Annotated in this window: 198 protein-coding genes, 1 tRNA gene and 5 pseudogenes (1 of these 204 only partly in view); 104 read left to right on the forward strand and 100 right to left on the reverse strand. The window is 72.1% G+C overall.

All coding sequences use genetic code 11. The features are described 5' to 3' along the window. Positions 1-70: 70 nt before the first annotated feature. Both OG276_RS00510 and OG276_RS00515 read left to right on the forward strand, forming a co-directional pair. Positions 71-1,111: a vWA domain-containing protein gene (locus tag OG276_RS00510; RefSeq protein WP_266901530.1), complete on the forward strand. Its 1,041-nt coding sequence runs from the start codon at positions 71-73 to the stop codon at positions 1,109-1,111. A 137-nt stretch (positions 1,112-1,248) separates the two neighbouring features. Next, positions 1,249-2,163, forward strand: a complete 915-nt coding sequence (locus OG276_RS00515) for an alpha/beta fold hydrolase (protein WP_266901532.1) — start codon at positions 1,249-1,251, stop codon at positions 2,161-2,163. 69 nt (positions 2,164-2,232) lie between these two features. Here the strand turns inward: OG276_RS00515 and OG276_RS00520 are convergent, their stop codons facing one another. Beyond that, positions 2,233-2,625, reverse strand: a complete 393-nt coding sequence (locus tag OG276_RS00520; RefSeq protein WP_266901534.1) for a YciI family protein — start codon at positions 2,623-2,625, stop codon at positions 2,233-2,235. Positions 2,626-2,721: 96 nt separating this feature from the next. Beyond that, positions 2,722-3,043: pseudogene (locus tag OG276_RS00525) on the reverse strand (hypothetical protein). A 149-nt stretch (positions 3,044-3,192) separates the two neighbouring features. Here OG276_RS00525 and OG276_RS00530 point away from each other — a divergent pair. Beyond that, the gene (locus OG276_RS00530; protein ID WP_266901536.1) at positions 3,193-3,486 is read left to right on the forward strand and encodes a hypothetical protein; all 294 of its coding nucleotides are present in this window, start codon (positions 3,193-3,195) and stop codon (positions 3,484-3,486) included. Between the two features lie 194 nt (positions 3,487-3,680). Here OG276_RS00530 and OG276_RS00535 read toward each other — a convergent pair whose 3' ends face one another. The 4 genes from OG276_RS00535 to OG276_RS00550 all read right to left on the reverse strand — a co-directional run bounded on the left by OG276_RS00535 (position 3,681) and on the right by OG276_RS00550 (position 7,623). Continuing rightward, positions 3,681-5,243: a multicopper oxidase family protein gene (locus tag OG276_RS00535; protein ID WP_266901538.1), complete on the reverse strand. Its 1,563-nt coding sequence runs from the start codon at positions 5,241-5,243 to the stop codon at positions 3,681-3,683. Positions 5,244-5,324: 81 nt separating this feature from the next. Continuing rightward, on the reverse strand, positions 5,325-5,894 hold the full coding sequence (locus OG276_RS00540; protein WP_266901540.1) for a 2'-5' RNA ligase family protein: 570 nt from the start codon (positions 5,892-5,894) through the stop codon (positions 5,325-5,327). A gap of 59 nt (positions 5,895-5,953) precedes the next feature. After that, a complete protein-coding gene (locus OG276_RS00545; protein ID WP_266901542.1) occupies positions 5,954-7,348 on the reverse strand; it encodes a M1 family metallopeptidase in 1,395 nt (464 codons plus the stop codon). A 140-nt stretch (positions 7,349-7,488) separates the two neighbouring features. After that, complete coding sequence (locus OG276_RS00550) at positions 7,489-7,623, reverse strand: hypothetical protein (RefSeq protein ID WP_266901544.1); 135 nt, start codon at positions 7,621-7,623, stop codon at positions 7,489-7,491. Between OG276_RS00550 and OG276_RS00555 the strand changes: the two genes are divergently transcribed. Further along, a complete protein-coding gene (locus OG276_RS00555; RefSeq protein WP_266901546.1) occupies positions 7,612-8,148 on the forward strand; it encodes an NAD(P)-binding domain-containing protein in 537 nt (178 codons plus the stop codon). The genes OG276_RS00550 and OG276_RS00555 overlap by 12 nt on opposite strands. A 28-nt stretch (positions 8,149-8,176) precedes the next feature. On the opposite strand, the gene OG276_RS00560 is transcribed toward OG276_RS00555, so the two are convergent. After that, positions 8,177-8,833: a 1-acyl-sn-glycerol-3-phosphate acyltransferase gene (locus OG276_RS00560; RefSeq protein ID WP_266901548.1), complete on the reverse strand. Its 657-nt coding sequence runs from the start codon at positions 8,831-8,833 to the stop codon at positions 8,177-8,179. A 195-nt stretch (positions 8,834-9,028) separates the two neighbouring features. On the opposite strand from OG276_RS00560, the gene OG276_RS00565 reads away from it, so the two are divergent. Together OG276_RS00565 and OG276_RS00570 are read left to right on the forward strand one after the other, a co-directional pair. Further along, the gene (locus OG276_RS00565) at positions 9,029-9,460 is read left to right on the forward strand and encodes a DUF2809 domain-containing protein (RefSeq protein ID WP_266912435.1); all 432 of its coding nucleotides are present in this window, start codon (positions 9,029-9,031) and stop codon (positions 9,458-9,460) included. A 15-nt stretch (positions 9,461-9,475) separates the two neighbouring features. Continuing rightward, positions 9,476-9,915 (forward strand): annotated as a pseudogene (locus tag OG276_RS00570) (transposase); the annotation flags it as partial. Between the two features lie 15 nt (positions 9,916-9,930). Here OG276_RS00570 and OG276_RS00575 read toward each other — a convergent pair. Next, complete coding sequence (locus OG276_RS00575; RefSeq protein ID WP_266901550.1) at positions 9,931-10,983, reverse strand: aldo/keto reductase; 1,053 nt, start codon at positions 10,981-10,983, stop codon at positions 9,931-9,933. Positions 10,984-11,214: 231 nt separating this feature from the next. Here OG276_RS00575 and OG276_RS00580 point away from each other — a divergent pair, with 231 nt between their 5' ends. Next, positions 11,215-12,198: an IS481 family transposase gene (locus OG276_RS00580; RefSeq protein WP_266901552.1), complete on the forward strand. Its 984-nt coding sequence runs from the start codon at positions 11,215-11,217 to the stop codon at positions 12,196-12,198. Here OG276_RS00580 and OG276_RS00585 read toward each other — a convergent pair. From OG276_RS00585 to OG276_RS00595, 3 genes are all read right to left on the reverse strand, one after another. Continuing rightward, entirely contained in the window at positions 12,195-13,778 is a 1,584-nt protein-coding gene (locus OG276_RS00585; RefSeq protein WP_266901554.1) for a serine/threonine-protein kinase, read from the reverse strand. The two genes, OG276_RS00580 and OG276_RS00585, sit on opposite strands and share 4 nt — an antisense overlap. Before the next feature lie 96 nt (positions 13,779-13,874). Then, positions 13,875-14,591, reverse strand: coding sequence for a DUF4232 domain-containing protein (locus OG276_RS00590; protein WP_266901556.1), 717 nt, complete (start codon positions 14,589-14,591; stop codon positions 13,875-13,877). Between the two features lie 233 nt (positions 14,592-14,824). Continuing rightward, positions 14,825-14,971, reverse strand: coding sequence for a hypothetical protein (locus OG276_RS00595; RefSeq protein ID WP_266901558.1), 147 nt, complete (start codon positions 14,969-14,971; stop codon positions 14,825-14,827). Between the two features lie 41 nt (positions 14,972-15,012). On the opposite strand from OG276_RS00595, the gene OG276_RS00600 reads away from it, so the two are divergent. From OG276_RS00600 to OG276_RS00630, 7 genes are all read left to right on the forward strand, one after another. Further along, positions 15,013-15,291 (forward strand): hypothetical protein, encoded by a 279-nt coding sequence (locus OG276_RS00600; RefSeq protein WP_266901560.1) that lies wholly within the window; start codon positions 15,013-15,015, stop codon positions 15,289-15,291. A gap of 563 nt (positions 15,292-15,854) precedes the next feature. Further along, positions 15,855-17,339 (forward strand): aldehyde dehydrogenase family protein, encoded by a 1,485-nt coding sequence (locus tag OG276_RS00605; protein ID WP_266901562.1) that lies wholly within the window; start codon positions 15,855-15,857, stop codon positions 17,337-17,339. An 11-nt stretch (positions 17,340-17,350) separates the two neighbouring features. Then, positions 17,351-18,910, forward strand: coding sequence for a GMC family oxidoreductase (locus OG276_RS00610; RefSeq protein ID WP_266901564.1), 1,560 nt, complete (start codon positions 17,351-17,353; stop codon positions 18,908-18,910). Then, the gene (locus OG276_RS00615) at positions 18,907-19,986 is read left to right on the forward strand and encodes a glycine betaine/L-proline ABC transporter ATP-binding protein (protein ID WP_266901566.1); all 1,080 of its coding nucleotides are present in this window, start codon (positions 18,907-18,909) and stop codon (positions 19,984-19,986) included. The genes OG276_RS00610 and OG276_RS00615 overlap by 4 nt, the downstream gene beginning before the upstream one ends. Before the next feature lie 52 nt (positions 19,987-20,038). Further along, entirely contained in the window at positions 20,039-22,099 is a 2,061-nt protein-coding gene (locus OG276_RS00620; RefSeq protein ID WP_266901568.1) for an ABC transporter permease subunit, read from the forward strand. Between the two features lie 106 nt (positions 22,100-22,205). Then, the gene (locus OG276_RS00625; RefSeq protein WP_266912437.1) at positions 22,206-23,087 is read left to right on the forward strand and encodes an ABC transporter substrate-binding protein; all 882 of its coding nucleotides are present in this window, start codon (positions 22,206-22,208) and stop codon (positions 23,085-23,087) included. 487 nt (positions 23,088-23,574) lie between these two features. Continuing rightward, a complete protein-coding gene (locus OG276_RS00630; protein ID WP_266901570.1) occupies positions 23,575-24,519 on the forward strand; it encodes an AraC family transcriptional regulator in 945 nt (314 codons plus the stop codon). On the opposite strand, the gene cynR is transcribed toward OG276_RS00630, so the two are convergent. Further along, complete coding sequence (gene cynR, locus OG276_RS00635; RefSeq protein WP_266901571.1) at positions 24,504-25,412, reverse strand: transcriptional regulator CynR; 909 nt, start codon at positions 25,410-25,412, stop codon at positions 24,504-24,506. The genes OG276_RS00630 and cynR overlap by 16 nt on opposite strands. A 123-nt stretch (positions 25,413-25,535) precedes the next feature. Between cynR and OG276_RS00640 the strand changes: the two genes are divergently transcribed. Then, entirely contained in the window at positions 25,536-26,135 is a 600-nt protein-coding gene (locus OG276_RS00640) for a carbonic anhydrase (RefSeq protein ID WP_266901573.1), read from the forward strand. A 106-nt stretch (positions 26,136-26,241) separates the two neighbouring features. Then, complete coding sequence (cynS, locus tag OG276_RS00645) at positions 26,242-26,712, forward strand: cyanase (protein ID WP_266901575.1); 471 nt, start codon at positions 26,242-26,244, stop codon at positions 26,710-26,712. Between the two features lie 20 nt (positions 26,713-26,732). Here cynS and OG276_RS00650 read toward each other — a convergent pair whose 3' ends face one another. From OG276_RS00650 to OG276_RS00665, 3 genes are read right to left on the reverse strand one after another with little or no spacing between them, the layout of a single operon-like run. Then, positions 26,733-27,086, reverse strand: coding sequence for a UBP-type zinc finger domain-containing protein (locus tag OG276_RS00650; protein WP_266901576.1), 354 nt, complete (start codon positions 27,084-27,086; stop codon positions 26,733-26,735). Then, on the reverse strand, positions 27,083-28,609 hold the full coding sequence (locus tag OG276_RS40750; RefSeq protein ID WP_323182300.1) for an ATP-binding protein: 1,527 nt from the start codon (positions 28,607-28,609) through the stop codon (positions 27,083-27,085). Before OG276_RS40750 ends, OG276_RS00650 begins: the two co-directional genes overlap by 4 nt. After that, positions 28,606-30,282: an FAD-dependent oxidoreductase gene (locus tag OG276_RS00665; RefSeq protein ID WP_266901577.1), complete on the reverse strand. Its 1,677-nt coding sequence runs from the start codon at positions 30,280-30,282 to the stop codon at positions 28,606-28,608. The genes OG276_RS40750 and OG276_RS00665 overlap by 4 nt, the downstream gene beginning before the upstream one ends. A gap of 277 nt (positions 30,283-30,559) precedes the next feature. On the opposite strand from OG276_RS00665, the gene OG276_RS00670 reads away from it, so the two are divergent. After that, positions 30,560-31,213, forward strand: a complete 654-nt coding sequence (locus OG276_RS00670) for a TOPRIM nucleotidyl transferase/hydrolase domain-containing protein (RefSeq protein WP_266901579.1) — start codon at positions 30,560-30,562, stop codon at positions 31,211-31,213. A 23-nt stretch (positions 31,214-31,236) separates the two neighbouring features. On the opposite strand, the gene OG276_RS00675 is transcribed toward OG276_RS00670, so the two are convergent. Together OG276_RS00675 and OG276_RS00680 are read right to left on the reverse strand one after the other, a co-directional pair. Then, on the reverse strand, positions 31,237-32,103 hold the full coding sequence (locus tag OG276_RS00675) for an alpha/beta fold hydrolase (RefSeq protein WP_266901581.1): 867 nt from the start codon (positions 32,101-32,103) through the stop codon (positions 31,237-31,239). 78 nt (positions 32,104-32,181) lie between these two features. Further along, positions 32,182-33,393: a serine hydrolase gene (locus tag OG276_RS00680; RefSeq protein ID WP_266901583.1), complete on the reverse strand. Its 1,212-nt coding sequence runs from the start codon at positions 33,391-33,393 to the stop codon at positions 32,182-32,184. A gap of 300 nt (positions 33,394-33,693) precedes the next feature. On the opposite strand from OG276_RS00680, the gene OG276_RS00685 reads away from it, so the two are divergent. Beyond that, entirely contained in the window at positions 33,694-36,603 is a 2,910-nt protein-coding gene (locus OG276_RS00685) for a collagenase (RefSeq protein ID WP_266901585.1), read from the forward strand. Positions 36,604-36,665: 62 nt separating this feature from the next. Here OG276_RS00685 and OG276_RS00690 read toward each other — a convergent pair whose 3' ends face one another. Both OG276_RS00690 and OG276_RS00695 read right to left on the reverse strand, forming a co-directional pair. Further along, on the reverse strand, positions 36,666-40,064 hold the full coding sequence (locus OG276_RS00690; protein WP_266901587.1) for an endo-alpha-N-acetylgalactosaminidase family protein: 3,399 nt from the start codon (positions 40,062-40,064) through the stop codon (positions 36,666-36,668). Positions 40,065-40,234: 170 nt separating this feature from the next. Next, positions 40,235-42,253 carry a hypothetical protein gene (locus OG276_RS00695; RefSeq protein WP_266901589.1) on the reverse strand — a complete coding sequence of 673 codons (2,019 nt, stop codon included), beginning with the start codon at positions 42,251-42,253 and terminating at the stop codon, positions 40,235-40,237. A 179-nt stretch (positions 42,254-42,432) separates the two neighbouring features. Between OG276_RS00695 and OG276_RS00700 the strand changes: the two genes are divergently transcribed. Further along, the gene (locus OG276_RS00700) at positions 42,433-43,749 is read left to right on the forward strand and encodes an ROK family transcriptional regulator (protein WP_266901591.1); all 1,317 of its coding nucleotides are present in this window, start codon (positions 42,433-42,435) and stop codon (positions 43,747-43,749) included. 150 nt (positions 43,750-43,899) lie between these two features. Here OG276_RS00700 and OG276_RS00705 read toward each other — a convergent pair whose 3' ends face one another. Beyond that, positions 43,900-44,451, reverse strand: coding sequence for a hypothetical protein (locus OG276_RS00705; protein WP_266901593.1), 552 nt, complete (start codon positions 44,449-44,451; stop codon positions 43,900-43,902). A 300-nt stretch (positions 44,452-44,751) separates the two neighbouring features. On the opposite strand from OG276_RS00705, the gene OG276_RS00710 reads away from it, so the two are divergent. Continuing rightward, positions 44,752-46,488 (forward strand): cellulose synthase catalytic subunit, encoded by a 1,737-nt coding sequence (locus OG276_RS00710; protein ID WP_266901595.1) that lies wholly within the window; start codon positions 44,752-44,754, stop codon positions 46,486-46,488. 14 nt (positions 46,489-46,502) lie between these two features. Continuing rightward, entirely contained in the window at positions 46,503-49,589 is a 3,087-nt protein-coding gene (locus tag OG276_RS00715; protein ID WP_266901597.1) for an SGNH hydrolase domain-containing protein, read from the forward strand. 4 nt (positions 49,590-49,593) lie between these two features. On the opposite strand, the gene OG276_RS00720 is transcribed toward OG276_RS00715, so the two are convergent. Next, positions 49,594-50,016, reverse strand: a complete 423-nt coding sequence (locus OG276_RS00720; RefSeq protein WP_266901599.1) for a hypothetical protein — start codon at positions 50,014-50,016, stop codon at positions 49,594-49,596. Positions 50,017-50,150: 134 nt separating this feature from the next. Between OG276_RS00720 and OG276_RS00725 the strand changes: the two genes are divergently transcribed. Together OG276_RS00725 and OG276_RS00730 are read left to right on the forward strand one after the other, a co-directional pair. Continuing rightward, positions 50,151-50,879 (forward strand): SOS response-associated peptidase, encoded by a 729-nt coding sequence (locus tag OG276_RS00725; RefSeq protein WP_266901601.1) that lies wholly within the window; start codon positions 50,151-50,153, stop codon positions 50,877-50,879. Positions 50,880-51,240: 361 nt separating this feature from the next. Further along, a complete protein-coding gene (locus OG276_RS00730) occupies positions 51,241-53,070 on the forward strand; it encodes an IPT/TIG domain-containing protein (RefSeq protein WP_266901603.1) in 1,830 nt (609 codons plus the stop codon). Between the two features lie 98 nt (positions 53,071-53,168). Here the strand turns inward: OG276_RS00730 and OG276_RS00735 are convergent, their stop codons facing one another. After that, on the reverse strand, positions 53,169-53,792 hold the full coding sequence (locus OG276_RS00735; RefSeq protein WP_266901605.1) for a TetR/AcrR family transcriptional regulator: 624 nt from the start codon (positions 53,790-53,792) through the stop codon (positions 53,169-53,171). Positions 53,793-53,940: 148 nt separating this feature from the next. Here OG276_RS00735 and OG276_RS00740 point away from each other — a divergent pair, with 148 nt between their 5' ends. Both OG276_RS00740 and OG276_RS00745 read left to right on the forward strand, forming a co-directional pair. After that, positions 53,941-55,443: an APC family permease gene (locus tag OG276_RS00740; RefSeq protein ID WP_266901607.1), complete on the forward strand. Its 1,503-nt coding sequence runs from the start codon at positions 53,941-53,943 to the stop codon at positions 55,441-55,443. An 8-nt stretch (positions 55,444-55,451) separates the two neighbouring features. After that, positions 55,452-56,333, forward strand: a complete 882-nt coding sequence (locus tag OG276_RS00745) for a carbon-nitrogen hydrolase family protein (RefSeq protein ID WP_266901609.1) — start codon at positions 55,452-55,454, stop codon at positions 56,331-56,333. 43 nt (positions 56,334-56,376) lie between these two features. Here the strand turns inward: OG276_RS00745 and OG276_RS00750 are convergent, their stop codons facing one another. The 3 genes from OG276_RS00750 to OG276_RS00760 are packed head-to-tail and all read right to left on the reverse strand — an operon-like array spanning position 56,377 to position 59,293. Then, positions 56,377-57,129, reverse strand: coding sequence for an amino acid ABC transporter ATP-binding protein (locus OG276_RS00750; protein WP_266912441.1), 753 nt, complete (start codon positions 57,127-57,129; stop codon positions 56,377-56,379). Between the two features lie 23 nt (positions 57,130-57,152). Further along, the gene (locus OG276_RS00755) at positions 57,153-58,127 is read right to left on the reverse strand and encodes an ABC transporter substrate-binding protein (RefSeq protein ID WP_266901611.1); all 975 of its coding nucleotides are present in this window, start codon (positions 58,125-58,127) and stop codon (positions 57,153-57,155) included. Then, positions 58,124-59,293, reverse strand: coding sequence for an LLM class flavin-dependent oxidoreductase (locus OG276_RS00760; RefSeq protein ID WP_266901613.1), 1,170 nt, complete (start codon positions 59,291-59,293; stop codon positions 58,124-58,126). The genes OG276_RS00755 and OG276_RS00760 overlap by 4 nt, the downstream gene beginning before the upstream one ends. Positions 59,294-59,872: 579 nt before the next feature. Here OG276_RS00760 and OG276_RS00765 point away from each other — a divergent pair. The 10 genes from OG276_RS00765 to OG276_RS00810 all read left to right on the forward strand — a co-directional run bounded on the left by OG276_RS00765 (position 59,873) and on the right by OG276_RS00810 (position 71,738). Beyond that, entirely contained in the window at positions 59,873-60,859 is a 987-nt protein-coding gene (locus tag OG276_RS00765; protein WP_266901615.1) for an amino acid ABC transporter permease, read from the forward strand. A gap of 212 nt (positions 60,860-61,071) precedes the next feature. Beyond that, positions 61,072-62,031, forward strand: coding sequence for an amino acid ABC transporter permease (locus OG276_RS00770; RefSeq protein ID WP_266912443.1), 960 nt, complete (start codon positions 61,072-61,074; stop codon positions 62,029-62,031). Next, the gene (locus OG276_RS00775; RefSeq protein ID WP_266901617.1) at positions 62,028-62,828 is read left to right on the forward strand and encodes an amino acid ABC transporter ATP-binding protein; all 801 of its coding nucleotides are present in this window, start codon (positions 62,028-62,030) and stop codon (positions 62,826-62,828) included. Before OG276_RS00770 ends, OG276_RS00775 begins: the two co-directional genes overlap by 4 nt. 97 nt (positions 62,829-62,925) lie before the next feature. Next, a complete protein-coding gene (locus tag OG276_RS00780; RefSeq protein WP_266901619.1) occupies positions 62,926-63,948 on the forward strand; it encodes a transporter substrate-binding domain-containing protein in 1,023 nt (340 codons plus the stop codon). Between the two features lie 52 nt (positions 63,949-64,000). Next, positions 64,001-64,777, forward strand: coding sequence for a GNAT family N-acetyltransferase (locus OG276_RS00785; protein ID WP_266901621.1), 777 nt, complete (start codon positions 64,001-64,003; stop codon positions 64,775-64,777). Positions 64,778-64,854: 77 nt separating this feature from the next. After that, positions 64,855-65,901 carry an LLM class flavin-dependent oxidoreductase gene (locus tag OG276_RS00790; RefSeq protein ID WP_266901623.1) on the forward strand — a complete coding sequence of 349 codons (1,047 nt, stop codon included), beginning with the start codon at positions 64,855-64,857 and terminating at the stop codon, positions 65,899-65,901. A 73-nt stretch (positions 65,902-65,974) separates the two neighbouring features. Then, positions 65,975-66,364, forward strand: a complete 390-nt coding sequence (locus OG276_RS00795; protein WP_266901625.1) for a GntR family transcriptional regulator — start codon at positions 65,975-65,977, stop codon at positions 66,362-66,364. Further along, on the forward strand, positions 66,361-67,248 hold the full coding sequence (locus OG276_RS00800) for an ABC transporter ATP-binding protein (RefSeq protein WP_266901627.1): 888 nt from the start codon (positions 66,361-66,363) through the stop codon (positions 67,246-67,248). Before OG276_RS00795 ends, OG276_RS00800 begins: the two co-directional genes overlap by 4 nt. Beyond that, complete coding sequence (locus OG276_RS00805; RefSeq protein ID WP_266901629.1) at positions 67,245-68,177, forward strand: ABC transporter permease; 933 nt, start codon at positions 67,245-67,247, stop codon at positions 68,175-68,177. The genes OG276_RS00800 and OG276_RS00805 overlap by 4 nt, the downstream gene beginning before the upstream one ends. Positions 68,178-68,330: 153 nt before the next feature. Then, positions 68,331-71,738, forward strand: a complete 3,408-nt coding sequence (locus OG276_RS00810; protein ID WP_266901631.1) for a molybdopterin-dependent oxidoreductase — start codon at positions 68,331-68,333, stop codon at positions 71,736-71,738. 10 nt (positions 71,739-71,748) lie between these two features. On the opposite strand, the gene OG276_RS00815 is transcribed toward OG276_RS00810, so the two are convergent. Beyond that, entirely contained in the window at positions 71,749-73,092 is a 1,344-nt protein-coding gene (locus OG276_RS00815) for a radical SAM protein (protein ID WP_266901633.1), read from the reverse strand. 160 nt (positions 73,093-73,252) lie between these two features. On the opposite strand from OG276_RS00815, the gene OG276_RS00820 reads away from it, so the two are divergent. Then, positions 73,253-73,405 (forward strand): hypothetical protein, encoded by a 153-nt coding sequence (locus tag OG276_RS00820; protein WP_266901635.1) that lies wholly within the window; start codon positions 73,253-73,255, stop codon positions 73,403-73,405. Here the strand turns inward: OG276_RS00820 and OG276_RS00825 are convergent. From OG276_RS00825 to OG276_RS00840, 4 genes are all read right to left on the reverse strand, one after another. Next, positions 73,360-73,827, reverse strand: coding sequence for a hypothetical protein (locus OG276_RS00825; RefSeq protein ID WP_266901637.1), 468 nt, complete (start codon positions 73,825-73,827; stop codon positions 73,360-73,362). The two genes, OG276_RS00820 and OG276_RS00825, sit on opposite strands and share 46 nt — an antisense overlap. A gap of 36 nt (positions 73,828-73,863) precedes the next feature. After that, a complete protein-coding gene (locus OG276_RS00830; protein ID WP_266901639.1) occupies positions 73,864-74,865 on the reverse strand; it encodes an SCO0930 family lipoprotein in 1,002 nt (333 codons plus the stop codon). Between the two features lie 117 nt (positions 74,866-74,982). Beyond that, on the reverse strand, positions 74,983-76,437 hold the full coding sequence (locus OG276_RS00835) for an NADH-quinone oxidoreductase subunit NuoF family protein (protein WP_266901641.1): 1,455 nt from the start codon (positions 76,435-76,437) through the stop codon (positions 74,983-74,985). Beyond that, positions 76,434-77,462 carry a hypothetical protein gene (locus OG276_RS00840; protein WP_266901643.1) on the reverse strand — a complete coding sequence of 343 codons (1,029 nt, stop codon included), beginning with the start codon at positions 77,460-77,462 and terminating at the stop codon, positions 76,434-76,436. The genes OG276_RS00835 and OG276_RS00840 overlap by 4 nt, the downstream gene beginning before the upstream one ends. A gap of 503 nt (positions 77,463-77,965) precedes the next feature. Between OG276_RS00840 and OG276_RS00845 the strand changes: the two genes are divergently transcribed. After that, the gene (locus tag OG276_RS00845) at positions 77,966-79,258 is read left to right on the forward strand and encodes a CdaR family transcriptional regulator (protein WP_266901645.1); all 1,293 of its coding nucleotides are present in this window, start codon (positions 77,966-77,968) and stop codon (positions 79,256-79,258) included. 86 nt (positions 79,259-79,344) lie between these two features. Here the strand turns inward: OG276_RS00845 and OG276_RS00850 are convergent, their stop codons facing one another. Continuing rightward, a complete protein-coding gene (locus tag OG276_RS00850) occupies positions 79,345-80,016 on the reverse strand; it encodes a LysE family translocator (protein ID WP_266901647.1) in 672 nt (223 codons plus the stop codon). Between the two features lie 25 nt (positions 80,017-80,041). Here OG276_RS00850 and OG276_RS00855 point away from each other — a divergent pair, with 25 nt between their 5' ends. Both OG276_RS00855 and OG276_RS00860 read left to right on the forward strand, forming a co-directional pair. Next, positions 80,042-80,566: a CGNR zinc finger domain-containing protein gene (locus OG276_RS00855; RefSeq protein WP_266901649.1), complete on the forward strand. Its 525-nt coding sequence runs from the start codon at positions 80,042-80,044 to the stop codon at positions 80,564-80,566. 266 nt (positions 80,567-80,832) lie between these two features. Beyond that, on the forward strand, positions 80,833-81,711 hold the full coding sequence (locus tag OG276_RS00860; protein WP_266901651.1) for a GNAT family N-acetyltransferase: 879 nt from the start codon (positions 80,833-80,835) through the stop codon (positions 81,709-81,711). Positions 81,712-81,777: 66 nt separating this feature from the next. Here the strand turns inward: OG276_RS00860 and OG276_RS00865 are convergent, their stop codons facing one another. Beyond that, positions 81,778-83,169, reverse strand: a complete 1,392-nt coding sequence (locus tag OG276_RS00865; protein ID WP_266901653.1) for a DUF1996 domain-containing protein — start codon at positions 83,167-83,169, stop codon at positions 81,778-81,780. A 9-nt stretch (positions 83,170-83,178) separates the two neighbouring features. After that, positions 83,179-83,925, reverse strand: a complete 747-nt coding sequence (locus OG276_RS00870) for a DUF4142 domain-containing protein (RefSeq protein ID WP_266901655.1) — start codon at positions 83,923-83,925, stop codon at positions 83,179-83,181. Between the two features lie 359 nt (positions 83,926-84,284). Between OG276_RS00870 and OG276_RS00875 the strand changes: the two genes are divergently transcribed. Then, positions 84,285-85,943 (forward strand): alpha/beta hydrolase, encoded by a 1,659-nt coding sequence (locus OG276_RS00875; protein WP_266901657.1) that lies wholly within the window; start codon positions 84,285-84,287, stop codon positions 85,941-85,943. Positions 85,944-86,012: 69 nt separating this feature from the next. Here OG276_RS00875 and OG276_RS00880 read toward each other — a convergent pair whose 3' ends face one another. Together OG276_RS00880 and OG276_RS00885 are read right to left on the reverse strand one after the other, a co-directional pair. Next, positions 86,013-86,468 (reverse strand): SRPBCC family protein, encoded by a 456-nt coding sequence (locus tag OG276_RS00880; RefSeq protein WP_266901659.1) that lies wholly within the window; start codon positions 86,466-86,468, stop codon positions 86,013-86,015. 95 nt (positions 86,469-86,563) lie between these two features. Next, entirely contained in the window at positions 86,564-88,693 is a 2,130-nt protein-coding gene (locus OG276_RS00885; RefSeq protein ID WP_266901661.1) for an FUSC family protein, read from the reverse strand. Positions 88,694-88,914: 221 nt separating this feature from the next. On the opposite strand from OG276_RS00885, the gene OG276_RS00890 reads away from it, so the two are divergent. From OG276_RS00890 to OG276_RS00900, 3 genes are all read left to right on the forward strand, one after another. Further along, positions 88,915-89,577: a TetR/AcrR family transcriptional regulator gene (locus OG276_RS00890; RefSeq protein ID WP_266901663.1), complete on the forward strand. Its 663-nt coding sequence runs from the start codon at positions 88,915-88,917 to the stop codon at positions 89,575-89,577. A gap of 95 nt (positions 89,578-89,672) precedes the next feature. Then, positions 89,673-90,890, forward strand: coding sequence for a cytochrome P450 (locus OG276_RS00895; protein ID WP_266901665.1), 1,218 nt, complete (start codon positions 89,673-89,675; stop codon positions 90,888-90,890). A 300-nt stretch (positions 90,891-91,190) separates the two neighbouring features. Continuing rightward, the gene (locus OG276_RS00900; protein WP_266901667.1) at positions 91,191-91,775 is read left to right on the forward strand and encodes a TMEM165/GDT1 family protein; all 585 of its coding nucleotides are present in this window, start codon (positions 91,191-91,193) and stop codon (positions 91,773-91,775) included. Positions 91,776-91,785: 10 nt separating this feature from the next. Here OG276_RS00900 and OG276_RS00905 read toward each other — a convergent pair whose 3' ends face one another. From OG276_RS00905 to OG276_RS00925, 5 genes are all read right to left on the reverse strand, one after another. Continuing rightward, the gene (locus tag OG276_RS00905; protein ID WP_266901669.1) at positions 91,786-92,565 is read right to left on the reverse strand and encodes a VOC family protein; all 780 of its coding nucleotides are present in this window, start codon (positions 92,563-92,565) and stop codon (positions 91,786-91,788) included. Positions 92,566-92,712: 147 nt separating this feature from the next. Beyond that, a complete protein-coding gene (locus OG276_RS00910; protein WP_266901671.1) occupies positions 92,713-93,384 on the reverse strand; it encodes a hypothetical protein in 672 nt (223 codons plus the stop codon). Positions 93,385-93,434: 50 nt separating this feature from the next. After that, entirely contained in the window at positions 93,435-94,346 is a 912-nt protein-coding gene (locus tag OG276_RS00915) for an RNA polymerase sigma-70 factor (RefSeq protein WP_266901673.1), read from the reverse strand. A gap of 79 nt (positions 94,347-94,425) precedes the next feature. Continuing rightward, a complete protein-coding gene (locus OG276_RS00920; RefSeq protein WP_266901675.1) occupies positions 94,426-95,631 on the reverse strand; it encodes an NAD(P)/FAD-dependent oxidoreductase in 1,206 nt (401 codons plus the stop codon). A 116-nt stretch (positions 95,632-95,747) separates the two neighbouring features. After that, a complete protein-coding gene (locus OG276_RS00925) occupies positions 95,748-96,113 on the reverse strand; it encodes an iron chaperone (protein WP_266901677.1) in 366 nt (121 codons plus the stop codon). Between the two features lie 126 nt (positions 96,114-96,239). Between OG276_RS00925 and OG276_RS00930 the strand changes: the two genes are divergently transcribed. From OG276_RS00930 to OG276_RS00940, 3 genes are read left to right on the forward strand one after another with little or no spacing between them, the layout of a single operon-like run. Continuing rightward, positions 96,240-96,686, forward strand: coding sequence for an SRPBCC domain-containing protein (locus tag OG276_RS00930; protein ID WP_266901679.1), 447 nt, complete (start codon positions 96,240-96,242; stop codon positions 96,684-96,686). Beyond that, positions 96,683-97,054, forward strand: coding sequence for a helix-turn-helix transcriptional regulator (locus OG276_RS00935; RefSeq protein WP_266901681.1), 372 nt, complete (start codon positions 96,683-96,685; stop codon positions 97,052-97,054). Before OG276_RS00930 ends, OG276_RS00935 begins: the two co-directional genes overlap by 4 nt. A gap of 8 nt (positions 97,055-97,062) precedes the next feature. Next, positions 97,063-97,896: a class I SAM-dependent methyltransferase gene (locus tag OG276_RS00940; RefSeq protein ID WP_266901683.1), complete on the forward strand. Its 834-nt coding sequence runs from the start codon at positions 97,063-97,065 to the stop codon at positions 97,894-97,896. Between the two features lie 37 nt (positions 97,897-97,933). Here the strand turns inward: OG276_RS00940 and OG276_RS00945 are convergent, their stop codons facing one another. Together OG276_RS00945 and OG276_RS00950 are read right to left on the reverse strand one after the other, a co-directional pair. Further along, positions 97,934-98,449: a rhodanese-like domain-containing protein gene (locus tag OG276_RS00945; RefSeq protein ID WP_266901685.1), complete on the reverse strand. Its 516-nt coding sequence runs from the start codon at positions 98,447-98,449 to the stop codon at positions 97,934-97,936. Positions 98,450-98,572: 123 nt separating this feature from the next. Beyond that, positions 98,573-99,604 carry a helix-turn-helix domain-containing protein gene (locus OG276_RS00950; RefSeq protein ID WP_266901687.1) on the reverse strand — a complete coding sequence of 344 codons (1,032 nt, stop codon included), beginning with the start codon at positions 99,602-99,604 and terminating at the stop codon, positions 98,573-98,575. A gap of 265 nt (positions 99,605-99,869) precedes the next feature. Between OG276_RS00950 and helR the strand changes: the two genes are divergently transcribed. After that, positions 99,870-102,035 carry an RNA polymerase recycling motor ATPase HelR gene (helR, locus tag OG276_RS00955; RefSeq protein ID WP_266901689.1) on the forward strand — a complete coding sequence of 722 codons (2,166 nt, stop codon included), beginning with the start codon at positions 99,870-99,872 and terminating at the stop codon, positions 102,033-102,035. 31 nt (positions 102,036-102,066) lie between these two features. Here helR and OG276_RS00960 read toward each other — a convergent pair whose 3' ends face one another. Then, positions 102,067-103,584, reverse strand: coding sequence for a cellulose binding domain-containing protein (locus OG276_RS00960; RefSeq protein ID WP_266901691.1), 1,518 nt, complete (start codon positions 103,582-103,584; stop codon positions 102,067-102,069). 306 nt (positions 103,585-103,890) lie between these two features. Between OG276_RS00960 and OG276_RS00965 the strand changes: the two genes are divergently transcribed. The 9 genes from OG276_RS00965 (at position 103,891) to OG276_RS01005 (ending at position 113,636) form a co-directional block, all read left to right on the forward strand. Then, entirely contained in the window at positions 103,891-104,490 is a 600-nt protein-coding gene (locus tag OG276_RS00965; RefSeq protein WP_266901693.1) for an acyltransferase, read from the forward strand. Positions 104,491-104,928: 438 nt separating this feature from the next. Then, complete coding sequence (locus OG276_RS00970) at positions 104,929-106,098, forward strand: hypothetical protein (protein WP_266901695.1); 1,170 nt, start codon at positions 104,929-104,931, stop codon at positions 106,096-106,098. Next, positions 106,095-106,874, forward strand: coding sequence for a WecB/TagA/CpsF family glycosyltransferase (locus OG276_RS00975; RefSeq protein WP_266901697.1), 780 nt, complete (start codon positions 106,095-106,097; stop codon positions 106,872-106,874). Before OG276_RS00970 ends, OG276_RS00975 begins: the two co-directional genes overlap by 4 nt. Beyond that, positions 106,874-108,130: a nucleotide sugar dehydrogenase gene (locus OG276_RS00980; protein ID WP_266901699.1), complete on the forward strand. Its 1,257-nt coding sequence runs from the start codon at positions 106,874-106,876 to the stop codon at positions 108,128-108,130. Before OG276_RS00975 ends, OG276_RS00980 begins: the two co-directional genes overlap by 1 nt. Positions 108,131-108,134: 4 nt before the next feature. Further along, positions 108,135-109,262, forward strand: a complete 1,128-nt coding sequence (gene wecB, locus OG276_RS00985; RefSeq protein ID WP_266901701.1) for a non-hydrolyzing UDP-N-acetylglucosamine 2-epimerase — start codon at positions 108,135-108,137, stop codon at positions 109,260-109,262. Positions 109,263-109,355: 93 nt separating this feature from the next. Then, positions 109,356-110,150: a chain length determinant protein gene (locus OG276_RS00990; RefSeq protein WP_266901703.1), complete on the forward strand. Its 795-nt coding sequence runs from the start codon at positions 109,356-109,358 to the stop codon at positions 110,148-110,150. Next, positions 110,147-111,649 (forward strand): oligosaccharide flippase family protein, encoded by a 1,503-nt coding sequence (locus tag OG276_RS00995; RefSeq protein WP_266901705.1) that lies wholly within the window; start codon positions 110,147-110,149, stop codon positions 111,647-111,649. Before OG276_RS00990 ends, OG276_RS00995 begins: the two co-directional genes overlap by 4 nt. 4 nt (positions 111,650-111,653) lie before the next feature. Next, positions 111,654-112,781 (forward strand): hypothetical protein, encoded by a 1,128-nt coding sequence (locus OG276_RS01000; RefSeq protein WP_266901707.1) that lies wholly within the window; start codon positions 111,654-111,656, stop codon positions 112,779-112,781. 18 nt (positions 112,782-112,799) lie between these two features. Continuing rightward, entirely contained in the window at positions 112,800-113,636 is an 837-nt protein-coding gene (locus OG276_RS01005) for a glycosyltransferase family 2 protein (protein ID WP_266901709.1), read from the forward strand. Between the two features lie 10 nt (positions 113,637-113,646). Here OG276_RS01005 and OG276_RS01010 read toward each other — a convergent pair whose 3' ends face one another. Together OG276_RS01010 and OG276_RS01015 are read right to left on the reverse strand one after the other, a co-directional pair. Further along, positions 113,647-114,645, reverse strand: a complete 999-nt coding sequence (locus OG276_RS01010) for a glycosyltransferase (protein WP_266901711.1) — start codon at positions 114,643-114,645, stop codon at positions 113,647-113,649. Next, complete coding sequence (locus tag OG276_RS01015) at positions 114,570-116,615, reverse strand: O-antigen ligase family protein (RefSeq protein ID WP_266901713.1); 2,046 nt, start codon at positions 116,613-116,615, stop codon at positions 114,570-114,572. Before OG276_RS01015 ends, OG276_RS01010 begins: the two co-directional genes overlap by 76 nt. 82 nt (positions 116,616-116,697) lie before the next feature. On the opposite strand from OG276_RS01015, the gene OG276_RS01020 reads away from it, so the two are divergent. After that, a complete protein-coding gene (locus OG276_RS01020; protein WP_266901715.1) occupies positions 116,698-117,393 on the forward strand; it encodes a hypothetical protein in 696 nt (231 codons plus the stop codon). Positions 117,394-117,449: 56 nt separating this feature from the next. Here the strand turns inward: OG276_RS01020 and OG276_RS01025 are convergent, their stop codons facing one another. The 7 genes from OG276_RS01025 to OG276_RS01055 form a co-directional block, all read right to left on the reverse strand. Next, positions 117,450-118,496: a glycosyltransferase gene (locus OG276_RS01025; protein ID WP_266901717.1), complete on the reverse strand. Its 1,047-nt coding sequence runs from the start codon at positions 118,494-118,496 to the stop codon at positions 117,450-117,452. Next, on the reverse strand, positions 118,493-121,795 hold the full coding sequence (locus OG276_RS01030; RefSeq protein WP_266901719.1) for a DUF4082 domain-containing protein: 3,303 nt from the start codon (positions 121,793-121,795) through the stop codon (positions 118,493-118,495). The genes OG276_RS01025 and OG276_RS01030 overlap by 4 nt, the downstream gene beginning before the upstream one ends. 45 nt (positions 121,796-121,840) lie before the next feature. Then, positions 121,841-122,956: a DegT/DnrJ/EryC1/StrS aminotransferase family protein gene (locus OG276_RS01035; protein ID WP_266901721.1), complete on the reverse strand. Its 1,116-nt coding sequence runs from the start codon at positions 122,954-122,956 to the stop codon at positions 121,841-121,843. Continuing rightward, a complete protein-coding gene (locus OG276_RS01040) occupies positions 122,953-123,765 on the reverse strand; it encodes a NeuD/PglB/VioB family sugar acetyltransferase (protein ID WP_266901723.1) in 813 nt (270 codons plus the stop codon). The genes OG276_RS01035 and OG276_RS01040 overlap by 4 nt, the downstream gene beginning before the upstream one ends. Then, entirely contained in the window at positions 123,762-124,928 is a 1,167-nt protein-coding gene (locus OG276_RS01045) for a DegT/DnrJ/EryC1/StrS aminotransferase family protein (protein ID WP_266901725.1), read from the reverse strand. The genes OG276_RS01040 and OG276_RS01045 overlap by 4 nt, the downstream gene beginning before the upstream one ends. Next, positions 124,925-125,935 (reverse strand): NAD-dependent epimerase/dehydratase family protein, encoded by a 1,011-nt coding sequence (locus OG276_RS01050; protein WP_266901727.1) that lies wholly within the window; start codon positions 125,933-125,935, stop codon positions 124,925-124,927. Before OG276_RS01050 ends, OG276_RS01045 begins: the two co-directional genes overlap by 4 nt. A gap of 82 nt (positions 125,936-126,017) precedes the next feature. Further along, positions 126,018-127,118 (reverse strand): Gfo/Idh/MocA family protein, encoded by a 1,101-nt coding sequence (locus tag OG276_RS01055; protein WP_266901729.1) that lies wholly within the window; start codon positions 127,116-127,118, stop codon positions 126,018-126,020. Positions 127,119-127,536: 418 nt separating this feature from the next. On the opposite strand from OG276_RS01055, the gene OG276_RS01060 reads away from it, so the two are divergent. The 4 genes from OG276_RS01060 (at position 127,537) to OG276_RS01075 (ending at position 131,358) form a co-directional block, all read left to right on the forward strand. Continuing rightward, the gene (locus OG276_RS01060; protein WP_266901731.1) at positions 127,537-128,406 is read left to right on the forward strand and encodes a glycosyltransferase family 2 protein; all 870 of its coding nucleotides are present in this window, start codon (positions 127,537-127,539) and stop codon (positions 128,404-128,406) included. A gap of 129 nt (positions 128,407-128,535) precedes the next feature. Further along, a complete protein-coding gene (locus OG276_RS01065; protein WP_266901733.1) occupies positions 128,536-129,900 on the forward strand; it encodes an MFS transporter in 1,365 nt (454 codons plus the stop codon). Beyond that, positions 129,897-130,910 carry a TolB-like translocation protein gene (locus tag OG276_RS01070; RefSeq protein ID WP_266901736.1) on the forward strand — a complete coding sequence of 338 codons (1,014 nt, stop codon included), beginning with the start codon at positions 129,897-129,899 and terminating at the stop codon, positions 130,908-130,910. Before OG276_RS01065 ends, OG276_RS01070 begins: the two co-directional genes overlap by 4 nt. Positions 130,911-131,031: 121 nt before the next feature. Continuing rightward, the gene (locus tag OG276_RS01075) at positions 131,032-131,358 is read left to right on the forward strand and encodes a hypothetical protein (RefSeq protein ID WP_266901738.1); all 327 of its coding nucleotides are present in this window, start codon (positions 131,032-131,034) and stop codon (positions 131,356-131,358) included. Positions 131,359-131,468: 110 nt separating this feature from the next. On the opposite strand, the gene OG276_RS01080 is transcribed toward OG276_RS01075, so the two are convergent. The 3 genes from OG276_RS01080 to OG276_RS01090 form a co-directional block, all read right to left on the reverse strand. Further along, complete coding sequence (locus OG276_RS01080; RefSeq protein ID WP_266901740.1) at positions 131,469-131,780, reverse strand: SCO5918 family protein; 312 nt, start codon at positions 131,778-131,780, stop codon at positions 131,469-131,471. 62 nt (positions 131,781-131,842) lie between these two features. After that, a complete protein-coding gene (locus OG276_RS01085) occupies positions 131,843-133,453 on the reverse strand; it encodes a DEAD/DEAH box helicase (protein ID WP_266901742.1) in 1,611 nt (536 codons plus the stop codon). A gap of 348 nt (positions 133,454-133,801) precedes the next feature. Continuing rightward, positions 133,802-134,005 (reverse strand): cold-shock protein, encoded by a 204-nt coding sequence (locus OG276_RS01090; protein WP_053678014.1) that lies wholly within the window; start codon positions 134,003-134,005, stop codon positions 133,802-133,804. Between the two features lie 346 nt (positions 134,006-134,351). Between OG276_RS01090 and OG276_RS01095 the strand changes: the two genes are divergently transcribed. Continuing rightward, a tRNA-Met gene (locus tag OG276_RS01095) sits at positions 134,352-134,425 on the forward strand. A 63-nt stretch (positions 134,426-134,488) separates the two neighbouring features. Here OG276_RS01095 and OG276_RS01100 read toward each other — a convergent pair. The 9 genes from OG276_RS01100 to OG276_RS01140 all read right to left on the reverse strand — a co-directional run bounded on the left by OG276_RS01100 (position 134,489) and on the right by OG276_RS01140 (position 146,084). Further along, positions 134,489-135,895, reverse strand: coding sequence for an MFS transporter (locus tag OG276_RS01100; protein ID WP_266901744.1), 1,407 nt, complete (start codon positions 135,893-135,895; stop codon positions 134,489-134,491). An 87-nt stretch (positions 135,896-135,982) separates the two neighbouring features. Continuing rightward, complete coding sequence (locus OG276_RS01105; RefSeq protein ID WP_266901746.1) at positions 135,983-136,567, reverse strand: TetR/AcrR family transcriptional regulator; 585 nt, start codon at positions 136,565-136,567, stop codon at positions 135,983-135,985. Positions 136,568-136,622: 55 nt separating this feature from the next. After that, on the reverse strand, positions 136,623-136,922 hold the full coding sequence (locus OG276_RS01110; protein WP_266901748.1) for a hypothetical protein: 300 nt from the start codon (positions 136,920-136,922) through the stop codon (positions 136,623-136,625). Between the two features lie 243 nt (positions 136,923-137,165). Beyond that, positions 137,166-138,845, reverse strand: coding sequence for a glycoside hydrolase family 13 protein (locus OG276_RS01115; protein WP_266901750.1), 1,680 nt, complete (start codon positions 138,843-138,845; stop codon positions 137,166-137,168). A gap of 177 nt (positions 138,846-139,022) precedes the next feature. Continuing rightward, positions 139,023-141,548 carry a CBM35 domain-containing protein gene (locus OG276_RS01120; RefSeq protein ID WP_266901752.1) on the reverse strand — a complete coding sequence of 842 codons (2,526 nt, stop codon included), beginning with the start codon at positions 141,546-141,548 and terminating at the stop codon, positions 139,023-139,025. A gap of 129 nt (positions 141,549-141,677) precedes the next feature. Further along, positions 141,678-142,568 carry a carbohydrate ABC transporter permease gene (locus OG276_RS01125; RefSeq protein ID WP_266901754.1) on the reverse strand — a complete coding sequence of 297 codons (891 nt, stop codon included), beginning with the start codon at positions 142,566-142,568 and terminating at the stop codon, positions 141,678-141,680. Between the two features lie 16 nt (positions 142,569-142,584). Continuing rightward, positions 142,585-143,490 (reverse strand): carbohydrate ABC transporter permease, encoded by a 906-nt coding sequence (locus tag OG276_RS01130; RefSeq protein WP_266901756.1) that lies wholly within the window; start codon positions 143,488-143,490, stop codon positions 142,585-142,587. A 1-nt stretch (position 143,491) separates the two neighbouring features. Next, positions 143,492-144,850, reverse strand: coding sequence for an extracellular solute-binding protein (locus OG276_RS01135; RefSeq protein WP_266901758.1), 1,359 nt, complete (start codon positions 144,848-144,850; stop codon positions 143,492-143,494). A 217-nt stretch (positions 144,851-145,067) separates the two neighbouring features. Then, positions 145,068-146,084, reverse strand: a complete 1,017-nt coding sequence (locus tag OG276_RS01140) for a LacI family DNA-binding transcriptional regulator (RefSeq protein WP_266901760.1) — start codon at positions 146,082-146,084, stop codon at positions 145,068-145,070. A 195-nt stretch (positions 146,085-146,279) separates the two neighbouring features. Here OG276_RS01140 and OG276_RS01145 point away from each other — a divergent pair, with 195 nt between their 5' ends. After that, positions 146,280-147,845, forward strand: a complete 1,566-nt coding sequence (locus OG276_RS01145; protein WP_266901762.1) for an oleate hydratase — start codon at positions 146,280-146,282, stop codon at positions 147,843-147,845. Positions 147,846-147,956: 111 nt separating this feature from the next. Then, positions 147,957-148,442 carry a peroxiredoxin gene (locus OG276_RS01150; protein WP_266901764.1) on the forward strand — a complete coding sequence of 162 codons (486 nt, stop codon included), beginning with the start codon at positions 147,957-147,959 and terminating at the stop codon, positions 148,440-148,442. A 59-nt stretch (positions 148,443-148,501) separates the two neighbouring features. On the opposite strand, the gene OG276_RS01155 is transcribed toward OG276_RS01150, so the two are convergent. From OG276_RS01155 to OG276_RS01165, 3 genes are all read right to left on the reverse strand, one after another. Next, the gene (locus OG276_RS01155) at positions 148,502-148,702 is read right to left on the reverse strand and encodes a hypothetical protein (RefSeq protein ID WP_266901766.1); all 201 of its coding nucleotides are present in this window, start codon (positions 148,700-148,702) and stop codon (positions 148,502-148,504) included. A 406-nt stretch (positions 148,703-149,108) separates the two neighbouring features. Beyond that, on the reverse strand, positions 149,109-150,026 hold the full coding sequence (locus tag OG276_RS01160; protein WP_266901768.1) for a MurR/RpiR family transcriptional regulator: 918 nt from the start codon (positions 150,024-150,026) through the stop codon (positions 149,109-149,111). Positions 150,027-150,180: 154 nt separating this feature from the next. Further along, entirely contained in the window at positions 150,181-151,470 is a 1,290-nt protein-coding gene (locus OG276_RS01165) for a M14 family metallocarboxypeptidase (RefSeq protein WP_266912445.1), read from the reverse strand. 314 nt (positions 151,471-151,784) lie between these two features. On the opposite strand from OG276_RS01165, the gene OG276_RS01170 reads away from it, so the two are divergent. Then, on the forward strand, positions 151,785-152,600 hold the full coding sequence (locus tag OG276_RS01170) for a hypothetical protein (RefSeq protein ID WP_266901770.1): 816 nt from the start codon (positions 151,785-151,787) through the stop codon (positions 152,598-152,600). 12 nt (positions 152,601-152,612) lie between these two features. Here OG276_RS01170 and OG276_RS01175 read toward each other — a convergent pair whose 3' ends face one another. Continuing rightward, positions 152,613-154,532, reverse strand: coding sequence for an ATP-binding domain-containing protein (locus OG276_RS01175; RefSeq protein WP_266901772.1), 1,920 nt, complete (start codon positions 154,530-154,532; stop codon positions 152,613-152,615). A 108-nt stretch (positions 154,533-154,640) separates the two neighbouring features. Between OG276_RS01175 and OG276_RS01180 the strand changes: the two genes are divergently transcribed. After that, positions 154,641-154,886 (forward strand): hypothetical protein, encoded by a 246-nt coding sequence (locus OG276_RS01180; protein WP_266901774.1) that lies wholly within the window; start codon positions 154,641-154,643, stop codon positions 154,884-154,886. A 164-nt stretch (positions 154,887-155,050) separates the two neighbouring features. Here the strand turns inward: OG276_RS01180 and OG276_RS01185 are convergent, their stop codons facing one another. The 3 genes from OG276_RS01185 to OG276_RS01195 all read right to left on the reverse strand — a co-directional run bounded on the left by OG276_RS01185 (position 155,051) and on the right by OG276_RS01195 (position 158,901). Further along, positions 155,051-155,806: a carbonic anhydrase gene (locus tag OG276_RS01185; RefSeq protein WP_266901776.1), complete on the reverse strand. Its 756-nt coding sequence runs from the start codon at positions 155,804-155,806 to the stop codon at positions 155,051-155,053. 354 nt (positions 155,807-156,160) lie between these two features. After that, the gene (locus tag OG276_RS01190) at positions 156,161-157,300 is read right to left on the reverse strand and encodes an NAD(P)/FAD-dependent oxidoreductase (protein ID WP_266901778.1); all 1,140 of its coding nucleotides are present in this window, start codon (positions 157,298-157,300) and stop codon (positions 156,161-156,163) included. Between the two features lie 50 nt (positions 157,301-157,350). Continuing rightward, positions 157,351-158,901, reverse strand: a complete 1,551-nt coding sequence (locus OG276_RS01195) for an MDR family MFS transporter (protein ID WP_266901780.1) — start codon at positions 158,899-158,901, stop codon at positions 157,351-157,353. A 148-nt stretch (positions 158,902-159,049) separates the two neighbouring features. Here OG276_RS01195 and OG276_RS01200 point away from each other — a divergent pair, with 148 nt between their 5' ends. Beyond that, entirely contained in the window at positions 159,050-160,216 is a 1,167-nt protein-coding gene (locus tag OG276_RS01200) for a hypothetical protein (RefSeq protein ID WP_266901782.1), read from the forward strand. A gap of 274 nt (positions 160,217-160,490) precedes the next feature. On the opposite strand, the pseudogene OG276_RS01205 reads toward OG276_RS01200, so the two are convergent. Next, positions 160,491-161,345: pseudogene (locus tag OG276_RS01205) on the reverse strand (hypothetical protein); the annotation flags it as partial. Further along, positions 161,342-164,770, reverse strand: a complete 3,429-nt coding sequence (locus tag OG276_RS01210; RefSeq protein ID WP_266901784.1) for a DNA polymerase III subunit alpha — start codon at positions 164,768-164,770, stop codon at positions 161,342-161,344. The pseudogene OG276_RS01205 and the gene OG276_RS01210, both read right to left, overlap by 4 nt. Positions 164,771-165,337: 567 nt before the next feature. Here OG276_RS01210 and OG276_RS01215 point away from each other — a divergent pair. Further along, on the forward strand, positions 165,338-166,636 hold the full coding sequence (locus OG276_RS01215; RefSeq protein WP_266901786.1) for a DUF4241 domain-containing protein: 1,299 nt from the start codon (positions 165,338-165,340) through the stop codon (positions 166,634-166,636). Between the two features lie 324 nt (positions 166,637-166,960). Here the strand turns inward: OG276_RS01215 and OG276_RS01220 are convergent, their stop codons facing one another. Together OG276_RS01220 and OG276_RS01225 are read right to left on the reverse strand one after the other, a co-directional pair. Then, positions 166,961-168,010: a hypothetical protein gene (locus tag OG276_RS01220; protein WP_266912447.1), complete on the reverse strand. Its 1,050-nt coding sequence runs from the start codon at positions 168,008-168,010 to the stop codon at positions 166,961-166,963. A gap of 156 nt (positions 168,011-168,166) precedes the next feature. Continuing rightward, a pseudogene (locus tag OG276_RS01225) lies at positions 168,167-168,786 on the reverse strand (IS5 family transposase); the annotation flags it as partial. Between the two features lie 50 nt (positions 168,787-168,836). Here OG276_RS01225 and OG276_RS01230 point away from each other — a divergent pair. The 3 genes from OG276_RS01230 to OG276_RS01240 all read left to right on the forward strand — a co-directional run bounded on the left by OG276_RS01230 (position 168,837) and on the right by OG276_RS01240 (position 170,555). Then, positions 168,837-169,907 (forward strand): hypothetical protein, encoded by a 1,071-nt coding sequence (locus tag OG276_RS01230; protein WP_266901788.1) that lies wholly within the window; start codon positions 168,837-168,839, stop codon positions 169,905-169,907. 273 nt (positions 169,908-170,180) lie between these two features. Continuing rightward, positions 170,181-170,360 carry a hypothetical protein gene (locus OG276_RS01235; RefSeq protein WP_266901790.1) on the forward strand — a complete coding sequence of 60 codons (180 nt, stop codon included), beginning with the start codon at positions 170,181-170,183 and terminating at the stop codon, positions 170,358-170,360. Next, positions 170,361-170,555, forward strand: a complete 195-nt coding sequence (locus OG276_RS01240; protein WP_266901792.1) for a hypothetical protein — start codon at positions 170,361-170,363, stop codon at positions 170,553-170,555. A gap of 68 nt (positions 170,556-170,623) precedes the next feature. Here the strand turns inward: OG276_RS01240 and OG276_RS01245 are convergent, their stop codons facing one another. The 3 genes from OG276_RS01245 to OG276_RS01255 form a co-directional block, all read right to left on the reverse strand. Continuing rightward, a complete protein-coding gene (locus OG276_RS01245; protein ID WP_266901794.1) occupies positions 170,624-171,382 on the reverse strand; it encodes a transposase in 759 nt (252 codons plus the stop codon). A gap of 40 nt (positions 171,383-171,422) precedes the next feature. Continuing rightward, a complete protein-coding gene (locus OG276_RS01250; RefSeq protein WP_266901796.1) occupies positions 171,423-172,178 on the reverse strand; it encodes a transposase in 756 nt (251 codons plus the stop codon). Between the two features lie 87 nt (positions 172,179-172,265). Beyond that, the gene (locus OG276_RS01255) at positions 172,266-172,463 is read right to left on the reverse strand and encodes a hypothetical protein (RefSeq protein ID WP_266901798.1); all 198 of its coding nucleotides are present in this window, start codon (positions 172,461-172,463) and stop codon (positions 172,266-172,268) included. 258 nt (positions 172,464-172,721) lie between these two features. Between OG276_RS01255 and OG276_RS01260 the strand changes: the two genes are divergently transcribed. From OG276_RS01260 to OG276_RS01275, 4 genes are all read left to right on the forward strand, one after another. After that, on the forward strand, positions 172,722-173,606 hold the full coding sequence (locus OG276_RS01260; protein ID WP_266901800.1) for an SMI1/KNR4 family protein: 885 nt from the start codon (positions 172,722-172,724) through the stop codon (positions 173,604-173,606). A 242-nt stretch (positions 173,607-173,848) separates the two neighbouring features. Continuing rightward, complete coding sequence (locus OG276_RS01265) at positions 173,849-174,433, forward strand: DinB family protein (protein ID WP_266901802.1); 585 nt, start codon at positions 173,849-173,851, stop codon at positions 174,431-174,433. A 40-nt stretch (positions 174,434-174,473) separates the two neighbouring features. Next, a protein-coding gene (locus OG276_RS01270) for an IS5 family transposase (RefSeq protein WP_266912449.1) occupies positions 174,474-175,303 on the forward strand; the annotation gives its coding sequence in 2 pieces (ribosomal slippage) (positions 174,474-174,833 and positions 174,836-175,303; 828 coding nt in all). A 217-nt stretch (positions 175,304-175,520) separates the two neighbouring features. Then, positions 175,521-176,063 (forward strand): NUDIX domain-containing protein, encoded by a 543-nt coding sequence (locus OG276_RS01275; RefSeq protein WP_266901803.1) that lies wholly within the window; start codon positions 175,521-175,523, stop codon positions 176,061-176,063. Between the two features lie 63 nt (positions 176,064-176,126). On the opposite strand, the gene OG276_RS01280 is transcribed toward OG276_RS01275, so the two are convergent. Both OG276_RS01280 and OG276_RS01285 read right to left on the reverse strand, forming a co-directional pair. Beyond that, on the reverse strand, positions 176,127-176,828 hold the full coding sequence (locus OG276_RS01280) for a hypothetical protein (RefSeq protein WP_266901804.1): 702 nt from the start codon (positions 176,826-176,828) through the stop codon (positions 176,127-176,129). Between the two features lie 133 nt (positions 176,829-176,961). Continuing rightward, the gene (locus OG276_RS01285) at positions 176,962-178,167 is read right to left on the reverse strand and encodes an IS110 family transposase (RefSeq protein WP_266901805.1); all 1,206 of its coding nucleotides are present in this window, start codon (positions 178,165-178,167) and stop codon (positions 176,962-176,964) included. Between the two features lie 531 nt (positions 178,168-178,698). Between OG276_RS01285 and OG276_RS40755 the strand changes: the two genes are divergently transcribed. Beyond that, positions 178,699-180,714 (forward strand): GNAT family N-acetyltransferase, encoded by a 2,016-nt coding sequence (locus OG276_RS40755; RefSeq protein ID WP_323182301.1) that lies wholly within the window; start codon positions 178,699-178,701, stop codon positions 180,712-180,714. A gap of 6 nt (positions 180,715-180,720) precedes the next feature. Here OG276_RS40755 and OG276_RS01295 read toward each other — a convergent pair whose 3' ends face one another. Continuing rightward, positions 180,721-181,179, reverse strand: a complete 459-nt coding sequence (locus OG276_RS01295) for a PPOX class F420-dependent oxidoreductase (protein ID WP_266901806.1) — start codon at positions 181,177-181,179, stop codon at positions 180,721-180,723. 85 nt (positions 181,180-181,264) lie between these two features. Between OG276_RS01295 and OG276_RS01300 the strand changes: the two genes are divergently transcribed. Then, the gene (locus tag OG276_RS01300) at positions 181,265-181,621 is read left to right on the forward strand and encodes a hypothetical protein (protein WP_266901807.1); all 357 of its coding nucleotides are present in this window, start codon (positions 181,265-181,267) and stop codon (positions 181,619-181,621) included. A 104-nt stretch (positions 181,622-181,725) separates the two neighbouring features. On the opposite strand, the pseudogene OG276_RS01305 reads toward OG276_RS01300, so the two are convergent. Further along, positions 181,726-181,935: pseudogene (locus OG276_RS01305) on the reverse strand (SDR family oxidoreductase); the annotation flags it as partial. Between the two features lie 9 nt (positions 181,936-181,944). Next, positions 181,945-183,369 carry a rifampin monooxygenase gene (gene rox / locus OG276_RS01310; protein WP_266912451.1) on the reverse strand — a complete coding sequence of 475 codons (1,425 nt, stop codon included), beginning with the start codon at positions 183,367-183,369 and terminating at the stop codon, positions 181,945-181,947. Positions 183,370-183,593: 224 nt separating this feature from the next. Here rox and OG276_RS01315 point away from each other — a divergent pair, with 224 nt between their 5' ends. From OG276_RS01315 to OG276_RS01335, 5 genes are all read left to right on the forward strand, one after another. Continuing rightward, entirely contained in the window at positions 183,594-184,163 is a 570-nt protein-coding gene (locus OG276_RS01315; RefSeq protein WP_266901808.1) for a DinB family protein, read from the forward strand. Positions 184,164-184,325: 162 nt separating this feature from the next. Further along, complete coding sequence (locus tag OG276_RS01320; protein ID WP_266901809.1) at positions 184,326-185,051, forward strand: hypothetical protein; 726 nt, start codon at positions 184,326-184,328, stop codon at positions 185,049-185,051. A 330-nt stretch (positions 185,052-185,381) separates the two neighbouring features. Further along, positions 185,382-186,674 carry a discoidin domain-containing protein gene (locus tag OG276_RS01325; protein WP_266901810.1) on the forward strand — a complete coding sequence of 431 codons (1,293 nt, stop codon included), beginning with the start codon at positions 185,382-185,384 and terminating at the stop codon, positions 186,672-186,674. Further along, a complete protein-coding gene (locus OG276_RS01330; protein WP_266901811.1) occupies positions 186,674-188,032 on the forward strand; it encodes an MFS transporter in 1,359 nt (452 codons plus the stop codon). The genes OG276_RS01325 and OG276_RS01330 overlap by 1 nt, the downstream gene beginning before the upstream one ends. Beyond that, on the forward strand, positions 188,029-189,060 hold the full coding sequence (locus OG276_RS01335; protein ID WP_266901813.1) for a hypothetical protein: 1,032 nt from the start codon (positions 188,029-188,031) through the stop codon (positions 189,058-189,060). The genes OG276_RS01330 and OG276_RS01335 overlap by 4 nt, the downstream gene beginning before the upstream one ends. 36 nt (positions 189,061-189,096) lie before the next feature. Here OG276_RS01335 and OG276_RS01340 read toward each other — a convergent pair whose 3' ends face one another. The 8 genes from OG276_RS01340 to OG276_RS01375 all read right to left on the reverse strand — a co-directional run bounded on the left by OG276_RS01340 (position 189,097) and on the right by OG276_RS01375 (position 199,026). Beyond that, positions 189,097-190,350 carry an alpha-L-fucosidase gene (locus OG276_RS01340; protein WP_266901815.1) on the reverse strand — a complete coding sequence of 418 codons (1,254 nt, stop codon included), beginning with the start codon at positions 190,348-190,350 and terminating at the stop codon, positions 189,097-189,099. 30 nt (positions 190,351-190,380) lie between these two features. Beyond that, positions 190,381-191,358 carry a hydroxyacid dehydrogenase gene (locus OG276_RS01345; RefSeq protein ID WP_266912453.1) on the reverse strand — a complete coding sequence of 326 codons (978 nt, stop codon included), beginning with the start codon at positions 191,356-191,358 and terminating at the stop codon, positions 190,381-190,383. A 68-nt stretch (positions 191,359-191,426) separates the two neighbouring features. Further along, positions 191,427-192,386: a carbohydrate ABC transporter permease gene (locus tag OG276_RS01350; protein WP_266901817.1), complete on the reverse strand. Its 960-nt coding sequence runs from the start codon at positions 192,384-192,386 to the stop codon at positions 191,427-191,429. Continuing rightward, entirely contained in the window at positions 192,383-193,312 is a 930-nt protein-coding gene (locus tag OG276_RS01355) for a carbohydrate ABC transporter permease (protein WP_266901819.1), read from the reverse strand. The genes OG276_RS01350 and OG276_RS01355 overlap by 4 nt, the downstream gene beginning before the upstream one ends. Positions 193,313-193,418: 106 nt before the next feature. Further along, positions 193,419-194,726 (reverse strand): ABC transporter substrate-binding protein, encoded by a 1,308-nt coding sequence (locus OG276_RS01360; protein ID WP_266901821.1) that lies wholly within the window; start codon positions 194,724-194,726, stop codon positions 193,419-193,421. Positions 194,727-194,841: 115 nt separating this feature from the next. Then, a complete protein-coding gene (locus OG276_RS01365; protein WP_266901823.1) occupies positions 194,842-195,975 on the reverse strand; it encodes a substrate-binding domain-containing protein in 1,134 nt (377 codons plus the stop codon). A 122-nt stretch (positions 195,976-196,097) separates the two neighbouring features. Beyond that, positions 196,098-196,823: a ribonuclease H gene (locus OG276_RS01370; RefSeq protein ID WP_266901825.1), complete on the reverse strand. Its 726-nt coding sequence runs from the start codon at positions 196,821-196,823 to the stop codon at positions 196,098-196,100. A 7-nt stretch (positions 196,824-196,830) separates the two neighbouring features. After that, complete coding sequence (locus OG276_RS01375; protein WP_266901827.1) at positions 196,831-199,026, reverse strand: MMPL family transporter; 2,196 nt, start codon at positions 199,024-199,026, stop codon at positions 196,831-196,833. A 195-nt stretch (positions 199,027-199,221) separates the two neighbouring features. Here OG276_RS01375 and OG276_RS01380 point away from each other — a divergent pair, with 195 nt between their 5' ends. The 8 genes from OG276_RS01380 (at position 199,222) to OG276_RS01415 (ending at position 205,738) form a co-directional block, all read left to right on the forward strand. Continuing rightward, a complete protein-coding gene (locus tag OG276_RS01380; RefSeq protein ID WP_266901829.1) occupies positions 199,222-199,914 on the forward strand; it encodes a TetR/AcrR family transcriptional regulator in 693 nt (230 codons plus the stop codon). After that, positions 199,911-200,651, forward strand: a complete 741-nt coding sequence (locus OG276_RS01385; RefSeq protein ID WP_266901831.1) for a DUF2993 domain-containing protein — start codon at positions 199,911-199,913, stop codon at positions 200,649-200,651. The genes OG276_RS01380 and OG276_RS01385 overlap by 4 nt, the downstream gene beginning before the upstream one ends. A gap of 115 nt (positions 200,652-200,766) precedes the next feature. Next, positions 200,767-201,189 carry an MmpS family transport accessory protein gene (locus OG276_RS01390; RefSeq protein WP_266901833.1) on the forward strand — a complete coding sequence of 141 codons (423 nt, stop codon included), beginning with the start codon at positions 200,767-200,769 and terminating at the stop codon, positions 201,187-201,189. Between the two features lie 117 nt (positions 201,190-201,306). Next, positions 201,307-202,239: an ADP-ribosylglycohydrolase family protein gene (locus OG276_RS01395; protein ID WP_266901835.1), complete on the forward strand. Its 933-nt coding sequence runs from the start codon at positions 201,307-201,309 to the stop codon at positions 202,237-202,239. 39 nt (positions 202,240-202,278) lie between these two features. Beyond that, complete coding sequence (locus tag OG276_RS01400; protein ID WP_266901837.1) at positions 202,279-203,028, forward strand: class I SAM-dependent methyltransferase; 750 nt, start codon at positions 202,279-202,281, stop codon at positions 203,026-203,028. 114 nt (positions 203,029-203,142) lie between these two features. Then, positions 203,143-203,853, forward strand: coding sequence for a VanZ family protein (locus tag OG276_RS01405; RefSeq protein WP_266901839.1), 711 nt, complete (start codon positions 203,143-203,145; stop codon positions 203,851-203,853). A gap of 63 nt (positions 203,854-203,916) precedes the next feature. Further along, positions 203,917-204,648, forward strand: coding sequence for a response regulator transcription factor (locus OG276_RS01410; protein WP_266901841.1), 732 nt, complete (start codon positions 203,917-203,919; stop codon positions 204,646-204,648). Beyond that, positions 204,641-205,738 carry a HAMP domain-containing sensor histidine kinase gene (locus OG276_RS01415; protein WP_266901843.1) on the forward strand — a complete coding sequence of 366 codons (1,098 nt, stop codon included), beginning with the start codon at positions 204,641-204,643 and terminating at the stop codon, positions 205,736-205,738. Before OG276_RS01410 ends, OG276_RS01415 begins: the two co-directional genes overlap by 8 nt. Before the next feature lie 33 nt (positions 205,739-205,771). Here OG276_RS01415 and OG276_RS01420 read toward each other — a convergent pair whose 3' ends face one another. Then, positions 205,772-207,181 carry a D-alanyl-D-alanine carboxypeptidase family protein gene (locus tag OG276_RS01420; RefSeq protein WP_266901845.1) on the reverse strand — a complete coding sequence of 470 codons (1,410 nt, stop codon included), beginning with the start codon at positions 207,179-207,181 and terminating at the stop codon, positions 205,772-205,774. A gap of 163 nt (positions 207,182-207,344) precedes the next feature. Between OG276_RS01420 and OG276_RS01425 the strand changes: the two genes are divergently transcribed. The 3 genes from OG276_RS01425 to OG276_RS01435 all read left to right on the forward strand — a co-directional run bounded on the left by OG276_RS01425 (position 207,345) and on the right by OG276_RS01435 (position 209,597). Further along, positions 207,345-207,782: a hypothetical protein gene (locus OG276_RS01425; RefSeq protein ID WP_266901847.1), complete on the forward strand. Its 438-nt coding sequence runs from the start codon at positions 207,345-207,347 to the stop codon at positions 207,780-207,782. Between the two features lie 363 nt (positions 207,783-208,145). Continuing rightward, positions 208,146-208,844 (forward strand): N-acetylmuramoyl-L-alanine amidase, encoded by a 699-nt coding sequence (locus OG276_RS01430; protein ID WP_266901849.1) that lies wholly within the window; start codon positions 208,146-208,148, stop codon positions 208,842-208,844. Positions 208,845-208,952: 108 nt separating this feature from the next. Continuing rightward, entirely contained in the window at positions 208,953-209,597 is a 645-nt protein-coding gene (locus OG276_RS01435; RefSeq protein WP_266901851.1) for an NIPSNAP family protein, read from the forward strand. Positions 209,598-209,661: 64 nt separating this feature from the next. On the opposite strand, the gene OG276_RS01440 is transcribed toward OG276_RS01435, so the two are convergent. After that, positions 209,662-211,386, reverse strand: a complete 1,725-nt coding sequence (locus tag OG276_RS01440; RefSeq protein WP_266901853.1) for a chloride channel protein — start codon at positions 211,384-211,386, stop codon at positions 209,662-209,664. 311 nt (positions 211,387-211,697) lie between these two features. On the opposite strand from OG276_RS01440, the gene OG276_RS01445 reads away from it, so the two are divergent. Further along, complete coding sequence (locus tag OG276_RS01445; RefSeq protein WP_266901855.1) at positions 211,698-213,059, forward strand: cytochrome P450; 1,362 nt, start codon at positions 211,698-211,700, stop codon at positions 213,057-213,059. A gap of 62 nt (positions 213,060-213,121) precedes the next feature. Then, positions 213,122-213,742: an L-threonylcarbamoyladenylate synthase gene (locus OG276_RS01450; RefSeq protein ID WP_266901857.1), complete on the forward strand. Its 621-nt coding sequence runs from the start codon at positions 213,122-213,124 to the stop codon at positions 213,740-213,742. 133 nt (positions 213,743-213,875) lie between these two features. Here OG276_RS01450 and OG276_RS01455 read toward each other — a convergent pair whose 3' ends face one another. From OG276_RS01455 to OG276_RS01470, 4 genes are all read right to left on the reverse strand, one after another. Then, positions 213,876-214,127, reverse strand: a complete 252-nt coding sequence (locus OG276_RS01455) for a hypothetical protein (protein WP_266901859.1) — start codon at positions 214,125-214,127, stop codon at positions 213,876-213,878. Between the two features lie 52 nt (positions 214,128-214,179). Continuing rightward, the gene (locus OG276_RS01460; protein ID WP_266901861.1) at positions 214,180-215,085 is read right to left on the reverse strand and encodes a hypothetical protein; all 906 of its coding nucleotides are present in this window, start codon (positions 215,083-215,085) and stop codon (positions 214,180-214,182) included. Between the two features lie 78 nt (positions 215,086-215,163). Continuing rightward, positions 215,164-216,537: a uracil-xanthine permease family protein gene (locus OG276_RS01465; protein ID WP_266901863.1), complete on the reverse strand. Its 1,374-nt coding sequence runs from the start codon at positions 216,535-216,537 to the stop codon at positions 215,164-215,166. Then, positions 216,534-217,664 carry an aryl-sulfate sulfotransferase gene (locus tag OG276_RS01470; RefSeq protein WP_266901865.1) on the reverse strand — a complete coding sequence of 377 codons (1,131 nt, stop codon included), beginning with the start codon at positions 217,662-217,664 and terminating at the stop codon, positions 216,534-216,536. The genes OG276_RS01465 and OG276_RS01470 overlap by 4 nt, the downstream gene beginning before the upstream one ends. A gap of 168 nt (positions 217,665-217,832) precedes the next feature. On the opposite strand from OG276_RS01470, the gene OG276_RS01475 reads away from it, so the two are divergent. Continuing rightward, positions 217,833-218,447: a helix-turn-helix domain-containing protein gene (locus OG276_RS01475; protein ID WP_266901867.1), complete on the forward strand. Its 615-nt coding sequence runs from the start codon at positions 217,833-217,835 to the stop codon at positions 218,445-218,447. Positions 218,448-218,536: 89 nt separating this feature from the next. On the opposite strand, the gene OG276_RS01480 is transcribed toward OG276_RS01475, so the two are convergent. Next, positions 218,537-219,700 (reverse strand): AI-2E family transporter, encoded by a 1,164-nt coding sequence (locus tag OG276_RS01480; RefSeq protein WP_266901869.1) that lies wholly within the window; start codon positions 219,698-219,700, stop codon positions 218,537-218,539. A 271-nt stretch (positions 219,701-219,971) separates the two neighbouring features. On the opposite strand from OG276_RS01480, the gene OG276_RS01485 reads away from it, so the two are divergent. The 7 genes from OG276_RS01485 to OG276_RS01515 all read left to right on the forward strand — a co-directional run bounded on the left by OG276_RS01485 (position 219,972) and on the right by OG276_RS01515 (position 229,332). After that, positions 219,972-220,343, forward strand: a complete 372-nt coding sequence (locus OG276_RS01485; RefSeq protein ID WP_266901870.1) for a hypothetical protein — start codon at positions 219,972-219,974, stop codon at positions 220,341-220,343. Positions 220,344-220,520: 177 nt separating this feature from the next. Then, positions 220,521-224,546, forward strand: coding sequence for a helix-turn-helix domain-containing protein (locus OG276_RS01490; protein ID WP_266901872.1), 4,026 nt, complete (start codon positions 220,521-220,523; stop codon positions 224,544-224,546). Positions 224,547-225,082: 536 nt separating this feature from the next. Next, on the forward strand, positions 225,083-225,931 hold the full coding sequence (locus tag OG276_RS01495; protein WP_266901874.1) for a C40 family peptidase: 849 nt from the start codon (positions 225,083-225,085) through the stop codon (positions 225,929-225,931). A gap of 69 nt (positions 225,932-226,000) precedes the next feature. Continuing rightward, positions 226,001-227,293: a serine hydrolase gene (locus tag OG276_RS01500; RefSeq protein WP_266901876.1), complete on the forward strand. Its 1,293-nt coding sequence runs from the start codon at positions 226,001-226,003 to the stop codon at positions 227,291-227,293. A 176-nt stretch (positions 227,294-227,469) separates the two neighbouring features. Continuing rightward, positions 227,470-228,210, forward strand: a complete 741-nt coding sequence (locus OG276_RS01505; protein WP_266912455.1) for an NPP1 family protein — start codon at positions 227,470-227,472, stop codon at positions 228,208-228,210. A gap of 265 nt (positions 228,211-228,475) precedes the next feature. After that, a complete protein-coding gene (locus tag OG276_RS01510; RefSeq protein ID WP_266901878.1) occupies positions 228,476-229,048 on the forward strand; it encodes an HPP family protein in 573 nt (190 codons plus the stop codon). Positions 229,049-229,143: 95 nt separating this feature from the next. Then, entirely contained in the window at positions 229,144-229,332 is a 189-nt protein-coding gene (locus OG276_RS01515) for a DUF6381 family protein (RefSeq protein ID WP_250745832.1), read from the forward strand. Between the two features lie 24 nt (positions 229,333-229,356). On the opposite strand, the gene OG276_RS01520 is transcribed toward OG276_RS01515, so the two are convergent. Continuing rightward, positions 229,357-229,707 carry a hypothetical protein gene (locus tag OG276_RS01520; RefSeq protein ID WP_243332017.1) on the reverse strand — a complete coding sequence of 117 codons (351 nt, stop codon included), beginning with the start codon at positions 229,705-229,707 and terminating at the stop codon, positions 229,357-229,359. Positions 229,708-229,824: 117 nt separating this feature from the next. Between OG276_RS01520 and OG276_RS01525 the strand changes: the two genes are divergently transcribed. Continuing rightward, complete coding sequence (locus OG276_RS01525) at positions 229,825-230,409, forward strand: YdeI family protein (protein ID WP_266901883.1); 585 nt, start codon at positions 229,825-229,827, stop codon at positions 230,407-230,409. 31 nt (positions 230,410-230,440) lie between these two features. On the opposite strand, the gene OG276_RS01530 is transcribed toward OG276_RS01525, so the two are convergent. After that, positions 230,441-230,686: the 3' end of a cytochrome P450 gene (locus OG276_RS01530; protein WP_266901885.1), read on the reverse strand. It continues 948 nt past the right edge of the window; the window shows 246 of its 1,194 coding nt (coding positions 949-1,194); its start codon lies beyond the right edge, outside the window; the stop codon is at positions 230,441-230,443.

Genomic DNA, 230,686 nt, shown 5'->3' on the forward strand with positions numbered 1-230,686 from the left:
GGAGCCAAGATCGATTGTCAGTGGTGGATGAGACGGTAGGAGCATCCAGTCGGAACGAGGGGGAGCTTCCATGTCCGGAAACCAGAACTACATCAACCACGTTGCTCTTGTGTTGGATGCCAGTTCGTCCATGTCGCACCTGAGCCGCAAGGTCGTCGAAGTCGCCGATCAGCAGATCGCGTACCTGGCCCGCCGGTCCGGTGAACTGGACCAGGAGACCCGCGTCACGGTGTACGTCTTCGCGGACAAGGTGGAGTGCGTCGTCTACGACAAGGACGTGCTCCGGATGCCCTCGCTGAAGCAGCTGTACCGGACCGGTGGGATGACGGCGCTGCTGGCGGCTTCGCTGAAGTCGCAGCGCGAGCTGGCCCAGACGGCCCAGCTGTACGGCGACCACAGCTTCCTGACGTTCGTGCTGACGGACGGGCAGGAGAACGCCAGCCACCGCTCCCCGGACGCTCCCGCCCGGGATCCGCGTGAACTGGTCAAGGCCGTCGCCGAGATGATCGCGACGCAGGAGGACAACTGGACGCTGGCCGTCCTCGTGCCGGACCAGATGGGCAAGCGCGAGGCCATGCAGTGCGGCTTCCCGAAGGAGAACATCGCCATCTGGGACGCCACGAGCACGCAGGGGCTGGAGGAGGCCGGGCAGGTCATCAAGGAGGCCACCGAGAAGTTCATGGTGGGCCGCGCCAAGGGCATCCGGGGATCGCGGGCGGTGTTCTCCACCGGCGGGGACACGGTCAACAAGGACACCATCAAGGCGGCCGGCCTCGCTCCGGTGGACCCCTCCGCGTACCAGCTGCTCCCGGTGGCCCGTGACGCGGCGATCCGGGAGTGGGTCGTCGAGTCCGGGCACACCTACCGCACCGGTGGCGCGTTCTACCAGCTGAGCAAGCCGGAGAAGATCCAGGCGAAGAAGCAGATCGCGGTGCTGGAGAAGAAGACGGACCGGGTGTACAAGGGGCCCGAGGCCCGGGCCCTGCTCGGGCTGCCGGCGGTGGAGGCGCGGGTCAAGCCCGACCACAACGACGATTTCACGATCTTCGTGCAGAGCACCAGCGTCAACCGGAAGCTCGTCCCGAACACCCGGCTCCTGCTCATGGTGTGACAGGTGCCGCCCTCGCACCCCCTCCCCCGTGCCCGTCCCCCGTCGCCGGGACCGGAATCCGGCGGCGGGCCCGGATGGCGGGGCGCAGGGGAGCGAGGGAGGCTGGGGGTATGCGATGGCGTGCGCCTGGTGCGGCGGTGGCTGCGTTGGCCGCCGTGCTGCTCGTGGCCGCCGCGCCGCCGCCGGGCAGTGGTGACACAGAGCAGCGCGTGGACATCGGCGGCGGGCGGAGCCTGTACCTGCACTGCGCGGGCTCGGGGAGTCCGACCGTGGTGCTGCTCGCCGGTCTGCACGAGGCCTCCGACCCGTGGTCCCTGACCGACACCACCCCGCCCGTGCCCAAGGCGCCGGCGGTACTCCCGGGTGTGGCCGCCTTCACCCTGGTGTGCACCTACGACCGGCCGGGGACCATCCGCTACACGGAGCCACCCGCGCTCACCGACCGGAGCACACCCGTACAGGGCACCCGGGCCCTGGACGCCATGGTCCAGGACCTGGACCGGCTCCTGACGGCCGCACACGTGCCCGGTCCGTACCTGCTGGCGGGTCACTCCTTCGGTGGGATGCTCGCGCTGCACTATGCGCAGGAGCACCCTGAGCGGACGCGCGGGCTGGTCCTGGTCGATGCCCTGGGGCCGGCCCTGAAGCCCGCGATGGGGTCGGACTGGGCGGCGTACGTGGAGGCGCTGCGGCATCCCGGTACTCCGTTCGACGCCGATCCGGACTTCGAGCAGGTGGACATCGAGGGCGGGGTCACCGCCATCGACCGCGGCGGGCCGCTGCCCCCGGTTCCCGTCGCGGTGCTCAGCAAGACCGAGCCCTTCGCCGTGCCGCCCACGATGGCGAAGGATCTGGTGGCGAAGCTGGAGAAGGCCTGGCCCAAGGCACAGCAGGCCCTTGTGGGCTTGCGGCCGCAGACCCCGCACTTGCTGGCGACCGGTAGCGATCACTACGTCCAAATCCACGACCCGGACCTCACGATCGCCGCGATCCGCCTCGTGGCGGACCGGGCCGCGACCACCCTGCCGAGGACGGCCTCGCCCTCGCCGTAGCGGTTGCGGTTGCGGTCGCGCTCACCGTAGGGACGCGCTCGCCGTGACGGCGAGCGCGGCCCGCTCGGCTCAGGCCTGGGTCGGGTCCGCGGGGATGGGATGGACCTCGACCGGGTCGCTGCCCGGCGTTCCTCCCGGGCCGGGGCAGGCCGACGCCCGTGCGGCGATCTCCAGGGCCCGGTCCTCGCTCTTGACGTCGACCAGCCAGTACCCGGCCAGGATCTGTCCCTCGTAGGCCGGCCCGTCGGTCACCTGCGGCCGCCCGTCGCTTCCGGCTCGTACCGTCTTGACCAGCGAGGGACCGCCGAGGCCCTGCCCGTCCACCCATTCGCCGGCGGCGGTGATGTCTTCGTTGAGGGCGCCCATGTGGGCGAACATGGCCTTCATGTCGTCCTCGGAGTAGGAGGACATGATGGCGTCCCACTCGGCGGCAGGCACGTTCATCTGGATCATGTACTTCATGTTCCTCACCCTTTCGGGGCGGCTGCTGGGGTTTCGGTCCTACACAGAGGTAGACAGCCAGTGGCCGCGAAACTCATCGGCGCTCCCAGCACCACATCACGGAAACCCGAAGATCGCCCCCAGGGCGGTGCTCGCGAGGGACGGCGGGCGTCGGTTTCCGTCTTCTTCCGCGCCGCCCAGGACATCGGTGATCATGCGGGTGGCGAAGTCGGTCGTCCATGGCGGGAATGGTCTCGGGACGGACGCTCCTGGGCATCATGCGCATCGTGGCCACGATGTTCGGCACGACGTACTCGATGACGTCCTTGCCGTGCCCCTCGTGGGCCAACGGGAGCCTCCCGCTTGACCTTCCGTCACACCCCGGGGTCAACTCCCGACGGGCCCCCCGTGCTCCGGCGGCCCGTCGACGGGTGAGAATGAAGCCGACCCGGCTTTGTGGTGAGCGAGTGGAGGAGCGGCATGCGGATACGGACGTGCGTACGAACGGCCTCTCTGATCGCCGGCTGCGCACTTGCCCTGACGGCATGTACGGAACACGAGGGCGCCGTTTCGTCGGCCGGTCCGACCGTGACGAGCACGGCCGCACCGTCGACCGCCCTCGGGCTGGCCGAGCGGTATCAGCAAGCGGGCGGGGACAAGGACGTGTACGCCATCCAGCAGGAGACGGTGCCCGGTGAGGCTCCGCTGCTGATCCTCCGGACCACGCGGAGCGAGTCGGACAACGCGCTCTTCGAGAAGCAGCGCGATTCCGTCGTCTCGTACCTCAGGGAATCCGAGCAGCTCTCCACGGCCAAGGGCTACCGCATGGACGTATTCGGGCGGGACGGATCCCTCCTCCACCGATGGGATGCCCGCCCCTAGGCCGTCTGACCGGTGATCATCACAGAAGCGAGATCTGCTTCTGGTCATCGAATCGATCACCGGAAAGCCGAGGCTGATCGTCCACGACGGTGGCACGTCGAGCATCACCATCGGCTTCTGCCCCTGATGCGGACGGGACCTCCCCGAGTCACAGCGGGACCGATGGTTCGAAACCCGGACTTCTGCACGCACCTCTAGTGCTGGTGTGTGCCGGAGGTGGGCGGGAGTTTGGGGGTGGGTGTCGGTTTGCCCGGGTCCAGGACCGTGAACTGGCCCATCATGCCCTCGTCCTCGTGGTAGAGGAGGTGGCAGTGGTACATGTACGGGGTGTCCGGGTCCGCGGGGCCGTCGAAGCGCAGGGCTATGCGGACCGTCGTACCGGACGGGATGAAGACGGTGTCCTTCGGCCCGCGCAACGGCGGGGGCGGGGCGGAGCCGTTGACGTCGAGTACGCGGAACTGGACGTCGTGGACGTGGAAGTTGTGCGGCATCCCGTCGTTGTTGCGCAGGGTCCAGGTCTCGGCCGTGCCGCGGGTGACCGTCTCGTCCACCCGGGACATGTCCATCTTGCGGCCGTTGATGCCGGACATCTTGAGCTCGAAGAAGCGGCTGCGTACCGAGTCCGCACCGGTGGGGAGCGCCGAGGCGACCAGGGCCTGCGGCAGCTCGGCCGACGGGCGCAGGGTGGGCGCCCCGCGCAGCTGCATCACGTCGAAGGAGTCGTCGCCACCGCCGAAGCGCTGGTTCCAGAAGTCCAGGCCGGCGTCCAGGGGATACGAGCGCAGGACCGTCCGCTCGCCCGGCCGTATTCGTACGACGACCTCCGCGCGCTCGCCCGGCGACAGGCGCAGGCGGTCGGTCGTGTGCGGGGCTTCGAGGAGGCCGCCGTCCGAGGCGATCTGCCGGAATGTGCGGCCGTCGTCGAAGCCGAAGGTGTAGACGCGGGCGGTGGAGGCGTTCAGCAGTCGCAGACGGACCAGTTCGTCCTGGACGGTGACGTACGGGTCCAGGGTGCCGTTGACCATCGTCCGGTCGCCGAGGAAGCCGACGTTGCGCATCAGCTTGTGGCCGTGGTCGAACTTCGCGCCGTCGAAGGACACGTCCTGGACGATGACAGGGATGTCGTCGACCCCGTAGGTCTTGGGCAGGGGCAGGGCCGTCGATTGCGCGTCGTCCAGGAGGAACAGGCCCGCGAGGCCGCGCTGGACGTGCGACTCGGTCGCGCCGTGGGGGTGCGGGTGGTACCAGAGCGTCGAGGCCGGCTGCTCCACCGTCCATTCGGGGGCCCAACTGCCGCCCGCCGGGACCATCTGGTGCGGGCCGCCGTCCATCGCGGCGGGCAGGTGCATGCCGTGCCAGTGGACGCTGGAGGCCTCCGGCAGGGCATTGGCCACCTTCACCCGGACCTTCTCCCCCTTCGCCGCGCGGAGCGTGGGGCCGAGGTGGCTCCCGTTGAAGCCCCAGGTGGGTGTCTTGGCCCCGGGGGTGAACTCGGTCTCCCCCGGCTGCATCCTCAGGTCGAAGACGCGTGTTCCGTCCGCTTCCACGGTGGAGGCGGCGAGGGGCGGCACCGCGAGGGCGTTGCGGAAGTCCACCGCACCGAGGGTCGACACCTTGGCTCCGGTGTAGAGCCAGGTGAAGAGCACCCCTATGACCAGAGCGAAGGTCGCGACCAGCGATCCGAGGATCAGCAGGGCCCGCTTCCAAGGCGACATCCGGCGCTTGCCGCCGGTCCCGTTCTTCCCGTTTCTCCACATGGGAACGACGCTACGGACGGTGCTCGCGCCGGACATCGGGGACCGACCCGGGACCGACCCCGACACCGCCCCCGAGAGGGTTCAGGGGCGGTGTCGGGGTCGGTCTCCGAGTGCGAACGAAGCACGCGTACGCCACTTCGCGCCGTCGTGGACCATGAGCTCGACGGACGAGACGTGGGAGGTGAAGGGGAGCCTGCCGCCGAGGTCGGCCTCGATCTCCTCCAGGACGGCGTCGTCCTGGCCTTGGGCGATGGTCAGGTGCGGCACGATCTCGGCGAACCGGCCGCCGTACGGCGGAGCCTCGGGCCATCGGTCGGCGATCGCCTCCGTGAGCCGGATCAGTGGCGCAGCGGGTTCCGGAACGAGGTACAGGACCTCGGGAAGCCGTCCGCACTTCTCGAACCGCAGGTCGAACGCCGGGTGGCAGCGCAGCACGTCCTCCAGGGCGGCGTGGACCAGCGGATCCAGTCGGCTCTCCTCGAGGAACGGGAAGAGCACGGTGACGTGTGCGGGCACTCCGGCCCGGGCCGAAGGGTCGAGCCGTTCGCGCCACCCGCGGACGACCGGCTCGGCCTCCGGGATCCTGACGACCAGTCCCGTCTGACCGGCCTGGAACGCGCTTCCGCTGCTCTTGCTCTCGTCTGCTGCCATGACACGGCATGGTGCCACCGGAAGATCCCTTCACGCCCGGGGATTTGTGCCGTACGTGGTCAGTGGATCCGGTGTTCCGTCCAGAACGGGGCGAGGTCCTGGGACGTTGCCGCCTGGGCCGCGCGCTTGAAGTCCGCGGTGGTGGAGACGCCCTGCCAGTGGTCGTGGACGTAGTCGCGGAGGACGGCCGTCATCGCCGGGGTGCCCAGGGTGCGTTCCAGGTCGTGCAGGGCGCAGGAGCCGCGCATGTAGACGACTCGTACGAACTCCGAGCGGCGGCCGTCCGCGTAGTAGGCCATGGAGCGGGTGAGGGCGGCCGCGTCGCTGGGCCAGGCGGGTTGGTCCTCCCAGCAGGTGCTGGTGTCGTCGCCGTAGTACGACTGGTTCGCGTACTGGGCGAAGGATTCGTCCAGCCAGGGTGACGTGAACTGGTCGTTGCCGACGATGCCGTAGAACCACTGGTGGGCGATCTCGTGGACGACGGCCGACCCCTCCGGTTCGGTCCACAGCAGGACGAGGCCGGGGAACTCCATGTTGCCGAACTCGTCGAGGTTGTCGCTCATGACGAGGTCGAGCTCGCCGTAGGGGTAGCGCCCGAAGCGCTTGCCGAACTCGTCGACCGAGCCGACGGCGTCCTTCAGGTCCTTGGCGACGCCCTCGGGGGAGGTGACGGCGGTCCAGTAGGCGTTCAGCCGGACTCCGCCCGGCGTGGTCACCATTTTCGACAGGAAGGGACCCGCCGCCCACGCGAAGTCCCGTACCCCGTGCGCGACGCTGGTGCTGACCGTGCGGCCGGGTGCGCCCAGGCGGCGGGTGGTGGTGCCCGTAGCGGGGACGACGAGGGCGGTGGGGTGGTCGAGGACGACGCGGAAGTCGCCGGTCAGGGTGTAGAAGCTCTCGCCGAACCCCACGTCGGGGTCGAGGTGGCGGCCCTGGGCATCGCGTACGGACAGCAGGGGCAGCGCGTTGCCGAGGTAGCGGTGCGCACCGTCCTTGCCGAAGCGGTGGACGCGGTCCGGGACGGTGATGTCCACGTCGAAGGAGATGCTCGTGCGCGCCCCGTACGGGAGCGGCGCGGGCAGGTCGATCTGCAGGGCGGTACAGGCGACGACGAGCGGCCGCGGGGTGCCTCCGGTGACCCGGCCCACCCGGACCGGGGACGGGGCCTCCCGGGTTCCGCAGCCGTCGGCGCCGTTGCCCCACAGCCTGATGTCCACCGAACGCAGTGGGGTTCGGGCGGAGTTGCGGAAGGACACCGTCTGGCGGCCGGTCCAGCGCGAGCCGTCGGCGTTGCCACGGAGCGACACCTCGTAGGAGGGGCGGTCGGGTGTCGCCGTCGTCGGCGTGGCGGACGCGGGGTCCGGAGGGGTCTGGGCCGTGGCCGTCCGGGGGACGCAGAGCAGGACGGAAGCGAGGGCGAGCAGCAGGGCCCGCCGAAACCTGATCGAGGTCATGGCCGGCACGCTAGAACGTCCGTACGCCCGGACGGGCGAGTTCCAGCTCACTCGCCACGGACTCCCCCGGCCCTGGGGCGTCCGTACGGCCAGGGAAGGGCGAGTGAGCACCAACGCGACTTCAGTGCAAGGCCGTTGACCTACCGCCCGGAACGGGCGCCGGCCATCAGGGTTTCCTCGGGGCGGCTGCTCGCGGCGATCCGCTCCTCCCCGGCGAACTCGGGCAGCCGGGCCGAGCGCCGTCCGGCCGGCGCGTGGCCGCGGTGCCCCGCCACGTAGATCCGTTCGTCCAGCCTTGGCGTGCGGCAGCCGGGCACGGCCGCCTCGTGATCACCATGCTCGCCGACCCGGCGGCCCTGCACGCCGTCGCCGAGGAGCTGCTGCCGGCCCTGCGGCCCGGTACCCACTGGATCGACACCCCCACCGTCGACCCCCAGGCCGTACGGGACTTGGCGGCGCGGCTGCCTTCCATGGTGCTGCTGACCGACGCCCCGGTCATGGGCAGCGTGGACCGGGCCGCCTCCGGCGAGCTGTGGGTCGCCGAAGCCCTGCAACTCGGCGCCTCGTTGGGCCTGCCGGAGGCGCTCTTGCGCTCGGAGCCGACCCGCGGGCCGCTGGCCGGTGCGGTGGCCCAGGCCTACGCCGAGGGCTCGCGCTTCCCCGTGGCGCCGGCGGCCAAGGACGTGGCCCTGGCCCGCAGCCACGCCGAACTGCCCGTCCTGGACGCGGTGCACACCACCCTGTCCTCCCGATCCAGACTCGCCGCCCGTGACCTCGCGGCCCTGCGCCCGGCCCTCTGACGGAGCCCGTCGGGGCGGGGATGGCGGCTTACCGCGCGCCGACTCCGGCGAGCCCGGACACCGCGGTCCGCCAGGCCGAGGTGACCGCCCCGTGGGCAGCGGCCGTCGCCTCGCAGAGGCCGTCCGGCAGGAACAGGGGCGCACCCACGTGGACATGCATGCGTGGCCGGCGTACCGGGGCCGTGAGGACTCCGGCGAGTTGTTTGGCCGTCGTCCCGGAGCTGACGCGGCGGGCGCCGGCCTGACCGACGGGGCGGACGGGTGCTCCGGTGGCACGGGCGAGGCGGGCCAGGCCGCTGCGGAAGGGCAGGGGCGCGGCTTCGCCGGAGTCGCGGCGAGCGGGGATCCCGCCTTCCCCGTACATCAGCACGCACCGCCCGGCGGCCAGGGCCGCGGCGGCGTCGGCGAGGGAGTTCGCCGCGCGGGCCGTTCCCCGGTGGACCGGGATGTGCCCTTCGCGGGCTAGAGCGCCGCCGAGCACCGGGACCCGCCACAGCCCGGCCGTGGCCATGATCACCGGGTCGACGCCGAGCCGGCGCAGGGCGGCGACCACGATGACGGGGTCGGCCAGGCTGGTGTGGTTGGCGGCCAGGATGGTCCCGCCGGCGACGGGGCCCGACGCGTCCTCGGAGACGGTCATCCGCCCGAACACCGGGGCCAGGGCGGCGGCGACGTGGCTGATCATGGAATCGAACCTCCGGGGTGTGCGGTCTTCGTACCCCCAGCGTGTCGGCCGCCGTCCGGTCCGGCATGAGTCGCCCTACTCAACCCGCCTGGGTACGAAGCCCACGTACCCCTGCGCTCCCGCTCCGCGAAGGGAGCGGGAGCGGTGGCCGGGGATGACCGGCGGCGGCCGTCTGGCAGGGTGGTCGCCGTGACCATCTACGTGCCTGCGAGTCGTGACCGTGCCGGACCCCGCCGCGCCCGGACCCGTCTCGCGGCAGCCGCTGCGGTGGTGGTGACCGTCGGCGCGGGGCTGGGGCTACGGGCCGTGGCGGCGGGGAGCCTTGCCAAGTACGGCGGAGACGCGCTGTACACCGTACTGATCTTCGCCCTCATCGTGCTGGCCCTGCCGCGGGTGACGGCCCTGCGCGCTGCCGCGGGCGCTCTCGCGGTGAGCTGGACGGTGGAGTTCCTCCAGCTCAGCGGGGTACCGGCGGAGCTCTCCCGGCACAGCACGGTCGCCCGGCTCGTCCTCGGGTCCACCTTCAACCCGCCCGACCTGTTCTGGTACGCGGTCGGCGCGGCCGTCGGCTGGCTCGCCCACACCGCGGTGAGCCTCTGCAGCGCCAGGTCGTCTCTTTCGGCCTAGGCCGCTCCCTCAGGGTGGGCGGCGGACGGCACATGGGAGAAGGTCTTCACCACCCTGCTCGCGCAGGCCGACGCCGGCGGCGATCCGGACTGGGTTGTCGCGGACGGCCGCTGCCGGACACTGGCGTTCGTCATCACGCCGGGCCAGGCTGGCGACGCACCCGCGTTCGCGCAGGTCATGGCTCGGTTAGGGGTGCCCAGGCGGATCGGCCGTCCCAGGGTCACGCCAGATGTGGTCCTGACCGACAAGGCCTATTCGTCGCGGGCGATCCGCGGGCATCTGCGGAGGCGCGGGATCCGGGCAGTGATCCCCCAGCCCGCCGATCAGGCCGCGAACCGCAAACGCCTCGGCCGCCGTGCAGTGGCGCGGTCTGGCCACTCGCTACGACAAGACCGCCACCATCTACCTCACGGGACTTCCACCTCGCCGCCATCTTCATCTGGTCGGCGAGGTGATCCGAAGGAAACGGCCTAGCGCACGTCGGTGGCCGTACGGCGATAGGTGCTGCGCCGGTCCTCGATCGCGTGCCAGCGGTCGCCGTAGATGGTCTTGACCACGGACGGTTCCCGGACGAAGTCGTGCGGGAAGCCGAGCGGTACGGCACTCACCTCGTCGAGGCGCGCGACCGCATCGGCGTCGAGGCGGACGTCGAGGCAGCCGAGGTTGTCGACGAGCTGGCTCTCCTTCGTCGCCGCGATGATCGGAACGACGTTTCCGGGGCGGCCCAGCAGCCAGGCCAGCGCCACTTGGGCGGGGGTCCAACCGCCCTGCTCGGCGATCTCCAGGACCACGCTGATGACCTCTTCCTCCTCCGGGGACGCCTTGACGCCCCAGGAGTCCAGCCGTCCTCCCTCGCCCCGGCGGTACTTGCCGGTGAGCTTGCCGGCGGCGAGCGGCGCCCAGGCCAGCACGGCGAGGTCGAACGCCCGTGCCTGGGGCAGGAGTTCACGTTCCGGGGTCCGCTCCAGCAGGTTGTAGCGCAGCTGCGAACCGGCGAACGCAGACCACCCGCGGAGCTCGGCGAGGGTGTTCGCCTGAGCGATCTCCCAGGCGGGCCAGTCCGAGACGCCCACGTACAGCACCTTGCCGGTGCGTACGAGGTCGTCCAGCGCGCGCATCACTTCCTCGACCGGGGTGAAGTTGTCGCGTGCGTGCACCCAGAGGATGTCGAGGTGGTCGGTGCGCAGCCGCTCCATGCTGGCCTCCACCGAACGCACCAGGTTCTTGCGGTGGTTGCCCGCCGCATTGACGTCGCCGTCACGGGTCCCGCAGGTGTACTTGGTGGCCAGTACGAACTCGTCGCGCCGCCCGTCGAGCAGCTTGCCGAGGATCCGCTCCGAACTGCCGTCGCCGTAGATGTTCGCCGTGTCGATGAAGTTGCCGCCCGCGTCCGCGTACGCGTCGACGATCCGGGCGTTGCTCTTCTGGTCGGCGCCCCAGCTGAGGTCGTCGCCCATGGTCATCGCGCCGAGGCTCAGCTCGCTCACGCGCAGACCGGTCTTTCCGAACAGTGTGTACCGCACGTTCTTCCCCCTTCACGCAGGTCGTGCGGCCGACGCTAAGCGCTGGAGTGCACTTCAACGCAAGCGTTGATCAAGGGGATTGCCGCCGCGGCACCGGACGGCACGATCCGGAAGAGACGGCCTAGCTGTATTGATCACGAGCGTTGTTGACACTGCCGAGGTCTTGAACATGGCGAAGACCTCCGGTGTGGTGGGAGCTGTCTAGGAACCCATTGCACGACGGAGGTCTTCGTGTCCCACCGTAATGCCCGGCTGACCGTCTTCGGTAGGCGCCTGCTGGTCGAACGAGTCCGCTCGGGCCGCCCCGTCGCGCACGTCGCGGCCGAGATGGGTATCTCGCGGGCCACCGCCCACAAGTGGGTCCGCCGATGGCGGACCGAGGGCGAAGCGGGCCTGCACGACCGATCCAGCCGGCCGCGCACAACACCGCACCGCACGACCGCAGCGGTCGAAGCCCGGGTCTGTGACCTGCGCAGAACCCGAAAGCTCGGCCCTGCCCGGATCGGCCCGATCCTGGGGCTGCCCGCCTCGACCGTGCACCGGATCCTGACCCGCCACGGTTTGGGCCGCCTGGCCTGGCTGGACCGGCCCACCGGGCAGCCGATCCGCCGCTACGAACGCGAGCACCCGGGCGAACTCATCCACGTCGACATCAAGAAACTCGGGAACATCCCGGACGGTGGCGGCTGGCGCACGGTCGGCCGGACGGCAGGCGACCGAAACCGCCAGAGCAGCACCACCGAGCGCAGAAGCTCCACGCCAGTGATCGGCTACTCCTACGTCCATTCCGCGGTCGACGACCACTCCCGTCTGGCCTACAGCGAAGTCCTCACCGACGAACGCAAGGAAACCGCCGCCGGGTTCTGGCAACGGGCGAACGTCTTCTTCACCCGCCACGGCATCACCGTCGAACGCGTCCTGACCGACAACGGCTCCTGCTACAAGTCGAAGCTGTTCACCCAGGCCCTGGCCGCGGCCGGCATCGCCCACAAGAAGACCAGGCCCTACCGGCCACAAACCAACGGGAAAGTCGAACGCTTCAACCGCACCCTCCTGGACGAATGGGCCTACCTACGGCCCTACACCTCCAACCAGGAACGGACAGCGGCCCTGGCAGACTTCCTCCACACCTACAACCACCACCGCAGCCACACCGCACTGGGCGGACACCCACCCATCACCCGAGTCAACAACCCTGCGGGTCAATACACCTAGCCGCTGCGGGTCAACGTCTCGGGGGCGCCCGCCGACTGGGCCCCTTCGACCTCCAGCTTCAGGCGGTCCGGTTCCGCCAGGGTCAGTACGTAGAGGTTGCCCCGGGGGCAGTCGAAGGTGGCCGCGGGGTCGGTCGGGTGGGTGGTCACTGCCGCGAAGACGGCCCTGTCCCCGCTCGTCTGCCGGAGTTCCAGCGCCTCCGTGCACCCCAGGTTCCGCCCGGTGGCGGTCTCCGTCACCTCGCTGACCTGCCGGCCCACGAGGTCTCCGACGGAGCCCGCGTTCAGCGTGACCGTGACGGAGAACTCGCCCGTCCTGGCCTGCGAGACTCCGTCCGCGTCGGGTGTCCCGGGACCTGTGCCGGTCCACGTGCCGATCCAGGACCGCGGCATCGCCGACGCCGAAGCGGACGGGGTCGCCGATCCGTTCCCTCCGCCGTCCCCCTTCCCGTCCCCGCGACCACTCCAAGGCATCTTGATCACGAGGGTGGCCGCGACGACGAGAGCGGCGACGCCGACGGCCGCCACCGGCATCCAGGGCACGCGCCGCGGCCCGGAGGGGAGTACGGAGGGCGGCGGCGGTGTCGCCGCGAACGCTGCGGGAGGTGCCACAGGAGGCATGGGCACGGGTACCGGCACCGGTACCGGCACCGGCACCGGCACCGGCTCGGACGCGGCAAGGGTGCGGCGTAGTTCGGCCTCCCGGTGGCTCACCTCCGCCGCCAGCGCGGGTGGGAGCACCCCGCTCCACTGCTCCCCTGCGGCGCCGGTCCCGGCCACCCTGGCCAGTACCTCGTCGGCGGTCGGGCGCCGCCCCGGCTCCTTGGCCAGGCACTCCCCCAGCAGGGAGCGGAGCCCCTCGGGAACGCCGTCGAGGGCGGGCTCGCCGTGCACGATCCGGTAGAGGAGGCCGGCGAGCGAGGGCTCCTCGCCGTCGGCCAGGAACGGGCTGCGGCCGGTGGCCGCGTGGACGAGGACCGCGGCGAGCGAGAACACGTCCGCCGGAGCTTCGGTGACGGCTCCGGTCGCCTGTTCCGGCGCGAGGAAGCCGGGCGTGCCGATGACCGCGCCGGTCCGGGTGTGGCGCGGATCCTGCACGGCGCGCGCGATGCCGAAGTCGATGAGGAAGGGCCGCTCCCGGCCGAGCAGCACGTTGCCGGGCTTGATGTCGCGGTGGACCATGCCCACCGCCCGTACGGCCACGAGGGCGGCGAGGAGTTCCCGCGCCAGGCTCCACAGGGCCGGCTCGGGCAGCGGTCCGTGCCGGTGCACCCATTCGCCCAGGGAGGGCGCGGCGACGTACTCCGTGGCGAGCCATTGCGGGGACGCCCCGGGAGCGCTGAAGTCCACCACGGAGACCGTCCACGGGGAACGTACGCGGTCGTTGGCGCGTATCTCCCGCGCGAAGCGGTCGGCGAACTCGGGATCCCGGCTCAGTTCCCGGTGGACGGTCTTCAGGGCCAGCGGCCGGCCGGACGCCGTACGGGCCAGGAAGACCTCGCCCATCCCGCCCTCGCCGAGCCGTGCCAGCAGGCGGTACCCGCCGATCTCCGGCGGGTCGCCGGGCCGCAGTGATTCCACCGACTCCCCCTGTCAGGACGGCTGTTGTCCGTACGCACGGGGCGCACGGACCAGCCGGTGGAGTCACCTTAGAGGAACGCTCCGGGGGGTGGTTCGTCAGGACACCATGATGAAGCGCAGGGCGAGGGCCTTGTCGGTCGTCCAGTGGGTGACGCGGAGGAAGTCGTTGTAGTACAACGTGTCGACGCCGGGCATGGCGACCTTGATCGGCTCGCCGATCTTGCTGCCGGACGTGCGGTCCTGGAGCTGGACGGTGATGCTCTTCGTCGGCGCCTCGTCCATGGGGCCGTTGAGGACCATCGCGGCGTACGCCACCTTGCCGGGAGCGAGGGTGGCGTACGGGTCCTTGGGCGCGGGGACGAGCTTGATGTCGGGGACCAGCCCGCGGGCTCCCCCGAGCTGGACGTGGGGGTAGTGGTAGACGGCGCAGGTCTTGCTGCCGGTGTTCTCGATGGTGAAGAGGACGTGCCGGACGGACTCGCCCGGGTCGTCCGCGCTCGTGGCGGTGATCGAGACGGTGCCCGCGGTGCAGAGGGCGAGGGCGCCGTCGCCGCCACCACCGGTCTTCGTCGGTGCGGGGCTCGGCGTCGCCGAGGGCGTGTCGTCGGGCTTCTGCGTTTCCCGTGAGGCGCTCGCGCTCGGCGAGGGCGCCTGTGAGGTCGGCGCGGTCGCCGATCCCGAGGGCTTGCCGTTGTCCGGGCCGTCGCCCTCGTTCGGCGAACACGCCGTGGACGCGAGCAGCGCGGCGGCCGTCGCCGCCCCGAGGACGTGGGCCTTCCAGTTCCTGTGGCTGGTGCGAGCAGAAATGTTCATGGTGCATCCCCCGTTGCCGGCCCTGTGCGGCCGCTGTCGACCCTCGATTATGAGCGCAGACGGCGCGCACCGATCGGCCGCTGCGCCGCGGTCCGGGTGTCGACGTATTGGCCGCCCGGCCTGCACTAACGGGTTGCCCTTGTCCTCGGCATCTCATACCCCTGTTACCGACTGGGGACAAGGAAGGGATCGTTCCGTCAGGGGGCCGGACGGCCGCGGGGCAGCTACCGCTGTCAGCCGGTGGGCTGGGAGAGCACATCGCGTGCCGTGCGCGGTTCCCGGCCCAGGAGCTCGCCGAGCAGGGGGTCGACGCCGGCGAAGCCGTCCTGCCGTGCGTTGCGGTAGAAGCCGAGGAGGAAGCCCGCCATCCGCTCGTCCACGCCCCGGGCGACCCCGCCTCGCCCGGGCCGGGCTCCTGCGCGTGCCCGAGCGGCGCGCCGGTGACCTCATCCGGTCGGCCGGTACGGGCACCGTGTTCACCCTCATCGGCCAACCCGAGGGCGAACGCGACATGACCCTCGCCGACCTCGCCCGGGAGGCGGTCTGCACGGCCATCCTGGCCGGCGCACCCGCCGCGGCACCGGCCGGTCCGGTCGCCGCCGCCGTCACCCTGCGCGCCGCCCTGCCCGAGCTCACGGAGCTCACCCCCAACGAACGCGCACTCCTCGGCGACTGGCTGGACCGCGTCTCCGGCCGGTAGGAGCCGCACCGCCCCCTGCGACGTACGCCCTCTACCTCCAGGCCGTGCGGCGAAACCCCTGACGGCTACGCTCCGTACATCCCCCTGCACCCGGACATCCCGTTGCGCCCGGCCCGAGAGCCCCGCCCCGGCGCAACGATCTCCGCGCGGGACGCGGCACCCGGCCCCGGTGACCTCGGTCCGCACGGCTCCGCCGCGGCGCACGACGTCCAGCAGCCCTCGATCGCGCAAGGCGCAGGCGGACAGCCGTTCGGCCGACGCCATGCCAGCTGCTCGCCGGCATCCAGCGGCCGCCGAAGCCCCCGCCGGTGGTCGTTCGACGGGGAGCAGCGGTGTGTGTACTCACCACACGCTTCACCGGCCGCATCCCCCGCAGCCGTACCGGCGCCCATCGTGGCGCCCGATATACCCCGAGCCATCCCACACCTCCCCGGAGTGACCGGGAGTGATGCCCGTCACTTCCAGTGACGGATGGGACATAGCTTCCATGAACCGGGGCAACCGGGAACGAGCAACGCCCCCGCGGGTAAGTCGCGGTGGCGGAATCGGAGGTACAACAAGTCGTGTCCGAGCAGACGACCATCCACATCGCCGGGACCTGGCGTTCCGCGGTATCAGGAGCCACCCGAGAGGTCCTCGACCCGGCGGATGCCACGGTCCTCGCCGTCGTCGCCGAGGGCGGCACCGCGGACACCGACGCGGCCGTCAGCGCCGCCCGCGCGGCCTTCGACGGCGGGGAGTGGCCCCAGACCCCCGTCCTGGAGCGCGCCGCCCTGCTGCGCCGCACCGCCGACCTGCTCCACCGCGACCGCGAAAGCCTCGGGCTGCTGGAGAGCCGCGACGCGGGCAAGACCCTGGAAGAGGGCCGCGTGGACGTGGACTGCGTCGCCGACGCCTTCCGCTACTTCGCCGACCTCGTCGCCGGAGAGAGCGCGGGCCGCGTGATCGACGCCGGCACCCCCGACGTCCACAGCGTCGTCGTCCACGAGCCCGTCGGGGTCTGCGCCCTGATCACCCCGTGGAACTACCCCCTCCTCCAGGCCTCCTGGAAGATCGCTCCCGCCCTCGCCGCGGGCAACACCTTCGTGCTCAAGCCCAGCGAGATCACCCCGCTGTCCACGGTCGCCCTCATCGGCCTGCTGGTGGAGGCAGGTCTCCCGGCCGGCGTCGCGAACCTGGTCACCGGCCCCGGCGACCCCGTCGGCGCGCGCCTCGCCGCCCACCCCGACGTCGACCTCGTCTCCTTCACCGGCGGTCTCACCAGCGGTACGAAGGTGATGCGTGCGGCCGCAGACTCCGTCAAGAAGGTCGCACTCGAACTCGGCGGCAAGAACCCCAACGTCGTCTTCGCCGACGCCTGCGCCACCGAGGAAGGCTTCGACACCGCCGTCGACCAGGCCCTCAACGCCGCCTTCATGCACAGCGGCCAGGTCTGCTCCGCCGGCTCCCGGCTCATCGTCGAGGAGAGCGTCGCCGAGCGCTTCGTCGCCGAACTCGCCCGCCGGGCCGACCGGATCCGCCTCGGCCGCGGCACCGACCCGGGCGTGGAATGCGGGCCGCTGGTGTCCGCCGCCCAACGCGAACGCACCGAGGAGTACGTGGCCTCCGCCCTCGCCGAGGGAGCCGTACTGCGCTCCGGGGGCGAACGCCCCGACGGGCCCGGCTACTTCTACCGGCCGACGGTCCTGGACCGCTGCCACCGCGGGATGCGCGTCGTACGGGAGGAGGTCTTCGGGCCGGTCCTGACCGTCGAGACCTTCCGTACCGAGGCCGAAGCCGTCGCGCTCGCCAACGACACCGAGTACGGGCTCGCCGGCGCGGTGTGGACCTCCGACCCGGGCCGCGGGCGCCGCGTGGCCGGCCGGCTGCGCCACGGCACCGTCTGGATCAACGACTTCCACCCCTACCTCCCGCAGGCGGAGTGGGGCGGCTTCGGCAAGTCCGGCATCGGACGCGAACTGGGCCCGTCGGGACTGGCCGAGTACCGCGAGTCGAAGCACGTGTACCAGAACCTCGCCCCGCGCCCCGTGCGCTGGTTCGCGGGATGAAGGAGGAGAGCATGACCACCCCCACGCACAGCACCACCCCCACGGAGCAGGAGTACGACTACGTCGTCGTCGGCGGCGGCACCGCCGGCTCCGTGATCGCCTCCCGCCTCACCGAGGACCCGGCCGTCACCGTCGCCGTCATCGAGGGCGGTCCCAGCGACGTCGACCGCCCCGAAGTCCTCACCCTGCGCCGCTGGATGGGCCTGCTCGGCGGCGAGCTCGACTACGACTACCCCACCACCGAGCAGCCCCGCGGCAACTCGCACATCCGCCACAGCCGCGCCCGCGTCCTCGGCGGCTGCTCCTCGCACAACACTCTGATCGCCTTCAAGCCGCTCCCGTCCGACTGGGACGAGTGGGCGGAGTCCGGAGCCGAGGGCTGGCACGCGGCCGCCATGGACCCGTACTTCGACAGGCTCCTCAACAACATCGTCCCGGTCGACGAGAAGGACCGCAACGCCATCGCGCGCGACTTCGTCGACTCCGCGCAGAGCGCCCTGGGCGTCCCGCGCGTCGAGGGCTTCAACCGCAAGCCCTTCCACGAGGGCGCCGGCTTCTTCGACCTCGCGTACCACCCCGAGGGCAACAAGCGCTCCTCCGCGTCGGTGGCCTACCTCCACCCCGTCATGGACGAGCGCCCCAACCTGACGATCCTCCTGGAGACCTGGGCCCACCGCCTGGAACTCGACGGCACCCGGGCGCGCGGGGTCCGCGTACGTGCCTCGGACGGTACGGAGTCGCTGGTCACCGCACGCCGCGAGGTACTGGTGTGCGCCGGCGCAGTGGACACCCCCCGGCTGCTGCTGCACTCGGGCATCGGCCCGCGCGCGGACCTGGAAGCCCTTGGCATCCCCCCGGTGCACGACCTGCCCGGCGTGGGGGAGAACCTGCTCGACCACCCCGAGTCGGTGATCGTCTGGGAGACCGACGGCCCGATACCGGAGAACTCCGCGATGGACAGCGACGCGGGGCTGTTCGTCCGGCGCGACCCCGAATCCGCCGGACCCGACCTGATGTTCCACTTCTACCAGGTCCCCTTCACCGACAACCCCGAGCGCATCGGCTACGAACGGCCCGCGCACGGCGTGTCGATGACCCCCAACATCCCCAAGCCCCGCAGCCGCGGCCGCCTCTACCTGACCAGCGCGGACCCCGAGGTGAAACCGGCCCTGGACTTCCGCTACTTCACGGACGAGGACGACTACGACGGCCGGACCCTGGTGGACGGCATCAAGCTCGCCCGCGAGATAGCCGCGACCCAGCCGCTCGCCGGCTGGCTCAAGCGAGAAGTGTGCCCCGGCCCGGAGATCACCGGCGACGAGGAGCTGAGCGCCTACGCCCGCTCCGTCGCGCACACCGTCTACCACCCGGCCGGCACCTGCCGGATGGGCGCCGCCGACGACCCCGGCGCCGTCGTGGACCCGGACCTGAAGATCCGCGGGCTCGAAGGCATCCGCATCGCGGACGCCTCCGTCTTCCCCACGATGCCCGCGGTCAACCCGATGATCGGAGTGCTCATGGTCGGCGAAAAGGCAGCCGAACTGCTGGCCCGCGAAGGCGGTACCCGGTGAACACGACCCCTGCCACCCCCGCCGCACCCCCCGTCTTCGCCGTGGACGGCCTGTGGAAGGTCTTCGGCCCCGAGAAGGCTGCCGCGAAGGTCCCCGGCTCCGCCGACGCCGACCTGTCCGCCGCCGAACTGCGCGAGCGCACCGGCTGCACCGCCGCCGTCCGCGACGTCACCTTCGACGTCCGCAAGGGCGAGGTCTTCGTCGTGATGGGCCTGTCGGGCTCCGGCAAGTCCACCCTCGTACGCTGCCTCACCCGGCTCATCGAACCCACCGCCGGAAGCCTCGCCATCGACGGCGAGGACGTCCTCGCCATGGACGCCACCCGGCTGCGCGCCCTGCGCCGCCACCGCGCCGCCATGGTGTTCCAGCACTTCGGCCTGCTCCCGCACCGCACCGTCCTCGACAACGTGGCGTACGGACTGGAGATCCAGGGCGTCGGCCGCGGCGACCGCCGGGACAAGGCCGCCGAACTCGTCGCCAAGGTCGGCCTCGAAGGACTCGAGGAGCGCCGCCCCGCCCAGCTCTCCGGCGGCCAGCAGCAGCGCGTCGGCCTGGCCCGCGCCCTCGCGGCCGACCCCGAAGTGCTCCTGTTCGACGAGCCGTTCAGCGCGCTCGACCCCCTCATCCGCCGGGAGATGCAGGAGGAGGTCACCCGGCTCCACCACGAAGAGGGCCGCACCATGGTCTTCATCACCCACGACCTCACCGAGGCCCTGCGCCTGGGCGACCGGATCGCGCTGATGCGCGACGGCCGCATCGTGCAGCTCGGCACGCCCGAGGAGATCGTCGGCTCGCCCGCCGACGACTACGTACGGGACTTCGTCCGCGACGTCCCCCGCGAACAGGTGCTCACCGTCCGCACCGCGATGCGCCCCGCCACTGCCGGCGAGGCCGAACAGGGACCCGCGCTCCACCCCGCCACCACCGTGGTCGAGGCCATCCAGGCCGTCGCCCGCAGCGGCGGCCCGGCCCGCGTCGTCGACCGCGGCCGCTGCCTGGGCGTCGTCGACGACGCGGGGCTGCTCGCCGTCGTCGCCGGACTCCCCGCCGCCACCGGACGGGGGGTGGCGGCATGACCCGCCCCACCCCTTGCACGGCCACCGTCCCCGATGCCCGGAGGTGGTGCGCATGACCGCGACCCCGACCCACACCCCGACCGACGCCCGCGCCGACGCCCCTTCGGAAGCCCCGCAGTCCGCCGAACGGCCCGCCGGCCCGCGTCACTCGCGTACCACGTCCGCGCAGCAGGACCGCCCCCGCAGAGCCCTGCCCGGCCGCGCCGGGCGTCGCGGAGTCCTCCTCCCGATGGGCGTCGCCGTCGCCCTGCTGATCCCGCTCGCCGTGGTCTTCCCGGGCGCCGGCAGCTGGCCCGCGGCCCTGGCCGTCGACCTGTCCGGCCCGCTCGGCCGCGCCGGCGACTGGATCATCGACCACCGCGACAACCACCCTGTGTTCCTCTACTTCTTCGGCCACATCAGCAACGCCGTCGTGGTGTCCGTCCGCGCCGTGTACGTGCTCCTGCTCGCCGCCGGCTGGACCGGGGTCACCGCCCTGGCCGCCCTGGTCGCCTGGCGCCTCGCCGGCATCCGGCTCGCCCTGACCTGTGCCGCCGCCTTCGCCGCCTGCGGACTGCTCGGCATGTGGGTGCCGACCATGCAGACCCTCGCGCTGATGGCCGTCGCCGTCGCCGCCTCCGTCGTACTGGGCGCCCTGCTGGGCCTCGCCGCGGGGCTCTCCCCGCGCGCCGACCGCGCCCTGCGCCCCGTACTCGACACCATGCAGATCCTGCCGGCCTTCGCGTACCTGCTGCCGATGGTGCTGGTCTTCGGCATCGGCGTGCCCGCCGCCGTCCTCGCCACCGTGGTCTACGCCGCGCCGCCCATGGCCCGCCTCACCGCCCTCGGCCTGCGCGAGGCCGACGCGGGAGTCATGGAAGCCGCCGCCTCGCTCGGCGCCACCGGACGCCAGCGACTGCTGACCGCCCGCCTTCCGCTCGCGCGCCGACAGCTCCTGCTCGGCGTCAACCAGGCCATCATGACCGGCCTGTCCATGGCCGTCATCGCCTCCGTGATCGGCGCGGGCGGCCTCGGCGACCGCGTCTACCAGGCCCTCGCCTCCGTGGACGTCGGAGCCGCCCTGGCCGCGGGCATCCCGATCGTGCTGCTCGCCGTGGTGCTGGACCGCACCGCCGACGCCGCGGGCCGCCGGATCGGCGCCACCGTGCCCGTCGGCGAACAGGGCCTGCTGCGCCGGGTGTTCTCGGGCTGGTACGGCCTCCTCCTCACCCTCCTCGCGGCGGTCGCCGCCGCCGTGGCCGGGCGCATCGCCGGCAGCACCCTGTGGCCCGAGTCCTGGACCGTCTCCCTCGCCGCTCCGGTGAACTCGGCCGTCGCCTGGATGACCGACCACCTCTACTCCGGCGTGCCCGTCGTCGGCGGCACCGCCGACTGGGCCGCCCGCTTCACCGGCTGGATCCTCGACCCGCTGCGCAGCGGACTGCAGGCCGCCCCCTGGTGGCTGCTCCTGCTCGTGGCCGCCGCTCTCGCCCTGCTCGCGGGCACCTGGCGCACCGCACTCACCGCGGTCCTCGCCCTGGGCGCCGTCGGAGTGCTCGGCGTGTGGGAATCCTCCCTGGACACGCTCTCCCAGGTCCTGGCCGCCGTGGCGGTCACCCTCGTACTGGGCTTCGCGATCGCCGTCGGAGCCGCCCGCAGCGCCCGCGCCGAGCGGCTGCTGCGGCCCGTACTCGACGTGTGCCAGACCCTGCCGCAGTTCGTCTACCTCATCCCCGTGGTCGCGCTGTTCGGCGTCGGCCGCGCACCGGCCGCCGCGGCCGCCGTCGTGTACGCGCTGCCGGCCGTCGTCCGGATCACCGTCCAGGGCCTGCGCGAGGTGGACCCGACCGTCGTCGAATCCGCACGCTCGCTCGGCGCGACCCGCTCGCAGCTGCTCCGGCAGGTCCAACTGCCCCTGGCCCGGCCGGCGCTGCTGCTGGCCGTCAACCAGGCCGTGGTCCTGGTCCTCGCCGTCGTCATCATCGGCGGCCTCGTCGGCGGCGGCGCGCTCGGCTACGACGTCGTCCTCGGCCTCGCCCAGGGCGACCTGGCCACCGGCCTGGTGGCCGGCGCCGCGATCGTCTGCCTCGGCCTGCTCCTCGACCGCGTCACCCAGCCCGTGAAGGAGGCCTGACATGCGCGACACAACCCCCCGGCGCACCCTGCGCGGCCGACGCGGCGCGGCCGTCCTGGCCGCCGCGACCGGACTCGCCGTCCTCACCGGCTGCGGGGCCGCCGACATGACCCGCCAGTCATCCCCGTACGCCGCCGCACAGGGCGCGAAGACCGTCACCCTCTCCGTCCAGTCGTGGGTCGGCGCCCAGGCGAACACCGCCGTCGCCTCCTACCTCCTCGAACACGAGCTGGGCTACCGCGTGGACACCGTCCAGGTCGACGAAGTCCCCGCCTGGGACGCCCTCAGCCAGGGCCGCGTCGACGCGATCCTGGAGGACTGGGGCCACCCCGAGCAGGAGAAGCGGTACGTAGAGGGCAAGAAGACCATCACCCCCGGCGGGGACCTCGGCGTGACGGGCCACATCGGCTGGTTCGTCCCCACGTACTTCGCCGAGGCCCATCCCGACGTCACCGACTGGAAGAACCTCGACAAGTACGCCGACCAGCTGCGCACCCCCGAGAGCCGTGGCAAGGGCCAGCTGATGGACGGCTCCCCGTCCTACGTCACGAACGACAAGGCACTGGTGAAGAACCTGGGCCTGGACTTCGAAGTCGTCTTCGCCGGCTCCGAGGCGGCCCAGATCACCCAGATCAAGCAGTTCGCCAAGGAGCACAAGCCCTTCCTGACGTACTGGTACGAGCCGCAGTGGCTCTTCGAGCGTGTCCCGATGACCGAGGTGAAGCTCCCCGAGTACACCGAGGGCTGCGCGGACGATCCGCAGAAGGTGGCCTGCGCCTACCCGAACACACCGCTGCAGAAGTACCTGAACACGCGCTTCGCGGAGTCGGGCGGAAAGGCGGCCGACCTTCTGAAGAAGTTCCACTGGACCAAGGCGCAGCAGAACGAGGTGTCCCTGATGATCGCCGAGGAGAAGCTGTCGCCGCAGCAGGCGGCGAAGAAGTGGGTGGAGCGCAACGAGAACGTGTGGAAGCCCTGGGTGGAGTGACCGACCCCGCGCCCTCCCCGGCGGCGGCGATCGCCGTCCCGTCGGACGGGACCACCGCGAACACCTCGATTCCCCCGGCATCCGGTGGCGTTGCCCCGCGCCCCGGGCGCGGGGCCCCGGAGCCGGCCGCGTGCGGCGGGACCGCGAGCCCCCCACCCCCGTGGGGGGACTCCGCTCCGTCCGTGCGGTCCGTGCGACTCCGTACCGTGCGGGAACGATCGCCACACTACGGCCCGGCAGTTCACCTCCCCAGGGCCGCACGCGCCAGCAAGGGGACCGGCCGCGCCACGGGGGACACTGCACGCCATGTTGGGGACCGCAGGCCCCTAACCCCCGCGGTGACCTGGTAATTCACCCTGGACTATGCTCTGCCGCTGTGGTCTCGCACGCACTTCAGGGGACAACCTCCTCCGCCCTCGCCCGTCTCAGCGTCAACGTCGCGCGGCTGGTCGGCATAGGCCCTCACGGGTACGCCCACTTGCCGGGCATGGCGCCCCAGCACCTCAACGACGACCTGTTCCGCACTCCCGCGGCGACGGCCATCCGGATCGCGGAGCTCACGACGGTCCACGCCCCCTGGACCGAGATGTCCGTGCTGCTGGCGCGGGAGTCGAGCGTGGGCGCCCTCGGGGTCTGGGACTACCTGATCACCTCCGCGCCCACTCCGCTCGAAGGGATCCGGGACGCCGCGGCCCACTTCGACTCCGTCGCCGACCCCCTGACGGACGGCATGCGGATCACCGAGGACGGCGAACGCGTCACCATCAGCCACGTCAATCGGGCCGACATAGCCCACGAGGCGGCCTGCGGCATCCGCGGCTACGCCCTCGGTCTGTACCGGCGCCGGCTCGGCGAGGCCGCGGGGCGGTGCCTCGTTCCCCTGCACGCCACCCTGGCCGCCAAGGCGCCGCCGCGCCACGACGCCCTGATCGAGCTCTACGGCACCCGGAACATCGAGTTCGAGGCCCCGGCCAGTTCGATCACCTTCCTCGCCGCCGACCTGAGCGCCCCCGCGCCGTACGCCCAGCCCGGGCTGTCGGCCGTGCTCCGCCGGCACGCCGAGCAGGCCCTCGCCAGCACGATCCCGCTGCACGACTGGCTGGATCTGTTCCGTACCGCCCTCGCCTCCGCCCACGACGAGGGTGCGCCGACGCTGTCCTCGGTGGCGCGGCGCATGACCATCAGCGCGCGGACCCTCCAGCGCCGGCTCGAAGAACACGGCACGACGTGGAGCGAGGAGGTCGAGTCCGTGCGCCGGGACCACATCGCCCGGCTGCTCCACGACACCGACCTCAGCGTCGACTCGATCGCGGCCCGGAGCGGCTACGCCGACGCCCGTGCTCTGCGCCGGGCCGTCAAGCGCTGGTACGGCACCACACCCGCCGCCCTGCGCCGCGCCGGACGCGGCGAGCACGATCAGGCCGGGGCGTAACCGCGGGACCGGGCGTGGTCGTGGGCGAGCCGGGTGAAGGCGCCCGCGGCGGCGCTGCGGTAGGCGTTGTCGCGCCCGAGGAGGGCGACCGTGCGGGTGGGCAGGGCCGGTTCGAGGGGGACGGGGACGAGGTGGGGGTGGTCCTCCGTGACCGCGTCGGGCAGGACGGTCGCAAGGTCGGTGCGCCGGACGATCTCGGTGAGGGTCTGGACCGAATTGGCCTCCACCGCGATGCGCGGTCGCACCCGGTGGCCGGCCAGGTAGGCGTCGATATGACCCCTGGTGGCGAAATCGCCACTGAGCAGAGCTAGTTGACGGTTCGCCATGTCTCTTACGCTCAGGGGTTGTTGCGGACCATCGGCAGTCGGGTGGGCGGCGGTGACGAGGCTGAGGGTCTCGGCGTACAGCGGGGTCGCGGTGATGCCGGGCAGGTGCGGGCCGTCGAAGGCGATCCCCAGGTCGAGTTCGTCGGCGAGCAGGCCGGCTTCGATGCGGTCCTGGGCCATGTCCTTGACGTCCAGGGTGATGCCGGGGTGGCGGGCATGGAACTCCGCGGCCAGCGGCCCGACCAGGTAGGCGGTGAACGTCGGTGTCACGGCCAGCCGGAGGTGGCCGCGCGAAAGGTCGGCGACGTCGTGGACGGCGCGTTCGGCGGCGGCGAGGTCGCGCAGGGCCCGGCGGGCGTGGTGGACGTAGGTTTCGCCGGCATCGGTGAGGCGGACTCCGCCGCGGCCGGTGCGGTCCAGGAGCTGGACGCCGACGGTGCCTTCGAGCTGCTTGATCTGCTGGGACAGGGTCGGCTGGGAGATGCGCAGTTCTTCGGCGGCGCGGGTGAAGCTGGCGTGTTCGGCGACGGCGAGCAGGTAGCGCAGGTGACGGAGTTCCAGGGCCATGGAGTCGAGTATAGATCCCATCTATGAGTGACATGGGTAATGCGTCTTGGACGCTATAGGTGCAGGTCGTGCATGGTGGATCTCGTCGGCCCCACGGGTCGGCAGTGATCGAAGGGAGTGACCATGCACGACCTCATCGAGGGCGTCGCGCAGTTCCGGCGGGAGGTCTACCCGGCCAAGGCGGAGCTCTTCGCCCTGCTGGCGACGCAGCACCGCCCGCGCACCCTGTTCATCAGCTGCTCCGACGCCCGGGTGGTGCCGGAGCTGATCACCCAGAGCGAGCCGGGCGAGCTGTTCGTCATCCGTACCGCCGGCAACCTCGTGCCCGCCCACACCCCCGGCACGGACGGGGTGGCCGCCAGCATCGAGTACGCCGTCGCGGTCCTGGGCGTGAGCGACATCGTGGTGTGCGGGCATTCCGCTTGCGGCGCGATGACGGCCCTGGCCGAGCGGCACGACCTCAGCGCCGCCCCGGCGGTCGCCGGCTGGCTGCGCCACGCCGACGCCTCGCTCGCCCGTACCGGCGCCGGGCAGGACGGGCGCAGGGTCGATGCCCTGGTACGGGAGAACGTCCGCGCGCAGTTGGCGAACCTCGCGACCCACCCGTCGGTGGCCCGCGCCCTGGCCGCGGGGTCGGTGACCCTGCGCGGCTGGGTCTACGACATCGGGGCCGGGGGTGTCGAGGAGCTCGACGCCCCGCGCCCGGTCTCCCCCGCGGTCTGACCACCGCCACCCCTCGGGTCCCCGACCCGCATTCCCGCACCCCATCCGCGCCATCCGCCGCTCTCCCCCACCCCGGGTGAGCGGCTCACCGAAAGGAAGCCCTCTCATGGTGCACGCCCAGTTCGACAACACCGCCCGTCAGGCCCTGGCCGTCAAGGCCGTGGACGCCAAGATCCGCGAGGACCTGACCTGGCAGCGGATCGCGGACGCCGCGGGCCTGTCGGTCGCCTTCGTCACCGCGGCCGTCCTCGGCCAGCACCCGCTGCCCCGGGCCTCGGCCGAGGCCGTGGCCGCCCTCCTGGGCCTGGACGCCGACGACGCGCGGCTGCTGCAGACCATCCCGAGCCGCGGCTCGGTCCCCGGCGGCGTCCCCACCGACCCGACGATCTACCGCTTCTACGAGATGCTCCAGGTCTACGGGACCACGCTGAAGGCACTGGTCCACGAGCAGCTCGGCGACGGCATCGTCTCCGCGATCAACTTCAAGCTCGACGTGAGGAAGGTCGCGGACCCCGACGGCGGCGAGCGTGCGGTCATCACCCTGGACGGCAAGTACCTGCCGACGAAGCCCTTCTGATCCGCTCCGGGCAGCCGGGATCAGCGGTGCAGCCGGCGGGTCCAGTCCTCGGGCACCCGGCCCGACGGGCCCGGGGCCGGTTGGTCGGACGGGTGGCCGGACGGTGGGGTCAGCTCGGGGCCGGTCTCGTACAGCTCGTCGGCCGCGAAGTCCCAGAACCAGTCCTCGCCCGGTTCGTAGCTCTGTACCACCGGGTGCCCGGTGGATTTCCAGTGCCCGGTGGCGTGCTGGGCGGGCGAGGAGTCGCAGCAGCCGATGTGGCCGCACTGGGCGCAGCGCCGCAGGTGGAACCACCAGCCGCCGACCGCATCGCAATCGGCGCAGCCGCTACCGGAGGGCGGGACGCTCGGGTCGACTCCGTCGATGGCGGTCATACGGGCTCCTCGGTCTCGGTCTCGGTCTCGGTCTCGGTCTCGGTAACGGCATCGGCATCGGCATCGGCATCGGCATCGGCATCGGCATCAGGTTCCGCGGCGGTCAGCGGCAGCAGCACCTGGAAGCGGGTGTCCCCCGGGACCGACTCGACCTGGAGGCTGCCGTGGTGCTTGTTGACCACGATCCGCCAGGAGATGTCCAGACCGAGACCGGTGCCCTCGCCGACGGGTTTGGTGGTGAAGAAGGGGTCGAAGATGCGGCTGCGGATCTCGGACGGGATGCCGGGCCCGGTGTCGCGGAACTCCACGAGCAGCCGGTCGCCCGTCCGGGCCGTGTGGACGGTCAGCGTGCCCTCGCGGTCGGTGCTGCTTATGGCGAACACGGCGTTGTCGATGAGGTTGGTCCACACCTGGTTGAGTTCCGCGGGGTAGGCCGGCACGTCCGGGACGGAGCGGTCGTACTCCTTGACCACCCGGATGCGGGGGCCGATCTTGCCGGAGAGCATCAGCAGGGTGCTGTCGAGGAGTTCGTGGACGTCGACGACCCGGTGCGGGGCCCGGTCGAGCTGCGAGTACTGCTTGGCGGCGTCCACGAGGTGGGAGATGCGGGTGGTGGAGTCGTCGATCTCGTCCATCAACAGCTCGGTCTCGACCGTGTAGTTGAGCCAGCCGATGGCCGACGGCAGGAGGTCCTCGGCGACGCTCGACGCGACCTGCTCCAGCCAGTCGGTGTCCAGGCCGGCCTGGACGAAGACCGGAGCGACCCGCCAGCCCTCGGGGAAGCCGTGGTCCTCCAGCCAGTCGGCGATCTCGTCCTCCCGGTCGGAGGCTTCGAGGGGGCTCAACGCGGGCGCCTTGGCGACGCGTTCGACGGTGCGTTCCTGGATCTCGATGAGTTCGGCGATCGCCTCGCGGGGGTAGTTCCCCTGGGAGATGTGGGCCAGTTTGTGCCGCATCTTGCCCACGCGTTCGCGCAGGGTGGCCGTGGCCCGGACGGCCGCCGCGGCCGGGTTGTTGAGCTCGTGGGTGAGGCCCGCGGACAAGGAGCCCAGCGCGAGAAGCCGTTCGCGCTGGCCGATGACCTGCTGGGTGCTCCTGGCGCCGAAGAAGAGGCCCTCCAGCAGGTGCGCGGCCATCGGGAACCATTCCCGCATGACGTCCGAGAAGGACTGCGCGGGCAGGACGAAGAACCTCGTCGGCTCGGTCACCCGCATCGAGTTGTTGTAGGTCTGCTGGACGCGGTCGCCCAGGTAGGCCTGCATGGCGCCCGCGTACACCCCGCGCTGCGAGGTCCGGCCGACCTCCACCTCGTCGCCGCCGACCCTGCGGGACAGGACGACGGTGCCCTCGATCATCACGTAGAAGCAGGTGGCGGGATCGCCCTCGGTGTACACGGGGCCGGTGTCGAACCGCTCCACGCGGCCCTCGGCGCAGAGCCGCCCGAGCTGCTCCGGGGTGAGCTTCTCGAAGAGGAAGAGCGAGCCGATCTCCTGCGGGGAGCAGGGCATCGCCTGCCCGCTCACGACTCCTCCAGGTACCGGTGGACGAGCATCACGGCCATGGCTCCCTCTCCGACGGCTGATGCGACCCGCTTCGCGGACCGGGCGCGCGCGTCGCCCGCCACGAACACGCCGGGCACGCTGGTCTCCAGGTGGTAGGGCGGGCGGTCCAGCTCCCATTCGGCCGGGGGGCGCCCGTCCGGGGTGAGGTCCGGCCCGGCCAGGATGAAGCCGTGGTCGTCGCGCAGCACCGTACCGTCCAGCCAGTCGGTGAGCGGGGCCGCGCCGATGAACACGAACATCCACTGGGTGTCGACGAGTTCGGTCGCGCCGGTGTCCACGTCGCGCAGGGTGAGCTGCTCCAGGTGGCCGTCGCCGTGCGCCGATTCGACGGTGGTGCGGGTGCGCACCGTGATGTTGGGCATCTCCTCGATCTGCTGGATCAGGTAGTACGACATGGACGCGGCCAGGGACTGCCCGCGCACCAGGAGCGTCACCGATTTCGCGCCCCGGGCGAGGTACATGGCGGCTTGCCCGGCCGAGTTGGCGCCGCCGACCACGTACACGTCCTGTTCCAGGCAGGAGGAGGCCTCGGTGAGCGAGGAGCCGTAGTACACGCCGCGGCCGGTGAGGCCGTCGCAGCCCGACGCCCCGAGCTGGCGGTAGGTGACGCCGGTGGCCAGGATGATGCTCCGCGCGCCGATCGCCGAGCCGTCGGAGAAGCGGACGAGGCGGGCCGCGCCGTTGACCTCCAGTCCGGTGACCTCGCGTGCGGTGAGGATCTCGGCGCCGAAGCGGCCGGCCTGGCGGCGGGCGCGTTCGGTGAGCTGGGATCCGGACACGCCGTCCGGGAAGCCGAGGTAGTTCTCGATGCGGGAGCTCTGCCCGGCCTGTCCGCCGGTCGCGGACCGCTCGACCAGTACGGTGCGCAGCCCCTCGGAGGCCCCGTACAGCGCGGAGCCGAGACCGGCGGGGCCGCCGCCGATCACGACGAGGTCGTAGAAGTCGGCCGTCGGTGTGGTCGCGAGGCCCACGTGGGCGGCGAGGTCGGGTGCGTCCGGCTCGATCAGTACGGTGCCGCCGGGGGTGATCACCACGGGCAGTCGCTGTCCGTCGGCCCCGGCCGCCCGCAGGAGCCGTCGCCCCTCCGGCTCCTCGCAGGAGTACCAGCGGTACGGGACCTGGTTGCGGGCCAGGAACTCCCGGACGGCCGACGAGGGGGCCGACCAGCGGTGTCCGATCACCTTGGTGGCGGGCACGGGCCGGTGGTCGCCGGTGCGCCAGGCGGTGAGGAGGTCGTCCACGACCGGGTAGAGCTTCTCCTCGGGCGGGTCCCACGGTTTGAGGAGGTAGTGGTCCAGGTCGACGACGTTGATCGCGTCGATCGCCGCGTTGGTGTCGGCGTAGGCGGTCAGCAGGACGCGGCGCGCGCCCGGGTACACGGTGATGGCTTCTTCGAGGAACTCGATGCCGTTCATCTGCGGCATGCGGTAGTCGGCGAGGATCACCGCCACCAGGTCGCCGCGGAGCTTCAGCTCGCGCAGTGCCTCCAGCGCGGACTCGCCGGATTCGGCCCGCACGATCCGGTAACCGGAGCCGTAGCGCCGCCGCAGGTCTCGGGCGATGGCCCGGGACACTCCCGGGTCGTCGTCCACGGTCAGGATCACGGTCCGTGCCGTGTCGGCGACCTCTGTCATGGCTCTCCCGCCCCGAGCGGCCTGGACTGGCGGCATCGCGGCGAGCCGCCCGCACCCGGTTCCCGTCCATCCTAGGGTCGATCGTCCGGGTCCGCGCGGACGGGCGGAGCGGGCCCGGAGGGTCTGGGCCGGGTTGGCGCGGTGCGAGGAGGACGGCCTGCGCCGGGCGGGCAGTGCGGGGCGGATCCGGTACGGGGCCGGGCGGTCCCGGCGAGCGGGCGCCCGCACCGGCGGAAATTCCGTACCGCCGCGGCGGGCAGTGGATCAGACTCGCCCCATGGAAGACATGGCGGCGTTCGGGGATGCGGTGACCGCGTGGGCGGCCGGTGACGCCGGTGGGCTCGGTGACGTGGGGTACGCAGGGGAGGCGGCGGACACGGCGCGCGAGCTGGCCGCGCGGCTGCCCGTACGGACCGTCGTGCTGCTCGAAGGGGCGAGCGACGCCGAAGCCGTCGATGCCCTGGCCTCGATGCGGGGCCGGAACCTGGCCGCCGAGGGGGTCTGTGTCCTGCCCATGGGCGGCGCGATGAGCGTCGCGCGGTTCGCCGGGTTCCTCGGACCGCAGGGTCTGGGCCTGCGCCTGACGGGACTGTGCGACGAGAGGGAGCGCGACTTCTACGTGCGCGGCTGGGAGCGGGCCGGCGCCGAGCCCCAGGGGTTCTTCGTCTGCGCGGCGGATCTGGAGGACGAGCTCATCCGCGCACTGGGCGTGCCCAGGGTGGAGGAGCTCGTCCGGGAGGAGGGGGACCACCGCGCCCTGCGGACCTTCCTGCGCCAGCCCGCGCAGCAGGGCCGCACGGCGCAGCAGCAGGTGCGGCGATTCCTCGGCACGAAGAAGGGACGCAAGATCCGCTACGGCCGCGTCCTCGTCGAGGCGCTCGACGAGGACCGCGTACCGGCGCCCCTCGAAGAGCTGCTCGCGAGCCTGTGACCCGCCGCCGCCCGCACGCGGGGTCAGCCCAGCTGTTCCAGGAAGAAGGCCGCCGCGTCCTTGCCGGCCCGTACTCGGGCGGTCGGGTCGGCGGGCTCCGGGGCGATGAAGTCGTCGTGCCGGACCGCGGGACCGATCGGGCGGCCGGTCGCGGTGGGGATGTGCTCCAGGTACGGCCTGGTGTCGATGTCGTACGGGGTGATCGTGTCCGCTCCGCCCCAGCGGATGGCGACCGGTAGCCGTACGGCCTCCAGGCTCTCCCGGGTGACCATCCCGCCGACCCCCGGCGCCACCAGGAAGACCGCCCGTACCCGGGGATCGGAGAGGTCGCGCCCGCCGGGTTCCAGCGTGCGTTCCGGAGCCTCGTCGTTCGCGTACTTCGCGCGCAGCGCCTCCAGTACGCCGGGGAACTCGGGGATCGCCGGCAGGGGTGCCGCGCCCGTGAACACGGCCCGCAGGATGCCCGGGTCGACGCGGGCTCCGGCGAGCGCCGCGGCCGTGTAGCCGCCGATGGAGAAGCCCGCCACGCCGACCGGACCGAGGGGCTCTTCCCGGGCGAGCGCGTCGAGGACGAAGGTGATGTCCCGGGGGCGTTCCCAGACGTGGAGGAAGCCCTCCGGCTCGTAGCCGTCGACGAAGTTGTTGCCGTGGTGGTCGAGGGCCACCACCCGGAAGCCCGCCGCATGGAGCGGGCGTACCAGCCACTCCATCTCGCCGCCCGAGCCTCCTGTGCCGTGCGAGACGAAGACGAGCGGGGCGGGTGCGTGCCCGGCAGCGCTCTGCTCCCACACGTACAGGCGGACCGGCCGGGCACGGGCCGGATCCCGCAGGTCCGGGCGGGACTCGTCGTACAGGATTCGTATCAGCGGCTCTGGCATGGAGGCGATCATGGCGGGATCGTACAGAGGGAGCACCGGCGGGCGCCCCGGGACCCGGCCGCACGCCATGTCTGCCCAAGTCACCGGAGGTCAGCGCATCTTGAGCTCGTGTCCGGGGGCGAGGGCCGCGGAGATGCGTTCGGCTATGGTCTGGGCCGAGTTGCCCTCGGGACTCTTGGGGCCCTGGGTCACGGTGACGGAGATGGCGAGCTTCTCCGCGGGCAAGTAGGCCTGGATGGCGGCGTAGCCGGAGAAGGACGGGTTCGTCAGGATCCAGCCGTTGACGACGATCACGCCGAGGCCGAAGTGGTGGGCCTCCGTGTTGGTCAGGAGGCAGACGGTGTCCGGGCAGGAGGCCGTCGGGTGGCCGAGGCCGATGGTGCCCGGGTCGAGCTGGGTCTTGAAGGACTTCGCCGACAGCAGCTCCCCGGTCCCGACGGCTCGCGCGGACCGGTCCAGGTCACAGATGTTCTGGACGAGGACCGCACCGGGAGTGGTGGTCCACGAGGGGTTCCAGAAGGTGGATTCCTCGTAGGTGCCGCGCTCTGAGGTGAAGGCGTGCAGGACCGGTTCCGGGATCTGTGGGGTGGCCTGGTTGCTGGTCCCGCTCAGCCCGAGCGGTCCGTACACGCGCTCCTTCAGCAACCGGTCCAGCGGGAGGCCGCTGATCTTCTCCAGTGCCTCGCCGAGCAGGTTGAAGTTGGCGTGCGAGTAGCTCCAGTTGGTGCCCGGCTTGTAGAGCAGCGGCTTGTCCGTCGCGATGCCGATGACCTCGGCCGACGTCCACGCGCGGAACGGTTTGGCCTCCAACTCCGCGAGGAACGCCGGGTCGGTGACGTAGTCGTGCAGGCCGGACGTGGAACTGCCCAGCATGCGCAGGGTGATCTCCGATCCGTGCGGCACGTCCGGGAGCCAGCGGGACACGGGGTCGTCGAGCGAGGCTTTGCCCTCGTCCACGAGTTGGAGCAGGACGGCGCCCATGTAGACGATGGCCACGGACCCCGTACGGAACTTCATCGCCGGCTCGGCCGGGACTCCCGTCATCGAATCCCCGAGGGCCGTGGTGAGCACCTCGCGGCCGTCGGAGGACACGCGCAGCACCACCGAGTTCAGGCCGAACTCCCGCTGGGCCTGCTGCGCGATGGTGCGGACCTTGAGCGCGTCGCCCTGGGCGGTGCCGGGTGAGTTCACGCATGCCCCCGGAGCCGGGGCGGCCGGCTCCACGCCAGCGGCCGTCCCCGCCGGAAGGGCCGCGCCCATCAGACCGGCGATGCACAGCAAGACCGTACGAGTACGCCTCACGGATCCAGTATGGGCGGGCCCCGCGCGCGGCGCATGTGGTGGCGGGGGGAACCGGGACGACCTCAGAGGAACCGGACAGATCCTCCCCCGCATCCACACCTGACGGCCGTTCAGATGGAGAGAACCGCCCCGCGGGGACTTCCAGAGCCATGTGATGTGTGCCATGTTACATCGCACACTGCATAGCCGTGTACACGACAGAGCTGAAATCCCCACCAACTCCCGTCGACGTCACGGTCCGCTTTCCACATTCGCCGCGTTGCCAGCGCGGCCGCAGACCGGCTCGGAGGCCCACCCCCCATGCGTAGTTCCCCCACCACGAAGGGCCGTGCCCGGCCCCTCATAGCCGCTCTGGCCTGCAGTCTGGGCCTGACGATGCTCGCCCCCGCCGGCCAGGCCCTCGCGCGCGAACCGAAGCCCGCCTCGCCCGCTCCGGCCTTCAAGTCCGGCGCCGCCCCGCAGCCCTCGACCCCGGCCGCCACGGCGGCCGCGCTCCGGGCCGAGCACGCCGCACGTCCGGACGCGGACCTGTCCGAGCGCGCCCCGCTCCGGTCCACGAAGGAGGCCGCGCGCACCGAACAGCGGTCGTCCAAGGCGATGCTGGCGCCCGGCGCCGCTGCCTCCGCCGAGGCCCTCGCCGCGGCCTGCAACGTCGCGGACTTCACCTCGAAGACCGGAGCCGCGCTGGTCAGCCAGATCAAGGCCTCCGAGATGGACTGCGTGAACTCGCTGTTCCTGCTCAAGGGCAACGACGCGCAGGCCGCCTTCCGCGAGGCGCAGATGGTCTCGGTGGCCGATGCCCTGCGCACCGCCTCCGCCACCTACCCGGGCGACAACAGCACCAAGACCGGGCAGCTCGTACTCTTCCTGCGTGCCGGGTACTACGTGCAGTGGTACAACGAGTCCACCGTCGGCACCTACGGGCCGGCCCTCAAGAGCTCGATCCGGGGCGCCCTGGACACCTTCTTCGCCGCTCCGCGCGCGGCCGACGTGACCGAAGCCAACGGCGCGACCCTGGCCGAGTCGGTCATCCTGATCGACAGCGCCCAGGAGAACGCCCGCTACCTCGGCGTGGCCAAGCGGATGCTGACCGGCTACAACTCCTCCTACAACAGCTCCTATTCGATGGTCGCGGCGGTCAACAACGCCTACACCGTGCTGTTCCGCGGCCACCAGACCGCCGAGTTCCTGCCCGCCGTCCAGGCCGACCCCAGCATCCTCACGGTGCTGCGCGACTTCGCCGTCACGCACGACGCCCTGCTGGGCACGGACAAGAGCTACCTGCCGGCCAACGCCGGCCGGGAGCTGGGCCGTTTCCTCCAGCACTCGGCGCTCCAGGCGACCGTACGGCCGCTCGTCAAGCAGCTGCTGGACCGCACCTCGATCACCGGACGCACCTCCTCCCTCTGGGTGCCGCTCGCCGAGATGACCGCCTCGTACGACGCGGCCAACTGCTCCTTCTACGGGACCTGCGACCTGCCGGCGCGGGTGCGTGCGGCCGTCCTGACGGTCAACCACACCTGTAGCCCGAGCCTGCGGATCGTCGCGCAGCAGATGACCGCCGCCGAGCTCGGCGCGAGCTGCACCAGCCTGGCCAACCAGGACGCCTTCTTCCACAACGTGGTCAAGGACGGCGGCCCGGTCGCGAACGACAAGAACACCGCGCTCGAAGTGGTGGCCTTCGACTCCAGCGCCGACTACCAGTCCTACGCCGGTGTCATCTTCGGGATCAGCACCGACAACGGCGGCATGTACCTGGAGGGCGACCCCTCGGTCACCGGGAACCAGCCGCGCTTCATCGCCTACGAGGCGGAGTGGGTCCGGCCGGAGTTCCAGATCTGGAACCTCAACCACGAGTACACCCACTACCTCGACGGCCGCTTCGACATGTACGGCGACTTCGACGCGGGGATGACCACCCCGACCGTGATGTGGGTCGAGGGCCTGGCCGAGTACATCTCGTACTCCTACCGGGGCGTCACCTACGACCGTGCCGTCACCGAGGCGGGCAAGAACTCCTACAAGCTCAGCACGCTGTTCGACACCACCTACGACAACTCCGACTCCACCCGCGTCTACCAGTGGGGCTACCTGGCGGTGCGCTACCTGGTCCAGTCGCACCCGCAGGACGTGGCGACGCTCCTCGGCCACTACCGCACCGGCAACTGGGCGGCCGCCCGCACCCTGCTCACCTCCACCATCGGCACCCGCTACGACGCGGACTTCGCCGCCTGGCTGGTCAAGTGCGCGGCCGGAGACTGCGGCGGCCCCACCACCCCGCCGGTCAACCAGGCCCCGGTGGCCGGGTTCACCGCCGCCGTGAACGCCCTCGCGGTCACCTTCACCGACACCTCCACGGACGCGGACGGCACCATCGCCTCCCGCGCCTGGGACTTCGGTGACGGCACCACCTCCACCTCCGCCAACCCGGCCAAGACCTACACCACGGCCGGTACGTACGCGGTCAAGCTCACCGTCACCGACAACAAGGGCGCCAGCGCCACCACCTCCAAGGCGGTCACCGTCGGCAGCGCCGGGCCCGGCGAATGCACCAGCCCCGACGTCCGGGTGCTGGGTGACGACTGCCGCCGCTCCAACGTCTCCGCCACGACCGGCAACTACGGGTACTTCTACCTGGACGTCCCGGCCGGCACCGGATCCCTCAAGATCTCCGTCTCGGGCGGCACCGGCAACGCCGACCTCTACTACAGCCCCACGGGCTGGGCCACCACCAGCAACTACACCGCCCGCTCGGCCCAGGCCGGCAACACCGAGTCCCTCACCGTCAACAACCCCGCGGCCGGCCGCGTCTACATCAGCCTGCATGCCGTCCAGGGCTTCGCGGGCGTCACCGTCTCGACCCGGTTCGGGACGGCCCAGGTGGAGTGCCCGGGCACCGACGTCCGAGTACTGGGCGCCGACTGCAGCCGCTCCAACGTCTCCGCGACCGCCGGGAACCACCGCTACTTCTACGTGCACGTCCCCGCCGGCACGGCCTCCCTCAAGATCACCGTCTCCGGCGGCACCGGCAACGCCGACCTCTACTACAGCCCCACCACCTGGGCCACCACGAGCAACTACACCGCCCGCTCGGCCCAGAGCGGCAACACCGAGTCCCTCACCATCAACAACCCGCCGGCCGGCTACCTCTACGTCAGCCTGCACGCCGCCCAGGACTTCGCCGGAGCCACCGTCTCCAGCCGCTTCTGAGCCCGCACGGCACACCGGCCCCCGCCCCTCCGAGGAGGGGCGGGGGCCGGTTCCGTACGCCGTCAGGAGTAGGCCTCGACCTCCCACAGCGAATAGCCGTAGCCGGTGGCCCGCTGGGTGCCGGTCACCCGGAGGTGGCGTCCGCTGCCATTGAGTCCGGTCAGGTCGTCCGTACCCCCGTCGCTCGTGGTGGTGGAGTACACGTCCCTCCAGGTGGTGCCGTCGTCCGACAGCTGGACCTTGTACGCGCGGCCGTGGGCGACCTCCCAGCCCAGGACCACCCGGTTCACGTTCTTCACGGACCCCAGGTCGACCTGGATCCACTGCGGGTCGGCGAAGGCCGAGGACCAGCGGCTGGTGGCGCTGCCGTCGGTGGCGGCCGTCGCCGGGTAGTCCGCGGACTGGACGGAGGAGGCCGTCGTCGGCCTGTTCAGGGCCAGGTTGGACGAGGTCGTGGCACCCAGGTCGTCGACGGTGAGGTCGTCGAGGACCAGGTCCCGGTCGGCGTTGGAGGTCTCGGCCGTGAGCTTGCGCATGCCGATCCAGGCGTCCACCCCGGCCGTGAAGGTCTTGGTGAAGGTGTTCGTGGTGCGGGCCTGCGGCAGCGTGTCGGAGGAGACCTGCCCCGTGCCGGCGCCCAGGGTGAAGGCGTAGTCCCCGGCCACCGACTGCTGGTACTTGAAGGTCACCTTGTACTGGTGGCCGGGCTCGAAGCGCAGGGTCTGCGGGATGGTCTGGTAGAGCAGCCCGGGCCGTTCCTCGTGGGATTTCAGGGAGTTGCCGCCGGCGAGCACGTCGTCGATCAGCTTGCCGTTCCAACCGGCCTGCGTGTACGGGGCGTTGAGCTGTGCCAGGTGGGTGCGCGGGTCGGCCGTACTGCCGCCCGCCGAGCCCACGACGAAGGGGTACCAGCCGGAGTCGACGTTCTCGAAGTCCTCCGCGAAGGTGTGGCCGCCCTGCGGACTGCGGGCCGTGCGCACCACGCGCACGTCGTCGAAAGCGGCCGTTCCCGCCGCCGCGTCGGCGCGCAGGGCCAGGGTGGCGGTGGACTGCCCCGCCGGGACGTCGAACAGCACCCGCATCCGCTGCATGGTGCTGCCGTTCTTCTCGTCCGCACCGACGTTGTTCGTGTACGGGGAACTCGTGGCGTAGGCACTCTGCTCGGTGCCTCCCGCCGGGGTCACGGCCAGGGTGGCCCTGCGTCCGGTGGCGGTGGAGACGTACACGCTCGCCGCGTAGGTGCCCGGCGCGAGGCCGGTGAGCTGCTGCGACACGGAGGTGGCGCCCTGCCCGACGGTCAGCTGCGACTGGCCCACCGCGTTGCGTGTGACGGACGCGGCCCCGGCGACCGTCCACTTCGACAGGTTTCCGGAGGTGAAGCCCGGGTCGCGGACGGGGCCTCCCTCGCCGAATCCGGCGTCCGCCTGGGCGGGCGCCGCGGACGGGTAGACCACGTAGGGGGTCTTCGCCGCGGCGGTGACGGTGACCTTGCCGCCGGTCACCGGGAGGTCCGAGACCAGGACGCGGCCCTGGTCGGTGAGCTTGTACAGCTTTGCCGTGCCGTTCTGGGCCCAGGAGGCGGGCACGTTCCAGGTGGAGGTGCCGCCCGCGCCGCTCCAGTGGTAGAGCTTGGACTCTCCGCTCTGGTTCCAGGGGAGCAGGTAGGTGTCGCCGATCAGGACGGGATGGCCGTCCTTGCTGATGGTGCGGGTGTTGCCGCTCAGGGTGGCGCTGACTCCGCCGTCGAAGTCGATGCGGTTCGCGGCCCACTTGCGGATGGTGAAGCCCTGGAGGTACTTGGTGGGCAGGTTGGTGGTGAAGGTGGTGTTGATGAAGTTCGCGAAGTCCTTGGTGCCCTGCCAGCCCTCGTAGGCGGTCAGGGTGCCGCCGCCGAGCAGCGGGTGTCCGGCGATCCAGTCGTCACGCTGCTGGTTGCGGATGAAGCGCACCACCTGGGAGTTGACCCCCTTGTAGTTGCTGCCGCCGTAGTTGAGGTCGTTGGCCCAGTGGGACCAGAGGGACTGGTCCTCGAACTTGTCGGGGAACTCGGTGGTGAGCTGGTAGCCGAGGCCGTTGATCTCGCGGGCCAGCGCCTGGGAGGTGTAGCCGTCTCCGTACCAGGTGTCCACGTAGAGGAACTTCAAGTCCGGTGCCACCGCCTTGAGTTCCTGCAGGCGGGCCAGGCGTTTGCCGCTGGTGCCGTCCAGCCGGTAGTTGAGGTGGTAGGACTGGTCGAGGTAGTCCCATCCCTTGTCGGCGCCGCCGTTGTTGAGGAGCGTCGGGTCGAAGGTGCGGGCGACCGGGTAGGCCTCGGTGTCGTTGATGTGCACGCCGATGTCGGCGTTGTAGCCGGCGCCCGCCGCGACGAGGGTGTTCAGGTCGGTGGCGCCGCCCTGCCGGGTGCCGACCAGCCCGTAGTCGGGGTGGGCCGAGTCGTGGCCCTCGGAACCGTAGCCCTTGAGCAGGACGAACTGGCCGAGCCCGTCGGTGGCCCGGGCCACACGCTTGGTCTCGTCCAGGGTCTGGAGGAAGGGGTGCGTGGCCTGGGAGGCGAAGTTGTACGGGATGCGCTGCACCACTCGGCGGGCGGTGTCCTGCCAGCCCTGGGGGCTGGTCATGATCGAGCGGAAGGCGATGGCTCCGTCCTGCCAGTCCACGGTGGAGTCGGCGTTGCGGTCCCCGGTCACCACCACCTTGGCGTAGGGCAGCGGTTCGGTGCCCGGCGCGCCGGCGGCCCGGTGCAGCCAGTCGCCGCTCCACAGACCGGCCCTGCGGTAGCCGGACTTGGCCACGGTCTGCTTCTGGATCCGTCCGCTGTCCGCCGCGTTCTGGCCGGACGGGTTGTCGTAGGAGGAGTTCGTGGCGATCGACGCGGCGAGTGAACCGGTGTTGAGGATCGCGTACATGGCCCCCTGCGGGGAGCCGTCCGCCGTCGTGCCCGAGGTGAGGGTGGTGAAGGTGTCGCCGGTGCCGGTGGTGTTGGTGTTCATGCGGGTGGTCTCGACGGCGGCGCCGGGCTGGGCGCTGCGCACCGACACCAGGTTGTGCTGCGGGATCGACAGCGAGGTGATGGGTACGGCGCTGTCCGCGATCGAGGTGACGGCGAAGGTGAGGGTGCTGCCGCTGACGGACAGGGTGGCCTTGACCGTGTCCCCGTTGGTGAAGGCCAGCGTGTAGTCGACGTGGTCGGCCGAGACGGCGCTGGTCACGGCCGGGGTCTGCGCGGAGCCGTTGAGGTTCACCTGGGTGAGGGGGTCCTCGTTGCCGTAGAGGACGGCGCCGGTGGCCTGGTCGGTGTACTGGACGACCCGGGGGAAGGCCGTGTCGACCTGCACGGCGAGGGCGGGTGAGGCGATGGTGACGGTCCCGGCGGCGGTGGCCGGCACCGCGGCGGCCACCAGCGTGGTGCCGAGGCCCAGGGCGGCGGCGCAGAGGAGGGACGTGGGGCGGAGCGGTCTCATGGGACTCCCTGGTGGTGGGTCCGGTACGGGTTCCTTGCGGGGGTTCGGTACGGGGCCTTGCGGGGGTCGGTACGGAGGTCTCGCGCGGGTCGGCACGGGGTTCTGTGCGGTCGGTACGGCGCCTTGCGCGTGGGCTTACGGGCCCCCGGGCGGGGTGTCGGGCCGGTGGGTCACCAGCGCAGGACGGCCCAGCCCCGGTGGGGCAGTTCGGGGTCCAGGCGCAGGGTGCGGTCCTGCCGTTCGGTGTCCGCCGGGCGGGGCTCGGCGAGGGGCGCCAGGACGGTGGCCGCGACCGCGACCGCGTCCGGGAGGGCGGGCAGGTGCACCGTCGGCCGGGCGGGGTCCTGGCAGCCGTTGGCCACGGTCAGGGTGGTGACTCCGTCCGCGTACGAGAGGTGCGGGATCAGGTACGGGCCGCCGCTGACCAGGGGGAGGCGGGGATCCTCCCCCTCCAGGAAGCGGACCGTGCGGTGCAGCAGCCGCTGCGCGTGGTCGTCGGCCGGCAGCGCGCGGGGGTCGGTCGCGGCGAGTACGGCGACGCGTCCGCCGAGGGCGTTGGTGAAGACGGTGCGGCCCGCCCCCCAGGCGCGGCCGTCCGGGGTGCGGACCTCGCTCCACCGCAGGGCCCCGGGTGCCTCCCGGAGCCGGGCCAGGGCGGGTTGGGTGTTGACGCTGAGGAGGAGGCCCGCGAGGTCCCCGCCCGCTGCGGCGCACAGCTGCTCGGTGGCGTACGGGCCCGGTCCCCCGACGGTGGCGGCCGGGGCCTCCCGGTCCACCGGATCGGCCGCGGCCAGCCCGATGAGGGGGCCGAAGCCGCGCCGGTGCAGGATCGTCGCGGCGGTCCCGTCGAGCAGCAGCCCTCCGGCCAGCAGGGCCCGTACCGCCTGATCGTCGAAGGCCCAGGCCGCGGGGCCGAACAGGGCCTGGACCGGAGCCGGTTCGGCCGTGACGGGCACTCCGTAGCGCAGCAGGAAATCGGCCGCCGGGCCCGGGTCCACGGCCAGCTCGCCCAAGCCCGCGCCGTGCGCCCGTACGTGGGCGGCGGCGTCCTGGGCGAAGGGCAGGCCGACGCCCAGGGTGCGCTGTCCGCGCGGATGCTGCCGGCGGACGTGGTCCAGGGCGGGCCGGGCGCGGCGCAGCAGTTCGGCGATCCGGGGGTGGCGGCCGGGGCTCGCTCCGTGCAGGGGGTACAGGTTGAGCAGGAGGGCGTCGGCCCCGGAGAGCTGGGCGGCGACCATCTCGGACCAGGTCTGGACATCGGATTTGGACCAGGCGGTGTGCGGCCAGTTCTCGATCTCCGGCTCGCTGTCCACGAACTCGGGCCGCAGGGAGCGCTGGAGTTCCGGCATCCACAGCTGCCGGGCGAGTTCGCGTCCGGGGGCGTCGGCGTACGGGGCGAAGTGCGGGCGGTGCGCGGCGCGGCCCCCGGGGGCCAGGGCCCCGAAGAGCGCGCCCCAGTCCCGGCCCTCCACGGAGGCGGCGTCCAGGCCCGAGCTCATCAGCCCGGTCCGGGAGCGGCCGCCCGAGCGCCGGTGCACTTCGACGGCCACCTGCGCGGCCACCTCCTGCTGCGCGGTCCGCCAGACCCGTTGCCACAGGGCCCGGAGCGGGTGCGGGGGGCCGGGGGCGGTGAGTGCGGAGACGAGCTCCGGTCGGGGGACCGGGCGTCCGGCGAGGGCGGCCAGCCGGTCGAGCATGAGGGGTTCGAAACCGCCGCCCCAGCCGAGCGGGGCGTGGTTGTGGAAGCGGAAGTCGTCCTCCAGCCACAGGACGCGGAAGCCCAGCTCGGCGAAGCGTCCGTAGTGTCCGGTCAGCCAGGCGCGCCAGCGCGGGCAGGCGAAGGAGGCCTGGGACGTGGAGACTTCCCCGGCCGGGGACACCATCGGGGCGAAGCCGTGGGTGTCGGTGCGGCCCCGGTCGGCGTGGCCCGTGGTCACCCAGGGGTTGAGGCTCACGTCCAGGCCGGCGCCGAGGAGGACCTCTTGCGCGGTGGCCGCGGCCTCGTACCAGAGGTCCTCGTGGGGTCCGGTGAGATGCCCGGTGAAGTGCTCCTCGGCCCCGAGGAGCAGCACCACTTCCGCCACACCCGCGTCGGTGCAGGTCTTGGCCAGTTCGGCCGCCGTGGCCGCGACGGCGTCCGTGCCTTCGTACGGATGGATCTGGAACCGCAGGTGGTACCGGGCATTCACGCCGTGGGCCTCCTCGCCGTCAGCTCGCGGCCGAACTCACCGCCGCAGCAATTAGTTTGGTTAGGATCTGAATTAATGAGAGTCCCGTCAACCCCGCGTGCCGCATCCGCTCCGGAAGGGGGCAGCGGGACCCGGGGGCACGGGTGGCAGACTCTCGGGGACGGCAGTGAGGAGCACCGGTGAGGACTGATCCACGAAGCACGCAGCGCAGCGACGACGGGGGCGGGCGGGGTGACGCCGGCATCGGACCCGTCGTGATCAACGGCCCGGCCAGGCCGGCCGGGAGGGCCTCCATCCGCCGCGCCAACCTCGGTCTCGTACTGCGCCTCCTGCGCGACGCCGGACCGCGCTCACGCGCGCGGATCGCCGATGACGCGGGGCTGCCGAGGCCCACGGTCACCGGGCTGGTCACCGAGCTCATCGAGCTCGGCCTGGTGTGCGAGGGGGACGCGGAACGGGACGGCTCGGTGGGCCGCCCGGGCCAGAGCGTCCGGATCGACGGGCGCGCCCTGTGCGGGATCGGCCTGGAGATCAACGTCGACTACCTGGCCGCCGTTGCCCTCACCCTGGGCGGGGACACCGTCTTCGAACGGCGGGTCGCCATGGACGTCCGCGGCGCCGGACCCGAGGCCGTCCTGGACTGCGCCGCCGAGCTGGTCCGTGAGGCCCTCGGCGTCCTCGACGCCGCCGCGATCGCCACGGCCGGGGTCACCGTCGCCGCCCCCGGGGTCGTCGACATCGCCGCGGGCACCGTCGTCTACGCCGCGAACATCGACTGGCACGACGTGGAGGCGGTCAGCGGGATCCGCGCCCGCCTGGGGCGCGGGGCTCCCCCGCTGCGCCTGGAGAACGACGCCAAACTCGGCGCGGTGGCGGAGTACTTGGAGGCCTCCGCGGCCGGCATCCACGACCTGATCTACGTCACCGGCGAGACGGGCGTGGGCGGCGGCATCATCAGCGGTGGCCGCCTCCACCGCGGCGCCGCCGGCTTCGCCGGGGAGATCGGCCACATGCCGCTCGACCCGGGCGGCGCGCTCTGCGCCTGCGGGCGCCGGGGCTGCTGGGAGACCATGGTCGGCCTCACGGCCCTGCTGCGGCACGCCGCCGCCCCCGAGGATCCCGTACACGACCCCTCCCTCGACCTGGAGGCGCGGCTCACGGACCTCCAGGCACGGGCGGCCGCCGGGGACGCCCGCACCCTGGAGGCCCTGGACCGGGTCGCGGACGGGCTCGGCCTCGGGCTGGCACTGCTGGCGGACGTCCTGAACCCGCGCGCGGTCGTGCTCGGCGGGTACTTCACCTACTTCGGCGACCGGCTCGCCCCGCGGGTGGAGCGGCTGATGGCCGAACGCGTGATGGCCCCGGACACGGGCGGCTGCCGTCTCCTGCTGTCCACCCTCGGCTTCACCGCCCCGGCCCGCGGCGGTGCGCTGCTGGCCCTCGACCCGGTGTACGAGGACCCGGCGCAGACCGTGGCGACGGCCACGGGGGCCTGACCTCGGAGGGGGAAGCCGGGGCCGGCCTGACCTCGGAGGGGGAGGCCGGGGCCCGAGACCCCGGCCGCCGGGCGTACCCGCGTCACCGGCAGCGCTCACGCCCCGACGTCGCCGCCGGGCCCGCTCACGCCACACGTCACCGCCGGTGCCTCACTCCCCCTCGGCCCAGAACGGCCGGGCCCGGAGGGACGCGGCGCGCACCGCGTCCCCGTCCAGGACCAGGACGGCGTCCCGCAGCCCGCGTTCCGGCCACGCGCACGACAGCGTGAGCGGGCCCGGCGGCGGCAGCGGCCGGATCCACAAGGTCAGGCGCACGTCCCCGCCACCGTCCGGGCCGCCCCAGCTGCCCTCGTACCCGCTGACGACCATCGTCGGTCCGCGCCCGTCCCGCGGGCCGGTCGTCTCGTCCTGCACCACGTCCCGGCCGTCGGCGAGCCGGAGACGGAATTCCGGTTGCGCGGGCCCGTCGGGGCCCAGGGGATCGGGCTCCCGCCCAACGGGGTTCGAGGACGCCCCGCGCGCGTGGGCTTCCACGTCGATCTCCAGGCCGACCGGGTGGGCCAGGACCTGCCGGGCCACCACCACGACCCCGTCCGTCCGGCCGATCACCACCGGTCCCGCGACGTGTCCGCCGATCATCCGCGGCGGTGACCGCCACTCGGGCAGATCGCCGGTACTCCCCTTAGCCGAATCGTCAACCATGATCAGAGCGTAGCCAGTTGGGGTGGCCCCGGTACGGCCGAAGCAGAACGCCGCCGCAAGGCCCGGCCGGCCCGGCCCGGCCACGCAAGTCTTCGACGCCTGTTCACTCCCCCGTGACCTGCATCTTCCCGGCGGGGGCGGTGTGGGCGGTCAAATAATCAGAGCACAGGTCTGGACCATATGAGATGCGCCAATCCCGTGGCCGATTGGCCTTGTTGGCCGCGCTGAAACAATTGGTCTATACCTTTGACGCTATGGTGGCCACCTGAAACAGGCGCAAAAACAGCTGTTGAGGGATTTATGACCTTGTCTCACCTTCCGCAACCTCCTTCCGACGAAGAGCTCTACTGGTACTTCGGCCCGCAACGGCGCTGGGTCCTGATCAGCACCAGCCTCGCCTTCGTCTTCACCGCCGCGACCATGTTCACCTTCGCGCTGCGCACCCCGGCCCTGTGGGCCTTCCTCGCCGTCCTGGGGCTCAACCTGGTGGCCCTCGTGCTCTCCTCGGTGAACAGCCTGCGCCAGCGCAGGCTGACCCGGCCCTCCCACGAGGTGCTCGTACGCGCCTGGCAGCCCGCCCGACTGCCGGGAGTGGACCTCTACTTGCCGACCTGCGGGGAGCCGCTCGCCATCCTGGACAACGCCTACCGCGCGGTCTCGGCCGTCGACTGGCCCGGCTCACTCACCACTTGGGTCCTGGACGACGCCGACCGGCCCGAAGTCGCCGCACTGGCGGCCTCGTACGGGTACGAGTACGTCGTACGGCCCGACCGGGGACACCTGAAGAAGGCCGGGAACCTCAATCACGCACTGACCCTGAGCAGTGCCGAGTTCATCGCCATCCTCGACGCCGACTTCGCACCCCGGCCGGACTTCCTGCGCCATCTCGTGCCCTATCTGGCCGACCCGGGCGTCGGGATCGTGCAGAGCCCGCAGTGCTTCGACACCGACGGCACCATGGGCTGGGTCCAGCGGGCCGCGGGCTCCGCCCAGGAGTGGTTCTTCCGCTGGATCCAGCCCTCCCGCGACGCCAGCGACGCCGCCATCTGCTGCGGCAGCAACGCCGTCTACCGGCGCGCCGCCATCGACCTGGCCGGCGGCTTCGCCCGCCTCGACCACAGCGAGGACCTGTACACCGGCCTCGCCCTGCACGCCCAGGGGTTCCGCACCGTGTACGTGCCGGTGCTGGTCGCCAAGGGCACCTCCCCCGACGAGGTCACCTCCTTCGTCAACCAGCAGTACCGGTGGGCGATGGGCAACCTCCACCTGCTCACCTCGCCCGTCCTGCGGGGCATGGGCGCGCCCTGGCGGATGCGGCTGTGCTTCTACGAGGGCATCGTCGGCTACCTGGCCGCCGCCGTGAACACCTTCGCGGCGCCGCTGCCGCCCCTGGTGATGATGTTCTGGTACCCGGACGACATCCGGCCCTGGCACGTGCTGCCGCTGCTCGCCCCGCTGTGGCTCTGGCACGTGCTGCTGCCGCGGATCAGCCGGACCCGCTGGCGGGTGGAAGTGATCCGGGCGAACGTCCTGACGAGCGTCGCCGCCGCCACCGCCTTCCTGCACACGCTGCGCGGCCGCAGCGCCGACTGGGTGCCCACCGGCACCCGGGGCCCCGCACGTTCCGGCGGGATGGCCCGCCGGGTGGTGGGCGTCTCGCTGATCTGGCTGGTCCTGTCCAACGGCGCGGCCGGGACGGGCCTGGCGCTGGCCGTGGCCCGCAACGGCTGGGAGCCCAACTGGGGTCTGCTCCTCTACTTCGTGGTGCAGTGCCAGATCAACGGCCCGCTGGTCCGCGACCTGATCGCCGAGCTGCGTCCGGGGACGCGCTCCGGGCGGGTGCGGACCGCCGCGGAGTCCGGCCCGGCTCCGGCCGGCGGCCGCCCGCGCAGCCTCGTACGGGCCTTCGCCGACCGCTCCCGCAGCGGCGTCCTGCCACGCCGCTGGCCCGAGACCCTCGCCGCCTCGGCGGTGCTCCTGCTCACCGGCCTGCTGGCATCCGGGTGGGTCAACCCCATGCTTCCCTGGCTGAGTTGAAAGGCTCCACCTCCATGCACTCCCCCGCACCACCTCCCTCACCCTCCCCCGCGCCGTCTCCCGCGCCGGCCACGCCGACGCCCGACGCACGGCACGACCCACCGCGCGCCGAGCCACCGCGCGACGCCGCCCCGCCGACCGGCCCCCCGGGCGCCCCGGCCCGCTCCGGCGGCGAGTCCGGGCCCAGCCCGCACCGCTCGGCGTTCCGGCCCGACATCGAGGGGCTGCGCGCCGTCGCCGTCCTCGCGGTCCTCGCCTTCCACGCCGGGGTTCCGGGTCTCGCGGGCGGATTCGTCGGCGTGGACGTCTTCTTCGTCGTGTCCGGCTACCTCATCACCGGCCTGCTCGTCCGTGAGGCGATCACCACCGGCCGGATCCGGCTTCTGGACTTCTTCTCCCGGCGGGCCCGTCGGCTCCTGCCCTCCGCCGCCGTCGTCCTCGGCGCGGTGGCCCTGGCCGGGGCCTGGCTGACCGTTCCGCTGCGGCGCGCCGACCTGGAGTACGACGTGGTCGTGGCGGCGCTCTCCGCCGCCAACTGGCGCTTCGTCGCGCAGCGGACCGACTACCTCGCCGCCGGGCAGGAGCAGAGCCCGCTGCTGCACTTCTGGTCCCTCGCTGTCGAGGAGCAGTTCTATCTCCTCTGGGCGCCGCTGCTCGCCCTGATCGTGCTCGGCACGGTACGGGCCGTGCGCCGTGGACGCGCCGTGCGCTCCGCCGTCGCCCTGGCGGCCGTACCGCTGGTACTCGCGTCGTTCGCGCTGTCGCTGCGCTGGACGGACCACTCCCCCTCCCTCGCCTACCTCGCCACGCCCTCGCGGGTCTGGCAGTTCGGGGCCGGGGCTCTGGTGGCCCTGCTGCCCTGGCACCTCATGCGCGGCCCGCGCCCGCTGCGGCTGCTGTGCGGCTGGGCCGGGGGTGCGGCGATCGTCTGGAGCGTCTTCGCGTACGACGCGGCCACGCCCTACCCCGGCCACGCGGCCCTGGTGCCGACCCTGGGTGCGGCAGCCGTGATCCTCGCCGCGATACCCGGCCGGGGCGAGCGCAGCACACCGGGGATCTACGGGATCGGCCGGCTCCTCGCCGGGCGCGGTCCCCGGGCGGTGGGGCGGCTCTCCTACAACCTGTACCTGTGGCACTGGCCGGTGCTCGTCTTCGCCGAGGCCCGCTTCGGCACGCAGGACTGGCCGGTGAAGGCCGCGCTCACCCTGGGCGCCGTCCTCCCCGCCTACGCGACCATGCGCTGGGTCGAGCAGCCGCTGCGCCGCAGCCGTACCGTCTCCGAACTCCCGCGCCGCGGGCTGTCGGTGGGCATCACGGCCGTGGTCATGCCGGTGCTCCTCGCGCTCGTGGTGGGCACCACGACGCTGAACCTGCTGGGTCCGGCAACGCCCGTCCAGATGGGCGGGCTGCCGCCGGGCGCCGCTTCCGGCCCGCACCTGCTCGCCCGTACGGGCTCCGCGCCGCTGGAGGCCGGTCCGGTCGTACCCGGCCCGGCGCAGGCGCGGGGGGACTTCCCGCCGGACGGGGAGTGCGAGGTGGCCCCGGCCGTGACGCGCAGCCCGGACTGCCTGTTCGGCGCGGTGGACAGCCCGGACCGGATCGTGCTGCTCGGCGATTCGCACGCCGGCCAGTGGTTCTCGGCGATGCTGGCCATGGCCGCGCAACGGGGCTGGGCACTGCAGGAGTTGGTCAAGCAGGGCTGCCCACTGCCGCAGCTTGCGGTGGACAGTCCCCAACTCGGCCGCGCCTACCGGGAGTGCGACACCTGGCGCGCCGACACCCTGGAGCGGCTGCGGGAGCAGCCGAAGCCCCGGCTCATCGTGATCTCCTCGCTCAACCGCTACACCTCCGATTCCGGACTCCTCGCCGAGGGCTGGGAGAAGACCCTCGAACCCCTGCGGGCGATCGGTGCGCCGATCGTCTACATCGAGGACACCCCCGTACCGGGTACGGACGTCCCCGCGTGCGTGTCCGGCAGCCCCGAGGAGCCCGCCGCCTGCGCGTTCAGCCGTACGCAGGCCCGGCAGCCCGATCCGCTGGCCCGGCTGATCGCCTCCGGCGCCCTGCCCGGCGTACGCGCCGTGAGCGTGAATCCGGTCCTGTGCCCGGGTGACGGGCCGACGTGCCCGGCCGTACTGGACCGCATCCTGCTCTACCGGGACGACGCCCACCTGACCAACGTGGCGGTCGTCGTACTGACCCCCCGGCTGGAACGGCTGCTCACGGATTCCGGGGCGCTGCCCGCCGTGGGCGCAGCGGCTTCCGCGGCCGGGGAGGCCCGCTCGGCGGGGTGGACCGAGGTGTTCCGCGACGAGTTCGACGGCCCCGCGGGAAGCCCGCCGTCCGCCGCCAACTGGCTGCACGACATCGGAACTTGCTACCCGGGCTGCCCCGCGGCCCAGTGGGGCACGGGTGAGATCGAGACGATGACCGACTCGACCGACAACGTCCGCCTCGACGGCAAGGGCGCACTGGAGATCGTCCCCACCCGTACGGACGACGGCGCGTGGAGCTCGGGCCGCATCGAAACCCGGCGCGCCGACTTCGCGGCCCCGCCCGGCGGAACCCTGCGGATCGAGGCGGCGATCGCCCTGCCCGGGGTGACCGGCGCCAAGGCGGCGGGTTACTGGCCGGCGTTCTGGACCCTCGGGGCGCCGCTGCGCGACGGGTACACGGGCTGGCCGGGCGTCGGGGAGCTCGACATCATGGAATCGGTCAACGGCCGGGACAGCGTCTTCGCCACCATGCACTGCGGCACCCTCGAAGGCGGCCCGTGCCGGGAACCGGCGGGCCTGAGCTCGGGCCCCCAGCCGTGCGGGGACTGCCGTACGGGCTTCCACACGTACGCCGTCGAGGTCGACCTCTCCCCCGGGGCCGAGGAGGTGCGCTGGTACCTGGACGGCCGGGTGCACCACCGGGTGGCGGCCTCCCGGATGGACCCGGACACGTGGAAGCGGGCGGTGGACCACGGCCTGTTCCTGATCCTCAACGTGGCCATCGGCGGCGGCCTCCCCCTGGCCGACGGCGCGACCCCGGGCCCGGACACCGAACCGGGCCACCCGATGCGGGTCGACCGGGTGACCGTTTCCACGCGGCGGTGAGGCGTCAGTCCCCGCCGAAGCCGCGGAAGGTCCCTGAGCCATCGGCCAGGTCGGCGTACTCCGCAAAGTCCATGTTCGAGAGGCTGAGGTTGGCCGAGACCGCGGGAAACCAGCGGACCGGAACCCTGAACGTCCGTCCCGGTTCGATCCAGAGGTCCACGGCCAGGAGCGGGTGGACCGGGTCGTCCATCGCGGTGGCGTCCGCCAGGAACAGGTGGGTGATCCCTACCTGTTCTTCCGCGGCGGCCGCTTCGTCCACCAGCGCCCGGACGTCCGCCTGCGCGAAGCGGAGGTCGCTCACATGCGTGGCGTGGCTCCACTCGTCGGCGCCCTCGACCGCGGCCCGCAGGGCGTCCCAGGCTCCCTCGTCGCCGAAGTGGGTGCGCAGCACCAGCGACGTCAGGTCATGGGGCTGAGGCAGGGGCATGGGGCCGATGCTCCCACCCGGCGCTGACATCGGCCGGACGCCGCCCCGGGCCGCCGGACGGGGTCTGCCGGCCGGCAGCCCCCGTCCGGCGAGCTCTGCCCCTCCCCGCCCGGGAAGAGTGGGACAGTGGAGGCATGTGTGGTCGATATGCCTCCACCCGGGCACCCGAAGACCTTGCCGGCCTCTTCGATGCCCGGCTCGATCCCGGCCGGGAGCTGGGGCCCTCGTGGAACGTCGCGCCCACCGACGAGGTGTGGGCGGTACTGGAGCGCGCCGACCGGGAGACCGGGGAGCTCGGGCGGCAGTTGCGTCCCGTGCGGTGGGGTCTGGTGCCGTCCTGGGCCAAGGACCCCGCCGTGGGATCCCGGATGATCAACGCGCGGGTGGAAACCGTCCACGAGAAGCCGGCCTACCGGCGGGCCCTGGCCAAACGCCGGTGCCTGCTGCCCGCGGACGGGTTCTTCGAGTGGGTCGCCGTACCCGCCACCGGTACGGCCAAGGCCTACAAGCAGCCCTACTTCATCCGGCCCGAGACCGGCTCGGTCATGGCCATGGCCGGGCTGTACGAGTTCTGGCGCGACCCGGCCGTCACCGACCGGGACGACCCGGACGCCTGGCTGACCACGGCCACGATCATCACCACCGAGGCCACCGACGCGGCCGGCCGCATCCATCCCCGGATGCCGCTCGCCCTCGACCCCGGCGACTACGAGGCCTGGCTCGACCCCTCCCACGAGGACACGACGGATCTGCGGGCCCTGCTCCACACCCCCGCCGGCGGCCGGCTCGCGGTGACCGCGGTCTCGACCGCCGTCAACAGCGTCCGCAACAACGGCCCCCAGCTCCTCGACCCGGCCGGCTGAAGGCACCGGGCCGAGGCACCGGCCGACGGCAGCGGCTGACGACACCGGCTGAGGCACCGCGACACGACAACCTCGCATCCTCTCGGATATCCGTACGAGTGTGGTGGCCGATTTCGGGGTTTCCAACGGTTTGGCGGGACGATCCGGCATTTGCCGCCCGCCGCGCCCCGGCCGCTGCGATGCTTCCGCCGGTATCACCGGGCCGCCGTCCTCCAACGGGCCCCGGAATACCGGCGATCGGGCGGCGCCGCCGGAGCAAGCTGCACTCGGGCGGTTCGTCGTACGGGAGCGTCCGGCCGCGGCTTCCCGGGAGTATGCGACTCCGGCCGCTGCCGGGCGGAGGCGAGAGGGGGAGACTTCGATGTCTTCGACTGCTGTGTTACACGGACCGCGCGCCCCGTGGCGGCGCCGGCTGCTGGCGGTGGCCGCGTCCTCGGCGCTGGCCGCGGGCGGTCTGACGGTTCTGGCGCCCCCGGCGTCGGCGGAGGGGGTGTGCGCCGCCCCGGTCCTGGTGGGTGCCACGACCACGATCACCTGCTCGGCGGGGGGTTCCGGAAGCGTCACCGTGCCCGACGGAGTCTCCAGCGGTGTGGTGACCCTGGACGGCGCCGGGGGCGGCAGCGCCGCCGACGGCACCGCCGGCGGCAAGGGCGCGCACCTCGTCGCGACCGTCCCGGCCACGCCCGGACAGACCTTCAACGTGACCGTCGGCCGGCGCGGTGCCAACGGGGCGTCCAGTGCCCAGTTCGGCGTGCCGGGATCGGGCGGCGCCCTGGTCGCGGTGACCACGGCCACGGGCGCGCCGCTGCTGACGGCCGGTTCGGGCGGCGGCGCGGGCGGAGCGGGCATCGGCTCCCCGGCCTACCCGGGAGCGGCCGGCGGTGACAGCGGCAGACCGGGCGCCGACGGCAACGGCCTGGTCCCCGACGCGCAGGGCGGTACGGGCGGCGGCCCGGGCACCGCCGCGGCCGGCGGGGCCGCGGGGACCGGAGGTCCCGGCACCGACAACGAGGGCCCGAACGGCTCCCCGGGCGCGTACCCGAACGGCTCCGGCGGCTCCGCCGCCCAGGGCGTGTTCAGCCCGACCGGCGCGGGCGGCCGCGGCGGAGCCGGGTACGGCGGCGGCGGCCGGGGCGGGGGCGGCGGCAGATACGGCGCCACCGGTGGTGGCGGAGGAGGCGGTGGCGGCGGATCCAGCCTGGTCTCCGGGACGGTTTCCGGCTCGTCCGTCACCCTGACCGAGGGCGCCAACGCCGGAGACGGCCGGATCGTGTTCGCCTTCACCCTCCCGCCGACGGTCACGGCCGTCGGCCCGGCCGCCGGACCCACGGCCGGCGGTACGGCCGTGACGGTCACCGGCACCAATCTGACGGGCGCCGTCCTCACCTTCGGTGCGGGCAACCCCGCCACCGACGTCACGTGCACGGCGACCTCCTGCACCGCCACCGCTCCGGCCGGAACCGGCGCCGTGGACGTACAGGCCACCACCGCCGGCGGCACCAGCAGCCCCTCCCCCGCCGGCCGGTACACCTACGTACCCGTCCCCGTGGTGACCTCGCTCAGCCCCGCCGTCGGCACGACGGCCGGCGGTACGGTCGTCACCGTCAGCGGCACCGGTCTGGACGGCGCCACCGCGATCGTCTTCGGCTCGGGCAACCCGGCCACCAACCTCTCCTGCACCCCCACGTCCTGCGCCGCCACCGCGCCCGCCCACGCCGCGGGCACCGTGGACGTCCAGGTCACCACGGCCGGCGGCACCAGTGCCGTGACCGGCGCGGGCCGGTACACCTATCAGCTCCCGCCCGCCGACATCGACGTCGACCTGACCGCACAGCCGGGCTTCAGCCTGCTGGTCCCCTACCTCTCCTACACCCTGACCGCCCGCAACACCGGTCCCGGTACGGTCACTTCGGCGACACTCACCGCCACCCTGCCGTCGGGTGCGTCCGCGAACACCCTGTCCCCGGGTTGCACGGCCGCCGGGTCCACCGTGACGTGCGTCTACGGGACCATCGCCTACGGCGCCACCGCCACCAAGACGTTCCGGGTACCGCTGGGCCTGCTCTCGCTGGGCCGCGTCTCGGTCTCCGCCACCCGCACGGCGTCCGCGCCGACCGACCCCGGCCCGCTCAACGACAGCGCGACCGCCAGCTGCACGGTCGTCTCCGTCCTCCTGGCCACCTGCCCCTGACCCGGCGCCGGCGTCGCCGCCCACGCGACGCCCCGCACGCATGACGGCCGCCGGCCCGCCTCGTCACGAGGCGGGCCGGCGGCGCGTCCGGGCCGTACTCAGGAGGGGTCGGCCGGTTCCTGCCCGGTCAGCTCGTGGCCCGTGACGGCGCGGGCGTAGGAGCGCAGGGCGGCGATGACCTCGGTGCGCGTGCGCCGCCCGGCGAGGACCTCCATCTGGTAACCGTCCTCCATGGCGACGAAGTTCGCGGCGAGCAGGCGGGGAGGATCCTGGAGCAGGAAGTGCCCCTGGGCCTGCCCGAGCACCAAGATGCCGGAGTAGACGGCGATCTGGCGTTCCGTCAGCGCGCTGTCGAGGGCCGCCGCCCGGGCGTCGCGCAGGCAGCGCGGCCAGTATTCGAAGAGCAGCCGGGTCAGCGCGTCGTCGGGGCCGCCGGCGACTCCGTGATCGATGCAGGCCCGCAGTTTGTCGCGGGCGTCCTCGAAGCGGTCGGCGGCCTCCTCGCGCTCCTGGCTGTAGCGCTCGATGGCCTGCTGGTACGTGGCGTGGACGAGGGCGTCCAGATCGCCGTAGTAGAGCACCGCGGCGGGGGTGACCCCGGCCTGATCGGCGACGTCGCGCAGCCGCAGGCCCTCCAGTCCGCGTACCAGTACGGCGCGCTCCACCGCCTTGCCCAGCTCGGCCCGGCGGCTCTCCTTGCCGGTCCCCTTCCTGGCTGCCACGCCATCTCCTCCAGAGGTTGATCATCTAAATCTCGATTTAACGATATCGCTCGATCTATTGACGGTCCAGGAGGCCGGGGTCTTAAATCTCGGTTTAACGCAGCGGCTCAGGCTCTGCGCACCACACCTGCGGCGTCCAGGAGGCATCATGACCAACCCGACCGACACCGGGACCAGAACCGGGCCGGCGCCCGCCCCCGTCGGCAAGGGGCTGCGCGGCGGCTCCGTGGGCCTGCTCGCCTCCGTCACCCTCGGGCTGTCGTCCGTGGCGCCGGCCTACAGCATCGCCGTCACCCTCGGCTTCGTGACGCTCGCCGTGGGAGACCTGGCTCCGGCCGCCCTGCTCCTGGGATTCGTACCGATCCTGCTCACCGCCTTCGCGTTCCGCGAGCTGAACCGCGAGATGCCGGACTGCGGCACCAACTTCGTGTGGACCACCCGCGCCTTCGGGCCGGTGGCCGGCTGGTTCACCGGGGGCTGGGTCGTCATCGTCGCCACCCTCATCGCGATGACCGCACTGTCCCAGGTCGGCGCCGTGTACCTGCTGGGCCTGCTCGGCCTGCACTCCCTCGCCGAGAACGACGTCGTCGTCACGGTGACCGCCCTCCTCCTGCTGGCCGCGTGCACCTTGGTCTCCGTCCGGGGACTGCACCTGGCGGCCTCCGTGCAGTACGTGCTCCTCGGCCTGCAAATGGCGGCCCTGCTCGGTTTCGGCGCGGCCGCCTTCGCCCACGACGGCGCCGCCACCCCCTCGCTGGAGTGGCTCGACCCCAGCGCCTTCGACGGATTCGGGCCCTTCGCCGAAGCCGTCCTGCTCTGCCTGTTCATCTACTGGGGGTGGGACTCGCTGCTCGCGGCGAACGAGGAGACCCGCAACGGCGAGCGCGTGGCCGGTCAGGCCGCCGTCATCTCGACGCTCCTGCTGCTGGGCACCTACCTGTTCACCGCGTTCGCGGCGATCAGCTTCGCCGGCACCGGCACCACGGGCCTGGGACTGGGCAACCCGGAGAACGCCACCGACGTCCTCACGACCCTCGCGCCTCCCGTACTCGGCGGGGCCCTCGCCAAGGTGATGCAGCTCGCCGTCTGCGTCTCGGCGGTCTCGGCCCTGCTCACCTGCCTCGTCGGCAATTCCCGGGGCACCTTGTCCATGGCCGCCCACGGCGCCCTGCCCCGCGTCTTCACCCGGATCCACCCCCGGCACCGCACGCCCGCCTTCGGCACCCTGGCCTGCGGCACGGCAGCGGCCGGCACCCTGATCCTGCTCCGGCTCGTCTCCGCGGACATCCTCGGCGACGCCGTCCTCTGCGTCGGGCTGCTCATCGCCTGCTACTACGGCACCACCGCCCTGAGCTGCGTCTGGTACTTCCGGCGGAGCCTGCGGGACTCCCCGCGCGACCTCCTGCTGCGCGGCGTCCTGCCCCTGCTGGGCGGCGTGCTGATGCTGGCGGCCTTCGCCCGCAGCGCCTACGACATGTACGACCCCGCGTACGGGACCACCTCCTTCCACGGCGTCGGCGGGGTCTTCCTCCTCGGCGCCGGCACCATCGCCGCGGGCGCCCTGGCCCTGCTGCTCGCCCGCACCCGGTTCCGCCGCTTCTTCCGCGAAGGCCGCACGTCGGTCGCCGCGCTCACCATCACCGAGGACTGACCACACCCATGCGCACTCTCGCCATCGCCGCCCTGCAGACCACGCCCGTGGCCCACGACCTCGAAGCGAGCCGACAGCGCTTCAGCGACCAGGTCCGCGCCACGCACGAGCTCTTCCCCCACGTCCAGCTCGTCGTCGCCCCCGAGCTCCTGCTCGCCGCCGAGGGCCCGCTGCTGCGGCCCGCCCCCGACGACTGGATGGAGCAGGCGGCCGTCACCATCCCCGGCCCGCTCACCGACCGGATCTGCGACCTCGCCAGGGAGACCGGGCTGTGGCTGGTCCCGGGGAGCCTCTACGAACGAGCGGAGGACGGCCACATCTACAACACGGCCATAGCGGTCTCGCCCGAGGGTGAGATCGTCGCCCGCTACCGCAAGGTCTTCCCCTGGCAGCCGTACGAAAAGGCCCGCCCCGGCCACGAGTTCACGGTCTTCGACCTCCCCGGGATCGGGCGGGTGGGCCTGGCCATCTGCTATGACGGCTCCTTCCCGGAGACGGTCCGCCAACTCGCCTGGCTGGGAGCGGAGATCGTCATCCAGCCCACCCTGACGCCCACCCGGGACCGGGAGATGGAACTGGTCTGCGCCCGCGCCAACGCCTGGACCAACCAGGTGTACGTGGTCAACGTCAACGCCGCCGACCCGGCCGGGGTCGGCGCCAGCGCGATCGTCGACCCCGAGGGCACCGTCCGCCAGCAGGCCGGACCCGGCGAGGAGGTGCTCGTCGACGTCCTGGACCTCGACACCGTCACCCGGGTGCGCCGCTACGGCTCCACCGGAATCAACCGGCCCTGGAGCCAGCTGGCCCGGCACGGGGAGTCGATCGCCCTCCCGATGTACGGCGGCGCGGTCTTCCGTACACCGCACTGGCTGCAGGACGGGACCGCGTAACCGCTCCCCGCCCCGGCCGGATCCGACCACGTGATCTGGTCCCTCACCACATCTTGGCGAGGAAGGCGCGGGTGCGGGGGTGCCGCGGGTCGTCCAGGACGGCCCCGGGCGCTCCCTGCTCCACGACGACCCCGCCGTCCATGAAGACGACGGTGTCGGCGGCCTCCCGGGCGAAGCCGAGCTCGTGGGTGACGACGAGCATCGTGGTTCCGGTACGGGCCAGGTCCTTGATGACGTCCAGGACCTCGCCGACCAGTTCCGGGTCGAGCGCCGAGGTCGGCTCGTCGAAGAGCAGCACCTTGGGTTCGAGGGCGAGCGCGCGGGCGATGGCGACCCGCTGCTGCTGCCCGCCGGACAGCTGGCGCGGGTAGGCGTCCGCCTTGTCGCTCAGCCCCACGCGCTCCAGCAGCCGGCGGGCCGTCGCCCCGGCCTCCTCCCGTGTCCGGCGCAGCGCGGAGACGGGAGCCTCGACGAGGTTCTCCAGCACCGTGAGGTGCGTGAAGAGGTTGAAGTTCTGGAAGACGAACCCGATGTGGGTCCGCTGTTTCAGCACCTCCTTCTCTTTGAGTTCGTGCAGCTTGCCCCGGTGGCCGCGGTAACCGATGAGCTCGCCGTCGACGCTGATCCAGCCGCGGTCGACCTTCTCCAAGTGGTTGATGGTGCGCAGGAGCGTGGACTTCCCGGAGCCGGAGGGGCCGAGGATCACGGTGACTTCCCCGGCGCGGACCTTCAGGTCGACCCCGCGCAGCACTTCCAGGGGTCCGAAGCTCTTGTGGACGCCCCGGACCTCGACCATGACCCGTTCGGGTGCGGGCTCGCTCACGTGTGCTCGGGCGGGTTGATCTGCGAGGTGTCGATCGCGGAGGGAGTGGTGCCCCATTTCTTCAGGATCCGCGCGTAGGTGCCGTCCTTGATCAGCTCGTTGACGGCCGCCTGGAACGCGGGGGTGAGCGGGGAGCCCTTCTTGAAGGCGAACCCGACGTCGAGGCGGTGGTACTCGCCGAGGAAGGTCGTCTGCGCGGCGGGCTGCGCGGCCTGGTGGCGCAGGCCGTTGATGGTCGACATGACGACGTCGATCCGGCCCTGCTGGAGGGCCGTGGTCACGGCCCCGGACTCGGAGAAGACCTTGACCTCGTACGGCTTCTTCCCCGCGGTGGCGCAGACCTCCTTCTGCCGGGTGAGGGTCTTCTCGAACGTCGTGCCCGCGCCGGTGCCGATGGTCAGCCCGCACAGCTGGGTGAGGTCGGAGACCTGGCCGGTCAGTGCGGTGTTGCCCGTCCGGACGGCGAAGCCCTGGCCGTCGTTGATGTAGGTGACGAAGTCGACGGACTTCAGGCGTTCGGTGGTGACGCCGAAGTTGCCCGTGCCCACGTCGTACTTGCCGCTGCCGAGGGCGGGGAGGATCGTCTCGAAGGAGGCGTCCTGCCGCTCCAGCTTCACGCCGAGGACCTTGGCCACGGCGGCCGCGATGTCGATGTCCTGGCCGGCGGGCGGCTTGTCCTGCCCGTTCGGGTAGTACGCCGACGGAGGGGATCCGACGGAGCCGCCGAGCCGCAGGCTGCCCGCCTTGCGGACCTCGGCGGGAAGCAGGGCGGCGATCGGCTCCAGGGTCCGTACCCCGGCGACCGGATCGTCGGCCGGCGCGGGAGAGGCGAGGGCGGCGGCCGACGGAGCGGATCCGTCACCGGAGCCGCAGGCCGTCAGGGTGGCCAGCAGGGGAAGGGCCGTCAGGAGTACGAGCGCGGTGCGCAGGCCTCCTCCGAGCCCGGCGCCCTTGTTCACCAGGGGGCTCATCCGCGGACCGCCGTCAAGGTCTGGCGCGGGAAACCGGCCTCGGGCCGGGCATCGCGTACGGCGTCCCGCGCGGCGTCACGCTTCGCCACCTCCTCGCGGACGAGCGGGATCACGTACCGGCCGAAGTCGACGGCGTCGCCGAGGAGGTCGTAGCCCCGGGCCGACAGGATGTCCACGCCGAGGTCGTAATAGTCCAGCAGTGCCTGGGCCACCGTCTCCGGGGTGCCGACCAGGGCGTTGGAATTGCCCGCGCCCCCGGTGGCGGCCGCCGTCGGCGTCCAGAGCGCCCGGTCGTAGCGCTCCCCCGCCTCGGCGATGGCGATCAGCCGCTGCGATCCGGTGTTCTGAGGGGCCGTGGCCTCGGACACCCCGTTGCGGTGGCGCTGTACGGTCCCCGCCCGCCTGCGCTCCCGGATGGCGCCGACCGTGCGGTGGGCCTTCTCCCAGGCCAGCTCCTCGGTCGGGGCGATGATCGGGCGGAACGCGACCTGGATGCGGGGCGCGTCTGTGCGGCCCGCGGCCCGCGCGGCGTCCCGTACGGCCTCGATCTGCTGGGCCGTCTGTTCCAGGGGCTCACCCCACAGGCAGTAGATGTCGGCCTCCGCGCCTCCGGCCGCGTAGGCGGCGGGCGAGGAGCCGCCGAACGAGACCTTCGGGTGGGGCTGCTGGACGGGGAAGACGTCGCTGACGAAGTCGTGGAAGCGGTAGTGCTCGCCTTCGTGGTCGAAGGGCTCGTGGGTGGTCCAGATCTTCTTGACGATGCGGATGTACTCGCGGGTGCGGGCGTAGCGCTCGTCCTTGGTGAGGACGTCGCCTTCGCGGCCCTGCTCGTGGTCGTTGCCGCCGGTGATGAAGTGGACGGCCAGTCGGCCGTCGCTGATCTGGTCGAGGGTCGCGAAGGTCTTGGCGGCGTAGGTGGGGTAGGAGACGTTGGGCCGGTGGGCCAGCAGGATCTGCAGGCGATCCAGCTTGCTCGCGATGAACGCGGCGGCCGGCGCCGGGTCCGGGGTGCCGGAACCGTAGGCGAACAGCACCCGGTCCCAGCCGTGCTCCTCGTGCGCCCTGGCGAGTCTGAGCGTGTAGTCCTTGTCGAAGGCGGCGCCGGATCGTGCGGTGGTTTCGGAGCCGTCGTTGGTGGCGGCTATGCCGAGGAACTCCACGGGCATGGGTGTGGCCTTTCGGAAGGTGCGGCGGATCGCGGCAGGGCAGGGTGAACCACCCCCCGGCACGGCGATGCGGGCGTGACGACGCTGGGCGAGGGAAGCAGGTGCGGCGGCAGCGCGCGTCCGGGTTCGCGACAGCCCGGCCCGGCGGCGGCCACAGGGCCCGCAGGACGGGTGCGCAAAGGGAATTCTCGGCCCGCGACGGGGTCACCGAGGGAGGGAAGGGCCGGTCAGACGGCCCGCTGCCGCGTCAGGCGCAACAGGCCGCGGACCACACCCGACCGAAGTCGATGTAGTCGCGCGAGACCAGGCGCTGATGGGCGTTCATGCGACTACTTGAACAGTACGGAGCGCTCTTCGTCAAGCAACGGACCGGATGGCGGACGGGCCCGACCGCCCCCGGACCGCGCACTGTTGACACGTTCGTGCGGTCGGCGCATACGATCGGCGGCGTTCCGGCTCCGCGCTGCGCGCGGGCCGGTCCGGCCGTGTTGAGGGACACGGCGAGCGTGACGGCGACCGTACCCGTGCCCGGCATCCCCTGCCGCGCCCGGGATCCCTCCCACTCTCCGGAGCACCCCCATGACCACCGTTTCCGACGTCTCCGACGCGCCCCGCGTGTCCGACGGGTTCCCCGTGTCCGCCCCCGGCGCGGAGCCGCCGCCGATCGTGCCCCGCCGGCGCCCCGGCCGCCGGTTGTCCGCCGCCGCCGCGCTGCTGGTCTTCGCGACGGTGCTGGTCTCCGTCGTCCGCAACGACGCCTTCCAATGGGGCCTGGTGGGGCAGTACTTCACCACCTCCGCCGTGCTCGACGGGCTGCTGCTGACCCTCTGGCTGACCGGCGTGGTGATGGTGCTCGGGTTCCTGCTCGGCACCGTGCTCGCCGTGATGCGACTGTCGGCCAACCCCGTCCTGCGCACCCTGAGCTGGGGCTACGTGTGGATCTTCCGGTCCACGCCGCTCCTGGTGCAGCTGCTGTTCTGGTTCAACATCGGCGCCCTGTACCCGACGCTCGGCCTGGGCATCCCCTACGGCCCCCAGCTCTTCACCGTCACCACGGTGAACCTGCTCGGCCCGACCCTCACCGCCGTCATCGGCCTGACCCTGCACGAGACCGCGTACGCCGCCGAGGTGGTGCGCGGCGGCATCCTCTCCGTGGACCCCGGCCAGACCGAGGCCGCGCAGGCGCTCGGGCTGAGCAGGCGCCGCACCCTGTACCGGATCGTGGTTCCCCAGGCGATGCGCTCGATCGTGCCGACCGCCGGAAACATGCTGATCGGCACGCTCAAGGGCACCAGCATCGTCAGCGTGCTGGCCGTGCACGACCTGCTGTACTCGGTGCAGTTGGTCTACAACCAGAACTACCAGGTCATCCCGCTGCTGATGGTGGCCACCCTCTGGTACGTGGCCGTCACCACGGTGCTGAGCGCCGGCCAGTACTACGTGGAGCGGCACTACGCGCGCGGCAGCTCGCGCGGCCTTCCGCCCACGCCGCTGCGGCTGCTGCGCGTCCGGCTGGCCGGCCTGCGGGGCCGCCTGAACTCGGTGACCGCACCGGGCTCCCGCTGAGTTTCATTTCACCAAGAGGCGTTGTATGTACGGCGGATGAAATCGGAACATGATTTCACGCATCCCGATATCAAGGCCGTTGACACCCCTTCTCCGGGCTGCCTAGCTTACGCCGCAGACAAAGAGATATCGGCGGCCTCTCCTGTTCTGCTTGACGGCTGCTTTTCGATTCTGCTCCCATTCGAAGCCGTGGAGTGTCCTTGACCGAATCACTGCTCCTCTCCGCGCCCGCCGGCCCCTCCGGGCCACCAGGGCCGCCCGGGCCCGCCGAGCGGGTCCTGCCGCTGCGCCGGCCCGGGCGGTGGGTCGCCGGCGTCGTCGTCCTGGTGCTGGTTTCGCAGGCCGCCCACGGGCTGATCACCAATCCCTTCTACCAATGGGACCGCTTCGCGTACTGGTTCACCCGCCCGGTGATCCTGGAGGGGCTGCTCATCACCCTCCAGGTGGCCGCGTACAGTGCGGTCCTCGGCCTGGCCGGCGGCGTCCTGCTGGCCCTCGGACGGCTCTCGGGCAGCCCGGTGCTGCGCTCGGTGAGCTGGACCTACATCTGGCTCCTGCGCTCCGTGCCGCTGATCGTCGTCCTGCTCTTCCTCTACAACCTCAGCGCCCTGTACCCCACCCTCAGCATCGGCGTGCCGTTCGGACCCGCCTTCCTGACCTTCGACGAGTCGCGGCTCGCCACCGACATGGTGGTCGCGGTGGTCGGCCTGAGCCTCAGCGAGGCCGCGTACGCCGCCGAGATCGTCCGGGCCGGGGTGCTCTCCGTCGACCAGGGCCAGCACGAGGCGGCCGCGGCCCTGGGACTGCCCAAGCGGTACCAGTTCGCCAGGATCGTCTTCCCGCAGGCTCTCCGCTCGATCGTGCCCTCGTACGTCAACCAGCTGATCGGCCTGCTCAAGGCCACCTCCCTGGTCTTCTACGTCTCCCTGCTCGACCTGTTCGGCTCGGTGCAGAGCCTGGGCAGCACCTATCCCGGCGACGTGGTGCCGCTGCTGCTCGTGGCCACCGTCTGGTACGTGATCCTCACCAGCCTGGTCTCCGTCGTCCAGTACTACGTCGAGCGGCACTACGCCCGCGGAGCGCTGCGCACCCCCACGCCGACTCCCCTCCAGCGGGCCCGGACGGGCCTGCGCGACCTACGGATCCGCTACCGGAAGGAGACGGCCCGATGACCGGGAACGCGAGCGGCACCGTCGCCACGGCCTCCCGGCCGGCCGCGATCGAGGTGCACGACGTGCACAAGTGGTTCGGCGGCCGGCGGGTCCTCGACGGGGTGAGCCTGACCGTCGCGCCCGGCACCGTCACCGTGATCCTGGGGCGCTCCGGATCGGGCAAGTCGACCCTGCTGCGGGTCCTCAACCACCTGGAGAAGCCCGAGGCCGGCCACGTCAGCGTCGGCGGCGAACTGATCGGCGTCCAGCGGCACGGGGGCCGGCTCAAGGAGCTGAAGGAACGGGCGATCCTCGCCCAGCGCGGCCGGATCGGCTTCGTCTTCCAGAACTTCAACCTCTTCCCGCACCTGACCGTACTGGACAACGTCGCCGCCGCCCCGGTGGCCACGGGCAGGCTGTCCCGGCCGCAGGCTCAGGCCCTGGCGCAGGAGTTGCTGCGCCGCGTAGGGCTCGGGGACCGCGGCGGCGCCTACCCGCGACAGCTGTCCGGCGGGCAGCAGCAGCGGGTGGCCATCGCGCGGGCCCTGGCCCTGCGGCCCGGGGTCATCCTCTTCGACGAGCCCACGTCGGCGCTCGACCCCGAGCTGGTCGGCGAGGTGCTCTCCGTGATCAAGGACCTGGCCACCGGGGGCACCACCCTCGTGATCGTGACCCACGAGATCGGCTTCGCCCGCGAGGTCGCCGACGAGATCGTCTTCCTCCACGAGGGCCGCGTCGTGGAGCAGGGCCCGCCCGCGCAGGTGCTGGACCACCCCGCGCACCCGCGGACCCGGGAGTTCCTCAGCAAGGTGCTCTGACCTCCCTGCCCCGCCCCTTCCAGAGCTTTCCCTTCCCACCCACCGCTTTCCCCACCTCGGCCTTCCCCGCATCGCCGCACACCCGAAAGGCAACGCCATGCACCGCCCCTCCCTCCTGCGCAACAGACTTCTCCGCGGCCTCGGCGCCACGACCGCCGCCGTCGCCCTCGCCGCCGGACTCACCGCGTGCGGCGGCGACGCGAAGGCCACCGGCACCGAGGCGGGCTCCGGCAAGGTGACCATCGGCGCCGTCTCCAACGGGGCCGCGCAGCAGGCAGAACTGACCGTCCCCGTCGTCGAGTCCCTGCGCGCAAAGCTCCCGAAGGCCGTGCGCGACCGCGGTGAGCTGGTCATCGGGGTCGGCGCCCTGCCCGCCGGGTTCCCGCCCCTCACCTACGTCGGCACCGACCAGAAGACCATCACCGGCTCGGAGCCCGACCTCGGCCGGCTCGTCGCCGCGACCCTGGGTCTGAAGCCCGTGGTGAAGAACTCCACGTGGGAGAACCTCTTCGTCGGCATCGACAGCGGCAAGGTCGACGTGGCCTTCACCAACGTGACGGTCACCGAGGAGCGCAAGAAGAAGTACGACTTCGCGTCCTACCGGCAGGACAACCTGGCCTTCGAGTCCCTGAAGGAGAGCACCTGGGAGTTCGGCGGCGACTACCGCAACCTGGCGGGCAAGACGGTGTCGGTCAGCAAGGGCACCAACCAGGAGAAGATCCTCCTGGAGTGGCAGAAGAAGCTCCAGTCCGAGGGCAAGGACTTCACGGTCAAGTACTTCCCCGACGCCAACAGCGTCTACCTGGCCCTGAGCGGCAAGAAGATCGACCTCAACTTCGGCCCGAACCCGTCGATCGCCTACCACATCCCCCAGACCGCGAGCGGCAACGCCCCGACCCGCAAGGCCGGTTCGTTCTCCGGCGCCGGCGAGACCCTCCAGGGGCTGATCGCCGCGACCGCGAAGAAGGACAGCGGACTGGCCGAGCCCGTGGCCCAGGCCATCAACCACCTCGTCGGAACCGGCCAGTACGCGCAGCTCCTCAAGGCCTGGAACCTCTCCGACGAGGCCGTGACCACCTCCCAGGTCAACCCGCCCGGCCTGCCCCTCACCAACTCCTGACCCCGCGGCCGTCCCCGGCCCGGGCACCCCACGGAAGGAGGGTTCCGCCCCCATGAGCACGAGCACCACCACCCCGAGCCCGGTGACCTCAGGGATCCCGGCGGCCCCGGCGGCCCCGCACGTCCTCGACAACCCGGCCTGGGCCTCGCTGTCCGGCGCGCACGCGGCCTTCGCCGTGCGGGCCGGCGGCCGCGCCGCCCGCTACGCCCCGGACGTCGCCGTGTTCTCCGCGATCTCCGATCCGGCCGACCCCCGGTCCTGGGACGCGCTGCGCTCCCTGGCCGGCTCCGACGGGATCGTCGCGCTCTCCGGGGTGCTGACCCCGCCCCCCGGCTGGGAGACCGTCGGGTCCACCCCGGGGGTCCAGCTCGTCGACACCTCGCTGCGCGCCGAGCCCGCCCCCGAGGCGGTGCTGCTCGGGCCCGCGGACGTGCCCGAGGTGCTGGAGCTGATCGAGCTGACGAAGCCGGGGCCCTTCCTGCCCCGCACCGTCGAGTTGGGCACGTACCTCGGCATCCGGCACCGGGGCCGGCTGGTGGCCATGGCCGGGGAACGGCTGCGGCCGCCCGGCTGGACGGAGATCAGCGCGGTCTGCACCCATCCCGGCTTCCGCGGCCGGGGCCTGGCGACGCGCCTGGTCCGCGCCGTCGCCGCGGGCATCCGGGACCGGGGAGACGTGCCGTTCCTGCACACGGCCGCCGAGAACACCGGCGCCATCCGCCTCTACGAGTCGATCGGTTTCACCGTGCGCCACAGGCCCTTCTTCATGGCCTTCCGGGCTCCGGGCAGCGCAGACGACACGGATGACATTGCAGCCACACGTATTTAACAATTCCGAGTTCTTTTCATACTCCCGACATTTCCGCGTCCCGTATTCCGGGCATGCCCTTTCCGAGGAGCGCCGACGTGAAATTCCTGGCCATCACCCTGATCACGGACGGCACGGATCCGGCGACGGGCGCTCCGACCCCCACGCGCGAGCGGTTCCGGCAGGTCGTCGACGCGGCGCTGCTGGCGGATGAGCTCGGCTTCGACGGCTTCGGGGTGGGTGAGCGCCACGAGCGGCCGTTCCTGTCGTCCTCGCCGCCCGTGGTGCTCTCCCACATCGCCGCCCTGACCCGCCGCATCCGGCTCTACACCGCCGTGACCACCCTGAGCCTGCTCGACCCGGTGCGGGCGTACGAGGACTACGCGACGCTGGACCACCTCAGCGACGGCCGGCTGGAGCTGATGATCGGCAAGGGGAACGGCACCGCGCAGCGCGAGCTGTTCGACGTGACCCCCGAGGACCAGTGGGAGCGCAACTCCGAGGGCTACGAGCTGTTCCGGCAGATCTGGAGCGAGGACAAGGTGACGGCGCAGCCTCGCTTCCGGCCCGCGCTGACCGGCGCCGAGGTGCTGCCCCGGCCGTACCAGAAGACGCTGCGGGTCTGGCACGGAAGCGCCACGAGCCGGGAGTCCGTGGATCTCGCGGCGCGCTACGGCGACCCGCTCTTCTCCGCGAACGTCACCCATCCCATCGGCCCGTACGCCGCGTTGATCCGCCACTACCGCGAGCGCTGGGAGCACTACGGACACGATCCGGCGCACGCGGTCGTGGGAGCGGGCACGGCGGGCTTCCACACGGCGCCCACCTCGCAGCAGGCGGTCGCCGCGTACCGGCCGGCGTTCGCCCGGTACCTCGCGGCCCACGCCGCGCAGGGGCTGGATCCGGTGTTCCCGACCCTGGAGGACTTCGTCGAGCGGAGTTCGGCACTGATCGGCAGCCCCGAGCAGGTGATCGAGAAGGTGCACCGCTACCACGAGGAGTTCGGCCACACGGTCCTGCACCTCCAGGCCGAGCCCGGGGGGCTGACCGAGGCCCAACACCGGGACTCCCTGGCACTGTTCCAGTCACGGATCGCGCCGGTGCTGCGCCGCTCGATTCCGGACCCGGCGTTCGCGGTGAGGTAGCGGAGGACTGTTGACAGAAGCACCCTCCTGCACCACCCTTTCACTACTTGCCTAGTGAAAGGGTGGTGTTGTCGTGCTCGAGTACCGCATCGACCGGCGTAGCGGCATCGCCACGTACCTGCAGATCGTCCAGCAGACCAAACAGGCCCTGCGCCTGGGCCTGTTGGAGCCGGGCGACAAACTGCCGACCGCGCGCGAGGTCGTCGAGGCCACCGCCATCAACCCGAACACCGTCCTCAAGGCCTACCGCGAGCTGGAACGCGAGGGGCTCGTCGAGGCGAAGCGGGGCCTGGGCACCTTCATCCGCAAGTCCCTGGGCGGCGCGCCGGCGGAGTCGCCGCTGCGCGCCGAACTCGCCGACTGGGCGCGGCGGGCCCGGGAGGCCGGGATGGAGCGGGACGACGCGGCCGCGCTCTTCTCGGCCGTACTGGAAGAGCACTTCAAGGGGGACGAACGCGCATGACGCACACCGTGATCGAGGCGGACGGCCTCGGCCTGCGCTACGGACGCCGGGGAAGGTGGGCGCTGCGCGACTGCACCTTCCGGCTGCCCGAAGGCCGGGTCTGTGCACTCGTAGGACCCAACGGGGCTGGAAAGTCGACCCTGTTGGCGATCGCCGCGGGGCTCGTTTCCGCGACGGAGGGCCACCTCCGCTCGGTGCCGCGCGAGGAACTGGCCTTCGTGGCACAGGAAAAGCCGCTCTACCCGCAGCTCACCGTGGGCGAGACGCTGCGCATGGGCAGCGAGCTCAACCCCGGCCGCTGGGACGCGAGCAGGGCGGAACAGATCGTGGAGGCGGGGGACCTCGACCCGCACGCGAAGGTCCGTACCCTCTCCGGCGGGCAGCGCACCCGGGTCGCCCTGGCCCTGGCCCTCGGCAAACGCCCGGGCCTGCTCCTGCTCGACGAGCCGATGGCCGACCTCGATCCGCTCGCCCGGCACCGGCTCATGGGCACGCTGATGGCCGACGCCGCCGAGAACGGCACCTCGGTGGTGATGTCCTCGCACATCCTCACCGAGCTGGAGGGCGCCTGCGACCACCTCCTGCTGGTGGACGGCGGCCGGGTCCGCCTCGCCGGCCCCATCGACGAGGTCGGCGCCGCGCACCTGCTGCTCACCGGCCCCGCCGCCGCCCTCGACGAACTCTCCGCATCCCACACCGTCGTCGAGGCCCGCACGACGGGCCGCCAGCTCACGGCGCTCGTACGGCCGCGGGGCCCGATCGACAGCGGCACCTGGCAGACGACCCATCCGTCCCTGGAGGAACTCTTGCTCGCCCATCTGCGCGCGCCCGAAGCCCCGGCGCTCGCCGTGGACACCGATGTCACCGAGGGGGTGCCGGCATGAGCACGCTGACGCTGAAGGGGCCGTATTGGGTGGCGGCCCGCCAGCACCGGCGCGTGCTGTGGGCGGTGCCCATCCTCCTCGCCGTGGGCCTCGTCGTGATGGTCGCGCTGCGCGTGTGGAGCGCGTACCCAACCTACGACGCGATGCACCGGCCGCTCCTGACCCCGGGATACGACCTGCTCCGGGGATACATGCAGTCCGCGACCAGGGTCCTGGTGTTCCTCCCGCTGCTGGTGGGAGCCTTCGTCGCCGGTCCCATGATCGCCCGCGAGCTGGAGAGCGGGACCTGGCGGCTCGCCCTCACCCAGTCCACGACGGCGAAGGCCTGGCTCGGGTCGAAGGTGCTGGTTGCGGCCGCGGTCTCCGTGCTCGGCTCCCTCGCCCTGATCGGGATCTACCGCCTCGGATGGACCCAGGTTTCCGACACCTACGAGCTCTACTGGTACGAGCGCGGGGTGTACGCGGCCACCGGCCCGGTACTCGTCGCCTACTGCCTGCTCGGCGTGGCCATCGCAGCCCTCGTCGGTCAGCTGGTCCGGCGGACCCTGCCCGCCATGGCGGTCGCCGGCCTCCTGACCGGTCTCGTCCTGCTCGTTCTCAGCGCACTGCGGTGGTCCTTCCTTCCCGTAGTAGCCGTTACCGCTCCCTACACTGTGGACGCGGACTCGCTCCTGCCGCCCTCCGCCAAGAACATGGGCACAGGACTCACCCTTACCACCGGCGAGCGCGCGTCGGGGTACCGCTGCTTCCCGGAGCCCCCGACCTCCGGGGGCTGCCGCGACGACATGGACGCCACCGCTTCCTACGCCGATTTCCACCCCACCTCCCACTACTGGCCGACCCAGCTCATCGAAACCTCCATCGTCCTCGTCCTGGCCGCCGCCGTCCTCTACGCCGCCTTCCGCCTGGTGCAGAAGCGACACCCCTGAACCTCCCGCGAGCAGCGCGAACGGCCCGTTCGGCCCGGGGCGAAGGTCCCGGCCGGGCGGGTCCTGTGCTGCTCCGTTCGCGACCATCGCCGCTGGTCAGTGCCGTACGCCGGACTGTCCAATGGAGGGAGGTCTTCGAGCCAGGAGGATGTCGTGTCCGAGGAGAAGCGAGGGTTCTGCACCCTCTGCAAGTCGCGCTGCGGCGCGATCTTCACCATCGAGGACGGCCGCCTGACCGGCGTCCGACCGGACCCCGACCATCCCACCGGCACCGCGATGTGCCCCAAGGGCCGCTCCGCCCCCGAGATCGCGCACAGTACGAACCGGCTGGCCACCCCGCTGCGCCGGACCAACCCCAAGACCGACCCGGACCCGGGCTGGGTGCCCGTCTCCTGGGACGAGGCGATGGAAGAGATCGCCGCGAAGATCGGGGCGATCGCCGCCGAGAGCGGCCCGGAATCGGTGGCCTTCGCCGTGGCCACGCCCTCGGGGACGATGGTCTCGGACGCCACCGAGTGGATCGAGCGCTTCGTACGCCTCTTCGGCAGCCCGAACACGGTGTACAGCGCGGAGATCTGCAACTGGCACAAGGACTTCGCGCACGCCTTCACCTTCGGCTCGCCGATCCCGCCGCCCGACTACGCGAACGCCGACCTCGCCCTGCTGTGGGGCTTCAACCCGGCCAAGACCTGGCTCGCCCAGTCCGCCGCCCTCTCCGCCGCCCAGGCGACCGGCACCAAGCTCGCCGTCGTGGACCCGCGCCGCTCCACCAGCGCGCTGCGGGCCGACCACTGGCTGCGGGTCCGGCCCGGCACCGACGCCGCGCTCGCCCTGGGCCTCGCCCACCTGCTCATCGCCGACGAGGGCTACGACGCGGCCTTCGTGCGCGCCTGGACCAACGGCCCCCTCCTCGTCCGCGCCGACACCGGACGGTTCCTGCGCGCGGACGAGCTCCCCGGCATCACCCCGGATCTCCCGGGCTTCGCCGTCTTCGACGAGGTGACCGGCCGGGCCGAGGCGTACGACACCGCGCGCGCAGCCCACCGTCCGGAGCGCTTCGCGCTGCGCGGCACCCGCCCGATCCCCCTCCGCGACGGCTCGGTCGTCGACTGCGCGCCCGCCTTCGAGCGGTACGCCGCCGCCTGCGCGGCCTGGACTCCGGACAGGGTCGCCGCCACCACCTGGATCCCCGAGCGGGAGATCCGCGCGCTCGCCGCGGAGATCGCGGCCGCGCCCTCGGTCACCTACTACGGGTGGACCGGAGTGGGGCAGAGCGCGAACGCCGCGCAGACCGAGCGTGCCCTGGCCACCCTCTACGCGCTGACCGGCTCCTACGACGCCCCGGGCGGCAACCACGTCGTCCCCGCCCCGCCCTACAACCCGGCTGCTTCCTTCGCCCAGTTCGCCCCCGAACAGCGCGCCAAGGCCCTCGGGCTCGACAAGCACCCGCTGGGCCCGCCGGCCTTCGGCTACATCAACTCCGGCGACCTGTGCACCGCCATCGAGACGGGCCGGCCCTACCCCGTCCGCGCCCTCGTCGGCTTCGGATCGAACCTCGTCGTCGCCCAGCCCGACTCCGACCGCACCGCCCGGGCGCTGGCCGCGCTCGACTTCCAGGTCCACCTCGACCTCTTCCACAACCCGACCAGCAGCAGCGCCGACATCGTCCTGCCGGTCAACAGCTCCTACGAGCACGAGGCCCTGCGCTTCGGTTTCGAGGTCAGCCACCGGGCCCAGGAGCAGGTCCAGCTCCGGCCCCGGATGGTGGAGCCGCAGGGCGAGTCCCGCAGCGACACCGAGTTCGTCTTCGACCTCGCCTGCCGTCTGGGCATGGGCGGGGAGTTCTTCGAAGGAGACATCGAGGCCGCCTGGAACTGGCAGCTCGAACCGCTGGGCCTGACCGTCGAGGAGCTGCGCGGCCGACCGGGCGGCGTCCGGGTGCCCCGCGAGGAGTCCTACCGCAAGTACGCCGCCCCCGTACGGGGCGACGCGGACACGGTGACCGGCTTCGCCACGCCCACCCGGCGCGTGGAGCTGTACTCCGAGCGGCTGCTGGAGCACGGGTATCCGGCGGCGCCCGAGCACCACGACCCCGCGCCCACGGACGCCGCGTACCCGCTCGTGCTGACCTGCGCCAAGCACGGGTACTTCGTCCACAGCCAGCAGAGGTCGCTCACCTCGCTGCGCCGCCGGGCCACCGACCCCTCGGTGGACCTGCACCCGCAGACGGCCGCCGCCCACGGCATCGGCGAGGGCCAGTGGGTGGAGCTCGCCACGCGCCTCGGCTCGATCCGGCTGCGGGCCCGCTTCGACGACTCCCTGCACCCCTCCGTCGTCGTGGGCGAGTACGGCTGGTGGCAGGAGGCCACCGACCTCGCCCTCCCGGGCGCCGACCCGACCGCCGCCACGGGCAGCAACTTCAACCGGCTCATCGACCACGCCGAGACCGACCCGCTCAGCGGCTCCGCACCGATGCGGGCTGCGGCCTGCCGGATCAGCCCCGTACCCGGAGACGGCGCCTGGACCGGAACCCGCCCCTTCACCGTGACGGCCCTCACCGAGGTGAGCCCCGGCATACGCGCCCTACGGATCGCCCCCGAGGACGGCGGAGCCCTGCCGAACTTCCGGCCCGGCCAGCACCTGACCGTCCGCGCCGAGAACCCGGACGGCACCGTCCAGGATCCGGCCGACGGCCGCAGCTACTCCCTCACCGGGCCCGCCCTCGCGGCCGGCCGCACCGACTACGGGCTCGCCGTACGCCACATCCCCGGCGGAGCCTTCTCCACCCGGATCCACGAGGAGCTCAAGGCCGGGGACCGGCTCCACCTGGCGAGCCCGGGAGGCGTCTTCGCCCTCCCCACGCACACCGGCAACCCGGTCGTGCTGCTCGCCGGCGGCATCGGCATCACCCCGTTCCTCAGCTACCTCGAAACCCTCGCCGCCACCGGCGGCACGGTCCCCGAGGTCGTCCTGCACTACGGCAACAACAACGCGGCCGACCACCCCTTCCGGGACCGGCTGCGCGAACTGGCCGCCCGCATACCGGCCCTCACGGTCGTCGACCACTACGCCGCTCCCGGTACGGACGACGTCCCCGGCCGGGACTACGACCGCACCGGGTTCATCACCGTCGACGACATCGACCCCGGCCTCATCGCACGCCGCGCCCGCTTCTACATGTGCGGACCACAGCCCATGCTCGACGCCCTCACCGGCGCCCTGATCGCGCGCGGCGTCCCCCGCTTCGAGGTGTTCAGCGAGAAGTTCCGCCCGGCCCGGCGGGAGGTAACCGTGCCCGACGACGCCGAGTACACCGTCACCTTCGCCCGGTCCGGACGCAGCGCCGTCTGGCGCAAGAACGACGGACCGCTCCTCGCCCTGGGCGAGGCGGCCGGGGTCGCGATGCCGAGCGGCTGCCGGGTCGGGCAGTGCGAGAGCTGTGCGTGCGGCGTGCTGGGGGGCACGGCGGCGCACCTGGTGACCCCCTCGGAGGACCTGCCCGACACCGACGTCCTGACCTGTCAGTCCCTGCCGACCTCGGACCTGGTGCTCGACATCTGAGGGCCGTCGGTCAGGAGGCGGTCTCCTCCGTCGCCTCCAGCCCCTCCAGGCTGTCCATGAAGGAGGAGACGGAGAACACCGCGCGCCCGGGACCGGCCGGACCGTAGCCGGGCGGGGAGCTCAGGCCGAACTCCTCCAGCGTCGCGCGGTAGGTCTCCAGCAGGCGGACGTGGTATTCGAGGGGCGCGCCCATCGGGTTGGCCTTGCCCAGCGGGGTCGTCGGCTCCGGGCACCAGGTGGTGAAGCGCGGGACGACACCGTGCGACATGAAGAACCGCAGGCCCTCCTGGGTCGACGCGATCGCCTCGCTCACCTTGGTGAAGCCGAAGGGCTCGGCCATCTCGATGCCCGCCACGAAGTTCGGGATCACGTTGCGCGGGCCGAACACCTCGGTGGAGTCCAGGATCCTGCGGTGCCATTCGTCGCGGCCGACGTAGCGCTCCTTGCCCGGGCAGTGGAGCTTGAACAGGTACTCGTCCCACACCTCGAAGTTGGGGTGGTAGATCTTGACGCCGTGGTCGTGGAAGCGCTGCACGGCGTCGCGCGGCAGGGCCTGCGCGACGACCTTGCCCGTCCAGCGGCCGGGGAAGCGCTCCTCGATGGCCTGCGCGTACTGGCCGTAGAAGTCGGCCTCGTCACGGCCGCCGACCTGGGAGGTGATCGAGCCGCCCGTGAGGGTGTAGGCCCGGGAGATGCCCGCCGTGTCGTACCGGTCGATGATCTCCAGCGCCTCCAGCACCTCCTCGACCGGCTTCACCCCGGTGTAGGGGCGGCCGGCCGCCTTGTGCTGGCGCCAGTTGTGGTTGATGTCGCAGAACTGGCACTCCTCCTTGGCGCCGAAGTACTGGCACACCCGGAAGACCGTCAGGTAGATGAGGTAGCCCCACTGGATGGTCGGCGCGACCTCCATCACCGACTTGCCGTTGGACAGCTTGTGCTTGTAGTACTCCGGCATCGGCGGCAGGCCGACGTCCGAGATCCGTACGCCGTCCAGGTACAGGCCGAGCGCGCCGTCCTCCCCGCCGCGCACGACGTACGGGGAGTCCGGGTTGACCCGTACGGAGACCACGGTGCGGCGCAGCTCGTACGGGCCGCCGGTGAGCACGATCTCCTCCGGGGGCCGGTTCAGCGCTGCGGCGCCGAGCTCCGGGAGGGTGCGGTGGTCGAAGGAGAAGATGAAGTACGACTTGGGCTTGATGTCGCCCGAAGACCCGTCGGCGCCCCCGCTGAGCGCGGACTCGTCGAAGGCCATGCCGCCCCGCAGGAGGTCTTCCTTGATCACGGCTTCCCGGGGCACGTGCGGGAAGCGCCCCATCAGGTCCTCGATCAGCGCGGTACGGCTGGGACTCTCCATCTGCGGCTCCATTCCAGGCTTTGCCGGTCCGGCGGCCCGCCCCCTTGGCGTTCCGCGCGGCACGGCGGTGATCTCACTGTAATCAGGACGCCCGGGCCCCGGTGCAGCGCCTCCTGGGCAGCCCGCCGGCCTCGAAACCTTCGCCTCGTACCACCACGCGGTGCTCGACCCGGCCACGGGAGCGCAGCTCACCAGCTCGTTCCTGGGCATCGGGCTGGTCTGCAACCCGCTGCGGATGACCGGCACCACCGGCCCGGACGGCACCCTCTACCAGGGCACCGAGACCGGCGTGGTCAGGATCACCAGGGGGTGAGCGCCGCCGTGGGGGTGCGCGGGGGCTGATTCCAGGGTTCCGCCGAGGCGGGCGCGGGCCGGGGCCAGGGCGTCCGCCGAGGGCGCCGTGATGATCCAGCGCTCTCCGACGAGGTACGTGCCACCGTACTGCCGGGACTCCGCCAGCCAGGCGGAGCGGCCCTGCGCCGTACTGAAGGTGGCGAGCCGGAAGGCCTGCGCGTCCACTGCGCAGGCGCCCTCGCGCACCTCCTGCGCGTCGACCGTCACCTCGGGGACGCAGCCCAGGGCGGCCGCGATCCGGTCCAGTTGCTCGGGGGCGGGGGGCGGGGGCGCCGCTCGCCCCCCGGCGCCGCCCGCGCTGCCTGCTCCTCCCGTACCTCCCGCGCCCGCGGTGCAGCCGACGCAGAGGAGGGTGGCGAGCAAGGCGATCGCGCGGGGCACGCGTCGTGCCCCGTTTCCCGTGCCGGGCACGGCCGGTCAGCCCGCCGCCGGGATCTTCTTGCCCGCGTCGTCCACCGCGAACCAGAGTCCCTGCAGGCCGTGTCCGTTGGTCTGGCCCGGTGCGGTGTCTCCGGTGAAGAGGTAGACCGGCCAGCAGTCGATCGTCAATTGGCGGGTTCCGTCGGGACGTTGTACGGAGCCGACCAGTCCTGCGGGAATTCCGACGGCCTTTTCCCCTTCTACGGGTTCTGCGGGCTTCCAGGTGTCCAAACAGGAATCGAGGCAGCCGAATTTCATCGGCCAGGCGCTGTCCTTTCCGAACCGGTAGAGGGTGCGCCCCCGGGAGTCCACCATGAGCTTTCCGAGTTTCGCGTCCTCCACGGCGGAGAGCGGTGCGGATTCCTTTTCCGGCTCCGCCTCCGCCGCCTTTCCTCCGTCCCGCGCCAGTGCGCGCCAGGTGCCGCCGACGCCCTCGCCCTTCGCGTCGCCCGGCCCGGTGTCCTTCGCGTACCGGTACACGGGCCACCCCGCGAGCGTGAGCTGGCGGGTACCGTCGGACCGCTCGACCGAGCCGAGCAGCCCTGCGTCGATGCCGGCCGGGGCCTGGGCCCCGTCCGCCGGGACCGGGGGCCAGAGGGTGGCGCAGGCGTCCTCGCAGTTCGACCGGGACGGCCGGGCGGTGTCCTTGTCGAACCGGTAGAGCGTGGCTCCGGCCGCGTCGGTGACCGCGCTGCCGACCTCGGGGATCTCCCTGACCGCCAGCCTGCCGGCCGGGGTCGCGTCCGCGTCGGCGGGGTCCGCGCCCGAACCGGCGTCGGCATCGGCGTCCGCCTCCGCCTCCGTGCCCGTGTCCGCCTCCGACCCCGCTCCGTAGCCCTTGCCGTCCCCGGCGCCGTGCCCCACAGCCCGTTCCGCTCCCGCCGCCCGGACGGTCACCGTACGGGCGCCCCCGTCCTCGCTGCCGCATCCCGACGCCAGCAGAAGCACCGTCAGCATCGATCCGGCGGCGGCCGTGGTCGCCCGGTTCCTGTTGCCCATGGGAGTTCTCTCCTTAGATTTCCATCCGGCGCGCTTCCGTCGGGATATTCATAAGGGCTGCGGGGACCGCCGTAATCAATGGCGCGGGAATTTGTCAGATCACGCCAAAGCGTGAACTCATTCCTGGATGCGGAGCGCGAGCGCCGGGCAACGGCGCACCGCACGCAGTGCTTTCGGCCGCAAGGGGCCGGGCACCGGCATGACGCCGCGTGCCGGATATCCGTCCTCGTCGAGGCGCACGACATCGGGGAGAAGGTCCACGCAGAGGCCGTGCCCCTTGCACAACGTCCAGTCCACGACGAGCCGTTCGGGGCTCTCGTCCGCGGGCAGCGGCAGGGCGCCCAGCACGCGCCGTCCACAGCCGCTGCCCAGCGCATGGTCACGGAACTCGTCGGGGAAGACGGCCAGCGCAGAGGCCACGAACGAGGAGGTGCCGTCCGGGTGTGAGCAGGCTCCCCGGCCGCGCACCCCCCGCATCCGGGCCTGTACGGCGTCGAGGGCCGCCCCGCCCCCGCCGGCCACGAGCCGTTCCACGGCGTCGGCGAGCGAGGGCAGGCCCCGTACGCACGGTCCGCACTGGCCCGCCGACTCCCGTGCCAGCCAGCGCGCGACCCGGGCCACCTCGCCCGCCGGGCACGTGTCCTCGGGTAGCGGCAGTACCGCGCCGGCGCCCAGGACCGCGTCGTAGGCCGCCAGCGACTTCCGCGAGATCAGCGCCTCGCGCGCCGCCCCCGGGTCCAGCCAGCGGCCGTGGAAGCCGCCCACCAGCACCCCTTGTCCGGGCACGGTGCCGCACAGGTCCAGTACGTACGCCAGGGACGTGCCCAGGGGCACCTCGACGACGGTCGTCCCGGCGACGGTCAGCAGGGTCGTGCCGGGTTCGTCGGGCAGTCCGGCCGTGCCGTACGCGGGCGCGCCGAGGCGGGCGGCGACGGCGAGCTGTGCGTACGTCTCCGCGTTGGACAGCAGGGTGGGCAGGCCGCCGAGTCCTCGCTCGCTGGTCCGCGTCCGGTGCCCGGAGGGTACGGCGGCGCCGCCGTCCAGGCCGTTCACGAGGGCGCTGCCCTCGCCCGTGACGAAGCGTTCGGGGAGCCGGACGACACGCACCCGCCGCCCGGCCGGTCCCCGTTCGGCGACGGCTTCGGTGAGCGAGCGCTCCACGTCGGGCCGGGTGACGCCGACGACCACGTCCTCGGCACCGAGCGCGGCGGCGGCCACCAGCGCGCCGTCGAGCACGAGGTGCGGCACGTAGAGGAGCAGGGCGGCGTCCTTGAGGCAACTCGGTTCGCCTTCGGTCCCGTTGACGACCACGGCGGTGCTTCCGTCCTGCCCCCGGGCGGACCGGATGACGGCCCGGAGCTTGCGGGCGAAGGGGAAGCCCGCTCCCCCGCGCCCGCCCAGGGCGATGCCCTCGGCGAGTTCGACGAGTTCGTCGGAGGGGTAGCGGGGCAGCGCGCCGTGCACGCTCAGATGCCCGGCCCGGTCCAGCCGCTCGGCGGTGTCGAGTCCGGCCAGCAGCCGGGGCGCTCCCACGCAGCCGAGGGCGGGCCGCGTGCCGGAGCCGCCGTTCACCGTCCGCTCCGTACGCCGTCGAGCGGCCCGGGCGACGGCGGGACGGACGGCGGCGGGACGCGCGGCCCCGCGGACGGCTCCGCTGCCCGTTCCGGGCGGGCGGGGAACACCGTGACACCGGGCTGCCGGGTCAGGCGCGCGGTCAGCAGCTCCGCCGCCCACTCCGCCGGCCTGCGCACGAAGGGCGCCGGCCGGTGAGGCGGCGCCTGCCCGGGCACCCGGGACGGTACGGACGGCGCGTGCGGCGGGGACGGCGCCGGCGGCTCGGCCGGTGCGGCCGGCGTGCCGGACGGGCGCGCGGCGGCGAGCGTACGGAGCTTCGCGCGCAGCCGCAACGCGAGCAGGCCGGCGACGGCGACCAGGCACAGGGCGTACCCGACGGTCACCCAACCACTGGCGGCGCGACCGGACTTGAGTCCGTGCACCAGCGAGGCCCCCCAGGCCGGGTACGCACCCATGTGCAGGGCCCGCCACCACAGCGACCGCCCCCGGGTGGCGAAGGCGCCGCGGACGGCTCCGGAGACGGCCACGGCGACGAACCCGTATCCGGCCAGGCTGCCGAGGCCGATGAGCAGGGGGCGCTGTCCGTCCGTGAACGGCAGGACCACGGCGGCGGCGTCGGTCCGCGAGCGCGCGACCTTGATCCACACGTGCAGGAGGAGGAAGCCGAGTCCGGCGACGGCCAGGCCGCGGTGCGCGGCTTGGGCGACGAGCCGGTGCCCGGAGGCGAGCAGTCTGCGGTCGGTGGCCGCCAGGCCCCACAGGACGGCGCCGGTCAGGGAGACCAGCGAGAGCACCCCGGCCGCGTAGTCGAGGAAGTCCCACAGGCGGGTCAGCGCGCCGGCGCGGGCCGCCACGAGCAGGGCGGCCAGGGCCGCGAGGCCCGCCGCGCCCAGGGCCGCGGGGTGCGGTCCCCCGGCGGCGGACAGCAGCGGGGGACGCCGCACCGCCCGCCGGCCGGAGCCGCTCGGCGTCGCCGGCGTCGACGCCGTCGGGGAGAAGGCTGCGGATGCGGGGCCGGACACGGAGCGGCCGGATTCCGGGCCCGCTACCGGCCCGGATGGCGTTCCGGCGTGGCGTCGGGTACCGCCTCTCGTGCGGCGGGCCCGGTGCGAACGGCCGGGCGGGCGGGGCTGGAGCAAGGGCATGTGGTCTCCCATACGTCCGGACCCGAGCACTTCCACCTCGCGCTCGGCGCCCGGGGGTCGACGTCGTAACCGCTCCTCGGCGGGCGGGAGATGGGCGCCTGGCCCACCGCGCCGGCCGGGAGCGGGGGCCGGAGTGCAGAAGCATCGTGGAGGTATGCAAGCGCTCCACAGGATTTATCGAAACGTGATAATTTCTGGCCCTCGCACAGCCATCGCATCGAACATCCCCGGAAGATTCCCTTCCAGTGGTGCGGTTGCGACGGGGTTGACACCTGATCCGCCGCCGCACCTCCCCGACGGCGATCGAGCCGATGCCGCGGGACTGCGGGCTTGCCACCGTCCCACGGGGCAGGCGATACCCCGGCTTGAACGAGGTAACAATGTGCGAACTTCTGAACCGCATCTGGTCCCGCCCCCGCGGCGAGTGGACCCGGGTCCTGCGCAAGGAACTGCCCACGCTCGCGGCGGGGATGGTGGAGGAGCTACGGGAGACCGTCCCCGGATTCTCGGCGCTCGTCGAGGACATCGGCGACGAGGTGGTCAGACGGAGGATGGAGGGCGCCCTGCTCACCGCCCTCGGTTACCGCGAGGGCGCCGGCGGCGCGGGGTGCGGGGAGACCACCCGCGCGGCCGACGGAGCCGACCCGGCCCGCGCGCAGGAGCCGTCTGACGACCACGCGCAGCCCCGGTCCGGCCCCGGACCCACCGCCCCGACGGCCGCGGCCTTCGAAACCGAGCACGCCCGGCCCCACCCACACGCCCACGCCCACCCCGACTCGGACCCGGACCCGCACCCGGCCTTTCGCGGAGGGGAGTTGCCACCGCTCCAAGCAGTCCCCTTACAACGCTTCGGCTCGGTCCGTGAGCAGGCCCGGCGCGAGCTCTTCGCCCTGCTCACGGGTGACACCCCGCACCGCGAAGCGGGCCTCGCCGAGCTGGCCGAGCTGGCCGGACCGGCCGGATGGCCGCTCCCCGTAGCCGTACGGGCGGTGGCGCTGGCCTCGCCCGGCGAGACTCAGCAGCTCGCGGCCCTCCTCGACGACTGCCTCGGCGGGATGGTCGCGGGCCAGCCCTGCCTGCTCGTCCCGACCGCCGACCCGGAGGCCCGTACCGCCCTGGACGGCGCGCTGCGCGGCCGGCTCGCCGTGGTCGGCCACCCGGTGGCCCCGGGCGACACCGCCTCCTCCCTGCGCTGGGCGGTACGTCTGCTCGCGCTGGTCCCGGCGCACAGCAGGTCCGGGCCGGACGCCCGGACCGTGTTCGTGGACGACCACCTCTCGACGCTGCTCCTCCTCCAGGACGAGCCGCTGGCCCACGCGCTCGCCGCGCGCTGGCTGCGGCCGCTGGCGGACCTCACCCCGCGCCAGAGCGAGCGGCTCGAAGTGACCCTGCTCGCCTGGCTGGAGGGCGGCGGAGCTCCCGAGGCGGCGAAGGCGCTCAGCGTGCACCCCCAGACGGTCCGCTACCGGATGCGCCAGCTGGAGAAGCTCTTCGGGCCCGGTCTGCGCGACCCGCGCACCCGCTTCGAACTGGAACTGGCGCTGCGCAGCCGCCGGTTGATGGCCCAGGTGCGGCTGCGGCCGGTCCGCGGCAGCCGCCGGGCGCGCGTGGTGGCCGCCGACTTCCGCCCGTCTCCGGGCGACGGCCGCATCGCCCGCGTCAACGGCCTCTAGATGATGGGGCAGCACCCCTCGTTTCTCACGTGAGGCCCTCTTGGGCGCGACGCCCAGGAGGGCCTCGGATCCGTCGACGGTGGTCGTCAGACCACCCGGGCGCGAGCAGGCACCTCGCGGACGAGGAGCAGTGCCACGGTGCCCAGGAGGGTCCCGGTGATGCGGCGTTGCACGGTGGCCCAGGTGGGACGTCGCCCGAGGAAGGTGGCGATGGCGCCGGCGCCGATGACGATCAGGGCATTGACGGTCAGGCTCACCGCGATCTGAAGCGACCCGAGCGTCAGGCCCTGCACCGTCGGACTCCCGCGATGCGGGTCGATGAACTGCGGGATCAGGGTCAGGTACATGATCGCGGCCTTGGGATTGAGCAGGTTCGTCACCAGCCCCATGCGGAAGAGTCGGGCCGGACTGTCACGGGGAACGTCACGGACCTCGAACACCCCTCGCCCTCCGGGGCGCAGGGCCTGCCAGGCGAGGTGGACCAGATAGAGGACGCCCGCGGCTTTGAAGCCGATGAACAACCAGGGCACGGCGACGAACACGACCGCGAGGCCGAGGTTGCCCATCAGCATGTAGACGACGAAGCCGACGCCGGTGCCGGCCAGGGAGACGAGCCCCGCGGCGCGCCCCTGGCTGATGCTGCGCGAAACGAGGTAGATCATGTTGGGCCCGGGGGTCAGGGCCATGACCAGCGCGGTGAGTGTCATTCCGAGGACGGACGCACCGAGGACGGGTGAGGACAACGGGGTGAGGGACATGACCCCACCCTGATGTAATGGCCTTATGCACCTCAACCCTTACGGCGAGTATGCCGTGCTCCTCGCCCGTTCCCTGGCCGACGACTGGCCCGGCACCCGGTCCGGGATCGTCGAGCGGACGCGCGAGTTCGGCATGACGATGCCCTTCCCCGAGCGGCCCGACGATCACGCCCGCTGCCGGGCGGTGCTGGATGACTGGATCCGGGTCGTCGACGCCCGCGACCCGGACGAGCGGGCGGCGATCCTCAACGAGCAGATGGCCACCGCGACCGCGTATCCACGCCTGACCGACCACAACGGCGAGGGCTGGCACCTGCACTACCGCGACGTCGACGACGACCTGGCGCGAGTCCTGCACGCCGTGTTCAGCGTCGGCACGGCCCTCCACCTGACGACTCGCGGCATGAACCGCCTCGGCCGGTGCGCGGCCGACCCCTGCACGAACGTCGTCGTCGACACCTCGCGCAACGGCACCCAGCGGTACTGCTCACCGCGCTGCGGCAGCCGCGACGCCGTCCGCCGCCACCGCGCTCGCCTGCGCGAGCGGTGACGGCTCGCGCCGCGCGCCTGCTCGCCGAGGACGGCCTCGTGCCACCGTCCCGGTCGCGGCCGTCAAGGGACGGCCGTGACGACACGGCCGCACCGGCCTCCGGTTAATCCTTTGCCGAGGAACCGACGGACCGGCTACGTTCTCCCGGCCGTCCCTGTTGATCCGGACCGGCACCGTCGACGAGGAGGTGTGGAGCACATGCGCAGGAGTGCCCGGCAGTTGAGCCCGCGTACTGACCTTTGCCACCTCCTCACGACGGAGACACCTTGTCGCTCCACATCACGCCGCTGACCGACCCCGCTCACGGGGCGCACAGCCGGCGCCTTGCATGGCTGGCGTCCGACGCCGATGCCAACCCTGTCGGGACGGCCTTTCTGCGCCTGTTCGACGGCGGACAAGCGCACTTGGCCGAACTCACCCTCCACGTCCACCCCGTGGAGCGCCGCGAGGGCGTCGGCTCCCGGCTGCTCGACACTGCCGTGGCCGCCGCCCGGGACGACAACCGGCGCTGCGTCGTGGCGCAGGCCGGGGCCGGATCGCCCGGCGACGACTTCTTGGCGGCCCGCGGCTTCCGCAAGGTCCTCACTCTGAGGTTCGCCCGCCTGCCCCTGGCCGATGTGGACATCCCCTCCCTGGCGGAGATCATCGAGCGTCCGCATTCCGGCTACCGGCTGGCGTCCTGGCAGGGAACCGTCCCCGACGATCTCGCCCAGACCTTCGCCGACTCACGTCGCGCCATGGACGACATGCCCATGGAGGACACCGACCACGGCACCACGGCCTGGGACGTGGACCGGGTCCGGGCTGCGGCCAAGGCGGTCGAACAGCGCGGCGACCACCTGCACACCGTCGTCGCCATCGACACCTCCAACGGCTCGATCGCCGGGTTCACCGAACTCGTCGTGCCCGGCGACGGCACAGGTGATGCCCAGCACTACGGCACCGGCGTCCTGCCCGAGCACCGCGGACACGGCCTCGGCCGATGGATGAAGGCCGAGTCGATCCGACAGGCCCACGGGGACCATCCGAACCTCGGCGGCCTCCTGACCGACACCGCCGACAGCAACACGCACATGAGACACATCAGCGACAGCCTGGGCTACCTGCCCACGCACACGACGCGCCAGTACCAGCTCGACCTGTAGGGACGAGCAGGCGAGGCGGCGCCGGCCCCTGAACGTGCCTCGGGGCCGGCGCCGCCTCTCGTCGGGTCAGCGGCAGGTGCGGCCGCCGTTGACGCAGCGCACCGCCCGGGCCATCAGCTGGTCCGGCATGACGTTGATGAAGTCCCCGTGGTCGGTGACCGGCTTGTGCAGTTGCTCGGGGAAGCTGTCCACCGCGAAGCGTGCGCCGGGGGGCGTCGCGTAGACGATCCGCTGCACCAGTTGCGGGACGGCCTTGAAGCCCGCCGGGCAGGAACCGTCGCGGGCGGCGAAGGCCACGTGGGTGCGGTGGTTGGCGCTGTCGGTGTTCTTTCCGTCCCAGCAGCTCTGGAAGGCGAACGTCCGTACCACGTCGGTGCCCTTGGGGCAGATCGGGTACTTGTCCTTCAGCTGGCGGTTTTCGAAGCCGGTGCAGCTCCACGAGGCGTTGGCGTTGGCCGGGCCGTTGGTGAAGGCCTTGGCGTCGCCCGTGATGATCCTCAGGAAGCGGGGCATGGCGGTGACCCGGGAGACGGGGCTGCCCTTGAACTGGATGGTCACCTGCTTGGGCCGCAGGATCGTGCCCACGTTGGCGTCCTGGCCGCCGCCGGGGGCTCCCGCGTCCTGCTCGGCCTTGCCGTCGCGCAGCCTCAGCACCGGCCAGTAGTAGGTGGACAGGTCTCCGTTCGTGCAGGTGGTCGCGGAGGCGGCGAGGCTGTTGTTGGTGGAGAAGGCGTCCGTGGTCTTGTTGCCGACGTAGTCGTGCATGTGGTGGGCGCCGTTGCTCACCCCGGGGGCGACGATCACGTTGTCGGGGTTGAGGTGGCGCTCGTCGTTGCGGCCGCATTCCACGGAGAAGGAGCCCTTGGAGGCACCGGACTTGGGGTCCGGGCGCCGGACGTTCGGCTTCACCGATCCGATGGCCACGAAGTCGGAGCGGGCCGGCCCTCCCTTCAGGACGGTGTCCGCGCCGGCCCGGGCGGCCTCCTCCTCGGCGGCCGGTGCCTCCCGCATCGCGCAGGCGCTCAGCTCCGCCAGCCCGTCGGGGCGGGCGGCGGTCCGTCCGATCGCTTCGGAGACCCGGCCGATCGACGTGTCGCGCCGGTCCTTCAGCTCGCCCAGCAGCGCGTCCGCCGGCGCCCGGCCGGTGGCGAGCCGCTGGTAGGCCTCGGCGATCTGGGTGTCCAGACCGGCGAGTTCCCGGTCCACCTCGCCGCGCACCTGATCGGGAACCTCGCGCAGCCGCTCGCCGACGTCGGGGCAGTCAATGGTGGCCGTCACCGGCGCCGACCGCGCCGGGTCCTGGCCCGCGGAGGCCACCTGGCCCGCGATCACCACCCCGGCGCCGCCCAGGAGCAGTGCGGACGCCGCGGCGAGCGCCTTGTACAGGGGACGGACCTTGCGTTTGTGCCCTGCACCGTCCCGGCGCGCCGGGCCTTGCGTGGAGTCGTTGTCGTGCATGTGATCACTTCACTTCCTCGGTCGGGTGTCGGTGGGAGGGGCGGGCGCGGGGACGGGGGGAGGGCTGTCCGCGAGACCCTCGAAATCGACCAGTCCGCTGGCTTCGAGGACCGCGATGTGGTCCAGGACCGTGGCGTTGGCGTCCGTGGCGAGCTCGCGGACCACGGAGTTGCGGGTCTGCGCCCGCACTTGGGCGACGAGCGTGAAGACCTTGCCGTGCGCCCGCCGCAGCAGCTGCACGAACAGCCGCTCGTACGTCGCCCCTTGGGCCCGTTCCAACTGGTCGAGCCAGGCCTGCTGCTGACCGGACGGCCGGTCCGGCAGTTCGACGCCGAGCGCCTGGCCCACCTCCAGGACCCTCCGGTCCAGTTCGGCGTGCCCTTCCACGAGGTGCTCGCCGGCCGTCCGCACCGATCTGCGGGTCCCCCGTTCCTGGGCCTGCTTGCCCGCGGGCAGTTCCCACAGGCCGGCGAGGCGGACCTTGCGCACGAACTCGCGGTCCTGCGCGGTCAGCGGCCCGAAGGCCGTGTTCATCACCCCGGCACCGTCGTCATCGGCGGAGGCGGAGGCGGGCGAGGCGGCGGGGGCGGACGCCGGGGCCGGGGCGGCCGTGGCGGTTCTTCCGCCGAAGCTCCGTACCGGTATCAGCAGCGCGATCAGCGTGAGGGCGAGGGCGCCGATGACGATGCCCGTGCCCATCACGTGTCGCGAAGCGACCGACATGCCGCCGACGTTCGTCCGACGGATTGACAGCACTGTGCCTCCTTGGCTCCCGGGACGATCCGGGAGCCGCACGGAGCACGCCGCTCCCCGGTCCCCGGGTGCCAAGGGACGCTAGCGCCGACCACGCCTCCCCCACCGAAGGCCCATCCGGACTGGACAAACATCCGGGCGACCCGCCGAAAGGCTGCTACGGTGCCGCGCGCCCGGCCGCCGCACGGCCCGCGCTCCCGACGCCTGACGTGAGGACAAAAACCCCGGCGCGTCGGCCAGTTGTCCGGATTTCCGGTCATTCGCGAGGAGTAGAGGGACCCGCCCCTCAGGTGGATTCGCCCGGGCCGCGGGGTGACCCAGGGTGGGGGCGTACCACCGCCCACCCGAAAGGAACGGCCCTCGTGCGCAAGAAACGACTGGCATCCCTCCTGGCCTCCGCCGCGCTCCTCGCGAGCTCCGTGCCGCTGCTCGCGGCCGCCCAGGCTTCCGCCCTGCCCGCCGGTGCATCCCTGTCCGCCGACAGCGTCCTGTCCACCGACACCGAGATGTCCGCCGATACCTTCCGGGCCGATGCCGCGTACCTGCGGCAGAAGCCGGCCTGGCACCGGTGCGCCGCCGATCAGCCGGCCACCTACGAGTGCGCCAGCATCAAGGTGCCGCTCGACTACCGGCGGCCCGCCGGACGCACCCTCGACCTGGCGATATCCCGGGTGCGGAGCACGAACCCCGCCAAGCGCCACGGGGTCCTCCTGATGAACCCGGGCGGACCGGGCGGGAGCGGGCTCGATCTGCCGCTGGCCCTCGGCGAGGTGGTCCCCCCGGAGGTGGCCGAACAGTACGACCTCATCGGCTTCGATCCGCGCGGGGTCGGCGCCAGCAGTCCCATCAGCTGCGGGCTGACCGAGGCCGAGCAGGGCATCGACCGGCCGTACCGGCCCGGGTCCTTCCCCTCCGACGTGGCCTGGGCGCGGAACATCGCCGAGAAGTGCCGGGAGAAGGCCGGCTCCGTGCTCCCGTACATCACGACCCGCAACACCGCACGCGACATGGACACGATCCGTGCCGTCCTGGGCGAGCGGAAGCTCTCGTACCTGGGCTACTCCTACGGGACGTACCTCGGCGCGGTGTACACGCAGATGTTCCCCGGCCGGACCGACCGCTTCGTACTCGACAGCGGCGTCGACCCGGACCTGATCTGGCGGAACATGTTCCGGAGCTGGGCCACGGAGTCCGAGCCGGCTTTCGCCCGGTGGACGCGGTGGGCGGCGGAACGCTCGGGCGAGTACCACCTGGGCGAGAGCCCCTCGGCCGTGTCGAAGACCTTCTGGGACCTGGTGGCGCGGGCCGACCGGGATCCGATCGTCTTCCAGGGGGAGAAGATCAACGGCGACGACATCCGCGGCGCCCGCGCGCTGTTCTTCTATCCGTCGCAGGTCACCCCGCTGGTGGCGGCCCTGAAGGACGCGGCCGACGGAAAGCCCGCCGTCACTCCCGGCGCCTCCGGGCCCGACTTCAACATGAAGCGGGCGCTCGCCGGCGAGTCCGGGCCGGCCCCGGCCGGGCCGGCCTCCGACAACGGCGTCGCCGTCCTCTGGAGCGTGGTGTGCGGGGACACGGACTCCTGGCCGCGCAATCCCGAGCGGTACCGTCGCGACGCGGTCCGGGACAAGGCCGCGTACCCGCTGTACGGCGACTTCGCCTCGAACATCAAGCCCTGCGCCTTCTGGCCGCGGCCGCTGGAGGCCGAGACCCCGATGAAGACGCGGGCCGCGGTGCTGACCGTGCAGAACGAGTGGGACTCGCAGACCCCGCTGGCCAGCGGCCAGGGCATGCACCGGGCGCTGAAAGGCTCGCGGATGGTGCTGGCTCTGGGCGCCGAGGGGCACGGGGTGTACCTGGCCGATCCCTCCTCCTGCGCCGCAGCCCCGGTCACCGCGTACCTGACCACCGGGCGGCTGCCCGCCGAGGACATCGCCTGCCGTACGCCGGCGCCCGGCGGGAACCGTCAGGTGGCGCCGGTGAAGCCGCTGCCGATTCCGTCCGGGCCCGGACGCTTCTGATCCGGCGATCCGGTGACCCGGTGACCTAGCGATCCGGTGACCTGGCGATCCGGAGACCCGGCCCGGGCCTCAGCCCAGCCGTGGGGACGCCTCCGCCGCCGCCTTGATCCGGCGGCCGAAGTCGGGGGCGTCCTTGCGCGCCGCGCTCAGGGCGAGGCCGACCAGGAGACGGCCGAAGCCGTGCCCGGTCAGGGTGTTGAAGACGCGCAACCGCGTCCGGCCTCCGGGGAGTTCGGACAGGTCGTAGCCGCCTTCGGCGGTCACCAGGTTGTGGCTCAGCTCCGTCCAGCGGATCCGCCCCGGCGCATCGAGTTCGGTGATCTGGAACTCCCGGGCGGTCTTCATTCCGGCGTCCTTCACCGTGCTGCGGAAGACCGTCCCGACGGCGGTCGGGGCGTCCGGGCTCCGGGTGATCCGCTGGACGCGCGGGCTGAACTCCGGGTCGTTGCGCCCGTCCGCGAGATACGCGAACACCTCGGCGACGGGCCGGTCGATCTCGACGCTCGCCTCGAACAGTCCGGACATGTCCGCTCCTCACCACACGCCCCGCCGCCGGAGACAGAACCGGAACCCCTTCTTCCACGATCGCAGAGCCCCGCTCCGGCCGCACCGCCGCACCCTCAGGCCCCACCGGAGGCCGAGGGCCCGGCCCCGGCCCCCCGGTCGAACAGCGCCACGTCCGCGGTCAGCGAGTCCAGCCAGGCCATCGCGGTGTAGAACACCGGCGGCGCGCCCTCGGGTCCGGCCCGGCGGGGGGCGGGACCGGCGGGACCGGGCTCCGGCGGCCCCGCGGTGTGGACGGGGTCCGCGGCCGCCGCCGCGCGGTGCAGCCCGGCTGCCACCCAGGCCCCGTACTCCCGGACCATCGCCTCCTCGCACGGGCCGGGTGGGGTGCCGGGGGGCCTGCGGCCGCCCCACAGGACGTGGTGGCCGGTCATCATCGCCGCCTGCCAGTCCTCGCCCGCGGCGGCGGCCGGACGCTGCCGTTCCGTCTGGTACTGGGCGTACGCGCTCTCCGCCAGGGCCAGCGCGTGCCGCACCCGCTGGTCGGGCTCCACCGCGCGGGCCCGGCCGAAGGCCGCCGTGGCCGCCTGGACGTCGTCGGCCGCGGCGTGCAGCAGCCCGGCCACGGCACGCCCCAGTTCGTCGTGGGCGCCGCGCGGCCAGGCCAACAGTCCGCACACCATCCCGATCGCACTGCCGACCAGTACGTCCAGGAACCGGACCTCGGCCAACTGCCACGTCACGGGGGCGAGCTGGGCGAAGGCCATGGCCACCACCAGGGTGAACATGGCCTGCGCCCAGCCGACGCCGCGCACGGGCCCGACGCAGAACGCGAACAGCATCAGCGGCGGCAACAGAAACGCGTACACCGTGCTCGCCTCCCCGGCCAGCGCGAGGACCCCGCCCGCGGCGACCGCGCCCACCAGGGTGCCGATCAGGGCGAGCCGGACGGTGGCCCGGGTCTGCACGGCGTTGGTGCGGGTCAGGCTGATGACGGCGAGCATCGCCCAGAACCCGTGCGGCAGGGAGTCCAGTCCGGCGACGGCCCGGGCGACGGCGAGGGCCACGCCGAGCCGGACGGCGTTCTGGAAGTGCACGGACCGGGGCCCGGTGTTCCCGGCCAGCCGGTACCACCAGAGCCGCACCGGCCCCTCCTCGGCGTACCAGAACCGGTCGGGTGGCCCGGCGGCCGGTCCCACGCCCGGCCCCACCACGTCCGCGGCCCCCGCACGCCCCCGTACCGCGATCCCGGCGGCGCCGCGCAGCACGAGCGCGGCCTCCGCCAGCTCGACCAGGGCGGCGTTGCGGAACCCGGGCCCGGGCCCCGTCACGGGGGCCCGGGCGAGGGAGACCTGCAGGTCCCGCAGCCGCGAGGAGTCCGTCGCGGGCGGGCTCCCCGCAGCGAGCAGCCCGGCCGTCCCGGCGGCCGACTCGCGCACGGCCGCCACGAGGTCCAGCCCGGCCGTCGCGGTGGCCGGGCCGGGTTCCGGCGGGGGCAGGGACCGGAGGCGGGCCAGCAGGGTGCGGGCCGCCAGCCCGGTGTGGGCCAGCGCGCGTTCCCGTACGCCGGGCCCCGCGGGCCGCTGCGCCTCCCCGACCCGGGAGGGCCGCAGGGACTGCTCCCGCTCCGCGGCGCGGGCGGCCTCCGCCGCGCGGAGGGTGTGGGGCGGCCGCTCCAGCACGGCGGCGTACCGCGACGCCTCGGCCGCGGCTGCGGCGGCCAGGTCCCGGTAGCCGGGGACGACCGGGTCGGGCAGGACGGTGGCTTCGGCGAGGATCAGCAGCAGGATCCCGACGACGGTGCCGGTCAGCCGCTGGCCGAGGGTGTCGGGGGCGTACGGCGGGAAGCTGGGCAGGATGTACAGCAGCTGGAGCCCGGGCGCGGCGCCGGCCAGGCGGGGTCCGGCCGCCGAGGAGAAGGCCACGCAGAAACCGATGACCAGCATGCCCGCCACGGCGGCCCAGGTCCGCACCGACAGCCAGGTTCCCAGGGCCACCAGCGCGCAGGCGGCGGGGAGCACCCGGGCGACGACCCGGGCCCGCAGGTGTCCGCTGCCGGGGATCCGGGAGAGCCCGGCCAGCGCGACGGCGGCGAAGAGCGCGTAGGTGGCCTCGACGGGCCGGTCCAGCCCGTACAGGAACACGTAGAAGCCGATGCCGGCGGCGAGGGTGACCCGGACGGCCCGCCGCGCGGCCGCCGGCAGGGGGCCGGTGCCCGTACGGAGCTCCATGAGGGCGGCACGCACCCTTTCAGCGTGCCACCGGGAGCCCGCGCGGTCCTGCGGTATCGCTTGACACTTCGTCAGGGAGGGCGCAACTTATATCGGCAGCCCGATATAAGTAGGCACCCGATACAGGTCGGCACCCGACAGGGACGCGGCACCCGGCGCGGCCCGGCATCCGACGCGGCCCGGCCCCCGACACGGGTCGCCGTCCCGATACGACCAGCACCCACCCCGGAGGCCCGGTGGAGCCGTCCCCCACACGAGAACAGCCCCGGCGCCGCACCCCGCAGGCGCAGCGCACCCCGCAGGCGCAGCGCAAGTCCGAGAGCCGCGCCCGCCTCATCGACGCGGCGGCCGACCTCTTCGCCCGCAAAGGGTTCCACGCCGTCTCCGCCGAGGCCGTCGCCGAGGCGGCCGGGCGCACCACGGGCGCGCTCTACAGCCATTTCGGCGGCAAGGAGGGCCTGCTGCTGGCGCTCCTGGAGGTGTGGAAGGAGCGCACCAGCGAGGAGCTGGCCGCCGAGATCGCGGCCGGCGACCCGGCCGACCCCGCCGTCCACTTCTCCGCGATGTGGGGCAGCCTCACCCGCCCGCACCCCGAGCACGGCGACTCCTGGCTGCTGCTGGAGACGGAGCTGTGGCTGCACGCCGCCCGCGGCCCCCTCATCGGGGACCGGCTCGCCCAGCGGTACACCGAGGTCCGCGCCCAGCTCGGCGAGGGCCTGGCCGACTGGGCCGAGGCCACCGGCACCCCCCTGCCCCGTACGCCGGAGGAGACGGGCACCCTCGTGCTCGGCATCCTCCTGGGACTCGCGATGCAGCACCGTCTCGAACCGGGCGCCGTCCCCGACGCGCTCGTCGTCGAGGCCCTCGGCGCCGTCCTGGGACTCGGCAGGGCCTGCTGACCCGTAGACCCCGATCCGTCCGACCCTGCCGTACAACCCCGATCCGTACGACCCCGCCGCGCCACCCCGATCCGTCCGACGAAGGGAACCGTCCCGTGCTGCCCACCGGCGAAATAGACCTCCTCGAGGACACCTGGGCCCGTGAGGTCCCGCACGCCCAGTTCACCCGGCTGCGCCGCGAGGACCCGGTCCACTGGCACGAGGTGCCGGGTCCGCACGCCGGCTTCTACGCCGTCACCCGGCACGCCGACGTGAAGGCCGTCAGCCGCGACCCCGAGCTGTGGTCCACCGAACTCGGCTCGTTCATGATCCGCGACCAGAACCCCGAGTCCCTGGAGACCCTGCGCCTGGTCCTCCTGGGCATGGACGCCCCGCGCCACTCCCGGTACCGCTCGCTGGTCAGCGCGGGTTTCACGCCCCGGGTCGTACGCAGGCTCGCGGCCCGGATCCAGGAGCGGGCGGTCACCCTGGTGGAGCGCGCGGTCACCCCGGGCCGGGACATGGACTTCGTCGCGGAGGTCGCCGCGTGGCTGCCGATCCAGACGATCTGCGAGATGGTCGGCGTGCCCGAGGGGGACGAGCGGCTGATCTTCGACTGGAGCAACCGGATGGCGGGCTCCCAGGACCCCGAGCTCTCGGCCGGCAAGCACGACAGCGATCTCGCGGCCGCCGAGATCTACGCCTACTGCGACGCGCTGGCCGACGAGCGGCGGGCCCGCCCCCGCGAGGACATCCTCTCGACGCTGGTGCACGCCGAGGTCGACGGGGACCGGCTGTCGCCGGACGAGATCAACATGTTCTTCGTACTGCTCTGCGTCGCGGGCAACGAGACCACCCGCAACCTGCTCTCCGGTGCCCTGATCGCCCTGATCGACCACCCTTCGGCGCGCGCCGAGCTGGCCGCGGCCCCCGAGGACGAGGCCCTGTGGACCACGGCGACGGAGGAGTTCCTGCGCTGGGGCGGTTCCATCCACAACTTCCGGCGCACCGCCACCCGTGACACCGTCCTGCACGGGCGGCCCGTCGCCGAGGGGCAGAAGGTGGTCACGTACTACACCTCCGCCAACCGCGACGAGGAGGTCTTTGCCGACCCCTTCGCCTTCGACATCCGCCGCACCCCGAACGAACACCTCACCTTCGGGGGCGGCGGTCCCCACTTCTGCCTGGGGGCCGGCCTCGCACGCACCCAGATCAAGGCCCTGGTCCGGGAGCTCCTGCGGCGCCATCCGGAGGTGTCCCTCACGGGGGAGGTACGCCGCCTGCGCTCGGACTTCATCAACGGGGTCAAGTACCTCCCCGTCCGTTTCGGATAGCGGCCCCGGGACCTTCGGCCCTCCGGGAGCACCCGACGCCCCTGTTACAGTGGTCGGCAGCGAAGGGGAGTAGTCCCGAAAACCGCTGGTCGACATACTGGACGCCTCGACGGGTCCCGGCCACCGGGCCACCGCGCTTCACGTGCGGGGCGGACGAGACCTTCGGCCAAGGCATGACCCGTCCCACATCACCGTGTGGGCCGCTTCGTCGTGCCGGGCCGAGTGGTTCTTCCCGTCGCCTCCCGCTGGGTGCCGATCCGAGCCATCAGAGCCCGGCTCCAGCAGAAAGCAGCACCCGGAATGGCTCTCGACCCCGTGGCGATCTTCACCGCCTTCGGTCTGATCTTCCTTGCCGAGCTCCCCGACAAGACCATGTTCGCCTCGCTGGCCATGGGCACCCGGATGCGGCCGCTGTACGTGTGGTTCGGCACCTCCGCCGCGTTCATCGTGCACGTGGCCATCGCGGTCGGTGCCGGAAGCCTGATCGGCATGCTGCCGAACATGGCCGTCAAGCTGACCTCCGCCGCCCTGTTCGCCTTCGGCGCCGTCGTCATGCTGCGCTCCGGGGCGGACGACGACGAGGCGGACTCGGCGGCCAAGGCCGTCACCGGCTTCTGGCCCGTATTCGCCACGGCGTTCATGGCCGTCTTCATCGGCGAATGGGGTGACCTGACGCAGATCACCACCGCCAACCTCGCCGCCACCAACGGCTGGCTGCCCACCGCGATCGGTTCCGCCGCGGCCCTCATGTCGGTCTCCGCCCTCGCCCTGGTCGTGGGCCGGTTCATCGCCAAGCGGGTTCCCCTCAAGACCGTCCAGCGCTTCGGCGCCCTCTGCATGGCCGTCCTGGCCGTCTGGACGCTCGTCGAGGCCTTCACCGGCTAGACCACAGCCGTCACTGCGCCGGCGGCAAGGCCTTGAGCAGGGCGAAGACCGCCCCGCTCGGGTCGGCCAGCCAGGCGATCCGCCCCACGTCGGGCACGTCCGCGCCCGGCATCAGCACCGCGCCGCCGGAGGTCCGCGCGGCGCCCACCACTGCGTCCACGTCCGCGACCGCGAAGTACGGCACCCAGCGCGCGTCGCTCTCCCCCTCCATCAGCGGCGCCACCCCGCCGAAGGAGCCGTCCTCCTGGTCCCCGTCGGCGGTGCTGAGCACCTGGTAGGTCATGCCGGGCGCCTCCATCTCCCGTGCGCGCATCCCGAAGAGGGCTCCGTAGAAGGCGAGCGCCGCCGTCGGATCCGGGACGTGCAGCTCGACCCAGCACAGCGAGTTGTCGGCGGAGGTCAGCTCCAGTCCCGGTGTCCGGCCCGGCTGCCAGACGGCGAACTCGGCGCCCTGCTGATCGGTGTACTGCGCGAGCCACCCCTCCCCCATGACGTCCATCGGCTCGACGCGGACGGCGCCCCCGCCGTCGCGCACGCCACGGGTGGTGGCCTCCAGGTCGTCGGTCCGGAAGTACACGGTCCACGCGGAGGTCGCCCCCGGGTCGAGCTGCCCGACCGCGGCGACGTTCTTCCCGTCCGCCCGGAAGAACCCGTACCCGCCGGTCTCGGGTCCGAGCAGGTGGAACTCCCAGCCGAAGACGGCCCGGTAGAAGGCCGCGGCCCGGGGGATGTCGGGGCTCCCGAGGTCGATCCAGTTGGGCGAGCCGGTGCGGTAGTCGGTACCGAGCATGGGTTCCTCCTGCGAAGGGGTTTCGCATGCGAGGTACCCGCACGGCGGCCCCTCACCCCGCTCTCCCCTCCCACCGCCACACGTACGGGTACCCCCGGCGCACCGCATTCGGCCGGTGCGCGCCTCGGCGTCCCACCGGTCCGGCTCCTAGTACGGACCGCCGCGGACCAGCACGCTGCCCTGGTGGCGCGGGCGGTCGCCCCGGTCGTGGGCCGCGTCGGAACGGTCGGCGGGGGCCGAGAGCCCGGCGAGGGTCCGCAGGGTCTCCAGACCGGCCATGACCTCGTCACGGCGTGCCGCGGACTTCATCCAGGCCGGCAGCCGGGCGAACATCGACAGCGTCGGGGAGGTGTGCCGTTCCCGCAGCCGGGCGCCCACGTAGGCGGCGAGGGCTTCGACGTGCTCCAGGTCGTAGGCCCACAGGATCCGTCCCGCGCAGCGGGTCTGCAGCCAGAGCGGACGCCGGAAGAACGGGTCCTCGGTGCCGCCGACCGAGACCCCGACCAGGGCGGGCCCCCGCTGCTGTGCCGTCCAGTCGGCAAGGGCCCCGCAGCCCCCACAGACGAGGCGGCGGGGCTCGAAGAGCAGGTGCCGGACGTACTTCGGCTCCGCGAGCCCGGGCCGCGGCACGACGAGGGCGCGTCCGCCGCACCCCGGGCAGACCACGAGCACCCGGCCGGTGAACTGGGCCAGCCACGTGCCGTGGTCCCGATGGCGGACCGGTTCGGTGGTCGCGGTCTCGGAACTCGCCGAGGAAGAGGAGGGCGAGGAGGGAGGGTTCGATGAGGGAGGGGTCGACGAGGAGGGAGGGGAAGGCATGGGGGACATGCTGCCAGCCCCTCCCCCGCCGGTCAGGTGCCGCCCGGCGCTCACCGCAGGGTGGGCGTGGTCTCGGTTCCGATGTGGGACAGCTTCTCCGGGTTGCGGACGAAGTAGAGGCCGGTGATGCGGGTGTCCTCGACGTGGAAGGCGATGACTCCGTCGAACTCCCCGTCGATGTGGACGGCCAGGGCCGGGGTGCCGTTGACCATGGTGGGGGCGAGGGAGAACGAGATGCCGCCCTTGTCGGCCTTGCCCGACATGCCGGCGAAGACGCGGGCCACGCTGACGGCGCCGACGATCGGCCGCAGTGCGGCGTGCTTGATGCCGCCGCCGTCGCCCATGTAGACGACCTCGGGGGCGAGCACGTCGAGGAGGCCCTGCAGGTCCCCGGTTTCGAACGCCCGCCGGAACGATTCCACGGCTGCCCGGGTCTCTCTCGCGGAGACCGTCCGGCGGGGGCGGCGGGCGTCGACGTGCTTGCGGGACCGGTGCGCGATCTGCCGGACGGCCGCCGGTGTCTTGTCGACGGCGGTCGCGATCTCCTCGTAGTCGAGGCCGAACACCTCGCGGAGCACGAAGACGGCCCGCTCGGTCGGCCCGAGCGTCTCCAGGACCAGCATCATCGCCATCGACATGCTCTCGGCCAGTTCCACGTCCTCGGCCACGTCCGGCGCCGTGAGCAGGGGCTCGGGCAGCCACTGGCCCACGTACGCCTCCTTGCGGCGGCTCATCGTCCGCAGCCGGTTCAGTGCCTGGCGGGTGGTGATCCGCACCAGGTAGGCGCGCGGATCGGTGACCGTGCCGAGATCGACGCCCGCCCAGCGCAGCCAGGTCTCCTGGAGGACGTCCTCGGCGTCGGCCGCCGAGCCGAGCATTTCGTAGGCGACGGTGAACAGCAGGTTGCGGTGGGCGACGAAGGTCTCGGTCGCCGTATCAGGGCCCTGCGAAGGGATGTCCATGGTCAGTTCTCTTCCGTCAGTTTCCGTCGGCCTTCGGGCAGTTCGAATCCGTTCATGATCATCGGATCGGCCGTTCGGCTCAAGCGGTCTGTTCGGCGGCGGCCCTGATCCCGCTCTTCTCGGCTTCCAGACGCCGGCCGCGGGCGTCGCCTCCCGACACCCGGTGCAAGCCGTACGAACCCGGCTTGCCCGCCTCCTCGGCGAGGTGCTTGACGGTGCCCTTGCACACGACTTCCTTGAGCTTCGCGCCGGGCCGGCCGCCGATGTGGAACCACAGCGCGGTGTCGTTCTTGTGGGCGAACTGGAAGATGCCGGCGCCCCGGCCCAGGCTGATGCACTGGCCGGCGAACACCGAGTTGAGGGTTTCCGGCTGCTCGCCCTCGATCCGGCTCAGCACCGTGTCGGCGACCCGCGCGCCCATCGGCGTCGCGGCCTGGCAGCTCATCCGCGGCGCCAGGCCCGAGGGCGCCGCCGAGTCCCCGGCCGCGAAAACGCGCCCGTCGTCCACGCTGGTCAGCGTCTCGTCCGTGAGGAGGCGGCCCAGGGCGTCGGTGCTCAGCCCGCTGCGCGCGGCCAGGTCCGGGACGCCGAAGCCGGCGGTCCAGATGGTCACCGCGGACGCCGGTTCGCGGCCGTCGGCGAGCCGGACGGCGTCGGCCGTCACGGCCGTCACCTTGGTGTCCGGGCCTTCGAGCACGGTCACGCCGAGCGCCGTCAGCCGCCGGGCCACGGAGCGCCGCCCGCGGGCGTGCAGGTACGGGCCGAGGACCCCGCCGCAGACCAGGGTCACGGCCCGGCCCTGCTCGGCCAGTTCGGCGGCGGTCTCGATGCCGGTCGGACCGGCCCCGACCACCGTCACCGCGGCCGTCCGGGGCGCGGCGTCGAGGACCGGGCGCAGCCGCTGCGCGTCTTCCAGGGTGGCGATCGGGTGGGCGAACTCGGCCGCTCCCGGCACGGTCGGGTCCGCGCTGCCGCTGCCCACCGCGTAGACGAGGTAGTCGTAGGCGACCCGGCCTCCCGAGGCCAGGGTCACGCTGCGTTCGGCGGCGTCGATCCGTTCGACGGAGTCGACGCGCAGGGCCACCCCGTCGGCCAGGACCTTCTCGTACGCGACCACGGCGTCGTCGGTTCCGCCCGCGAGCTGGTGCAGGCGGATCCGCTCCACGAAGACCGCACGCGGATTGACCAGCGTCACGGTGACGTCCTCGCGCTGCTTCAGGCGGTTGGCGGCCATCACTCCGGCGTATCCGCCGCCGATCACGATCACCTGGGTGTTCTCGGTCATGGTGTCCGTCTCCTTCGTTTCGAGGGTTCGGACACAAGACACCGGCCGGCCGGCGGTTGTGACAGCTTGCGCTCAACATTCTTTTCGGTCGTTCCGAAGGGCTCTCGCCTCAGCGGTCAGCAGGCCTTCCCGGGACCGGCCGCCGTGGCCCGCAGCAGGTCCTGAAGGAGTGCGAAGTCGATCTTCTCGGGCTTGCGGAAGCGCAGGCAGCCCTTGCCCATGTCGTGGCCCGCGAGCCGCTCCGCGAAGGCTTCGCGGACGTCCTCGCGCAACAGGTAGACGGAGATGTACTGCTTCTGGCTCGCGAAGGCGACCTCGCCGACGCCTTCCCGTTCGTACACGGGCATTCCGTACGCCATCACTTCGCCGAATCCGCGCAGTTCGGTACGGCACAGCTCGCGCAGCCGGGTCAGCGCCTCCCTGCGCTCCTCGGTGACCTCGGCGAGGTACGCGTCCACGTCTTCCGCCTTGCTCTGCACCATGCACCCGAGCGTATGCGAACCCGCACCACCCGTCCTGGTGCAACCTCACGGTTGCGCGATGTGGAGCGACGTGCAACCCTGGAGTTGCACTAAACCACTCGATGGCTTGCGACGAAGGAGTCCCTGATGAACGCGGACCGGATCGAACGCGACACCCTGATCGAAGCGTCCCTGGAGCGGGTCTGGTCCCTGGTGGCCGAGCCGGGCTTCTGGGTGGCCGACGAGGGGAGCCTGGCCGGCACGGTGGCCAGGGAAGGGGAGTCGGTCGTGGCGAGGAACAGCGAGTACGGAGAGTTCCCGGTACGGGTGGAGAAGGTCGAGCCGCCGACCTACCTGGCGTACCGGTGGGCCAGCGCCTTCCCCGGACAGGAGCTGCGCGAGGACAACAGCACCCTGGTGGAGTTCACGCTGAGCCGCGAGGGGGACAAGACGCGGCTCCGCGTCGTGGAGAGCGGGTTCGCGGCCCTGGCCGGGTCCGAGGAACTGCGCGACAAGGCGCTGAAGGACAACACGGGCGGCTGGCCGCAGGTGCTCGACGCCTTCAAGAAGCGCGTCGAACAACCGGCCGCGTGAGCGGGGAACTCCCCGGCGCCGAAGAGGCCGTCGACCACGTCCTCGTCGCACTGGCAGATCCGACCCGGCGCAAGCTGCTCGGCCTGCTCGCCGCTCACGGCGAGGTCAGCGCGACCACTCTGGCCGAGGGGCTGCCCGTCTCCCGGCAGGCGGTGGTCAAGCACCTCGCCGTCCTGGACGCCGCCGGGCTGGTCTCCGGCAGCCGGGTCGGGCGCGAGGTCCGGTACACCGTGCGGCCCGCCGCCCTGGACGCGACGGCCAGGTGGATGGCCACCCTCGCCGCGGACTGGGACCGACGGCTGGCAGCGGTCAAACGGATCGCCGAGGCGGCGGAACGGGATGCGGGCCGGGCCCCCACGGCCGGATAGTGGGAACCGTGAGCGAGTGGCCGGAGGGAACCGGACGAGCGGCGCGAGCCGCAGCGGGCGACGCGGACCACGGCGGCGGGCAGGAGCCCGTCGCCTGGTCCGGGCCGGAGGGCGCGCGGGCCTTCGCCGCCGTGGAGGCGGCCACGGACTGGCTGCTCGGGTACCCCTTCGTCTTGCGGACCCTGGCCCCGTGGGTCGGCAGCGGATCCGTCCTGGTGGACTACGGATGCGGGCCGGGCAAGGTCGCCGACCACGCGGCCCGGCAGCTCGGAGCCAAGGTGCTGGGCGTGGACACCTCCCCGGAGATGCTCGCGCTGGCCCGCGGCGCGGGGACGGCCGTCGCCGAATTCCATCTGGTCACGGACGGCCGGACGGCCTGTCTGGCGGACGGCAGCGCCGACGCCGTGATGTGCAACCACGTCCTGGCTTCGCTGCCCACCTCGGAGGCGGTGCTCGCGGTCTTCCGGGAGATCCGGCGGATCCTGCGGCCCGGCGGCCCCTTCGTCCTGCTGGCCACCGATCCCGCGTGCAGCGGGACGGAGTACGCCTCGCTGAGCATCGGCGACCCGGGTGGGGAGTACGCCCCGGGCGACGAGCTGCCCGTACGGCTCCGGCGCACGGACGGCAGCTGGCAGGTGATGCCCAACCACGCGTGGCCGGTCGACTTCTACCCGGCCCTGCTGTTGCGGGCCGGGTTCGCGGACCTCGGCCAGCACCGCCCGACGGTGGACGAGGCCCTCGGCCTTCCCGGCCTCGTCGACCCCGGCCTCGCCGCCGGCCGCGCCTGGTCGGCCGAGCGGGCGAAGCCTCCCCTGGTGATCACGACGGCACTGGCGGTCTGAGCGTACGGGCCCGCCGGCAACCGGGACCGTACGGCGTTCAGCAGGCGCAGGAGATGCCCGAGCGCGGGGCGGTCAGATCGTCGATCGCCCGCTGGTCGGTGCCCTGGGCGGTCTCGAAGGCGAAGCCCTCGCGGACCCAGTACTCGAACCCGCCGAGCATTTCCTTCACCTGGTAGCCGAGCCGGGCGAAGGCCAGCGCCGCACGCGTGGCGCCGTTGCAGCCGGGGCCCCAGCAGTAGGTGACGACCGTCAGCGCCGGGTCGATCAGCGAGGGCGCCAGCTCCGCGATCCGCGCCGTCGGAAGGTGCAGCGCCCCCGGGATGTGGCCCTGGTCCCAGGCGGCCTCGCTGCGGGAGTCGACCACCACCAGACCCGGGACACCGGCGAGCAGGTCGGCCCGTACGTCCGAGACGTCCGCCTCGAAGGCGAGCCGGGCGGCGTAGTGGGCCGCGGCGACGCCCGGAGCGGCGGCCGGGACCGAGAGGACGGCGCTGGCGGGCTCAGCGAAAACGGCGGAGGGGGCGGCGGCGATGGAGGCGGCGGTCGCGGACATGGGGGAACTCCTTGTGCGGGGCGAAGGGCGGGTGCTCGCCGGCCGGGTGGACTCCCTTGCGGCGATGACTCCATCCTCTGTTCCCGCCACGCCGGCGACGAGTGGCGTAAACGCCTCCACTCGTCAAGATCCCGCCAGGGGTGCGGAGACCCTGACGAACGCCTTCCGGTAGGCCGTCGGCGTCGTCCGCATCTGCCGGGTGAAGTGGTGGCGGTACGTCGCGGTGGAATCGAAGCCGACCGCCGCGGCCACCTCGTCCACCGTCCCCTCCCCCGACTCCAGCAACGGCAGGCTCGCCGCGATCCGCTGGGAGACCACCCAGCGGATCGGGCTCACACCATTGCGGCGGGTGAAGTGGCGGAGGAAGGAACGCTCCGACATGTTCGCCGCGCGGGCCAGCGCCGGGACCGAGAGCGGGCTGTACAGCCGCTGAAGGGCCCAGGCCATGCTCCGCGAGATGCCGTCGTCGGCGCCGTCGGGGCCTATCTCCCCGACCGCCGCCTCGATGAACTGGGCCTGCCCGCCCTCGCGATGGGGCGGTACGACGAAGCGCCGGGCCACGGTGTTGGCGACGGCGGCGCCGTGGTCGGCGCGGACCAGGTAGAGGCAGAGGTCGATGCCGGCGGCGCTGCCGGCACTGCTCAGCACGTCGCCGTTGTCGACGTAGAGGACGTCCGGGTCGACCTCGATCGCGGGGTGGCGCTCGGCGAGGGTGCGGGCGTAGCGCCAGTGGGTGGTGGCCCGGCGTCCGTCGAGGAGGCCGGTCGCGGCGAGCGCGAAGGCGCCCGAGCAGATGGAGACCAGGCGCGCACCCCGGGCATGGGCCTTCAGGAGGGCGTCGACCAGTGAGGGGGCGATGGTGCCGCCCGCCGGGGAGACTCCGGGGATGATCACGGTGTCCGCGGCGGCGAGGGCGTCGAGCCCGTGTTCGGCGCGGAGCGTGAACCCGCCCACCACGCGCAGGTCCCGGCCGGGTTCCGCCGAGCAGACCCGCAGCTCGTACCAGGGCAGGTCCCCCAGCTCGGGCCGGGCGAGGCCGAACACCTCGACCACCACGCCCAGTTCGAAGGGCGCCATTCCGTCGAAGGCGAGTACGGCCACCACATGGGCCGGGGCCGGCTTCGTGAGGTGAAGGGATACGGCCTCGGAAGTCATGGCCGTACTGTAGCCAGCCGTCCCCACAGCCCTCACCAGGCCTCATCGGGCGGTGAAGGAAGGAAACTCGGGAGGGTGAGCAGAAGGGTGAGGAGGAATACGCACTCCTTGCCACTTACAACATATAGCGCACTGGGGGGCTTGCGGCAAGGCCCCCCGCCTGGGGCAAAATCGCGGCTCGAGGCCAGAACTTGCCGAAAAATGGGAGATTCACTCAGTGCATGCCGCTATGTCAGCTCTTGGATCACACGGTTCCGTCGAGGCGGTGGCGACCGCCACCAGTGCGTTCGAACTTCCCGACCACCTGTCCCCCAAGGCCGACCCGGCTCTGATCGACGGCGACGAACGGCATTTCGCGGCCATCTCGCACTGCCTGGAGCAGACGCTCGCCGAACTGTCCGACCGCCTGGAGGCCACGCGCAAGGCGCCCGGCGGCATCGGCCGGGAGGCGATGGACCGCGACGCGGAGATCCACCGCCTGACCAGCCGGCTGCGCACCCTGCGCCGCTTCGGGCTGGACCTGTGTCTGGGGCACATCGTCCCCTCCGACGGCTCCAAGCCCGTGTACATCGGACGCCTCGGCCTCACCGACAGTGCCGGAAACCGGCTGCTGCTGGACTGGCGCTCCCCCGCGGCCGAGCCCTTCTTCGCCGCGACGCACGCCGTTCCGATGGGTCTGACGAGCCGCCGCAGGTACCGCTGGACCCGCGGCCGGATCAGCGACTACTGGGACGAGGTGTTCTGCGCCGACGGCCTCGAAGGGCGCGCCGCGCTCGACGACCAGTCCGCTTTCATCGCCGGCCTGGGCGCCAACCGGTCGGAGCGGATGCGCGACGTGCTCGCCACCATCCAGACCGACCAGGACGCCATCATCCGGGCCGGCTCCCGGGGCGCCCTCGTCGTCGACGGCGGTCCGGGTACGGGCAAGACCGTCGTCGCCCTGCACCGCACCGCCCACCTCCTCTACTCCGACCCCCGGCTGGGTCACCGCCGCGGCGGCGTGCTGTTCGTCGGCCCGAGCCGCCCCTACCTGGCCTACGTCTCGGACGTGCTGCCGAGCCTCGGTGAGGAGGGCGTACAGACCTGCACCCTGCGCGACCTCGTCACCGAGGGAGCCGGCGCCGGGGTCGAGGCCGACCCGCGCGTCGCCCTCCTCAAGTCCTCCGCGGACCTGGTGAAGGCAGTGGAGGCGGCGGTCCGCATCTACGAGGAGCCGCCCACCGAGGGGATGACGGTCTCCAGCCACTGGTCCGACATCCGGCTGAGCGCCGACGACTGGGCGGCCGCGTTCGAGGCGGTGGAACCGGGTACCCCGCACAACGAGGCGCGCGACCAGATCCTGGAGGAGCTGCTCACCATCCTGATGGACAAGGACGACAGCGACGTCTCGCCCCAGCTGCTGCGCCGTTCGCTGCTCCAGGACCGGGACCTGATCACCGCCCTCAACCGCGCCTGGCCGATGCTCGATGCGGGCGAACTCGTCGGAGACCTGTGGTCGGTGCCCGCCTACCTGCGCAAGTGCGCTCCGCGGCTCGGCCGCGATGACGTGTCCCTCCTGCAGCGCGCGGACGCCCAGGCCTGGACGGTGTCGGACCTGCCGATCCTGGACGCGGCCCGGCAGCGGCTCGGCGACGCCGAGGCCTCCGTACGCAAGCGCCGGCACGAGGCCGCCGTCGCCGCCGAGCGTGCGCGCAGGTCCGACGTCATCGACCGGCTGCTCCAGGACACCGAGATCGACGAGAGCGAGGGCGCGGTGGGGATGCTGCGCGGACGGGACCTGCAGGACGCGCTGATCGACGGTGACGCCCTGCCCGGAGCCGAACCGGACCTGCTCGCCGGCCCGTTCGCCCACATCATCGTGGACGAGGCGCAGGAGCTGACCGACGCCGAGTGGCAGATGCTGCTGGCCCGCTGCCCGTCGCGGAGCTTCACCATCGTCGGGGACCGCGCGCAGGCCCGCCACGGGTTCACGGAGTCCTGGCAGGAGCGCCTCGAACGGGCCGGGCTGGACCGGATCACGATGGCCTCCCTGAGCGTCAACTACCGCACCCCGGAAGAGGTCATGGCCGAGGCGGCGCCGGCCATCCGCGCCGCACTGCCCGACGCCAACGTCCCGGCCTCCGTCCGCAGCAGCGGCATCCCCGTCACGCACAGGCCGGTCTCGGACCTGGCCGCGGTCCTCGAAGACTGGCTCGCCGCCCAGGCCGACGGAGTCGCCTGCGTCATCACCGCCGACGGCGCGCCCCCCGCCGCGCTCCCGGCTTCGTCCCGCATCCGCTCGCTGACGCCGACCCTGTCGAAGGGACTCGAATTCGACCTGGTCGTCCTCATCGACCCTGACACCTTCGGCGAGGGCATCGAAGGCGCCGTCGACCGCTACGTGGCGATGACCCGCGCGACCCAGCGCCTCGTCGTCCTCACGAGCCCCTGAGGCGGCCCGGCCGCGCGGGGCGACCGCGGGCCTAGCGGAGGGCTCCGAAGGCCTTCGTGAAGGCCAGCGGCGGCTGGAGGATCGAGCTGCACGTCGCGTCCGCGTAGTTCACCACTCCGGCCGGGCACTGCCGGTCGCGGGTCGCGGACCACATCGCCAGCCTGCCGATTCCCTTCTCGCTCGCGAACTCCACGAGCTGGGTGGCGTCGGCGACGGTGAAGATCTCGCTCGTGACGTCGTTGACGCCGATCATCGGGGTCACGGCGACGGTCTTCCAGGCCGCCGCGTCGGAGAGGCCCAGTACTCCCTTGATCTGGGCCTGGGTGGCCGTGGCGGCCTGGATCGCGTAGCGGCCCATGTCGCCGCTGTAGGCGGGGCCGTAGTCCATGGCCATGATGTTGACGCCGTGGATCCGTACGCCCGCCTTCTTCGCGTCCGCCAACAGGGCCACGCCCGGCTGCGTGAGGCCTTCCGGCATCACGGGCAGGGTGAAGGCCACGTCGAGCCCCGGGTGGGCGGCCTGGAGCAGGGCGATGGCCTGGGCGCGGCGGGTGTTGGCGGCGGTGTCGGGCAGGGCCGCGCCCTCGATGTCGAAGTCGACCTTGGTCAGCCGGTACTGGTCGACGACCTTGCCGTAGGCGGCGGCCAGCTCCTGCGCGGAACCGCAGTTCAGGGCCAGTTCGTGCCCGGCGGCGCCGCCGAAGGAGACCCGCACGTCCCCGCCCTTGGCCCGCAGGGCGCCGATCTGCGCGGCGACCTTGTCGTTTCCGAGCTCGGCGACCCCGCCCCAGAGCGGGGCGCAGCCGCCGCCGGAGGTGATGAAGGCGAGGTGGAACTCCTTGACGCCGGTCTTGGCCACCGTGTCGAGCAGGTCGTAGGCCGGGTAGAGGGAGGTGTCCACGTACGGCGCGAAGCGCGCGCCAGTGGCCGGGTTGCCACCGCCGGGCGGGGTCGTGGCGGTGGGCGGGGACGTGGGCTTGGTCGGCCGGCCGGAGGGCCTGGGGGTCGCGGGAGCGCTCGTACCGGCCGTCGGCGCCGGCGTGGGCGCGGCGGAGGGGGCTGCGGTCGGGGCGGTGGTGGGGCGGCCGCCCGGCGGGGGTGTCGGGCCCTGGTCCGCCGAGCACTTCGCTCCGTTGATCCGGCAGGCCGTCGGGTTGCCCGGGGTTCCGCTCGCGCTCGTGACGAAGCCGATCGTGACGGAGGCGCCCGCGGCCAGCTCCCTGTTCCATGCGGCCGGCTTCACGGTGACGCGGCGGCCGCTGACCGTGTGCGAGCCGTTCCACAGGGAGTCGATCCTCGTGCCCGCGGGCAGGTCGAATTCCAGGGTCCAACCGGTCTGGGCCTGGCTCTTGTTGTTGGTGATCACGTACGTGCCGGTGTAACCGCCGCTCCAAGAGCTCGACTTGGTGTACACCGCGCCGACCGAGGCGGCCTGGGCCGTACCCGTGAAGGCGAAGGCGGCGGTCGCGATCAGCGCCGCCACCGCCGTCCCGCCCGCGGCCTTCGCCTTGATGCTCGTCCTGCGCCGGTGACCGGTCGTGCTGCCCATCGCGTGCCTGCCTCTGAATTGCCGGGTGGATCTGGGGGGTTTCGGGGGGTGCGGCAGCACGCTAGCCGCCCCGAAACGGACATTTGATCGATTCGGGGCGGTGATCGCGAACCTTAGGTTCCGCTTAAGGGAGCGATCGGGCGACCTTAAGACAGCCGGCCCCCGGGCAGCCGAGGTGGAGCCAAGTCCAGTGAGTGAACAGTCGGTTGATCCCCGGCACGAGCCGGGCCGATGCCGCATATGCTCCCTCCGTACCTCAATGCGACGTACATCCGAACGCCTCGCGAGCCGTAAGGGGACCGCCCCGTGAGTGTCCGAATTCAACCCTCCTCCCAGGTCGACGAGACGGCCGAACTCGGGGAGGGGACCACCATCTGGGACCTGGCGCAGGTACGGGAGGACGCCAGGCTCGGACGCGACTGCATCGTGGGACGCGGAGCGTACGTCGGTCCCGGCGTACGGATCGGGGACAACGTCAAACTGCAGAACTACGCGCTGGTCTACGAGCCCGCCGAACTCGGCGACGGAGTGTTCATCGGCCCGGCCGCCGTGCTCACCAACGACTTCTACCCGCGGGCCGTCGATCCCGACGGGCGGCAGAAGCGCGGCGGCGACTGGGAGGCGGCCGGAGTCGTGGTGGCCGAGGGGGCCTCCCTGGGGGCCCGTTCGGTGTGCGTCGCGGGCGTCCGGATCGGGCGCTGGGCGCTCGTCGCGGCCGGCGCGGTCGTATCCCGGGACGTACCGGACTTCGCGCTCGTGGCCGGAGTGCCCGCCCGGCGCATCGGCTGGGTGGGCCGGGCCGGGGTCCGCCTGGCGGAACGGAACGGCGAGCCGGGCGTGTGGGAGTGCCCGCGCACCGGCGCCCTGCACGACGAGACCGACGGAACGCTGGCCGAGCGCACCTGACGCGACGTCGGCAATTTGGGTCAATGGCATTTCCTCAAAACCACAATCAATGAACATCCTTGGGCATACCTTGTCCCTGTACACGGGATCTGAGCAGGCAACAGGCTGTGTTCAGTGGGGGGTTGTACACGACGAGGGCAATCGCAGACGAGGTAACGGCCGGCGCAGAACCCTGCGCCCGTCCGCCGCCGCCGTCCGCGCGCGCCCCGATCCGGAACTTCGCTGGAGGGGGATCCAGCGGGCCCGGACCGCTCGTGCCATCGGGGGGATCACACCGTAGGCACGCGCGCCGTCATGCGCAGTCCCCTCCGCCGAACGACGACCGCCGGGTCTGTCCTAGGAACGATTTTCAGAGGGGGTAGGTGTGTTGGAGCCGTACGGCTACAGCTCGGACATACAGGGCGAGCAGGACGCGCGGGGAACCGGGGTGGGGAACCGGTGACCGCCCGACGATTAGAAGCACTGGCCCACGAGGACCCCTCGCTGCACGCCCTCGCCGAGCGGCTGCTCGCACTGGCCGAGGCGGGGCTGCCCGAGATGTACCTGCCGGGCGCGGAGACCTTCGTCTTCACCCGGGTGGGGACCGTCTCCCCCGAGGGCGCCAGGCGCATGGAACGGCGCGGTACCAGCACCCGGTACGCGGCCATCACCGCGCTCGGCGCGCGGTTCCTCCCGGAGGAGCGGCAGCGCGCGCTCTTCGGCGGCCGCAGCACCGGGGAGTTCACGGCGCTCCTGGTGGAACGACTGCCCGCGGTGACCAACCTCGGCGACGCCGCGCTCATCGCCTGGGCCGCCGCGGAGACCGGCCATCCCAAGCTCGCGGACGCCGTGGCGAGGGTGGCCGAACTGGACGTCCCCGGACGTCCGCAGTACACCGTGGAAGCCGCCTGGGTGCTCTCCGCCCTCACCGCGGCCCGTACCTCGGTGGACGTCGAGTACCGGCTGGCGGCCGCCCGCGACCGCCTGCTGGCGGCCCGGGTCGGGGACGGTCCGCTGTTCCCGCACGCCACCGGGCCGGGGCTGGTCCCCGGGTACCGCTCCCACGTGGCCTGCTTCGCCGACCAGACCTATCCGCTCCAGGCGCTGGCCCGGCTGCACGCGAGCGCCCCGGACCCGCAGGCCCTCGCGGCCGCCGACGCCTGCGCCGCCCGGATCTGCGCCCTGCAGGGGGACGGCGGACAGTGGTGGTGGCACTACGACGCCCGCACGGGCGGCGTGGTGGAGGGCTACCCCGTGTACAGCGTGCACCAGCACGCCATGGCCCCGACGGCCCTCTTCGACCTGGCCGAAGCGGGCGGCACCGACTTCGGCGCCGAGATCCGCCGGGGTCTGCGCTGGATGACGGAGGTGCCCGAGATCAGCGGGCCCGACGGCACCCCGCGCGAGCCGATGATCCGCGAGGAGTTCGGGGTCACCTGGCGCAAGGTCTACCGCGGCGATCCAGCCAAGGCCGTGCGCGCCACCCGCGGACTCACCACCCGGGTCGCCCCGCGGGCCCGGCTGGCCCCGCTGGACCGGATCTTCCGCCCCCTGGCGGTGGACCGCGAGTGCAGGCCCTACGAGTTCGGCTGGCTGCTCCACGCCTGGCTCGGGGGGCTCGGGAGATGAAGCACAGACAGTCCCTCTTCGGAGTGGCGCTCGACCCCCTGACCATGGACGAGACGGTCCAGCGCTGCCTCGACGCCGTACGGCGCGGTGAACAGATCGAGATCGGCATGGTCAACGCCGCCAAGCTGGTCAACATGCGCCGCGACCCCCGCCTCGCCGCGGCGGTCGCCGGCTGCGACCTCGTCCTGGCCGACGGCCAGGCCGTGGTCTGGGCCGGCCGCGTCCTCGGGGTGCGGCTCCCCGAACGGGTCGCGGGAATCGACCTGTTCATGCGGCTGCTGGCAGCCGCGGAGACCGCGGAGATCCCCGTCCACCTGCTCGGCGCACGGCAGGACGTACTGGACCTCATGCTCGGCCGGATCGCCGAGCGGTTCCCCGCCCTGCGCGTGGCCGGCAGCCGCAACGGCTACTTCCAGGACTCCGAACAGGGCGAGATCGCCGACGCGGTGGCCGCGAGCGGTGCCCGGATGCTGTTCCTCGGCATGACCTCGCCCAAGAAGGAGATCTTCACCGCCGGCTACGGCAAGCGCACCGGCGCCCACGTGGTGCACGGCGTCGGCGGCTCCTTCGACATCCTGGCCGGCATCACCAAGCGCGCCCCCCTGGTCTGGCAGCGGATGGGGCTCGAATGGTTCTACCGGACCCTCCAGGAACCGCGCCGCCTGGGCAAGCGCTACCTCACCACCAATGCCGCCTTCCTCCTCATGACGGTCCGGGAACTCATCCGCCGCACACCGTCCACACCGTCTGCCGGTTCCGCGAACAGGAGTCACTGATGCGCGTCGTCGTCGTGGGACAGGGATACGTCGGCCTTCCGCTGGCCATCAGGGCCGCCGAGGTCGGACACCAGGTGGTCGGCTACGACGTGGACGCGCGGCGGGTCAAGAGCCTCGCCGCGGGCGAGTCGTACGTGGAGGACGTCTCCTCCGCGCGGCTGGCCAAGGCCCTGGAGCTGGGCACGTACCAGGTCAGTGACCAGGCCCGGGACTGCGGCGGCTTCGACGTCGCGGTCGTCACCGTCCCGACCCCCCTGCAGGACGGTGCCCCCGACCTGCGCTACATCGAGGAATCCGCGCACACCCTGGCCCGCTTCCTGCGGCCGGGGGCCACCGTCGTACTGGAGTCGACCACCTACCCCGGTACCACGGAGGAGCTGTTCGGCCCGATCCTGGAGGACGGTTCGGGCCTCACGGCCGGAGTGGACTTCCACCTCGGCTACAGCCCCGAGCGCATCGACCCCGGCAACAAGGTCTGGGGCTTCCAGCAGACGCCGAAGGTGGTCTCCGGCGTCAACGCCCTCTCGCTCAAGGCCGTGGAGACCTTCTACGCGGGCCTCGTCGACACCACGGTGCCGGTGCGCTCCCCCAAGGAGGCCGAGCTGGCGAAGCTGCTGGAGAACACCTTCCGGCACGTCAACATCGCCCTGGTCAACGAGATAGCCATGTTCGCCCGTCACCTCGACATCGACGTGTGGCAGACCATCGAGGCCGCCTCCAGCAAGCCGTTCGGCTTCATGAAGTTCACCCCGGGTCCCGGCGTCGGCGGGCACTGCCTGCCCATCGACCCCTCGTACCTGTCGTGGCGGGTGCAGCGCGAGCTCGGCCAGAACTTCCGCTTCGTGGAACTGGCCAACGACATCAACAGCCACATGCCCGAGTACGTGGCGCGCCGCGTCATGGACGCGCTCAACGCCAAGCGCCGCTCGGTCAACGGCTCCCGGATCCTGCTCCTGGGGCTGGCGTACAAGAAGAACACCGGCGACGCCCGGGAATCTCCGGCGGTGCGCGTCTCCCAGCTGCTCCTGGACATGGGGGCCAAGGTGCGCGCGGCCGACCCCCACGTGGTGGAGAGCATCAAGGTCGACGCCCGCCTCTCGCGGGTGGAGCCGACCCGCAAGGAGCTGGCCGCCGCCGACGTGGTCGTCCTGCTCACGGACCACGACTCCTTCGACTACCCGATGATCACCGAGCACGCCTCGCTGATCCTCGACTGCCGCAACCGGCTGTCGGGACCCACGGTGGAGGTGCTCTGACTCCATGCCCAGGATCATCTGTGTGGCCGGAGCCCGGCCCAACTACATGAAGATCAAGCCGGTGATGGACGCCCTGGAGCGCCGAGGCGCCGAGGTCGTCCTCGTCCACACCGGCCAGCACTACGACGAGTCCATGAACGATGTCTTCTTCCGCGACCTCGGCATCCGCTCCCCCGACCGCTATCTGGGAGCCGGGTCCGGCAGCCACGCCGTCCAGACCGGCCGGGTGATGGAGGCCTTCGAGCCGCTGCTCGAAGAGCTGGTCCCGGACGCGGTCGTGGTGGTCGGGGACATCAACTCCACCGTGGCCTGCGCGCTGGTCACCGCGAAGGCCGGGCCGCTGCTGGCCCACGTGGAGGCGGGCCTGCGCAGCCGGGACTGGAGCATGCCCGAGGAGGTCAACCGGGTCGCCACCGACCGGCTCAGCGACTACCTGCTGGCCCCCTCCCCCGACGCAGCCGCGAACCTGCGGGCGGAGGGGTACCGGGAGGACCAGATCCACGTCGTCGGCAACGTCATGATCGACACGCTGCTCGCCAATCTGGACCGGGCCCGGCGCTCCGACGTCCTCGACCGCTACGGGCTCACCCGCGGCGGGTACGGCCTGGTCACCCTGCACCGGCCGGCCAACGTGGACGATCCGGACGCCCTGCGCGGCCTGCTGAAGGCGCTGGGCGAGATCGCGGGCCGCTGCCCGCTGCTGCTGCCGGTGCACCCCCGGGCGGCCGAACGGCTGGCCGAGATCGGCGTCCCCGGCGGCATCCGGCTGGTGCCGGCCGCCGGATACCTCGATTTCATCGCCCTGCAGGACTCCGCCCGCGTGGTGCTCACCGACTCCGGGGGCATCCAGGAGGAAACCACCGCGCTCGGCGTGCCCTGCGTGACCCTCCGGGAGAACACCGAGCGGCCGATCACCGTCGAGCAGGGCACCAACGTCCTGGCGGGCACCGACCCGGACCGCATCACGGCCACGGTGCACCGGGTGCTCGACGATCCGCCCGCGCCCCGCTGCCCCGAGCTGTGGGACGGCCGCGCGAGCGAGCGCATCGCGCAGGTGCTCCTGGAGGGCGGCAGCGCGGCGACCCGGCCGCGGCCCACCGACCTCGTCCCGGGCAGCGCGCCCGTCGTGTAGCGCTGTGGTCGCAGGGGTTTGCCGGAGGCGGCGGACCCTTCCGGCCACAGCACCGTTTTCCACCCCTGTTCCACCTGGATCGAAAGAAGGCTGATGGACCTCGCGGAGATCTGGCGGGTCATGCGCAGGCGCTGGTACGTGCTGCTGCCCGGGCTGCTGCTCACGGCCGCGCTCATCACCGGCGTGTACCTGCTGGTGCCGGTGGAGTACCGGTCGCAGAGCACGGTGACCCTCCTGAACTCGAAGAAGGCCACGGTGGCCTTCGACGGCAACCCCTTCCTGAGCACCCAGGCCTCGCTCACCGGCATGGCCGACGGACTCGCCCGGAACCTGAACTCCGACGATTCCAAGGCCGACCTGAAGGCCCAGGGACTCACCGGCGTGTACGAGGCGAAGATCGCCGACAACGCCCAGGGGCCCTTCATGTGGCTGAGCGTCACCGGCACCGACCCGGCCGCCGTCCTGCAGTCCGACAAGCTCTTCACGGCCTACGCCGAGAAGCGGCTCCTGGAGTTCCAGGCCCAGCAGTCCGTGACCCCCGAGGCGATGATCCGCATGGCGACGATCGTGCCCCCGCAGAAGCCCGAGGCGCAGACGAAGACCCGGCTCCAGTACCTGGTCATGGCGGCGGCGCTGGGCTTCGTACTCAGCCTGGTGGCCACCTTCTTCGTCGAGGCCCGGCGCCGCAAGGCCGGCAAGGCCGGCCGGCGCAAGCCCGTGGCAGCCGCTGCGGAGCCGCCCGAGACTCCCGGCTCCGATTCAGGTTCCGGTTCCGGTTCCGGTTCCGGTTCCGGTTCCGACGATCACACCGGCGCCCTCGACCCCACGGCCACGATGGCCCTCAAGGTCCTGCCCTCGTCCGCCTTCCGCTCCAAGGCACCGAAGTGACCGCCCCCACCACGGACACGGGCATCCAGGGCCCGTCCGAGGTCCCGCCCGAGGCGCCGTCCCTGGCGCGCAAGGTGGGATCCGCCGCCCGGTGGAGCCTGGTCAACACCATGGTGATGCGCCTGGGCAACTTCGTCACCGGCATCATCCTCGCCCGCTTCTTCCTCGGCCCCGAGGCCTGGGGCGTCTACGGGATCGCCCAGACGGTCCTGCTGGTCCTCCTCTCCGCCAACGAGCTCGGGGTCTCCCTCGCCATCGTGCGCTGGGAGGGCGACCCCCGCCGCTTCGCCCCGACGGTCCTCACTCTGAGCGTCGCCTCCAGCCTCCTGCTGTACGCGGGCCTGTTCGCGGCCGCCCCCCTGGTGGCCCGGGTGCTCGGCTCCCCCGAGGCCTCCGGCGTGCTGCGGGTGATGTGCGTGTGCGTGGTCCTCGACGGGCTCTCTCAGGTGCCCGCCGGTTTCCTCACCCGGGAGTTCCAGCAGGGCCGGCGGATGGCCATCGACGCCGTCAACTTCGTCCTCAGTACCGCGGTGACGCTGCTGCTGGCCGTCCAGGGCTGGGGTGCGATGAGCTTCGCCTGGGGCTCCGTCGCGGGCAACGTGGCCGCGCTCATCGGCTGCTGCCTGGCCGCGCCCGGCACCCTGAAGTTCGGCTGGGACCGGGAGCAGGCCCGCGCCCTGCTGCGCTTCGGGCTCCCGCTCGCCGGGGCCAGCATGCTCGCGCTCGGGGTCGTCAACGTGGACACCATGGTGGTGGGTTCCTCCCTCGACCAGCTGGCCCTCGGCTTCTACGTGCTGGCCTTCAACATCTCCGGCTGGCCCGTACGGATCATCTCCGAGGCGGCCCGCCGGGTCTCCTTCGCCGGGTTCTCCCGGCTGGCCGACTCCCCCGGCGCATTGGCAGGGGGCTTCGGCCGGGCCCTCGGCGTGGTGATGACGGGCACGGTCCCGCTCTGCGTGCTGCTGGCCGCCCTCGCCGGGCCGATCGTGGAGCTGGTCTACGGGGCGCGCTGGCTGCCCGCCGCCGCCGCACTGCCGTGGCTGATGGGCCTCGGGCTGGTCCGGATCGGCTGCGAACTGGCCTACGACTGCCTGGTGGCCATCGGCCGCCGCCGCTCCCTCATCGGGGTCCAGGGCCTGTGGCTCGTCGTCCTGGTCCCGGTGCTGGTGGCCGGCGCCGGCGCGGGCGGGATCGAGGGGGTGGCCCAGGGCCACGTCCTGGTGGCCGGGGCCGTCGTGGTGCCGGTGTTCCTCTTCGCCCTGCACCGGGGCGGCGTCGGGCTGGGCACCGTGGCGCGCGCCTGCGCCTGGCCCTTCCTCGGCGGGGCCGTGATGACGGGCGTGGTCCTCGCACTGGAACGGCTCCTCGGCGACGGCGTCCTCGCGCTCCTGGCGACCGCGGCCGCCGCGACCCTGTGCTACGCCGTGTGCGTCCTGCCCAGCTTCGGGTTCCTGCGCGGCGCCGAACCGGCCGCCGCGGCCGCGACGATCAAGGACTGACTCCATGGCACGCGTGCGCAAACGACTGTGGGCCTGGCTGCTGGCCGGGGTCTTAACCGTCGCCGCCCTGACCCTCTACCAGGCCGAGCGGACGGGCCGCAGCGAGTCGGCGGCCGGTACCTGCCCGGAGAGCGCCCTCGAATGCCCCGGCCAGGAGAAGCCCCTCCCGCTGCCCGCGCCCAGCGCCGCGCCCTCCGACTCGCCGTCCGCGCCGGTCAGCCCGAGCCCCTCCGCGACCTCGGCCTCCCCGTCCCCGTCGGCCACTGCCCCGCCGGGCAGCAGCGCGCCGCCCGCACCGGGCCCCGTCTGCAACGCCACCTCGCCCGGCGCCTGCGGCTTCCCCGACGCACGGTCCACCGGTCCCCGGATCGCGCTGGAGCGGCACGACACGGGGAACATGTCGATCAAGACCAACGGCACGGTCATCCGGGGCTGGGACATCCGCGGTTCGCTGGACGTCTACGCCGACAACGTCACGATCATCGACAGCCGGATCACCTCGACCAACTGGTGGGGCGTCAACCTCCGTCCGGGCTTCAAGGGCCTGCGGGTCCTGCACACCACGATCACCGCGCTGCCGGGCAAGGGCCCCGACAACGGAGGCGTCAACTACGCGGTCTCCAACATGGGCGAGAGCTCCGTCGAGGTCGGCTGGTGCGACGTCTCGGTGTTCGGCAACGCCCTGTCCATGGGCCAGGGCGATCTGCACGACAACTACGTGCACGACATCGTCGCCTTCCGCAACCTCGGCGGGGAGTGGCAGCACACCGACGCCGTGATCAGCGGCGGCGGCAACAAGGGCCGGCTGACGGTCCGCCACAACACGCTGCTGAACTCCGTCCCGATCGACAAGGGTGCCAGCGCGGCGCTCGGGCTCTTCGCCGACACCGGCGTGGTCTCCAACGTGGTGGTCGACAAGAACTGGCTGGCCGGAGGGGCGTACGCGCTCTACGGCGGCGGCCCGGGAGCCACCGGCATCCAGGTCACGGACAACGTGTTCTCCACCCAGTACCACCCCAACAGCGGGCTTTACGGGGCGGTCGCCGCGTGGAACGCGGGCGGCGCGGGGAACGTGTGGCGCGGCAACCGCATGTCGGACGGACGCCCCGTCGTCCCCGAGCCCTCCCCCTGACCACCGAGAGGACATGACGTGCGCTCCATCGCCCGGGCCCCCTGGGAGCTGCTCAAGCGGGCCTTCGGCTGGCTGGTGCTCTTCGAGGCCAGGAACAAGCTCGTACTGGCCCCCTCCGCCCTGCGGCTGCGCCGTTTCGAGAACGCGGAGACCAGCAGGCTCGGCTCGCTCCTGGGCCGGCCGCCGGCCGCCCTGGTCGCCACCGTGATCGCCACCCACCGGCGCCCCGAGGCCCTGCGCGCGGCGGTGGCCTCGGCGCTGGCGCAGACCGTGTCCGACCAGGTGGTCGTCGTCGTGGACGACGGGGCAGGTCTGCCCGAACTCCCTCCGGACCCCCGGCTCTTCGCGGTCTCACTGGCCCGGAACACGGCCACGGCCGGGGTCGTGCGCAACGTGGGGATCCGGCTGAGCCGCTCTCGGTACGTGGCCTTCCTGGACGACGACAACCTGTGGGAGCCGGACCATCTGGAGCAGGCCCTGACGGTCCTGGAGTCACCGGGCGGGCCGGACGCGGTGTACACCGCGCTGCGCAGGATGCTCCCCGACGGATCGCAGCGGGACGTCCTGTCGGTGCCCTTCGACCGCCGCCGCTCGGCGCACGAGGCCTTCCTCGACACCAACGCCTTCGTGGCGCGGCGCACCCCGGCCCTGCACTTCAGCCGGCTGCGGCGGACCCCGGAGGTCCTGCCCCGCGAGGACTGGGAGCTCGTGCGCCGCTACAGCCGGCGCCACGAGGTCCGCCACCTGCCCCGGCCGACCGTCCGCTACCTGGTCAACCCGGAGAGCTTCTACACCGCCTGGGAGGGGTCGGCGCCCGCGGGCCCGGCGCCCACGGGTCCGGCCCCCACCGCCTGACCCGCCCGGGTCAGGGTCCCGGCGTGGCGCGCAGGGCCCTCCGGCTGGTCAGGGCACGCGCCGCGGCCCGGCTGGCCGGGCGGCCGAGCGCCGCACGGGAGGTCTCCCGTAGCAGCACGGCCGCGTGGAAGGCCGCGGTGGCCGGCGCCGAGTGCCGGCGGCCGTAGAGGCGCACGCGGTTGAGGGTCAGCAGGGTCCACAGGCGCGGGGAGACCTGCGAGTCCCCGCCGAGGTGGACGGCCGAGGCGGCGGGTTCGAGGCGGGTGGCGAAGCCGTGGTCGCCGGCCCGCAGGCAGTACTCGGTCTCCTCCGAGTACAGGAAGAACGATTCGTCCCAGGCGCCGCAGGCGTCCAGGCACTCACGGGAGAGGGCCATCAGCGCGCCGGACGCCCAGTCGGCGACCGTCCTGCGCCCGTACGCCGCCGGATCGGTGACCAGTTCGCTCCACCGCGGGAAGCGTCCCGCGCGACGGTTGCCGATCACGGCCTCGCCGAGGGCCCGGGTCACCCGGGACTCCCTGCGCAGCGAGTGGTGGAGCGTGCCGTCCTCCTCGTACAGCAGGGGCACGCTGATGCCCACCCGGCGCCCGCCGTCCCCGCCGTCGACGGGGGCGCCGAGCGCGCCGACGAGGTGGCGCGCGCAGCCCTCCCGCATCCGCAGGTCCGGGTTGCAGACCAGGCCGACGCTGAAGCCGCCCTCCCATCCGGCGGCGGCCTTCAGGGCCGCGTTCACCCCGGCGGCGTAGCCGGCGTTGCGACCGGTCTGGACGATCGTGGCCTCCGGCGCCAGCGACCGGATCACCTCGACGGTGTCGTCGGCGGAGTCGTTGTCGGCGACGACGAGCCGCCAGTCGACCCCGGCCATGCCCTGCGGCAGGGAGGCGAGGAACCCGGGTATCACCTTGGCGCTGTTCCAGGTGACGACGAGGACGGCTACGGGGCCGGCTGCATCCGGCCGGTCCGGGCCGCGGTCGGCTGCGGGGCCGGAAGCTGTGCTGTCGGAGGGCACGGGTTCTCCAAGGTTCGGGGCTCGGGCGCGGAGCGCCGGATGAAGCCGAGGTAACTGCCTCCGGCGGCGATCGTCAGGAAGAACATCCCGGCGAACATCGGGAAGCTGAGGGCGTCGAAGGTGGCCGCGCTCACCAGGGCGACGAGGGCCGAGGCGAAGAAGGCCTGGCCGAGCTCCCGGTCGGACTCGTCGGCGGCGATACGGCGGATGGCGCCACCCTGGTGGATTCCGGCGAGGAACAGCGCCAGGAGCGCGAGCAGGCCCAGCAGGCCCATCTCCGCCAGGGTCAGCATGTACTGGTTGTCGGTGAAGAAGTACAGGTCCGGTGTGAAGGTGCCCAGGCCCCGGCCGAACAGCGGGCGTTCCTCCAGGTAGGGCACGATCGCGCTGTACTTCACGGTGCGGGCCTGGGTGCTGCTGTCGGAGTTCGACACGAAGGACGCGAAGAGCGTGGTGATCGTGCCGATCAGTCCGGGTACCAGGACCTTGAAGACGGCCACCGAGCCGAGGAGCAGTCCGAAGGCGGTCCAGCGGCGCTGCGGCTTCCACCTCGGCACCATCACCAGCACCACGATGAGGGCCCCGATGATGGAGGTCCGCGACACCGTCAGCGGCAGGGCGCCGCCCATCAGCGCCACCGGCGCCCAGCGGCGCCAGCGGCTCAGGTGCGCCCGGACCGGATCGAAGGCCTGCTGGATCGCGAAGGGCAGCATCAGGGCGAGCATGCCGCCGAACTCCAGCGGCTGCGCGGTGGTCGAGCGCGGCCGGGTGAACGCCCCGCGGTCCAGGGTGGTGATCTGCGCGACGCTCGACTGGAGCCCCGGGATGCTGATCTTCTCGGCGATGTTCGTCGCGGTGAAGAAGTCGTAGTAGCCGATGGCGGCGACCACCGCCCCCATCACGACGGCCCGCCGCAGCAGCACGTCCAGGCGTGCCCGGTCCTGGATCCCGGCGGAGATCAGCACCACCAGCGAGACCCAGACCAGCAGGCCGATCAGTCCCCGGTCTGCGCCCAGCACCTCCTTGTGCGAGCTTCCCCGGGAGGCGTTCGCCAGGTACGAGGCAAGGACCGAGACGGCCAGCAGCCACATGACGACCCGGGGCAGCCGGGTGCCGGGGGCCGGTCTGATCCGGCCGGTCAGCCAGGTGGCCAGGTACCAGAAGAGGGCCAGGAGCGCGAAGACGTTGGCCGGGGTGCCCACGCCGCCCAGGCCCGGAAGGGTCAGGTTGGAGGGGATGAAGAAGGCCAGCCCCAGATAGCCGGTGAGCAGTGCGGTGGCGTCCAGCTCACGATGGCGGGTCCGCTTGCGCCCGCGCTTGCCGGCCGTACCGGCCGCGGCCTCGGCGGCCTCCCGCCGGCGCCGCCGGCCCGCCAGCATGCTCTCCATGACGAAGGAGGCGGTGAAACCGGCGACCAGGCCCGCGATGACCACGGCCAGTACCTGCTGGTAGCGGGTCTTGAGCTGGGGTTTCGGGGTCTGCGGCAGCACCACGGGGGCGGTCTGCACGAAGTACGCGGGCTGTACCTTGGCCGCCGCCTGGAGCGCGTTGAGCTGCTCCCCGGCGAACTCGGTGAGCTTGGTGGTCTCCTTGAGCACCTTGTTGCGGTTGGTGCCCGTGACGGTCAGGGTGAGCATCGGGCCCGAGGCGTTCGCGGCGAATCCGACCGTGTAGGGGTCGGTCACCCCGAGACCGTGCAGGTCCCGCGCCGCGTCGGCGCCCGACAGGGTCCTGATGAGCACGTCGGCGGTCACCACGAGCGAACCGCCCGCGTTCGCGATGGGGTTGCCGAAGGCGGGGGCCAGTTCGGCCACCGCCGTGGAGTCCAGGAGGGCCACCGAGCTCTGGGACTGGTAGGACACCGGGACCGTCTGGTACAGCTGCCCGCCCGCGAGGACCCCGCACAGCGTCAGGGGCGCCATGACGTACCAGCGGCGCCGCAGTACGGCTCCTATCTCACCGATGTTCACGAATGCTCCCTCCCAACCACCCTGGAACCGTTGGCGTGTTGCCCGGCGTCCTGGGAAGATCGAACACGACGGAAGGAATCCTGTGTCGCCTGGTGAGCTGTTCCGCACGCTGCGCCGCCGCTGGTACGTGCTGGCCCTGGCGGCAGTGCTCGCGGCCTCCGGGGCGCTCCAGGTGCTCCGGCCCACCACCACCTACGTGAGCACCGCGATCGTGGTCCTCAAGCCGCCCGTGACGAGCAACCAGCCCAACCAGCTCGCCAATCTGCAACCGCCGCTGGCCGCCGTCTCCCTCGCCGCCGTACAGCAGCTGGACTCCTCCGACGGGGAGGCCGAGCTGCGCGCGGCCGGGGTCGCGGGCACCTACCGGCTGATCCCGCGCAACAGCGGCACGAGCGTCACGCCGCGCTATCTGATCCCCTCCCTCCAGATCCAGGCGGAGCACACGGACCCGGCCACGGCCGACAGCTCGGTGCTCAAGGTCGTCGAGGTCTACGGGAAGCACCTTTCGGACATGCAGGCCGAGCAGCGGATCCCGGCGGCGGGCCGGATGAGCGTCACCCTGCTCGTGCCGCCCTCCGCGGTGGCGCAGCTCGGGACGAAGAGCCGCGGGCTGGCCGGGACGGCGGTACTGGCCGTGGTCGCCGGGGTGGCCTGCGCACTGTGGACCGATCAGTTCCTGGCGGGCCGCGCCCGGCGCCGGCGCGTTCGCGCCGGCGCTGGGGGCAACGGGCCGCTGCGGGGCGAGAGCCCCGTGCCGACGGCCGCGGCGGCCCGCTGAGACAGCGGGCCGCCGGGCCGCCAACGCCCCTGGTTCGGGGCGGTGGTGCGGTGTCATCAGATCCCTCGGCGCTTCCAGGACTGCCACCAGAGCCATTCGCGTCCCCGGTCGGCGACCGCGGACAGCACCAGCGGCTGGAGGTACGGCATCGTGCGGGCCCCGATCCGCCGGCGCCTGCGCAGTGCCCCGTACTCGGCGAGCGAGGTGTACTGCGGCAGGCACTCGGCGGCGAAGGCCTCCAGCTCCTCGACCGGGACCACGTCGGTGCGCCCGCGGTCGTAGGCCCGGTAGGCGCGCCGCAGGGCGTACCGGGCGAGCCGGGTGCGGGCCGCGGTGGACAGCCGGCCCGCCTCCGGGAGCAGGCCGCCGCACTTGTCCAGCACCGAGTCGAAGGCGACGAGGCGCTGGCGCAGGTCGTCGAGCTGTCCGCCGAAGTCGGTGGTGGACATGTTGTTGCCGTGGACCCGGTAGAAGGCCTGGTCGGCCCCCCGGACGTAGCCCACGTCTGCGTGGGCGGCGAGCCGCATCCACATCTCGATGTCCCCGGCGTGCGGAAGCTCCGGATCGTAGCCCCCGACCTTGCGCTGGAGGCTGGTGCGCACGACCACCTCGGGTGAGGTGATGCACCCGGTGCCCTCCCGGAAGCGCCGCTCCAGCCACCACCGCCCGGGGTAGACCACCGAGCCGGTGCTCTGGGTGCGGGCCTCGGGCAGCGGCCCGCCGTGCTGGAACCGCAGCGGCCTGCCGTAGGCGAAGCCGGCCCGCGGGTGGGCGTCGAGCAGGGCCGCGGCGCGCACCAGGGCGCCGGGGACCAGCCGGTCGTCGGCGGAGAGCAGGGCGACGTAGTCCCCGTCCGCCCACTCCAGCAGGCCCTCGTTGTAGGTGGCGATGTGCCCCTGGTTCTTCTCGTGGACCCGGACCTCGATCCGGGGATCGGCGGCCGCGAGGGCGCGCGCGACCTCCGCGGAATCGTCGGGCGAGGCGTCGTCGATGATCAGTACCCGTACGTCGACGCCTTCCTGTTCGTCCAGGACGCTCTTGACGCAGTCGGCCAGGAAGTGGCCGTACTTGTAGCAGGGGATCACCACGCTGACGGTGCTCACTGGCCGGACACCTCCGTGGATCCCTCCGTGAGCGGGGCGGGGGCCGTGGTGGTGAAGACCGGGCCGACCCAGTAGTTCACCGATCCGAAGGTGTTGTTCGGGAAGACCGTGGCCGCCCCGTACTTGTAGAGCCCGTTGCCGGTGACGGGGCCGCCGGTGCCGTCGGCCGGGGCGACCAGCGGGTAGGAGCGGTGCGCGGCGCTGAAGTAGCCGCCGTCCACGGAGTACTTGCCGTTCGGCGCGTGGTACGAGGCCACGTACTCGGTGTTCGCGGTGATGGCCACCGGGGTGGTGAAGTGCAGCTGCTGCCAGCCGGACAGGGTCTCGCTGCCGAAGGTTCCGGTGGCCAGGAGCGTGCCGGTGGCGGTCCAGAGGCTGCCGGTGTGGGTGCCGGTGTTCCCGGGGCCCTTGTAGAAGGTGACGCCGGTGATGTAGCCGGCGACCGTGGACTGGAAACGGGTGCCCAGTTCCACGGAGTTGGTGTCGTCGCCGACGTTGGCGGTGGTCGGGGTGGCGTTCGGACCCCACAGGGTGCAGGGGCAGGTCACCGCCGGAGGGGTCGCGCTGGTGGTGAAGGTCCAGGTGACCGGCGCGGCCATGAGGTTGCCCCACAGGTCGGCGGCCTGCACCGACGCCGTGTAGGTGGTGTTCAGCGCCAGTTCGGAGGACGGGGTGAAGGTGGCGCTGTTGGACACGTCGAGGATCTTGCTTCCGGGGACGTTGGAGCCGCCGGGACCCTTGAGGGTGAACACCAGGGTGTCCACGTCCACGGCCGAGCTGAAGGTGGCCTTCACCGTCGTGGTGATCGCGGTGCCGGTCGCCGCCGACTGCGGGGTGGTCGAGGTGACGGTCGGGGGCGTCGTGCTCGCGGTGGCGGTGTCGAGGACCGCGTCGACCCAGTAGTTGCTGCCGGAGGAGGCGCTCGACGGGAACCCGCCGGTGCCGCTGTAGCGGTAGACGCCGTTGCCGCCGTCGGTGCCGCTCTTCAGGGCGGTGAGCGGGGCGAGCCCCGCGGCGGCCGAGGCGAAGGTGGTGTCGTAGGAGTATCCGCCGTTGGGGGCGAAGTAGGAGGCGATGTAGGTGGTGTTGGCCTTGACGGGGATCGGGGAGGAGAAGTTGAGCTGCTGCCAGCCCGAGGCCGTCTCGTTGGTGAAGGTGCCCGTGGCCAGGCGCTGGCCGGTACTGCTCCACAGGCTGCCCGTGTGGGTGCCGGTGTTGGCCGGGGACTTGTAGAAGCGGACGCCCGTGATCGAACCGGGCACCGAGGAGCGGATCTTCACGCCGAGTTCCACGGCGCTGCCGTCGCCGGCGTTGACGGTGCCCGGCACGGCCGCGGCGGGCCAGACGGTGCAGGGGCACTGCTGGGGGCCCACGGTCAGCGGCACGGTGGTGGTGGCGCCGATGTTGACGCTGTCGTCCACCGCGCGGACCTTGATCTGCGCGGCACCGGGGGTGGTCGGGGTCCACTTGTAGCTCCAGGACGCGACGCCCGTGGTGGCCTTCCAGGTGGTTCCGCCGTCGGTGGAGACCTCCACGCGGGCCACGACTCCGCCACCGCTGTCGGAGGCGGTGCCCGTGATGGTCACGGGCCGCAGGGCGGGCACCGTGGCATTCGCCGCGGGGCTGCTCACGGTGATGACGGGGCCGGTGGTGTCCGTGGAGGCGGTGGCCACGAGCAGGTTGCTCTGCAGGGACTTGGGCTGGACCCCCATGTCGGCGAAGATGTTCACCGTCGCCTGCTGCATCCGCTTGTCCTCGGTGACCACCGCGTCGTCGGGGTTCCCGGTCGGCATGTTGGTCAGGCCCCAGGACCACTGCACGGTGCCGGAGCCGAAGACCAGCGCGTTCGAGATCTGGTCGCGGAAGGCGACCAGGCTGTGCGTCGCGGTCCCGTTGCCGTAGGTGTTGCCGTAGTCGAGGCGGTACTTGCCGTCGTTGATGTCCACCGTGGTGGACGACATCGCGATCTGCCCGGGCGGGCGGGCGGCGTCCTCCACGTCACTGTCCCACTCGTAGCCGAGCGTGCCGACGGGGAAGGTGGCGGTCTGGGAGGGGGTCAGGTTCGCGACGGTGGTGCCCCGCCACAGGCGCATCTTGGCGTAGGCGCCGGGCACGGTGATCGCGTCGCTGCGGTAGCCGTTCACGCTGAACAGCGAGCCGGTGACCTGGTTCTGCGGCTGGTAGGGCCGGCCGTTCGTGGCGCTGGCCGGGTCCATGAAGGTACCCGTCCAGATCCCGCTCGGGTCGGGGATGCCGTTGGGCTGGGGGAAGGAGAGCTTGGTCTCCTTGTAGCAGACCAGGGTCCGGTTGGCCGTGTTGGCCCCGTCGATGCTGGGGGTCAGGCGGGTCTTCCAGAAGACCTCGTTGCCGGCGAAGTAGGTCTGGTTGACGCCCGCGTGACGGGCGTTCAGCGCGTTGGTGAACTGGTCCTGGGTCCAGTACTCGTCGTGGCCCGAGGACATGAACACCTTGTGGTTCTGCAGCTGGGTCGCGCCCTTGGTCGACATGTCGATGCCCGACATGTAGCTGACGTCATACCCGTTGCGCTCCAGCCAGGCGACCATCTGGTACTCGGATCCGTAGATCCCGTTCTCCCCGCCGATGTCCATCGGCCGGTTGTAACTGACCTCGTAGGCGCGGCCGTCGGGCGCGGGGCCGGCGCCGTCGTACAGGTCCTGGCCGCCGTAGTTGTTGTACGCCTGCCAGGTCTGGTCGCTGGTCTGCACGACGATGTCGGAGTGGCTGGAGTCGTTGCGGACCACGAACGGATAGGGCATGACCCCGTTGCCGTCCGCCTGGTCGAAGTTGGCTATGTAGAGGCCGGAGACGGCGTCGGAGGGCACTGACCAGGTCGCGGTGACCGGCCAGTTGCCGCAGTCGACCAGGCCGGTGGAGGGCTTGGTGGTGCAGCTCTGCGGGGCGCCGCCCTGCGGGAAGTTCGCCGGGTGGGTCTGGGCGGCCTGGGCCGGGGTCGACATCAGGCGGGCGCCGTCACCCCCGTAGTGGCCGAGTCGGTAGACCGACACCTTGTACGCCGTCGGCGACTGGATCTTGAACTGCAGGGTCTCGCCCGCCTGCACGCTCTCCTTGGCCGGGAAGCCCTTGATGTCGCCGTAGGCGCTGGGCGCGAACCAGTCGGACATCGGTGTGCCCGTCTTGGAGTTCTCGCACACGATCGCGTTGGAGCCGGGACCGCACGGATCCGCCGCGACCGCCACCGATGGCGGCAGCGCCGCCGCCATCAGCGCTGCCACCACGGTGTAGAGCCCGTACCGCAGCAGCCTTGTCCTTCTGTTCATCCGAACCTCATTTGGGAGGGGCTTTGGTGATTCGACGCCGGAGCGTCAGCGCAGCGCTGCTGAGAGCGCGTCCACGACCCGCTGCTGTTGGGCGGCGGTGATCTGCGGGAAGAGCGGGAGGGACAGCATCCGGTCGGCGGCCAGCTCCGCGTGCGGGAAGGCCCCACGGCCGTGGCCCAGGTGGGCGAAGGCCGGGGTGAGATGGACGGGCGCCGGATAGTGCACGCCCGCGCCGATGCCTTCCGCGTTGAGCTTGCCGACGACGGCGTCGCGATCGGCGCCGGCGACCCGGATGACGTACAGGTGCCATACATGGACGTTGCCCGGCGCCGTGACCGGCAGGGTGAGGCGTCCGGTGGCCGCCAGGTCCGCGAGCAGGCCGTCGTAGCGGGCGGCGGCGGCCCGGCGGGCCTCGTTCCCCTCGGCGAGCCTGGCCAGCTTGGCCCGCAGCACCACGGCCTGCAGACCGTCGAGCCGGCTGTTGAATCCGGCCACGTCGTGCCGGTACTTGGCCACGCCTCCGTGGTTGGCCAGCGCCCGCACCAGGTCGGCGGCCTCCTCGTCGTCGGTCACCACCGCGCCCGCGTCCCCGTAGGCGCCCAGGTTCTTGCCCGGGTAGAAGCTGGTCGCGGCGATCCCGCCACTGCCCGGGGTGCGGCCCTCGCGGGAGGCCCCCTGGCTCTGCGCGGCGTCCTCGACGAGCTTGGCGTACGGGGGCAGGCCCGCGGCCAGAGCGGCCGTGTCGGCGCACTGCCCGTAGAGGTGGACCGGGACCACCGCGCGGGTGGCCTTGGTGACCGCGTCGAGCGCGGCCTGCGGGTCCAGCAGCAGGGTGTCCGGGAGGCAGTCGGCCAGCACCGGCCGTGCGCCGATCCGGGCGACCGCGCCGGCGGTGGCGATGAAGGTGTTCGCGGGCAGCACGACCTCGTCGCCGACGCCCACTCCGCTCGCCCGCAGGGCCAGTTCCAGGGCGTCGGTGCCGTTGGCCACGCCGACGCAGTGTCCGACCCCGGCGAAGTCCGCGTACTCGCGCTCGAAGGCCCGTACCTCCTCGCCGCCGATGAAGGCGGTGTCGGCCAGTACGCGGTCGAATCCCGCACGTAATGCGTCCGCGACCTCGGCGTGCGCGGCCTTCAGGTCGACGAGCGGTATCTGGTTCATGCGGCTGTGCTCCCCATCCGTGTCTCCGGCCTCCGGCCGGTCTCCAACTCATCGGCCCGCAGCTCGTCGAGCGCCGGGCCCCCCGCCTCGCGCAGCCGGCGGGCGGGGCTTCCGGCCCACACCTCGCCTGCCGGCACGTCGGTCAGGACCGTGCTTCCCATCCCGGTCAGCGACCAGGCGCCGACCTCCCGGTACTCCCGGACCAGCGCGCCGGCGCCCACGTAGGCCCCGCGCCCCAGCCGTACCCCGCCGCCGAGGCGGACCCCGGAGGCCAGGGTCGCGAAGTCCCCGACCTCGTCGTCGTGGGTGAGGACCACGTGCGGCATGACCGCCACGTGGGACCCCACCCGTACCGCCGCCGTCAGCACGCAGTGCGCGAGCAGCACCGTGCCGGGGCCGAGGACCGAGGAGCCGGAGAGGGCCGCCGTGGGGTGGACCACGGTGGCGTACCGGCTCTCGGGCAGTGCCAGGCGCCGCACCAGGCGGGCCCGCACCCCGTAGTCGCGGGGGCTGCCGACGCAGACCACCACGCGGGCGTCCACACGTTCGTGCACCAGGGCGCTGCCGCCCAGGACGGGCACCCCGTCGACGTCCCGGCCGTGCAGGGCCGGGTCGTCGTCGAGGTGCCCGGCGAGCCGCCAGCGCGGGGCCCGGCCGGCCGCCAGGTCGGCGGCGGCCGCGTCCCGTACGGCCTGGGCGGTTTCGCGGGCGAAGCCGCCCGCGCCGACGATCAGCAGGCTTTCGGTCGTCGGGGTCCCGGTCCCTGTCCCGGTCCCGGTCCCGGTCCCGGGATCGTGCGGCCCGCTCATCCGCCGTCCGCCTGTTCGCGCAGCACCGCCACCACCCGGTCCTGCTGCCCCTCGGTCATCGTGTGGAACAGCGGCAGGATCAGGGAGTCGCGGGTGATCCGCTCGGTGACCGGCAGCGGCGCCGCCCCGTGATCGGCGTACGCCGGCTCCAGGTGGGAGGCCATGATCCCGCGCCGGGCCGAGATCCCGGCCTCGGCCAGCGCCGCGAGCAGTTCGTCGCGGCCGACGGGGAAGTCCTCGGCCAGGAGCACCCAGTACGACTGGAAGTTGCCCTCGCCGTGAGCGGGGTCCCGGACCGGGGTCAGGCCCGGGATCCCGGCGAGGAGCCGCGCGTACCGGGCGGCGAGGAAGCGCCTGCGGGCCACGATCTCGTCCAGTTTGCCCAACTGCACCAGGCCGACCGCGGCCTGGATGTCGGTCATCCGGTAGTTGTAGCCGACCTCCAGGTAGCTCTCGGCGATCGGCTTGCTGCTCGCGTGCCGCTGCGCCGCGGACACGTTCATGCCGTGCTCGCGCAAACGGCGCAGCCGCTCCGCCCACGCGGCGTCGTCCGTGGTCACCATGCCGCCCTCGCCGGTGGTGATCACCTTGCGGGGGTGGAAGGACCAGGCGGCCAGCAGCGCCCCCTGGCCCACCGACTTGCCGCCGACGGTGGCGCCGATTCCGCAGGCGGCGTCCTCCACCAGCGCGAGGCCCCGGTCGGCGCAGGCGGCGCGCAGGGCGTGCACGTCGGCCGGGACCCCGCCCTGGTGGACGGCGATCACCGCCTTGGTGCGCGGGGTGCGGACGGCGTCCACGGTGGCCGGGGTCAGGTTCCCGGTGGCCTCCTCGACGTCCGCGAAGACCGGCTGCGCGCCCACGTAGCGCACCGCGTTGGCCGTGGCGATGAAGGACAGCGAGGGGACGACGACCTCGTCGCCCGGTCCGAGGTCCAGTGCGATGAGCGAGAGGTGCAGGGCCGTGGTGCACGAGCTCACCGCGATGCCGTGCTCCGCGCCCACCCGCTCGGCGAAGGCCCGCTCGAACTCCGCGACCCTGGGTCCCTGGGCCACCCAGCCGGACAGGACCGCGTCGGCGGCGGCCCGTGCCTCGTCCTCGCCGAGCCACGGGATCATGACGGGGATCCGGGCGGGCGCGGGAGCGGCGGCCTCCCGGGCGCTCATCGGCCGGCCTCCGCGGCGGCCGCGTCACCGGCGGCCGCGTCCGCCGCGCGCTCGGCCCGCCACCAGTCGACCAGGTCCCGCAGCCCGCTGCGCAGGTCGATCTCGGCGGTGAAGCCGAGGTGGACGGCGGCCTGCGAGGTGTCCGCGAGCCGGCGGGTCACCCCGTTCACGGCGCGGGCCGGTCCGTGCTCCGGCGCCAGGCCCTCGGCGCCCATGGCCTCCAAGAGGCCGTTGGCCAGGTCGAGGAGACTGGTCTCGGAGCCGCTCGCGACGTTGAACACCTCGTCGGTCAGGTCCGATTCGGCGGCCAGCAGGTTGGCCCTGGCGATGTCGCGGACGTCGACGAAGTCCATGGTCTGGGTGCCGTCGCCGAGGATCAGCGGCGGTTCGCCCGAGGCGATCCGCTCCATCCAGCGGATCAGTACCTCGGTGTACAGCCCGTGGATGTCCATCCGGGGGCCGTACACGTTGAAGTAGCGCAGGGCGACGTAGTCCAGCCCGTACATGGCGTGGAAGCTGCGCAGCACGCCCTCGTTGAAGGCCTTCGCGGCCCCGTAGAAGGTGTCGTTGTTGTAGGCGTGGTGGCGCTCGGTGGTCGGGAAGGACTCCGCCATCCCGTAGACCGAGGCCGAGGACGAGGCGACCACCTTGCCCACGCCGGCGGCCGCGGCGGCCTCCAGCACGTTGAACGTCCCGTCGACCATCACCTCGTTGGCCAGCCGCGGCTCCTCGGCGCACTGGGTGATCCGGATCGCCGCCAGGTGGAAGACGAAGTCGGCGCCCTCGGTCGCCTTGCGCACGGCGGATATGTCCCGGATATCGCCCTCGACCAGGTCCACGACCCCGCTCGGCAGGGCGCGGGCCAGGTTGGCGCGACGTCCCCGGACGAAGTTGTCGAGCACGACGATCTCGCGTGCCCCGTTGTCCACCAGCAGGTCCACCAGGTGCGAGCCGATCGTGCCCGCTCCGCCGGTGACCAGAATCCTCTTGCCTCGTACGCTGCTCAACGCCCTGCCCCTACTGAGTCGGTCATGGTGTTCCCTGCTGTGCCCGGCGCGCCGCACGCGGCCCGGGCGGCGCCTCCGACCCTCAACGGCCGGTGCGGAGTCCGACGACGGCGCCCTTGAACTCCAGGCTGCGGGAGGCCGCTTCGAGGATGTCGAGGACCTGGAGTCCGGCCCGGCCGTCGGTGAGTGCGGGCCGCCGCGTCCTGATCGCCGCGGCGAACTCCTCGACCATGCTGCGCAGGGCCTCCTTCTCGCCGAGCGCGGGTGCCACCATGTCGCCGGTCCGGTAGGAGACGAGCATGTCGCGGCGCTCGTCCGCGCCGATCTCCTGCGGCGCCGTGAGGTCGACCCCCCGGTCGAACACCGCGACCCGCTGGGTGGGGTTGAGGTCGTCCCACACCAGGGTGCGCTTGGAGCCGCCGACCATCGTGGTGCGGACCTTCACCGGTGACAGCCAGTTGACGTGCACGTGCGCGATGGCGCCGGTGTTGAGCTGGAGCGTCAGGTAGGCCACGCAGGACTGACCGGCCCCGATCGGGTCGGCCCCGTGCGCGGCGACGGCGACCGGGTGGACGTTGTCCGGGAGGATGAAGTCGAGGACCGAGAGGTCGTGGGGGGCCAGGTCCCACAGGACGTCGATGTCCTTCTGGACCAGCCCGAGGTTGATCCGCACCGAGTCCACGAACTGGATGTCGCCGAGTTCGCCGGAGCGGACCATGTCCCTGATGCGGCCCACGGCCGGGGTGTAGCAGTAGGTGTGGTCGCACATCAGGGTGAGGCCGCGTTCCTCGGCCTCGTTCACCAGCCGCAGTCCGTCCTCGTAGGTCGCGGCGAGCGGCTTCTCCACGAGGACGTGCTTGCCGGCGCGCAGGGCGGCCAGGGCGACGTCGAGGTGGGTTCCGGCGGGGGTCGCCACGGCGACGGCCTCGACGGCGGGGTCGGCCAGGACCGCCGCGTAGTCCGCGGTCGCCTGGACCGTGGAGTACCCGCCGAGCACCTGGCGGGCCCGGTCCACGTTCAGATCACAGAGCCAGCGGAGCCGGAACTCCGGACTCGACTGGAAGTTGCGGACGAGATTGGGGCCCCAGTAGCCCGCTCCGACGACTGCGACCCCTAACGGCTCGGTCCGTCCCGCACCTGCGCCCGCGGCGTCCCGCCCGGCGTCCTTCGCGGTGTCCTTCACAGCGTTCCCTTTCCTTCCGCGCACGCCCGCGGGCGTGTCGACGACCCATGGCCGGAACGCGTGCGAAGGAAGGGGGTGCCGTCGAGGGCATGCCGGGCGCCTGCGCGACCCGTGCGTGACCCGCCCGACGGTGATGGCCCCCACGACCGATGCCGTACGTGTTGCACGTACTTCCGCCCCCCGGCCGTCCGGCACCCCTCGCGCCGGCCGGCCACGGACAGGCGGCCTGTTCCCCCAAGCCGCCGAACCCGTAACCTGCCCCAACTACCCTGCGCCGACTGGATCGCAGCGCGGACCACGGCACTGCCGAAGCACGCCCAATCCGGTCGGCTGCGTTCAATCTAGACCACGGGGCGTACCCCCGGGGAGAGTTGGAGGAAACGGTCGGTACGGGCGTTCGAGCATGCATACTTCCGGGGTGACCAGCATCGTGATCCCGGCCCACAACGAGGGCCGGGTCATCGGCCGGCTCCTCGACGCGCTCCTGGACGGGGCCCCCTCCGCGGGACCCGACATCGTCGTGGTGTGCAACGGCTGTACGGACGACACCGCCACGGTGGCCGCCGCGCGGGGCCCCCGCGTACGGGTGGTTGAGATCCCGACTCCCTCCAAACACACGGCACTTCGGGTGGGCGACGAGCATGCTCGCGGCTTCCCCCGTCTCTACGTGGACGCGGACGTGGTGGTCGGCGCGGCCGACGTACGGGCCCTCGCCGACGCCCTCGCCACCAGCCCGGCCCTGCTCGCCGCGGCCCCCGGCCGGGACATTCCGCTTGTCGGCTGCGCCTGGCCGGTCCGGGCCTACTACCGGGTCTGGCAGCTGCTGCCGGCCGTCCGCGAGGGACTGTTCGGGCGCGGGGTGATCGCGGTGACCGAACCGGGGCACGCCCGGCTCGCCGCCCTGCCGCCGCTGATGGCCGACGACCTGGCCGCCTCCCTGGCCTTCGCACCGGGGGAGCGGCGGGTGGTGGAGTCGGCACGGGTCGTGGTCCTCCCGCCGCGCACCTGGGGCGACCTGATCAAACGCCGGGTGCGGGCGGCGACTTCCTCCGCCGAGCTGGAGCGCTTCCAGGCCGCGCGGGCTTCCGAGCCGGCGGCCGCGCCCCCGCCGTCCGCGCGCACCGGTACGGGAGACCTCCGGGAGCTGCTCCGGGCCCGGCCGCGACTCCTCCCCGGAGTGGTGGTGTTCGTGGTGGCCGCCCTCGCGGCCCGCCGGGGTGCCCGCAAGGCCATCCGGACCGGGGACTTCTCCACCTGGCTGCGGGACGAGAGCAGCCGAAAGGGCTGAGCGGCCGGCGGGTGGGGCGGTCGAATCCCTCCGTAATCAGCCCAGTTGGCCCGTACAACCATTAGGGTGCCATTCGCACGCACCACTGGCTCACCGCACAGACGCACGCCGGACCGGGAGTTCGAAAGCATGTACCTCGCGGACCGCTCCGCGCCCGAGGACGCGAAGTCCGCCGCCGACGGATCCCCCGTCCGCGGACCCGCGGTCGCCTCGACCGTCCTCGCACTGGGCTCGGTCAGCCTGATCACCGACGTCTCCTCGGAGATGGTCACCGCCGTCCTGCCGCTCTACCTCGTCGCCGGACTGGGCCTGAGCCCGCTCGGCTTCGGCGCGCTCGACGGCCTGTACAACGGGGTCAGCGCGCTGGTGCAGCTGACCGGCGGCCACCTCGCCGACCGGATCCGCAACCACAAGCTGATCGCCGGCATCGGCTACGGACTGTCCGCGGTGTGCAAGCCGCTGCTGCTGCTCGCCCACAGCCTCGGCCCGGTGGCGCTGATCCTGGCCCTGGAGCGCACCGGCAAGGGGCTGCGCACCGCCCCGCGCGACGCGCTCATCTCCCTTTCCACGCCGCCCGAGTTGCAGGGCCGGGCCTTCGGCGTGCACCGCGCCATGGACACCACCGGGGCCCTGCTCGGGCCCCTCGCCGCCTTCTTCATCCTGAGCGTGACGGTCGACGGGTACGACGCCGTCTTCGGGGTCAGCGCCTGCGTGGCCGCACTGGGCGTCGTGGTGCTCCTGCTGTTCGTCCCCTCCGGCGCGGAGCCGGGACCCGCCCGCCCGAAGCCCGCCGCTCCCCCGGTACCCGCCCCGCGCCGGCCCGCTCCTCCTGCGGCCGCCTCCCCGAAGCCGGACCCGGTGAACCTGCGCGACGCGCTGGGCCTGCTGCGGCTCCCCCGGCTCCGCGCCCTGGCGGGCTGCGCCGCCCTGCTCGGGCTCACCACCGTCAGCGACGCCTTCCTCTACCTGCTGCTCCAGGACCGCACCGGCATCGGCGAGCGGTGGTTCCCGCTGCTCCCCCTGGGTACCGCGGCCGTGTTCCTGCTGCTGGCCGTGCCGGCCGGCGCCCTCGCGGACCGCATCGGCCGCCGCACCGTGTTCCTCACCGGGCACGCCCTCCTGCTGGCCGGGTACGGGCTGCTCCTGTGGGCCCCCGGCCTGCCCGCGCTGCCCTACCTGGTCCTCGCCCTGCACGGCATGTTCTACGCAGCCACCGACGGGGTGCTGCCCGCCGCCGTCGCCGCGACCGTCCCCGCGAAGCTGCGGGCCACCGGCATCGCGCTCGTCGGCACCGGCCAGGCCCTGTCCCGCTTCGGCTGCTCACTGGCCTTCGGCGCCGCGTGGACGGTCCTCGGCTCGGGCCCGGCGCTCGCCGCCGCCGCGGCCGGGCTGTGCTGCTGCGCGGCCGTCGCAGGCTTCGTACTCCGCCCCACGGCCCCGGACGGCGCCGCCGCCGGGGCCCCGCGACCCCGACGCCCCCGAGGAAATCGATGACGCGCTCACGCCGGCTGCTCGTACTCGCCCTGGCCGTGCTGCTCCTCGCAGGCGTGGCCGGCGTGCTGGTGGTGCGCGCCGCCGCCCGGTCCGAGCAGACCCGCGCGGGCGACCCGACGGCCGTCCCGGGCAAGGTCACGCTCGACCGGCGTGACGGCCTGGCCTTCCTCAACGGCGCGCAGGGCCCGCACCGCGGAGCCCTCGTCTCCGTACCGGACCGCTCCCGGCAGGACCAGCGGACCGCATCGGGCCTCACCTGCCTGCGGTTCCACGCCGCGGCCGGCACCGGCGTGTGCCTGAGTTCCTCCCCGGGCGCCCTCGCCCAGGACAACCGGGCGCTGATCGTCGACTCCGAGCTGCGCACGCGGCGGACGTTCCCGCTCGCGGGCACCCCGTCCCGGGCCCGGGTCTCCCCGAGCGGCCGCTTCGCCGCCTGGACGGTCTTCGTCGCCGGGGAGTCCTACGGCTCCGCGTTCTTCTCCACCCGCACCTCGATCGTGGACACCCGTAGCGGCGCGCTCGAACCGGACCTGGAGAAGTTCGCCATCGAGCTGGACGGCCGCCCATACAGCGCGAGCGACGCCAACTTCTGGGGCGTCACCTTCTCCAAGGACGACGACACCTTCTACGCCACTTTGGGCACCAACAGCCAGACGTACCTGGTGAAGGGATCGATCGCACGGCGCACCGTCACCACCCTCGCCTCGAACGTGGAATGCCCGTCCCTGTCCCCCGACGAGACCCGGGTCGCGTACAAGAAGCGGGTGCAGCGCGGGGCCTCCCTGTGGCGCGAACACGTGCTGGATCTGCGGACGTTGCGGGAACAGCCGCTGGCGGAGAAGCGCAGCGTGGACGATCAGGCGCTCTGGCTCGACGACCGGACCCTCGCCTACGCCCTGCCGGCCGAGGGCTCCGTGGACACCACGGACCTCTGGACGCTCCCGGCGGACGGCACCGGAGCCCCCCGCGTCCTGGCTCCGGCGGCCTCCTCGCCCACCCGGCTGGGCTGATCGACCGGGCTGATCCGCTGGACCGATCCTCTGGGCCGACGTCTCCCAGCGCCGGCCGCGCGCTCCATCCCGCCGGTCCGGGGGGCGTACCCCGGGGGCCCGCAGAATCGTTGGGGCGGGCATGGGCACTCCACACGCCGTCTCCCCGTCCCCGGCCCGGCACCGGGCACCCGAGCGCGCCCCCGCCGCGATGGCCCGGGGCATCCCCCGGCAGCAGTCGGGCAGCGCCGCCCCCTCGGCCGGGGCGGTCGTCTTCGACCAGCTCGCCCGCGAGTGGGAGGCGCGCGGGGCCACCGTTCCGGGCCGTCCCGACCCGCTGTGGGAGCGGCTGATCACCTACGCGCACTTCCAGCGCGAGACGGACGCCACGCTGCGCAGCCTGCGCCTGGACGGAGCCGAACCCCCGCCGGCCCCCACCGCGGCGGGCCCGCGCTGGACCCGGGCATGAGCCTGGCATCAGCCGGGCAGGAGCCGGGGCGCACGAAAAGGCCCAGGGCCCCGGTCGGCTGTGGCCGACCGGGGCCCTGGGCTCCGTACGCGTTGTTCCCGCTGCTCCCGCTACACGCCCGAGGGGGCGCCCAGCATGGCCGAGGCCTTCTGGAGCGGGGTCAGGGCGGCGGCGGGCGCCGGGACCGTTTCCTGCGGGCGACAGGTGAAGCCCAGTGCGGTCAGGGCCCTGATCACCTCGGCGGCGGTGAAGTCGCGGCGGTCCTGGCGGGTGATGACGGCGCCCACCTGCTTCACGGGGTAGGAGCGACGCCCTATGACCACTGAGTCGGCGGTGATCGGTTCGGGCTTGACGCCCTTCATCGATTCCAGGACCCCGGCCTTGGTCAGGTCGAACGGAAAGCGGGCGATGACGAAGCGCATGCTGCCTCACAGGTAGAAGAGAACCGTCCGTGCCCGGACCGGCAGGATCCGGGCGGGGCTACCTAAGCCGCCGTGGTGACCGGGGACTGGCGCTGCGGCCCCCGGGCGGTCGTGGCGGTCCTGCTGCGCCGGTCCTGTGCGGGCCGGCTGCGGCGGCCACGGGAGGCACCGCCGGTGCCCCTGGGCCGCTCGGTGACGGGGGCCGTGATGACGACCGGGACGCCCGAGGGCGCCTGGGCGCCGGTGATCCGGCTCAGCTCGGCCTCGCCGGAGCGGACCTGCGCGGTCTGCGGGGTGATGCCCGCGGCCTGCATGAGACGGACCATGTCGCGGCGCTGGTTGGGCAGGACCAGGGTGACGACGCTGCCGGACTCGCCGGCGCGGGCGGTACGGCCACCGCGGTGCAGGTAGTCCTTGGGGTCGGTCGGCGGGTCGACGTTGACGACCAGGTCCAGGTTGTCGACGTGGATGCCGCGCGCCGCCACGTTCGTGGCCACGAGCACGCTGACGTGTCCGGACTTGAACTGCGTGAGCGTACGGGTGCGCTGGGGCTGCGACTTGCCGCCGTGCAGCGCCGCGGCGCGCACGCCGCTGCTCAGCAGGTGTTCGGTCAGCCTGTCCACGCCGTGCTTGGTGTCCAGGAACATGATCACGCGACCCTCGCGGGCGGCGATCTCGGTCGTGGCGGCCTGCTTGTCGAAGTTCTGGACGTGCAGGACGTGGTGTTCCATCGTGGTGACGGCGCCCTGCGAGGGGTCCACGGAGTGCACGACCGGGTCGGTCAGGTAGCGGCGGACCAGCAGGTCGACGTTGCGGTCCAGAGTGGCGGAGAACAGCATCCGCTGGCCCTCGGGACGCACCTGGTCGAGGAGCGCGGTGACCTGGGGCATGAAGCCCATGTCGGCCATCTGGTCGGCCTCGTCCAGGACGGTGATCCCGACCTGGTTCAGCCGGCAGTCACCCCGCTGGATGAGGTCCTTGAGCCGGCCCGGGGTGGCGACGACCACTTCGGCTCCGGCACGCAGCGCGCCGGCCTGCCGGTGGATCGGCATGCCGCCGACGACCGTGGCGATCCTCAGCTTCACGGCACGGGCGTAGGGCGTGAGGGCCGCGGTGACCTGCTGGGCGAGCTCACGGGTGGGTACGAGGACCAGCGCGAGCGGCTGGCCCGACTCGGCCTGCTGGCCGGCGGTACGGGCCAGCAGCGCCAGGCCGAAGGCCAGGGTCTTGCCGGAGCCGGTACGGCCGCGGCCCAGGACGTCCCGGCCGGCGAGGCCGTTGGGCAGCGTGGCCGCCTGGATCGGGAACGGGGTCGTCATGCCCTCACGGGTGAGGGTGGTGAGCAGCTGGGCCGGCATGGCCAGGTCGGCGAACGCCTCGACGGCGGGCAGCGCGGGGACCACGGTGACCGGCAGGGCGAACTCGCCCTGCGGTGCGGCGGGACGGCGCCCGCCGTAGCCGCCGCCACCCGAGCGCTTGGGGCCGCCGCCGGAGCGGCTGGGGGCCGAGGAGCCGAAGCGGCTGCCGGAACGGCTGGAGGAGCCGGAGGAGCCGCCGTACGAGCCACCGTAGGAGCTGGTGGAGCCGTAGGAGCTGGTGGAGCCGTAGGAGCTGCCGGATCCCCCCGAACGGGAGGACGAAGAGCGGTCATTCATGCGGGTCGTGCGGTTCATGCAGAACCTTCCTCGATACGGCGCACATCGAGGAGTTCTCGGCAGCGGAAAACTGGCCGCACGAGGAACCACAAGAATGAGCCGGAGCATAAAAAGATATGACGGAGTCGAATCGAACTTCGACCGGCCGGTCATATAAGGATTATCACCCTATGCGTCGACGAATTATGCGCCGCATGCGGGGTGGGGAGCCGAGGAGTGCATCCATCGGCCGAACGGTGGGGCGCTGGGACAGGTTTCCCCGTCGCGCCGCTCACGCGGGCCCAGACGGCCCGCGGATCCGGAAACGCAACGAGCTGGGGCCCGCACCCAAGGTGCGGGCCCCAGCTACGCGGTTACGCGTGAACGTCAGGCGGTGACGATGTTCTCAGCGGTCGGGCCCTTCTGGCCCTGCGCGATGTCAAAGCTGACCTTCTGGCCTTCCTGAAGCTCACGGAAGCCCTGCGAGGCGATGTTGGAGTAGTGGGCGAACACGTCAGGACCGCCACCCTCCTGCTCGATGAAGCCAAAGCCCTTTTCCGCGTTGAACCACTTCACGGTGCCATTTGCCATGTTTTTATCTCCTTCGGGGCACAGCCCAGAGATCCGCACTGTGCGAACCTCAAGTCGCCGATGATTGCCCAGCCCGGAAAACGCCGGAAAAACAAGAACACTCGCCCGGCTCCTGCGAGAGGATCGGTCAGAGGTGCTCGAAATTTTGGGAACCACAACTGCAACTCAAACCACAGTAGCACGGCAGGGTCGGCTCGGCGTGAAAATAAAACGCGCCCCATCTCCGGTCCGGAAATTCTCATGCCGCCCGCTCATATTTTCCCTCCCGGTGGGCAGGGATTTTTCGGCGGCGGTTCCGGGTGGTCGGGAGCCACCCCGGGATCCCGTACAGTCATGTCCACAACGACGCGGGGTGGAGCAGCTCGGTAGCTCGCTGGGCTCATAACCCAGAGGTCGTAGGTTCAAATCCTGCCCCCGCTACGAAAGGTTCGGCCCCCTTGACGCCCAGGCGTCAAGGGGGCCGAACTCATTTCCGGACCGGTTCTACTTGATGCGGGTGTTGAGGAAGCCGGCCGCGGCGAAGGCAACCGCCGTGGCGGCGAGCGAGACCGTGTCGGAGCCCAGGGAGAGCACCGCGGCGAAGACGACCGTCGGGCCGAGCTCCATCGCAGTGTTCATGACGCCCCCCGCGAGTCCCGCCTGGTGGGGCTCCACCCCGTCCGTGGCGAGCACCGCGGCCCCCGCGAAGGCGGCCGCCGTGCCGGCGGGCAGCAGGAGCAGTCCGGGGAGGAGGCCGTAGGCGTACGGGATCTCCGCGGCGAGGCCGGTGAGCGCGAGGAGTGCGAGTCCGGCCGCCGCGACCACGAGGCCGGCGGTGGTGACGCGGGGCGCCCCGTACCGGGCCACGAGCGGGCCCGCCACCCGGCCGGCCACGAGCAGCGCCACCGCGAAGGGGAGGAAGGCGGCGGAGGTGCTCAGCGCCGACCAGCCCAGTTCCTGCTGGAGGTGGAGGGAGAGGAGGACGAAGGTCACGGCCGTGCCGGCGGCGGTCAGGCCGATGGCCGCGAGGGCCAGGACCCGGCGCCGGTCGCGGAGGAATCCCAGCGGGAGCAGGGGGTCGCGGACCCGGCGTTCCACCAGCGGGAAGGCCAGCAGGAGCACGGCCGCCGTGAGCAGGGTGACCAGGACGCCCGTCGATCCCCAGGACTGGACGTCGGTGAGGACGAAGCCGTAGCTGGCGAGGCTGATCCCCGCCGTGGCCAGCAGGGCGCCCGGCAGGTCCAGGGAGCGGCCCTCGCCCGCCGGGGTGACGGGCAGCAGCCGGGGAGCGAGGAGCAGTGCGGCGACGGCCACGACGACCGGTACGGCGAAGGACAGCCGCCAGGTGGTCAGGGCCGAGATGACCCCGGAGAGGAGGTTCCCGGCGGTCGCGCCGAGCACCGACAGCCCGCCCCAGGTGGCCATCGCCCGTCCGAACGCGGCGGGTTCGGGGAAGACCGCCCGCAGCACGGCCATGGCGGCGGGTGCGGTCAGCGCCGCGCCCACCCCCTGGGCGAAGCGGGCGGTGAGCAGGGTCCCGGATCCCTGGGCGAACGGTGCGGCGAGGGAGGCCACGGCGAAGAGGAGCAGGCCGGCGGTGAGCACCCGGCGCCCGCCGAACCGGTCGGTGAGCCGGCCCCCGAAGAGCAGCAGGCCGGCGAAGCTCAGCCCGTAAGCGGCGCTCAGGAGCATCAAGTCGTCGCGGCCCAGGGTGAATTCGCGACCGATGGCGGGCAGCGGCACGATGAGCGAGGTCAGCGCGAAGATCAGCGTCATCTGCACGGTGCCGAGCAGCGCGAAGGCCGGGCCGGATGCCGGTCGGGCCGCCTTGGGTCCCGACGCGGTGAGCGCCTTCGTGGTGCCTGTGGTCTGCGTGGTGTGTGCGGTGTGTTCGGTCTGCGTGACGGTCATTTCTCCCCCTTGAACTAGATCGTTCATTCCAAAATGAAGCCCTAAAAGAACCTCCCCGAAGGGAGGTGCCCTACAGCCGTGCGGCCGTCATTCGAGCAGCGCCAGGGCCTGCTCCGCCGCGTCCCGCGCCCTGCCCGGGTCCTGCGAGGCCTTGCCCACGACGCGCATGCCCTGCGTCAGGACCAGCAGCATCCTGGCGAGCATGCGCGGATCGCGGTCCGCGGGCAGTTCGCCCTGGGCCTGGGCCCTCGTCAGTGCCGAGTGCAGCAGGGTCTCGATGTGGTTCCAGTTCGCTTCGACCCTGCGGGCCGCCGCCGGGTCGTGAGCCCCGAACTCCGTGGCCGTGTTGGTCACGAAGCAGCCGTTCAGCCGCAGTTCGTCGATGCTCGACTCGGCGGCGAAGCGGCGTACCACCGTCCGCACGGCCGGCAGCGCGGGCCCCGGCTGGGACAGCTCGCGCAGCAGGCCGGGGTCCCGTTGCGCGTTGTAGCGGTCCAGCGCCTTCAGGTAGAGCTCGCGCTTGTTCCCGAAGGTGGCGTACATGCTGGCCCGCCCGATGCCGAGCTCCTCCACGAGGTCCGCCATCGACGTCGCCTCGTAGCCGCGCCGCCAGAACAGCTCCAGAGCTGACTGCAGCGCGGCGTCCGGATCGAATTCCTTGGTCCTGGCCACATCCCGTACTCTACGAGATACTGGAACGGTCAGTCAAGTAATCCGTGCCGTCTCTTCAGATGGCCCGGGTCTCCCCCGCCGGGTGGGCGCTCAGCTCCACCACCTCGACGCAGCGCCGGAGCTTGGCCTGGGCGCGGGGCGAGTCGGCGACGGGGACCACGATCTCGCACACCGCGAGGCCGCCGCCCTCGGCGGCCCTGAAGGACAGCGTCCTGACGGACAGGTTGTTGAGGAGCGCGGAGATGCGGGTGAGGGCGTGGCCGCCGTCCCGGACGGTGATGATCAGCGTGTGGCAGGCGGTGTCGTCGGTGCGCACGGCGTCGTCGACGGCGGGGAGAACATCGCTGCGGGTCATGAGGAGTGGGCTCCTGTCCTGGGGCGGAGTGCGTGGTCCCGGAAAACAAGAAGACCCCTCGCGGATGCGAGAGGTCTGCGTGCGGGCGGTGGGCTGCTGGGGTGGTCTCAGTTCAGCTCCGGGCCGGCACGCCGGCGCTAATCTTCTGCTGGCGCATGCGGAAGAGTCTGGCACGCCGCCGCCGACATGTGACACCGCATCTCACGATGCGGATGGCCCGCGCCACGGGGCCGCCCGCGGGTGTCACCCGGGCATGCGCAGCCAGACCGTGGTGTCCCGGGGCAGCACGGGCACGCCGTTCTCGCCGGTGCCGAGGGGACCGCTGCCGAGCAGGACCCGGGCGCCCGCGGGAAGCGGGACCGGGCTCGCGAAGGCGGTCAGGCAGCGGAAGCCGCCGGGACGGTCGAAGCACAGGGTGTCGGGTCCCGCGTCGACCCACTCCAGCGTCTCGGGCAGCCGTGCCAGCTCTGCGCCGCGCAGCGCGAGGGCCTCGCGGTAGAGGGTGAGGACGGAGTACGGGTCCTCCTGTTGCGCCATCGCGCTGAGGGCGGCCCACTGCTCGGGCTGGGGCAGCCAGGGAGCGGCCGGCCCGGCCGGGGCGTCCTCGGCGGCCGAAGCGGAGAAGCCGAGCGAGGGCCCGCCGGCCTCCCACGGCAGCGGTACCCGGCAGCCGTCGCGGCCGCGGTCCGCGCCGCCGGACCGGACGAAGGTCGGGTCCTGGAGGACCTCGTCGGGCAGGTCCTGAACCTCGGGCAGGCCCAGTTCGTCGCCCTGGTAGACGTAGACGCCGCCGGGCAGGGCGAAGGAAACGAGGGCGGCGGCGCGGCCCCGGTGGCGGCCGAGTCCGGTGTCGCTGGGGTCGAGGAGCCGCTTGTCGCCCATGTCGAAGGAGGTGTCGGCGCGTCCGTAGCGGGTGACGTGCCGGATGGTGTCGTGGTTGGAGAGCACCCAGGTGGGCGGGGCGCCGACCGGTTCGTGCGAGGCGAGCGTCGCGTCGACGACCTTCCGCAGGGCGCCGGAGTCCCAGGGGCAGCACAGGTAGTCGAAGTTGAAGGCGGAGTGCAGTTCGTCGTGCCGCAGGTAGCGGGCGAACTGCTCGGCCTCCGGGAGCCAGACCTCGCCGATGAACACGCGGTCGCCCGGGTAGGTGTCGAGGATCTTGCGCCAGTCGCGGTACACGGCGTGGACGGCATCGACGTCCTGGTAGGGCAGGTCGGTGGGGTCGGGGTTCTCGCCGACGTCGGGGAGGCCGGGCTTCTTGGCGAGTCCGTGCGCGACGTCGATGCGGAAGCCGTCCACGCCCCGGTCGAGCCAGAACCGCAGGACGTCCTCGAACTCGGCGCCCACGTCCGGGTGTTCCCAGTTCAGGTCGGGCTGCTCGGGGGCGAACATGTGCAGGTACCAGGGGCCCTGGGTGCCGTCGGCCTCCGTGATCCGAGTCCAGGCGGGGCCGCCGAAGTACGAGTCCCAGTCGTTGGGCGGCAGTTCGCCGTGGCTGCCGCGGCCGGGCAGGAACCAGAAGCGCTCGCGCTCGGGGGATCCGGGGCCGGCGGCGAGGGCCCGGACGAACCAGGGATGCCGGTCGGAGCAGTGGTTGGGGACGAGGTCGACGATGACCCGGAGGTCGTGACCGTGGGCCTCGGCGATGAGCTCCTCGGCTTCGGCGAGCGTGCCGAAGAGGGGGTCGATGTCGCGGTAGTCGGCCACGTCGTAGCCGGCGTCGGCCATCGGGGAGACGTACCAGGGGTTGAACCAGAGCGCGTCGACGCCCAGTTGCCGAAGGTAGGGCAGCCGCTCGCGCACTCCGGCGATGTCACCGGTGCCGTCGCCGTTCCCGTCGGCGAAGCTGCGTATGTAGATCTGGTAGATCGCCGCGTGCCGCCACCAGGGGGAGGCGGCGGGGTGCGGGGTGCGCTGGGTCACGGGGTCTCCTGGTGCGGTGGGTTCGGTGGCGTGCGCGGCGGAGGTGCCGGGGTGGAGGCGTGCCGGGGTGGGAGGCTGCCGGGGTGGGAGGCTGCCGGGGTACGGGGCCCGGTCGGGCGGGGTGTCTGGGGGTGACCGGGCCCCGGGTCGCGGAGGCGGAGGAGCCGTACGGTGTTGCTACCAGCCCGAGTTGCCGGCTCCGCGGCTGACGGCGAAGCCGCCTGCGAGGCTCAGTCCGCCGGTGGCGGCGTCGGTGACCGTGACCCCGCTGAAGGTGCCCGATCCGGCCGCGTTGATCTCGATGCCGTAGCCGCCGGCCTTGGCGATCCTGGTGTTCTTCACGGTCAGGTTCCCGACGTTCTTCTGCCAGGAGACGAGCAGTCCGCTGTAGGTGCTGTCCAGGATGTCGTTGTCCTGGAGGATCACCGGGGTGGTGATCTCGGAGGTGTCGGCGTACACCCACAGGGCGCCGAGCTTGCTCGCCCAGTTGGGCTCGTAGCCTCCGGCCCGGTCGATGGTGTTGCGCTGGACGGTCGCCGGTCCGCTGAAGGGGATGCCGAAGCGGGTGCTGACGGCGATTCCCGCGGCGCCGGTGACGGTGTCGGAGACCAGGTTGTCCTCGATCCGGTTGCCGCTGCCGCCGTAGATGGCGGCTCCGTTGGCGAGCAGCGGGAGCTGGACCGTGTTGAAGCGGAGCACGCAGTCGGTGACGGCCTGCGCCTCCGACCACATCGCCAGGGCGTCGTCGCCGGTGTTGCGGATGCTGCTCTGGGAGACCTCGCTGCCCGTGGTGCCCTTGTGCAGGTTGACCCCGTCCGCGTACGTGTCCCGGATGCGCAGGCCGGTGGCGAGCAGGCCCCGGGTCGGTGCGTCGATCCAGAGGCCGACCTTGCTGTGCTGGATCCAGAGGTTCTGCAGGGTGGATCCGGAGCCGAAGTCTCCCTCCACGGCGGCGTCGCTGTTGGCGTCGTCGCGGTGATCGGCCTCTCCGGTGATCGCCAGGTCCTGCACGGTGCTGGTGCCGCCGCGCCCGAAGAGGCCCCCCTTGCCGTTCTTGCCGCGCAGGGTGGTGTGCCATTCGCCGGCGCCGCGCAGGACGGCTCCGGTGAGGTTCACGGATCCGGAGATGTCGTAGGTGCCGGCCGGCAGCCACAGGCCCTTGCCCTGGCCGGTGACCGTGGACAGTGCGGTGTTGAGGGCGGCGGTGTCGTCGCCCGAGTCGTTCGCGGTGACGCCTAGGGCGGCGGCGGAGACGAATCCGGTGGCGGGCATTGTGGGGGCCGTCGGGGCGGTCTCGGTCTCGACGAGGTCGATGGCGTAGGAGGCGGCGGTGTCCCCGGCGTCCTTCTGGAACTTCAGCACGGTTCCGGCGGGGAAGTCACCGGTGAGGGTGCGGGTCTCGTCGAAGAAGCGGTGGGCCTCGCCCTGCGCGGGGTCGTTGCCGTAGGGGTAGGCGCCGTAGACCCAGCCGTACTTGGAGGTGAGGGCCAGGTCCTTGGAGTGGACGCCGTTGGCGTAGAGGCTGAGGCTGGCGTTGGTCCCCGTGCCGGCGGCGTTGTCCGGGATCGAATAGCGCACGGTCAAGGCGTTCGCGGCCTTGGCCAGCGTGAACTGGACGTACTCCCCCGTCTGGTCGAGTACGACGGCCCGGCGGCCCGACGCTTCCGAGGCGAGGGTCTTGTAGGTGCGGTCCGGCCCGGTGACGGAGGCGTTGGTCGCGCCGGCCTCGGCCTCGTAGGCGGTGTACGGAAGGCTCGCGCCGCGGGCGGCGCTGGGCGCGGAGCCGGTGACGTCGATGCCGTCGAGCTGGAGGTCGCCGTTGTCCCCGGCCTCCGTGCGCAGGGTGAGGGTGTTGAGCTGGGCGCGCAGGGGCGCGTCGGTGGTGAAGCCGGCCCAGGCTCCCGAAGTGGCGGGGAGGGTGAGGCGGCGTACGGGGACGCCGTTCGCGGTCAGGGTGATGGTCGCGGCGTTCGCCCCGGGGGTGCGGTACCGCACGGCCACCTGCCGGGTGGCGGCGGTGGGGGCGGAGACGGAGAAGACGGCTCGGGCACCGGTGGCGGTGAAGCCCGTCAGATAGCCGGCGCCGCTGAAGCCGGTGACCGCGGAGGCGGGCGCGGGGCCGCCCGAGGCGAAGGCGGTCTCGGCCTGGTGGCTGAGGGAGGCGGGCGGTGGGTCGGTGGGCGTGGTCGTCGGGCTGGTGGGGGTGAGGCTGTCGAGGTTGACGTTGCCGGAGTCGGCGGTGGTGAAGGTCAGCGCGACCGTATTGGCTCCGCTCGCCAGCGGGACCGGCTCCTCGCGGACGGCCCAGGTGTCCCAGTTCGCGGTGGCCGGGAGGGACACCTGGCGGACCTTGACCCCGTTGACATAGAGGCTCAGGGTCCGGGCCGCGCCCGTCCCGTTGGCGTACCGGATCGCCACCGAGCCCGTACCGGCCGCGGTCGACTGCACCGCGAAAGAGGCGGAGGCCGCCCCCTTGTTGCCGTCCGTGAAACCGCCGACGTAGCCGGAGCCGGTGAAACCGGAATGCGCCGACTCGGCTCGGGCCCCGCCGGAGAGGGCGGCCGACTCCGCTTCCAGGGTGACGGCGACGGCGTACGAGGTGGTGGCGAGGGTGCCGGTGAGGCCGGTGGCGGCCAGGGCGGTGAGGAGGAACGGGGAGACGAGGCGTGCGGCTCTGGTGCGGGTTCCTCGGGAAGAAGACACGGCGGCGTGTCCTTTCTGAAGGGCGCGCCCTGCGCGCGGGGGCCACAGGGCGCGGTGGGGGCCGCCGCGGCGTTCCGTCGCTGCGGCGGTGACGAGGAGTCGGGGCGGGGAGGGCCGGCCGGGGAGTGATCAGCCCTTGAGGCTGCCGGCGGTGAGGCCGGAGATGATGTGCCGCTGGAAGACGAGGAAGAGGACCAGCAGCGGGATGCTCGCCATGACCATGCCTGCGAGGAGCTGGTTGGCCGGCATGAACTCCGCGAGGCGGTTCAGGGCGACGGTGACCGGCTGCTTCCTCTCGTCCGGCAGGACGAGCATCGGCCAGAGGAAGTCCTTCCAGACTCCGACCACGGCGAAGATCGACACCACGGCCAGCACCGGACGGGACAGCGGGAGGACCACCGAGACGAGGATCCGCACGGTGCCCGCGCCGTCGATCCGGGCCGCGTCGAGCAGTTCCGCGGGGATCTGGTCGAAGAACCGTTTGAGGATGAAGACGTTGAAGGCGTTCGCCGCGGCGGGCAGCCAGATCGCGAACGGTGTGTTGATCAGGTTCACGTGGACGAGGGGAACGTCCACGACGGTGAGGTACGCGGGTACGAGCAGGGCGGACACCGGCAGCATCAGGGTGGCCAGCATCATCGCGAGCACGGCGTTGCCCAGGACCGGACGGAGCTTGGACAGCGCGTACGCGGCGGAGACGTCGATGACGAGCTGAAAGAGCAGGGCTCCGAAGGCGAGCAGGAAGGTGTTGAAGAAGTACCCGGCGAGGCCCGTGTTCGTCCAGGCCTCCGCGTAGCTCTCCGGGTGCCAGCTGCTCGGGAGCAGCGTGGGGTGCGGCTGGGACAGCTCCGCGGAGGTCTTGAGGGCGCCGGTGGTCATCCAGTAGAGCGGGAAGACGAAGGCCAGGGTGAAGCCGGTCAGGGTCGTGCCCAGGACGAAGCGGTGCAGGAACCGGCCGACGGGCCGGGTCAGTTCGGCGGGCGCGATGAGTGTGCGGGAGCGGGGTTCGGTGGCGGCCATGCGGCCCGCCCTCCTTTCAGTCCTTGGTCCGGGTCAGCCGCAGGTAGAGGCCGGCGAAGAGGCCCAGGACCACGAAGAGCAGGGTGCTCATCGCGCTGGCCAGGCCGAAGTCGTTGTAGACGAAGGCGTAGCGGTAGAGGAGCAGCAGGATGGTGACGGTGGCTTCGTTGGGGCCGCCGCCGGTGAGGACGAAGGGCTCGACGAACACCTGCATGGTGCCGATGACCTGGAGCAGCAGGGTGATCATGAGGATGAACCTGACCTGCGGGATCGTGACGTGCCACAGGCGCCGGCGGATGGAGGCCCCGTCGAGTTCGGCCGCTTCGTAGAGCTCCCCCGGGATGCCGCCGAGGGCCGCCAGGTAGATGAGGGTCGTGGTGCCCATGTTGGCCCAGGTGGAGACGAGGACCAGGGAGATCATCGCGAGGTGTTCCGACTCCAGCCACTGCTGGGCGGGCAGGTGCAGGACGCCGAGCACGTTGTTGAAGAGGCCCGGGCCCGGATCGTAGAACCAGCGCCACAGCAGCATGGTCACGATGGGCGGGAGCATCACCGGGAGGTAGACGGTGAGCCGCAGGTACGACTGGCCGCGCCGGACCTCGTTCAGGACGACGGCCGTGACGAACGGGGCGGCGAAGCCGAAGACGAGCGCCAGCAGCGTGAAGTAGCCGGTGTTGCGCCAGGCGGTGGCGAAGAGCGGGTCGTCGAAGAGGCGGCGGAAGTTGTCCAGGCCGACCCACTCGGCCGGCTGGGCGAAGGTCACCTGCTGGAAGCCGAGGAGGACGCCGCGGACGATCGGGTACCAGGCGAACAGCGCGAAGCAGATCAGTCCGGCGGAGAGGAAGAGGTAGGCGACGAGGTTCTCCCGCAGGCGGCGGGCCCGACCCGTGGCGGGGGCCGCGGGAGTGGGGAGTGCGGACATGTCACTTCACCGTGGCGAGGATGGAGTCGGCGCGGGCGGCGGCGTCCTTCAGCAGGGTGTCGATGTCCGCGTCCTCCTTGGTCAGGACCGACTGCATGACGCCGTCCAGGACGGTGTAGAGCTGCTGCGCGTTCGGCGGCTCGACCTTGACCTCGACCTGGGGGCTGCGGTCGACGAACGGCTTGTAGTTCTCCTGCGGCACGTTGGCGTGCGCGGCGTGGACGGCCTGGATCTTCTGCTGGGCGGCGCCCGCGAACAGGTTCGGCTGGGGAAGGCCGATCGGGACGCCCAGGCCGGAGAACTTGGTGACGTTCTCCTCCTCCCGGTCGGGGTTGAGGTACTTCCACTGGATCCACTGCAGACCGGCCTTGATCTTCTCGGGCGTGGCCTTGGGGTTGAACATGAAGCCGTCGCCGCCGCCGAGGGTGGCCGTGCCGGGGAGGGCCGCCAGGCCGAACTCCTCGTACTTGCGCTCGAACTGCTTGACGATGGTGGGGATGTTGTCGGGCCCGGCCATGTACATCCCGAGCTTGCCGGAGCCCATCATCTTCTGGACGTCGCCGATCTCCAGGAGCTGGCGGGTGCCCATGCTCCGGTCGGTCCAGCGCATGTCGTGCAGGGTCTGGAGCGCCTTGCGGCCCGCGTCGCTGTCGAAGGCGGCCTTCCACTTGCCGTTCTCCTCGGCGGCGACCTCGCCGCCCATGGAGTACAGCCAGGACGTCAGGTGCCAGCCGCCCTGGTTGTTCTTGCTGTAGTCGGCGTACCCCACGGTGTCCTCGCCCAGCGCGCTGATCTTCTTCGCGGCGGCCCGGACCTCTTCCCAGGTGGTGGGGGGCTTGTCGGGGTCGAGTCCGGCCTTGCGGAAGAGCTCGCGGTTGTAGACGAGGCCCATGGAGTAGTTGCCGGTGGGCAGGCCGTAGGTCTTGCCCGCCTTGTCCTTGAACACCTTCTGGAGCTCGGGGCGTATGTCGGACAGATAGGGGACGTCGGCCAGGTAGGGGGTGATGTCGGCGCCCTGCTTGCGCTGGATGAGCCCGGCCGGGTCGGTGAAGTAGACGTAGTAGACGTCTTCGAGCTGGCCCCCGGCGAGTTTGGCCGCGAAGGTCTTCGGATCCATCTGGCCTTCGCGGGCATCGATCTTGATCTTCGGGTGCGCCGCTTCGAACTGCTTGACCAGCTCCTCGAAGTCCTTTCGGTCGGCGGCCTGCGTGGCCGCCGGCATGCCGTTGACCGTGATCGTCACCACCCCGCCGGCCTTGTCGCCGGCCGGGGCCGGCGCACCGCCGCAGGCGGCGGTTGCGAGGCTCGCCACGAGGGCGGTGGAGATGAACAGGGCGCGACGTCTGGTGATGCCATCCATGCGAACAGGCCTTCCGAGCGGGTCGGGCTTCGATGGCGCGACAGTAGAAGCCGTGAACGCAAGAAGTCAATAATGTTACGCAAGACATTAAGCATCAAGATTCAGGGATGTGACAGAACGTGATGTCGGGCCGTCACCTCGAAGGCCTCCCCCCGACATGCGGAGGGGCCCGGCTTGCGCCGGGCCCCCTCCTTCTCGCTCCGCATCCGCTCCCCCGTCAGCGCCCCGGGAACGAGCGCGCGGTGGATGACCGGACGATGAGTTCGGTGTCGAAGAGGATCTCCGCGGACAGGCCCACCCCGGTACGGATCTGCTCGGTCAGGAACTGCACCGCTGCCGAGGCCATGGCCGCGACGGGCTGGCGGGACGTCGTCAGCGGCGGGTCGGTGGCGACCATGAAGAGCGAGTCGTCGAAGCCCACGACGGACAGTTGGGCCGGCACGCTCAAGCCCCGGCGGCGCGCACCGCGGATGGCGCCGAGAGCGAGGGCGTCGCTCGCGCAGACCACCGCCGTCACCCCGCGCGCGAGCAGCTGGGTGATCGCCGTGGCGCCGCCCTCCATCGAGAAGAGCGCGTGGGCGACGAGCGGCCGCCACTCCTGGGCCGGGACCCCGCGGCGGGCATTGAAAGCCGCGTAACCTGCGAGTTTACGGACCGAGGGGACGTGCCCGGAGGGGCCCACGATCATCCCGATCCGCTCGTGGCCGAGCGCCGACAGGTGCGCCAGCGCCTGCTCGGCCGCCCCGGCGTCGTCCACCGAGACCTGCGCGACGCCCGGGTTCTCATCGGCCGGATTCACCAGGACGACGGGGATCGCGCGGCGGCGCAGCTCGCGGCCCTGGGCCTCGCCTATGTCCGTGTAGCTGGCGCCGACGAACACGATGCCGCCGACGTTCTGCCCGAGCAGCATGTCGACGTAGTGGGACTCCGAGACCCCGTCGGCCGTGCGCGTGCACAGCACGGGGACCAGGCCCTGGCCGTTGAGCAGTCCGGCGAGGGCTTCCGCCGAAGCGGAGAAGACGGGGTTCTGGAGGTCGGGCACCACCAGTCCGATCAGCTGGGCCCGCTCCTTGCGGAACTCCACCGGGCGCTCGAACCCGCACACGTCGACGGCCGTCAGGACCGCCTCGCGGGTGGCGGGCGCCACGTCCCTGTTGCCGTTCAGTACGCGACTCACCGTAGTCGTGCTGACGCCGGCCATCTCGGCCACCTGGGCTAGCCTCTGGGTGCTCACGCGACCAAGCTACCAGCCGGGTGCGCAAAAACCAGTCCCTGATACGCAAATCTCTTGCAAGCGGAGTACGGGTTCCCGCCCGGAACACCCGTCCAACGGCGCACCCGAGTCGCGGCAGGGCACAGGGGGTGGTGGCCTGGGTGGGTGACCGTACGGCCGACCGGGGTGCGTACGGCCAGGGCGAGGAGACACATCGTGGCGAAGGCCTATCTGGTGGGTGCCGGCATCGCTTCCCTGTCGGCGGCGGCACTGCTGATCAGGGAGGGCGGTTTCGCGGGCTCGGACATCACGATCCTGGAAGCCCAGGGCCGCACCGGCGGAAGCCTGGACGCCGCGGGAGACCCCGAGAACGGCTACACCATGCGCGGCGGCCGGATGTTCGAGCTGCACTTCGAGTGCACCTACGACCTGCTGCGCTCCATCCCCTCGCTGGACGCTCCGGGCACCTCGGTCACCGAGGACACCTTCGCCTTCCACGAGGACTTCGCCTGGAACGACAAGGCCCGCCTGGTCGACTCCTCCGGCCTGCGGGTCGACACCCGCTCGATGGGGTTCTCCGAGCGCGACCGCCTGGACCTCGTCGCGTGCGTGGCCTCCCCCGAGTCCCGGCTCGACGGCAAGCGGATCTCCGACTGCTTCACGCCCGCGTTCTTCACCACCAACTTCTGGTACATGTGGTGCACGACCTTCGCCTTCGAGCCCTGGCACTCGGCGATCGAGTTCCGGCGCTACCTCAACCGGTTCGTGCACCTCTTCAAGACCTTCGACACCATGTCGGGCATCTACCGCACCCGCTTCAACCAGTACGACTCGATCGTGCGCCCCCTCCAGAGCTGGCTGCGGAGCAACGGCGTCGTGTTCTCGATGAACACCACCGTCACCGACGTGGAGCTGGCCGACGGCGAGGGCACCACCGCCACCGCCCTCGCCTGTACGCGGGAGGGCTCGGCCGTGCGGATCCCCGTCGCCGCCGAGGACCTGGTGTTCGTCACCAACGGATCGATGACCGCGAACTCGACCCTGGGATCCACCGACACCCCCGCCGTACTGGACACCTCCGAGCCGGACGACTCCTGGCGCCTGTGGCAGACCCTGGCCGCCAAGCGCCCCCACCTGGGCGACCCCTCGGTGTTCGACTCCTCCGTCTCGGACTCCACCTGGGGCTCCTTCACCGTGACCACCCAGGACCCGACCTTCTTCAAGGCCATGGAGGAGTTCTCCGGCAGCGAGGCCGGCAAGGGCGGTCTGATCACCTTCAAGGACTCCGGCTGGCTGCTGACCATCGTCCTCAACCACCAGCCACACTTCCACGAGCAGCCCGAGGGCACCTACGTCTGGTGGGGGTACGCCCTGTTCCCGGACAAGGCCGGCGACCACGTGGGCAAGACGATGGCCGAGTGCACGGGCCGCGAGATCCTCACCGAGGTGCTCGGACACCTGCGGCTCGAACAGAGCGAGCAGATCCTGGAGTCCTCGGTCGTCGTTCCGGCGCTGATGCCGTACATCACCAGCCAGTTCCTGGTGCGCAAGGCCGGCGACCGGCCCGAGGTCGTCCCGGAGGGCTCCACCAACCTGGCCTTCATCGGCCAGTACGCCGAGGTCCCCGACGACGTGGTGTTCACCGTCGAGTACTCGGTGCGCACCGCGTGGACCGCGGTGGCCCGGCTGCTGCACCTGGACCGGCAGCCGCCGCCGGTCTACAAGGGCGGCCACGATCCCAAGGTGCTCCTCGAAGCCCTGCACACGATGCACCGCCGCTGAGGCCGAGCGGTCGCGTCCGTCCCGCCGCCCCCACCCCCGGTCTCCGGGCGGCGACACGGCGGGCGCGACCGGGTACCGTACGCCCCTCTACGACAGAGAGGTGCGGCCATCGTGACCCGAATCCCGGACGTGGGCGATGTGGTGGGCGATTTCTCGCTCCCCGGCGGCCTGCTCAGCGAGGACGTGTTCGTCCGCGGGCAGTACGCGCTCGGCGAGCAGCGCGGGAACCCGGTCGTTCTCGCCTTCTACCCCGGCGACAACACCCCCGTCTGCACGACGCAGTTGTGCTCCTACTCCGACGGGCTGGAGGCGCTCTCCGCGTGCGGCGCCCAGGTGTGGGGCATCAGCCCGCAGGGCGTGGAGAGCCACGAGGCCTTCGCCCGGGCCCGCGGCCTGCGGATCCCGCTGCTCGCCGACACCGACCGCGAGGTGGCCCGCGCCTTCGGCATCGCGGCTCCCGTGATCGGTCTGCGGCGGTCCGTCTTCGTCATCGCGCCGGACGGCACCCTGCACTGGAAGCACGTCGGGACCCTGGGCATGAGGTTCCCTTCGGCGGACACCATCGCGGAGCAGCTCGTCGGCGTCTCCACCGGCTGACGCGCCGGGCCCCCGGCCGTCCGGCGGGGCCGGACGAGCGGGGACCTCGGAGCCGGTGCTCAGTTGTTGGAACCCACCGTGTTGTTGAGGCCCGCGTTGAACACGTCGTCGGCGGCGAACTGCAGCCAGTCGCCGAAGACGATCGTGTACGACTTCTCGGACGGGGCGTTGACGGTCACATCGGCGGCGGCCGCGGAGGCGCAGCCGAGGACGATGAGACCGGCGGCGACCACGGAGAGCGCGGAGCGTACGGAACGCATGGATCCACCTTTCGAGGGGGCTGTGAGCACCCTCGAACCTAAAGAGGCCTCGCCCGTCTGTCCCGTCACACCGCCGGGCAGGGCCGAGAGCAAGCCGATCGGACGAACGTCGCCGATCGCCGGTGGAGAGGTACTGGGCGGCCTCGGCCCAGGGGTTGGCCGAGGCCGCGGAGGCGCTGCGGGATCCGAAAGCCGGACGGGACACCTGGCGTCACGTGAGGAGGAGAAACGTCACGCCGGTATCTGGTTCTAGGACGGTGTGGGGACACCTTCCTTGGCATCTTGACGGATGACCGCGCCGCCATCAGTAAACATATATACCGCCGAGTACGCAAGGGTATGAAAATATTCATGTGCGGGCAGGGTGTGAATATGACGGCTCACACCAGTTCGCCCTAGGGGTGCCCTAGAGGAAGAAGCCGTGCTGGTCCGCGGCCTGCTCATAGCTTTCGAGCCGGGCCTGCGTCCGCTCGGGGTCCGCGTCCGCCATCGCCTGGAGCAGCGCCGCGGACAGGACGCCCGGCGCCGAGTACGAGTCGAAGACCAGCCGCGAACCGGTACCGGCCGTCAGCGCCACATCGGCTTCGTCCACCAGCGGCCCCAGCGTGCGGTCCGTGATCAACGCGATCTTCAGCCCCGCGCCGCGGGCCACCCGCAGCGCCGCCAGGGTCTCCTTGGCGTGCCGGGGCATCGCGAAGGCCAGGACCCAGCTCCCGCCCGCCGCACGGGCCTGCAGCAGTGCGTCGGAGGCGACGCTGCCGCCGCCGGTCACCAGGCGCACGTCGGGGTGGATCCGGCGGGCCGCGTACGCGAAGTACTCCGCCAGCGAGACGGAGATCCGCAGCCCGAGGACCGTCAGCGGCACCGACCGGGCCAGCTCGCGCCCGATGTCGAGCACCTGGTCGGTGTCGGCGAGCAGCTGCCGGACGGTGCGCAGGTTCTCGATCTCGGCGTCGACGGCCGCCTGCAGTTCGTTGCGCCGGGTCTGTTCGGGGCTGTCCGGGGCGCCGGCCACCGCGCTGAGCGCGATCGGCTGGAGCACGTCCCGCAGGGCGGGATATCCACTGAAGCCGAGGGCCGAGGCGAAGCGGGTCACGGACGGCTGGCTCACGCCGGCCCGCTCCGCGAGCTCGGTGATGGAGAGGAACGCCGCCTCGGTGAGGTGGTCGACGAGGTACTGGGCGATCCGGCGCTGGCCCGGCGAGAGCGGGTGCCCGTCGAACAGCGCCCGGACCCGGTCGGCGGGAGCCCGCTCGTGATCGACCGCCTGCCCGCCCGGCGTGATCGCTGCCGCCTGTGCGCGCGCCTGCTGCCCCGATGACACCGGCGGACCTCCCTCTCGTGCCACTCCGTGATCCCAACATAGCTCACGGCATCCGGCTGACCAGCGCGCTTCCCCCTGCGGCCGGCCGCAGGGGGCGTCCCGGGAGCCCGCGGTGCGCACCGGTACCGCCACCTCCACTCGAAGTGACGCCACGTCAGCAGACCTGCACCGGCTGCCCCGTTGTGATCCGGTGCGGGGCCCGGGGGTCGAGGAGGAGCACCGCGAGGGCGCGCAGGGGCTGGCCCAGCGGAACGAACGCGCCGCCGTCGGCGGTGGGTACGGCCCGTACGCCGTGGAGGGCGAGGCGGCCGCCGGTCGCGGCGTACCGGGCCGGGGTGAGCCGGTAGCCGCAGGGCGGGTCGGCGAGGATCTCGCCCCCGGCCGCGGGGGCGTTGTCCGCGCCGCCCAGAGGGACGGGGCCCAGCGCGCTCCCCGCAGCCCGGCGGGCTGCGTCCGAGGCCGCGGCCAGGGGGCCCGTACGCGTGGAAACGTAGGCGAACAGGCCTTGTAGGGCTGCCAGTTGGGAGTCGACCCGGCGGCGGTGGTTGAGGGACGGGTCGGCCCGCTCCGCGTCCCCGGCCGCGCCCGAGGGGGCTTCGATGCGGCTTTCGATGAGCAGCGCGACCGCGTGTTTGACGCCCGCCGTGTTGCGCAGGATCCGCTCCTGGCCGTCGCCCGCGGACTGCCCGGCCGGGGCGCCGGTGACGGGGTCGGTGCGGATGCCGTAGGTCCCGGTGGAGTGGCCGGCCGCGTGGGCCGCACCGCGCACGTACGCGGCGGACAGGAGGCGGGACTGCGCGTACACCGCCGGGTCGGTGTTGAGGTTGCGCGGCCAGAGGTCGAAGAGGTCCTTGTCGTACGTCCCCGGTGTCGCCCGGTACTCGTGCAGGTCGTACACGAGGTGCGGCCGGTGGTCGCGCAGCACGGCGGCCATCGCCCGCGCCTCGGGCGAGGTCAGGGCCATGTGGTCGCGGTTGATGTCGGTGCCCCCGGCGTTGGGGCGGGTACCGGCCGCCCGTCCGTCCGGGTTGGCGGTCGGGACCACGAGCAGGGTGACGGTCTCCAGGAGGCGCCGGGCCGCCGTGTCCCGGGCGTGGGCGAGGTCCCGTACGGTGCTCAGGCACGCCTCGCGCCCCGCCGGCTCGTCCCCGTGCTGGCTGCACACCAGCAGCACGGTGACGGGACCCCGGCCCAGGCTCACCAGCCGCAGCGGGCGGCCGCGCACGGTCGTACCGATGGTCCGGACGGTGACGCGCTCGCCCCGCCGGCCGACCGCGTGGAGGAGGTCCCGCTCCTGGGACTCGCTGGTCCACCTCGCTCCGTACGCGGCCTCGAAGCCGGTACGGGGCGCCCCTTCGGCCGCACGCACCGGATCAGGGGCCAGGGCCACCGCGAGCACGGCCGTCAGTGTCGCGGCGAGTGCGGACAGGCCGCGCGCCGTCATCTTCTCGATCACGCCATGGTTGTAGCGGGCCCGGTACCGCCGCGGCGGGGTTCCGCTCCTGAACTCACCCGGGTGGCCGGGCGAGTTCCTCCGGTACGGGACTGCGCGCGTCTGTCGAACGACACCACCGCCGCACCCGTGCGGGTGGCGTTCGGGTGGTGTTCGGGCGCCGTGGGCGCGGTCGGGGCCGGATGGGACGGGACGGACACGAGGATCACGGAAGCGCGACCCTCCGGGGCCCGGAAGCCTATGAAGGAGATCTTGGTGGGATACGTGACGGGGCCGCCCGGTACCGCCGCCGGGGAGGCCGGCCGGTGACGATCACCGTTCTCGTCGCCTTCCTCGCACTGGCCGCGGGGCTTGCCGCGAACCGGTTCCTGCGCCCCGGGCTGATGGGCGGTGACGACGCCGAGGGCATGGGCGTGCGCGACCTCATCGGACCCTTGATGACCCTGACGATCCTGATCCTCGCGTTCATGCTCGTCACCGCCTCCAGCTCCAACGGGCGGGCCGACGACGCCGCACGGGCGGAGGCCCACGCACTGGACCACCTCGCGGAGGTGGCGGACTACGCTCCCCCGGCGTTGCGCGAGCGGCTGCGCGGTGACGCCGTCTGTTACGCGCGCGCCGTCGAGCACAAGGAATGGCCGGCCATGGCCGGGGGCAAGGGCTCCCCGGCCCCCAGCGTGTGGAGCAGGGACTTCCGCGCGAGCTTCAAGGAACTGGGCACGGACAGCCCTACGTTCGGCATGCTGGTCGCCGCGGATGATCAGCGGTCTCTGGGCCGACAGGCCAGGATGGCCGAATCCACTCCGACCATCCCGGGCCTGATCTACTGGTTCATGCTGGTGAACCTCGCCGTGACCGTGGTCGGCCTCGCTCTGTGCCTGCCCCGCAAGGGCAACAGGGGGCCGCTCGCCGCCCTGGTCGTCGTCACCGTGCTGCTGACCGCGACCCTGCTCATCATCCGGGACGTGGACCGCCCCTTCGGGGGTGTGATCGTGGTGGAACCCGTGCAGATGACGGAGGTCAGGAAGGAGTCGGTCCGGGACTTCCTGGCCGACTACCCGGCGGACCGGCTCCCGTGCGACGAGCAGGGTCTGGCCAGGCCGCCGGGGAGCGGCTCGTAGATCCCGTTCCCGCTACGGCTGTCCGTCCAGGCCCTCCGGCAGGCGGCCGGTGTGGAGCACCCCCAGGGTCTGGGTCGCGCGCGTCAGGGCCACGTAGAGGTCGCTCGGCTCGTGATCGGCCGGTTCCACGACGATCACCGTGTCGAACTCCAGGCCCTTGGCCTGCCGCGGTGCGAGCAGGACCACCGGCCGGGTGAGGTCGGGCTCCTCCCCCGCCCGTACGCCGGGCAGCGCGGCCGCCAGTTCCTCGTGCAGCGGGCGCGGGGCGATCACCGCGAGGCGGCCCTCGGCCGGAGCGCCCTCGCGTACCGCGGCGGCCACCGCCGCGGCCAGGTCGTCGGTCCGCGCCACCCAGGGCCGGCGCCCCGTGGAACGGACCGAACTCGGCGGCTCGAAGCCCGGGTGGCGGGCCCGGAGCACGGCTGCCGCCAGCTCCATGATCTCGGCGGGCGTACGGTAGTTGACGCCGAGGCGCACCAGCTCCCAGCGGTCTTCCACGTAGGGCGCGAGGATCTGCCGCCAGGAACCGCAGCCGGCTTCGTCGCCGGTCTGGGCCGGGTCGCCCACCAGGGTCATGGAACGGGTCGGGCAGCGCCTCATGAGCAGGCGCCAGGCCATGGCGGACAGTTCCTGCGCCTCGTCCACGATGACGTGCCCGAAGGCCCAGGTGCGGTCGGCGGCGGCCCGTTCGGCCGCGCTGCGGTGGTCGGCCTCCTCCTGGCGCTCCGCCATCCGCTCGGCGTCGATGATGTCGTGCGCCGCGAGGAACTCGTTCTCCGTGTCCTCGAACTCGTAGGACTCCGACCCGGCCGACAGGTCGAGGACGCCCTGCGCGTACGCGACGCGTTCGAGGCGCTCGCGCTCCTCGGCGGCGCGCCGCGCGGTGTCGTCGACTCCGAGCAGCTCGGCGGCCTCGTCGAGCAGCGGGACGTCGGCCGGGGTCCAGTCCGCGTCGCCCGTCGTCGTGCGCCGGATCAGCGCTGCGTCCCGTTCGGGGAGGTACGTGGGCTCGGCGAGGTAGTCGGAGATCAGCTGGCGGGGCGTGAGCGGGGGCCACAGCGTGTCGATGGCGGCGTGCACCTCGGCGCTGGTCGCGATCTCCTTGCCCAGCTGGGCGATGTCGTCGGGGCCGAGCAGGTTGGGGCCGCCGTAGGGGTCGGCGCCGAGCCGGTCGGCGAGCTGTTCGGTGAGCGCGTCGATGATCCGGAAGGCGAAGTACGGGCGCGCGAGGTTGTGCGGCAGTCCGGTGGCGCGGGCCCGGTCCCGGGCCTCGTGGGCCATGGTCCGGTCGAGCAGCAGCGTCCCGTAGTCGTCGTGGTCGATCTCCAGGGCCGGTTCGGGGACCACGTCTGCGTCCTCGCCGCTGCCCGCGGGCACGGTCTCCGGCAGCGCCTGGCGGTCGCTCACGACGCGGGCGAGGATCCCGGCCATCTCCGCGCGCCCCTTGACGGCGGCGGCGCCGGGGCGGTCGGCGGCGCTCGCGCGCACGCCGGGGAACAGCTCGCCGGGGGTGGCGAGCAGCACCCCGGTCTCGCCGAGGGCCGGGAGGACCTCGCCGATGTAGCCGAGGAAGGCCGGGTTCGGCCCGACGATCAGTACGCCGCGCTTGGCGAGGAGCTCGCGGTGCGCGTAGAGCAGGTAGGCGGCACGGTGCAGGGCCACGGCGGTCTTGCCGGTGCCGGGGCCGCCCTCCACCACCAGGATTCCGCGGTGCGTGGAGCGGATGATGCGGTCCTGCTCGGCCTGGATGGTCTGCACGATGTCGTGCATCCGGCCGGTCCGGGCGGCGTCGAGGGCGGAGAGCAGCACGGCATCCGCGTCGGCCCCCTCGTGGCCGGTGCGTTCCGTATCGGCGAGGTCGAGGATCTCGTCGTGCAGGGCCGTGACCTCGCGGCCCCGGGTGGTGATGTGGCGGCGTCGGCGCAGCCCCATGGGGGAATACCCGGTCGCGAGATAGAACGGCCGTGCGACTTCGGCCCGCCAATCGAGGACGAGAGGGGTTCGCTCCCGGTCGTCCTGCCTGATTCCAATGCGGCCGATGTGGCGATCCGAGCCGTCGGAGAACTCCAGCCGGCCGAAACACAGGCCGCTTTCGCCCGAGTTCAGAGCGGAAAGCAGACCGGACTGTTCAGCGACCACGACGTCCCGCTCCAGTCGCGCCTGGAACCCGCCGCCAGGCTCGCCGAGCGCACCCTGCACGGCGCGTTCGGCCTGCTCCCGCAGGTCGTCGAGGCGCGCGTAGAGAGACGTGATGAATTGCTGCTCATTCCGGAATTCTTCGGTTGACAATTCCACTCCTGACGCGGTACGGTGTCCTCATAAGCTTTCTCACGTCTCGGCTCTGCCTCGATGTGAAACATCAAATATACGCAGGCAAACACCCCGGCCGTCAATCGGTCCGGGGTGTTTTTGCGTAGCGGCGGCGATATGCGAGCGGTATCGCCCGGTGATTACTCGGTTGGCAGCATGCGGACCTTCTGGTCGTCCAGGTCGTAGCGTGCGACCGCCACGGCGAGCCGGCCGGTGGCTATCCTGCGGGCCAGGTCCGGCTCCGCCGCCAGCAGGCCCCGGGTCCGGCGCGCGTGGGCATCGATGGTGGCGGCGACACGGGCCTCCCCGTGCTGACCGTGGTCGATGGAGGGCCGGATCTGCTCGGCCAGGTACCGGATGTGGGCGGGCAGCTCGGTACCCGTCTCCTCCGCGTGGACCGCGGCGCCGACGGCCCCGCACGACTGGTGGGCGAGGACCAGGACCAGGGGGACGCCGAGCTCCAGGACCCCGTACGCGATGCTGCCGAGCACCGCCTCGTCCAGCACCTCGCCCGCCGCGCGTACGGTCAGCAGGTCTCCGAGCCCCTGGTCGAAGACGAGCTCCGGCGGGACCCGGGAGTCGACGCAGCCCAGCACGATCGCGAAGGGGTGCTGTTCCCGCGCCACTTGGAGGCGTACGGAACGCGACTCGTGCGGGTGCTGCTGGCGGTACGCCGCCCAGCGCCGGTTGCCGGCCGCCAGGCGCCGCAGCGCCTCCTGCGGGGTCTGCGGACGGGCCCCGTCCAAGCCTCCCGCGGAGGCCTCGGAGGCGGAGGCCGGGAAGACGGAGCCGAGCCCGAGGACGGACCCGGCGGCCGCCGACCCGGCCAGGGCGGTGCGCAGGAGAACGCGACGACTGGGTGAACTGGCGGAAGGCGCCTGTGTGTTCGAGGACATTCGGGGACGTTAACCCCGCACCGGTCCCGCGCGACCGCCCCCGGACGGAAATGGCGGGTTCCTCCCGGAGCCCGGCGCGATCGGGCCGACGGAGTTGTAGGGACCGCCCGCGGCCGCCCCGTTTCACTGGTCGATCACCCGGAAGGCGCGGACCGCCGGACGTCGGATGCGAATCGGCGCCCAGACCGTGGCCGCCCGCCGGTCAGGCCCGGCGGAGTGCGGAGCGGCCCGCTTAGCGAGCCGAGGATCGCGTGGGCGCCGAGCCGGGACACGGCCGCGCGCCCCGGGGACCCGTCCGCCAGGACGACGTCGACCTCGACCGCCGCGCGCACCCCACGGACGGCCGCCACAGCACTAGGCAACCCCGTCGGCGAAGTCGGGGAGTTCCGTGGACAGCAGGGCTTCGGCGCCGCGGTCGAGGAGCTGCTGCATCTCTGCGGAGCGGGGCAGCATGGTCTTCTCGTAGACGCGGACGGCCTCCTCCAGGGTGTTGCCGTTGACCACGGCGAGGGCGAGTTCGCAGGCGTCGAGCATGGCGAGGTTCACGCCGACGCCGAGCGGGGGCATGAGGTGGGCGGCGTCGCCAAGGAGGGTGACGGTCGGGTTGTGGTCCCAGGTGTGCGGGACGGGCAGGGCATTGATGGGGCGGTCGACGTAGCGGCCGTCGTTGTCGCTGATCAGGCGGCGCAGGGCCGGCGACCAGTCGCGGTACTGCTCCAGGAGGTGGGTGCGGATGGCCTCGGTGTCCTTGCCGGTCAGGCCGTTCGCGGCGATCCAGTCCGCGGGGACCCGCTGGATGACGTAGACGCGGATGTGGTCGCCACTGCTGCGCTGGGCGAACAGCCCGCGCTCGCCGTCGGCCGCGGCGGCGCTGCCCTGGCCGACGAGTGCGGCGATGGCGGGGTGGCGGGTTTCGACGTCGTGGAACCAGGCTTCGAGGAAGCTGACGCCGGTGTATGCGGGGAGCGCCGGGGAGATGGCTCGGCGGACCTTGGACCAGGCGCCGTCCGCGCCGATGACGAGGTCGGCTTCGATCGTGGTTCCGTCGTCGAAGCGCACCCGGCGGGGGCCCTTTTCGGGGCCTTCGACGGACCGCAGGGTGTGGCTCCAGCGGACGGTGCCGGGCTCCAGCGAGTTCAGGAGGAAATTGCGGAGGGCGCCGCGGTCGATCTCCGGCTTGAAGCTTTCTCCCTCTTCGGGGGTGTGGTGGAAGAGGAGGGTGCCCGCCGGGTCCAGCTGACGCATCTCCTGCCCCTCGGGGCGGGAGAGGCGGAAGAACTCCTCCAGGAGTCCGGCTTCGCGCAGGGCGATCTGGCCGTTGTCCTCGTGCAGGTCGAGGGTGCCGCCCTGGTCGCGGGCGTCGGGACCGCTCTCGCGGTCGTAAACGGTGACGGCGACGCCGTGGCGCTGGAGGATGCGGGCGCAGGTCAGGCCGCCGGGACCGGCGCCGATGATGGCGATGCGGGGGGTGGGGGCAGGGGTGGGCGTCTTCATGGTGGTGCTCCGTTCGTACGGGTCGGCAGTGCTGCCGTGCGCGGGGGATGTCAGTTGGCCGAGGCGACGGGGGTCTTCGCGGGGGTGTCCGCGGGTGCGGGCGGGCCGGCCTTCCTCAGCGGGACCTCGATGACGAAGAGCGCGGCGATGAAGGCGAGGGCGCAGACGGTCGCGGCGGTGAGGAAGATGTGGCCGGTGCCGTCCGTGACCGCGGTGAGGTAGGCGTCCCCGGATCCGGCGGGCAGGTTCCGCAGGGCGTTCGGGCCGCTGTCGCCGCCGGCCGGGAGGGTGGGCTGGACGGCGCGGGTGAACAGCGAGCCGAAGACGGCGACGCCGAGGGATCCGCCCAGGGTCCGGAAGAGGTTGACCGAACTCATGGCCGCGCCCATGTCGCGCAGGGAGACGCTGTTCTGCGCGATGGTGCCGGCCATCTGCAGGGTGAAGCCGAGGCCGATGCCCACGAGGACCATGTAGAGGCTGGTCAGCAGGGACGAGGTGCGGGCGTCCATGGTGGCCAGCAGGCCGAGCCCGGCCACCAGGAACAGGGTGCCGACGACGGGGAAGATCTTGTACTTGCCGGTGGCGGACATGACCTTCCCGGCGATGGTCGAGACGATCACGACGGGGATCATCATCGGGAGCATCAGCAGGCCGGAGTTGGTGGCCGAGGCGCCCTGGACGGTCTGCTGGAACAGCGGCAGGTAGAGGCCCGCGCCGAACATGACCACACCGGCGGCCAAGAGCAGGACCATGGCGAGCGGGTAGTTGCGGTGGCCGGTGAACACGCTCAGCGGCAGCAGCGGTTCGACGGCCCGCTTCTCGACCTGGACGAACAGGGCCAGGCCCACGATCGCGGCGGCGCCGAGCGACAGGATCTGCCAGGACCCCCAGGCGTAGGTGCTGCCGGCCCAGGTGGCGGCCAGGACGATCGCGGTGATGGACAGGGTCAGCAGGGCGATGCCCGCCCAGTCGATCTTCGCCTGGATGCGCTGGGCGGGGACCTGCAGCTTCCGCCACAGCCACACCAGGGCGACCAGGCCGAGCGGCAGGTTGACGTAGAAGGCCCAGCGCCAGTCGAAGTGGCCGGTGACGAAGCCGCCGAGGAGCGGTCCGCCGATGGTGCCGATCGCCATGACGGAGGCGGTCATGCCCTGGTACTTGCCGCGCTCGCGCGGCGGTACGAGGGCTCCGATCAGCGCGAAGGCGCCCGCGCCGATGCCACCGGCGCCGATGCCCTGCACGACGCGGTAGGCGATCAGCTCGCCCATGGAGCCGGAGGTCCCGCACAGGGCGGACCCGAGGATGAAGACGGCGATCGAGGCCAGGTACATGCGCTTGCGGCCGAAGAGGTCGCCGAATTTGCCCCAGACCGGGGTGGTGACGGCGGTGACGAGGGTGTAGGCGGTGACGACCCAGGAGATGTGCTCCAGGCCGCCGAGGTCGCCGACGATCGTGGGCATCGCGGTGCTGACGACCATGTTGTCGAGCATCGACAGCAGCATGGCGAGCATGACGCCGAGCAGCACCCAGCGCACGTTCTTCGGTACGGCCATGGGCCCGGCAGCGGGGCCGGTGGAGGGGAGGGAGGCAGTCGTGGACATGACTGATCACTCCTTTCGAGCGCGGGGAATGAGGGGCGGGGCGCTGATCCGCAGCCCGCTCCCCCAGAAGAACACAACAGCTAAATAAATGCAACGGCTACACTTTTACATCCGCACAACCGAAGCAGTCGGCCACTAGGCTGCCGGGATGACCGCACAGTCGCCCATGCCGCTGACCGTGGAGGCCGCCCGGGGCCTTCAGAACATGCTCGGTGCCGAGATCGGGCCGGGCCTCAGCGAGCGGGAACTCGACGCGGTCCAGGCACGGTTCGGCTTCACGTTCTCCGCGGACCACAGGGTCTTTCTTGCCGCCGGGCTCCCGCACGGCTCGCGAAGCTGGCCCGACTGGCGGGGCGGCGATCCCGAGGACCTTGCCGAGCGGCTCTCCCGACCAGTCGAGGGCGTGCTCTTCGACGTGGAACACAGCGGCTTCTGGCACCCCTCCTGGAGGCCGAGGCCCTCAGGAACATCCGCGGCGCTGCGCATGGCACGGTCCGAGCTGGCGGCCGTCCCGCAGCTGGTCCCCGTCTACAGCCACCGCTACTTGCCCGGCACGGCAGGCGAGTGGGGTCACCCCGTGCTGTCCGTCCACCAGACCGACATCATCTTCTACGGGAACGACCTCGCCGACTACGTACGGCACGAGTTCACCGGCGGGGCGAGCACCCTTCCGGCCCGCGCGACCGTCGACTTCTGGTCGTACTTCGTCAACGGCGGTCCCGCCACGGACCTTGCCACGCCCACCCCGCACACCCCCTACGCCGTCACCGCGCAGGAGGCCGTCGAGGCCCTGCGCATGCTGGCATTGGAGCGGCTGATCGGCCGACCGCACCACCCGTACCAGCTGATCGAGGCGGGGCTGACGGCACTGGTCCTCGACGTCGAGACGGAGTCGCTTCCGCTCCTCGCCGGCCTGTCGCGCACCGAGCATCAGAGCGCCGACGCGCTCTTCGACAAGGTGCTGGCCGAGCTGGGGCCGGCCGGGGACCTTCCCGCCGATGACACCGGCATCCCGTGGGAGGCCGCGCGTGGGGAACTCGTGCGCTGGTGGCTCCGGCTCATCGCGAACGGGAGTCTCGCCCCTGGAACCGGTGGTGACCTGACCGCGTACGAGGGCTGGGGTGCGCTGGCCCGGCCCCGGGCGCTCCGGCCGCTCGTCGACAGGGTCGATGCCTACAACGACTGGGACCGGATCCGGCGCGGCACGCGCGAGCAGTTGGCCGGAGCGATCGTCGCGGAGGCCGAGCGCCTACTGGCCGGTCCCTGGCCGCCGTTGAGCGGAGAGCAACAGCCCCCGGGGCTCTCGGACCACTGAACCACCCGGCCTTGCCGGGGCACTGCTGAGATACGAGCCCGGTTGCCGAACCACATTGGGCCCCTGCGGCAGGGCGCTCTCCCGATAACGCCCGCCGAGGTCCTCGCCCCGGTGCCAGGAGTGAGGCCGGGTGGAGGGCGCCGGCGCCGAAGCGCCGGCCGGCCCGGTCGATGACCGGTTCCAGTGCGCGGGCGTTCTCGGTGGGCCGGTCGAAGGTCAGTTGCTCGGCGGTGCCGGCCGAGCCGGTCAGCTCGCCGACCCGGGCGGTCACCGCCCGCACGCGCGCCCGTTGCAGTCCGAGCGCGGAGAACAGTCCGTACAGCGTCTGCTGGAGGGAGGGCGTGTGGGCGGTGGGCTCGGGCAGGGTGCGCGAGCGTGTGGTGGTCGACCGGTCGGCGTAGGTGACCTGCAGCTCGACCGTTCGGGCAACCTGCCCGGCGATCCGCAGCCGGGCTCCGAGATCCGTGGCCGCGCCGAGCAGGGCGCGGCGGACCTCGGCCGGGTCGAGGACGTCCCGGTCGAAGCGCTGGGCACTGGTGATGGTGGCGGGCGGTCCGCCCGGGCTGACGGTGCGGCGGTCGGTCCCCCGAGCCCGCTCGTGCAGGAGGCGGCCGGCGGAGGCGCCGGCGATGCGCTGCACCGTGGTCACCGGGAGGACGGCCAGATCGCCGATCGTCTCGATCCCGTACCGGAGCAGCGAGCGCTCCAGTACGGACCCGACCCCGGGCAGTGCCCGTACCCGGCAGCTCCACAGGAAGCCCTCCTGTTCGGCCGGGTCGTCGGGCAGCACCCGGACGGTGCCGGGCGGGGCGGCGCCGGCGGCGAGGGTGGCGAGGAGACGGTTCGGGCCGATCCCGCCCGTGCTGACCAGTCCGTACCGGGCTGCGAGCCGGGTCTGGAGCCGGTCCGCGAGCTCTGCGGGAGACTGCCCGAAGTACCGCGTGGCACCGGCCAGGTCCAGCAGCGCGCTGTCCGGCGGGAGCGCCTGGACGACGGGGGTGATGTCGCCGAGCACCGTGAACAGTTCGCGGTAGGTCTCGAAGCCGGCGCGGTGGAAGCGCAGGTGAACGATCGTCGCCCTGGTGGTGGTGCTGGTACTGGTGCTGGTGCTGGTGCTGGTGCTGGTCATCCGGCGCTCCCCTGACTGGCGTGCCACAGCCGCCCGGCACCACTGCCGCCCTGTCCGCCGCCGCCCTGTCCGCCCGGTGTCGGCCGGGCTGCCGAAACGGCTTCGCCGTCGGAGCACGGGGGCTCGCCGACGAGCAGCGTACGGACGGCGGCGGTCCCGCCGTCCCGGTGGGCGTCGGCGATGTCCTGGAGGTTCCAGGCGTGGGTGCCGATGACGGAGACGGACTTGCCGCGGCGGGAGACGGTGCCGCGCGCGAGGAGCAGGAAGTGGTGGAACAGCGGGTAGGCGGCCTGCTCGTGGGTGTCGTCGAAGAAGGTGAGGTCGATCTGGCCGGCCGGGCTGCCGTCGTCCAGGGAGACGAAGATGGTGCGCCGTCCGGAGCGCATGGGCGGGGTCTGGATGGCGACCTTCGCGCCGGCCACCAGCACGGTCCCGCCGGACGGCTGGTCCTTCAGCCGGTGGGAGGGGGTGACGCCGAGCTCGGCCAGCAGCGGGTGGAACGGTTCCATGAGGTGCCGGGAAGCCTCCATGCCGATGACCTCCAGTTCCGCCTCCAGCTCCTCGCCGACGGTCATCGCGGGAAGGCCGCTGTCTCCGGCGGCGGGGGTGGTGACAGGGGTGAGGAGGAGCTGGTCGGGGATGCTGCCGGCGCGGTGCTGCCGGTGGAGCTCGTCGATCTGCAGGAGCAGGTCGCGGCGGGCCGCGCCCGGGGCGAGGGTGGCGAAGGCACCGACCCGGGCGAGGCGGTCGGCGATCGGCTGGGAGGGCCGGGCGCGGGCCCAGAAGTCGGCGAGGTCCGTGTACGGCCGGCCCTCCTGGATGCGTGCGGACTGGTCGTCGGTGATGCCGTGGACATCGGCCAGCGACATGCGCAGGCCGAGACGGCCGTCCGCGAGCCGCTCGGTTCGGTACTGGGCGGCGGAGTGCTGGACGTCGAGCGGCAGGATCGGCACGCCGCGGCGCCGGGCGTCGGCCAGTACCAGCCGCTTCGGATACATGCCGGGGTCGTGTTCGAGGAGTCCGGCGTAGAACGGCGCCGCGTAGTGCGCCTTCAGCCAGGCGGACTGCAGGGTGGGCAGGGCGAACGCCACGCCGTGGGAGCGGGCGAACCCGTAGCTCCCCATGTTCTCCAGCATCCGCCAGACCTCGTCGATCACCTTCTGTTCGTAGCCGGCCCCGGCTGCCCGCTGCCGGTACCAGGTCTGGAGTTTGGGCAGGCGTTCGGGTCTGGCCAGGGCGCGCCGGGCCTCCTCGCCCATGGCCAGGTCGGTGCGGGTCATCGTCGCGAACAGACCGATGACCTGCTCGTTGAAGATGACCACGCCGTAGGTGGAGCGCAGCCAGGGCTCCAGGTCCGGGTGGGGGTAGGTGACGGGCTTCTTGCCGTGCCGGCCCAGGAGGAACGGGCGGATCATGTCCGCCTGGACCGGGCCCGGGCGGAACAGCGAGATCTCGGCGACCAGATCGGCGAAGGTCTCCGGCTGGAGCCGGCCGAGCAGGTCCTTCTGGCCGGGGGATTCCAGCTGGAAGACGCCCAGCGATTCGCCCTCGCGCAGCAGCTCGTAGGCGGCCGGGTCGGTCAGCGGTACCTGGGTGCGGTCGTCCAGGTCGATCCGCTCGCCGGTGGTGCGCTCGATCTCCCGCACCGCGTACGCCATCGAGCTCTGCATCCGCACGCCGAGGACGTCGAGCTTGAGGAGTCCGAGGCCATCGCCTTCCACGTCCTCCTTGTCGAAGACCGTGGCGGGGAAACCCTCGGTGGCGGTGGGGACGACGGGGGTGCGCTGCAGCAGGGTCGCGTCGGAGAGGATGACGCCGCACGGGTGCATGGCGCTGCCCCGGGGCAGCGCGTCCAGTCCCTCGACCAGCTCCCACAGCCGTCCGTACCGGTCTGCGCCGGCGGCGACCTGTCGCAGCTCCGGGAGTTCGCGCAGTGCGGTGCGGGCCGAGCGGGCGGCGATGTGCGGGAAGGCCTTGGCCAGGCGTCCGACCTCGTCCGGGGGCAGGCCGAGTGCGAGGCCGGCGTCGCGGATCGCCCACCGCACCCGATAGGTCTCGGGCATCGACAAGGTGCAGACCCGGTCCGTACCGAACCGGTCCATGATCTTGCGGTAGACCTCCAGGCGCCGGGCGGACTCCACGTCGATGTCGATGTCCGGCAGTGTGCGGCGGCGCAGGTTCAGGAACCTCTCCATGATCAGCTCGTGGTCGAGGGGGTTGGCGAAGGAGACGCCGAGCAGGTGGACGACCAGGCTGCCCGCGCCCGAGCCCCTTGCCTGCACCCGGATCCCGAGGTCTCGTACGTCGTCGACGACCTTGGAAACGGTCAGGAAGTACGTCGGCCAGCCGAGGGTCTGGATGACCCGTAGCTCCTCTTCCAGGCGGGTGCGCATCGTGGCGGAACGGTCGTAGCCGTGGCGGACCATCGCCGCCTCGCACCGCAGGCGCAGGATCCGGGCCGAGGTACCGGGGGCCGCGCCGATGACGTGCTCCTCGGGGAAGTGCACGCGACCGATCCCCAGGTCGGACTGCGGGTCGAGGCGGCAGTCCGCGGCGGTACGGGCCGTGGTGGCCAGCAGGTGTTCGGCCCCGCCGTGCTCCTGACCGGCCGCGCGGGCCACCTCCTCGGCGAGCTCGGCCATCTCGGCGGCGCCCTTCAGCCAGCGCTCCCCGTTGCAGGTCCGGCCGGGCTGGATCGTAGTGAGCAAACGCGCGGAGTCCAGGACGTCGGCGATCGGTGCCTGTTCCCGGTTCGCGTAGCGGACCGCGTTGGTGAGGACGGGGAGCACGTCCAGTTCGGCCGCCAGACCGACGGTACGGGCGGCCAGGCGAAGGGAGCCGGGTCCGGTGCCGGTGCGCCGGTGGTGCACGGCTTCCAGCCGCAGGTGCTGCCCGTAGACCTCGCGCCAGGGGGCCAGAAGCAGGGTGGCGCGGTCCGGGCGGCCGGCGGCGAGCGCCAGCACCGGCTCGGAGGCCGGGCCGAGCAGCGCGGTCAGTCCCTCGGCGTGCCGCTGGATCGCGTCCCAGGGGGCGATCGGCTGGCCGCCGCCGGCCTGCGCGCGGGCTGCCCACGCGGCGGTGATCAGCGCACAGAGGTTGGCCCATCCGGTGCGGTCCCGGGCCAGCAGCGTGATCCGCGGTGCGGTGTCGGCAACGAAGGCGCCGCCCCGGGCGGGGGTGCGGCCTTTCGGCGGCTCCGCCCCTGCCGGATGCATGAGCGGGACCGCGAGATCGACACCGAACACCGGCCGGACCCCGGCTTTCGCGCAGGCCCGTGCGAACCGGACCGCTCCGGCCACGGTGTCACGATCGGTGAGAGCCAGTGCCGCAAGGTTTTGCGCGGCCGCCTGCTCGACCAGCCGGCCGGGCAGCGAGGCGCCGTAGCGCACCGAGTAACCGGAGGCTACGTGCAGGTGCGGGAACACCCGAACCACCTCCAGCTCTTGCGGTCAGCCCCCATTCGTTGACACCCGGCTCCCTCCGGTCCTTCCAGCATAGACGGTATTCGATAGCTTGTTCGACTCCCATTCGACACCCCACCCCGGGAGATCCCGCTGGTCACCCACCCGGCCGCCCGCCGCCCACCGCCGGACCGGCCACCCATCACGACGGCCGCAGCCGACGCCCACCATCCCTTTCCAGCCACTCCGGCCGGATACGACCACCGTATCGAACATAATTCGAACAGTGCGACTCCACTGTCGGCTCCACGATCACCTCGCTCGCCGCTCGGTCCTGCCCGCCCCCGCCGACTGGAGCACGGTCGGCCGCTAGGGGGAGGCGCCGCGTCGCCTCCAATCGAGCGCGTATCTGGCCGGACGGGCCAACTAAAACGCCCAGTCACAAGACTTGGCGTTCTAGTTGGCGATTTCGCGTTGCACTTGGCCTCGGTGCGCGTTCTAGTCGGCCCGGCACGGCCGTTGTCGCAGGTGGCGGCTATGTTTCAGCTCGTCGTTACGGAGGCGAGCGGGAGCGGGGAGCGGGGAGCGGCAATGATGGTTGAGGTGGGGTACGCCCGGGCGTGGGACCTGGGGGCTCGCGCCCCCTGGAGGCCGATATCCGTGGAGGAGGCCCGTGAGCGGGATGCCGCCGGGCTTCCGTATGTAGTGGTGTACCGGACTGAGGGCCGGGAGGCTCCGCTGGAGGTCAGGCTCGTCTCCTGGCGGGATCACTACGTCGGTCTGTGGGTGTACGACGCTCAGGGCCGCGGTACCTGCGAGCTCGACGTGCGCCTGCTGGACGACCCGACGCGGCTGTGGCCCCGGCGCAACGTCCGCTGGCACTACACCGGCCCAGAGATGACGGAATTCGACGAGGCCTGTCCGCGCATCACCGTGGAGCTCTTCCCGGGCGGGAGGGGCCGCCAAACGGAGCAGCCCCAGGGCGAGCGCGGGCGCATACACGTCACCGCGCCCAGGAGCCGCGATGACGAGCACTGGGTGGACCGGCCGGTCTTCGGGGAGTGGCCGCTGCTCTCGTCTCAGGTGCACGGGCTTACGGAGACGCCGGTCCTCGACGTCGCCGAGCCGACCGCGGCGGCCACCGACGGCAGCGGGCTCGCGCCCACCACGTGCTGGTGTCCACCTCACCCGGCGCAGCCCGGACCGATCGGTGAGCTGTTCCGGCCCGGGGTACGCGTGACCGACGGATACCACCCCGAGATGACGATTGTGGAGCCACGCCGCATCGGCACCCTGCGCGTGCCCAGCGGGCTGCTCGCAGTCTCCGGCCCGGACATCGACCACGGAGACGGCCCGCACATCACAGTCTCCGTTCCGCCTGGGGAGTACGCCTTGGAGGAGGCTCGGGCCCGACACAGCTATCACTGCATGTGGGAGGGGAGCGAGGTCACCCGTACGGACACCATGGCTGTCCGCGTACTCGTCAGCGAGGTCCCCGCTGTGACCTGGGAGATGGCGCTGAAGCCCGACGACGACCTCCGACTGTTCGTCGATGATCAGATCTCCGGTTTCGCCACAGACGGAGCCACCGGCTGCTTCGCCGATGCCGGGGCATGGGAACCCCTCCTCGCGCTCTTCGAGAAAGGCCTGATCCAGGGAGACCCTGACCTGGACCCGGACGTCTACGAGGACATCAACGACTCCATGTACCTCCTGCGGACCCGGGACCAGGCCACCGGCGGCGAACTGGCAGCCTTCGCGACGACGGGGGACGGCACCTATCCCGTCTGGGTCGGCCGCACCGAAGCCGGCGAAGTGGCCGGGGTCGTAGTACTGGTGGATGGGATGCCCGAGCTGCTCCCGGACGGCGGCGCCACCGTCGGCGCCTGACCTGGCCACGCGGAGTCCAGGTGCCTGGCGGCCAGCAGGAGCCGCCTGACCAGCGCGCCGCGAAGGAGACCCCGCTCAGCACGCACATGGCCCTGATGAACAGGCAGGTCAGACGGGCGGCGCCCGCGGAGCGGCCGGAGCGTGGGCAGTTGGGCAGGGACGGGATGGTCGAGCCCTTCGCATGGTTGGGCCGCCCAGAGGCGCCGGGTGGGCTAGGGTCCTTCGTTTGGATCATCTGGTCGTTGAATAGGACCGCTGACTGGAGAAACGGCCGCGGCATCGATACCTGCGCCCAGGCTGCACAGGCTTCCCGGTGATGAGTGCTCACTGGATCAGTTCGATGTGCGGATGATCCGGGGACTCCGGGCACACGTGGAGCTGCAGGTCGTAGCCGCTTGCGATGACGATCATGGTGATGTTCCCCGGAGGGGTGCCGGGGAGGAGTGGTGTGGGATCGGCCCGCTCCTCCTCGGAGATCCAGCTCTCGTTGCCCGAGCTCCATTCGGTGCTCGCGATGGTGAGCAGCGGCACCGCCTCGGTGCCGCACTCGGAGCAGACCCGGGGCATGGGATCGGTGAGGCCCCAGCGAGTCCAGCCACCCGCCTTCCAGCCAGGAGCGGTGGACAGATGGTCCCCGTAGAACTCGTCCGGGGCTACCGCGTATGTGCTGTCCCACGCTTCTCCGGCCGTCTCCCACCTGCTCAGGTCCCCCAGCTGCTCCTGCAGCTCCTTGCTCAACTCCATGGAATTGGGGTACTCGGTGACCTGCTCCGGCGCGAGCAGGCACGGCTCCGGTAGGTAGCTTTCGAACTGGACCGCGGGCGGCTCGGGTGGTGCGTCGAGCACGTCCGTCACGGTCGCTGCAGTCCGCCAGAACAGTGCGGTGGTGGGGTGCTCCGAGTGATCGAAGGGGCACCAGAGGACTTGGAGTAGATCGGCCTCGGACTGCCCCGGCGGGCACAGCAGGGGGACATCGCGCACGTACAACTGAGCAACAGGCACCATGGCGATTGGGCCCTCGGGCCACGGGCGGCCTGCCAGGAGCCGCTTCTCCGTCTCCAGCTCCTCGGGTGTGACCCAGGGCCCCTGCGGATCGCGGCCCCGCCGGCTCTCTGCTGCCGCCCGGCTACGACGCCATTCCCGTATGTCCTGCGGCGAGAGGATCCTGTTTCCTCCCCGCACGTGCGGTCCCTCGCAGTACGGCCACGGCTCGTCGGTGGGCCAGAGCAGTGGCCCACCGACGGAGCTGTCGTGCGGCGTGGGCGAACCGGGAAGGGGGTGCAGCCGGGTCGCCGTCCGTGCCAGGGGTGCCAGTTGGGGAAAGAGCCCCGTGACGTCGAGTGGCCGCGGCGGGGTGGTACGGATGGCGTTCATAGCGGCGATGCTGCCAGCAGCCTCCGACAATGCGTGCGCCGGCCCACGTCCATGCGCCGGCCCACGTCCAACTGACACCAGGCAGCTTTCCCGGGTCAGTAGGCGGACCAAAGGAAGGTGCCTGCGATATGAAGTCCGGCCAGGTAGAGGGTCGCAGTGGTCGCGAATCGCGCGGGAGGAATACGCCTTGCCGGCGAGGACTACGTCCGGCCTGGTCCGGGGCCGTCCACGGCGACGCGGAACACGCAGGCCAGCCATGGGGTCCACAAAGGCGGGTGCGTCCCCTGCCTGGCCGCCGGTCAGAACGAACGTAAGGGGACGGCAGCGGCCGTCGGCAGCAAGATGAATCTTCGTCGTCAGTCCACCGCGCGACCGGCCGATGGCGTGATCATCCGGCTCCACTGCCAGAACCCCTTTTCGCGGGCCCCGGCGGCGTGCTGATGAGCGCGCACGATCGTGGAGTCCACCGAGACGGCCCAGTCCAGCTCCTCGTCGGCATCTGCCTGGGCCATCAGCGCGGTGAACACTCGCTCCCACGTGCCATCGACAGCCCACATCCGCAGGCGGTTATAGACGCCTCGCCAGTTCCCGTACTTCGCCGGCAGATGGACCCACTGCCCTCCCGTCCTGAATTTGAAGGCGATCGCGTCGATCACCTCACGGTGATCCCGCCAGCGGCCACCCCGCCTCGGGGTCCGGTCCGGAAGTAGCGGCTCGATCCGCGCCCACTGCACATCAGTCAATGACACGCCCGGCCCAACGTCCCACTGATCCAAACGAAACTGCCTAGCCCCTGCTGTCGGTACCTGGTGACAAGATCACCAGCATGAGTTTCGTACGCACTACTCCGCCGCGGCCTGTCGAGGTGGCAACGGTCTTCCCTCAGCTGGCGCCGCTGGCACGCCCCGCGATACGGCTGCATCCCCGGCCGGGGTCGCCGTCGGTCAGGGACAGCTCGGTCGGCGGGCCATTGCTGTGGCCAGCAGAAGAGCCCTGGCCGCACTGCAAGGACGCGCACCTGCACGTGGACACCGGCTTCCGCCAGTCACCGACCGAAGTGCGGCTCGAGAGAGCCTTGCAGTACCGGCGGCGCCCTGATCTGGAGTCCACACTCACGCCCGAGGAGGAGGCGCTCAAGGAGCGCAACGCCGCGTGGCTTGCCGAACGGCTCAAAGCCGACCTTCCCGGTCCGGCGGATTGCCCGGTCCCGATGCTTTCCGTGGCTCAGCTGTTCCTGCGCGACGTACCCCTGTTGCGGCCGCCCGGGCAGGCTGATCTGCTTCAGATCCTCTGGTGCCCGTATGAGCACGATCCGGACTACAAGCCGGCGACCGCACTGTTCTGGCGGTCCGCCGCGGAGGTCGGCGACGTCCTCGCCGCACCACCGGAACCGTACGAGGCGGACTATCCGGGTTACGTTGCGGAGCCGTGCCTGCTCGCGCCAGAAGCGATCACGGAGTACCCCAACAGCCTGGACTTGAGCCCGGAGCTGCAGGAAATGCTGGAGGACTGCAACAGGTGGCAGGCAGGCGGCGCCAACCTGGCCAGCTCCTACGCGGCGTATCCGCGCGACTTCTACTCCATCCATCTGGGCAACGCACCCGGCTGGAAGGTCGGCGGCTGGCCCCCGTGGGGCCGCACCGACCCGTACCCCCGATACTGCGCCGTCTGCGAGGTACAGATGGTCCCGCTGCTGACGATCGCTTCCTGGGAGTGGGACGGTGGTGATGGGCACAGCTGGGCGCCGCAGGAAGACCAGGCCGCTGCTACCAGTCCGCACTACGCAGGCCACTACCCCTCGCAGCCGACGGGGGTAGAAGTAGGCAGCACGGACAACATGCAGATCTACGTCTGCCCGACCTCCCCCGAGCATCCGCACACCGACTTGATCCAATGAGCTGTCCCAGTTGGCCTCACAACCCCGCTCACCCGTGACAGAAGGGCCGCCGAGTCGGAGTCGGAACATCCTGGAAGAACACGCAGGCGAGGCGATCGATGTCGCCAACCGGGAGGAACGCATCATGTGCGCGCGTTTCCACAGGCGAGAGGAAATGGAGGTGCTGCCCCCTGGCCTGCGCAGGCAGGATCTCCCCATGTCGACAGATGTCAGCGGAATGATCGAATGCCGGCCGGGAGCCCGCCTGTGGGGCCCTGACGACGAGGAATCCGTATGGGAGCCGGCATCGATCTCCTCCTCCTGAACATGGCCAACGCCTACGACGGCCTGGCCTGTCTTTTCGGAATCCGCAACCACTTCGGTTTCCGCCCCCTCGCGGAGGATCGCGGCTTTCCGGATGACGCCTCGGAGGGGCTGCGGCGGGAGTTCGCCGACTGTGGCGGCCCCCGCTAGGTGCACGGGACGACCTGGCTGACCTGGTCCGAGTTGGAGACCACGGACTGGCAGGAGACCGAGGCCTCGGGCACGCGAACCCGTGCCTCAGCCGCGGGGATCGACACCCACTGGGGCCCCGTCTGGAAGGTCATGCGCATCCTCAGCGAAATCCACGGTGCCGAGAACGTACGCCTCGTCGCCTGGTTCCACTGACTCGCGGCTGAGCGTCGTAGTTGGCCAGGCTGGCCAACTACGAGGTTCTGACCGTTCTTCCGTGATGGCTACGCCTGCAGGAGGATGCGGGCTCTGAGTAGGGCGAATGAGGCCCTGCTGTACATCTGCCGCTTGATCGTTTTGATCCTGTTGACGTGGCCTTCGACGATGCCGGAGCTGTAGGGCAAGGTGAGGCCGGCGGCAACGGCGTGAAGGTCCTGGCGGATGGAGTCGGCGAAGATGCCGATGGCGGCGGGGCCGCCCAGCTCGGCCTTCTGAATCCAGTCCCGCAGCAGGTGTCGGCGGCGTTGGCGGAGCTTGTCGGTGAACTCCCGCGCGAGGTCGCAGGCCTGGGCGATCTCCGGGCAGGCACTCCGCACAGCGTCGAGCTGGGCCATGTCGGACGTGCTGAGTGAATCCTCGGGGCGCATGATCCATGAGGTCATGTCGCGAGGGCGGGGAGTCGCCGCCCGGGCAGGGACCGCGATGCCTTGCCGGATGGTCACTACGTAGCGGTGCGCGACGTGGTACCCGCCGGTGTAGCCGAGGGCGAGCACCTCGCGGTAGAGCTGCATGGAGCTGGTGCAGCCTGCGTGGAAGCGGTGCTGCACGTGCTCGATGAATGGGTCGAGGACTCCGTGTCCGCGGTCCTGCGCCGAGGCGAGAAGCCCTGGTAGATCCTTGTTCCGGTAGCGCCTGACCGTCTTGCGATCCAGCTGTAGGTGGCGGCCGATGGCGTTCAGCGACATGCCGGTGGCGGCGAGCTCGTTGACCTCCGCGTGGCGTTGTCGGATCCGGTCCAGGAGCGGAGTTTCCCGGGTGGCCAACGGTGGGCTGGCCTCTGGTTCGGCTGGCCGTCGAAGGCAGTCACGGTGCCGGCGGCAGGTCTCCTCCACCGCCGTCGAGAGGTTCTGGAGGAGGTGCCAGCGATCTGCCACCTCCAGCACGTCGGGGGGCGGCCTGTCTGATGGCCTTTGTGAATGCCATCAGGCGGTCTCGGCAGATGATCTCGGCGCCGGGGCGCTCCTGGAGCCATGCGGCGACCGTGCTGGTCTCTCGGTCCGGCAACACATCCACCGGCCGGGAGGACTCGACGTCGACGAGGACAGTGCCGTAGGTCCGGCCCTTGCGGAACGCGAACTCGTCGATGCCGAGGATCCGTGGAGCTCGCGCTGGTACAGGCGGAGCGGTCAACTCGCCCAAGACGGATGTCCGCCGGCCGTAGAGCCGCAGCTTTGCGCAGAGGCGTGCGCCCGGGCGGCCGCCGAGCTCCACCGCGACCGACCGCATCGCCGACCGCGCCGCCGTCGAAGAACGTCGTCGAGGCTCGGTCAGGCCGGCCACCTGTTCCACGAAAGTCCGACGCGGGCATCGGGGCTGATCGCAGAAGAAGCGGTGGACGCGGAGACGGACGATCAACCGACGGCCGCTGAACGGCAGTCCGGCTATGTGACGCGAGTACCGGCTGTGGACGCGTGCGGCGGGATGTTGACACGCGGGACACGCTCCGGGCGGCCCGCAGCCAGCTGCGTCGATCATCAAGCGGTCATCCGCGACGACGGCCTGCCGCAGGACGAGGGTCAGGCCCGGGAAGAGGGCGTCTTCGACAGTCTCCAGCTCCATGATGGCGTGATCCCCTAGTGGAACGATCCTGCAATCTCTCGACCGTTCAGCGCATCCCGCCAGGTGCGAGGTGTTGCAACTGGGCGATCAGGGGGCCTGCAAGAAGGGGATGGGAATGTCGTGTGCTTTCAGAGCCGCCGTATAGCGAGCCAGCAGCCCGTCGATGCCCGAGAGGAGGTAGGACGCCTCTTCCCGGGCCTCAGCGACGTCACCCTGGTCGCAGGCCCTTACGATCCGGGCGACGTCGTCACGGATGACCGAAAGGGAATCGCCCTGGATCAACACGCCCGGAAATCTACGCGGGGGAAGAGGGACTACCGCATCGTTACTTGCGTCCGTGAACAGTTCGACCTCTACACGTTCCATCCGATCATCCAACCTCAGACCCGTCCTCATCTCCAGGCACAGCCGTCGTGGAAGCGACCAGAACCCTTCGCATGGCCAGCTGTGCACAACGCTTGGCCGCCTCCGCTGACCTGGAGTGCTTCCCTCCAGCCTGAAATCTCGTCGATCTCATGACGGGGTGATGCCTACGCTGCCTCCATGGCCAATTCGAAGACCAGCGCGACCTGCGACAGGCTGGTTCAGCTGGTGGCGCCGCCGGCTGCCCCGGTGGACGCCCACGGGGATTGGGCCCTCGTGGAGACCGCAGTCGCTACCCGGCTGCCCGACGACTACAAGCGACTCGTCGAAACCTACGGCTGGGGAGAGTTCTGCGACGTCCTCTACCTTCGGACGCCGTTCGGTGCGAGCAAACACAACGGCATCGAGTGGCAGAGCCCCCACCCCACGGAGTCGCCCGAACAGGATCGCGAGCGCTATTCGTATCCGCTGCACCCGGCTCCGGGCGCGCTGCTGATCTGGGGCACCACGATGGACGCCGACCGCCTGTGCTGGCTCACCGACGGGGATCCCGAGAAATGGCCCGTCGTGGTGTGGAGCAGTGAGGGCTGGTACGAGACGCACGCTGTGGGCGCGGCCGAGTTCATCGAGAGCTGGGCCTGCGGACACGCCGGCTCTGGACTGCTCGCAGACATGGAACCGGGGCTGGCACCATGGTTCAACGCCTTCCGTCCCCGCACCCACCGGTGCCTGCGCCTGTCCGAAGGCCCTTTCTCCCACCCCGAGCGCCTGGAGCTCCTGCGCGAGGCACTGGCTCCCACCACCGACCGGGGCTCGTGGCGCTCCACGCACGACGAAACGGGACAGGATCACTTCGCGACCGTCGATACCGACTGGTTGCTCACCTACGACGCCTCCCGCCCCCACCAAATCCGGATCGACTTCCCACCCGAAGACAGCGGACAGGTCCAGCAACGCCTCTTCGCCGCTGTACACCGAATGGAGTGCGAGGTTCTTCGGATCACGGCTGCGTCTGGAACATCGCTCCCGGCCTGGGACACGGCCACGGACGAAGACGAGGGGTAGGAAGAGAGCCAGCCTGGACGCGGGCCGCCTGTCTAGCGTAGCCATCACGGAAGCGCGGTCAGAACCAACTACGACGCTCAGTCACACATAGGCTGAGACTTAGAGGATGTCTCACGTGGATAGGTTCCGAGCTCCTTCAGCAGGTCTGGGCGGTGACCATAGCTGACCACGGCTCTGCCAGTCGTTGCGGAGCGCGTACGGGATCTTGAGACCATGAGCAGCCCATGGCAGGCTCGTGCCCCATGATCGATGAGTTCGCGAAAGACAACCTGCACAAGAGACTGCGGCGGGACCGTGAGGCGCTGCTCTGGAAGCTCGATGGCTTGTCCGAATACGACGCACGCCGGCCTCTGACAGCGACCGGGACCAACCTCCTCGGCCTGGTCAAACACGTGGCCACGGTCGAAGCCAGGTACTTCGGTGAAGTCTTCGACCGCCCTTCTCCGGAACCGCTGTGCCGGTGGCAGGACTCCGACGGCAGCGATCAATGGGCAGCCGAGAACGAGACACGCGATCAGATCGTCGCGTTCTACCGGCGCATGTGGGAACACTCGGACGCGACAATCAGCGAGCTTGCCCTCGATGCCCCCGGCCACGTGCCCTGGTGGTCGGAGCCTCATCCGAACACGAACCTGTTCGCCATCATGGTCCATGTCCTCGGCGAGACCATCCGGCATGCCGGGCACGCCGACATCCTGCGCGAGGGCGTCGACGGCCGGACCGGGATGCGCGCCGAAAACGAGCAGCCGATCGACGAGGAAGCCCGCGCAGCCTACTTCGCGAAGATCGAGCAGGCCGCCAGGCCGACCGCACCAACCAAGGCTTAGAAGGCTGTCCCGCGACGTGACGTGATGTTCGAGCGGCATGATGCCGGTCGTGAGTGCTGCTGATCTGTCGAAACGCCTGGTTCCTGATGCACTCTGGGAGCTGGTTGCCCCGTTATTGCCGTCGTTCGCGGCTCGACCGCAAGGTGGTGGGACCGCTCCGTGTGACGAACGGGCAGTGTTCACGGCAGTGGTGTACGTCCTGACCACCGGCTGTGCCTGGCGGCATCTGCCGCCGACGTTCGGCACGTCCCCCGCCACCGCGCATCGCCGCTTCACGATATGGACCGAGGCCGGCCTATGGCGTCGGCTCCACCGGGCGGTGCTGGACGAACTCGGGGCCCGGGGCAAGGTGGACTGGACCTCGGCAATCGTCGCCGCGGCCTCTGTTCGCGCCAAAAGGGGGGATCACTGACCGGTCCGAACCCGGTCGATCGCGGCAAGAAGGGCAGCAAGTTGCACGTGCTGTCCGATGCCCAGGGCGTCCCACTCACCGTCGCCGTGTCCGGCGCGAACATGCACGACAGTCTCGCCCTCAAGCCGCTCATCCTCGGCATCCCCGCCATCCGGTCCCGCCGGGGGCCACGGCGACGCCGCCCCGTCAAACTCCGCGCGGACAAGGCGTATTTTTCCGCCGAGCACCTGGCCTGGCTGCGCGAGCGTGGGCTGGTCGCGCGCATCGCGCGGCCAGGCGTCGACTCCGGAAAACGCCTCGGGCGGCACCGCTGGAAGATCGAGCGGTCGATCGCTTGGCTCTTCGGCTACCGCCGCTTGACCGTCCGGTACGAACGAAAGGGCTCACACTTCCTCGCCTTCCTCGGCCTGGCTGCTGCCCTGACCTGCTACAAGAAGCTCGCGAAACTTGCCACGTGAGACACCCTCTTAGCGTTCTAGTTAGTCTTTCGGCGCCACGTGCTGACCTTGCCGGACGGCTGGATCGAGCACTTCACCATGGCCACCAGGCGCACGGCATTCGCCCTGCCCGGGCTGCGAGCCGGCTGACCAAGCCTTTAGACCGGGGCCCCGGCGGGCGGGGGAACGAGGAGCAAAGCCAGCCCGGCCCCGCGTTCGGGCCGTGATACTGGCCGCCATGACCAACACTCCCGAGAAGCAGACGGTCCCGTTCTCCCGGATCAAGATCCGTACCGGGGCCGTTATCTTCTGCGGTGACGACGTCGCCCTCATCCGCCGTGACCGCGCCGACTCCACCCACTACACCTCGCCGGGTGGCAACGTCGAGGACGGCGAAGACCTTCGTGAAGCCCTCCGCCGTGAGCTCGCGGAAGAACTCGACCTGGACATCGACCAGGCCGAGGGCGGCGAACTCCTGTGGGTCATCGACCAGCGCGTCACCCGCCCCGGCCCCACCCCGCCACCGCGCAAGCTCCACATGATCTACCGCCTACACATCACCACCGAACTCCGCGACACCCTCGCCGAGCAGGAACTCGACGAACAGCCCGACGGCAGCCACGAAGTCGGGGTCGTCGAGTGGATCGACTACCGCAAGATCGCCGAGCTGCCGATCTTCCCGCCCATCGGCCCCGCCCTCGCAGCCCTGGCCACACCCCGCGCAGGCGTCATCGACGCCGCGCTCGAGCCGGTCACCGACGAGACGTACACCTGGGTCTGACCGAAGAGCTGGCCGACTGTGACTGATTCCCAATCATCGTTGTCAAGCCTGCGGACCAGTCGGTCAGTCTTGTTGGCTCTCCATGGGAGAAGACGCGTGCGTGCAGCGTCCCAGGAGCAAGCGATACCGTTCGGGGTCTGCCAGGATGATGCGCCTCGCCTTCTCGTGGCTGTCCTGGAGAGCGGCGGGGTAGATCGTCGCGTCGAGGCTGAGGTCGAGGGAGAGGTCCTGGCGTGTCTCCGGGTCTTCGCAGGTCAGGAAAACGGAGAGGCAGGCTGCGCGGTAGTCGTCGCGAAGGTCGGCCAGTGCCTCCAATTCCGCCTTGCTCTCCTCTGTGGGGACTCCTCGGCGGAGATCCTCCATGGAGGCGTACTGAAGTCCGGGCCGGGCGAAGTACCAGGCCATGGAGGCGCCGACCTTCTCAGCGTCGGAGCCGGTCCTCATGTAGTCGACGATCGCCGACTGGACCTGTCGGTGGCCGATCGCCTTCACCAGGGGCTCGATCAGTTGCCGAATACCGCTCCGGCATTGATCGTGCACGGCCGCGCGCATAAGGAGGTCTGCGTGTTGCCGTGTGGCTTCAAGATCTTGCGCTGCGGCCTCGCCGACCTCAAAACGCTTCACCTCATTGCAGTGATATCGCTCTTCGCCTTCCATGATCGGCGGCAACTCCCAGTCAGGAGAGAAGGCCGTGAGGAGCTCATCCAGCATGGGTTCAAAGGCGACTTCCCGGCCGGCTCGATCGGGGATTATCTCCAGCGCCATTCCGTTGCCTCCCTGGGGTTGGATGGCCCGATGAGGGCCTTGCCTCAGGCTAGGCGTCAGACTGGCCCCAAGGTCAGCGAAGTGACCGTCACCCGCAGGCCGTCCCGGCAGACTTGTGGCTGAGCCGGAATGTTCATGCTGCCACTGCTTCTGGTTGGGGTGGTTGGGCCGTCCAATGGCGTTGGTCGCGGAGGAGAGCCCACAGGACGTCGAGGCGACGGCGGGCGAGGGCGAGGATCGCCTGTTTGTGGTTCTTGCCCTCGGCTCGTTTGCGGTCGTAGAAGGCTTTCGAGGTGGGGCAGAAGCGGGCGGCAATCTGGGCGGAGAGGTAGAAGACCCGCAGGAGTCGGCGATGGTAGCGGTGTGGCCGGCGCATGTTGCCGCTGATGCGACCGGAGTCACGTGGGACCGGAGCGAGACCGGCGACGCCGGCGAGCTGGCCCGAGCTGCCGAAGGCGTCCATGTCGCCGCCGGTGCAGGCGATGAACTCCGCCCCCAGCAACGGGCCCATGCCGGGCATGCTGAGGACCACCTCAGCGTGGCGGTGCTCTCGGAAACGGACCGCGATCTGCGCGTCGATGCCAGCGATCTCTTCGTCCAGAGCGAGCACGGCCCTGGCCAGGGCGTTGACCACGGCCGCGGCAGTGCTCTCCCCGGTCACGGCCGTGTGCTGGGCCTGGGCCGCGGCGACGGCCGCATCGGCCATGGCTTGGGCGCCACGGACTTTCCGGTTCTTCAGCCAGGTCGCGAGCCTGCTCGGGCCGACCCGGCGCAGACCAGCCGGTGTTTGGTAGCCGGTCAGCAGGACAAGTGCCGCCTTGGAGGCGGCATAGTCGAAGGCCCGCTCGAGAGCAGGGAAGTACTCCAGGAGCTGGGCCCGCATCCGGTTGATGGCGCGCGTGCGGTCTGCGGCGAGGTCGTAGCGGCGGGCGGTGAGGATCTTCAGGTCCACCGCGATCTCGTCCCACTCCTGCAGAGGCTGCAGGTCCCGACGCATCCGTGCCTGATCGGCGATGACGTAGGCGTCCTTCGCGTCGGTCTTGCTGTCGCCTCGGTAGCCACGGGAGGCGTGGTGGACGGTGCGGCCAGGAATGTAGAGGAGCCGCTGACCATGGCTGGCGAGTAGGGCGATCAGCAGAGCCCCACCGCCCGCGTTCAGGTCGACGGCCCAGGTCACCGGGCCGTCCTCCGCAAGCGCCAGAACGTCGCCTATCAGCTCCAAGAGGTCGGGTTCATTGTTGGGCACCCGGCGCGAGAGCACCTTCGCCCCGTCCGTGTCGATCACCGTGCAGTGATGCGCGGCCTTGCCGGCATCCGTCCCCGCCCAGAGCTCGGGCACCCGAGCCTCCCTCGTCGTCCGGTTGACTGGTCCCTGCAGACGACCAAGCCGGCGTGTCCTTACGAAGCGATCTCTGTTCGCTTATCCCAATGAGTGGCCGTGTCGTCGCGGGGCACTGGGCGGCCAATCAGTCAAAGCCACAACCACGGCATGAGCGCGCTAAAGCCACACCCAGGCCCCTGGGTCTCCCGATCGTACGAAGGACCGGAATCAACCCGCCAACAAGGTAAGGAGCGCTTTAGTTCGCTCAGTCACACCTGCGTGACGTACCCCTGTCACTACGCGGGCCAGGACCCTCGCAGCCGACGGCGGACACGTCCTCTGGTGCGCCGACCGCCCGATCGTCGACGTTTCCGAGCGCGTCCGCGTGCTCGAACGGTTCCCCGAGCTCCTACCGAGCGGCGAGGGGATCTCCGGCACGGCCGGCACGTACGCCTTCTTCGCTGCTCTTGTCCTGCACCACGCCTTGCTGGCCAACGCCTCCGGGAAAGCGGATGCGGTAAGCGGAGCGGGGCTGGTATCACCTGGAGGATGGATCCTCTCCAGACCCGACGCCTCATCCTCGTCCCGCTGGACGCCGACCGGGCCCGGCGGCTCGTTGCCGGAACACCGGGTCCGGAGGACCGCTGGGCCGAGGGGTATCCGGACGCCGGGGACCGGGTCGGGGCCGAACGGTACCTGCGGGTGCTGGCCGACACGGGCGACCCCGCACCGTACGGGGCGTTCGAGATCCAGCGGCGCTCCGACGGGCTGTTGATCGGCGGTGCGGGGTTCCACGGCCCTGCCGACGAGGAGGGCGGGGTGATCGCAGGTTACGGGCTGGTGCCCGCCGTGCGGGGTCGGGGCTACGCCGCCGAGGCCCTGCGGGCCCTGCTGGAGCACGCCCGCGCTCACGGGGCGGCCTCGGTATCGGGCGACACCGACCGGGAGAACACGGCCTCGCAGCACGTCATGACGGCTGCCGGCATGCTCCCGGCCGGCGAGGACGCGCGGCGCCTCTCCTACTCCGTGAGCTGGAAGCGGGCAGTCGATTCGGCACGGGAGAGCGGCCAGAGCCAGGAACTGACGCGCCACGACCACGTACTCACCGTCCTGCGCGGGCATCCCGATCTGGCGCGGACGGCCGCGGAATCCTTCGATTTCGATCTCGACCGGGCCGAGCACGTGGAAGAGGTCCGCCTGGCGAGCGGGGCGCCGCTGAGGGCCGTGGCGGGCGACGACACCGGCGGAACCTTCTTCCTGTGCGCCGACGGGGCCGTGCTGTACGCGAGCTCCGAGGGCGGAGCGGGCCTCATCGGGAGGAGCTTGGACGAGGCTCTGGAGATCCTCTTCGGCCTGCCGGGCTGGCACGACCACACGGACCTCGACCTCTCGGCGGACGACGAGGTGCTGGAGGAGGTCTTCGCCCGGACCGAAGACGAGATCCGGAGCTCCTACGCCCCCGCGCTGGACGCCGATCGCAGCACGCTGCTCAGCGGGCTGGGTCTGCGCCGGCTCCCCCGGCGGGAACTGCTGCGCAGGCTCCAGGAAAGCCTTCTGCGGACCGAGCCCGAGTTCCTCCTGGTGAACGCGGACGAAGGCTGCGCGTACGAGCCGCTGGACCGGCTTCGGCGTCCGCCGCTCTGGGAAGCGGTCCTCGCTCCGGGCCGGGCCGACCTGGTCCGGATGCGGGCGGACCCCGACTGCTGGGACGAGATCGCGAACGATCCCGTACGGCGGGCCACCGCCCTGCGCACGGCCCAGTACGACCGGCAGCCGGGGGACCTGCAGCTCTTGCGCACGCTCCTGCGCCAGGAGGCTGCCGACCGCGGCAACACCGCGGAACTCCGCCTCGCCGCGGTCCTGGTGGGACTGCACGGCATGACGGAGGACCACGCGCTGCTGCGGTCCCTGCGGGAGGCCGACCCCGATGTCCACTTCCTGCTCGGCGAGTTCCCCGACTCCGCGGGAGTGCTCGCCCAGTGGGCGGCCGACGTCGACTGGTCGGACTACGGCCAGGATCCCCACGACGAGTACGACCTCACCTGGACGGCGCTGGCCCGCCGCCAGGGGCGAACCGAACTGGCCCGCGCCGCGCTCATACACCTCCTCGACGGTACGGGCCCGCGCGATGCGGCCCTGCTCAGCGGCCTCGCCCGCGAGTTCGAAGCCCTCGGGGACCTCGGGCAGGCGATCCGGGCACTGCGCCTGTACGTCTCGCTGCAGGACGACGCCGGCAGGCACGGCTCGGCCCTTGCCCGCCTCGCCTCCTTGCAACGCCGTCACGGCGAGGTGGCGGCCGCCTGGCGGTCCCTTCAGGAGGCGGTCTCGGTACTCGACGGCCCGCTGGAGGGACTGCCGCCCCTGCCGCCCACCGATCAGCCGGAGCTCGATCTCGGTCTCGGACTGCCAAAACCTCCCTGCCGGAAGCCCACTTGGCGGGAGCTCGGCCTGGGGGTGAGTGTCGCCGAGGAACACTTCCTCATCGCACGGGCCGCCGTGCCGCTCGGACTTCACGAGGTGGCCCGGGAAGCGCTCCGGGCGGGCACGGCCATGCGCGACGCATGACCGGTCTCAGCCGCTGATGTCGAGTGCCGTGCCGTACAGCCGAGATACCTTCAGGCGGATGACCACACGGCGCTCGGCGACCAGCTGTTCCAGGAAGGCGTCCTCGTCCTGCGGTTTCGCGGCCTCCGGCACCATCGCGAGCAGCTCGCGCCCGGTCGCGTCCCCCGGCGTGGTCGTGACCTCCGAGACCTCGGCCTCGCCTTCGGCCACGGCGAACGACCACACGTCGCCGCCCGGAACGTGTACGGCCGCTCGTGGATCACGCCGGAGCTGCCGGACCTTGATGCGGTCGGCCGTGGTGGAGAACCGCACGATGCGCGCTTCGGCGTCCCAGTGGTAGAGCATCGTGGTGAGGTGGGGATGGCCACTGCTCTTGTTGGTGGCGAGAGTGCCGAACTGCTGTGAGCCCAGCAGTTCGGAGAGAGCTTCGTCGGACAGGGCGCGGGGACCGGCATTTTGAGTCATGACGCGATCAACTTCCTTGCGTGGAAGGGTATTCCACGCTGCCGGAGGTGACCCGAACCGCTGCACCTTGTGGGAAAGTCGGCGTGTGATACGTCTGGCGGACCCGCTCCGCTTCCTCAGCATGCTGGCCGCCTGGGTTGCCACTCCCTGGGCGCTCGCACCGTACTCCGTGCCGCTCGCCGTGGCGGCGGTCCTCCTCCTCCTCGCCACGTTGGCCCTCTTCGGCACCCCGGGTGACAACGGGATGACGAGGGAGCAGATCCTCGTGCCCGTCCCCGGCGTGGTGACCATCAGCCTGGCTCTGCTCCAACTGGTCGCGGCCGTCGTCTCCTCCTGGGCGGCCTGGCCGACGTGGGCAGCCGTCGCCGTGACGGTGCTGGCCTCGGCCAGTCTGATCGCCGAGCAACCGCGCTGGCGGCTGCTGCTCGCCGTACGGAGTTAGTGCTCCAGCCACAGTTCCCCGTCCACCGCGTGCGCGCCCCTCTCCACGTCGCCCCCAGTGGCGGCGGGGTGCTGCCGCCCGAGGGGAAGACTCACAGCCCGGACTCACAGCCCGGAGCCTCCGGTCGCATCGATCACCTTGCCGGTGACCCAGCGCGCGTCGTCCGAGGCGAGGAAGGCCACGATGTCGGCCACGTCTGCCGGCCGGCCGACCCGGCCCAGCGCGGCCAGGGACGCCGCGTGGGCTTCGGCCTGCGGGTTGCCGCGCAGCCAGCCCGCGTTGACGTCCGTATCGATGATCCCCGGGGCAACCGATCCGCATGCTCAGGCCTTGGCGGCGCCGAACCACTTCGGCAGGTGCGCGTCGAGGTCGTGCTGGTCTTCGCCGACCCATGCCACGTGGCCGTCCGGGCGCAGCAGCACGGCGGGCGCGTCCAGCTCCTCACTGCCGTCGACGACGTGATCGATCCGGTCGGCCCACCCGGAGACCGAGAGCCGGCCGGTCTGGTCGAGCAGGATTCCGCGGCCCGTGTGCATCAGTTCGTACAGGCGCCCGCGCTTCAGCTCCACGTCCCGCAGCCTGCGGCCGAGCAGTTCGTGGCCCTCGCCGAAGTCGTAGCGGACCTCGACCGCGGTGATCATCCCCGTCACGTACCGGTTGACCTCCTCGAAGTCCATCAGCTTCGCGAACAGCTCCCGCAGCGCGGTGGGGCCCGCTTCGGTCCCGAGCAGGGTGATCTGGGCCCGGGTGTTGTCCAGTACGGCGGCGCCGACCGGGTGGCGTTCGGCGTGGTAGCTGTCGAGGAGGTCCTGCGGGGCCCAGCCGTTGACCGCGGCGGCGAGCTTCCAGCCCAGGTTGAAGGCGTCCTGCACGCCGAGGTTGAGCCCCTGTCCGCCGGTCGGCGGGTGGATGTGCGCCGCGTCTCCGGCCAGCAGGACCCGGCCGACCCGGTAGCGCTCGGCCTGCCGGGTGGCGTCGCCGAAGCGGGACAGCCAGCGCGGCGAGTGCACGCCGAAGTCGGTGCCCGCGAAGGCCCGTAGCTGCTGCTTGAACTCCTCCAGGGTCGGCGCGGTACGGTCTTCGGCCACGCCGTCGGCGGGTACGACGATGCGGCAGGACCCGTTCTCACCCGCGCTGACGCCGAAACGCAGCTGGGTCTTGCGGACCTCCGCGACGACGGCGGCGATCGTCTCCGGGTCCTCGGTCACCTCCATGTCGCCCAACAGGGTCTCGACCGTGGCGGGCTCGCCGGGGAAGCCGACGCCGAGGAGTTTGCGCACCGCGCTGCGGCCGCCGTCGCACCCGACGACGTAGCGCGAGCGCAGGCGCGTGCCGTCCGCCAGCTCGACGGTCACCCCGTCCTCGTCCTGGGTCAGGCCGACCGCTTCGCAGCCGCGCCGGATCTCGGTACCGACTTCGAGTGCGTGCTCGCCGAGCAGGCGCTCGGTGACCGGCTGCGGGATGGCGAGGCCGTAGGGGTGCGCCGTGTCCAACCGGTCCGGCCACGGCTTCATGATGCCGCCGAACAGGCCGCCGACCTGGAACTTCTCGCTCACGGCGAGGAATCGGTCCAGCAGGCCGCGCTGGTCCATCAGCTCGACGCTGCGCGTGTGCAGGCCCTGTCCGCGGGACTCACCGGTCGGCTCGGTCAGCTTCTCCAGCACCACCACGCGGACGCCGTGCAGGCGCAACTCGGCGGCCAGCATCAAACCGGTCGGTCCGCCGCCGACAACGGTCACGTCCGCCACGTCGGTCACGTCGGTCGGGTTGGACACGTCGGGCACTTCGTTCGTCACGCAATCACCATTTCCGCAGGTTCCGTCTTCGGCCAGTGATTCTGCGTCACCACCGGGGCCTTGCCGCAAGCCCCCCCGTGCGCTATAAGTTGAGAGTGGCAAGGAGTGGAAACACCTCCTTGCCCTTCTGTGTTCCGGGTGAAATCCGCTGGTCGGCCGGCCCGTCGTGGACGAGCATGGGACGCATGAGTGATCAAGGCGAGCGATGGACCCAGGCGACCGTCTACCCCGACATGTGGGCGGACCCGGACGACGACCCCCGCAACAGCGGGGAGAGCGGTGCGGAGGGTGAGCTCGCCACCTTGCAGGAGTTCCTCTCGGACTACCGCCTGACCCTGCGGATGAAGTGCGAGGGCCTGGATCCGGAGCAGCTGGCCCGGCGGTCGGTCCCGCCGTCGACGATGTCGTTGCTCGGTCTGGTGCGCCACCTCGCCGAGGTGGAACGGGACTGGCAGAACTGGATCACCGACGGCGACCCGCTGCCGAAGCTCTACGGCCGGCGCGACGGGGACTTCGACGGGGCCGTCGCCGAGCAGACCGCGGTCGACGGAGCGTACGCCGACCTCGAGCGCGAGCAGGCCGCGACCGACGCGGCGCTGGCCGCGCACCCGGATCTGGGCGAGCGGCTGGGGAAGGACCGGATCGCGGTGCGGGAGCTGATGGTGCACCGGATCGAGGAGTACGCGCGTCACTGCGGGCACGCCGACCTGTTGCGCGAATGCGTCGACGGGCGGGTGGGCCAGTAGCCGGCGGCGGCCGGGCCGGGCGCCCACGCGCTTGGCGCCCGCCGCACTGACGCGCGCATGCCCGTAGGCGCATAGGCGCGTAGGCGCGTAGGCGCGTACGGGAGCCGGCGCAGCCCGTGTGACCATGGCTTCCTTCGTCCATCAGCACCTCATGGGGGGACCATGCGCACCCGTACCACCACCGCCTCGGCCGGCCTCGTCGCCGTGCTCGCGGCGGCCCTCGTCCTGTCCGGCTGCTCGGCGTCCGGTGGGGGCACGGCCGGGAAGGGGACGGCCGGCGCTTCCGCGTCGGCGGCGGCCTCGCCCGCGCCGGTGCCGGGTGGCGCCGGGTACGAGGGGCCCCGGCCGCAGGACCAGAACCTGCTGGCCTGGACCGGGGATCCGAACGACGCGGGGCACGTCACCGCCCAGTCCGCGGCCGGGGTCGGCGGGCGGGTCACCCTGGTCCGGATGGTGCTGCGCGAGCAGCTCACCTGGTCCAACATCTGGCTGGGGCTGGCCGGGATCGACCCGAACGCCCAACTGTCCAACTGCTACCTCGGCGTGTACGACGCCAAGGGCACCCTGGTCGCGTCCACCGCGGACATCTCCCCGCAGCTGATGACCGACGCGATAGCCAAGCCGTTCCCCCTCACCAAGCCGTTCGCCGCCGCCCCGGGCACCTACTTCGTCGCCCTCCTCCTCAACGGCAGCTGGGCGACGAACGCCCTCACCCTCAAGGCCACGGGCGCCGGGATCTCGGTGAACGCGGGCCTGAACCCGCCGAGTCTGCGCTACAGCACCGTCCTGACCGGTCAGACCTCGCTCCCGGCCGGCGTGAACCTCGCCGAGCAGTCCACCAGCACGATCAACACCGGCTGGGGCAGCCAGTGGTACGCGATCTCCTGACCGCTCCTGCCGAAGGCCGAGCTCCCGCCGAGGGCCGAGTCTCCCGCCGAAGGGCGATTCTCCTGCCGCGAATGACTGGTAGGAAAGTTTCCTGTTTGCTAGCATCCCGCTTCGGCGGCTCGGCGCGGTGCCCGCATCCGTGGGTATGACGCGCTCAGCGAGAGCTCTGACCCGGCCGCTGTGACCACGCCCACCCCTGTCCGCACCCGGACAGGGGCGCGGGGTCTCGTACCGGTGCCAGCTCTCGCCACCCACCAGGCCAGGGAGTCAGGAATGCACCTGAGCACCCCAAGCACGCCTCATGTTCACACATCACGCCGCACGATAGGTGTGGTCATCACCGCCGTACTCCTCCTCGTAGGCGGCCTGTTGCTCGCCTATCCCGAACGGGCCGGCGCCGCCGTCGACCCCCTCATCTCGCGCGGCAAGACCGCCACGGCCTCCTCCGTGGAGAGTTCGAGCTTCGGTCCGCAGAACGCCTTCGACGGCAGCTCCACCACCCGGTGGGCCAGCATCGAGGGCAAGGACCCGCAGTGGATCCGCGTCGACCTCGGCGCGAACGCCAAGGTCACGCGGGTGGCGCTGCGTTGGGAGGCCGCGTACGCCAAGACGTACCGGGTCGAAATCTCCGCCGACGGCACCACCTGGACCCGGCTCGCCAACGAGACGGCCGGGAACGGCGGCACCGACGACTGGACCGGCCTCTCCGGCAACGGCCGCTACCTGCGCGTGTACGGAACCGCCCGCGGCACCTCCTACGGGTACTCCCTGTACGAGGTCGAGGTGTACGGCACCCTCGACGGCGGGACTCCCCCGCCGACCGGTGCCTTCACCGTGGTCGCCGCCGGTGACATCGCCGCCCAGTGCACCGCCTCCGACAGCTCCTGCGCCCACCCCAAGACCGCAGCGCAGGCCCAGAAGATCAACCCGAAGTTCTACCTGACGATGGGCGACAACCAGTACGACGACGCCCGGATCTCCGACTACCGGAACTACTACGACACTTCCTGGGGCGCGTTCAAGGACAAGACCCGCCCGGTGCCGGGCAACCACGAAACCTACGACCCCGCCGGACCGCTCGCCGGGTACAAGGCCTACTTCGGGGCCGTCGCCTACCCCCAGGGCAAGAGCTACTACAGCTTCAACGAGGGCAACTGGCACTTCATCGCCCTCGACTCCAACTCCTTCGACCAGAAGGCCCAGATCGACTGGCTCAAGGCCGACCTCGCCGCGAACACCAAGGGCTGCATCGCCGCCTACTGGCACCACCCGCTGTACTCCTCCGGCGGTCACGGCAACGACCCGGTGAGCAAGCCGGTCTGGAACATCCTGTACGGCGCCAAGGCCGACCTCGTGCTGGGCGGGCACGACCACCACTACGAGCGGTTCGCCCCGCAGGACCCGAACGGCAACGCCACCGCCGACGGGATCACCGAGATCGTCGGCGGCATGGGCGGCGCCGACCCGTACGCCATCGAGGACGTCCAGCCCAACAGCCAGAAGCGGATCAGCGGAACCTACGGGGTCCTGAAGCTGGACTTCACCGACTCGGCCTACAGCTGGACCTACGTCGCCACCGACGGGACGATCAAGGACACCAGCCCGAAGTACACCTGCCACTGATGTACCTGGCCACCACAGGCCGCCGGGCCGCTCCGGCCCCGCCCCCCACCACGGGGGCGGGCCGGCGCGTCCCCGCCGCCGTTCTGGCGCTCGGTGCGGTCAGTCTCGTCACCGATGTCTCGTCCGAGATGGTCAGCGCGGTGCTGCCGCTCTACCTCGTCCTCGGACTCGGCCTCTCCCCCCTCCAATTCGGCTTCCTGGACGGGCTGATGGGAGGAGCCGGCGCGGTCGTACGGCTGCTCGGCGGGCACCTCGCGGACCGCGGCCACCGGTACAAGCACGTCGCGGGGATCGGCTACGCCGTCTCGGCCTGCTCCCGGCTCGGCCTGCTGCTCGCGGGCGGCGCCACCGGCGGGATCGCGGCGGCCCTGGCCGCCGACCGGGTCGGCAAGGGCATCCGTACGGCCCCCCGTGACGCCCTGATCACCCTCAACAGCCCTCCCGAGGAGCTCGGCCGGTCCTTCGGCGTGCACCGGGCCATGGACACCACCGGCGCCCTGCTCGGCCCGCTCGCCGCCTTCGCCCTGCTCTGGGCGACCGCGGGCGCGTACGACGCGGTGTTCGTCGCCAGCTTCTGCTGCGGCCTGCTCGGCGTGCTGCTCCTGGTCCTCTACGTTCCCGGCCACCACCACCCGGCGGCAGCCCCCGCCCCAACTCCACGCCGGAGCAAGGCCTTCGGGGCGCTGCGCGACCCCGCCTTCCGGCGGATCCTCTGGGCCGCCGCCCTGCTCGGCGCAGCCACCATCGGGGACGCCTTCGTCTACCTCCTGCTCCAGCGCCGGCTGGGCCTGGACCCCGGCTGGTTCCCGCTGCTGCCGCTCGGCGCGGCCGCGGGCTACCTGCTCCTGGCCGTCCCGGTGGGCCGGATCGCCGACCGGGTGGGGCGCCGGCTGCCGTTCCTCTACGGACACCTCGCCCTGCTCGGCGCCTACCTCGTCCTGCTCGCCCCGGCCGGCGGACCGGCCCCGCTCCTCCTCGCGGCCGTCCTCGCCCTGCTCGGGGTGTTCTACGCGGCCACCGACGGGGTGCTGATGGCCCTCGCCGGGCCGGTACTGCCCGCCGGGGGCCGGGCGGGCGGGCTGGCCGTGCTCCAGACCGGCCAGGCCCTGGCCCGGATGCTCGCGGCGGCGGGCTTCGGCGCCGCGTGGACGGTGTGGGGGCCGCGGCCCGCGCTCTGGGGGGCGACGGCGGTGCTGCTCGCCGCGCTGGCGGGGGGCTGGGCGCTGCTGCCGCGCGATCCGGGCGCGCCCCGCGATGCGGGCGATCCGCACGACGCGGTCGATCCCGCAGCCCCGCAGTCCCCGGCCGCTGCCGTGGGGCCGGGGCGATCCCCCACCAGTGAGAGGAGCGCCCCATGACCACGCAGCTCACCGGGCCGGCGCCCGCACGCCGGCTCGGCGCCCGGGCCCGTACCGCCGTCACGGCCGCCGCGGTCGTCCTGCTCGCGGGCTCCGCCGCCGGCTACGCCCTGCACGCGGCGAACCGGCCGGCCGGTCAACGGGGCGGCGCGGAAGCCTCCTTCGCCCTGGAAGGTCCCGCCCTGTACTTCCGGGACACCGCCACGGGACGGGTGGCGCACCAGCCCCTGACCGCGACGGAGGGCGGAGCCGGGCGCACCGCGGGCGGCCCCGTCTGCGACCGGTTCCACGCCGCCGGGGGCACCGCCCTCTGCCTGCGCGCCGAGCCGGGGGTGCTGCCGAAGACGTACGCCGTCGTCCTCGACCGGGACCTGCGCGAGGTGAGGCGGACGACCGTGCCGGGGGTTCCGACCCGGGCCCGGGTGTCCGCGTCCGGGCAGATGCTCGCCTGGACGGTGTTCGCCACCGGGGACTCGTACTCCACCACCGGCTTCTCCACGCGGACGGCCGTCCTCGACCTGCGCACGGGGTACCTGGTGAAGTCCCTGGAGGAGATACCCCTCACCATCGACGGTGTCCGCTACCACTCCCCCGACGTCAACTACTGGGGCGTGAGCTTCGCCCGCGACGACAGCCGCTTCTACGCGACCGTCTCCACCAAGGGGCGTACGTACCTCGTCGAGGGGAACATGGGCGACTGGTCGGCGAGGACGCTGCGGGAGAACGTCGAATGCCCCTCCCTGTCGCCCGACAACACGCGGGTCGCCTTCAAGAAGAAGGTGTCCGACGACCCGGCCGCACCCTGGCGGCTGTACGTCCTCGACCTGCGGACGATGGCCGAGACCCCGCTCGCCGAGACGCGCGGCGTGGACGACCAGGCGTCCTGGACGGACGACGGGACGGTCGCCTACGCCCTGCCGGGCGCGGACGGGCGCGCGGGCGACGTCTGGACCGTCCCCGCCGACGGCACCGGAGCCCCCCGCTTGGCCGTCGCGGGGGGCTCGTCGCCGGTGGCGGTGGCGGGCTGACCGGCGCCGGCGGCGGTGGCGGCCGGCGCCCGCGGATCAGCCGAGCTCGGGCGGCGGTCCGGCTGCCGTCACCGCGGCCAGCCGGGCCCCGGTTCCGGTCAGCCGGATCCGCAGTTCCCGCACGGTGAGGGGCTCCACACGGTGGACGCGGCGGACCCCCACCGTGTGGCCCGAGGCGATCGGCCGGCCGTCCGCCCAGACCTCGTGGCCGTCCACCCGCTGGCCCCGGGTGAGGTCCTCGCGCAGTTCCACGTGGTCGATGCGGACGGGCCTGCCGAAGTCCGCGAGGATGCCGTCCCCCTCGGCCGTGAGGACGGCCGAGTGCGGAGCGCCGAGGCGCCGCTCCAACTCTCCGGTGAACTCCAGGAGTCGCGCCCGGTCGGCGTCGTCGATCAGTCCGCGCCGGTCGGGCGGGACGCCCAGGAGCAGGCCGGCGCCGAGTCCCACCGAGGAGTACCAGATCTCCAGCAGGTCCTCGCGGCTCTTGAGGGTGTCGTGGTTCCCGGGTTGCCAGAACCAGTCGGCGCGGAGCGGGACATCGCATTCGGGCGGCAGGTAGGCGGCCGATTCGAGCTCGGCCTGCCGCTCGTCGTACAGGCTGATGCCCGTGGAGTGCGTGACGTAGCGGCAGGGATCCGCGGCGAGCCCCTCCTCGTTCCCGACCCAGCGGATCGTGGGGCGGCCCATGTTGAAGACCATGGCGTCCGGCTGGTGCCGGTCGATCACCGCCATGACCGCGTCCCAGTCGTACGTGCGCCCCTCGGAGCCCGCGCCGTCGAACCACAGCTCGCACAACGGGCCGTAGCGGGTGCAGAGTTCGGTGAGCTGGCGGAGGTAGAAGGAGTCGTACGCGGCGGGCTCCTCGTAGCAGTCCGCGTTGCGGTCCCAGGGGGAGAGGTACAGCCCGAGGCCGAGGCCCGCCTCCCCGCAGGCCTCGGCCAGTTCGGCGACCACGTCGCCCGCTCCGTTCTTCCAGGGTGAGGAGGCCACGGAGTAGGCGGTGGTTTCGGTCGGCCAGAGGCAGAAGCCGTCGTGGTGCTTGGCGGTCAGCACGACGTACTTCGCTCCGGCCTCGGCGGCGGTGCGCACCCACTGGCGCGCGTCGAGCCGCGCGGGGCGGAAAGAGGCCGGGTCCAGGGTGCCGTCGCTCCACTCGACGCCGTTGAAGGTGTTGATGCCGAAGTGCAGGAAGATCCCGAATCCGGCTTCCTGCCAGGCGAGTTGCCCTGGAGTGGGCAGGAGGGGGCTCTCGGCCGGACCGGCGGGTTGTGAGGGGGGACCGAGCGTCATGGGGGGGCTTCCGGGGTCGTCGGCGGGCACTCAGGCCGAGTGGGCCAGGCTCGCCGGGTGGACTGCGTGGGCGAAGGGGAGTCCTCGGGCGTACCGCTCCAACTCCTCGGCCGCACAGGCCGCGAGACGTCCGAGTTCGTTGCCGAGGGATCCGGCGATGTGCGGGGTGAGCAGCACGTTCGGCAGGTCGTAGAGGGGCGATCCGGCCGGCAGTACGTCGGGGTGGGTGACGTCGAGGACGGCGTGCAGCCGGCCCGAGACCAGTTCCGCGGTGAGCGCCTCGGTGTCGACGAGCGTTCCTCGTGCGGTGTTGACGAGGGTCGCGCCGTCGCGCATGAGGGCGAGGCGGCGGGCGTCGACCAGGTGGCGGGTCTCGGGCGTCTGCGGCGCGTGCACGCTCACCACGTCGCTGCGGCCCATCAGTTCGTCCAGGTCGACGGGCTCGACCCCCAGGGCCCTCGCTTCGTCCCCGCCGAGGTACGGGTCGTGGACCAGCACGCGGGCGTCGTAGGAGCGCAGCAGTTCGATGACCCGGCGGCCGATGCGAGAGGCGCCGATGATGCCGACGGTCCTGCCGTAGTTGCCGATTCCGGGGTACAGCGTGAGCGGGTTGAGCTGGGTGCGGGACTCCCGGTAGGCCCGGGCGGTGGTCAGGACGCGCTTGTTGGCGAAGACGATCGCGGCGACCGTGAACTCGGCGACGGGCTGGGCGTTGGCCTCGGCCGCGCTGGTGACGGACAGCCCGCGCCGCCAGGCCGCTTCCGTCATCAGGCCCTTGACGGTTCCGGCGGTGTGCACCACCGCGCGCAGGGACGGGAGGAGGTCGAGGGCCTGCTCGGTGAGGGGCGGGCAGCCCCAGCCGGTGAGCAGGACCTCGGTTTCGCGCAGCCGCGCGGGGTCGGCCGCGGCGAAGTCGGTGACCAGGAGGTCGGGATCCAGCAGCGCGGTGGCGCCGAGCCGGGCCAGGGCCTGCTGGTCGAGCAGGGCCGTCTTCGTCTCCGGGCTCATGGCGAGGAGGGTGCGGGGCTTGCGGGGCCCGGTGGGCTCGCGGGTCGGGTCGCAGAGGTCGGGGTTCGTCACTTGACCGCTCCCGCCGAGAGGCCGGAGCGCCAGAACCGCTGCAGGCCGACGAAGGCGAGGGCGAGCGGGACGACGGCCACCAGGGATCCGGTGATCACCAGGGAGTAGAACTCCGGGTACTGGAGCACCATTTGGTTCCAGCTGTAGATGCCGAGCACCGCCGGGTACAGGTGCTGGTCGTTGAGCATGACCAGCGGGCCGAAGAAGTTGTTCCAGCTCGCGGTGAAGGAGAAGAGGAAGAGGGTCATGAAGCCGGGCAGGAGCATCGGCAGCGAGATCGACCGGAAGACGCGCAACTCGCTCGCTCCGTCGATGCGGGCGGCCTCCAGGACCTCACCGGGTACGTAGCCCTCGGAGAAGACCCGGGCCAGGTACACGCCGAAGGGGTTCACGAGCGCCGGGATGAGGACCGACCAGTAGGTGTTGACGATCCCGACCTCGGAGGCGAGCAGGTACTGAGGGAGCGTGATGACGATCGTCGGAACCAGGGTGCCGGTCAGGACGAGGCCGAAGAGCGCGCCCTTGCCGCGGAACTCGTACTTGTCGAAGCAGTATCCGGCGGCGAGGCTGATCAGCGAGGAGGCCAGTGATCCGACGACGGAGTAGAGGAGGCTGTTGAGCAGCCAGCGGCCGAAGATGCCGTCGCCGTAGCCGAAGACGGCCCGGAGGTTGTCGAAGAAGCGGAACTCGCCGAAGGCGAAGCCGGCCGTCCCGAACAGGTCGGCGTGGCTCTTGGTGGCGGCGATCAGCAGCCAGGTCAGCGGCATCAGGGTGTAGAGGACCGCCACCAGGAGCACGGCGTTGACCACGGCCTTGGAGGCCATCGCGCCGCTCCGGCGCCTCTTGCCGGCCGGCTTCCGTTCGGCCTGCCGGGCGGTCGGTGCCCCGGCCGCGGGCGCCGGGGCGCCGGCGGGAGCGTCCTCGGGCGGGGCCGAGGGGGCGGTCTGGGTGCTCATGCCGAGTCACCTCGCTTTCCGATCCGGGTGACGACGTAGGAGAGGGTGCCGGCGACGAGGGCCACGATGAGCGTGGCGGAGGACGCGAGGCCGTAGTCGTGCCGCTCGAAGGCCGCCTTGTGGATGAACATCATCGGGGACCAGTCCGAGCCCATCGAGCCGGCCCGCTTCGAGAGGAGCATCGGCTCGCCGAAGATCTGGACCACTCCGACACAGGTGAACAGGAGGGTGAGGAAGACGGCGGAGCGGATCATCGGCAGTTTGATCTGCAGGGCGATGCGAAGCTGCCCGGCGCCGTCCATGACGCCCGCCTCGATGACCTCGCGGGGCACGGCCTGCAGGGCGGCGAAGAAGATGATCATGTTGTAGCCGATCCACTGCCAGGCCGCGACGTTCACCAGCGAGGGCAGGACGCTGCCGGGGGCGAAGAAGTCCCAGTGGCCGCCCGCCGCTTCGATCCAGTCCAGGACCGGGCTCAGGCCGGGGGTGTAGAGGTAGGTCCAGATGATCGCGGCGATCAGTCCGGGGACCGCGTGCGGCATGAAGACGGCGAACTGGACGAGGCGCTTGGCCTTGGCCGCGGCCGAGTCGACGAGCAGGGCCAGGGCGAGTGCCGCGCCGATCATCACGGGGATGTAGACGGCGCAGTACGCGGCCACGTGCAGGAACGAGGAGGTGAAGCCCTGGTCGCCGAGTGCCTTGGTGTAGTTCCCGAGCCCGCTGAAGACCCGTTCGGTGCCGCCGAATCCGAGACCGGAGGAGCGTTCGGTGAAGAAGCTCATCCAGAGCGCGTAGGCGACGGGCAGGATCAGGACCGCGGTGAAGAGCAGGAAGAACGGGCCGAGGAAGACGAGCACCGCCCTGCCCTGGCCCGGCCGGCCCACGGGCGCGGTGCCGCGCGCTGTACGAGTGAGTGGTGCTGCCACCGGATCTCCTTGGTGGGTGCGCTACGGAGGTACGGACGAGGGGACTTCGCAAGGGGCGGGGCGGCGGGGCCCGGATGCCGGGAGGGCTTCGGGCCCCGCGCGGCGCCTACTTCGCGAGGTTGAGCCCTCGGCCCTTGATGGCCTCCTCGGCGGCCTTCTGGCCGGCCGCGAGTCCGTCGGCCAGGGTGCCCTTGTTTCCGGCGTCCTGGATGGCGGTGTTGGTGGCCGTCTGCACCGGGCCCCAGACCCAGCCCGGGACGATGGTGTCGACCTGCGCGCCGGAGATCTCGTAGACCTTGTCTCCGCCGAAGAAGCCCTTGTCGTCGAAGGCCGCGGCGGCGATCGCACGGAGCTCGGGGCTGGCGGGCAGGCTGCTGCTCGGCGCCTTCAGGCTGCTGAGGCGGGCCTTGACGCCTTCGGGGCTGGTCGCCGCCCAAGTGGCGAACTCGGCCGCCTCCTTGACGTGCTTGCTGCCCTTGGTGACGGCGTAGCTGGTGCCGCCGAACATGCCGGTGGCCGGGGTGCCCCAGTGCGGCAGCGGGGCGACGCCCCACTTGCCCGAGTCCTTGGCCAGGGTCGTCATCGTGCCGCCCGCGCTCCACGAGGCGCCGATGAAGCTGGCCATGACCCCGTCGGCCTTGGCCTTCGCGAACTCCGGGCCGTTGATCTTCAGGTTCATCACCAGGTCGTCCTTGACCAGGCCCTGCCAGTACGAGGCCACCTTCTGCGAGGAGGCGTCGTTGATGTTGACCTTCCAGCCGTCGCCCTCGGTGCCGTACCACTTGGCACCGGCCTGCCAGGAGAGCGCGGCCAGCAGCGGAGCGTCGTCGTTGCCCCAGCCGCCTATGCGCACGTTCTTGTCGGCGGCCTTGATCTTCTCGGCGGCGGTCTTGTACTCGTCCCAGGTCTTGGGGACTTCGACGCCCGCGGCCTTGAAGAGGTCCTTGCGGTAGTAGAGGAGGTTGGGCGTGGCGTCGTACGGCACCGCCCAGGTCTTGCCGCCGAGGGTCACCCGGTCCTGGACGCCCTGCGGGAACTTCGCCTTCACGGTGGCGCCGGCCGGGCCGGTGATGTCGGCCAGGTATCCCTGGCTGACGAACTCCGGGAGGGTCGGGTACTCGATGCCCGCGACGTCGGGAGCGTTCCCGGCCTTGATCGCGTTGCTGATCTTGGCGTACCCGTCCGGTCCGCCGGTGATGGCCGAGAAGGTGACCTTGATGTTCGGGTGGGACGCGTTGAAGGCGTCCACCACCTGCTGGGCACCGCCGGCCCAGCCCCAATAGGTCAGGTTGACCGGCTCTTTGGGGGCGTCGGCCTTCGGTGCGGCGCCCTCGCTCCCACCGCAGGCGGTGGCGAACAGGGCCAGCGAGAGCGTGGCGAGGGCGGCGCGGGAGGTACGGGAAGTGAGCTTCACTGCTCTGCTCCTCAGATGCGAGCCGGCGATGCGGCGAGGTGATGCACATCATTCGGCCAGAGGAGAAGGGAGTCAATAGAAAAAGAAAGCTTGAGAAAGAAAAGCCAAGTAACGGTTAGGCCTCGCTGGAGGCACGCACCCTCAGCTCGGGGAGGATGGCGATCCGCCGTCTGGGCCGGCCCGGCTCGCGCAGCCGTCGTACGAGCAACTCGACTCCCGTGACCCCGACTTCGTGCTTCGAGGGCGCCACCGCGCTCAGCGGCAGGTCCGCCAGGGAGGCCACCTCGTCGTCGTACGAGACCAGCGCGACATCGCCCGGCACGGCCAGCGAGGCACCGCGCAGCCGCTGCATCAGCACCATGGCCTCGTGGTCGGGATGGACCAGGGCGGCGTCTACGCGACCCTCGCGCACCCCCTCCACGAAGGCGGCCATCACCTCTTCGTAGACGGCGTCACCCGCCCCGAACTCCGCGAGGTCGAGGAAGAGCGCGTGCTCGGCGACCTCGGGACCGGCCTCTTCCATGGCCGCGTAGTAGCCCTTCTTGATCCAGGGTGCGGTGGGGGTCCCGCCGCGCATCACCAGGGCGATCCTGCGGCGCCCCGTGTCCAGGAGGTGGCACACCGCCAGCCTGGCTCCGTACCCGTGGTCCGTGCCGACGTGCTCGGCGGCGGAGGCCTGCTGTTCGGGGCGGCGCTCGATGAGCACGACCGGCACGCCCAGCTCCTCGTACCACTGGCCGCCCGGCTTGCCGTCGCCGGCGGAGGGCGCAAGCAGCAGCCCGTCGACGCCGTCCGCGACCATGCGCGCGGCCTGCGCCTTCTCGGTCTCCACGTCGTACGTGGACACGGCGAGGGTCAGCCGGACCCCCAGGGCGTCCGCCGCCTCCCGGGCCCCCTTGATCACCTCGGGGTAGTAATAGGCGGAGGACGGCACGATCAGCCCGAGGACCAGCGGCCGGCCGGAAGCGCTGCCCGCTCCGGGCCCGGCCCCGGCTCCGGGAGCGGCCGAGGCCGAGGTCGCGCGGGCCGCCGGCGGGGCGGCGGTCACGGGGGCGGTCTCCGCCCAGTCCTCGGGCAGCATCGCGCCGCCGTGCACCCGGGCCAGCAGACCGCGCTCCGCGAGGACTTCGACGTCCTTGCGGACCGTCACCACGGACACGCCGAGCTCGGCCGCGAAGTCCGTGACGCGCATGGATCCCGCTTCGCGGACCCGTCGCAGGATCGCCTGCTGTCGTTCCTCTGCGTGCACGGTGGAGCTCCCCTCGACTGCGTCCCTGGTCGAGGTCAGCGTAGCGCGCGAAAGCCGAAACTTACGTTTCCTTTCGAACGAAAGCTTTGCATGGAGAGCGTGGCTGAAAGCCGTCCGTCGAGCTACTCGGCGTCGGTTCCACCGCAGTCGGGGTGGCCCCAGCGCGAACCGAGCTTGCTGATCTTCTCCCCCGCCGCGTACTGCTTCCCGCAGGGGCAGGTGCCGGGGAACTTGGCCTTGATGGTCACCCCGGCCCGGCCGGCGGTCGCGCTCTTGGCGGCCGTCGCGCTCTTCGCCGACCCGGCTCCGGCCGGACGGCGAGCGGAGGTGCTGCGGGCCGGAGTGCTGCGGGCCGGCGCCGGGACGGGCATGGAGGCATGGCCCAGCGCGGTGCCGGCCGGCTCCTGGCTGACGGCCGCGTCGCTGGCAGCCTGGTCGGCGATCGCGTTGAGGTGGTCGCCGTCCTCGCGGTGCGCGGGGACGTAGCGGAACTCCACGTCCCGGTCGGTCAGCAGGGCGTCGATGCTTTCGACGAGCTCGCGGTTGGCCACCGGCTTGCCCGCGGCCGTCTTCCAGCCGTTGCGCTTCCAGGCCGGGAGCCACTGGGTCACGGCCTTCATGGCGTACTGGGAGTCCATCCGCACCTGCACGGCCGTGCCGGGGGCCACGGCCTCCAGCAGCCTCTGCAGAGCGGTCAGTTCACCGACGTTGTTGGTGGCCCGGCCCAGCGGACCGGCTTCCCAGCGCTCGGGGTGCCCGTGGACGTCGGCGATGACCCAGGCCCATGCGGCCGGCCCGGGATTTCCCTTGGCCGCCCCGTCGCAGGCGGCGATGATGCGATCAGACATCCCCCGATCATGCCTCACCCCGACCGCTGCCCGTGCCCACGGTGGATGCCGGGGCCGCGGCCGATGCCGGGGCAGCGGCCGCACGCCGAGCACCGGCCGCGCCCGGCTCCGGCGACGGCTCCGGCCGCTCCCCGGTGTGCGGCCGCGGCAGGAGCCGGTCCAGGAAGGGCGGCAGCCACCAGTTGGCCCGGCCCATCAGGAACATCGCCGCCGGGACCAGCACCAGTCGCACCACCGTCGCGTCCAGGACCACGCTCACCGCCAGGCCCACCGCGAGCATCTTGACCACGACGGTCGGCGAGGCCGCGAAGGACAGGAAGACGGCGGTCATGATGAGCGCCGCACTGGAGATGACCCGGCCGGTGGCCGCCAGGCCCGTGCCGACGGCGAGGGCGTTGTCGCCGGTGCGGTGCCAGGCGCCGGCGATGGCGGAGAGCAGGAAGATCTCGTAGTCCATCGACAGGCCGAAGACGATCGCGAACATCATCATCGGGACGAACGACTCGATGGGTACGGGCTCCGACACCCCGATCAGCCCGCTCCCCCAGCCCCACTGGAACACCGCGACGAGGACCCCGTAGGACGCGGCGGTGGTGAACAGGTTCAGCGCGACCGCCTTGAGGGGGACCACCACGCTGCGGAACACGAAGGTCAGCAGTACGAGCGCGGCGGCCAGCACGATGGCGATGATGAGCGGCAGCCGGTCCTTGACGGTGTCGCGGAAGTCCAGTTGGCCGGCGGTGGATCCGGTGAGGTAGCCCTCCGCGCCGGTGCCGTTCAGTGCGTCGGGCAGGGTGGCGGTGGTCAGCGTCGTGAACAGGCTGCCCGTTCCGGCGCTCTGCGGCCCGGTGGCCGGGGTGACGGTCGAGATGAGCAGGCGGCCGTCGGGGCTCGGAGCGAGCGGGGTGAACCCGGCCATCCCGGTGGTGTCCCGCAGGGCCGCGGTGAGTCCGGCGGCGATCCGGTCGGCCGGGACGGTGGCTTCGTGGAGGTCGGCCACCAGGACGAAGGGGCCGTTGGCCCCGGGGCCGAAGCCGGGTCCCCGGCCCTCGGAGATCCAGTCGTAGGCCGTGCGCGTGGTGCTGCCCGCCCGGTCGGCGCCGTCGTCGACGTGGCCGAGCCGCAGCGAGAACAGCGGTACGGCGCACAGCGCGAGCAGCAGGGTGCCCGCGGTCAGGAACCTCCACGGGTGCCGGGCGACCAAGGCGGCGTAGCGGTGCCAGCCGTCGTGGTCGCCCGAGGTCTCGGCGACCGGGCGGCGCAGGGCGAACCGGTCGATCCGGCGCCCCACCAGGCCCAGGGCGGCCGGCACGAGGGTCAGGGCTGCCGCCCCGGTGACGACCACGACGATGGTGGCGGCCAGCCCCATCCGGCCGATGAAGGTCAGTCCGCAGGTGTACAGGCTCAGCATGGCCACCGCGACGGTGACGGCGGCCACCGCGACGGCCCGCCCGCTGGTGGCGGCGGTACGGCCGGCCGCGTCGACGGGGTCGCGGCCGTCGAGGAGGTCTTGGCGGAAGCGGGTGGTGAGGAAGAGGGCGTAGTCGATGCCGACGCCGAGGCCGATCATGGTGGCCAGGGTGGGCGCGGCGGTCGCGAAGCTGATGACGCCCGCCACGATGCCGACGACGCCGAGGCCCACCCCGACGCTGACGACCGCCGTGAGCAGGGGCAGCAGGGCGGCGGCGACGCTGCCGAAGGCGAGCAGCAGGATCAGCAGCGCCACGAGGACCCCGGCCGCCTCGCGGGCCCTGTCGTCGGCCGGCGGCCGGACGACCTGATTCAGGTCCCCGCCGTACGCGACCTCCACGCCCGAGGCGCGGGCCGCGGCGGTGGCCGTGTCGAGGGTGCCGGTGTAGGCGTGCCCCAGGGTTTTGACCTGCCGGTCGAAGGACACCGTGGTGTAGGCGGTACGGCCGTCCGCGCTGGTGACGACCGGGGACGCGGCGGTGACGTGGGGCATCCGCGCGAGGCGGGCCGCGCTCTCGTCGAGGGCCTGGCGGTGTCCGGCCAGGGAGCCGGAGTCCACGTGGAAGACCACGCGGCCGTTGGGGTCCCCCACGCCGGGGGCGGACGCGGCCAGCAGATCGGCGCCGGTACGGGACTGCGTGCTGGGGAGGCTGATCTGGTCGCTGTAGACCGGGGCGGCGAGCCGGCTGCCGGACATCGCGCCGACCAGCAGCAAGAGCCAGGCCGCGATCACCCAGACGGGGTGGCGGGCGCAGAAGGCGCCTAGTCGGCCTAGTCGGCCCGGGCGGCCCGTTCGTCTGAAGGGGGAATGCACGACGCCTCCGAAAAGTGTCAGGACTGACACGAAGCACCCTGTCAGAAAATGGCAGGCCTGACAATTGTCACTCCTGACAATTGACAGAGGTGACGTCATTGCTAGGCTTCGACCGTGAACCAAGATCCGGACACGCCCCTCTCCGTACCCGCGTCCACGCCCGACACCGAGCCGGAGCCGGAGCTCGAGCCGGAGCACGGTCTGCGCGAGCGGAAGAAGGAGCGGACCCGCAAGCTGCTGCGCGAGGGCGCCGCCGCGCTGTTCGCCGAACACGGCTTCGCGGGCACCACGGTCGCGGACATCGCCGCCTGCGCGAACGTGTCCGAACGGACCTTCTTCCGCTACTTCGAGAGCAAGGAAGCCCTGCTCCTGCCCGACAGCGTCGACCTGTTCACGTACATCGAGGCCGAACTGGCCCGGCGCCCACCGCAAGAGGACCCGCTCGACGCGGTCTGCAACGCCCTGATCGCCGCGGCGGCCCCGTTCGCCGCGTCCAGCCTCACCGCCCTGACCCACTCCGTGGCCATCGCGGGCGACGAGCGCGTCGTGGCCGCCCAACTCGTCCAGCTCTTCGCCGATTTCGAGAACCGGCTCACGCTCATGGTGCTGGACCGGCTCCCCGCCGAAACCCCCGACGCCGACCTGCGTGCCGGGGTGATCGCGGGCGCCGCCCTGTCCGCCGTCCGCGCCGTCCTGCGCACCCAGCGCCGGCGCCGCGCGAACGGCACCCTCACCGTCACCCCGCCCTCCGCGCTCCTGCTGGAGGCCTTCGGAATGCTGAAGCAGATCGGATCCGCCGCACCATGAAGCTCCGACGCACCCCCGTCCTCGTCGCCGCCGGAATGGCCGCCGCCCTCGGCGGCGTCTTCGTGGCCGACGCCGTGGTCGAGAACGCCGCCCAGGACCGCATCGCACGGGCGGCGGGCTGCCGCCTTCAGGCCCGCGGACCCGTCAGCGCCGAGCTCTCCGGCGCCTTCGCCGGACTCCGCGCGCTGACCGGCCGGCTGGGCTCCGTACACCTGGCGGCCGAGGGCGTGCGCCGCGCCGACACCGACATGGACATCAAGGCCGACCTGTACGACGTCACGCGCGACGGCGGCATCAGCGGCGGCCGGGCGACGGCCACCATCCCCTACGAGGCCCTGCAGAAGCGCCTCGCCGACTCGGAGGAAGCCGCAGCGGGCGCCGAGGGGCTGACGGTGGGCGGCGACGCGAAGGGACTCACCCTCACCGGGACCGTGGGCGGCCTCGGCCTCCCCATCACCGTGCGCGCCAGCACCAGCGCCACGGCGACCGGCCTCACGATCACCCCGACGACGGTCACCGTGCTGGGCCGCGAAGTACCGATAGCCACCGTCAGCGGACTGCCGGGCGCGGCCGGCCTGGCCGAGCGGCTCGCGCCCCGGACCGTGGACGTCGGGGACCTGCCCGAGGGAGTCAGCCTCACCGGTGCCCGGACCACCGGCGCGGGCCTCACCCTGGACGCCTCGCTCTCGAAGTCCGCCACGTCGGACGCCGACGGGAAGGACTGCAAGGTGGCGTAGCTCACCTCGCCACTTTCCCGTTAGCAAAGGCTTAAATCAACCCAGATCCCCCACTCCAAGGTGGCACAGCAACCCGGAATTGACTTTACGGATTCTTTAAATTTACCCTCCGGCCATGCGCAAATCTTCCCCCACCACACGCTCCGCCCTCGCCCTGGCCGGCCTGGCGCTCGCCGTCGCCGGCTGCTCCGCCGGTACGGCCGACAAGGCCGTGGAGCAGGTCGACAAGGCCGTGAACGAGACCTACGAGGTCACCTACGAGGTCACCGGCAAGACCGTCGACTCGATCTCCTTCCACGACGGAGGCGGCACGGCGACGGCGCCGAACCTGGCGACCGCCGAGCAGCCGGGCGCCACGTGGACCAAGACGGTCACCCTGCGCGGCATCATGCCCGCGGCCGTGTCCCCCAGCTCGGCCGACAACACCGCCGACCTCACCTGCAAGGTCATCTACAAGGGCAAGGTCATCAAGGAGGCCACGGGCGAAGCGGCGACGGCCGGCGGCTGCGTCGCGGTGTCCCCGATCACCGCCCGGTAAGCCCCGGGCGGACGGGTGCCGGACGGGCCCCGCGGCGGACGAGCCCAAATCGGCTCGCGCGCGGCATCCGCGGACGGAGAGGATGGCGCGACCAGCCCGCCGTCCGAAGGACCGCCGATGAGCAGCCCGCCGTACTCCCGATCCGCCTCCGCCGCCCTGGACGGGCTGGTGACGGGCGACGCCTTCGGCGACAGCTGGTTCACGCTCTCCGGCGAGAACGTCGAGGAGCAGTGGGCGGCGCGCGGGCTCAGGCCCGCCCCGTGGCAGTGGACGGACGACTCCGCCATGGCGTTCGTGCTCTTCGCCCACCTGGCGGCCCACGGAGAGGTCCGGCCGGACCTCCTGGCGCGGGAGTTCGCGGCCGAGTACGCGCGGGATTCGGGACGCAAGTACGGGGCGTCCATGCACGAGGTGCTGGGGCGGATCGGCGCGGGCGAGGACTGGCGGGGCGTCACCGCCGAGCAGTTCGGCGGGCAGGGTTCCTACGGCAACGGCGCCGCGATGCGGGTCGCACCGCTCGGCGCCTGGTTCCGGGGCGACCCGAAGGAAGCCGCCGCGCAGGCCCGGCTGTCGGCTTCGGCCACGCACGCCCACCCGGAGGCCGCCGCGGGCGCCGTCGCCGTGGCGGTGGCCGCCGCGCTGGCGGCGGCGAGCACGGGCCGGGACGCCCCGCTCCGCGCCGAGTTCCTCCGGGAGGTCGCCGGTCACGTACCGGGGAGCGAGGTCGGGTCCGGGCTGCGGGTGGCCGCGGACCTCCCCTCGGGTACGCCGGTGCACCGTGCCGCGTCCGTACTGGGCTCCGGGTGGCGGATCTCGGCGCCGGACACCGTGCCGTTCGCCCTGTGGTCCGCCGCGGGCCACTTGGACGACCTGCCGGAGGCCTTGTGGCAGACCGTCGGCGGCTGGGGCGACCGCGACACCACGTGCGCGATCGCGGGCGGGGTCGTCGCGGCCCGCACCGGCACCGGCGGCGTTCCCGCCGACTGGCTGGCGGCCCGCGAGGCCGTTCCGGCGTGGAGCGGGTGGACGCCCGAGCCGCCGGCTCCCTGAGCATTGTCCGGATGATCATGTGACTACTAGGCTGCGCCGATGGAACCTGAACGCGTAGCCGTAGCCGACGTGCCCGGGAGCAACCATTACGACAGCTTCGCCGAGGCCTACTCGGCGGAGAACGAGAACAGCCTCATCAACGCCTACTACGAGCGCCCCGCGATGCTGGCCCTCGCCGGAGAGGTGGCCGGCCGTCGGATCCTGGACGCGGGTTGCGGCTCGGGCCCCCTCAGCGCTGCCCTGCGCGACCGCGGCGCCGTCGTCACCGGCGTCGACGCCAGCGCCGGGATGCTGGCGCTGGCGAGGCGGCGGCTGGGTGAGGACGCCTCCCTGCACGTGGCCGACCTCCGTGACCGCCTGCCGTTCCCCGACGGTGCGTTCGACGATGTGGTCGCCTCGCTGGTGCTCCATTACCTGGAGGACTGGGGACCGGCACTGGCCGAATTGCGGCGTGTGCTCAGGCCCGGCGGCCGGCTGATCGCCTCGGTGGACCACCCGTTCGTCGCCTACACGATCCAGGACCCCCGGCCCGACTACTTCGCGAGCAACAGCTACAGCTTCGACTGGACGTTCGGCGGACGGTCCGTCCCGATGAAGTTCTGGCGCAAGCCCCTGCACGCGATGACCGATGCCTTCACCACCGCCGGATTCCGGCTTTCCGTCCTCAGCGAACCCCAGCCCGACCCGGCCGCCCGGGAGCTGTTCCCCGACGGCTTCCGTGACCTTTCGAGCAAAACCTGCTTCCTGTTCTTCGTCGTCGAGGTACCGCTGCCGGATGCGGTGCGTTGACGCCGGGGATCGCGTGCATCGCACGTATGGCGCGTATGGCGCGTACGGCGCGTATGGCGGGCGTATCGAAAACCGCATACGCCACCGCAACGGCCCACCGTCTCCCCTAGGGATATGGACCACAACGCATCCCCGTCGCCGCCGCCCCGCCGCCCCACGCGCAGGGTCGTACTCCTCGGCCTGGCGGCCCTCGTCATGGCGAGCGCCCTGTACGCCGTGCGGATGCCGCTCATGATGTCCGCCCCGAGATGCATGGCCTGGCAGTGGCACGGCTGCTTCGACACGTTCAACGGCGTGGTGCTCATGACCCTCGTCGCCCTGCCCCTGGCCGTGCTGGTGGCGTGGGCCCTGACCCGCCGTCGGCGGGCCGCCGGCGTCGACGCCGGATCGGCGTGGCGGATGTCGCTGGCCGAGGTCGCCATGGTGCACGGGACGGTGCCGTTCGTGTGGATGACCATGATGCCGGGCTCCGGAGCCGGGATCGTCCCCGGCCGGTTCAGCCTGGTGCCGGTACGGGACCTGCTCACGATGGGGCCGCTCGGGATCGGCGGCAATCTGCTGGTCTTCGCCTCGCTGGGGTTCTTCGCCCCGATGCGGTGGGCGGCGCTGGCCTCCGTGCCGCGGGTCCTGGCCCTGGGTGCGGGCTGCTCGGTCCTGGTCGAAACCGCGCAGTACGTCTTCCGGCTGGACCGGGTCTCCTCCGTGGACGACGTCCTGGTCAACGCGGCCGGCGCCGCCCTGGCCGCAGTCGCCTCGCGCCGCTGGTGGCGCACCGAGGCGGCGTCGTCGGACCGGCCCAGCCCCGCACTGGCACCGGCGGGCTGACGCGCGTACCCCCTGCGCGTCTTGCATACGACGGCGATATGTCCTGGTGCTTAGGCTTCGGACATGCGCGTACTGATCGTCGAGGACGAGCCCTACCTGGCCGAGGCCGTCCGTGACGGTCTGCGGCTGGAGGCGATCGCGGCCGACATCGCCGGCGACGGCGACTCCGCCCTGGAACTGCTGGCCGTCAACTCCTACGACCTCGCGATCCTCGACCGCGACATCCCCGGCCCCTCCGGCGACGAGGTCGCCCGCCGCATCATCGCCTCCGGCAGCGGCATCCCGATCCTCATGCTCACCGCTGCCGACCGGATCGACGACAAGGCTTCCGGGTTCGGACTCGGCGCCGACGACTACCTCACCAAGCCCTTCGAGCTGCGGGAGCTCGTCCTGCGGCTGCGGGCGCTCGACCGCAGGCGCGCGTACGCCCGGCCCCCGGTCCGCGAGCTCGCGGGCCTGCGGCTCGACCCCTTCCGCCGGGAGGTCTTCCGCGACGGCCGCTACGTGGCGCTCACCCGCAAGCAGTTCGCCGTGCTGGAAGTCCTCGTCGCCGCCGAGGGCGGGGTCGTCAGCGCCGAGGACCTGCTGGAGCGGGCCTGGGACGAGAACGCCGACCCCCTCACCAACGCCGTCCGCATCACCGTGTCCGCCCTGCGCAAACGGCTCGGCGAACCGTGGATCATCGCCACGGTGCCCGGCGTCGGCTACCGCATGGACACGGCGCCGGAGGCCGGACCCGAGGAGGCAAACCGGGGAACAGGCCGGGGACTGGGCCGTGGGGTGGACCGTGGATAGGGCGCCCGGCTTGAGCGTTCGCACCAAACTCACCCTCAGCTACGCCGGATTCCTCATGGTCGCCGGCGTCCTGCTGCTCGCTGCGGTGTGGCTGTTCCTCCTGCGGTACGTCCCCGACCGGGCGCTCGTCGTCTCCGCCGACATGCCCACACCCGGTGTCTTTCCCATCCGGTCCAACCTCCTGCGCGTCTTCGCTCCGAGGGCGGCCGCGGTACTGGCGTTCCTGCTGGTGCTCGGCCTCGTCGGAGGGTGGATCCTCGCCGGCCGGATGCTCGCACCGCTCACCCGGATCACGGACGCGGCGCGGACGGCCGGGAACCGCTCCCTGTCCCACCGGATCCGCCTGCGGGGCCGCCGGGACGAGTTCCGCGAACTCTCCGACGCGTTCGACTCGATGCTCGACCAGCTGGAGTCCCACGTGGCCGAGCAGCAGAGGTTCGCCGCGAACGCCTCCCACGAGCTGCGCACCCCGCTGGCCATCTCGAGGGCGCTCCTCGACGTCGCCCGCAAGGACCCGACGCGGGACCGGGGCGAGCTCATCGAACGCCTGCACTCCGTCAATACGCGGGCGATCGACCTCACCGAGGCCCTCCTGCTGCTCAGCCACGGCGACCGCGCGGACTTCGCCCGCGAGGGCGTCGACCTCTCGCTCCTCGCCGAGGAAGCCGCCGAAACCCTGCTTCCCCTCGCCGAGCAGCGCCACATCACCCTCGACGTCACCGGCGGGCCGGCCCGGACCGACGGCTCCGCGGAGCTGCTGCTGCGGATGGTGACGAACCTCGTCCAGAACGCCGTCGTCCACAACCTCCCCACCGGCGGGACCGTGACGGTCCACACCGAGGAGCTCGGTGACAGGAGCGTGCTGCGGGTCGAGAACACGGGCCCTCTGCTCCCACCGGAACTGGTCCCGACGCTCACCGAACCCTTCCGGCGCGCGACGGACCGCGTACGCACCGACGAACACGCCGGTGTCGGCCTCGGCCTGGCGATCGTGGACAGCATCGTCCGCGCCCACGCCGGAACCCTCGACCTGACCCCCGGCCCCACCGGCGGCCTCCTCGTCACGGTGCGACTCCCCGGCACGCGGTAGGCATCGCCCGTACGTGGGACGTCCGACGGCCGCTCAGCGCAGGCGTACGAGCTTCGCGCCGAGGGACGGTGCGGACAGGTCCGTCTGGAGTGCCACGGGGACCGTCGGGGCGCCCGGACCGGTGCCGATGGTCAGGACCCCGATCTCGGTGCCGGCCCGCGCCTCCTCGGGGAGTCCCTTCTCTCCTACGGCCAGGGTCAGTTCGAGCTGCTGGCCCGGCACGGCGACGGCGGCCGTGTCGCGGGTGGCCACCACCGGGGTCCGGGTGCCGAGCCCGTCGTCCACGTAGCCGACGACCTGGCCCTTCTTGACCGCGCCGGCCGAGGTCAGGGACGCGCGGACGGCCTCGATGACCTTCTTGCTGTTCTGCTTGACCAGTTTCAGGCTGTTGGCACCGTCGGGGTCGGCGCCGGTGACGTGCTGGTCGAGCATCGTGCCGAGGATCAGCGGGGTCTTGTCGCCCACCGTCTTGTACGCCGCCCACATCAGCGCGCCGCCGGCCGCCGAACTGGAGCCGGTCTTGATGCCCTTGATGCTGAGTCCGGCGATGAGCAGGTCGTCGTTGTTGTTGATGAGCTTCTCCTGCAGCCCCGGGATGTCGGCGTTGGGGAGTTGGACGATCGCCCGGAACGCGTCGAACTTCATGACCTCCTCGGCCAGTTTCAGCTGGTCGACGGCGGTGCTCACGGTCTTGGCGTCGAGCCCGCTCGGGTCGGTGTACGTGGTGGAGGTCATCCCGAGCGCCTTGGCCTCGGCGTTCATCTTCTCCACGAACGCGGCCTCGGAGTCGCTTCCGGTGTCCCAACGGGCCAGCAGGCGGGCGATGTTGTTGCCCGAGGGGATCATCAGCATCTTCAGCATGTTCTGCTGGGAGAAGCGGGTGCCGGCCGTCAGACCCGTCACGCGCGATTCGCTCGAAGAAGTGCCGTCCGCGACGGCCTTGGCGTCGATCGCGATCTGCGGGCCGTCCTCGTCCTTCTTCAGCGGATGGTTCTTGAGGATCACGTAGGCCGTCATGACCTTGGCGACGCTGGCCGTCGGCACGGGCTTCTGCTCCCCGAACGTGCCGACGTCGCCCGCGCCGCCGATCCGTACGGCGGCCTGGCCCTTCTCCGGCCAGGGCACGTCGAAACGCCCGTCGAGGGTGACGGAGGACGCGGCGCCCCCACTGGTGAGGACGGCGTCGGGCAGCGGCCGCAGCGCCTGTACGACGGCCAGTACGGCGACCAGCAGGAGCAGCGGCGGCACCCAGATCCGAAGCCGCCGGGCCACGGTCCGACCGGGGGTCGCGGGCGGCGGCGGGGTGTTGGTGAGCTGCGCGAGCAGATCGAGCGCGGGCAACGGCTGCTCGGTGGTCCCCTCGGGGGTGGGGGCGGGCGCCGTTCCCGGGGCCGGGGCGGTGTGCGGAGCGGTCGGGACGGCTCCCGAAGCCGGGAGGGGCACAGGTCCCCGAGCCGGCGCGGTTCCCTGATCCGGGACGGGGCCCGTAGCCGGCACGGTTCCGGAAGGCGGGGCAGGTCGTACGGGTACCTGCGCCCGGCCGGGCGCCGACGCCGACGCCGACGCCCATGACGGCACCGGCGGAGAGGGAGCCTCGTCCAGCGGCTTGAGCGCGATGAACGTGCTCGTCTTCTCGGAGTCCGACTCAGGACGGGTACCGGAATCGGCACCCGTGCCGGTACCGGCTGCCGGCGTCGTGTCCGGCTCCGGGTCAGCACCCGGCGCGGGGGCCGGCTCCGGCTCGGGCTCCGCGTCCGGCTCGGGCTCCGGCTCCGCGTCCGGAGCGGACGCGGCCACCTCAGGCCCGGCGGGAACGCCGGGCGCGGGTACGGCCGCGCGCTCGGACGAAGGCCCGGACGCCGCCCCGGCCCCGGACCTGGCCGCGGGCACGACCGCGGTCTCGGACCCGGACCCGGACCCGGGCTCGGGCTCGGACCCGGACTCGGACCCGGACTCAGGCTCCAGCCCGGAAGCCGTAGCGGCATCGGGCGCAGCCGTCGCCCCGGGATCCGTCCTAGGAGCGGGCACCGTGCGCGGCTCCTGACCCGGCCGGGATCCGGCGTCGGGGGCGGGCCGCTCGGCGGGACCCGGCGTGTGCGCGTCGCGCGCGCCGGGCGTCCCCGCCGGGTGCTCGTCCTTCGTAGCGCCGGGCGTCTCGCCCTCCACCGGTACCGCCGTCATGCCGTACACCGCCTTGCTCGTGCCGTTCTGGATCAGCAGCCAGTCTCCTTGCCGCATATGCGCAGGTGATGCGCACTGGATGACCAGTTGGTCACAATCCGTCCGGCCGGGCCCGGGGCGGCACCCGTCGTCAAACGGTCATCAAACGATCACGGCCCCATCATGAGCGCCCCGAAGAATCACCCACTCCCCCACGCATGGCACCACCAAGAACCGGACACCCCTCATGAGCCCCAATCCCCCCGGCCCCCCGGCTCCGTCGCGGCGACGTCTGCTCGCCGGCGGCGGCGCCCTGTTCCTCACCACGACCACCGGCTCCCTGCTGGTCGCCCGGTCCGGCGGCTCCGGACGGGCCGACGACGACCGCGGCCGGGACGGGCGAGCGGCAACGCCCGAGGCCTCGCCCACCGCCTCCGCCGCGTCCGGATGGATGCCGGGGGCGTCGAGGATCCCCCTGGAGCGCAACTTCGTCCTCGGCGACCGCGACGCGCAGCGCGGGCTCGTGCTCCATGTCCAGGAGGGCGAAGGCTCTCTGTACGAGCGGTTCAACACCCCCGGGGGCAAGACCTCCTCGCACTTCTGGGTCTCCCGGGACGGGGAGACGGAGCAGTACGTGTCCGTACTGGACCGGGCCTGGGCGCAGGTGGAGGGCAACGGTTCGTGGGCCTCGGTCGAGACCTCCGGTTTCGCCACCCGCCCGCTCACCGAGGCGCAGGTCGACGCCGTCGCCCGCATCTACGCCTGGGGCGCCGGCGCGCACGGCTGGCCGGCAGCCGTCAGCGAGCACCCGGACCAACCGGGGTTGGGGATCCACGCCATGGGTGGCGCCGCGTGGGGCGGGCACGCGTGCCCCGGCACCCTCCGGTCCGGCCAGCGCGCCGAGATCATGCGCCGGGTGCGCGAGCGCCTGCCCGGCGGAGAGTGAGCCGGGTCAGGCGGTCCGTGAGGAGGCCTGTCCGCCCGGTGGTTTCGTGCATGTTCCCGTCAGTCCACTGACAGGAGGTGTCAGTGGATGGGCTCTAGTGTCCGGGCCATGAACGGCATAGTCGAGCTCCGGCAGTACACCCTCCACCCCGGCGCCCGGGACACCCTGGTCGACCTCTTCGAGCGGGAATTCGTCACTGGGCAGGAGGCGGCGGGCATCACCGTAGGCGGCCGGTTCCGGGACCTCGACGACCCGGACCGCTTCGTCTGGCTGCGCAGCTTCCCGGACATGGAGGCACGGGACCGGGCGCTGCGCGCCTTCTACGGCGGCCCCGTCTGGCAGGCCCATCGCGAGGCGGCCAACGCGACCATGATCGACTCGGACGATGTGCTCCTGCTGCGCGGACCGGGGTTCACCGCCCCGGCCACCACGGGGCCCACCGTGGCAACCATCTGTCACCCCCTGGACCTCACGGCCTTCACCGATCACTTCGAGCGGCACCTGCGCCCCGCCCTGGCCGCCGCCGGGACCCCCGCGCAGGCGGTACACCGCTCCGAGCAAGCGGAGAACACCTTCCCCGCACTGCCGGTCCGGACCGGTGAGGACGTCCTGCTCTGGTTCACGGCGGGGCAGGCACCGCGCCTGCCGGACCTCTCGCTCCGGCTGAAGTCGGCTCCGCGGCACCTCCGGCTGGAGCCCGTCCGGGGGCGCATCCCCATGGGTGGATCAAGGTCGGGTGATGCGTCGCCGTGAACCGGCCGATGCCGAGAAAGACTTCGTGCGGCCGTTGCCGCCGCGCCCCGGGCCCGTCACCACATCAGGACGTCGGGTGCAGGGCCCGTAGGGCCGAGCGGTGGGAGACCCATCCCAGAAGGCGGAGCCGTTCCTCGTCGAGGACCGGGAGTCCGTCGCCCTCGCTCGCGGCGAGGAGCGGCAGCGCTTCCTGAAGGGACTGGCCGGCGAGCAGGGTCGGCGGGTGGTCCCGTACCGCCTCGACGGGCGTGTTCCCAGGGAGGCCTTCGTGCAGGGCCCGGGAGAGGGCGAGCGCGCCGACCGAGCCCGTGTAGGTGCCGTGCCGGTCGATGACGGGGAGGCGGCCCGCGTCGGCCTCGATCATCGCCGTGACCGCCTCGCGCAGTCCGGTGCCGGGAGCGAGCGCGGGCGGCGGCGGTCCCATGGCGGTGCGGACCTCGATCGCGGCGGGGCCGGTCAGGTCCAAATCGACCCCGCGGCGGCGGAGTTTGGCCGTGTAGACGGTGTCCCGGCTGAGCGCGTGGCTGACTCCGGTGGCGAGGGCGACAGCGACCATCAGCGGCAGGATGATCCCGTACTCGCCGGTCAGCTCGTAGATGATCACGACGGCGGTGATCGGTGCGCGGGCCGAACCGGCGAAGACCGCGCCCATCCCGATGACGGCGTAGGTCGTGGCCGAGCCGGTCACTCCGGGGGCGAGGTGGTCCATCGTCTGCCCGAAGGCGCTGCCGAGCATGGCGCCGACGAAGAGGCTGGGCGCGAAGACGCCTCCCGAGCCGCCGATCCCGATGGTGACGCTGCACGCGATGATCTTGCCGACGAGCAGTACGAGCAGGAATCCGATCGCGTACCCGCCCACCGCGGCCTTGCCGAGGACCGGGTAGCCGACCCCGTACATCTCGGGCAGTGCGAGCAGGATCGCGCCCAGCACGATGCCGCCGGCTGCCGGGCGGAGCCATTCCGGGCCGTGCCACACGGAGTCGCAGAGGTCCTCCACCCCGTACAGCACCTTGGTGAAGAGCACCCCGACGACCCCGGCCAGCGCGCCGAGCAGTACGTACAGGACGTACGCGGCCAGGTGGCCGGCGCTCACCGGCGCCAGCTCCAGGAACCGTTCGTCGCCGAGGGCCGCGCGTCCGATCACGCTGGCGGTGACCGCGGAGACGGCCACCAGGCCGAAGGCGCGGGCCGTGAAGTCGCGCAGGATCAGTTCCATCGAGAAGAAGACGCCGGCCAGGGGCGCGTTGAAGGTGGCGGCGATGCCGCCGGCCGCGCCACAGGCCACCAGCAGCCGCATCCGTTCCTCGCGCAGGCGCAGGAGGGCTCCGGCGGTGGAGCCGAGCGCGGCCCCGATCTGGACGATGGGCCCCTCGCGGCCCACGGAACCGCCGCCGCCGATGCACAGCGCGGAGGCCAGGGATTTCACCACCGCGACCCGGGGCGGGATCCGGCCACCCTGGCGGGCGACCGCGTACATCACCTCGGGGACGCCGTGGCCGCGCGCCTCCTTGGCGTAGCGGTAGACGAGCGGTCCGTACAGCGCGCCCGCGACCACGGGTGCGAGCAGCACGAAGTACGGTCCGAGCCACGGCACGTACGGGTTGTCGGCGTGGCCTGCGGAGGAGTAGTCGTCGTGGCCGGACAGCGCCCGGGTGAAGACCTCGATCAGCCAGCGGAAGCCCACCGCGCCGAGTCCCGACCCGGCGCCCACGAGTACGGCGGGCAGCAGCATCGCGGCCTGGGTGCGGTTCAGCGCGTCCCGTGCCGCGTCCGCCGAGAACGGACCCATGTGCACTCCTCAGGAACCGATCCACCGCCGATCGCGCGCCCCGGCCCCTGACCACGATCCCCCGGACCCCCCATCCAACGGGCCTCCTCCCGCCGCGGCCCGGAGGCGGGCCGGAGGTACACCCGCCCGGCGTAGGCCTGTCGTGGGCCGCTCGCCGATACGGAAGCCGGTCCGTCGCCGGTCCGTCCGGGAGGGTGTGCCGCCTGGCCGAAGGCCGACCCCCGACCGTTCCCTGTCCCGTACAGTCCGTGCTGCCGCCGGCCCGGCGCGGGCGGCACCCAGCCGACCAACGGACGCACAGGGGAGCACCGATGGCCATCGAAGCCGGTCCCGTGGGCCGCGTCAGTCCTCCGGTCCCCGAGCTGGAGCCCTCCGTCGTGGAGCGGTGGAGCGCGGGGGGAGGCCAGCTCGTCGAGCTCCTCGCCGAAGTGTGCGGACGGCTCGGCGGGGTCGGCGCGTTCCGGCTCGGCGACGGCGGCCCCGGCGGCCCCGGCGGCGGGCCAACGGGCCGGCCGACCGTGCTGGTCACCGATCCGGGGGCGATCCAGCACGTGCTGGCCCTGCATCCGCAGCGCTACGTCAAACGCTCGCACCGCGCCCGGCTGCTGGTCGGCGAGGGCGTGCTCTCCGCGACCGGCGAGGCGTGGAAGCGACAACGGCGGCTCCTGCAGTCCCAGTTCACGGGCACCGGGATGCGCCGCTACGAGCAGCGGATCGCCGAGGCCGCGCGGGTCGCGGCCGGGCGCTGGGCCGCGTACGCCCGTACCGGGGAGGTCTTCGACCTCGGAGAGGAGATGCGGCGCTTCGCCCTCGACACCATCTGGCGCTCCCTGACCGGCCACCCGCTGGACGCGGACACCGAGCGCGAACTGGGATCCGTCGCGGCCGTGGTGGCGGCGCTGCCGACGCTGCCCGCCGACGCCGCCGACGCCGGGGAGGCGGTGGCCGCCGACCTGGCCAGGATCGACGCCGTGGCCCACCACGCCATCGCCGCCGCCCGCCGGGGCTCCGCGGGCCCCGACGGGCCGGGGCTGCTCCACCTGCTGGTGGAGGCGTCCGCCGAGCGGCCCGAGTACACCGACCGGCTGATCCGCGACGAGCTGGTCACGCTGCTGGTCGCCGGGCACGAGACCACGGCCACCACGCTCACCTGGCTGTACCTGCTGCTCGACCGCCGTCCCGAGGCCCGCGAGTGGGCCCTCGCGGCGGGCGGCGAGGGCTCGGCGGAGCGCCGGGAGGCGATCCAGGCCCTGGTCAGCGAGACCTTGCGGCTGTACCCGTCCGCCTGGATCCTGCCCCGGCACGCCGTCGAGGACGACGTCCTGGCGGGCTACGCCGTCGAGGCGGGCACCGACGTGGTCGTCTGCCCCTACCTCGCGCACCGAGACCCGGCGCTGTGGCCCGACCCCGAGCGCTTCGACCCGCTGCGCTTCACCGCACCGGGCGGTCGGCCGTCCGTCCCGGGCGGGTACGTGCCCTTCGGCATCGGCCCCCGCGCCTGTCTCGGGCTGCAGTTCGCGCTGCGCGAGTCGACGGTGCTGCTGGAACAGCTGCTGCCGGCCCATGTGCCGACCTTCCGGTCCGTTCCGGACAAGGCCGCTTACAGCATCACGGTGCGTCCGGACGGTCCGACGCCGGCCACGCTCGCAGCCCGCGCGGACCGCGGGCGATAGTCCTGCACGGGGCGGCGCCCGGCCACGAGTGCCGCAACCGCCGGATCCCGTAGGCTCTGCGGATGGCAAAGTACTTCGACGTACACCCCGAAAACCCCCAGCCCCGCGCCATCAGCAGCATCGCCGACGGCATCCGCGCCGGAGGGCTCGTCGCCTATCCGACGGACTCCTGCTACGCGCTGGGCGCCCAGCTGGGCAACCGTGACGGTGTGGACCGGATCCGGTCCATCCGGCAGCTCGACGACCGCCACCACTTCACCCTGGTGTGCGAGAACTTCGCGCAGCTCGGCCAGTTCGTCATCATCGACAACGACGTCTTCCGCGCGATCAAGGCGTCCACCCCCGGCAGCTACACCTTCATCCTCCCGGCGACGAAGGAGGTGCCGCGCCAGCTCCAGCACCCGAAGAAGAAGACGGTCGGCGTGCGCATCCCCGACCACGTCGTGGTCCAGGCGCTGCTGGCGGAGCTCGGCGAGCCGATGCTGTCGAGCACGCTGCTCCTGCCCGACGAGGCGGAGCCGATGACGCAGGGCTGGGAGATCAAGGACCGGCTCGACCACGTCGTCGACATGGTGGTCGACTCGGGCGAGTGCGGGACGCTGCCGACGACGGTCATCGACTTCTCCAGCGGCGAGGCCGAGATCGTCCGGCGGGGCGCCGGGGACACCGCCCGCTTCGAGTAACGGCGGCCGACGGGCGGGCGGCGGCGCAGGACGGGCCTGCTCTCCGCCCGCCGACTGCGCGGCCGCGGGACGTACGGCCGGCTGGCCGTACCCCCCGGCCGCAGAACGTACGGCCGCCGGGGGGTACGGCGTGTCAGGTGGGCGGATACAGGACGGGCTTGAGGCCGTAGTCGAGCTCGGAGCCGTCCACGAGGAGTGCTTCCACCGTTCGGGTGCGGGGATCGATGTCGGCCACCATCCCGTCACCCGAGTAGCGGGGGTAGCCGGAGGCGCCGTTCTGACCGGTCGGTGCGACGACGGCCGACCGGACGGCGTCGTCGGGCGACCCCTCCACCACGTGCTCGGGCACCAGCAGGATCTCGAAGGTCTGCGGTTCGGTACTCATGCCCCGACGCTAACCGGATCCCGCGGATCACGCCGTCCGGCACGGCGGTGCGCTACGGGCGCCGCGTGCCCTCCCCCGGCCCGGCCGCCTCGCCCACGGGCGCCGAGGGGTGGCGCAGCAGGCCGCGCGCCCAGCGTTCGTTCAGGCCCGCGAGGAAGCCGATGGCTCCCCAGAAGAACCAGGTCTTGACCAGGGCCCCGTGCGCTTCGGCGGAGAGCGGGCCGGGACCGCACAGTTCGGCGGGGGTGGCCGGCGGGGTGAGGACCGTGAGGATCCCGCCGGCGACGAGGAGGTAGAGCGCGGTGGCCAGGAACCACCCCACCACCACCCGGTACCAGCCCTCTTGGCGCAGCGACCGGCACAGCTGGACCGGATCCGCGTCCGGACCGGCCCCGCCCGTGCCGTCGCGGACGACCACACTGTCGCGGATGAGCTGCCGGGGATCGCGCAGCCGGACGATCACGCTGAAGACCGCGCCCATCGCGCCGCCCGCGAAGCACACCAGGGCTCCCGCCAGGGCCAGTCGCGGCTGGCAGCCGAGTTCCACTCCGAAGATCCGGGGCACCCACGCCCCCAGCGCGAAGACCACGACCAGGATCACCGGGCTGACCACGATCCCGCACGTCAGGCCGGTGTTCAGGCCGCGCGCCCCGGCGGTGGCCGTATCGGCCTCCAGCCGCGTTCCGGCCAGCGCGACCGCCGTCTCCAGCCGGGCCACGTCGGCCCCCTGGGCAACGGCGCGCAGGGCCCGGAGCAGGTCCTCGGTGACCGCCGCCCGCGTGCGCCGTTCGAAGGCCCGCTGCGCGGCCGTGTGCAGGCGGTCGAGGCGGAGCATCAGCTCCGGCTCGGCACACCACAGTTCCCGCAGCCGTTCCGGATCGATGCCGGGCACCTCTTCGAGTGCCCGTATCTCCCCGTCGGCCGCGCCGTCGAACCACTCGCGCGCATCGCGCAGCATCTGCTCCCCCTCTTCGCACAGCAGTTGTACCCGCCTTCGCCGCGCGAGGATAGCCGCCGGCCCGGCGGATCGGCGCCGTCAGTCCGCGGGGCCGGTCTTCCGCGCGGACCCCGTGCCCGGCGCCTCGCCGCTGGCGACCGCGCGGAAGAGCGCGTGGAGCAGGACCGCGGCGAGCGTGCCCGCCACCACCCCGCTGCCGAGGACCGTCCGGGCCCAGGTGGGGAACCCCTGGTAGAGGTCGGGAGCCACCACCGGCAGCAGTCCGGCGGTGAGGGCCAGCGCGATCACGGTGGAACCGCCGCCGGCGCCGGGCGATGTCCGCCCGAGCATGTCGACGCCCATCACCGCGATGATGCCGTAGATCACCAGGGCGGATCCGCCGACCACGGGTGCGGGGATCGCGGCGAGCAGCCGGGAGACGGGTGCCAGCAGGCCGACGGCGATGAGCAGCACTCCCGCCCCGGCGGTCACGAAGCGGCTGCGGACCCCGGTGAGCCGGCCGATGCCGATGTTCTCCGCGCTCGTGACCATCAGCGAGGTGCCGAACAGGCCGCCGAACACCGAGATCAGTGCGTCGGCCCTGGCCACCCGGGGCACATCGCGTCCGGGATCGCTCTCGCGCCCCACGGTCTCGCTGTTGAGCACGGTCTGCCCGGTGATCTCGGCGAGGGTGGTGAGGCTGAAGACGAGGAGGGGCAGCGCGGCGAGCACGTCGAACTGCGGTGCACCGTACGGGAGGAGGTGCGGGAGGGTCAGGCCCCCGCCGGCTCCGCCCACGGGAGCGAGGTGGCCGAGGCCGGTGGTGAGCGCGATGAGGGTGCCCGCGCCCATCCCGAGGAGCACGGCGGTCTGCCGCCAGATCCCGCGCAGCACCATGAGGAAGAGCACGGTGCAGCCGATGGTGGCGCCGGCCAGCACCACCGCCGAGGGTGCGGCGTACCCGGGGCTCCCGGGGCGGCCGGTGACCAGCTGGGCGGCGACGCGGATCATGGCGATCCCGATGAGCAGCACGGTGACGCCCATGACCACGGGCGGGAAGAGCCGTACGACCTTGGCGTAGAAGGGCAGGACGGCGAAGAGCAGCGCCGCGGCGAGGAGCACCGAGCCGGTCGCGGTCGCGGGGCCGTGGTCCTTGGCTATCTGGAGGAAGAGCGCGGTGGCCGCCCCGCCGGGGAGCATGACGAACGGCAGCCGGGCCCCGAACCGCCAGATCCCGAGGGACTGGAGCAGTGTGCCGGCGCCGCAGAGCACCAGGGTGGCGCTGAGCAGGGAGGCGGTACCGGCGGCGGTGAGGCCGAGGGCCTGGCCGGTCAGGAACGTGGTGGAGACGGGCGCGGCCACCATGGCCAGCACGTGCTGTGCGGACAGCGGGGCCAGCCGGCGCAGCGGCAGCCGCTCGTCCACCGGGCTGACCGGGCCCGCCGCTGCGCGCAACGCGCGGGCGGTGCTCATCGGGCGGCCTCTCCGTCCAGCCAGGGCAGCTCTTCGGCGGTGTACCGGTAGGAGCGGAAGACGGCGTTGGGTTCGGACGGGAACAGGCCGCGGACCTCGGACTCCTGGTAGGCGCCGAAGTGGGGGACGACGTACTCCCAGCAGAGGTAGCCCTCCGGGGTCACCTCGAAGAGGCGGCCGGACGGGGAGTCGGTGACGAGGGTGTTGCCGCCGGCGAGGCGCTGGGCGCTGCCCATGAACGGGGCGAAGAAGGCCTCGCGGGCCGGGTCGTGGTACTCCCAGACGACCTTGCCGGAGGAGCACTCGATCTCGATGACGCGGGAGTAGGGGACGTCCGATCCGGGGCGGAAGACGCCGTTGTCGAACACCAGCACCCGGCCGTCGGCGAGTTCGGTGGGGGCGTGCTGCTGCGAGACGGTTCCGGGCTCGGTGCGCCAGAGGATCTCGCCGGTCTCCCGGCTGATGACGACCACGGCGGAGACGCTGCGCAGGCTGGCGAGGACGTTCCCGTCGGCGAGCGGTACGACGCTGTTGATGAGGGGCCAGTGCTCGCGCGCGTAGTCGGGGTGCAGGGCGTATTCGGCCCGGTCGAGGTGTTCGGCCGCGCTCCACGACCAGCGTACGGAGCCGTCGGCGTCGACCTCGGTGATGGTGTCGGCCCACACCGTGCCGCCGGCCGCCTCCGAGCCGGGCACTCCGCCGAGCACGCCCGCCGCGTCCGCGCCCCGCAGCGGTTCGAGCGCGGTGTAGAGGACGCGGCCGCCGCCGAGGTGGTGGGCGTCGTGGTGCTGGAGGGGATCGCGGTGTTCGCGCAGGACGGTGCCGTCCGGGGCGGCTTCGAGCATCACGCCGCCGCGGTACTTGTGCCACATCGGGAAGAGGGCCTCCTCGCCGGGGAGCACGCCGCTGTAGGCCAGGTTCCCGTTGTCGAGGATCCGGGCGTGCCGGCCGGGGCGGTAGGGCAGGTGCCACTCGTGGACCACTTCGCCGTGGATGTCGATCAGGTAGACCTCGCCGGTGCCGGTGAGCGGGGCGAAGAGGGTGTACCCGCCTTCCGAGGCGGCGGGGTCGAGGGCGATGAGACCGGTGCCGCGGCGGCGGCGGAAGTTCTGGTCGACCGGGGGCATGCTGTCCTCCTGCGGAGCGTGAAACTTTATTTGATGCGAGCAATCTCCTTTGAAGTTAGCTGCGCATTGTTGCGGCGCTGTGAAGGGCGTGCGAAGCCCGCGGCCGGGTGCGGGAAGATGATCGTCAGAGGCGGAGAACGACGAGCGGGGTGCGGGGTGGGCGGCCAAGTGGAAGACGAGACGTCCGAGCGGAGGATCGGTGCGGGCATCCGCAGACGGCGCAGGGCGCTGGACCTCACCCTCGCCGAGGTGGCCGCGCGCAGCGGGCTGTCCTCGCCCTTCCTGAGCCAGATCGAGAACGACCGGGCCCGCCCCAGCATGCGTTCGCTCCAGCGGGTGGCCGACGCCCTGGACACCACGGCCGTGCAGTTGCTGGCCGCCGGGGAGACCCCGCGCCGGGTGGACATCGTGCGGGCCGACGCCGATCCGGGGCTGGACGCGGGACTCGATTCCGGGTTCGGCGCCGGGGCGGGTTCCGGGCCGGATCCGACGGCCCGGGTCCGTCCGCTCGTACGCGGCCAGCACCAGATGCACGCGCTGGAGTTCACCGGGGACCACGACGCCGAGCGCGCGTTCCGGCACCGCAACGACGAGTTGATGTACGTCGCCGACGGCTCGGCCGAGGTGGAGGCGGACGGGCGGACCCACCGCCTGGGCCGCGGCGACACCCTGTACCTCACCGGCGGCGTGGAGCACCGCTGGCGGGCGCTGGAGGCGGGCACGCGGGTACTGCTCGTCGCCGTCGCCGACCACGTCGAGGCCGTCGTGGACCCCCGGGGCTGACCGGAGGCCGCCCGTACGCGCACGGGACCGCGGACGGTGAGCGCGTACGGGGACCGCGGACGGTCAGTTCCTACGGGGACCGCGGACGGTCAGCGCGTACGGGTGGCGCGCAAGGACTGGTGGACGGTCCAGGCCACCGAGACCAGCGGAACCGCCACCACGGCCCCCACGATCCCGGCGGCGATGGCTCCCGCGACCACGGACAGGGCCACCACCATGGGGTGCAGCTGTACCGCCCGGCTCATGACGAGCGGGTGCAGCAAGTGGCCCTCGATCTGGCCGATGACCACGATGAGCGCGACCACGAGGCCCGCCACGAGCGGCCCTTTGGCGGCGAGGGCGACGACGGCGGCAATGCCGAGGGCCACCGGGGAGCCGATGAGCGGGACGAACGCGGCGACGAACTCCAGCAGGGCGAGCGGCACGGCCAGCGGGACGCCGAGGAGGTAGAGCGCGATGCCCACGAGGACGGCGTTCGTCGCGGCCACGATCACGATGCCGTGGGAGTAGCCCGTGAAGGTCCGCCACGCGGCCCGCCCGGCCGCGGCCACCCGGTCCCGTGCGCCTTCCGGCAGTTGCCCGCAGAACCAGTTCCACTGCCGGTCGCCCGAGTGGATGAAGAAGACCGAGCAGAACAGTGCCAGGGCCACCACGGTGAACACCGCCACGACCCTCCCGGCCCCGCTCAGGGCCGTGCTCAGCAAGGTGGAGCGGTGGGTGGAGAAGTAGGTGCCGATCTTCGACTGGACATCGTTCAGGGCGTGCGGGTCGAGCCGGAAGGGCGGGCCCTCCAGCCAGTTCTGGATCCGGGCCAGCCCGGCCCTGAACTCGCGCACCAGCGTGGGCCACTCCCCCGCGACGGCCTCTCCGACCAGCGCGAGGGCGCCGAGCACCACGATCAGGCTGCCGATCAGCGCGCAGGCCACGGCGAGGCCGCGGGGCATCACCCGGGCCAGCAGACCGGCCGGCGGGCGCAGCATGGCCGCGGCGACCAGGCCGAGGAAGAGGGCCAGCGCGATCTCGTGGAACCGGCCCAGGACGGCGAAGACCGCGTACGCCGCCGCTCCGACGACCAGCAGCCGCCAGGCGTATCCGGCCGCGGTCCGCAGCACCGGGGCCACCGGGGCCGCCACCCGTGCGGCCACGGCCGCCTCGTGCGCCGGGGTACCGTCCCGCCCGGTCGGGTCTTCGCCGCGGGGGCGGCCGCCGGGCCCGAGCCGCCGGGCGGGCCGCGTCACGAGTCGCCTGGTCATGTGCGGCCGCACCTCCGGGGTGTGTTGGTCCCCTCGGGCTATCACCCCGGCGGCGGCCTCCCCGTGCGCCGCGCAGCGCGTTCGCCCGAAGGCCTCATCCGCGCTGGGCCGAAGGAGCAGGCGCGGGCGTTGCCCCTCCTTCGGGGAGTTCGCTGGTCACAGGGGGTTTCCCGGTCCCGGCCGCCGACGGGCGACGGGAAACCCGTCGACCCCGGTGCCCGCCGGGGACAGGCTCGAGGTGTCAGCACGGAGCAAGACCCGAGGGGACACCATGCGCAAGATGATCCGCGGCGCCGCCGCGTTCGCCACCGCCGCGGCCGCCGTCGTCGCACTGAGCGGAGCCGCCGGCGCGTCCGGCGCCCAGCCGGCCGACACGTGGGCCGGATGCCCGGACGGGGCGGTCTGCATCTACCCGCAGAACCAGAACCCCGCCGTCAGCCCGAGCCACGTCTTCTACAGCTACGGGGCCCACAACCTCACCAACCAGTACGGCAACCACTGGGTCCTGAACAACCAGTACGGGGGCGCCACCGCACGCCTGTGCGCCGGCTCCAACGGGGTCAACTGCGGCAACCCCATCGCCCAGGGCACCGGGGTCTACGCCGACCTCGGACCGATCAACTCGATCACCCTCAACCGCTAGCGGCTGACGGGCGGCCGACACGCCCGTTCACCACTCGCAAGGACGTTCCGGAGTCCGGCCCGCGGCCGGGCTCCGGAACGTAGCTGTTCCACGCCACACCGCACGAATGGCCGGTCGGCCCTCCGACCCCCGCGCTAGCCTGGGCACCTGCCTCTCACAGCCTGGGCGCACATTGCCATGGGGGACGTCTTGGGGGATCCGGAGCGCGCGAGCGGGACCGCGGCGGCCTTTCCCGCCCAGTTGCGAAGGCTGCGCGTGCAGCGCGGCCTGTCGCTGGGCGACCTGGCCCGTCAGACGCACTACAGCAAGGGCTATCTCAGCAAGATCGAGACCGGTGCGAAGCCGGTCACCCTGGATGTGGCCCGCAGCTGCGACCGGGCCCTCGGGGCCGAGGGCGAACTGCTGCGGCTGGTACCGGAGAGCGAGGATTGCGGCACCCCGGCCGGCCCCCGCACCGGGCCGGCCGGCCGATCCGGCCCTCCTGGCCCTCTCGGCACTCCCTCTACTCCCGGCACTCCCGGCACTCCCGGCCCTCCGGCCGCTCCCGGTCCGCCCCGGCAGCGTGCTCCGCAGTCGGACGGCGCCTGCCCCTACCGCGGTCTGTCGGCGTTCACCCCGCAGGACGCCCAGTGGTTCTTCGGCCGGGAGCGCGCCACCGCCGCCCTCGTCGAGCGGGTCCACGACCGGCTCGGGCACGGCCCGTTGCTCCTCGTCGCCCGATCGGGCGCGGGCAAGTCCTCCCTGCTCAGCGCGGGTCTGGTACCGGCCCTGCGGCGCGGCGGCTTCCCGGTGGCGGGGGCCGACGGCTGGCCGGCCGTCCGGTTCACCCCCACCGCGCACCCGCTGCGGGAACTGCTCGAAGCCACCGTCAAGGCGGTGGGGGGCGATCTCGGCGTCACCCCGGCGCAGTTGAGCTCCCACCCGGAACTGCTGCTCGAATCCGTCCACCGGCTGACGCACGGCGCCGGCCTCCTCCCGGGAGCGCAGCGGCGGCAGCTCCCGACCGTGCGGCCGGTGTTGCTGGTCGACCAGTTCGAGGAGCTGTTCACCCTCTGCTCCGACGAGGAGGAGCGCCGCGCCTTCGTACGGGTGCTCCTCGCCCTGGCCACCGCGCCGCCCGGCCGCGGATATGACCCCGCCGTCGTCGTGCTCGGTGTGCGGGCCGACTTCTCCGGGGAGTGCCTGGACCTGCCGGAGCTGGCAGCCGTGTTCAGCGACGGGCTGTTCGTGCTGCCCCCGATGTCCGTGGCGGAGCTGCGGGAGTCGATCACGCGTCCGGCGGAGCTCGCCGGGCTCGTACTGGAACCGGGGCTGGTCCCGCTGCTGCTGCGGGACGCGGGCGTACGGGACCCGGCTGCGGGAGACCCTGGTGCGGGAGACCCCGTGGCGCGCCCCGGCGGCGGTCCCCCTCCCGAGGCATGGCCGGGGGAGGCGCCCTCCAGCGCCCTGCCCCTGATGTCGCACGCGCTGATGGCCACCTGGCAGCGGCGCGAGGGATCGACGCTCACCGTCGCGGGATACGAGTACGCCGGCGGCATCCAGGGCGCCGTCGCGCGCAGCGCCGAGCAGGTGTTCGCCCGCCTGTACCCGGCCGAGCAGCGGATGGTGCGCCGGCTCCTCGTCCGGCTGGTACACCTCGCCGACGGTACGGGGCCGACCCGGCGCCGGATGAGCCGGACCGCCCTGCTGGAGGGGCAGGCGGACACCGCGCGGGCCGCCGCCGCCCTCGACGCCTTCGTCCGGGCCCGGCTGATCAGCGCGGACAGCGAGACCGTGGAGATCACCCACGAGGCCCTGCTGCACGCCTGGCCCCGGCTGCGCGGCTGGATCCACGCCGACCGGGCCGGACTGCTGGTGCACCAGCAACTGGCCCAGGCCGCCGACGAATGGGTGCGCGAGGCCCGCGACCCGTCGGTGCTCTACCGCGGCAGCCGCCTCGCCACCGCCCGCGCCTGGGCCGACGAGCTGGACGGCCGCAGTCGACTGGGCCCCCGGGAGGCGGCCTTCCTCGACGCGAGCCGGGCCGCCGAGGAGGCCCGCCGGCGTCAGGACCGGCTCCGGGTCCGGCTGCACCAGCGGATGCTGGCCACGCTCGTCGTCCTGCTCCTGCTCGCGCTGACCGCAGGCGCGGTGGCCTACCAGCAGCGCGCGGGGGCCCTCGGCCAGGAGCGGACCGCCCGGTCCCAGGCGCTGGCCGCCCGGTCGCTGTCACTGGCGGCCGGACAGCCCGAGGCCTCCATGCTGCTCGCCGAGGAGGCCTACCGGGCCAAAGCGACGCCCGAGGCGCGCGGCGCCCTGCTCAGCACCCAGTCGCAGCCCTTCCTGGCGCGGCTCGGCGGGCACGGCGGGCCGGTCAACGCGGTGGCCTTCGCACCGGACGGCCGGCTGCTGGCGACGGCCGGCTCCGACGGGAAGGTGCTGCTGCGGCGGGTGGCCGACCGGAGCACGGTCGCCGCCTTCACCGCGCCCGGCCGGGTGCGCACGGTCGCTTTCAGCCCCGACGGGCGGACCCTGGCGGCCGGTTCCACCGACGGCCCGGTCCGGCTCTGGCCGGTCGGAGCGGGTGGCGGCGCCGTGTCCGTGCTGCCTGCGAGTACGGCGGGCGCCCGGGCGGTGGCCTTCGCCCCCGACGGGGACACCCTCGCCATCGCAGCCGCCGACGGGACCATCCAGTTGCGGGACCCGGACGGGGAACACGGCGAGCACGCCGTCCTGACCGGGCACACCGCACGGGTCAACGCCCTGGCCTACGCCCCGGACGGCCGGAGCCTCGTATCGGCCGGCGCCGACGGGACCGTACGCCTGTGGGACACCCGGCGGGCCGAGCCGGCCGGCGTGCTGGAGGGGCACACCGGGGAAGTGCTGGGCGCGGCCTTCGCCCCGGACGGCCGTACGGTCGCCACCGGCGGGGTCGACCGTACGGTGCGGCTGTGGGACGTGGGCGGGCGGCGCGCGGCCGCGACGCTGGCCGGGCACAGCGACGACGTCAACTCCGTGGCCTACACGCCGGACGGCACCACCGTCATCAGCGGGGGCGGCGACGGCACCACCCGGCTGTGGGACGTCCGGAGCGGCCGGCTCACGGCGACGCTCGCCGGGCACACCGACTACGTGCTCGCGGTCTCCGTGGATCCGGCGGGATCGGTGCTCGCCACGGCCGCGTTCGACCAGTCCGTGGTGCTCTGGGACCTGCGGGGGCCGGTGCTGACGGCGCGCCCGTTCACCGAGGTGTGGCACGCCACGTACAGCCCCGACGGGAAACTCCTCGCCACGGCCGACGCCGATCACACGGTGCTGGTCTGGGACGTGGCCGGACGGCGGGTTCTGGCCACTTTCTCGGGGCACGCCGAGACGGTGTTCTCGGTGGCCTTCGCCCCCGACGGCCGCACCCTCGCCTCGGCCGGAGCCGACGGCACCGTACGGCTCTGGGACACCGCGCACCTCCGGGACACCGCCACGCGCGCTCCGCTCGCCACCCTCACGGGACACACCGGGACCGTGTTCTCGGTGGCCTTCGCCCCCGACGGCCGCACCCTCGCCTCGGCCGGAGCCGACGGCACCGTACGGCTGTGGGACACCGCCACGCGCAGTCCGCTCGCCACCCTCATCGGGCACACCGACTTCGCCAACGACGTCGTCTTCAGCCCCGACGGGCGGACCCTGGCCAGCGCCGGGGACGATCTGACCGTACGGCTGTGGGACGTGGCCGGGCGCCGCCCGCTCGCCGCGCTCAGCGGGCACGCGGGTGCGGTCCGGGCCGTCGCCTTCGGCCCGGACGGGCGGACCCTGGCGAGCAGCGGCAACGACGGCACCGTACGGCTGTGGGACGCGGAGCAGCGGCGCGTCACCGCGGTGCTGACCGGGCACACCGGCTCGGCGCGGGGCATCGCCTTCTCCCCCGACGGGCGGACCCTGGCGAGCAGCGGCAACGACCGTACGGTGCGGCTGTGGGACGTCCCCGGACACCGGCTCCGGGCCATGCTGTCGGGCCACACCAACGCCGTGTGGGGGGTCGTCTTCTCCCCCGACGGCCGCACCCTGGCGAGCAGCAGCAACGACGGCACCGTACGGCTGTGGAACCCGGATCCCGGCGCCCGGCTGGCGGACATCTGCCGGACGGTGGGCCGGCTCGGACCGCGCGAGCGGCAGGCCTTGGTTCCCGGTCTGCCGGTGCGCGGCTGCCGACCCCGCGGGGAGCGATGAGGGGTGGTGACGGGGTGCGGCCGCCTGCCCCCGCATCTGTCGAGGGGGCGTCTGACAGGGTGTGCCACATGGAGTCGTCGAGGGCAGTGGAAGCGCTGTGGGAGCGGGTCCAGGCCCAAAGGGTGTTCCGTGCCGCGTCGTTCTGGACCGTCCGTGACGGACTGATCGTCCGTGGGCGCGAGTACTGGACGAGTCTTGGCGCCGACCCTCGACCGGAGTGGCGGGTTCCCTTCGTCGAGCCCATGTAGGCGGGCCTACACCACAGCCAAAGGTGCGGACTTGAGCATGGGGCGGCTGACCGGATCACCCTGCGCGCACGGAGGACCCCGGGGCCTCGATCGCTCCCAAGGGCGCAGGCCGCCATGAGGGTTTCCCTCGGGGTTTCCCGTTGCCCGTTCGGGTGGTGCCACGTCCGGCCCTCGACGGGGCACGGCGGCGGCCGACAGGCTGGTCACGGGTGCGGAACCGACGGCCAAGTGCCGGGCGGACTGCCGTGCTTCACCACCACCGTGCCGTGTGAAACGAGGTCTCCCATCGTGCTGCGCCGAACAGGTCTCATCGGAACGCTCCTCGCGCTCCTGGCCGTGCTCCTCTCCACCCCCGCCGCCCCGGCGGCCGCCGACAGCGGTTGCCGGGTCCTGGCCCCCGGGGCCTCGGCGGCGGCCGAGCGTGCCGTCGCCGCCGCCTGCGAGGAGGTGGGAAAGGGGGTCTGGTACACCTGGGGCGGTGGTCACGGCCCGACGCCCGGTGCCACGTACGGGCAGGTGGACCCCACCGATCCGGCGAGCGAGCACGATCCCGAACGGCTCGGCTTCGACTGTTCGGGACTCGTCCGCCACGCCTATGCGCGGGCCACCGGCTCGGACCCGCTCGACGGGGTGGCCAGTGCGCAGTACTACACGCACCGCGCGGCCGCGCGCTTCACCGCCGCCCAGGGGCTCGCGCCGCTGCTCCCCGGTGACCTGCTGGTGTGGGGGACCTCCCGGGACCTGCACCACATCGCCCTCTACCTCGGGGCGGGCAAGATGGCGGAGGCCCGGCAGTCGGGTACCAAGCTGATGGTCAGCGAGGTCACCGACGCCCGGCTGTCGAACGGCTATTACGGGGCCGTCCGCGTGGACACCGGCCCGGTCACCGGACACGTGTTCCAGACCTGGGGCGCCGGCGTCTGGACCAAGGAGCGCCCGGCCACGGCTGCCGCGCGCGTCTACGCCTTCCCCGGGCCGACGACGATCCGAGTGGAATGCCAGAAGCACGCGGAGTCGGTGACCTCGGACGGCTACACCAATGACGCCTGGTCCTATCTTCCGGACTACCGGGCGTGGGTGACGAACATTTACGTCCGCGGTGCGGCTTGGCTGGAAAACGTTCCCACCTGCCGATGATCATCCGTAAAGTCTGGAACAGCCCGCAAACCCCCCACCCCGGCCGATTCGGCCCCATCGAGGAGCAACGTGCGTCCGTCCCCCTCCCTGTCCACCGTCCCGCCGCTCTCCCGCTCACGGCGCCTGGCCGTCGGCGCGGCCCTGCTCGCCGTCGTGGCCGGCGGTACGCTGCCCGCCACCGCCGCCCACGCGGCGCCCGCGTCCGGCTCCGTCGTCGAGGCTCCCGTCCAGCCGGCCGCGGCGCCCGATCTGGAGGCGCTGACACAGGCGTTGCGCAATACGACGGCGGCCGGAGCTCCCGGCGCGATGGCCCGCTTCACCGGTCCGGACGGCGTCCGGTCCCGGGTGGAGGGCGTACGGGACCGGAGCTCGGGCGCGGCGATGGACACGCGGGCCCGCTTCCGCATCGGCAGCGTCACCAAGACGTTCTCCTCGGTCGTCCTCCTCCAACTGGTGGACGAGGGGCGGATCGAGCTGGACCGGCCGGTCAACTCCTACCTTCCGGGCCTGCTGCCCGACGACCGGATCACGGTGCGCCACCTGCTCACCCACCGGAGCGGCCTGGCGGACTACACGAACGCGATGTTCGAGCACACGGTGCCCGGCTTCGAGGCCGTCCGGAACAAGGTGTTCACCTACAAGGAGCTCGTCGGCCTCTCGCTCGCCGAGCCGAGGACCACCGAGCCCGGGGTCGCGTACAAGTACTCGAACACCAACTTCGTCGTGGTGGGGATGCTCATCGAGAAGGCCACCGGAAGGCCGGTGGCCAAGGAGTACGAGCGCCGCATCATCAAGCCCCTCAAGCTGAAGAACACCTCCTACGTGCACCCCAACACGGCCATCAAGGGGCTGCACGCCAACGGCTACCTCCACCCGGACGAGGCCGGTGCCCCGCTGGTCGACTCCACCGAACAGACCGTCTCCTGGGCGCAGTCGGCGGGCGCGATGATCTCCAGCGCGGCCGACCTCAGCACCTTCATGTCCTCCCTGCTCGGCGGGAAGCTGCTGCGCCCGGGCACGCTGGACGCCATGCTCACCGTGACCCCGACCGACGCCACCAACACCCGGTTCTACGGGCTGGGGCTGCGCCGCTACGACCTCTCGTGCGGTGCGCAGGTCTACGGGCACACGGGCACGGTGCAGGGCTTCTACACCTACGCGTTCACCACCCGCGACGGCAAGAGCTCCCTCTCCGCCATGGCGAACACCTCCAACCGGGGTCAGGCCAACACCGCCCTCGGCGGCACGCTGGAGGCCGCCTTCTGCGGTAAGGCACCGGCCGCGGTCGCCGGTCCGGCCACCGCGCGCGGTTTCGCGTTCGCCCCGGCCGCGGCGGAGGCGGACCTCCCGGAGAACCGCTGACGGTGATTCCCGGACATCGGGCGGCTCCCGCCCCTTGGCCTGGGGGCGGGAGCCGGGAAAGCTGAACTCCGCATTCCCACACGGGCGTTGCCCGTGTGACCGATGAGGAGGACACGATGCCCGACGCACCGTCCGTGAAACGTTCCCGCAGGGGGCCGGGCCGGCGGGCCCGCAGGATGCTCGCCGTCTCGGCGGGGGCCGCGACGCTGGTCCTCGCCGTACCGGGGGTCGCGTACGCGGCTCCGCCCCCGGCCCTGCCCGCCAACGCGGACGGGCTGGAGCAGACCTTCCAGCCGGCGTACGACTACGACCGCGACGGCTGCTACTCCAGCCCCGCCATCGGTCCGGACGGCACCCTCAACGGGGGCCTGAAGATGGGCGGCGACGTCAACGGCAACTGCCGCGACCTCTCCGACCTGAACAACACCAACGGCTACTCCCGCGCGAAGTGCAACAACGGCTGGTGCGCCGTCATGTACGCGCTCTACTTCGAGAAGGACCAGGTCTCGCTCGGCCCCGGCAGCGCCGGGCACCGGCACGACTGGGAGCACGTCGTGGTGTGGATCCAGAACGACCAGGTCGGCTACGTCTCCACCTCGGAGCACGGGAACTTCAAGGTGCACGCCGCCTCGCAGATCCGTTTCGACGGCACGCACCCGAAGATCGTCTACCACAAGGACGGCTGGAGCACGCACTGCTTCCGCGCCGCGAACTCCAACGACGAGCCGCCGGAGAACCACAAGGGGACCTGGCAGTACCCCACGCTGGTCGGCTGGAACGGCTACCCCGCCGGGCTGCGCGACAAGCTGAGCCAGGCCGATTTCGGCAGTGCCCTGCTCGGAATCAAGGACGGCCAGTTCAACGGCCACCTGGCCAAGGCCAAACCGGCCGGGATCCCCTTCGACCCCAACGCGTGACGGCCGCCTGACCCGGGCGCGCACCGCCGGGTGGACCCGGGGGCGGGTGCCGGAAGGGCTCCGGATAGGGTCATGTCCGGAATGCGCCGCCCCGCCACCCGGGGAGGCGCGAGGTCGGTCGGCCGTCGATCACGGCATGCCCGCACCGCGCGGCCCGGCCGCCCCCGTGCGGGCGCGCCACGCGCACCGCCGCCGTGACGCCGCCCCGTCCGCCCCGTACCGCCCCTGCCCGGCCGACGGCCGCCCTGCCCGGAAACCTGCCGCCATGAGTACCGCGCTCCACCCCGCTCCGTCCCCCGACGCCTCCGGCTCCCCCGGGATCGAAGCCTCGGGGGGACCCCGCCGCCGGAAGATCGGCGGCCGGGCCCCGGCCCGGCCCACGGCCGCCGCCGCGATCCACAGCATCAGCGCCGCCACCGTGGTCCTGCTGTGGCTCGTGGCGATCGGAGCCATGATCCACGAGCCGATCCTCATACCCCCGCTGGCCGCCAGCGCCGCCCTCGTGCACAGTGCGCCCACGCTGCCGCTGGCGCAGCCGCGCGGGGTGGTCATCGGCCACATGGTGGGGGCGGCCGTCGGCTACGGCGTGCTGGCCGTGGCCGGCAGCAGCGCTTGGGGGGCCGCCGTGGCCGCCGGTGTCACGCTGGCGCTGGTCATGGCCGCGCGCACCCCGCATTCACCCGCCTGCGCCACCGCCGTGGTGGTCGTGCTGCAGACCCCGGCGGCGGCCCGGTTCGTCCCGCTGCTGTTCGGATCGACCGTCCTGATCGTCCTGACCGGGTACGCCGCCTCCCGCGTGCGCCGCAAGGCGCCGAGGTACCCCGCGTACTGGTGGTGACCGTGCGTCACCGCGCGGGTGGTTCGAGATGCGCTCCGGGTGTACTGCTGGTTCGCTGAAGTCCGCCCGGCGTCCCCCCACAGCGCCCAGGAGTGATCATGAGTGCAGGCGAATCCCACGGCCGGTCCCGGCAGCTGCGCGACAAGGCGCAGGAACTCGACGAGGCCGCCACCCGCTCGACCGACCCCGACGAGAGCCGCCGGCTGCGGGACAAGGCGCGCCGCCTGCGCGAGCAGAGCGAGCAGGAGCGCGTCATCGACGACCCGGGCATGGACCTGCGGTAGGGCCGCCGGGTCCCGGCAAGGGTCCTACGGGGCCACGGCCGCCGCGGGGGCCTCGTCGAGCTCCCACGCGTGGCGCTTGAACTCGCGGACGAAGTCGGCGTGGTCCTCCCACTGGCGGGCGATGCCGCGCAGCACGTCCCAGTGGTGCTCCACCGCCTGGTCGATGACCCGGCGGACCGCCGGCTCGGCCGTCTCCCGCTGCTCGATGAGCCCCTTGGCCACCGAGGCCTCCAGTGCGGCGTTGCGCAGGGCGCGCAGGGCGCGGGAGGTGTCGTCCATCCCGAAGCCGTTCTCGCTGCCCGTCTCCTCGGCGAAGAGCGGGGTGAGCCGCGCCTCGATGAAGGCGGTGATCCGCTCGAAGTGGCGTACGTCCATCGGGGGCTCCATCTCGGGTCGCTGCGCTGTCCGGCGCGAACCGGGCCGCACCGGCGATCATTATCCCGCAGCCGGGCACCCGCTCCGCTCCGGGGGGCGGGCACTAATCTGGCCCGCATGGACGAGCTGGACGAGCTGGACGGCGTGGCAGTCATCGCGTTCGCCGATGCCCGGGCCTTCGAGGGCTGGCTGGCCGGACACCACGCCCGGCACGAGGGCGTGTGGGTCAAGCTGGCGAAGAAGGCCTCCGGGATCCCTTCCGTGTCCGCGGACGAGCTGGTCGACATCGGGCTGTGCTACGGCTGGATCTCCGGGCAGCGCCGCTCCCTGGACGAGCGGTACTACCTGCAGAAGTACGTGCCGCGCCGGCCCCGGAGCCTGTGGTCGCAGGTCAATGTCGACAAGGTGACCGAGCTGACGGCCCTGGGCCGCATGCGCGAACCGGGCCTCGCCGAGGTGCGCAAGGCGCAGGAGGACGGCCGCTGGTCGGGGGCCTACGCCTCCCAGCGGACGGCGGAGGTGCCGCCCGACCTGACGGCGGCCCTGGCTCAGGACCCGGTGGCCCGGGCGGCCTTCGAGGCCCTGGACCGGACCGGGCGCTACCTCGTCGCACTGCCCCTCCTCCAGGCCCTCACCGCGGAGACCCGCCGGGCCCGCCTGGAGCTGGCCGTACGCCTCCTGGCGCGCGGCGCCGCCGGCTGAACCCGGGCCGGGCCCGGCCCGGCCGCCGGGGCTACCAGCGGAGCGGCAGGCGGCTCACCCCGTGCATCAGGCTGCCCGGCAGCCAGGCCGGCGGGCCGGCCTCCGGGTCCTCGGCCAGGTCGGGGAAGCGTTCGAGCAGGGAGCGGATGGCGATGCGGCCCTCCATCCGCGCCAGCGGAGCTCCGATGCAGAAGTGGAGCCCGTGACCGAAGGCCAGGTGCCCCTGCGGGGCGCGGCCGATGTCGAACACCGCGGGGTCCGCGAAGCGCGCCGGGTC

This window comes from Streptomyces sp. NBC_00086 (genome assembly GCF_026343255.1).
In the GTDB taxonomy this organism is placed as follows: domain Bacteria; phylum Actinomycetota; class Actinomycetes; order Streptomycetales; family Streptomycetaceae; genus Streptomyces.

Excerpts from the sequence above, each read along its gene's own strand:
- OG276_RS00510 (WP_266901530.1), top strand. The coding sequence starts at position 71 with ATGTCCGGAAACCAGAACTACATCAACCACGTTGCTCTTGTGTTGGAT.
- OG276_RS00520 (WP_266901534.1), bottom strand. The coding sequence starts at position 2,625 with ATGAAGTACATGATCCAGATGAACGTGCCTGCCGCCGAGTGGGACGCC.
- OG276_RS00535 (WP_266901538.1), bottom strand. The coding sequence starts at position 5,243 with ATGTGGAGAAACGGGAAGAACGGGACCGGCGGCAAGCGCCGGATGTCG.
- OG276_RS00540 (WP_266901540.1), bottom strand. The coding sequence starts at position 5,894 with ATGGCAGCAGACGAGAGCAAGAGCAGCGGAAGCGCGTTCCAGGCCGGT.
- OG276_RS00545 (WP_266901542.1), bottom strand. The coding sequence starts at position 7,348 with ATGACCTCGATCAGGTTTCGGCGGGCCCTGCTGCTCGCCCTCGCTTCC.
- OG276_RS00560 (WP_266901548.1), bottom strand. The coding sequence starts at position 8,833 with ATGATCAGCCACGTCGCCGCCGCCCTGGCCCCGGTGTTCGGGCGGATG.
- OG276_RS00590 (WP_266901556.1), bottom strand. The coding sequence starts at position 14,591 with ATGAACATTTCTGCTCGCACCAGCCACAGGAACTGGAAGGCCCACGTC.
- OG276_RS00610 (WP_266901564.1), top strand. The coding sequence starts at position 17,351 with ATGACCACCCCCACGCACAGCACCACCCCCACGGAGCAGGAGTACGAC.
- OG276_RS00620 (WP_266901568.1), top strand. The coding sequence starts at position 20,039 with ATGACCGCGACCCCGACCCACACCCCGACCGACGCCCGCGCCGACGCC.
- OG276_RS00625 (WP_266912437.1), top strand. The coding sequence starts at position 22,206 with ATGACCCGCCAGTCATCCCCGTACGCCGCCGCACAGGGCGCGAAGACC.
- OG276_RS00630 (WP_266901570.1), top strand. The coding sequence starts at position 23,575 with ATGGCGCCCCAGCACCTCAACGACGACCTGTTCCGCACTCCCGCGGCG.
- cynR (WP_266901571.1), bottom strand. The coding sequence starts at position 25,412 with ATGGCCCTGGAACTCCGTCACCTGCGCTACCTGCTCGCCGTCGCCGAA.
- OG276_RS00640 (WP_266901573.1), top strand. The coding sequence starts at position 25,536 with ATGCACGACCTCATCGAGGGCGTCGCGCAGTTCCGGCGGGAGGTCTAC.
- cynS (WP_266901575.1), top strand. The coding sequence starts at position 26,242 with ATGGTGCACGCCCAGTTCGACAACACCGCCCGTCAGGCCCTGGCCGTC.
- OG276_RS00650 (WP_266901576.1), bottom strand. The coding sequence starts at position 27,086 with ATGACCGCCATCGACGGAGTCGACCCGAGCGTCCCGCCCTCCGGTAGC.
- OG276_RS00665 (WP_266901577.1), bottom strand. The coding sequence starts at position 30,282 with ATGACAGAGGTCGCCGACACGGCACGGACCGTGATCCTGACCGTGGAC.
- OG276_RS00670 (WP_266901579.1), top strand. The coding sequence starts at position 30,560 with ATGGAAGACATGGCGGCGTTCGGGGATGCGGTGACCGCGTGGGCGGCC.
- OG276_RS00675 (WP_266901581.1), bottom strand. The coding sequence starts at position 32,103 with ATGATCGCCTCCATGCCAGAGCCGCTGATACGAATCCTGTACGACGAG.
- OG276_RS00685 (WP_266901585.1), top strand. The coding sequence starts at position 33,694 with ATGCGTAGTTCCCCCACCACGAAGGGCCGTGCCCGGCCCCTCATAGCC.
- OG276_RS00690 (WP_266901587.1), bottom strand. The coding sequence starts at position 40,064 with ATGAGACCGCTCCGCCCCACGTCCCTCCTCTGCGCCGCCGCCCTGGGC.
- OG276_RS00705 (WP_266901593.1), bottom strand. The coding sequence starts at position 44,451 with ATGGTTGACGATTCGGCTAAGGGGAGTACCGGCGATCTGCCCGAGTGG.
- OG276_RS00710 (WP_266901595.1), top strand. The coding sequence starts at position 44,752 with ATGACCTTGTCTCACCTTCCGCAACCTCCTTCCGACGAAGAGCTCTAC.
- OG276_RS00715 (WP_266901597.1), top strand. The coding sequence starts at position 46,503 with ATGCACTCCCCCGCACCACCTCCCTCACCCTCCCCCGCGCCGTCTCCC.
- OG276_RS00720 (WP_266901599.1), bottom strand. The coding sequence starts at position 50,016 with ATGCCCCTGCCTCAGCCCCATGACCTGACGTCGCTGGTGCTGCGCACC.
- OG276_RS00725 (WP_266901601.1), top strand. The coding sequence starts at position 50,151 with ATGTGTGGTCGATATGCCTCCACCCGGGCACCCGAAGACCTTGCCGGC.
- OG276_RS00730 (WP_266901603.1), top strand. The coding sequence starts at position 51,241 with ATGTCTTCGACTGCTGTGTTACACGGACCGCGCGCCCCGTGGCGGCGC.
- OG276_RS00740 (WP_266901607.1), top strand. The coding sequence starts at position 53,941 with ATGACCAACCCGACCGACACCGGGACCAGAACCGGGCCGGCGCCCGCC.
- OG276_RS00745 (WP_266901609.1), top strand. The coding sequence starts at position 55,452 with ATGCGCACTCTCGCCATCGCCGCCCTGCAGACCACGCCCGTGGCCCAC.
- OG276_RS00750 (WP_266912441.1), bottom strand. The coding sequence starts at position 57,129 with ATGGTCGAGGTCCGGGGCGTCCACAAGAGCTTCGGACCCCTGGAAGTG.
- OG276_RS00755 (WP_266901611.1), bottom strand. The coding sequence starts at position 58,127 with ATGAGCCCCCTGGTGAACAAGGGCGCCGGGCTCGGAGGAGGCCTGCGC.
- OG276_RS00760 (WP_266901613.1), bottom strand. The coding sequence starts at position 59,293 with ATGCCCGTGGAGTTCCTCGGCATAGCCGCCACCAACGACGGCTCCGAA.
- OG276_RS00765 (WP_266901615.1), top strand. The coding sequence starts at position 59,873 with ATGACCACCGTTTCCGACGTCTCCGACGCGCCCCGCGTGTCCGACGGG.
- OG276_RS00775 (WP_266901617.1), top strand. The coding sequence starts at position 62,028 with ATGACCGGGAACGCGAGCGGCACCGTCGCCACGGCCTCCCGGCCGGCC.
- OG276_RS00780 (WP_266901619.1), top strand. The coding sequence starts at position 62,926 with ATGCACCGCCCCTCCCTCCTGCGCAACAGACTTCTCCGCGGCCTCGGC.
- OG276_RS00785 (WP_266901621.1), top strand. The coding sequence starts at position 64,001 with ATGAGCACGAGCACCACCACCCCGAGCCCGGTGACCTCAGGGATCCCG.
- OG276_RS00800 (WP_266901627.1), top strand. The coding sequence starts at position 66,361 with ATGACGCACACCGTGATCGAGGCGGACGGCCTCGGCCTGCGCTACGGA.
- OG276_RS00805 (WP_266901629.1), top strand. The coding sequence starts at position 67,245 with ATGAGCACGCTGACGCTGAAGGGGCCGTATTGGGTGGCGGCCCGCCAG.
- OG276_RS00815 (WP_266901633.1), bottom strand. The coding sequence starts at position 73,092 with ATGGAGAGTCCCAGCCGTACCGCGCTGATCGAGGACCTGATGGGGCGC.
- OG276_RS00830 (WP_266901639.1), bottom strand. The coding sequence starts at position 74,865 with ATGGGCAACAGGAACCGGGCGACCACGGCCGCCGCCGGATCGATGCTG.
- OG276_RS00845 (WP_266901645.1), top strand. The coding sequence starts at position 77,966 with ATGTGCGAACTTCTGAACCGCATCTGGTCCCGCCCCCGCGGCGAGTGG.
- OG276_RS00850 (WP_266901647.1), bottom strand. The coding sequence starts at position 80,016 with ATGTCCCTCACCCCGTTGTCCTCACCCGTCCTCGGTGCGTCCGTCCTC.
- OG276_RS00855 (WP_266901649.1), top strand. The coding sequence starts at position 80,042 with ATGCACCTCAACCCTTACGGCGAGTATGCCGTGCTCCTCGCCCGTTCC.
- OG276_RS00865 (WP_266901653.1), bottom strand. The coding sequence starts at position 83,169 with ATGCACGACAACGACTCCACGCAAGGCCCGGCGCGCCGGGACGGTGCA.
- OG276_RS00880 (WP_266901659.1), bottom strand. The coding sequence starts at position 86,468 with ATGTCCGGACTGTTCGAGGCGAGCGTCGAGATCGACCGGCCCGTCGCC.
- OG276_RS00900 (WP_266901667.1), top strand. The coding sequence starts at position 91,191 with ATGGCTCTCGACCCCGTGGCGATCTTCACCGCCTTCGGTCTGATCTTC.
- OG276_RS00905 (WP_266901669.1), bottom strand. The coding sequence starts at position 92,565 with ATGCTCGGTACCGACTACCGCACCGGCTCGCCCAACTGGATCGACCTC.
- OG276_RS00910 (WP_266901671.1), bottom strand. The coding sequence starts at position 93,384 with ATGCCTTCCCCTCCCTCCTCGTCGACCCCTCCCTCATCGAACCCTCCC.
- OG276_RS00915 (WP_266901673.1), bottom strand. The coding sequence starts at position 94,346 with ATGGACATCCCTTCGCAGGGCCCTGATACGGCGACCGAGACCTTCGTC.
- OG276_RS00920 (WP_266901675.1), bottom strand. The coding sequence starts at position 95,631 with ATGACCGAGAACACCCAGGTGATCGTGATCGGCGGCGGATACGCCGGA.
- OG276_RS00925 (WP_266901677.1), bottom strand. The coding sequence starts at position 96,113 with ATGGTGCAGAGCAAGGCGGAAGACGTGGACGCGTACCTCGCCGAGGTC.
- OG276_RS00930 (WP_266901679.1), top strand. The coding sequence starts at position 96,240 with ATGAACGCGGACCGGATCGAACGCGACACCCTGATCGAAGCGTCCCTG.
- OG276_RS00945 (WP_266901685.1), bottom strand. The coding sequence starts at position 98,449 with ATGTCCGCGACCGCCGCCTCCATCGCCGCCGCCCCCTCCGCCGTTTTC.
- OG276_RS00950 (WP_266901687.1), bottom strand. The coding sequence starts at position 99,604 with ATGACTTCCGAGGCCGTATCCCTTCACCTCACGAAGCCGGCCCCGGCC.
- OG276_RS00960 (WP_266901691.1), bottom strand. The coding sequence starts at position 103,584 with ATGGGCAGCACGACCGGTCACCGGCGCAGGACGAGCATCAAGGCGAAG.
- OG276_RS00975 (WP_266901697.1), top strand. The coding sequence starts at position 106,095 with ATGAAGCACAGACAGTCCCTCTTCGGAGTGGCGCTCGACCCCCTGACC.
- OG276_RS00980 (WP_266901699.1), top strand. The coding sequence starts at position 106,874 with ATGCGCGTCGTCGTCGTGGGACAGGGATACGTCGGCCTTCCGCTGGCC.
- wecB (WP_266901701.1), top strand. The coding sequence starts at position 108,135 with ATGCCCAGGATCATCTGTGTGGCCGGAGCCCGGCCCAACTACATGAAG.
- OG276_RS00990 (WP_266901703.1), top strand. The coding sequence starts at position 109,356 with ATGGACCTCGCGGAGATCTGGCGGGTCATGCGCAGGCGCTGGTACGTG.
- OG276_RS01000 (WP_266901707.1), top strand. The coding sequence starts at position 111,654 with ATGGCACGCGTGCGCAAACGACTGTGGGCCTGGCTGCTGGCCGGGGTC.
- OG276_RS01030 (WP_266901719.1), bottom strand. The coding sequence starts at position 121,795 with ATGAACAGAAGGACAAGGCTGCTGCGGTACGGGCTCTACACCGTGGTG.
- OG276_RS01035 (WP_266901721.1), bottom strand. The coding sequence starts at position 122,956 with ATGAACCAGATACCGCTCGTCGACCTGAAGGCCGCGCACGCCGAGGTC.
- OG276_RS01040 (WP_266901723.1), bottom strand. The coding sequence starts at position 123,765 with ATGAGCGGGCCGCACGATCCCGGGACCGGGACCGGGACCGGGACAGGG.
- OG276_RS01045 (WP_266901725.1), bottom strand. The coding sequence starts at position 124,928 with ATGAGCGCCCGGGAGGCCGCCGCTCCCGCGCCCGCCCGGATCCCCGTC.
- OG276_RS01065 (WP_266901733.1), top strand. The coding sequence starts at position 128,536 with ATGTACCTCGCGGACCGCTCCGCGCCCGAGGACGCGAAGTCCGCCGCC.
- OG276_RS01070 (WP_266901736.1), top strand. The coding sequence starts at position 129,897 with ATGACGCGCTCACGCCGGCTGCTCGTACTCGCCCTGGCCGTGCTGCTC.
- OG276_RS01075 (WP_266901738.1), top strand. The coding sequence starts at position 131,032 with ATGGGCACTCCACACGCCGTCTCCCCGTCCCCGGCCCGGCACCGGGCA.
- OG276_RS01080 (WP_266901740.1), bottom strand. The coding sequence starts at position 131,780 with ATGCGCTTCGTCATCGCCCGCTTTCCGTTCGACCTGACCAAGGCCGGG.
- OG276_RS01085 (WP_266901742.1), bottom strand. The coding sequence starts at position 133,453 with ATGAACCGCACGACCCGCATGAATGACCGCTCTTCGTCCTCCCGTTCG.
- OG276_RS01090 (WP_053678014.1), bottom strand. The coding sequence starts at position 134,005 with ATGGCAAATGGCACCGTGAAGTGGTTCAACGCGGAAAAGGGCTTTGGC.
- OG276_RS01100 (WP_266901744.1), bottom strand. The coding sequence starts at position 135,895 with ATGACCGTCACGCAGACCGAACACACCGCACACACCACGCAGACCACA.
- OG276_RS01110 (WP_266901748.1), bottom strand. The coding sequence starts at position 136,922 with ATGACCCGCAGCGATGTTCTCCCCGCCGTCGACGACGCCGTGCGCACC.
- OG276_RS01125 (WP_266901754.1), bottom strand. The coding sequence starts at position 142,568 with ATGGCCGCCACCGAACCCCGCTCCCGCACACTCATCGCGCCCGCCGAA.
- OG276_RS01130 (WP_266901756.1), bottom strand. The coding sequence starts at position 143,490 with ATGTCCGCACTCCCCACTCCCGCGGCCCCCGCCACGGGTCGGGCCCGC.
- OG276_RS01135 (WP_266901758.1), bottom strand. The coding sequence starts at position 144,850 with ATGGATGGCATCACCAGACGTCGCGCCCTGTTCATCTCCACCGCCCTC.
- OG276_RS01155 (WP_266901766.1), bottom strand. The coding sequence starts at position 148,702 with ATGCGTTCCGTACGCTCCGCGCTCTCCGTGGTCGCCGCCGGTCTCATC.
- OG276_RS01165 (WP_266912445.1), bottom strand. The coding sequence starts at position 151,470 with ATGACGGCGCGCGGCCTGTCCGCACTCGCCGCGACACTGACGGCCGTG.
- OG276_RS01175 (WP_266901772.1), bottom strand. The coding sequence starts at position 154,532 with ATGGGGCTGCGCCGACGCCGCCACATCACCACCCGGGGCCGCGAGGTC.
- OG276_RS01185 (WP_266901776.1), bottom strand. The coding sequence starts at position 155,806 with ATGTCCTCGAACACACAGGCGCCTTCCGCCAGTTCACCCAGTCGTCGC.
- OG276_RS01190 (WP_266901778.1), bottom strand. The coding sequence starts at position 157,300 with ATGAAGACGCCCACCCCTGCCCCCACCCCCCGCATCGCCATCATCGGC.
- OG276_RS01195 (WP_266901780.1), bottom strand. The coding sequence starts at position 158,901 with ATGTCCACGACTGCCTCCCTCCCCTCCACCGGCCCCGCTGCCGGGCCC.
- OG276_RS01200 (WP_266901782.1), top strand. The coding sequence starts at position 159,050 with ATGACCGCACAGTCGCCCATGCCGCTGACCGTGGAGGCCGCCCGGGGC.
- OG276_RS01215 (WP_266901786.1), top strand. The coding sequence starts at position 165,338 with ATGATGGTTGAGGTGGGGTACGCCCGGGCGTGGGACCTGGGGGCTCGC.
- OG276_RS01220 (WP_266912447.1), bottom strand. The coding sequence starts at position 168,010 with ATGAACGCCATCCGTACCACCCCGCCGCGGCCACTCGACGTCACGGGG.
- OG276_RS01230 (WP_266901788.1), top strand. The coding sequence starts at position 168,837 with ATGAGTTTCGTACGCACTACTCCGCCGCGGCCTGTCGAGGTGGCAACG.
- OG276_RS01235 (WP_266901790.1), top strand. The coding sequence starts at position 170,181 with ATGGGAGCCGGCATCGATCTCCTCCTCCTGAACATGGCCAACGCCTAC.
- OG276_RS01250 (WP_266901796.1), bottom strand. The coding sequence starts at position 172,178 with ATGGAGCTGGAGACTGTCGAAGACGCCCTCTTCCCGGGCCTGACCCTC.
- OG276_RS01260 (WP_266901800.1), top strand. The coding sequence starts at position 172,722 with ATGGCCAATTCGAAGACCAGCGCGACCTGCGACAGGCTGGTTCAGCTG.
- OG276_RS01265 (WP_266901802.1), top strand. The coding sequence starts at position 173,849 with ATGATCGATGAGTTCGCGAAAGACAACCTGCACAAGAGACTGCGGCGG.
- OG276_RS01275 (WP_266901803.1), top strand. The coding sequence starts at position 175,521 with ATGACCAACACTCCCGAGAAGCAGACGGTCCCGTTCTCCCGGATCAAG.
- OG276_RS01280 (WP_266901804.1), bottom strand. The coding sequence starts at position 176,828 with ATGGCGCTGGAGATAATCCCCGATCGAGCCGGCCGGGAAGTCGCCTTT.
- OG276_RS40755 (WP_323182301.1), top strand. The coding sequence starts at position 178,699 with ATGGATCCTCTCCAGACCCGACGCCTCATCCTCGTCCCGCTGGACGCC.
- OG276_RS01295 (WP_266901806.1), bottom strand. The coding sequence starts at position 181,179 with ATGACTCAAAATGCCGGTCCCCGCGCCCTGTCCGACGAAGCTCTCTCC.
- OG276_RS01315 (WP_266901808.1), top strand. The coding sequence starts at position 183,594 with ATGGGACGCATGAGTGATCAAGGCGAGCGATGGACCCAGGCGACCGTC.
- OG276_RS01320 (WP_266901809.1), top strand. The coding sequence starts at position 184,326 with ATGCGCACCCGTACCACCACCGCCTCGGCCGGCCTCGTCGCCGTGCTC.
- OG276_RS01330 (WP_266901811.1), top strand. The coding sequence starts at position 186,674 with ATGTACCTGGCCACCACAGGCCGCCGGGCCGCTCCGGCCCCGCCCCCC.
- OG276_RS01335 (WP_266901813.1), top strand. The coding sequence starts at position 188,029 with ATGACCACGCAGCTCACCGGGCCGGCGCCCGCACGCCGGCTCGGCGCC.
- OG276_RS01340 (WP_266901815.1), bottom strand. The coding sequence starts at position 190,350 with ATGACGCTCGGTCCCCCCTCACAACCCGCCGGTCCGGCCGAGAGCCCC.
- OG276_RS01345 (WP_266912453.1), bottom strand. The coding sequence starts at position 191,358 with ATGAGCCCGGAGACGAAGACGGCCCTGCTCGACCAGCAGGCCCTGGCC.
- OG276_RS01350 (WP_266901817.1), bottom strand. The coding sequence starts at position 192,386 with ATGAGCACCCAGACCGCCCCCTCGGCCCCGCCCGAGGACGCTCCCGCC.
- OG276_RS01370 (WP_266901825.1), bottom strand. The coding sequence starts at position 196,823 with ATGTCTGATCGCATCATCGCCGCCTGCGACGGGGCGGCCAAGGGAAAT.
- OG276_RS01385 (WP_266901831.1), top strand. The coding sequence starts at position 199,911 with ATGAAGCTCCGACGCACCCCCGTCCTCGTCGCCGCCGGAATGGCCGCC.
- OG276_RS01390 (WP_266901833.1), top strand. The coding sequence starts at position 200,767 with ATGCGCAAATCTTCCCCCACCACACGCTCCGCCCTCGCCCTGGCCGGC.
- OG276_RS01395 (WP_266901835.1), top strand. The coding sequence starts at position 201,307 with ATGAGCAGCCCGCCGTACTCCCGATCCGCCTCCGCCGCCCTGGACGGG.
- OG276_RS01400 (WP_266901837.1), top strand. The coding sequence starts at position 202,279 with ATGGAACCTGAACGCGTAGCCGTAGCCGACGTGCCCGGGAGCAACCAT.
- OG276_RS01405 (WP_266901839.1), top strand. The coding sequence starts at position 203,143 with ATGGACCACAACGCATCCCCGTCGCCGCCGCCCCGCCGCCCCACGCGC.
- OG276_RS01410 (WP_266901841.1), top strand. The coding sequence starts at position 203,917 with ATGCGCGTACTGATCGTCGAGGACGAGCCCTACCTGGCCGAGGCCGTC.
- OG276_RS01430 (WP_266901849.1), top strand. The coding sequence starts at position 208,146 with ATGAGCCCCAATCCCCCCGGCCCCCCGGCTCCGTCGCGGCGACGTCTG.
- OG276_RS01435 (WP_266901851.1), top strand. The coding sequence starts at position 208,953 with ATGAACGGCATAGTCGAGCTCCGGCAGTACACCCTCCACCCCGGCGCC.
- OG276_RS01440 (WP_266901853.1), bottom strand. The coding sequence starts at position 211,386 with ATGGGTCCGTTCTCGGCGGACGCGGCACGGGACGCGCTGAACCGCACC.
- OG276_RS01445 (WP_266901855.1), top strand. The coding sequence starts at position 211,698 with ATGGCCATCGAAGCCGGTCCCGTGGGCCGCGTCAGTCCTCCGGTCCCC.
- OG276_RS01450 (WP_266901857.1), top strand. The coding sequence starts at position 213,122 with ATGGCAAAGTACTTCGACGTACACCCCGAAAACCCCCAGCCCCGCGCC.
- OG276_RS01455 (WP_266901859.1), bottom strand. The coding sequence starts at position 214,127 with ATGAGTACCGAACCGCAGACCTTCGAGATCCTGCTGGTGCCCGAGCAC.
- OG276_RS01460 (WP_266901861.1), bottom strand. The coding sequence starts at position 215,085 with ATGCTGCGCGATGCGCGCGAGTGGTTCGACGGCGCGGCCGACGGGGAG.
- OG276_RS01465 (WP_266901863.1), bottom strand. The coding sequence starts at position 216,537 with ATGAGCACCGCCCGCGCGTTGCGCGCAGCGGCGGGCCCGGTCAGCCCG.
- OG276_RS01470 (WP_266901865.1), bottom strand. The coding sequence starts at position 217,664 with ATGCCCCCGGTCGACCAGAACTTCCGCCGCCGCCGCGGCACCGGTCTC.
- OG276_RS01480 (WP_266901869.1), bottom strand. The coding sequence starts at position 219,700 with ATGACCAGGCGACTCGTGACGCGGCCCGCCCGGCGGCTCGGGCCCGGC.
- OG276_RS01485 (WP_266901870.1), top strand. The coding sequence starts at position 219,972 with ATGCGCAAGATGATCCGCGGCGCCGCCGCGTTCGCCACCGCCGCGGCC.
- OG276_RS01490 (WP_266901872.1), top strand. The coding sequence starts at position 220,521 with ATGGGGGACGTCTTGGGGGATCCGGAGCGCGCGAGCGGGACCGCGGCG.
- OG276_RS01505 (WP_266912455.1), top strand. The coding sequence starts at position 227,470 with ATGCTCGCCGTCTCGGCGGGGGCCGCGACGCTGGTCCTCGCCGTACCG.
- OG276_RS01510 (WP_266901878.1), top strand. The coding sequence starts at position 228,476 with ATGAGTACCGCGCTCCACCCCGCTCCGTCCCCCGACGCCTCCGGCTCC.
- OG276_RS01520 (WP_243332017.1), bottom strand. The coding sequence starts at position 229,707 with ATGGACGTACGCCACTTCGAGCGGATCACCGCCTTCATCGAGGCGCGG.
- OG276_RS01525 (WP_266901883.1), top strand. The coding sequence starts at position 229,825 with ATGGACGAGCTGGACGAGCTGGACGGCGTGGCAGTCATCGCGTTCGCC.